The organism is Methylophaga sp. (assembly GCF_048266885.1).
Lineage (GTDB): Bacteria > Pseudomonadota > Gammaproteobacteria > Nitrosococcales > Methylophagaceae > Methylophaga.
The window spans coordinates 1-225105 of record NZ_JBLWYR010000001.1 but is presented as its reverse complement, the minus strand read 5'-3'; the positions used below and the strand labels follow the sequence as shown (position 1 = coordinate 225105).

The following is a 225105-nucleotide window of genomic DNA, read 5'->3' as shown; positions in this document are numbered from 1 at the left end:
TTGAGCCGCATTCGTCGTCAACGTCGTCCTGACAGTAATTATTCCTCTTTGGAAATATGTCAGGCAGAATTAGATAAAGCGATGATAATGTTTGAAAAGATCGATATTCCCGTATTTGATACTACGAATACTTCTATTGAAGAAATATCCAGTCGTGTTGTTCGCACCCTGGGACTTGCGCGCGAGCGCATCCGCGAATCAACCATTACATTTAACAAAACTAAAAATTTAAGGTAGGTGTCATGACCGAATATGTAATTCCACTCGATAAGTTGTGCATGAATGATGTCGGGAGAGTTGGCGGAAAAAATGCGTCTTTAGGCGAAATGTTACAAAATTTAGCGCCTTTGGGTGTCGCGGTTCCAAGCGGTTTTGCAACTACAGCTGATGCCTATAGAGAATTTTTACAGCATGACGGCTTACAGGATCAAATAAACGATTTATTACGTGAGCTGGATGTAGACAATGTTGTTGCCTTACAAAAAGCAGGCAAAACTATCCGCGATTGGATTATGACCATTCCGTATCCAGAAAAAATGGAAGCGGCCATTGATGAAGCTTATGAAAAATTAGTCCAAGAATACGGTACCTCAACCAGCTGGGCTGTTCGTTCATCTGCCACCGCTGAAGATTTACCGGATGCATCATTTGCCGGTCAACAAGAAACCTTCCTCAATGTTTCCGGTTTAGACAATATCAAGTTTGCCATTAGGGAAGTTTTTGCTTCTTTATTCAACGATCGGGCCATTGCCTATCGTGATCACCAAGGTTTTGAGCACAGTGAAGTCGCATTGTCTGCCGGCATTCAAAAAATGGTGCGCTCTGATATCGCTTCTGCAGGCGTCGCATTTACTTTGGACACAGAAAGCGGTTTCCGAGATGTCGTGTTTATCACGGGCAGCTATGGCCTGGGTGAAATGGTCGTTCAAGGTGCGGTTAACCCGGATGAGTTTTATGTGCATAAGACAACCTTAACGGCTGATCGTCCTGCGGTATTACGTAGAACACTGGGTCAGAAAGCACTCAAAATGATTTATTCCGGTGATGATAAAGCTCCCGTTAAAACGGTTGATGTTGATGCCGAAGAAAGATTACATTTTTGCCTCAATGATGAAGAAGTTGAATCATTAGCTCGCATGGCAATGATTATTGAGAAACATTATCAAAGACCTATGGATATCGAATGGGCTAAAGATGGTAATGATGGACAGATTTACATTGTGCAAGCACGTCCAGAAACCGTCGAAAGCCGCAGTGTCAATGTCACAGAGCAGTTCATCTTAAAAGATAAAGGTGAATTACTCGCTAGAGGTCGCGCTATTGGCAGAAAAATTGGTCGTGGCCGGGTTCGTATTCTGACCAGCCTGGATCAAATGGATCAATTTGAAGCAGGTGATGTGCTACTAACAGACATGACCGACCCGGATTGGGAACCGATCATGAAAAAAGCAGCCGCGATCATTACCAATCGTGGAGGTCGCACCTGTCATGCAGCCATTATTGCACGTGAATTAGGTATTCCAGCCGTTGTGGGTTGTGGCGATGCCACCGAAAAAGTTGCTGAAGGAACTACCGCCACGGTTTCCTGTGCTGAAGGTGATGAAGGTTATATTTATCAAGGACTGCTGGAATTTGAACATCGTATTCAGTCTTTGGATGAGATGCCTAAATTACCCGTTAAAATCATGATGAATGTGGGTAATCCAGACCGTGCCATGAGTTTCTCACAGCTGCCTAATGATGGCGTTGGTTTGGCTCGATTAGAATTCATTATCAATAACACCATTGGTATTCACCCTAAAGCCTTAATGGCCGCAGATGAAATGGATGCCGAGGTACAACAGATTATTAAGGAAAGAACCACTGCCTATGGTGATCCGGTTGAGTTTTACATCAGTCGTATTACTGAAGGCGTTTCCACCATTGCGGCTTCATTCCATCCTGCTAAAGTAATTGTCCGTATGTCTGATTTTAAATCGAACGAATACGGCAATTTAATTGGTGGCGCGCAGTTTGAACCACACGAAGAAAATCCGATGATTGGTTTCCGTGGTGCTGCACGTTACAGCTCGCCAGAATTTGAAGCTTGTTTTGAATTGGAATGTGAAGCAATCAAACGTGTTCGCGACGTCATGGGTTTGACCAACGTAGAAATCATGATTCCTTTTGTTCGTACGTTAACTGAAGCTGAAGCCGTTATTAATATTCTGAAAAAGAACGGCCTGGAACGCGGTAAAAATGGTTTGCGCGTCATCATGATGTGTGAATTGCCTTCAAATGCAGTGCTTGCAGATCAGTTTTTAGAATTCTTTGATGGCTTTTCCATCGGTTCTAATGACATGACTCAGCTGACATTAGGATTAGACCGCGACTCTGCACAGATTGCCAAAGCATTTGATGAGCGTGACCCAGCCGTTTTGGCCATGTTGGATATGGCGATTAATGCTTGCCACAAAGCTGATAAATATATTGGTATTTGTGGTCAGGGCCCATCTGACCATCCTGATTTGGCAGAATGGTTGCTTGAGCGTGGCATCACCAGTATTTCGTTAAACCCAGATACAGTTGTCAGTACCTGGCAGGCATTGGCTAAGCAATAAAAGCCGATAACCTAGCTGAACGTTTAATTTCATTAGACGAGCTGAAATCAATCAGCTCGTCGGTGAAATTGAACGCTCATTCAATTAATAGTTCTATATCAGCTTGTGCATGGCCCACACCATTGATAAGCAGTTCAATGGTGTGTCTGCCACTATAATAACGTCTTGTCGTCAGGCTTAAGAAGCCATGCGATTTGCTAAGCGAAATCTGTTCTCCCCTCCCCAGCTCAACATTCTTCCACTTAAACACCTTGGCTGTAGCTTTACCGTTGGCTTTCATATGCCAGACTCGATAATCCACCACAAATGTTTGTGGCTGCGATGCCCTCGAAATGAGCGTTGCCTCAATCCCTACGCTTTGTCCTAAGCTGATCTGCTGCTTACTAAGAGAAAGCCCAGCCTTTACTGCCGGATTATCACTGTAGCCTAATAACTGAAATACAGCAGGTTCCCCCGCCTTAATCAGACTGCGAAGTCCATGGCGTATTATCCAGCGACGTTGTGGGGTTGCCTCATTTATCCATTCACGGCAGAGTGCTATGACTCGCTGAGGATGATCTTTACTAATATCGTTTAAATTATTTGCGACGGATTTTTGGACATAATGACTGTTGTCATCTTTTAACTGTGTGAGTAGCGCAAATATGGGCTGTGGGTCGCGTTGTAAGGCTTTTAAATAACCGCCCCAAGGTAAGCGTGGCCGAATACCTTCTGACGCCAGGCGTCTGACATGTTCATCGGGATCATTACACCATTGCATTAAATGGCGATAAGTCAGCTCAAAATGGCCTTCAATATAGGGCCTGATAGCAAATTCAGCAGTAAATAAAGACGTCAGTTGTTTTAACAAATCCAATGCCACCTCTGGCTTTTGCAATCCTTGTTTGCCAGCAAAGTCGATTAACGGCCAAGCCATAAAGCTATGCCATCCATTATTATCCTGTTTATCAGGCCAGTTATTGGCAAGCTGTTTAAGCCATTTGGCATTCTCGGCATAATCACCCACCAAAAATGTAGCCAACGCTTGGCTAACATGCTCAACACGCGTCTTCAGCGGCATGGCATCTAATTGATGCGTTGTAAGTTTTATGAAATCCTCAGTGGGGAATACCGGTTGATATTGCTTGATTAATTCAGCCAACAGCCTGATATTTTGCGGATTGATATGATCTTTTAATAATGGTGCCGTAGTTGATTCAACAGGCAGTTCTGAACTGGCCATTTGTCATTACTCACTTTTTCCAGGCACAAAAAAAACCGTGGCTCTAGAGCCACGGTTTTTTATTGTACGGTATTGCGAGAGGATTAAGCTTGCGCTTTTGCTCTTCTACGCATTGCCATGAAGCCCATCAAACCAGAACCAAACAACCATACTGCTGCTGGTAATGGCACTTCAGATGGCATTGAAGTGAATTGACCCAACAATTTTACAGTGGTTTCTTTACCTTCTTTCAGGAAGATTTCATCAATCAGTTTGATACCATTTTTAGTATGGATACCGAAACCAGTTAATTCAAAGTAGTAATCGGTCCCAGCATAGCTTAAGAACTTAGTAGGTACAGAACTGATAAACGTTGTTGTATCACCGGTAGGATTCACAACATTATTCAGTGAAAAACCGTATGTAAAAGTTTCTGAAAAAGCAGAAGGTGAGCTGAAATTCAATGTTAATGATAAATCAACACTATTAGCTTGAGTACCAGAATAAATTGTACCGTTATAAAAATTCAGATAACCGGCAATAAAAGTTTGATCAACGTTAGCGTTGAAATTGGTATCAGAGTAGGTCAATGAACTTGGGTCTTCAGTGCTGCAAAAGATGAAGAAACAGCTAGTAACGCCTTGGCCCCAGGTAAAGTTATCAGTGCCAACACCCGTCGTTACCATACCAGACGGACCAGTAGGGTTTTCAAACGTACCTGATGTACTGCCTTGGAATGTAGCAGCATTAGCCGTTACAGAAGCAACTAACAATGAAGCAAAAAGTAGCAAATTTTTCATAAAACTTCCTTTTCAGAAAAAAGCAACCCGGCTATCTTTCATTAAGACCCGTGGCTTTCCGTCTCTTGGCTCACACCAAGGTTGGCACTCAGTTAATTTATATTGTTCCGGTTATCTACTGGAGCAATGGTGCCTATCTTAGAGGAAAAAATCCTAAAAACTATTGTACCTTGGTACTAGCTTTGAAATTTTTTGTAAAAAAATGCTAATTTCTTTTTACATTTTGAAGTTCTACGACTTTCTGTTGATCCTTTAATAGCCCATTAGATGCCAAAGTAATTTTTATCTTTTGTATTTCAAAAAATCAATAAAACTCGTCCAATGGGAGTTTTATTTCACTCAATAGATGAATAATCATTGATCACTTTTTAAATAAAGCAATGGATTCAACATGACTGGTATGGGGGAACATATCCATAATTCCCGTTTGAACCAATGTATAACCAAATTGATTCACTAGTTCACCCGCATCACGAGCCAAAGTTGCTGGATTACATGAAACATAGACAATAGTTTCAGCACCAAGATCTGCAATTTGACCCAATACTTCAAACGCCCCGCTTCGTGGAGGATCCAATAATACTTTGGTAAAACCAGCCTGGGCCCACGGATAATCTTTTAACTGAGTGACAGTTAAATCAGCCAGTTCAAATTCCGCATTTGTCAAACCATTAATGGCAGCATTGCGTTGAGCATGTGCAACCAATGATTTATCCCCTTCAACACCAACCACATTGTTGACACGTTTGGCTAATGGCAGGGTAAAATTTCCTAAGCCACAAAATAGATCTAAGACACGGTCTGTTTCTTGTAAATCCAGTAGCTCAATCGCCTTGGCAATCATTTTATGGTTAATCCCAGCATTGACCTGAGTGAAATCACCTGGGGCAAACTCCAGTCTCAGTCCTTCCTCAGGGGCGTAATGCAGTTGTGGCTCTTCTGGCCATAAAGGCATGACGGTATCTGGCCCACCTGATTGTTGATAAATCCACAAATCATGTTGCTGACCATAGTTGATCAGTTTTTGTTTATCTGTTTCGCACAGTGGATCCATATTGCGAAAAACCAAGGCCGTGTTGACATCATCCATCGCTACTTCTATCTGTGCGATACGGTTGTAAGCTTCGAGACTGGCAATAATTTTGCCAAGCTCTTCCAACCGCAAACCCACTCGAGGATCGAGAACTTCACATTGAGTGAGTTCGGCTAAATACGGTGTTCCTTTTTCCCGAAAACCGACCAGCACCTTTTCTTTTTTGGTGACATATCGCACACCTAAGCGTGCTTTACGTCTATATCCCCATAGTGGTCCAGTTAAAGGCGCTAACCACTGCTCAGGAGTGAGTTGTCCGAAATGAGACATTTGCTCTTTTAAAGTATCTTGTTTCAAGCTTAATTGGGCTTCTGGTGACATATGCATCAAACTGCAACCGCCACAAATCCCAAAATGTTGGCATTTAGCTTCAACGCGATCTACTGAGGCATTTTCGACAGAGACGACTTTGGCTTCGTCATATTTTTTATGCAGTCGGGTATATAGAAAAGACACGTTCTCACCAGCCAGTGCGCCATCGACAAAGACTGTTTTACCGTCAATTCTGGCAATGCCACGACCATCATGTGAAAGGCTTTCTATAACAGCCTGGACAGCCTCCGCTGGGAGCCTTTTTTTGTGATTACGACGTGCCATTGGTTCAAACCTATAAACGAAATTTACATAAAAAAAGTCCGGTTATGACTTGGCATAACCGGACTTAAACTAGATTAAAAAATTATTTTTGCTGCCAACTGCCGCCTTGTTGAAACCACCAGCCTTTTGCGGCATTACTTATCCAACGTCTGGCAAATGTTTCTTGGATTTCAGATTCCCATTCAGGATGACCATTAGCACGGGCAATTTCTGCATATAACGCTTTACGATCCTGATTCTCTTCAGCAACCAAGGTATTAACAGTATTACGATCTTTTAATGGTACGGCAGACGCTTCACGTAGCGTGATTAAGCCGTCACTAGTTAATCCCACCGCTCCCGTTTGATAATAAGGATGTAACCGCTCATGCCGTTGTTTCATTTTGGCTTGCAATGCATTTATAGCCGGTGAATTAATATTCAGATTAGCTTCTGCTTGCGCGGGGGAAACTAACCAATTCAACACTTGCATAGCAATTGGCAGGTTTTGCTTAAGCTGACTGCTATCTTCCGGTGCGGCAGGTTGAGGCGGTGTTCCATCTCGGCTCCACACTTCTTCAATAATACGATCGGCTGCTTTCTCTGCAGCTGCAGCAGGGAAATAGATATTTATTGTCACGCAGGAAATCAGCATCAAACCCGCTGTACTGCCCATTAACCATTTTAATAAACGCATTCGATTTTCCTTTATTGAATAACCGGTCCGTCGCTATGACTGACCGCTTTTAACCTGGCAATTAATTCCGGCCAATCTACCACTCGGGTATAGCCAACCACATTAATCCATGGCGGCAGGCCACCACCTTTCACTATATAGTATCCCTGCTCTGTCGGTTCGATACCGTCCATTTGACAGACTGAATTCATCAAACGACAACTTAGACCAATTTTTTTATAGGAAAAGTCTTCAAACAATCCCATAAATCCTCGCGATAAAATTGCCGAGGGACCACCACCAACTTGCGAGATATTATTCACCGCCCTCTGACTGATTCGCCGCCGACCCGGATCGTCGTCAGGTGTTTCAAATAAGGCATCAAATTGCACTGGTTGCCAATTGGATAATCGAAGATTATAAATTTGACCGTTCAATTTGCCGCTTATAGTACCAAAATCAAACGTATTGGTGAGTGTCTGTAAATCCAGTCGGTTTATATCAATATTCGCGTAAAGCTGCGGCAAACTACCAAATGGCTGTTGTAAACGGAGATCTTTTATTACCGTTGTCCCATCAAATAGTTTGAGCAACAATGCGCCATCCACACTGATTTGTTCTTTTGCATAACTGACTTTGGGAATCATGCCTGATAATTTTCCCTGCAATTCTGGCCAGCCTAATAAAAGGCTTAACTTGTCCATCGAAATGGGACTTAACACCCCTTCAAATTGCCAGTTCACCCCTTGCTCTTCTGCCAAACCTAATTGAAAGTCATTCAGTATCAATCCACCATCGAGAATGGGTAAAGACAAGCTTTCAGTAAATTGGATCTGATTCTGACTGACTTCTGCCTGTAGGTTCGAACCACCTAATGGCACCTTAAGTATAGAGGCGGACTGCCAACTTACTGCAACTGGCAATACGGTCGGTTGATTGGTCCAACCCAGTTGCCCATCTAGGCTTTCAATACTGAAGCGTTCCGCCTCATCAGCCACACTGACCGATTGCAAGTCCATAGTGACGAGATAGTGATTAGGCTGCCATTGCACATTGGCATTCACTTGCCCGGATGTTTGCAGGCGGCTTAGCGAAGAGCCAGTGAAAAACGGCTGTAGCCAACTTTTGTATAGCTGAGCTAAGTTGCTACTGTTGAGATCCAGTTGCACGTTTTGTAATTGTGTATTCTGTCCTTGTAGTTTTCCATTTGCCTGGACTGATGCATCTTGCTCAAACCACAGATCATTTATTTGCCAACGCTTATCTTCACTATTAAATTGCCCTTCACTGCGAATCATGATCGACTGCTCGGCCACATCTAAAAACACCGGATCAAAATAGGCTTGCCCATCATCCAAGGTTAAGGTTTGTTGCCAGAACCAATTATTAGCCTCGGTGTGCAATTTTAGCTGTAGTTGTGCTGCTAAATTCTCGCCTACATAACGGCCAGTAGCATCAGAAAAAGTAACGTTATTAAATATGCCGGAAATCGTCGCAGAGCGGAGCTGCTGATGCTCGCCACTAAGCTCGGCATCAATATCCGCCACAGCGCTGATATTCCATTGTGAAATACTGCTTTGTTGCTGCTCGCTAATATATGGAGAAATAGAAGTGATTAGACTACTCAGCGAAATTTGCTGTCCTGCAAGCTGCGTTTGCCATTTTCCTTGTTGATAATTTGCCTGAACATTCAACACACCCTGAGCTAGTTGGATGCCATTTAATGTTATTTGATAGTTCTCTTCTTCAGCACGGGATTGCACTTTAAAGGCTATTGTTTGACTGCCCCAATGCTTATGGGTGAATTCGACTTGTCCTGCCTGACAGTCAATTTGCTCGGATAACCAACGTAAAGAATCGCAGCGAAGGCTGACATTTGAAAGTCGACCAAAAGGTTCAGCTAACTGAACACTTTTAGCCTTTGCGGTGATAAACAATCCGGTAGTTTGTAAATTGACTTCAACTTGCAGATCAGTGATGTCGATTTGCTCGCTCGACCAGTTTCCAATCTGTATAGCTATTTGTTCAATTGCTCTGACTGAAGAAGTTGCCACGAGCAACAACACCATTAAGGCAATTGCATATCTCGTCGTGGAGGACATTACTCTGCGGGAAACACACCCGTGGAAAGATAACGATCACCACGGTCACAAATAATGCAGACGATTACCGCATTGCTGACGGATTCGGATAATCGTAAAGCCGCAGCAACACTGCCACCCGACGAAACCCCACAGAAAATACCTTCTTCACTGGCGAGTCGACGCATTGTCTCTTCAGCCACTTCCTGCTCTATATCCAAAGTCAGATCAACTCTTTCTGGCTCAAAGATTTCTGGTAAGTAAGCGGCAGGCCAACGCCTGATACCCGGAATTTTTGCTCCATCGACTGGCTGCACACCGACAATTTGCACCGCTGAGTTTTGTTCTTTCAAATATTTTGAAACCCCCATAATGGTGCCGGTGGTCCCCATGGCACTGACAAAATGGGTTACTTCACCATGAGTATCACGCCAAATTTCGGGCCCGGTTGTTTCGTAATGTGCCAACGGATTATCAAAATTACCAAATTGATTGAGGACCTTGCCTTCTCCCATCGCCTGCATTTGCAGTGCTAAATCACGTGCTGATTCCATTCCATCGGTTAAGATAATTTCTGCGCCATAAGCCCGCATTGATGCACGTCGCTCAAGGCTCATACTTTCCGGCATAATCAAAATCATCCGATAGCCAAGAATGGCAGCAACCATCGCCAGAGCAATACCGGTATTGCCACTGGTGGCTTCAATTAGCGTATCTCCGGGTTGAATATCACCTCTCAGTTGCGCATGGCGAATCATGCTGGCAACTGGTCGGTCTTTAACTGATCCGGCTGGATTATTGCCTTCCAGTTTTGCCAGAATAGTATTGCTGGTATTTCCAGGTAAACGCTGTAAACGCACTAGCGGAGTATTGCCTATAAAGGATTCGATGGTCGGATATTCTGTCATCTTAGCCTTCCATTAATACAACATAGGCAGTGGCGTAATCACCATCGTCACTCAGACTGAGCATGGCCGTTTGGATATTTTTTTCTGCTAATAACTGCTCAGCATAGTCATGAAATACCAGTTCCGGTTTTCCTAGGTCATTATTTCGAACCGTGATATGTTGCAGGCTTAGTCCATCACGAAACCCTGTACCAAGTGCTTTAGCCGTCGCTTCTTTGGCAGCAAAACGTTTCGCCAGAAATGCTGCGGGTTGTTTGTTTTTTTGAAACTGCTCGAACTCGCTGATATCCAGAATCCGCTGCGCCGCTTTATCACCGTATTTTGTTAGCATTTCAGCGATTCGTGGGATATGCACCAAATCTGTGCCAATACCACTGATCATCCTCGACGGGCTTCCTGCATCAATTGTTTCATTTCACGCACTGCTGCCTGAAAACCGGTAAAAAATGAGCGTGCCACAATCGCATGGCCGATATTGAGTTCAACTAACTCTTTGATGGCCGCAATAGGCTGAACATTATGATAATGCAAACCATGACCGGCATTCACCTGTAAACCCATCGCATGAGCTTGTTCAGCTGCTTTGCGAATGATCTTCAATTCTTTTTTGGCTTCCGCTGCTGAACTGGCTTCAGCATAACGCCCGGTATGTAATTCAATCACTGGCGCACCGCAAGCGACGGCTGCTTCAATCTGTTTTAATTCTGGGTCGATAAATAACGACACCGTTATCCCAGCTTCAGCCAGGCGGACGCAAGCATCATGCATACGTGATTGTTGACCGGCTACATCCAGCCCACCTTCTGTTGTCAGTTCTTCACGACGTTCAGGTACTAGACAGCAATCAGCTGGACGGTAATGTTCAGCAATAGCGAGCATTTCATCGGTAACAGCCATTTCCAAATTCATTTTGGTTTGCAGAATATCAGCCAGCATCCTGACATCGCGATCTTGGATATGGCGCCGATCTTCGCGTAAATGTAGCGTAATACTGTCGGCACCGGCTTGTTCTGCTTCAATAGCCGCCTGAATCGGATCAGGGTAACGTGTACCCCGGGCTTGTCTTAACGTGGCCACATGATCAATATTGACGCCAAGATAAATCGACATGATGTTCCTTATTAATTCGCTGTTTTAGGGCCGGCATACTGTTGCATTTCAGCAAACAACTGCCGACTTTTCAGCGGTTTGCCACCTAGATAGTAGTTTATTACTAAACGCATCAGCTGCTTTGTTTCATTGAGGCTTTCTGCATTAGTAAGGTTTTCCTGTTGCAACTGCAACAAACTTTCACCTGAAATAATACGTTTGATGTCATTTTTTAAACACGGTTGTAAACCTTGATCAGGCTGATAGCTATAATGCTGATGCTCTATAACAGGTTGACCATCGCTATCCGTCGTCAAATCCAACCCATAACCCAAAGCTTCTAACAATCGCTTTTCAAAAAGCCTTAATTCCTGTTCTACTTGATCTGCTTGCTGTAAACCTTCCAGTACCCTTTGATAGGCATCAAACACTAATGGTTCAGGTTGTTGCTGAGTAAGCAAGCGAACTAACAATTCATTGATATACAAACCACATAAAGTGGCATGTCCCTGTAGCCAATAAGGGGCACTGGTCGTTTCGATTTTACTCAATGTAAGCAAATCACCTCGACCAAACCAATTCAGCCACAAAGGTTGGAATAATTGCAGTGGATTATTGTGACGACGTTTATTTTGTCGTATGCCCCGCGCCACCAGACTTAACCGACCATAATCAGCGGTAAATACATCCAGCAGTAAGCTGGTTTCCCGATAAGGGCGTTGATGTAAAACAAATGCCTGGGTGAATTCCACCGCGTCGCCTAATCAAAGATCGTCGTTATAACCTAAGTTTCGTAACATGCGTTCATTATCAGACCAACCTTCACGCACTTTGACCCATAATTGCAGAAAAACTTTGCAGCCAAATAATTTTTCCATGTCTTCTCTGGCATCTTTACCGACTTGCTTGAGCAACTCGCCTTTTTTACCAATAACGATAGATTTTTGACCACTGCGTTCGACATAAATAACAGCACTGATACGAAACATACCGTTGTCATCTTCAAATTGTTCGATATCAACCGTTAATGAATATGGCAGTTCTTGCCCAAGATGACGGAACAGTTTTTCACGCACCATTTCGGCTGCCAGAAAACGGGAACTGCGATCGGTAAGCTGATCTTCATCAAAAATCATCTCGCCTTCAGGCATTAATTTATATATCGACTCTTCAAGAGATTCAAGATTGATGCCTTTACGCGCAGATAAAGGCACGATATCGGTAAATTTAAACAAAGCGGCCAGCTTTTCTACCTGTGGAAACAGAGTCGCTTTATCTTCTAATTTATCAATTTTATTCATCACCAAAATGACAGGCTTGGTGGTTTCCTTTAATTTCTGTAAGACCCGCTCATCCTCTTCGGTCCACTTCATGCCTTCAACTACAAAGACCACCACATCGACATCTTCCACAGAAGCGGCAGCAGCACGGTTCATATAACGATTCATCGCCCGTTTACCGTCACTGTGAATGCCGGGTGTATCAACATAGATAAATTGACTCTGTTCTGTCGTTTTAATACCCAAAATACGATGGCGGGTTGTTTGTGGACGACGAGAAGTAATGCACAGTTTTTGGCCCAACACTCGATTAATTAGAGTGGATTTACCGACATTAGGTCGGCCAATAATGGCGACATAGCCACTGCGAAAAGCGTGTTCTTCATTCATAATTTTGACTCGATTAGCGTCAGGGCGCGTTCAGCGGCTTTTTTTTCAGCCTTACGATGACTACTTCCCTGAGCCACGACTAATTTATTCAATAAACTCACCTGACAGGAAGCCTCAAATACAGGCTGGTTATCGGCGGATTCAATTTCTTTCACACTGTAAAGTGGTAATGGTAATTTGCGGCTTTGCAATAATTCCTGCAGCCGGGTTTTAGGATCTTTAACTGTTTCAGTTACGTCGATTGAGTCCAGACGCTCATCGTAAAGACGGAGAATCAGAGGCTTAACCACTTCAATACCACTGTCTAAAAACAATGCACCAAAAATGGCTTCCAGGGTGTCTGCTAAAATCGATTCACGACGAAACCCACCACTTTTCAATTCGCCTTGGCCGAGAATTAACACCTCACCTAATTTGAGTTCACGTGCAATTTCTGCCAACGTTTCCCCTTTAACTAGGCTTGCTCTTAGACGACTCATCTTGCCTTCTTTAGCCTGTGGAAAACGGTTAAATAGTTCTTCGGCAATCACAAAACTCAATATCGCATCACCTAGATATTCTAGCCGTTCATTATTTTTTGGGGCGGCACTGCGATGAGTCAGTGCTTGCAGTAACAATTCTTCATTTTTGAACAGAATGCCAAGTTGCTGGCAAAGCTTTTTCTGTTTGATGTTTATCATCGATTGGCTGGTTCCACATCTACTTCAGTGACAAAATGTCCCACTAAATCAATATGGGCAATAAACGGTTTACGTACTTCATAATCAATGACGATTTTGGTCACGTAGGCATTACTTCTACCGCGGGATAATTCAATATTTTCTTTCTTAACACTGGAAATATAACCCGTATTAAACCGACGGCTCAGCAATAACATCACTTGTTCGTTGGTGAGTTTATTGTTTTTTAATTCAGTTTCCATGGACTTCATGATTTGTAAAACACCGTAGTATTCCTGATACATCGGCACTAATCGCATGGTTATGGTGGCAAAAAATGCAATGATTGCCAGCACAATTACCCAGCTGATTAACGTCATTCCTTGTTGTTTTTTCATGATTCATTCCTCACGCCTTGTGTGACGCTTTTCAATTCACAACAATGACGAATTTGAAAGATAAATAGAACCTAGTTAATAGAACGCCCCACCCTAGACCAAACAATACCACCCTCGTCCCAATTCCAACTCATCCATATGAAGAAGGCTTTACCGACCAGATTTTCTTCCGGCACCGTTCCCCAGACACGACTATCATTACTATTATCGCGATTGTCGCCCATCACAAAGAAGTGGCCTTCTGGAACCGTTATTTCGCCTTCCATTGACATGCGTTGCGGATCCACCAAGATGTCATGCGAATCATCTGTTAACTGTTCCTGCTTAAGCTCAGCACGCGGCGCAATCATCCCAGCCAAATCCGCAGGCCTATCTCCAGCTGTTTGTTTAATTTCCTGACCGTTGATAAACAGTGTTTTATTAAAGTAACCGACTTTATCACCGGGCAATCCGATAACCCGTTTTATATAATCAGTTTCAGGGTGCGGGGGAAAACGAAACACCATCACATCGCCACGTTCAGGACTACCTGTGTTGAGAATTTTGGTGTTAATCACTGGCAAACGAACACCATATGAAAACTTGTTCACCAAAATAAAATCTCCCACATGTAGGGTCGGTAACATAGATGAAGAAGGAATACGAAATGGTTCAGCAACAAAAGAGCGAATCACTAAAACCAGTAAAATAATTGGAAAAAATGAGCGGGCATATTCCACAATCGCCGGTTCATTTTCGTTCACAGCCCGTTGAGGCGCTAACCAAAAACGATCAACTAACCATATTAGGCCGGTTATCGCGACCAGTAACACCATAATTGCGGGAAAACTCACTAAGCGCTCCTTTTAAGATTTCTTAGATAACTGCAATACAGCCAAGAAGGCTTCTTGCGGCACATCCACTTTGCCAATAGATTTCATTCGTTTTTTACCGGCTTTTTGTTTTTCTAGCAATTTACGTTTACGAGAAACGTCGCCTCCGTAACATTTTGCCAAAACATTTTTACGCATTGCCTTGACCGTTGAGCGCGCAATAATATGCCCACCAATGGCTGCCTGAATCGCCACATCAAACATTTGGCGTGGTATCAACTCCTGCATTTTTTCAACTAATAGCCTGCCCCGTGACACACTTTGATCTTTGTGCACAATCATGGATAAAGCGTCTACTTTTTCGCCATTGATTAATATGTCTAATTTAACTAATGGCGCCGCTTCAAAACGGATAAAGTGATAGTCCAATGATGCATAACCACGACTGACCGATTTAATGCGGTCGAAGAAATCAATGACCACTTCATTCATTGGCAATTCATAGGTCAGCGCAACCTGTTTCCCCATATATTGCATCGATTTCTGCACACCACGCTTTTCAACACAAAGCGTAATCACGGCACCAAGATAATCTTGGGGAACCAACATATCGGCTATAACAATTGGTTCGCGGATTTCTTCAACTGAACCGGCATCCGGCAGTGAGGCCGGGTTTTCAATCTTAATCACATCACCTTTTTTCGTGACGACTTCAAATACAACGGTCGGCGCTGTGGTGATCAGATCCAGATCGTATTCCCGTTCCAACCGTTCCTGAATAATCTCCATATGCAGCAAGCCTAGGAAACCGCAGCGGAATCCAAAACCCAATGCCTGTGAGTTTTCCGGTTCAAAAAACAACGAGGAATCGTTTAGGCGTAACTTACCCAAGGCTTCACGAAACGCATCATAGTCATCACTGCTGACCGGAAATACACCAGCATAAACCTGTGGTGTCACTGATTTAAAGCCTGGCAACATTTCGGTTGAACCATGTTGAGAGGTCGTTAAGGTATCGCCCACCGGTGCACCATCAATTTCTTTGACGCCCGAAATCACATAGCCGACTTCACCACAGTTCAAGGCAGGACGTTTACTGCGTTTCGGGGTAAACACACCTACTTCATCAACTTGATATTCTTGCCCAGTCGACATGACTTTGATTTTATCGCGGGTTTTCAGTCGGCCTTGTTTGATACGAACCAGAGAGATAACCCCAACGTAGCTGTCAAACCAGGAATCAATAATCAGTGCCTTTAATGGCCCTTCTGGATCGCCTTGGGGAGGAGGAATCCGTGCCACCAATTCTTCAAGGACTTCATCAATACCCACACCGGTTTTGGCACTGCAACGCACTGCATTCAATGCATCGACACCAATTATATCTTCGATTTCCTGTGCCACCCGATCTGGCTCAGCTGCAGGCAAATCAATTTTGTTCAAGACCGGTAACACTTCAAGACCAAGGTCAATAGCGGTATAACAATTGGCCACACTTTGCGCTTCAACGCCTTGTGCAGCATCAACCACCAGCAATGCGCCTTCACAAGCCGCAAGCGAACGTGATACTTCATAAGAAAAGTCAACGTGGCCGGGTGTATCGATAAAGTTAAGATGATAAGTTTCGCCATCTTTCGCGGTGTAATCTAGCGAGACACTTTGTGCCTTGATAGTAATGCCACGTTCTTTTTCGATGTCCATTGAATCAAGAACTTGTTGGGACATCTCACGTTCAGTCAATCCACCACAGATTTGGATAAACCGATCTGCGATAGTGGATTTGCCGTGGTCTATATGAGCAATAATTGAGAAGTTTCTAATATTTTTCATTGAGTAGCGATTTTGAACGTATCGGAGTTTGAAATATGGTGTTGCAAGATGTGTTCAGCTCCATGATTTAGAATGTGTTGCCAACGCGAATCCCGCATCGGGCAAATGACCCGGTATTATACGCACTTAACTGAGTTATAACGATAATAAATAGCGTGATACTAAGTTGTTTTACAGGGCTTAACCCAAAAGATCACTGTAAAAGCATTGCTTAAATAATAAGAATCATTAGCATTAAGCGCTCCCACACCACTTATCTTTGAAAACGGAAACCAAATGCAGGCTAGCCAAACCGACAATGACGTCCTTTACGGTCCGATTATTTCCACTTTTCTTCGCTTTGCCATTCCTTCCATTCTCGGATTACTGGCCATCACTACCGCCAGCATCGTAGACGGAATTTTTATCGGTCAGTTTGTCAGCTCTGATGGTTTGGCTGCCATCACATTATTGATTCCATTTTTTACGCTGGTGTTTGCCATCGCGCTGATGTTGTCCATTGGTGGCGCTGTTCGCGCTGGGAGTTATTTAGGGCAAGACAAAATCGAAGCTGCTTCTGCAGTTTTCAGTAAATGTCTGATAAGCATTTTTATTGTCGGTCTGTTGTTTATGAGTATTTCGTTACTGCTCGACCGGCAAATATTAACGCTACTGGGCGCTCCGCAAGAATTGATAATACTTGTCCTTCCTTACTTTCACATTATTTGTGTTGTACTCGTTCTGCAGATCACCAGCATGGTGCTGTATTACTTTATCCGCCTGGACAACTGCCAAAAACTGGGTACCTCAGCACTTGTAGCAGGCGCGTTAATTAATATTGTTCTCGATGCGCTATTCATTATCGGCTTGGAAATGGGATTAAAAGGTGCGGCGTTGGCCACCTTGGCTGCCCAGATCGTGCAAATGCTGATTCTATCAACCTATTTTCTGGGCAAACAACGTCGCTTAAAGTTGATTTTGCGACCAGGAAACTGGTCAGAAGTCACTAAAGTCGCCTACAACGGGCTCTCGGAATTTGTTAATGAACTGTCGGGCGGCATGGTGATTTTACTGCTTAATTGGTTACTAATTATTTATCAAGGTGTCAGTGGGTTAGCAGCGTTTGCGGTGATTAATTATCTGATTTTCATTAGCCTGATGATTTATTACGGCATAGCGGATGCTCTGCATTTGTTAATCAGTCAAAATCATGGGGCAGCACAAGCCAAACGAATACGAGACTTTTTAGTCACCGCCATGCTGATGGTGTTGGTTTTATCACTGTCCTTGATTAGTATTTTGCTGCTTTATCCACAGTGGTTGATTCAATTGTTTTTGCAAGATGGTGCCGTGGAAAGCCAGCAATTATCGGCCCAGTTCATCCACTTGGTTTGGCCGCTATTTCTTGTCAATGGATTAAATGTCACCTTATCGGTTTATTTAACCGCTATGCAAAAGCCCCTGCCTTCAATGAGTGTCGCTTTATCTCGAGGTTTAATATTGCCTGCAGGTTTATTGTTACTGTTTGCGACATGGCTACCCGAAAAACAGTTTCTTATTGCCCTTCCGTTGGCTGAGTGGCTAACATTTATTTTGGCTCTATTACTTTGCTGGAAATATTCTCCCAGCAATATTATTCAGAAAAATAGTTAACCGGAATATAGAAAAAAGCCGGATGTCGTTGCAACATCCGGCCAAAGCTCATCAAGCATTTATTCAGGGGATACAGCTTGATGAATTAGAACTGCCAAGCTACGCTCAGTCGCACATCCCGGCCTTGCTCTTTATAACCACTCAAGACGGGCTCATAGTCGGCTACACTTGAATGAGCAATATAGTTTTTGTCGAGAATATTCCGAACGGCAAATGCAATACGCACATCTTCTGAAGTAGATGGAGTCCATTGAGCATATAAGTCATGCACACCATAACCAGGTTGATTGGCTTCACCTATCACTGGAGAATTTACTTTATTGCCTTTAACAAAATGACCATTCCAGCCAAAACTCCATTGTGAATTGAGTTCATAGTCAACTGATGCAATCAACGTATCACGAACGGTATTAGCAATACCATTATGGTCATAGGCATTGGCTTCAACTCCATCTACTTCGGCATCGTTGTAGTGATAGCTGACACGTGCCATTAAATTATCCCAGCGGTGACCTAATTCTAGAATATAACCATTGGATTCCAAGTCGCCCAGATTATCAAAGGTATTTCTTACTGGCCCTACCCCAATAACATCTTTGATTTCACTTCTATAAGCTTTGGCAGAACCGAACCAGGTTGCTGAGTCATACGCAACACCGACTTCAAAATTCTCTGCCTTTTCAGGTTTCAAATCCTCGGCTTGGGTTGTAAAACCGAGTTTAAACGCATCTTGTGCTAAAGGGCCTTTAAAGGCTTCAGCAAAGGAAGCAAAAGCACTCCAATTGTCTGTAAAGTGATAATTTAGACCGATATTTGAACTGACATCGCTTTCAGTATGAGAAGTATTGCCAAAGTCAGTATCTAATTCATAATCATCATAACGAAGGCCCGCGCTTAACAATAACGCATCGGTCAACTGGATATCATCCTGAAGAAAAACGCCTTTAACCTTAGACTCATCTTTGGCATTCTCACCATCACCATCGGCAATCGACTCATCTTCACGATAATCAATACCATAGGTGATTTCATGCATACCTAAGATAGATGTATTACGTAAATCGAACCCTGTGCTCTCACCTGTTCCAGTGAATGGTCCAAATCGACCATTTTGGAATAACTCTGTTTCAGTGTTGTACAGTGTGAAAGCTAAATCCAAGTAGGGATTATCAAGTGGATTTAAATTGTAGTTTAGGGTGACACTTTCACGTTCTAAATCAATATCATAAAGAGGATTAAAACCAGCCACTTTCCACTGTGGACGCTGTGTTCTCTCACCTTCATCTTGATATTTTTCATAACTTAAACGTACCGTCTGGCTGTCAGTCAAATGTCCAACAACTTTTGCAAACAGATACTCTTGATCGGCTTCTGTTCCTAATGCTTCATCGCCATTACCATCTTCATAGTTATCAACATCTGATTGCGTATAGGAAACCATGCCGCTCCAGTCTTCATTTAGTTTGCCAAATAGACTGGTGTTAGTTTTGAAGCTATCTGTGTTACTTGAGAACATGCCTTTTACCAAACCACCAAAGTTTTCACCCGGCTTGAGCATATCTTCTGGATCTTTGGTCACAAATTTAACTGAGCCGCCTAATGCGCCTGGACCAGACAAGGCATTACCTGCGCCCGCATTGACTTCGACCCGTTTTAATAATTCAGGCTCAATGCTGATTCGGCCAGCATGGTGAAATTGACGTGTCGCCTGCTGTGCACCATCAATAGTAATATTTAACAGCTGATCTTCTATACCCCGAACATAGAGTTTTTGAGCAAAACCTGCACCTCCGCCAATAGTCACTTCAGGCGACTGACTGAAAAGATCTTGTAAATCAGTTGCCTGTAGTTTTTCAATTTGTTCTGCTGTAACGCTATTAAGTTCTGGGGTAATGGTATTACCTGTTACTTTTACAACATCAAGCTCAATACTGTCACTCTCATTCGCCCAAACAACCTGGCCTGACAAAGCAGCTGCTATTGCCAAGGTTAAAATTGTAGGACGACTCACAATACTCCGTTTTATACTCACACCAACCTCGCGAATAATAATCATTATCAAATAAAACAGATTCGCATTCTAGTCAGTGTGAATGGAGATTAAAACCAAATTTACAATTGTTACAATTACTTTGTAATTTGACGTTTTAGGATTTTGTGATTAAAGGCAATTGCATGATCATTGTTAAACCACCTTGCTCATGGGCTTGCGCCCATAACTTCCCACCTGTCGCTTCGACTTGGCGTCGAGCTAACGCCAACCCCACACCAAAACCTTTATGAACATTGGAATTAGGGGTATGTAAGCGGAAAAACGGTTTGAAAATATTTTGCAGGTGCTCTTTGGGCACACCAGGTCCGTGATCATCAATGTGCAGATCATAACGGTCAGGATACTGTTTCAGAGATAAACTGACCGTACCTTGTGTTGGTGTGTGCGAAAGTGCATTACGTAAGATATTTTCAATAGCATGACCTAATGCACGATCGCTACTTTGATGAAGATAAGCTGTTTCAGGTGTTTGGACGGTTATCACATGTTTGGGAAATTCAAATCGAGCATTCTCGACAATGCTATCTATCAGATCGGTCAGATCCAAGGAGTCATTACGTAATGCGGGCCGCTCATTTTCCAGCCAGGCAAGTGTTAACGCATCTTCCACCAAATCACGCATCTGCTGGCATTCGTAACGGATCCGCTGCAGCGATTCATCATCTGGATGGGATTGTTCGGCAATACTTAATGCCAGCTCTACACGTGTTAATGGTGTTCTTAATTCATGTGATAAATCTGATGTGAGATTACGTTGAGTCTGAATTTGTGCACCTATTCTTTCCGCCATGCTGTCAAAGGTGCTGGCTAAAGCAGCTATTTCATCATTACGTTTGCCAAGATCATCCCGTACTCTGACTTGGTAATCTCCATCACTGAATTGTTTTGTGGCTTTTTCGAGTTGCCTTAATGGGGACATGACGTGCCGGTAAATCACCACACTTAAGATGGCAAGCAAAAGCATTGGCAAAGCAATTTGTAATAAAAGACTGGTATAAGTCCAATATCCTCCAGGACGCATACGTTGCGGGAGACGGATCAGGAAATGGGTATGACCATCTGCAAAGGTGATATCCATAATCGGGTTTTGGGCAAAATACAAATGGATTTTCCAGCTGACATTTCTGCCCAATGCAAAATTTTCCACGAAATAGTCATCCATCTCACTCCCTGCCATTGGAGTAAGTTTGGAACGGATAAGGGCAACCCACGTGTCTTCCTGTTGCTGTAGGGTTTTGATCCATTCGGCTAGTTTTTTTTCATCGCCTTGTAAATAGAGTTTTTCTGCGTGGGAGGCATAATCAATTAATTGCTGCTGATATTTCTGATCTATAAAACTCATATGCTGCTCTGTTTGCAGAATCAAATGATGAATTATCCAGAATAATGCAATGGTACCAACGGTGATTGTGGTACATAGCTTCCAGAATAGGCGGCGTTTCATAGCAAGATATAACCTGTGCCATGTACTGTTTGTAACCGATCCACTGGCATACCAACATCTGTTAATTTACGTCTGACCCGGCTCATGTGCATATCCAAACTTCGATCGTAGCGACTAAAATCGCGTTCCATAACCAATCGATAAAGTTGGGGTTTACTGAGCAGATGGTTAGCGTGCAACATTAACGTCCACAACAATTTGAACTGTATTGGGGTCAGTTGCACGGGATGATCTTGAAAAAACACCTGTTGTTTTTGCCTATCCAGTATTAAGCCTTCATATTGCAAAACAGAATCAACCACTTGTTGGGGAATAGCTGATCTGGCTCTTCTTAGGATCGCCTCAATGCGAAGCACCAATTCAGTGAAATTAAATGGTTTGGGTAAATAATCGTCCGCGCCATTTTTAAAGCCCATTATGCGTTCTTCTTCTGCACCATGTGCTGTAAGGATAATGACCGGGGTTTGCTGGGTTTGTCTCAGAGTATTTAATACAGAATAACCATCACGCTTAGGCAAACTGACATCAAGTAGAATCAGGTCATAATGATTGCTAACGGCATTCTGCAGTCCCTGTTCACCATTAAAGCATTGAGTCACGATAAAACTTTGTTTTTCCAGCAACTGTTTTAACTGATAATTTAAGATTAAATCATCTTCAATAATGAGAATGCTGATAGGAGCTTTGTTTTTGTCAGGCATGTAATACAGAACTTTTCTTAGCTAGATGATAATAATTATCATTAATGATAAAGCTAAATCACTAAATAAGAAACTCTGTTTTTCAGTCCACAATTAAAAAAAAAGCAGCTGATGGAATCCCATCAGCTGCTTTTGATTAAATCCGCAATGGATTAGCGAAGAATGGCTATTCTGGAATTTTTAACGCCAGGAATTGAGACGCTCCAGAACGTTGTACCAACACTGGAATAGCTTTATTGGTAGGCAAATTTTTAGCTAATTCAACAAACTGTTTTGCATCAGTAATCTTTTCGTTATTGATACTAAGAATCAAATCACCTGGTGCAAGACCAGCTTCTGCCGCAGGACCAGATTCAATTTTTCTGACAGTTACGCCGCCTTGATTCGGACCTAATTCAGCTTGCTGTTCAGCAGTTAAATCGGTCACTTCCAGCGCAAGACGATTATCATAAAACTGACCTTCACGCGGGGCACTACCACTGGCAACTTGCTCGTCTTCCGGTAACTCTTCAACAACAACCGAGAGCGTCATCATTTTGTTATTACGCATAATTTCGGCTTTAGACTTCTTACCAATCGCGGTACGACCAACAATCGGTGGTAAATCAGAAGAAGCATCAACATTACGATCATCAAATTTGAGAATCACGTCTCCCGCTTCAAAACCGGCTTTTTCAGCAGGGCTTCCTGCAACCACTCTTGAAACAAGGGCACCACGTGGTTTAGCCAAGCCAAAAGATTCAGCCAATTCACGTGTTACATCTTGTATGACGACACCTAACCAACCACGGCTAACATAACCTTGGTCTTTGATCTGAGCGACCACGTCCATCACCGTATCAACCGGAATGGCAAAAGAGACTCCCATAAATCCACCAGTTCGGCTGTAGATTTGCGAGTTAATACCAATCACTTCACCATCCAAATTAAATAATGGACCACCTGAGTTACCAGGATTAATGGCTACGTCGGTTTGTATAAAAGGGACATAACTGTCACTTGGCAGACTACGACCTAATGCGCTGACAATACCCGCAGTTGCCGAATAGTCAAACCCAAATGGAGAGCCAATGGCCAATACCCACTCTCCTACTTTCAGATCATTTGAATCACCCAATTTAACGGCTTTTAGATTCATGCCTGACGCATCAACTTTTAATAAAGCGACATCACTACGCTCATCACTGCCTAATAATTCAGCGACCAATTCAGTACGGTCACTAAAACGAACGATGATTTCATCTGCATCTTTAATAACGTGATGATTGGTTAGGATAAAGCCATCAGATGATAATACAAACCCTGAGCCTAATGAGCTTGGTTGAGGTGCACGAGGCTGGGATGGATCGCCAAAAAAGCGTTTGAAAAAATCATCAAAAGGAGTTCCTTCTGGCATTTCCATACCCGGCGGTAAGCCAGGAGGTGCTCCTGCCATAGTTTCTGGGGCTTTACTGGTCGTGCTGATATTCACAACTGCATCAGCATTGTCTGCAACTAATTCGGTAAATTCTGGTAATGCCCTGGCATGTAAGGCTGAACTAAATGTTAGCCAAACCAACAACATTGCAATAATTGTTCTGTATTGCGTCATTATTTTTCCTCTATGATTTGAGTTTCGATGGCTATTTTCTGGTTTTTGAGCCGGTTTTTAACCAAATAAAAGCCAAGCATCAGACCAGCCAATCCGCCAATAATTTCCAACAATTCATTGGCAAACATTAATCGGCTGAGTCCTGCACCTGCAAACATAAATAAAATCGGTAGCAGATACATCATGAAAGCCCCATGCAATAAGGCTTCTTCTGGTATGGAGACATTCATCTGCTGGCCGGGTTCTACAATCTGTTTTTTGGGTACAGCGATGGTAGAAAAGCGTCGACCTACATGCTCACTTAATAGTCCGGTACCACAGCCTTTTTTGACCTGACATTTGTCACAGGTAGATTGACGTTCAGCTTGCAGCCAAATAGTTGACTCATCTGAACGGATTACAGTGGCTTTTTGTTCAATCATCTTTGTTCCGGGCCAGCGTATTTGATAGCTGAACCAATTTTTTCGACCGTTACTGCAGGCACTTCACCCACAACCGTCACAAAATGTGCATGAATCACACTGCCAAATGCATTTACCGCCCCCATGTGTGATCCACCATGAAAATGATTATGTTGAGCACGCATTTTTTCGATAAAGACCGAGACTGAACTCAAACCATCGCTATAAACTCGCTGTTCAATATGAGCGCCATTGTTGGCACGCAAGCGATTTTGATGAGCAACCAATGTAAAACCTTCCGGCAACCAGTTTGCTTGCCAATTTGAAAAGGCTGCTAAATCTTGTGTTGTCATTTCACCAGGTTCGGTGCGATGCATGATCATTTCATTTCCCGACATTTGTGCTTTCAAAGCCGAATCTGGGATATCGATGCCGGTTTGAATATCGGTAAACTCAAACGTTTCTAAAACTTCATTATTGTCATCAATCAGTTCTGATTTAAGTAATAAATCAGTTTCTTTATCCATCCACAGCTGGTAACCATAACGGTAATTATCAACCGGCTTAATTTCCAGTTTCTGTGTCAATTTTCCAGCGATCCGATCTTCATCACCCATTTTTAATTCATAAAAAGGTGTAGCTGAACGTAATCGACGGGGCAAATCACTCGGAAAGCCTCTACCCAGAGGACGTTGACTCACATTAATTTGTTTACCATCCGGATTGATACATGTGACCGTATCATTAGAGCGAATTACTTCGCGGGCAGCACCATTAAGTGAAATTAATCTTTCTGACTCAGTGCCGTCATTATTACGATGATAAATACGCACGGACTGGAATGTTTTGCCACTTTGATAAGCAAAAACGCCTTCATAGTTGAGTTGCTTTGCTGCTTGGCTCATTCGCTCAAGTAATTCAATTGAAGCGGACTCTGCCTGTACTGTTGGCACGAATAACACCAACAGCGCAACGCAAAAACGAAATCGCTGACGCATTTTTATCGCTCCGTGCCATAGGAAACGACACGCCCATAAGAAAACATGCCTGAAGTACCAACATACTCATTATGGTCAACTAAATAATTATTGAGCCTGTCTTCAATTTCCGGCTCAGCGACCGTCCAACGATTGGACTGGCTAATCAACGTCGTGGGTGCTTCATTGGCAACCACACTAGCGATTGGTAGGTTATCTACACCCGACTGTTGCTGAACCACCCCAACAACGGCAAGCGCCCCAACTGAAGCAGCCATCGCCAATCCAGTAGCTTGTTTCCAAAAGTTATTTGGAAAGCGTAAAAGTTTTGCTGTTGATTTTGTTTCAGTTGCAATTGAATAATCAGGTTCATCTTGAAGTGCAGCAGAAATCCTAGAGGTTAATGCCAAAGGACTTCGATTAATACTTCTTGTATACCCATGCAATATATCGCTTGCTTGCTGGTAGCGCATAAATGCTTCACGAGCATTATCGTCGTTGGCGATTAAAGCCAACGCTTGTTCGAGTTCACTACCTGTCAGCTGGCCATCAACCAAAGCAGACACTAATTCGAGATGATTAATTGCCATTATTATTCCTCTTCACCCATCACTGACTTAACTTGTTTATCGATAGCTTCCCTAGCCCTAAATATGCGCGACCGGACAGTACCGATCGGACAGTCCATCGCTTCTGCGATTTCTTCATAACTCATACCTTCAAATTCCCGCAATTTTATGGCGGTAGCCGTGTCTTCCGGCAAATCTTCAATAGCTTGTTGGATAGCCTGTTCCAACTGTACACACATGAGACTATCTTCAGGGGTCTCAAATTCCTTAAGTTCTGGAGCATCGTAATAATTAGTTGCATCCATAGCATCTACGTCGCTCATGGGAGGGCGCCGCGAACTCGCAGTAAGATGATTTTTTGAGGTGTTTATAGCGATACGATAAAGCCATGTGTAGAACGCGCTGTCTCCGCGAAAATTGGGCAACGCACGATACGCTTTTATAAACGCTTCTTGCGCCACATCCATCGCTTCAACTGGGTCATGCACAAAACCGGTTATCACATGTATGATTCGCTGTTGATACTTCATAATGAGCAGATCGAAGGCCTTTTTGTCGCCCGCCTGCACCCGCTGAACTAATTCCTGATCCACGTTCATTTTTTTATCCGGCCTACTCCGACATGCCGGAGACGATTTCTGTTTAATGCTTGATTGACCAATATCATTTATTTTTGTTCCACAATCAGTGCACAATAATTGTTGGCATTCTACCTGTAACAGGACCCATGACGACAACTCATCATTTTGATCTGCTGATAATCGGCAGCGGTACGGCAGGTTTAACCTTGGCATTAAAGATGGCAGACCAAGCCCGTGTTGCCGTTCTATCCAAAAGCCAGCTTGAGGAAGGGGCGTCACTTTATGCTCAAGGCGGCATCTCAGTTGTACTCGATAAAGCCGATTCTTTGCAATCCCATATTGACGATACTTTGCGCGCCGGTGGCGGATTGTGCGACGAAGAAGTCGTGCGTTTTACAGTGGAGCATGCGCGAGAAAGTATTGAATGGCTAATTGAACAAGGCGTTTCGTTTACCCGTGATGATATGACCACCGAAACATATCATCTGACACAGGAAGGTGGTCATAGCCATCGAAGGGTGATTCATTCAGCTGATGCAACCGGTCGCGCGGTGGAAACAACACTACTGGATAAAGCCAAGGCGCATCCTAATATTTCGTTGTTTCCTTATCATATTGGTATCGATCTGATTACTACGCACAAACATCTGGCCACGCAAGAGAATACTTGCCTTGGCTGTTATGTTTTGGATATCAAAAAAGATCAACCTAAAACCTTTCTGGCGCCGGTCACAGTTCTCGCTACTGGCGGGGCCGGAAAGGTGTATTTGTATACCAGCAATCCTGATGTATCGACCGGCGATGGAATTGCCATGGGTTGGCGTGCAGGCTGTCGAATTGCCAATATGGAGTTTATTCAGTTTCACCCAACCTGTTTATTTCATCCCAAAGCCAAATCTTTTTTAATATCTGAAGCTTTGCGCGGTGAAGGTGCCACATTGAAATTAGCAGATGGCACACGCTTCATGCCGGCATTTCATCCTCAGGCTGAACTCGCGCCAAGAGATATTGTTGCCCGTGCAATAGATCATGAAATGAAGCGCCTTGGACAAGATTGTGTCTATCTGGATATCACTCATCAGTCCAAAGAATTTATTACTTCTCACTTCCCTACTATTTATAAACGTTGCCTGAAGTTCGGCGTCGATATGGCCAAAGAGCCTATTCCTGTAGTGCCTGCCGCACATTACACATGCGGCGGCATCATGACTGATATGCGTGGCAGAACAGATATAGATGGCCTATATGCAATTGGCGAAACCGCTCACACCGGTTTACATGGTGCTAATCGAATGGCCAGTAATTCATTACTTGAGTGCCTGGTGTTTGCCAACGCCGCAGCAAATGACATAAAAAAGCGGCCCAAAACCGCATTGCCAGCGGATATTCCACATTGGGATGAAAGCCGTGTACATCCTGCTAAGGAAGCGGTAGCAATAAGCCATAACTGGGATGAGCTGCGTCGTTTTATGTGGGACTATGTGGGCATTGTGCGCAGTACACAACGGCTTAATCGTGCCCGGCTGCGGTTGTCTCTTCTACAACAGGAAATTGATGAGTTTTACAGCCAGCACCACATCAGCAATGATTTATTGGAATTACGCAATCTGGCTGATGTGGCGGAATTGATTATTGAATCGGCATTACAACGTAAGGAAAGTCGGGGCTTGCATTACACACTTGATTATCCAGAAATGTCAGATAATGCTGCTAGCAATAGTATTATTGCTGGAAAAAAGCCAGTCTGATCCTTACTCGCAATTGTCGAAATTGATCTTTATCAACAGCATCTTTGCATATAAAAACCCTAAGGTGCTTATTGTTAGGTAGTTTTAAATTAACGATGACAGCTAAGCGAGTAACCCACGCTGACTCTAGAGAAAGATGGGGAGTCAGAGCGTTATCCGCGTAACGGATCTGCCAATATTCTGTAACTGGATTAAGTAACGCAATTGGCCGTTTGCGGTATTTGTTAATAAAACCCAGTCGATAAATATGCAAATACTGACTGATAAAAACTGCTGTGAAGAAAAGTAGCTTCACTATCATGCTCACTGCCAACAGCGATAGGCTTATTACGGCCAAAGTATGTAACAACAAACTGTAAACAAGCAGATACCGTGATCGTTTTAACGGCAGATAAAATCCTTTTTCCTGCATCTTCATCCTTATTTTCGCTATCCAGGGCCTGTTACAATGATGCGGTGATAATCCTTACCTAGCTAAAGAGTAAATTCATGACCGCTGACTATCAATCTATTTTGCAACAACAAGCTTCAGCCGATCATACGGTTATCACGGATGATAAACATTACCTGATTCCGTTACCAAGCTATGGGGTGATAACAGTCAGTGGTGAAGAAGCTACGAGTTTTTTACAGAATTTACTGACAAACGATGTAAATCAACTCAGTCAACAGTCATGCCAAATTACGGCAATGTGTAATCCAAAAGGCCGACTGTTGGCACTTTTTCTGCTGATCAAAACAGATGACAGTTATCAGTTAGTGTTACCTAAAAGCCAATGTGCTTTTCTCTCGCAACGACTGCAAATGTTTAAATTACGCAGCAAAGTGGATATTGCAGATAACAGTGAAGAGTTAACTGTCTGTGCCCTATTGGGGAATACACCAGTAGATAATGCCATTCCATTAACTTTACCGTCATCGGCTTTATTGATTCACTCAGCCGATGAAATGGCATCCAGACTTGAAATTTTGCTCAGCCAGGACTGGCAGCTTGCAGCAGAAGCCAACTGGCATATTAATGAGATTAAGGCGGGTATTCCGCTAATTGTGCCGGAAAGTCGCGAACTGTTTACTGCACAACAATTAAATCTGGATTTAATTGGCGGCGTCAGCTTCCGTAAAGGCTGTTATCCAGGACAGGAAATCGTTGCCCGCTTGCACTACCTCGGTGAAGCTAAACGTCGTTTGTTTCACGCTTTAGCCAACACCAGTGATATACCGAGTGTGGGTGAAACTGTGCTTGATAAAGATCAGGCGGTGATTGGCCATATTGTTAGAGTAATACGGGGTCTAGATAATCAATTGATTCTACAATTAAGTTTAAAGCTGGAAGGTGCAGAACAGGACTTATATCTAAACGATGGCACTATCATCGAGCAAGTTCAAGCCTCTGCCCCAGCGTGACATAGGCTATTCCAGATCCAGCTTTTTAAGTTTGTAACGTAAAGCCCGGAAGGTAATACCAAGTCGTTTAGCTGCAGCAGTTTTATTCCAACGGGTTTCATTAAGGGCCTTTTCGATAATGGCCCGTTCTTGTTCTTCAAGATGACTTTCCAAATCCTGATTCAAGTCTGGCGCAGTGATGTTAGCCATCGGCAAAACTATATTTTTAGAAGGCGTTGCTGCTGGTAGCATTAAATCCGTTAAAGTAATTTTTGTGCCTTCCGCCCATGTCAGAGCTCGCTCAAGCGTATTTTCAAGTTCGCGGACGTTTCCCGGAAATGGGTAATTTTGCAGAACCGTTATAGCCTCGTCAGTTAATTGAACGGGTGCTGAGTGCGTTTTACCTGCCAGTTTTTGCAAAATATGTTCAACCAGTAACGCAATATCCGCCCTTCGTTCTCTTAACGGCGGAACCTGCAATTCAATCACATTAAGACGATAGAATAAATCCTGACGAAACGTGCCTTTCTCTACACAGTCGGCCAAGTTTTTATGCGTTGCCGATAAAATTCGTACGTCGACATTAATTTCTTCATGCCCCCCTACAGGTCGGATAGCTTTTTCCTGGATTGCCCGCAGTAGTTTGACCTGCATCATTAACGGTAAGTCAGCCACTTCATCAAGAAACAATGTGCCACCATGAGCATGCTGAAATAAACCTTGTTTATCGCTTACGGCGCCGGTAAAAGCACCTTTTTTGTGACCAAAAAACTCACTTTCCACCAGTTCATTGGGTATGGCGCCGCAGTTTACCGGAACAAACGCTTGGTCAGATCGCGCACCGAGATCATGAATTAGTCGTGCAACCAATTCCTTACCAGTCCCAGACTCACCGCTGATATAAACGGGTGCTTGGCTACGAGCGAGTTTGGCAACTTTGCCTCGCAACTCTCGCATTAACTCTGTTTCTCCCAATAAACGGTCACGTGAACGCCGATCATTTTTATGGGATTTATTGGGTGATAATTTTAATGCCGCTTCAACCAATTCTCGTAAAACGCGTAGTTTCAACGGCTTGGAAACAAAATCAAAGGCTCCGGATTTCAATGCAGATACGGCTAAATCCATATTGCCATAGGCAGTAATGACCGCAACCGGTAATTCAGGATGAGTTGCCTGGATTTTTTTCACCAGCTGCAACCCATCCCCATCAGGCAAACGCATATCGGTGAAACATAAATCAAATGATTGTTGCGACAAAAGTCTTTCAGCTTCGACGATAGTTTCAGCGGTCACACAATCTATCGACATGCCTGACAGTGTCATGGACAGTAAATCAAGAATGTCCGGTTCATCATCGACTATCAATGCTTGTGGATTCATTGGATAAGCTCTTGTCTTTGCATTGGATAACTGATTCGGAAACAACTACCGAATTCTGGTAGATAGCTTAATCGGGCACCATTGGCCTGGCATAATTCACGCGCCAGATATAATCCCAATCCGGTTCCCCCCGTTCGTTCTGAGTGAAACGGTTCAAATAAATGATGCATCGCTTGTGGACTGACCCCTGCCCCGTTATCAATAACATCAATATTGATATACTCGGACTGCAATGTAATACGGACTTCAATTGGTTGCTCCTGATCTTTATCAGCATAGTGCCATGCATTATCAATCAAATTCCATATCACTTGATGTAATTGCTCCTCATCGGTACAGATTCGAGCCAGTGGCACAGATGAAGTCAGTGTAATTTGCTGTGCAGGTATATGTTTAATTTCACAATATTCTTCAAGCAGTTTTTCCAACCATGGACTTAATACCACCACGGTGGGCTCAACATTTTTACGCCGACTCATTTCTAAAATCGTTTCGATAATACTGTTCATTCGGACACTATGGCGTTGAATGATTCCAGTAAGCTTCTTTACCGTTGCATCATGGCTTAACGATTCAGCCAATAACTCTCCGGCATGACTGATAGCACTCAACGGATTACGGATCTCATGGGCGATACTGGCCGTTAAACGTCCTAACGAGGCTAATTTTAATTGCTGAGCCTGTTGCGCCAAAGCGGTCGTGTTTTCAATAAATACCAGTACTTCACCTGAATCAAGCTGAGTTGCTCGAGCTAATAACTCGGGCAAATCGGCCCTTGCTTGAAAGGGTTCAAATGCTTCTGGTGAATGTTGTTTCCAGCGCCATATTTGGTCTGCTAATTCAGGAACATACTGTTTTAATAAAAACTGTGGAGGAGCATTATCTATTGCCATCAACTGAGAAGCTGATTGATTGCAAAGTGAAACCCTCCCCTGTTCATCCAATACCAACACAGCAACTTGCATACGACTGATAATATGTTGGTTAAGATTGGCCAGTTTATTAAGATCTTGGGCCTGTTGTTCTGCCAATAATTGTGAGCGTTGCATGGTTCTTGATAGCAGTTGGGCCAATACCGCGGTGATAAAGAAAATAGCTCCCAACATTCCAGCCTGAGCAAAATGACTTTGGCCAACGCCAACTAATTCTGCATATACCGCCTCTAGCAAAACAGATAACGTTGCTATTGCGGCAATAAATACTGCCAGACGTCCAGGAATCAACGCGCCGCCGGCAACTACAACCACAACCAGCAATGCCCCCAGACCACTTTGTAAGCCGCCAGCAGCATGAATAATTAAGGCCAGCGCAATAATATCGATAATCAGCTGAATGCTGCATTGCGTAACAAATATTCCCCAGTGTCGACTGGAAAATATCATTAATAGAACGGCAACCATCAGGTAAGTCAGACTGACAAAATGATGTAATAAGGGATATTTGTTACCGATGAATTCAGGGGCCAATTCAAGGTAAAAAACCACAAACAAAATAGCTGCCAGAAATAAACGGTAGCCGGAAAATAACGTCAGTGCACGCCAGGACGCCTGATCTTGTTCGGATTTAGTGGTGGTGAAATATTCGCCAGCCATTATTTGTGTTGCTGATAAGCCTCAAGATGCTCGGTGGTACAAAAAAAATGCTGATTTTTCTGAATTGCTTCCTGTTCTAATAAATGCAGGCCGCATTGTTCACAGCGCACCATTTTCTCGGCTTGTTCGATTTGTCTTTCATTTTTTATCTGACGATACAAATTACGGAAGATTACATATAACAGCAGGCCTATCGCCAGCAGGATCAAAATTCGCATGGTTTACCTCAAAAAAAAGGGTATCCAATATAGGATACCCTTTCTTATTCACCTGATGATAGAACTAGCCGCGTGAAGCGCGTTTACGCTCATGCTCTAACAGGAATTTCTTGCGTACTCTGATGGATTTAGGCGTAACTTCCAGTAATTCATCTTCACCGATAAATTCCAGTGCCTGTTCCAAACTCATACGAATTGGCGGAACTAAAGCTACTGCTTCATCTGAACCTGATGCACGCATATTGGTCAGCTGCTTACCTTTTAACGGGTTAACAACCAAATCGTTATCACGCGAGTGAATACCGATAACCATACCTTCGTAAACTTCATCACCATGGCCGATAAACATACGACCCCGATCTTGTAAGTTAAAGATAGCAAAGGCAACAGCTTTACCCACACCATTGGCAATTAACACACCATTGATACGTTTACCGAAGGTACCTGGTTTTACTGGAGCGTAATGATCAAATACGCTGTAAATCAGACCAGTACCCTGGGTAGCAGTTAAAAACTCAGTACGGAAACCAATCAAACCGCGTGACGGAATAATAAAGTCGAGACGCACTCGGCCTTTACCATCTGGTGACATATCTTTTAGTTCACCACCACGAGTACCCATTTTTTCCATTACCGAACCTTGGTGGGTATCTTCAACATCAATAGTTACCGCTTCGTATGGTTCTTCTTTGGTGCCGTTCACTTCACGAATAATAACTTCAGGACGGGATACACCCATCTCGAAACCTTCACGACGCATGTTTTCGATCAATACAGAAAGATGTAATTCACCACGACCAGAAACACGGAATTTATCAGGATCTTCAACCAGTTGTTCTACTTTTAACGCCACGTTATGAATCAACTCGCGATCCAAACGTTCTTTGATTTGACGGGTAGTAACAAATTTACCTTCTTTACCAGCAAACGGAGAATTGTTTACCTGGAACGTCATAGTCACAGTCGGTTCATCAACACTTAACGGTGGCAAAGCTTCAACATTACTAGGGTCACATAATGTGTCTGAGATATTCAGTGGATCCAGACCAGTAAACGCAATAATGTCACCAGCATGTGCTTCTTCAACTTCTTCACGACGCAAGCCCATAAAACCCATGACCTGCATTACACGGCCATTACGTTTTTTGCCTTCAGGGTCAATTACTGTCACCGGCATGTTGGTTTTAACTTTACCGCGCTCAATACGCCCGATGCCGATAACACCAACATAACTATTGTAATCAAGTGAAGTTACCTGCATACGGAAAGGACCTTCAGGGTCAACCGCAGGAGGACTCACTCTATCCACAACCAGTTGGAATAAAGGCGTCATATCACCATCACGAACCGTATCTTCCATACCGGCAAAACCGTTCAATCCAGAGGCGTAAATGACATCAAAGTCCAATTGTTCATCGGTCGCGTCTAAATTGGCGAACAGATCAAATGTTTGATCCAAAACCCAACCTGGACGAGCACTTGGTTTATCAATTTTATTGATGACGACGATTGGTTTAAGACCTAAAGCCAATGCTTTTTGTGTGACAAAACGCGTTTGTGGCATTGGACCTTCTGATGAGTCAACCAGCAGTAATACTGAATCAACCATCGACAAAACACGTTCAACTTCACCACCAAAGTCAGCATGGCCCGGTGTGTCTACGATATTGATACGGTAATCATTCCAGCGAATAGCTGTGTTCTTAGAAAGGATGGTAATCCCACGCTCGCGTTCCAAGTCGTTGGAATCCATGACACGTTCTTGTAACTCTTCGTGCTCGCTGAATGTGCCGGACTGACGCAGCAACTGGTCAACCAAGGTTGTTTTACCATGATCGACGTGAGCGATGATGGCTATGTTACGAAGTTTGTTTATATCTCTAGAATTATTACTCATAAAATCAGTTCATTAAGGCATGTCTGGCATGCGCTGTTAAAAAATGTCCCGGTGGGGACCTCAATCACTTCAGGTTACCCGCCACAAACGGGGCAATACTTTTTTGTAGATGCGCATGGATCGATAAGTTGCCCGCAATTACGTGCCCTTTATCCAAAACCTTGTCACCGCCGGTAAAATTCGTCACCGAACCACCCGCTTCTTCAACTAACAATTTACCGGCTGCTAAATCCCAGTTTTCCAGGCCAATTTCCCAGTAACCATCCACTCGGCCGGCTGCAACATAGGCTAAATCCAATGCTGCCGAACCGGCACGACGAATATCCGCCACTTGTGGAAACACAGCAGCAAACATCTGCATATAAACATCAATATGTTGCGGATATTTGAAAGGGAACCCAGTAGCAATCAATGCACCATTGAGATCTTTGCGCTTAGTGACACGCAGACGGCGATCATTGAGCTTGGCACCTTCACCACGGCTGGCGGTAAACAATTCGTCGCGCATTGGATCAAATACAACTGCATGATCAATACGTCCTTTGACCATCACACCAATCGATACACAATAATGCGGAAAACCGTGCAGATAATTTGTTGTTCCATCCAATGGGTCAATAATCCAGACCACATCGTTTTGACCTGTTTCGCCCGACTCTTCCGCCATGATGGCGTGGTCAGGATACGATTTTTTGATCGTGTTGATGATTTCCTGTTCCGCAAGGCGATCAACATCGGTGACAAAATCATTCAAACCTTTAGCGGTAATTTCCAAATGATCGACATGTTGTAAAGAGCGCATAATCAGGCTGCCTGCCTGACGAGCCGCACGTACGGCTATATTCAGCATTGGATGCATAGAACAAATTTTTCCAGAGCAAAAAAAAGAATGCGACAGAAATAGCAAGATACTATTCCCGTCTAAAAAAAGAGAGCATAATTATACCAACTATCGCCACCGGTTCGCAGTTTAAATTTGTGGCAATAGACAGCATAAATATTTCCTGCTAGCCTTTTATCAGGCTTGCATTTACAAACGAAATGGAAATGCTACCAACCCTAGTACACTTTAAGGAGATACAAATGAAATCATTAGCTAAACTGAGCGCCGTTATCCTGCCTTTGGCATTACTGACTGCATGTGCAAATACTGCTGAAATGGAAGCATTAAAAGGTTCAGTAGAATCTGCACAATCAACAGCTGATTCTGCTTTAGTTGCAGCTCGCAACGCGCAAAGTACTGCTGATACTGCACAACGTACTGCTTCTGACGCTGAACTTGCTGCAATGAATGCACAAAAAGCAGCTGAAGATGCACAAGCACAAGTTGATGCTTGCTGTGCAAAAATCGATCGTATGTTTGAAAAAGCAATGAGCAAATAATCTAAACAATTATTTTTTTCAGAGCTTAAAAACAAAAAGGCCGGGATATTAATCCCGGCCTTTTTGGTTCTACCATTTGTTACTTTTTTAAAACATTTCTTCTGATAAATGCGCAGGCCATACAGGAATACCTGCCGCAGCCGAGATTTTATCCGCCGCTTCACGCGCAGCTTCCAAATTTTCAAACGGTCCAACGACCACTTCATTTATCGCTTTATTTCTTAACGGCCAGAATTTGTCTTGCATATTCAATTCTTGTAATGCTTTACGCATTTTTGCACCAGCGTTCAGTTGTAAACCAGCATGTACAAACCAGACGTTATCAACAATCTTTTCTTCTTGCTGATTCAGTTGTTTGACCACACCATTTGAAGTCATCACAATCTCTTCGGCAAATGGCCAGTCTTGCTCTGATAACACGGAATCCTGTGCATTTATCACGGCCATCATCATGGGCGTCATATTGCCACTTACCCCGTCATACATTTCAGGTATAGGCTTTTGTGCTTCAAGGAATAGCTTTCCATTTGATAGTGCAGCTTTATATTGTTGATGAATTATATTCACCTGAGTGTTTAAGGATACTAAACTGTATAAATGCTCAACGTCTTCTGGGTACAAACGGATACAGCCGCTGCTGACACGTAACCCGACACCATAGGGTTTAGCCGTTCCATGAATCAGATAACTTGGGTTGGACAAACGCATTGCCCGAGTACCCAGCGGATTATCAGGACCAGGCGGAACTACTGCAGGCAGAATATCCCCCGCTGCGGCATGCTCTTTACGCACTGATTCCGGTGGTGTCCAAGAAGGATTTTCGCGTTTTTGGGTAATTGATAGTTTACCTAATGGAGTATCTCGCCCTTCACGACCAATGCCGATAGGATGAGTCACGACTTGCTGTAACTGATTGCCTTGTTGGGGTAGAAAATAATATAAGCGCATTTCTGGGATATTGATGACCACGCCTTTTCTTGGCGCATCGGGAATAATAAAACGGTTAGGAATTAATACCGGTTGATTATCACCTGGTAACCAGGGATCCAAATTTGGATTAGCCTCCACCATATCGGTGTAACCTAAATCAAATTTACGACCAATATCCAATAACGTATCTTCGTGACGGCTGTAGACAACGAGGTTGTGTCCAATAACACGCGTTTCCTCATCAGCCAATTCAAATGTGGTTGCACCGGCTGGCAACATAATTAAACTGCTTGCCAGACCGATAAATAAACGACTAATCATTACAAACCTATAGAGTTAAGGGTGAATAAACAACGGCTATTGTACAATGTTCCACGAAAACTGTTACTACTAGGGCTTGTTGATCTTTCACCTCCGCCTCTGTTGTGAGCTGAAAAAGCGTCAATCAAGGCACGAGGAGCGCATTTTAGTTGTTCAAAATAAGTGACGAGTAACACAGACCGGCGCGCGCCTCCCTGGCGCGCCGGCATACAGTCCATCCGTGGACATAAGTGCCGCTTTTTCAGTCACAACCCGAAGGGCTGGGACTATTTTTGCGGCCGACTGCGTTGTCAATCACTTATGTAGGGTGGCTACACTGCGTGCTTTCCGCCTTGTCGGACACAAAAACAGCCGCCAGCAGTGGTGGATATGAAAGATCAACAAGCCCTAGGTCTTATCGATTTGTTATAGCCACCTTGTTGCACGAAAAATAGTCCCAGCAGTGATGACCATGAAAGATTAACAGCCCCTAGTGATGCTTTGCCCGGTTAAACAGTCTACAATCGCAGGCTGTGAATTTTTTGTTTTGATACAGATAGAAGCCAATGATGAAATACATCCTGCCGTTGTTCCTGATGCTCACACTTACCGCGTGTTCTTTCTTTTCCGGTAGAGACCCCGTGGTCGCCGAAGAAAGCTGGACTGTAGAACGTGTTTATGCCGAAGCTAAAGCCGCCTTAAACGTGAATGATTACCGCACAGCTATCGAATATTACGAACAACTTGAAGCACGTTTCCCCTTTGGTGAATATGCGCAACAAGCCTTATTAGACTCAGCATATGCTTATTACAAAACAGACGAACCTGAAACCGCTATTGCGACCTTAGATCGTTTTATGCGGGTCTACCCATTGAACGAAAATATTGACTATGCAATGTATTTGCGTGGACTTATCAACTTCAATCGGGATATGGGGATTCTGGAAAAATATATTCCTCGGGATGAAACGCAGCGTGATCCAGGTTCAGCTCTTGATGCCTTGCGCGATTTCACCACGTTGGTTAATCGTTTCCCAACTAGCCGTTATAGTGATGATGCTGCTCAACGTATCGTCTACCTGCGTAACCGTTTAGCCCAGCATGAGTTACACGTCGCCAACTATTATATGCGCCGCTCTTCTTATCTTGCGGCCGCTAACCGCGCCAAATATGTAATTGAAAACTATCCCCGCACACCTGCGATGCCTGATGCTCTGGTGATTATGGCTAAAGCCTATAAGATTCTGGAATTAGATGATTTGTCTGAAGACGCTTTACGCGTTTTGGAAAGAAACTACCCTGGCCATGGTGGGGTAGCCGAAGTACGTAGAACGACGCTGTTTGATTAACAGCGTCGTTTTGTTTAATGGCGTTTACTATTAGATAGCTTCTTCGCCATCTTCACCTGTACGAATACGAATCGCACGTTCTAACGGTGTGACAAAAATCTTACCATCACCTATACGACCAGTATGTGCAGCTTTAGTAATGGCTTCAATACAGGCATCCACTTGATCATCTGCCAGCACGATTTCCATTTTCACTTTCGGTAAGAAATCCACCACATACTCAGCACCACGATAAAGCTCGGTATGACCTTTTTGTCTGCCAAAGCCTTTGACTTCGGAAACTGTCATGCCGGTGACGCCGATATCGGAAAGCGCTTCTCGTACATCATCCAATTTGAATGGTTTGATTATGGCTTCAATTTTTTTCATGTGATTGCCTATTCTATAGTTGACGTTACGGTATAACCTGATGTTATCGGATAGCGACGGTCTCTGCCAAATGCTCTGCCGGTAATACGAATTCCGGGCGGTGCCTGACGTCGCTTGTATTCGCTACGATCCACCATTTTGATGACCTGTGCAACCGTTTCAGCATTAAATCCGGAGGCCACCAGATCTTCAAAACAACCATCATTAGCGACATAGGCTTCCAGGATCGCATCCAATACTTCATAAGCGGGTAATGAATCCTGATCCAACTGATCGGCAGAAAGCTCCGCGGAAGGCGGCCGGGTAATAATTCGTTCAGGAATCGCTTTCGACAGACTGTTGCGATACTCCGCTAATTTATAGACCAGCGTTTTGTATACATCTTTTAACGGCGAAAAACCACCAGCCATATCGCCATACAAGGTGGAATAGCCCACAGCCATTTCACTTTTATTTCCGGTAGATAGCACCATTGCACCGGTTTTGTTGGAGATAGCCATCAACAACACACCACGACAACGGGCCTGAATGTTCTCTTCAGTAGTATCGGCCTGGGTGCCGGCAAAGACCTCTTCTAATTCATGGAGAAAGGTCTGAAACAAGTTTTCAATACCGATAACTCGATACTGGACTCCCAAAATGCTCGCCATCTCTGCGGCATCATCCAAACTGATTTGTGCGGTATACCTTGATGGCATCATCACCGCTTGCACGCGATCAGCGCCCAAAGCATCAACTGCCAAGGCCAATGTTAAAGCTGAATCAATTCCGCCAGAAAGGCCTATCACCACGCCAGGAAACCGGTTTTTTTCTACATAATCACGCAAGCCACAAACCAAGGCCTGATAAACGGTTTGCAACTCCTCCATTAATGGCTGAAGTAAACCTTCGAGCTGAATACCCTGCGGGGTTTTACTGATCTTTATTGGCACTAGAGCTGTAGCAAACTGAATGGCTTGAACACATTTTTCACCAACGGCATTCACCGCAAATGAAGCACCATCAAACACCAGTTCATCCTGCCCGCCCATTTGGTTAACATATAAAATCGGTACTGAATTCTCGCGTGCACGCTGACTGACTTCAGCCTCACGCAACTGGGTTTTATCTTGTTTAAATGGCGAGGCATTCAAATTCACAATGATTTCCGCACCAGCATCCACTGCTTGGGCTGCGGGCTCAACAAACCAGATATCTTCACAAATGGTCAAACCAATTTTGATCTGGTTTATTTCAATAATCGTGGCTTCTCGGCCTTCAATGAAATAACGCTTTTCATCAAATACACCGTAGTTGGGTAGTTTGTGTTTGAGATATTGAGCAGTGATTTGATGCTTGGTGATAACTGAAGCGGCATTAAATAACTCTTTACCAACCTCACCCAGAGGATGGCCGACAATAATGGTGATATCGTCAACCTGCTGACACAGTGTTTGCAGCGCTTTATTGACCCGCTTTATAAGGCCAGGTCTTAATAATAAATCTTCCGGCGGATAACCAGTCAGGCATAACTCTGGAAAGATAACCAGCTCCGCACTGAATTGTTGTTTGGCTTGCTGAGTGGCGGCAATCACCTTTCGGGTGTTGCCGGCGACATCTCCAACTATCGGATCTATCTGTGCCAGCACTACCTGAAGTTGATTATTGGTCATTAGCGTTCCATCAGTTGCAGCATGGTTGAACCAATTTCCGCTGGTGAAGCTGCAATAGCAACCCCGGCCGCTTCCAATGCCGCTAATTTAGCTTTTGCTGTTCCTTGTCCACCACTAATAATTGCGCCAGCATGTCCCATGCGCTTGCCTGCTGGAGCGGTTAAACCAGCGATATAAGCGGTGACCGGTTTGCTTACATATTGTTTTATATATTCAGCAGCATCTTCTTCAGCCTGACCACCAATTTCCCCGACCATCACGATACCCTGAGTCTGAGGATCTGCTTCAAATAATTCCAAGCATTCAATAAAATTCATGCCATGGATTGGATCTCCACCAATCCCAACACAGGTGCTTTGACCAAGTCCATTTTGAGTCGTTTGATAAACAGCTTCGTAAGTTAGGGTTCCAGAACGCGAGACAATACCAATTTTGCCGGGCAAATGAATGCTGCCAGGCATAATGCCGATTTTGCATTCGCCAGGGGTTATGAGTCCAGGACAGTTTGGGCCGATTAACTTGGCATCGTAAGATTTCAATGCATGTTTTACCCGCAGCATATCCAGTACTGGAATACCCTCTGTAATACAGGCAATCACTTTAATACCTGCATCGGCTGCTTCCAGAATCGCATCGGCAGCAAATGCTGCTGGCACATAGATCATGCTGGCATCAGCACCGGTTTCATTTACTGCTTCATGAACCGTATTGAAGACTGGTTTATTGAGATGTAATTGGCCACCTTTACCAGGCGTCACGCCACCAACAAACTGCGTGCCATAGGCAATGGCCTGCTCAGAATGGAAAGTGCCCTGCTTACCAGTAAATCCCTGACAGATAACTTTAGTGTCTTTATTAACCAAGATACTCACGTTTTATTACTCCCCTGCCGCAGTGACAGCCATGGCCGCTGCTTCAGTTAAATCTTGTGCAACGCGTAAATTCATTCCACTGTTTTCCAATAAAGTGCGGCCTAAGTCGGCATTGGTACCTTCCAAACGCACCACCACAGGTAATGCTAAGCCGACTTCTTTAGCGGCCTGCATAATACCTTGTGCAATCAAATCGCAACGGACGATCCCGCCAAAAATATTCACCAGAATCGATTTCACTTTTTTATCAGATAAAATCAGTTTAAATGCCTCAGCGACACGATCTGTCGTGGTACCGCCACCGACATCAAGGAAATTAGCCGGTTCACCGCCCTGCTTTTGAATCAAATCCATGGTGGCCATCGCCAACCCAGCGCCATTCACCATGCAAGCCACATTGCCATCTAGAGCAATATAGTTCAGCCCAAAGTCACGAGCGATGACTTCAGCAGGGTTTTCTTGGGTTGGATCAAATAAGTCAGCTAAATCGGTGTGGCGATATAACGCATTATCATCAACATTGATTTTGGCATCCAGGGCCAGCAAATCCCCTGCATCGGTGACGACCAGTGGGTTAATTTCCAACAGGCTGATGTCTTTTTCGCAGAACAGTTGATAGAGGTTTTGCATCAGCTGCTGTAATTGCTTGAATGCGGCGCCAGTAAGCTGCAGAAAGAAACCAGCCTGACGACATTGATAAGGCTGTAAGCCTGCTACTGGGTCAACGTATAAACTGAGGATGGCATCGGGCGTTTTCTCCGCCACTTCTTCTATATCCATGCCGCCCTCGGCAGAAATCATAAACACCACGCGTTGAGTGACACGATCCACCAGCAAAGCTAAATACAATTCGCGAGTAATTGACGATGGTGTTTCAATCCAGACTTTATTAACCGGTAACCCCTCAGCAGTAGTCTGATGTGTGATCAGTTGGCTTCCAAGCAGTGCAACAACGGCTTCAGTTACGGCAAAAGAACTGTCTTCTACCCGAACACCACCTGCTTTACCACGGCCGCCGCTGTGGACTTGAGCTTTTACCACCCAACGTTCACCACCAATTGCAGCAAGAGCAGATCCCACTTCATCTGGGCTGGATATCATCCGCCCATCGGGTGTGTTGATGCCATATTGGTTAAACAATTGTTTTGCCTGATACTCATGCAGGTTCATGTTGTGTTCGCCTTGTTTGTCTTTGCGGCTGCTGACAAGATATGGCAGCAGTTAAACATCATATTTTCGCCCATCAAGGTAATAATTACCATCATCTGACATGATATAGTTGCGTGCTGAAAATCAAGATGGAACAGCATATGCGTACTCTCTACCCTGATATCGAGCCTTTTCATAGTCAGCTATTGAGCCGTGAAGAAATGCCGGATGGTCGACGTCATGAGGTTTATTTCGAACAATGCGGCAATCCGCAAGGAATTCCAGTGATATTTCTGCATGGTGGTCCAGGCTCAGGATGTCGCCCGCAGCATCGTTGTTATTTCGACCCAACGCTTTATCACATCATTTTGTTTGATCAACGTGGTTGTGGACGTTCGCTACCCTCAGGAGAACTTGAACATAACACCACCGATTATCTGATTGCGGATATGGAAGCTATCCGCACATTACTTAATATCGATAAGTGGATGTTATTTGGTGGCTCGTGGGGTGCAACGTTAGCTTTAGCCTATGCTCGGCAGTATTCACAACATGTCTCAAACATAGTATTACGCGGCACTTTTCTTGGCAGACAACAAGATATCGATTGGGTGTATTCAGCGGGCGGGGCTTCTAGAGTGTTTGCTGAGGCATGGCATGCGCTAGTCAAAGATTTACCTGCTACTGAACAAACCAAGCCCTTGGCATATTACTACCAACAGTTAACGCAATCCGATGAGCAACAACAAATAGAAACGGCTAATACATTGCAAAACTGGGAAGCCACCATCGTTATGCTAAGGGAACAACATTACCAACCTGATATTGAACAATCTGCCGGCCCCTTGGCACATTCTCGAATCCAACTGCATTATGCGTTGAATGGTTGTTTTCTGGCTGACAAGCCTTTACTGGAAAGTATTGAAAAGATTAATCAAATACCGGCTGTCATTATTCATGGACGCTACGACATGGTATGTCCAATGCAGCAATCTTGGGAAGTTTATCAGCGCTGGCCCAAGGCACATTTTGAAGTATTGCCACTGGCTGGTCACGCAGCGAGTGAACCAGCCATCATTGATGCGCTAGTCAGAACAACAGATCGATTAGCATCACAACCAACATGATTGCCTTGTTACAACGCGTCAGCCAGGCAAGCGTCTGCATCAATAAAAATGAAAACATTGCCCAAATCGGTCAAGGTTTGCTGGTGTTGATTGGCGTTGAAAAAATGGATTCGCCTGCCGTAGCCGATAGATTATTACAACGAATTTTAAACTACCGAGTATTTAGCGACGCAAACGATAAAATGAATTTAAGTTTGCAGGATATTAACGGCGATTTATTATTAGTGCCACAATTTACCTTACCTGCTGATACCCGCAAAGGTAATCGCCCCAGTTTCACCCCAGCAGCTCCGCCAGATCAGGGTAAACAATTATTTGACTATCTATTGTCGCAGGCAAAGATGTTATCTGTTGTCGTCGAGTCAGGGCAATTTGGTGCAGACATGCAAGTTTCACTAACCAACGACGGCCCGGTCACTTTCTGGTTACAAGTTAATTAATTCGGATATTTATGCGTATATTGCTCAAACTTATTTTTGGTACCGCGTTAGTCATTATTGCCATTGCTGCATTAATGCTTGTCCCCTCACCACAACCAACAGCTCCCAAACCCTGGGAAGTAACGATTTTGCCTGATAATCAAATTGAAGTAATGGGTGTACATTTGGGAACCACGTCCTATGCAGAAATTCAGCAGATGTGGCGAGAAGCCGGTGAAGTTGCTTTGTTTATTACTGAAAATGAACGTATTACAGCTGAAGTTTTTTTTGAATCTATTAATCTTGGGGGACTATCAGCTCGAGTGGTGGTGAACCTGCAGCTGGATGAAGATGAGTTAAAAGCCATAGCTTCTCGAGCGGCTTCAGCAAAACTACAGCCCAGTGGTGCACGTCGTTATGATCCTGCATTTGATGATAAACAACGATTATTGGCAGCACCAGTAACGGCTTTAACCTATATACCTTCAGTGCGACTTGATGACGAAATGCTACATAACCGTTTTGGCGAGCCTGACAATATACGCACTGAATCAGAAGAGAGCGCGGCACAAATCTGGTATTACCCAGCGTTTGGCCTGACAGTTAGGCTACACCCGGAAGAACGCCCGGTGTTAACTTATACTGCCCGCACTTCTTGATCTGTTTGTTTTATAAATTCCATCAGGTCATTTAGATTTATGGCCTTGCTGAAATAGAACCCCTGAGCACGTTTGCACTGACTTTTTCGCAAAAATGCCAGTTGTTCAGCCGTTTCAACACCTTCAGCAACCACTTGCAAAGCAAGACTGTTAGACATCGCTAAAATCGCATTGACGATAGCGGCATCATCACTATCTTCAGTCACATCACGGACAAAAGTACGATCTATTTTTAATACGTTGAGTGGAAATTGTTTCAAATAAGACAACGATGAATAACCTGTACCAAAGTCATCAATTGCCAGTGTGATTCCCAGCAAGCTTAATTCGCCCAACGTTTGCACCGCTTGCTCAGTATTTTCCATTAACAGGCTTTCGGTAATCTCCAGTTCAAGGTTTTTTGCTGGCATCCCAGTTTGCTCTAACAAATTACGAACAAAATTGATTAACTGATTGCCTTTAAACTGACGACCAGAAAGATTAACAGCCATTAAAAAGTCATCTGGCAAATCTTGATGATTTGCCATAAAAGCTTCACAGGTCTTTCTCAAAACCCATTCGCCCACCGTGTTGATCAAACCAGTATCTTCCAATACTGGCACAAATATCGCCGGTGAGACATCGCCCCATTGTTCGGTATGCCAGCGTAATAACACCTCAGCACCCGCAACACGACCCGTTTCCAACTCAATCTGCGGTTGAAATTGCAGATAGAATTCTTGTAACTCCACCGCACGACGCAAAGCGGTTTCCATTGCCAAACGCTGTGATGCTTGGGCGTTCATTTCTGAAGAATAAAACTGAAAATTATTACGTCCCGTACTCTTGGCGTAATACATCGCCGCATCCGCATTTCTCACCAGCATATCCACATCACGACCATCGGCAGGATATAAACTGATACCGATACTTGGGCTAATGTTCACCTCGATGTTATCCAACATATACGGCAATGCGGTTGTGCTAAGAATTTTTTCTGCAACTTTGCCCACATATTGAGCAGAATTGATGTCTTCCAGAATAACGGTAAACTCATCACCACCTAATCTGGCTACTGTATCGCTGTCCCTAACACAAGATCGAATACGCCGAGCCACCTCGCACAGTAAAATATCACCAGCTTTATGGCCCAGTGAATCATTGATATGCTTAAAATGGTCTAAATCCAGAAAGAACACGGCCAGACGTCCGTTTTGACGTTTAGCTTTATGGATAGCATGTTCAAGTCGGTCTTTAAATACACCACGATTTGGTAAGCCAGTCAGAATATCGCTGCTGGCTAAACGCGTCAGTCTTTCTTCATTCAGCCGCTGATTGGTCACATCTTCATATAACCAAATAGATCCTTCTGTTGGATTTTCAGGATTAATCACCTGTCCGGCAACAGCACACCAGAATTTTTCACCATTGGCGCGAATCATTTCAACTTGTGCTTCAAAGTTTTCCGCCTCAGACAAAGCACTGTAAGCTTGCTCGCCAAACCGCTCAAACGCTTCTTCGCTTGGATGCAAACAAAGTGTGCTTTGGCCTTCAATATCCTCTCTAGAAAACAAAAACAGTTGTTCGAATTTATTATTCACCCTAATAATCTGACGGTTTTTAATAAAGGCGATACCCACCATGGCATTTTCGAGAATGGCATTTAATTCATTGCTGGTCTGAACTAATGCCAATTTAGTTCGCTTCCAGGAACTGATATCTGATATGACACAAACCCAGATATCATCGTCATATTCCGATAAAGGACTTAGTGACAACCACATGGTAAAGTTTTCACCGTAACAATTTCGACCTTCAAATTCTCGATTAACTTTTTGTGATCCCGCGATATCGGCTAGTGATGTAATGGCTTCAGTTGGCGCAAAAAACTGTAATAGATTTTGGCCTATTAGCTGGCTTTCAGTGGCTTGTAATATTTTTTCGGCAGCGGGATTACAGGAACTAATGGAGCCATCCGCTTGTAACGCTAGAATTGCTTCTGGAACACCATTTAAAATGGCACGAATTCGCGTTTCACGTATCTCTAAAGAATGTTTAGTTTCATCCAATGCCGCAATCAAAGATTGGGTTTGTGCTGCAAAAACATTGAAATCATTGGCAAGTAAATTAAATTCATTCTGACCATTATTAGTCGGCATGCGTGTATCAAACTTTTGTGCTGATAGATCATGCATGGCTTTGCGCAGTCTTTGCATGGGCTGATTGATTCGAGCGGTCATGGTTAAAACAAACCACGTAATTCCTAAAGCAATCACCAAACAGCTGATGATCATCCACCATCTTGCTGTTTTTGCCAGAGAGGCTGATTCTTGAGTTTTGATTAGCCCCTGCTCACCTACTCTGGCAGAAAGATTATTCAGATTAAGCATTAGAACTTCTAAAATATTAAGGCCCTGCTGCTGCACGAGTTTGGATGTTTCATATGTCTCGATTTGTCGGATCCGTAGTGTGTAAACGGAAATATCATCATCTACCACGAGGCGAAGAAAAGTATCAATTTGCTGTTGTAATTTATCGGCGAGTAGCAATAAATCAGGGTAGCTCTGTAGATGTTGTTTGATCACCAAAATATCATTACGCAGCCTTGATTCCTGCTCACGAATATCATTTTCCCGAATACTGAGCAATGAATCTGGCGTCTGTGCTTCACGAATCTGCTGGCTTAATTGGGATATACGTAACACATTAAGCATTAACGAATAACTGCTTCGTTCCACTTCACTGTATTGCTGCATTAAATCTGTTGTCGTAGCTTGAGTCGCTATATCAGCTGCTCGTAGAGATTGCATATTGCGGGTTAACGCTAAATCAATTTTTCCGGTAATCGTCTCGGCCAGCTCATTAATTTCCTCAGAGACTAACGATACACTCTTAGCTCGTTGCTCCAGTTCTTCTGCCAGTTGATGCTGGAACTGCATTTGCTGATATAACTGACTATCAGTTTCGAGAAATTGCTGGTAGTAATCACTCAAAACTGTGGTTAATTCTGGCGCAATATCCAACTGTTGAACACTGATCAATAATCGTTGCCATGATTGCTCAAATGCTGTTTCTAGGGGCTCGCGTTGAGGGACATTACTGAGTTCACCTGCATTTCGGGCACTGATAATCTGCTTTTGCCTAGAAATAAAAGCTGCCGCACTAGTACTGATTTGTCGTGCGTTATCAACTAGCGGAAACACTTGTTCAGTAAGCTGTAGCTGACTTTTGGTGTAATGATGATGACTAAATATTGCTATCGCAGCCATCACCAGCACCATTAATACAGTAATAACCGCCCAAAAATAAAGCAGACTACGGATGCTCCAATTCTTAAACATATTTTCCCTGTTCATGTTGTTCACATCCTGTTCATGAAGCTATTGTGAAAGCTCATAAAGCGTGTCATTCGAATTGACGCATTTTGACCTCAGCCTTTTCTGGTTCATACGCATCATCTAAGGCTAATAGTTTAAGGGGTTTCCCTTGAATCCCACCCGGCTCATTTACTATGGAAAAATACCTGTTTATTCCGACTTGCATTGACAGACCCACTCCAGATAGTGGACCTAATTAAAGCACTACTCATGCCAACTCGCACATTTGCCGCAAGTACATTTATAGTGTTTATGAAACCGATACTGCAAAGGGCAAACAGTCTAATCAGACTTGTGTTCATTATTCTGTTCGTTGTTATCCGAGTCTGATTTCGCCTCAATTTCTTCTGGATTAATATCGTCATCCATTAAAACTCGATTAGCGGCTCCTTCCATATCATCATATTGACCGCTGCGTACGGCCCAGAAAAATACGACAACACCCACTAACCCCAGCAATAACATGCCGGGTAAAAGTCCGTATATAACCTCCATAGTCTACCTCTTAAATATTCGACTAATCCTGGCAGCATTACCTATGACAAGTAACGAACTTATCGGCATCGTGATTGCTGCCAGTAAGGGACTGACTAATGCCATCATTGCTAATGGAACCATAATTACGTTATAGCTGATCGATAATACAATATTCTGGTGGATAGTGCGCAGGGTGCGGGCAGCTAAGCGCCGGGCTAATGCCACTTGACTTAATTGGTTATGTGACAAGACGATATCGGCACTTTCAATGGATACATCAGTTCCGGATGCTAGGGCTATGCCTACGTCAGCTTGGATTAATGCCGGTGAATCATTAATGCCATCTCCTACCATGGCAACACAATCACCCTGTTGTTGTAATTGTTGAATAAACCGACGTTTATCGGCCGGTAAAACCTCGGCCATCCGCTGAACATTGCCTAAATCCGCGGTAACTGAATTTACCACCTGCTGACGATCGCCGCTTAATACAGTTACTTTCAAACCATTCGCCAACATGTCGGAAATCATAGTTTTAGCGTCATCACGTAGTGTATCGAACAATCCTAAAATACCGATGAGTTTTTGATCGCTTGCCACAAACACACAACTGATGCCTTGTTGTTCAAGTTGATTCACTTTTGATTGCCATTCAGTGTTTAACTGAACGTTGTGAGACAGAATCCATTCAGCTGTGCCAACGATAATTTGTTTACCAGTAATCTCTGCTTCTACTCCTCTTCCTGGAGATGCATAAAACGCAGAAATCTCTAATATGGGAATATCCTGTTCTTGAGCAGCTGAAACAATTGCTTTTGCGATGCCATGCTCGGATTGTTGCTCTGCAGACGCGGCAATCTGCAATAAGGATTTTTCTGTTAAACCATCGACCGTTAAATACTTAACCAAGGTTAACTGGCCCTCAGTAAGTGTCCCCGTTTTATCAAACACATAATGTGTAACACGTGACAACGTCTCTAGTGCAACACCTTGCTTGATCAAAATACCGTTGCTGGCACCTACCCCGCTCGCCACAGCAATAGACATTGGTGTGGCCATGCCAAAGGCACACGGACAAGTCACCACTAATACAGATGCCGCTGCCAGCAAAGCTTTTTCAAAATCACTACCGACCCAAAACATAAAAGTCATTGTCGCTAGTGTTAGTGTGATAACAACAAACCACGGCACGATTTTATCGGCTAGTGTTTGAATGGGGGCTTTTGAGGTTTGCGCCTCATCCATCAAGGCAATTATTTTAGCCAGGGCAGTATGTCTTAATACTTGCTGCGCTCTTACCACAAAGGCGCCTTCACCATTGATAGTACCCGCTACGACTGTGTCATTAAGTTGTTTACGTACCGGTTGTGATTCACCGGTCAGCATCGATTCATCTACGGCACTCTCACCCTCAGTCACAACGCCATCTACCGGGATATTTTCGCCTGGGCGAACTAGCACTAAATCCCCTACTTTTACCGAACGAATTGGCAGCGTTTTTTGTAAACCCGATTCAACTATGGTGGCTAGTTTTGGCTGTAATTCAAGCATTCGACGCGTTGCCGATAATGCATTACGTTTGGAAAGCGCTTCTAAATAACGTCCAATAAGAATAACGAAGATAAAGTTCACTACCGTATCAAAAAAAACCTCACCATCTAGTGATCCAGTGAAAGTAATATAAGTTGAATACAGATAAGTCGCTGTAGCGCCGATTGCTATCGGTAAATCCATTGTCAGATAGCGACTACGTAACCCAATAATTGAATTACGGAAAAAGGGATAACCCGAGTAAAGCAGGGTGGGTGTAGCAATAAAAAAGCCTACCCAGTGAAACAAGTTACGAAATTCATCTTCTGCTGCACCGGAATAAAGTGCGATCGAAACCCACATCAGATTCATCATCGCAAAACCAGCAAATGCCATGCGATAGACCAAACCACGATGTCGCTTAGCCAATGCCCCCTCTGCAGTTTCAGGATCGAAGGGAACAGCTGCATAACCAAGCTTGGCTAAATGTTGCATTAAAACCGATAAGGAAGTTTCGCGATTATCCCAGTGGATTCGGCAACGTTTAGCCGTCAAATTAACATCAGCTGCCAACACACCCGGCAGTTTATAAAGTGCATGTTCAATTAACCAAACACAAGCAGCACAATGAATGCCATCAATTAATAGAAATATACTGCGTTTTTCGTCTAAGTTATCGACATAGTCTGCCTGGATTTCATCAATATCATAGGCATGGAAATCATTGGCGGTATCTGGGGGTGGTGCGAGTAATTCACCCTCTGGAGTTTTTTTATAAAAGCTTTGTAAGCCCGCAGCATAAATCGTCTGACAGGCCATTCTACAACCATGACAACAAAACTGATGTGTGGTTGACTGAATTTGTGCAACAAATTCACCTGGGTGATTTACAGGAAGCCCACAGTGAAAACAATCGCAGGCTTTAACTTGCGTAGTAGTTTCAGACAATGATTTTCAACTTACCAATGATCGTGGTTTTAAGGATCTATATATATACGGCGTGTGATCAAAAACTCTTCTTCACCACGTTTGGCTTCAACGATAATGTCCCAGTTCCCCGGTAAGCCAAATTCGATATCAACACCATAGCGGCCAAGTCCAATTGTGTTCATCTCAACCGAAAAATCCTCACGCATATCAGATGGACGATATGCAAACAGAGTGACTGAATCTAACTGCACAGCAGCAGAGTTTTTTCCTTGGATAAAGACTTCATAAGCCTGGCGTTGATTCACCCGACTTTTGGCTGGAGCCATTATTACGCCATTCCACCCTAGTAATTTTTCCTGTTCGATTTGCAACTCTTGCTGAGCGTATTTCTTGCCACGCTCATAATAATTATCAACGACCAGATTAGGTGGCGACTTAAACGCCAGATAGACAAATATGATATTCATCGTCACAAACGTGCATAAAAATGCTAAAAATCCTAGTACCCATGGATTTTTTAATGCTTGAGTATTTTCTTGTGAAATAGCCATCATTTCGGCCCCATAAAGATACTTTCGTATTGCACAGAAATATCTGGATTAGAGACAACATTTGCAATGAAAGTAAGATGTTCTAGTGCGGTATTAAGTTTATCCTCTGGAACTCTAACCAATGCCTGCAAGGGAATAACTTTACCTGGTTCGATAATAACGCTCTCCTCAATACCATGCAAAGTTGCCCCATCTAATCCGCTGATAGCATATTGAACTTCCATGGTCTCATGCGTCTTGTTGAGCATTTTGAGGGTATATCGATTCTGAATAGAGCCATCACTTAGCTGGACAAACACCGGTTGTCGATTCTGAATGACCTGAAATTCAGTGGTCGATAACGTGGCAAACCCATACCCTACGCCCGACAGAGCAATCATTAAAATAAAAGAATAAATTATAACCCTTGGTCGTTTGTATAGAGCAGCTGGCGCAGCATTATGATGTAAGTCTTTGTATGAAGCGTAACGGATCAATCCCCGTGGCTGATTGGTCTTATCCATAATACTGTCGCACGCATCAATGCACATGCCACATGTAATACAGCCTTCTTGTTGTCCTTTACGGATATCAATTCCAGTGGGACAGACAGCGACACAAACTTTGCAATCAATACAGCTGCCTTTACTCGAGTCTACCGCACCTTTTTTTAGTTTACCGCGAGGTTCTCCACGTTCGGCATCATAAGCTGGTAAGACTGTATCCTGGTCATACATAACCCCTTGCAAACGTGCATAAGGACACAGCCAGAAACATACCTGTTCACGCATAAAGCCAGCAAAAACATAAGTACCGACAGTAAACATGCCCAACACGATCCAGGCCGCCAATGAGGCTTGAAGTGTGAAATAGTCATGCCATAGTTGGAAGGCATCAGTAAACCAGGCAGCAAACGTTACGCCTGTTAATAATGCAATTGCCAACCACAGGCTATGCTTTAAGGTAATTCGTGAGATTTTACTGATGGAAGCTGGCGCATTTTTAAATTTCATCGCCTTCTGTGGGGTATCGCCTTCTATTCGTGTTTCGATAAAGGTAAAAACATCTGTCCATACCGTCTGAAAACAAAAATAACCACAAAAAACCCGTCCTGCAATACTGGTTACAGCTGCGAGTAATATGGCAAAAAACAATAAGGTAAGGGACAACATCCAGATATCTTGGGGGAAAATAGTGATATCTAGAAAGTGAAATTGGCGATTAGGAATGTCGAAAAGAATGGCTTGCTTGCCATCCCAACGTAAATAGGGTCCGATAAAGAAAATAAGCCAAACTGACATGCCAAACCATTTGAGTTTTCTAAAACGACCTGACATACGTTTTGCTACAACTTTAGTGCCGCCAGCATTCACATGCCAGTCAGAGACCTCATCATAGATGTCGTTAATATTGAGCTCAGATGACTTTAGTTGATCCGACACGGTTTGTACCTCATTCACAACTTATCCGATGGAATTGTAACATGCTTGCGCACATAAGCATTTACTGATTTAGCTTTTTACGTATAAAAAAGGCCGACAGAATCGGCCTTTTTAATCATTTAGCATTCGGTTAATTATCGCTGGAACTGTCTTCCATGTTTTTGATCACTTTGTAAGCAATAACGGCAATAACAACAATTGTCAAAACCACACTTACAATAGCACCAATTGCAACTGCATCTAATCCCATATTAATCTCCCAATCTAAACCAACTTACTCACCGTTAGGTGGTTTTTATTTATTGACCTCCACCTAGCTGATGCACATAAATTGACAGCTTTTTAATTTCGGTTTCTGAAAGACGCTCGGTTTCATCACCTTCATAATATTCTTCTGGATCATCGCCATACTCTTCTGCTTCTAACCGAACAGCAAGTTTTTCATTCCAAGAAGGCATCACCGCGACCCGAGTTTTAGGATCATTCGCAGCATTTACACCATGCAGAATGGTATGTCGGATTTCATCAGGCTCGCCAGAAAAGCGCCAAACTCTATCTGAGAGATTAGCCGATCCTAATTGCTGAATACCTTTAGCATCAGCACCGTGGCAAGCAACACAACCTTTTTCGTTGTACAGTTTCCATTGTGCTTCAGTGGCTTCGCCGGTTGAATTGCTGACAACAAACTCCACCAAACCATCAACTTCTTCTTCGGTTAATAATTCGGCATGTGCAGGCATCATGCCTTGACGGCCTTTAGCCAGGGTTTCAATGATTTTATTAACTGTGCCACCATATAACCAATCATCATCAGCAAGAATTGGATAACCAGAACCTGGTTGAGGGTAACCGCCAACACCATGACAGGCTGCACAGTTATCACCGTAAAGTACTTTACTCGACCCTACTGCGTAGCGTAATAACTCATCATCTTCGAGAATCTCTTCAGCTGACATGGCAGCAATGCGATCTTCAAATGGCGCACGCTTTTCCTCTATTTTTGCCATATCTTCTTTGTATTCTTTAATTTGAGTCCATTCTAAAAGACCCTTTGTATTTCCAGTCACCAGAGGCAGTGATGGATATAAAATAAAGTAAACCAATACTATTAACCCACTGAGGTATAGGGCTATCGTCCACCAGCGTGGTGGTGGATTGGTTAATTCTCTGATGCCATCCCATTCATGACCTGTATCGGGACAGTCATGCGGATCTTTATTGTTATCAGCCATCTTTTTTCTCCGAATTTATATCGTCATCTCTTAGTGGCAAGTCTCGATGCGATTCAAGCTTTTCTTTATTTTTAGGACGTAAGGCCCAGAAATACATACCAAACATTAGTAAGAAAATTATGACCGTTAGTATCGTACCTACCCAATCACTTACGGTCATCGCAGACCAATTTGTCTCGAAGTAAGACAAAAAATCACTCACGATAATCTCTGCCTGGTTCAAATTGAATCATCGTGCCGAGCACTTGCAGATATGCAACCAAAGCTTGCATTTCCGTTTTACCCTCTACAGCTTCAGCTGCACCCAGAATCTCTTCATCACTGTATGGCACGCCCAGAACTTTCATAGCTTTTAGTCGTTTCTCCATACCTTCTCCATCGATGGTAGATTTATCTAACCAAGGATAACGAGGCATTACAGACTCAGGCACAACAGAGCGCGGATCACGTAAATGTTGGATATGCCAAGCATCAGAATATTTGCCACCTACACGAGCTAAATCAGGACCCGTACGTTTTGAACCCCATTGAAATGGGTGATCGTATTTAGATTCCACTGCTAATGAATAATGACCATAGCGATCTTTTTCATCACGGAACGGACGTACCATTTGTGAATGGCACAGATAACATCCCTCACGTTGATAAATATCACGTCCTGCAAGCTCTAAAGCAGTGTATGGGCGGACACCTTGCAACTCTTCATATTCAGGATATACATCATCCTCAAATGTATTTTCGAGATAAAACAATGGCACAATTTCAACGATACCACCGACAGAGACTACTAAAGCTGTTGCCAGAACTAAACCCCAGACATTTTGCTCTACCCATTCTTGAAAACTAATGCGTTTATTAGATTTTTTAGCCATGCTGATACCCTCAAATATTCGCTGCAGTTGCCATTTCGGCAGACGGTTTTGCAATCGCTTGGCGAATAGTCACTGTTACGTTAAATAGCATGACAACCGCACCCAGGAAGAAAATCAGTCCACCAATTGCGCGCATCGCGTAGTAAGGATGCATTTGAGCCACTGATTCAACAAAGGTATAGGCTAAATTGCCGTATTCATCATAAGCGCGCCACATTAAACCTTGCATAATGCCGGATACCCACATTGCTGTGATGTAAATTGCAGTACCAATAGTCGCCATCCAGAAATGCAGGTTAACCAGCTTGACCGAGTAGATTTTTGTAGCCCACATGCGTTCTACCATGTGATACAAGGCACCTATCGAAACCATCGCTACCCAGCCCAGAGCACCGGAGTGAACATGACCGATGGTCCAGTCAGTGTAATGTGACAATGCATTAACGGTTTTCGAAGCCATAACTGGACCTTCGAAAGTTGACATCGCATAGAACGCTAAAGAAACAATAAGGAAACGTAAGATATAGTCAGTACGTAATTTGTCCCACGCACCACTCAATGTAAACATACCATTCAATGCTCCACCCCAAGAAGGAATAATCATCGCTAATGAAATGGCTGCACCTAATGAACCGGTCCAATCGGGCAATGCTGTGTATTGAAGATGATGAGCACCCAACCACACATAACCAAATACTAACGCCCAGAAATGGATAACAGATAAACGATAAGAATAAACAGGGCGGTTTGCCTGTTTAGGGACAAAGTAATACATGATGCCAAGGAATCCCGCCGTCAGGAAGAAACCAACAGCATTATGACCCCACCACCATTGAATCATCGCATCCTGAACACCAGAGAAAATGGAGTAAGATTTCCACATACTGACCGGAATAGACAGACTGTTTACGACATGGAGATAGGTGATCATGATCATCATTGCCAGGAAGAACCAGTTGGCAACATAGATGTGAGAGACCTTGCGGACAGATAAGGTCATGATGAAATTGAACATGTAACTAATCCAGACTACTGCAATCAAAATATCCAGCGGCCATTCCAGCTCAGCATATTCTTTTGATTGAGTTAAGCCTAAAGGCAGTGTGATGATGGCGCCAAGGATAATCAGGTTCCAACCCCAGAAGGTGAACCATGCCAGTTTATCACTCCATAATCTGACACCAGATGTACGTTGAACAACATAAAATGCCGTTGCCATTAATGTTGAACCACCAAACGCAAAAATAACTGTATTAGTATGCAATGGACGTAAACGACCAAAACTAATATAGGGATTATCAAAATTTAGATCTGGCCAGGCTAACTGTGATGCAATAAATACACCCATACCTGTTCCGGCAACCAAATAGACGCACGCCATATAGGCGAACCATTTGACTACTTCAAAGTTGTACTGTTGTTTCGCCTGCATAGCGATCACACCTTCTCTCTCATGAAAATTCTTTCACTGCTTCTTCTAATAATTTTCAGAAACAGAACCCAATTTCATACTGACTAACAATCAAGCCCAGTGAATTTTACCGCAAAACAACTATGATGATGATTTCAAATCCGTGATCCAGATCAATTTTGCTGACTTTGCTGAGTCTCTTGCCACAGTTTTCTGATTCAGTTAAGTCTTTTCCCTACTTAACTTTACCCAAACTAGGAGAATTTTCCTGACTTCAATAGTCGTGGTCAAGTTTTAGCATTTGAAGCATTTCAGTAATGGCTAATAAGTAACCTAAAAACAAGCATTTAAACCTTAACTTTAATACGGGTATTTACCCTCTCAACTGCCTGGCGAAGCGTTTCATCCGCACCAACTCTAAAAGTAAATCAGTACGATTGGTTTTCTACCCTCATTTAATAGCAAATTGTAGGTACGACAGGCAGCACCAAGCGACATGGTTTCCAATGCAATACCATATTCAGCAAATCGGGCAGTAGTTTGTAATATTTGGGAAGTTATACCTTCGTCATTCACCATAATGACAACGTCGGCATTAAAAGATTTGATTTGTTCAACAGCAGAAATGCTTTGTTTTTCAATAAAACTATTAAGTTCTAGCGCATCAAATACGCCTTCAGGGGAAATTACGCAGTTATACGTAATATTTTGTGGTGTTTTATTTGGAGCTTGAATCAGTAGAAAGCCGTCGCTATAACTTTTTATTACAAGAGCGTCAGTAACGGCTTCCTGACTAATTTTCATTTTTATTAAAAACCAGCGGCATTATTCACGCGATCACGTAATTCTTTTCCGGGTTTAAAGTGTGGTACATATTTTTCATCAAGTTTAACGGATTCACCACTTTTTGGATTACGTCCAACTCTAGGTGGACGATGATGTAAGGTGAAACTACCAAACCCTCTGATTTCGATACGGTCACCACGTGACAGACAATCACTCATCTGTTCGAGAATTAACTTTACCGCTAGTTCAACGTCTCGGTAATTTAATAGAGATTGTTTTTCGGATAGTATTTCTATCAAATCAGACTTGGTCATAATTTCCTAGATTCCCGGCAGTAGACTTTTGGTTATGCCTTAACGCTAAGGCAGCTGTATAACAAGAAAATAAGCACCCGGCTTTAACACCGGATGCTTATCAATGATCAGATTAACTGTCTTTCTGATTCATTTGTTCTTTCAGCAAATCACCTAAAGTGGTATTGCCGGAACTAACATTACTGTACTCTTTCACCGCTTCGGATTCTTCTTGATCATCCTTAGCTTTAATGGACAGAGTCAGCGTGCGATCCTTGCGAGACATTCCAGTAAATTTAGCTTCAACTTCATCACCGATATTCAGTACTTTGCTCGCATCTTCAATGCGTTCACGTGAAATATCAGCAACACGAACATAACCCTCAACGCCTTCAGCTAACTCGATAGTTGCACCTTTAGCATCAACTGCAGTGACTTTACCGGTCACAACAGTGCCACGTGGGTGTTCAGACAAATAGGCAGAGAAAGGATCGTCCTGCAATTGTTTGATACCAAGTGAAATGCGTTCACGTTCAGGGTCGATTGCCAATACAACTGCTTCGACATCATCGCCTTTTTTGAAGTCACGAATTAATTCTTCGTTTTCTTCTTCCCAAGAGATATCTGACAAGTGAATCAGGCCGTCAATGCCGCCATCTAAGCCAATGAAGATACCAAAATCAGTGATTGATTTGATAGCACCGCTAACTTTATCACCTTTGTTATGAGTCATTGAGAACTCTTCCCAAGGGTTAGTCTGGCACTGTTTGATACCTAATGAGATACGACGACGTTCAGCGTCAATATCCAGAACCATAACTTCAACTTCATCACCCAAAGTAACCAATTTAGAAGGGTGAACGTTTTTGTTGGTCCAGTCCATTTCAGACATGTGAACCAAACCTTCAACACCATCTTCGATTTCAACAAAGCAACCGTAGTCAGCGATATTAGTGACTTTACCCTGGATGCGAGTGCTGTTTGGATAACGACGTGCGATATCTTTCCATGGATCGTCGCCCAACTGTTTCAGGCCTAACGATACACGTTCACGTTCTTTATCAAATTTCAGAACTTGTACATCGATTTCGTCACCGATTGCGACAACTTCTGAAGGATGTTTAACACGTTTCCAAGCCATATCAGTGATATGCAACAGACCATCAATACCACCGAGGTCAACAAACGCGCCGTAATCTGTCAGGTTCTTAACGATACCTTTAACAACTTTGCCTTCTTCCAATGTTTCCAGAAGGGCTTCACGTTCAACACTGTTTTCTGCTTCCATAATGGCACGGCGAGAAACAACGATATTATTGCGTGGGCGATCCAGCTTAATCAGTTTGAACTCAAGCTCTTTGCCTTCGAGGTGTGAAGTATCACGAATAGGACGCACATCAACCAGTGAACCTGGCAGGAATGCACGGATGTTTTCCAGATCAACCGTAAAACCACCTTTAACTTTTCCAGAGATAATCCCCAGAACCGTTTCATTGGCTTCAAATGCGTGTTCCAATCTGATCCATGCTTCAGCCGCTTTGGCTTTTTCACGTGATAATTGTGTTGCACCAAATCCATCTTCAAGTGTTTCCAGAGAAACATCGACCAAATCACCAACAGAAACGGTGATTTCACCTTTTTCGTTCATGAATTCGGCAACTGGAATAGCGCCTTCAGATTTCAGACCTGCGTTAACCATAACAACATCAGGACCCACATTGACTACCGTACCGGTAACAATTTTGCCTGGTTGCATTGGGGTTGCGTTTAGACTCTCTTCAAAGAGATCAGCAAAGCTTTCGCTCATTATAAATATCCTTGATCCTGTATAGATAACAGAATCGCCCGTTAGACCTGCAAATGCAGGAAATTAACAAAAAACTTAACTGGAACACCCAGCTAAGTACCCTAATAAATCAGCCGATTAATGCACTGACTTTTTCTAAAACAGCTTCGATACCGAGTTGTGTTGAATCAAGAATAACGGCATCATCGGCAGGCCGCAGTGGCGCTACTTCACGTTGCGTATCTCGCTCATCTCGTTCAGATATTTCAGCTACGAGATCGGAAAGGTTACTATCAATTCCTTTCTCTTTCAACTGCTTATATCGTCTCTCCGCCCGAACCTCGGCACTGGCTGTTAAAAAGACTTTAAATGCCGCGTCAGGAAACACTACTGTTCCCATATCGCGGCCATCAGTGACTAAACCAGGTGGCTGACGAAAGTCACGTTGTCTTTGCAATAACGCTGCACGTACCGCGGGAAATGCGGCAACTTTTGATGCGGCATTGCCAGCTTGTTCTGAACGAATCAATAATGAAACATCTTCATCTTGCAGTATTACCTGCAACTGTCCGTTGTTTAATAAAAACCGTACATCCAAGTGCTCGGCTAATTCAGCAAGCGCCTTTTCATCGGTTAAATCAGTGTGATGCTTAAGAGCGGCTTGTGCCAAAACACGGTAAATAGCCCCACTATCCAGATAATGCCAGCCCAACCGTTGTGCCATCTGCTGGGCTAAAGTCCCCTTACCCGAACCGCTTGGGCCATCAATCGTCAAAACCGGTATATCAGACATCGAAGGCATCAATCTGTAAACCGCTATTAGTCGCTAATTCGACAAAGTTGGGAAATGAGGTGGAGACATTGGCACAATCATTAATCTGAATCGCGCCACCAGCTTGTAATGCGGCCATGGCAAAGGACATAGCAATGCGATGATCGCCATGACTATCTACTTCGCCGCTACCGATTACCCCCCCCTCGATAATCATGCCGTCCGCTGTTGGCTGAGCATCAATTCCTAGTGTTTTTAAACCATCAGCCATCACCTGAATACGATCACTTTCTTTAACACGTAATTCTTCTGCACCGGTTAGTATCGTGCGCCCTTCGGCACAAGCCGCGGCAATAAATATTGCCGGAAACTCATCAATGGCCAGCGGTACTTGGTCTTGCGGAATCTCAATTCCAGTCAATGGCGCATAACGAATCCGAATATCGGCAACCGGCTCACCACCAGTCAAAGTTTCATTACTCAAACTAATATCCGCGCCCATTTGACGTAAAATGTTGATCACACCAATTCGGGTTGGGTTTATACCAACATGTTGCAGCGTGATATCCGAACATGGTGCAATCACGGCCCCCACCATAAAGAATGTGGCCGAAGAAATATCTCCAGGCACATCAATATTGGTTGCAGTTAATTTGCCGCCACCCTCAATACTGATTCGGTTACCTTGAACTTCAACTGGATATCCCATGCCCTGCAGCATACGTTCAGTGTGATCCCGTGTCGGCGCTGGTTCGGTCACACTAGTCGTGCCTTCAGCATACATGCCGGCCAGCAACAGACATGATTTCACCTGAGCACTGGCCATAGGCAAGTCATATTCAATTGCATTTAATTTATTGCCGCCATGAATAGTCAAAGGAGGTTTGCCATCGGCACTATCAATCTTTGCACCCATCAATGCCAGAGGATCGGTTACCCGGCGCATTGGTCGCACTGATAATGATTTATCACCGGTCATGGTCACATCAAATGACTGACCTGAAAGTAAGCCACTTAATAATCGAATCGACGTTCCAGAGTTACCAACATACACATCCTTTTCGGGTGCGCGCAGCCCATGCATGCCAACACCATGAACAGTGACTTTACCTTCGACCGGGCCTTCAATGTTAACACCCATTGCACGAAAAGCCGCCAATGTTGCCAGTGCATCTTCACCTTCTAGAAAACCGGTAACCTCGGTGATGCCTTCTGCCAAAGAACCCAGCATGATTGAACGGTGAGAGATGGATTTATCTCCGGGCACACGAAAACTGCCTGTTAGTTGACCACCGGCCTGCACCACAAATTTACGATCTTGTTGCCCGCTCACGCTATTGTTCACTCCCACTAAACTTCACTGTTATCTTTCAGACTTGGATCGGCAAAACGGCTATCTCTAGCGCGTTTGGCCCGTCCAAAAACATCAATAAGATAGTCACCATCATCCTCGCGGATAGCCTGTTCAATCTGATCCAGGCCGCTCCGATATTGCTGTAATAATTCTAGAATCGCGTTGCGATTTCCCAAACAAATGTCACGCCACATCACCGCATCACTAGAAGCAATACGGGAAAAGTCACGGAAGCCGCCAGCGGCATAACGCAATACTTCATCACAGTCTTCACGTCGCGCTAACATACCCACCAGATTAAAAGCTAAAACATGCGGTAAATGACTGGTGGCGGCCAGCACCACGTCATGATGTTCAACCTCCATATCAAAAACATCTGCACCGGTTTGCTGCCACATTTGACGTACTTGCTCGAGCGCGTTTTTGTCTGTTTCGGCCACTGGGGTTAATACCACGCGATGCTGCTGATATAGCTCAGCAAACGCTGCTGATGGCCCGCTCTTCTCAGTACCGGCAATCGGATGCCCTGGTACAAAGCGGTCAAACTTATGGCCTAAAGCCTGACGAGCTGCATCTACGATTTGCTGTTTGGCACTGCCACCATCGGTAACAATCGCCTGGGGTTTAAGATGGGCCGCGATTTGTTCAAACACCGCCTGCATCGCACCCATCGGCACCGCCACAAAAACCATATCGGCATCCGTCACGGCCTCAGCCAGTGACTCTGCTGCATTATCAATAATGCCTAAAGCCAAAGCTTCATCACGCGCAGCCTGTGAACGTGAATAACCTGTGACCTGTTCAACCAGTCCAGCTTTTTTTAGCGCAAGTGATAGAGAACCGCCAATTAGTCCAACACCAATAATAGCTAGATGCTTAATCATTTAGCCTCAGACAAACTGTTTGCTAGTGCATCAAGGCAGCGCTGGTTTTCGTGTTCCAGGCCAATGCTTATACGCAAATGATTAGGTAAACCATAGCCTGCAACCGGTCTGACAATAACGCCTTGTTGCAGCAGCTTTTCATAAATTTCAGCGGCATTGGTTTTCACATCAACACAGATAAAATTGGCTTTTGAAGGAATGTACTTCAATCCCATCGCCTCAAAGCCGTCGATATACTGCTGCATACCCTCGGCATTCACTTGCTTAGCACGTTGCAGATAATCTCCATCGCCAAGAGCAGCAATCGCAGCACACATTGCCAAGTGATTAACATTAAACGGCTGACGCAGACGATTTAACAAATCTGCAATCTCGGGGCTAGACAAAGCAAAACCTACCCGTAAACCAGCCAAGCCATAGGCTTTAGAAAAGGTGCGACAAATAATCAGATTGGGAAATTCAGCTAACCAATTAATGCTGTTTACTTCTTCATCGCCATATTCAACATAGGCTTCATCCAGAACCACAATCACGTTATCTGGTACGGCTTGTAAGAAGGCATGAATTTCTTGTGCAGGTATATAAGTGCCGGTGGGATTATTCGGGTTGGCAATAAAAATCAGCTTGGTATTCGCGGTAATCGCTTGCTGCATGGCCGCTAAATCATGACCATAATCTATCGCCGGCACTTCTACTAATTTGGCACCAATCGCCTGCGAGACTAAGGAATACACCGCAAAAGCGTGCTGTGCAAACATGACTTCGTCAGTAGGCGATGCAAAACAGCGTGCTATAAGCTCCAGCACATCATTAGAGCCATTCCCCAACGTAATCTGCTTGGCATCAACCGTAAACTTTTCGGATAAAGCCAATTTTAATGAATAGCCATTTCCATCTGGATAACGGGTTAAATCGCGTGTTGCCAAAGCAATTGCAGCTTGCGCTGCTTGCGATGGTCCTATGGGGCTTTCATTCGACGCCAGTTTAATAACATCTCTTATGCCGTATTGTCGTTGCAATTCTTCTATCGGTTTTCCCGGCACATAAGGCTGCAAACCGGCAATACTATCTACCGCTAAATCACACAGATTCATTTTTGCTCCGCAGGTTTTCTAAAACTATCCAAGATCAGTAACACTGCGCCGACACAAATGGCGGCATCAGCGATATTAAATGCAGGCCAGTGATAACTACCAAAATAGACATCAATAAAATCGACGACATAACCATACATACAGCGATCGATAACGTTACCCATCGCACCACCGATAATCAGAGATATCGCAATGGCTTCTAGCTTGGCCTGTGACTTCAGTCGAGACAACCAGATAATTAATACAACCGAAACAGTGACCGCCAAACCGATAAAAAACCAGCGTTGCCAGCCACCCGCACCTGCCAGAAAACTAAAAGCCGCACCACTGTTATGGGCTAGCGTGAAATTGAAATAAGGAATGACAGCGACGGTTTCATAGAGATCCAACCAGTTCGACATAACCACTTTCGTCAATTGATCCAAAGCAATGATCAACGCACTTACCCATAACCACTTCAGCATAATATTTAGCCTCAAGCAAAATGGCGGGTTTCGCCATCACCATCTACGTTTTCAACACAGCGACCACAAAGTTCAGGGTGGTTGGCGTGACTTCCCACATCATCAGTCTGGTGCCAACATCGCTCGCAACGTGCATTTGCAGAAGCATTAATTTCAACTGCTAGACCAGTCAAAATAGTATTGATTGCTGTCGCAGGTTTATCGACCATTGCAAAACGCTTGGCAGACGAAGTGATCAAGACAAACTTCAACTCATCACCAACTTTATTTAAAACTTCTAGCAATTTATCTTCTGCATACAGATTGACTTCAGCAGTTAAACCACCTTTGACTTCACCCTGATTACGTTTATTTTCAAGCTCTTTAGCAACAGCGTCACGCACGGCAAATAATTGCTGCCAATCTGCTACTGACAAATCACTATCCACAGCTAATGGCTGCAGAGATTGGTACCAGGTGTTCAACAACACCGACGCATTACGCTCGCCCGGAATAAACTCCCAAAGTTCATCAGCAGTGAAACTGAGAATTGGCGCAATCCAGCGGGTTAACGCTTCCAGAATATGGTACATCGCCGTTTGTGATGAACGACGTCCAAGGCTGTCTGTCGGCATCGTGTATTGCCGATCTTTAGTGATATCTAAATAGGCGCTGCCCAACTCATTAGCACAGAAGTTATGTACTTTCTGGTAAATCAGATGGAACTGGTAGCTTTCATATGCCGCGAGGATTTCCAGCTGTAAATGATAAGCACGATCCAGTACCCAGCGGTCCAGTGGTAACAATTCATCGATAGTAACCAGATTGGTTGCTGGATCAAAATCATTCAGATTTGATAACAGATATCTCGCGGTATTACGGATACGACGATAAGAGTCAGCTGTGCGTTTCAGAATTTCATCTGAAACCGTCATTTCAGCACTGTAGTCAGTTGCAGCCACCCAAAGACGAATAATATCGGCACCCAGGTTATTCACCACTTTTTGCGGTGAAACCGTATTGCCCTTGGATTTGGACATTTTCTTGCCTTCGGCATCTACGGTAAAACCGTGAGTCAGAACGGCTTTATAGGGTGCTTTACCGGTGGTGGCAACCGAGGTCAATAAAGATGACTGGAACCAGCCACGATGCTGATCACTACCTTCAAGATACAGATCAGCAGGACGCTGCAAATCATCACGACGGGTTAACACGCAGGCATGCGACACACCGGAATCAAACCAGACATCCAGGGTATCGGTGACTTTGTAATAATTTTCCGCATCTGTACCTATCAGATCGCTGGCATCCATATCAAACCAGGCATCGATACCGTTTTGTTCAACAGCTAAGGCAACTTTTTCGATTAAAGCCTGTGAATCAGGATGCAATTCCCCGCTTTGTTGATGCACAAATAATGGGATAGGCACACCCCAGGTCCGCTGACGGGAGATACACCAATCCGGCCGACCTGACACCATATTTTCAATTCGTTTTTGGCCCCAATCCGGCATCCACTTGGTTGCAGAAATCGCCTGCATCGCCTGTTCTCGTAAGCCATTTTGATCCATGCTGACAAACCACTGAGGCGTAGCGCGAAAAATGATCGGTGTTTTATGTCGCCAGCAATGCGGATAGCTGTGACGGATATCCACGTAACAAAGCAATGCCGCTTTTTCTTTTAATAATTCAATCACCTGCGGGTTAGCTTTAAATACCGATTCACCGGCAAACACCGGGGTATCAGGTAAAAACACGCCATTACCACCCACAGGATTATCAACTTCCAGTTTATATTTTAGACCAACGATATAGTCATCCTGACCATGACCAGGCGCAGTATGCACGGCACCTGTTCCGGCATCTGTGGTGACATGGTCACCCAGAATAACCGGTACTTTGCGATCATAAAACGGGTGTTGCAGCATTAAACCTTCAAGTGCAGCGCCCTTACAACGGGCAATCACTTCACCGGTTAATTGGTAACGTTCCAGGGCTTTTTCATAAAGTGCCTCTGCCAACACCAAACGCTCATCAGCACATTGCACCACGACATAATCTAAATCTGGATGCAGACAAACGGCCTGATTGGCAGGCAGCGTCCAAGGTGTAGTAGTCCAGATGGCAATATTAACGGGGCCATTGCCACTATTGGGACAAGCTTTATCAAACGCAGCAACATCGACCAGTTGAAAACGCACATCAATCGCTGGTGAGGTTTTATCTTCGTATTCAACTTCGGCTTCGGCTAAAGCAGATCCGCAATCCACACACCAATGCACAGGCTTGACGCCTTTGTGCAGATGGCCATTTTCAATGATTTCGCCCAAAGTGCGGATGATGTCAGCTTCAAACTGAAAATCCATAGTGAGATAAGGATTATCCCAATCAGCCAATACACCCAGACGTTTGAAATCTTCACGCTGACCATCAACCTGCTTGGCCGCATAGTCACGACAAGCCTGACGAAACTCCGCTGGACTGACTTTAACGCCCGGTTTGCCAACTTTTTTCTCGACATTTAATTCGATCGGCAGACCATGGCAGTCCCAGCCGGGAACATAAGGTGTGTCAAAGCCACTAAGCGTTTTGGACTTGAGAATAATATCTTTAAGAATTTTATTGACGGCATGACCAATATGAATATCGCCATTGGCATATGGAGGGCCATCGTGCAGAATGAATTTCGGTTTACCTTGATTGTTTTTCCGCAACTGCCGGTAAAGATCTTGCTCCTGCCAACGCTTTAAAATCACAGGTTCGCGAGTAGGCAGTCCCGCTTTCATCGGAAACTCAGTCGCAGGAAGATTTAAAGTGTGCTTGTAGTCGGCCACAAAACGTCTCGTTGTCGTCAAATGATAAAGCGCTCGATTATACGGGTTTTTCGCGCCGACCTAAATCACTGAAAAGAGTTTGTTTGGCCTTTGCCTGATGTTACACAGTAAAATGCACAACCATTATCCATTTTGTTTATTCAAGAGCACCTAATTCGATGGCTGCAACGCAAAAAGTGATCATTAAAGGTATCACCGAAGACGGCGGTAAATTTCGCCCCAGTGATTGGGCAGAAAGACTATGCGGTGCGGTAGCTAGTTATGGTCCTGGTAGACGAATCATCTTTCATCCCAATGTTAAATTGGCCTCGTTGGAGGGCACAAAATGTGTGGTGATCGATGCACAACTCGAAGAAGATGACGTGATGTTGTTTGAGTTTCTCCTGGAATTCGCCAAAGATAACCAATTGCAAGTAGAAAGATTGGATAAGTTACCCGAATCTTAAGCCCTAAGGCTTGCTGATCTTTCATATCCACCACTTCTGGCGGATATTTTTGTGTCCAACAAGGCGGAAAGCACGCCGTGTAGCCTTCCTACATAAAATGAGTCTAGAACTCATTTGAACCGCTTAGCTGGCCGCCAAACGATGAAATACAGGGATGTATTTCATACAACGCAGGCGGGCGCAGAAATAGTCCCAGCCCTACGGGTTGTGCCTGAAGAAAGCCCTACCCTTCCTGCTCAGCGTCCGGCCAATTCTGAATATAGTTTTTAAGAAGTTTATTTTCGAACTTGGCTTTTTTCAGCAACTCTTCAACCACATCCGTAATCGATAACATTCCCTCAAGTCGGCCTTTGTAGACTACCGGTAAATGGCGAATATTATGTTCAACCATCATATTCATTACTTCTTCCAGCGTATTATCTGGGTCACATGTATAAGGATTTGGCGTCATTGCATCTGCCGCTGTTTTAGGTTCCCACATGGCATGTTTCTTATGCAATACACTGAGCAAATCGCGCTCGGACAAAATACCCACTAAAACGCCATTTTCTGTCACAACTAATGAACCAATACGATGTTCCATCATTAAATGGACGGCTTTGTCTAAGGAATCAGTTGGTATCAGGCCGATAACCGGCTTACCTTTATTTTTGGTAATGAGTCTGACTTTCATCTCTCTCTCCGGCAACGAATGGAAAAATCATTCTGCTTGAGAAGTCAGCTCGCTGGCAAGCCTTTTAAAGATGTTCACGGGTGGAACGGAAATCAATTTCTGGCCAGCGTTCAATTGTCAGATCCAAATTGACTCGTGTCGGGGCAATATAGGTCAAGTTGTCAGCACCGTCCAATGCCAGATTCATCGAAGCTTTACGCTTAAATTCCTCCAGCTTTTTTACATCGTCGCAATAAACCCAACGTGCGGTATGCACCTGAACAGGCTCATAAGCACATTCAACGCCGTATTCGCCTTTCAAACGATGAACCACCACATCAAACTGCAATACGCCGACTGCACCAAGGATTAAGTCGTTGTTATCTAACGGGCGAAACAACTGCGTGGCACCCTCTTCACTCAACTGTTGCAGGCCTTTCAACAACGCTTTGTTTTTCAATGGATCTTTCAGTCGAACACGACGGAATAACTCTGGAGCAAAGTACGGAATACCAGTGAACTGTAAGTCTTCCCCTTGCGTAAAGGTATCGCCAATTTGAATCGTTCCGTGGTTATGTAGACCGAGAATATCGCCAGGCCAGGCTTCCTCAGCCTGTTCACGTTCTGCAGCCATAAAGGTCACCGCATTGGCAATAGTCACATCTTTACCAATTCGGGTCTGATGCAACTTCATGCCTTTGGTGTAGCGACCGCTACAAACCCGCATAAACGCAATACGATCTCGATGTTTAGGATCCATATTGGCTTGGATCTTAAACACAAAACCACTGAAATTATCTTCATCGGCCGCGACATCACGGGTTTTAGTTTCGCGTGGTTGTGGGGCTGGCGCATATTCAACATAGGCATCCATCAACTCGGTCACACCAAAGTTATTCATTGCTGAACCGAAAAATACCGGGGTCATCTCTCCAGACAAAAAAGCATCCAAATCAAATTGATCGCTGGCGCCACGAACCAGATCAATTTCTTCGCGTAACTCTTCCGCCATTGAACCAAACAGCTCATCCAAACGAGGATTATCCAAACCTTGGATCAACTCACCGGCTTCTTTGCCCCCATGTGCCTCAAACAACCGAACATTGTCATTATAAAGATGAAAAATCCCCTTAAAGCCCTTACCCATTCCAATTGGCCAAGTGATTGGTGCACAGCGAATATTTAAGATATTTTCAACTTCACTGAGCAAATCCAACGGATCCCGTCCTTCCCGATCCAGCTTATTGATAAAGGTCAGAATTGGCGTATCACGTAAACGGCAAACTTCCATTAATTTAATGGTACGTTCTTCTACACCTTTGGCACTGTCAATGACCATTAATGCTGAATCTACTGCCGTCAGTGTGCGATAAGTATCTTCAGAAAAGTCAGCATGGCCTGGTGTATCTAACAGATTAACGATGCGGTCTTTATAGGGAAACTGCATCACCGAAGAGGTCACCGAAATGCCCCGCTCCTTTTCCATTTCCATCCAGTCAGAGGTGGCGTGTCTATCCGTTTTACGTGATTTGACACTACCCGCCATCTGAATTGCACCACCGAATAACAGCAGTTTTTCGGTCAACGTGGTTTTACCAGCGTCGGGATGCGAAATGATGGCAAAGGTGCGTCGTTTAGAGACTTGTTTCTGTAACAGACTTTCGGACATATTGACTCAGTTTAATATATGGATTGGCCAATTAAGCTTGGCAGCACGGGCAAGAAACCGCGTATTTTGGATGAAAATCAGGATGCAGACAATTCGGTGCTTGCGGCTTCCACACGATTACGCCCAGATTGTTTGGCTCGATACATCGCCTGATCAGCTCGTTCAAACAAACGTCTGCGGCTTTCAGTGCCTGGTATAGCTTGGGCAACACCAATGCTGATAGTAATATTCCCAACTGTTTCGAACTCAACTGTTTCGATATGTTGGCGCAAACGTTCTGCCAAAGCCATGGCTTCATCAAGTGTGTTGTGCGGTGCTAAAACAATAAACTCTTCACCACCCCAGCGGCCTAAATTGTCACTGGCACGAAGTTTTGATTGTACTTCCTCGGCAAGTTTGGTTAACACCTGATCGCCCACATCATGTCCATGATTATCATTTACCAATTTGAAGCGGTCCACATCAAACAGCAAAATTGAGCATGGGTGACCATATCGCTCAGCAGCGGCCATTTCAGCATCAATTGCCAATTCCATTCGATAGCGATTCCAGATTTTGGTTAATGTATCAGTATGGGCAATCTCTTTAAGCTGTTTATTGGCACGCTGTAATTCTGTGTTGAGACGATTGATTTGATGTACGGTAATCGCAACAGCTAAATCTTCGGCCAAATCCTGCGCCGCGTGTTGTTCATTTACCGACCAGCGTGAAGCCTCATTCTCAATCATTTCTACCCAAATCTCATGACCGCGTTCTTCAACACGTTGCAGAGGATTTGATGTTTCAGCTTCAATTATGTGTTTTTTTCCCACCCAACTACATCGTTTTTTTTCAGCGTTTCTAAATAATAGGAGCCATCCAGATTGGTTTTGCTCAATAGGTAATGGCACGGCTAATAATCCCGCCCTATTTCGCAAGTTGACTAGATTATCTAAGGGGCTGTTTGACAGATGGTCGCACGCCCAACAAGCTTTCTGCCCAGAGTGCTCTGCAAGCCACTTACCCACAATATCCAACTCATAATTATCCAGGGTTTCCCCGGCGCATCTAATCTGATCGCGGTATAACAGTGCAATGCCGTTGCAATTGAATAGCGCCATCCAATTCTTGCCATATTTATCAAGTAATGTCGTCGGCTGTACTACTTTGTCTCGTTCCGCTGAGAGCAATTCGCGGCTATCCAATACTTGTTGCAGAAAAACTGCTTGTTGCCGAGCTTGCAATAAAAACATCCTTTGCGTTGCCATTTGCACCAAATTAAATGCCGCATCACGTTCCGCTGCGGAAATTTCAATCGACGTAAAATGATGGCAGGTCAGGATCCCCCAAAGCTGTTGTTCACCATGAATGGCTATAGATAACGAAGCAGCAACGTTTATCTCACGTAAATACTGTTGGTGATAAGGAGACAAAGCCCTCAATATGCCAGCAGTTAAATCTAAAGGTGGCAGATTAAGATCAGTTGAAATTGGCGTTAATAATATTGTTTCGGCATTTACATCCGGTACATTACGAAGTGGATTATTCGCATAACGGTCTCTGACTTCAGCAGGAATATCGCTGGCAGGAAAACGGTAATTCAATAAACTTCGAGATGCATTGCGACACATCTCAGCAATCGCCGTACGGTTCCAGTGTGAATCAAACTGACATAACAACACGCGATCATAACCGGTCACAGCTTGTACGCTCTGCACTAACATTTGTTGTAGTGATTTAATTTCCTGAACTTGTGCCAGACGACTCAACCATTCATTGACGATTGGCATTAAACGGAGTTCACCGGATGGAGAAAGGGGTTCAAATTCAACGACAATTGAATGACTAATACGATAAGCCATCACATAGAAGCGTTGATAAGAACCGAGAACCTGTCGATTAATAATCAATGCTGCTGATAAACGCGAGCTTATGGAGAGAGCTTGCTATAAACGTTGTTGTAATTTGCTACCCAAAATATCTTTGGGTGAAGACGCCAACGCAGTGTCGATGGAAATCCCCAGCTTTTCCTGCAAATTAAAACTAACTTGCAAAATCTTCTGTAACTGGTCGTCAAAACGTATAAGACAACCAAAGGATTGAACCCCTTCAACTCTTTTAGCAGATAGATCTTGCCCTACAAAAGTAGTAGCCAAAGCATATTTCCAATTTAAAGATAAAACATCGAACTGCTAATGAAATTGTAGTCTTAATAGCTGTTAAAAAACTTAAAATTAATCAAAGGCTTTATCTGCACATTTTATACAGCGAGTTACCGTTAGGTCGAAATTTAGCTGTGCTTCGCTAATAGCTTGATCACAGACAAAACAAAAGCCAAAACCATCCTCTTCGATACGTCGCAATGCCCCATCAATTGCCTGTAATTGTGCTTGCTTAAATTTCAAAGCTTCTTGCTGTTGGATTTGCTGGCGAAAAGACAAACTGTCTAATTGTGCAGGCTGTATTTCAACCATTCTGGACGTATCAGGCTCATTATCCGTCAATAATGCCAATTTCAGTTGCAATAATTTTTGCCGGTAGTTTTCCAACTGCACAATATTCATTTGATTCAAGTGTTGTTCCTCAACTATCGAAGCAACAACAGTGGAATATCACTCATCCGCACCATTTTTGCCGTGTTACTACCGACCAGAAACTGGCGAATACGCGAGTGTCCATAAGCCCCCATCACCATTAACTCAATATCATTATCACGTTGATATTGATGTAATGCAGGTTCGACCGCTCCCTGTAATAAAGCAAATGTGACCTCAAAGCCTGCCGCTGTGAGTCGTTGCATTGCCGACTCTAATTTTGATTGATGGCTGGTATCGTCTTCGGCCACCATCACAATATGGCAAGCCATACCTTTTAACAGATCACTTTCGGCAACTTTTTCCAACGCTTTAGTCGCTGTGGCACTGCCATCATAGGCAATCATAAAACGTGTAGGCTCAGTAAAACTCGGCAAAGTAATTAATATCGGTTTATTTAATGCCCGAATCACATTTTCCAGATGACTACCTAAACTATGGGTTTCATTTTCATGGGCCTGGCCTTGACGTCCTAATACCAGGACACGAGTATCCTCTTGCAGATCAGACAACGTTTCCATCAAGCCCCCATGGCGTTGATGTGTAGTCACTTCAACCGCACCGTGTTGCTGAGCTAATGCTCTGGCATCCTGCAAAATATTTTTACCATGCTCCAACGCCAGTCGACCACGTTTTTCATCCAGCTCCACAAGCTCTTCTAACAGATGTTCACGACTACCTAATCCAATATTACCTGAGAGGTTTTTGCTGTTCTCTGGTTTGGGATATTCGGTTTTATCCAACACATGCAATAAATCTAAAGGGGCATTTAACCGTTGGCTGACCCAAGCGGCTGCTTTACAGACTGCTGGTGAAGTTATTGAGCCATCAATACAGGCTATTATTTTTGTCATCTCTCTCAATCCTCTATTTATCAGTGACCGGCGAGCATTTTTTCGACTTCTTCCGGTTTATCGTGCACACCAAATCTATCAACAATGGTTGCGGTAGCTTCATTCATTCCAACCAGTTCGACATCAGTACCTTCCCGACGGAATTTGGTCACAACCTTGTCCAATGCTGAAACCGAGGTAATATCCCAGAAATGTGCATGACTCAAATCAATTTCGACTTTTTCCAACGCTTCTTTGAAATCAAATGCGGCAACAAATTTATCTGACGATGCAAAGAAGATTTGGCCTCTGACCTGATAATGACGTTTAGTATCTTGTTCGCTAAGATCACTTTTCACCACCATAAAGTGTGCAACCTTATTGGCAAAAAACAACGCTGCCAGCAATACCCCGACAAATACACCTAATGCCAAATTGTGGGTGAACACCACGACAAGCACTGTAACTACCATCACGATATTGGTGGATAGCGGATGTTTTTTCAGATCGCGTATGGAAGCCCATGAAAAGGTACCAATTGAGACCATGATCATTACAGCGACCAAAGCCGCCATTGGAATTTGTACCAGTAGTTCATCCAGTACCAAAACCATAAACAATAAAAATAAACCCGCTGTCATGGTGGATAAACGACCGCGTCCACCGGATTTGATATTGATAATCGACTGACCAATCATCGCACAACCCGCCATGCCGCCTAATAAGCCGGAACCAATATTTGCAACACCTTGACCTTTACATTCACGGTTTTTATCACTTGATGTATCGGTTAAATCATCAACGATAGTGGCTGTCATCATCGATTCCAGCAAACCGACTACGGCTAAAGCTATGGCATAAGGAAAAATGATAGTTAAGGTTTCAAAATTGAGTGGTACATCAGGCCATAAGAATATCGGTAAGGTATCCGGCAAATCCCCCATATCCCCTACCGTTCGGATATCAATGTTAAACACTACCGCTACAACCGTTAGCACAATAATGGTCACTAAAGGAGATGGCAATAAACGGCCAATTGTTGGCACATATGGAAATAGATAGATAATACCCAGGCCAGCAGCCGTCATCGCATATACATGCCAAGTAACATTAGTTAATTCGGGCAATTGCGCCATAAAAATCAAAATAGCTAATGCATTTACGAAGCCAGTGACCACTGAACGCGAAACAAAACGCATTAAATTTCCGAGTTTTAGATAGCCCATGATGATTTGAATAACGCCGGTGAGCAAGGTTGCCGCCAACAGATATTCCAATCCATGTTCTTTGACCAATGTCACCATTAATACAGCCATGGCTGCCGTGGCCGCTGAAATCATCCCAGGACGACCACCAACGATAGAGATAATTACTGCGATACAAAACGAGGCATATAAACCAACTTTTGGGTCAACGCCGGCAATGATTGAAAAAGCAATGGCTTCAGGGATAAGTGCAAGGGCCACCACAATACCGGCGATCAAATCACCCCGGATATTGGAAAACCAATCTCGTTTAAGGTTTTGCAACATTAATTTAGCTTCCTGTGTTCAAAAGATTTTTTCAGATAAAAATTATTGCCAAGCTGAGTGACATTATGATGTCGACTGCATTCATTTAAAGGTGGTCATGACCAGCACAACCGCATTGTTGGCGGGGGCGATGTGTTAAACATCAAGGACCAGATCAGGTCCTGAGGGAAGTAATACGCTAGGGTGGATTACGCTTCACGTCGATAATTGGGCTTATTTGGAAAACCCGCCAATATACAGGAATTTGCTCTGTCTTCATAACTTTACGGAAAATTTCCCGGATAAAACACCACGTTATCAGCCAGATTTCATAGGCGTTTGAATGCTACAATCTGCCCCCTGATGCAAAGCTGCGGAGCGCAATTGTGGAAAGCTATTATCAAATAACCGACTGGTTAGAGAACTACCCTCACCTCTACACCCTTATTGGTCTGTGCTTATTATTATTGATCTCTTGGGTGGCTAACTGGGTGGTCAAACGCATTCTGGTTCGTGGTGTCTACCGTATTCTTAAAACCAGTCAATTGGGACGCTATTCATCTTTAGCTGACTCTCCGTTTATTAGACGGATGGCGAATATTGTTCCAGCGATTATTTTATCAACAGGTATTGTCGTTATACCGAACATTTCAGAAACCGCTGTCACGGTGGTGCAAAATGTAACGTCTGCCTTTATTGTGCTTACCATTGCTTTAGGTCTGGGCAGTTTGCTGACCATTGTGAATGATGCTTATAGCAAACGTCCCGATGCCCATCTTAAACCCATAAAAGGCTATCTGCAGGTCATTAAAATCGCCATATTTGCGATTGCCACTATTTTGATCATTGCATCATTGATTGACCGTTCACCATTAATTCTTTTGTCTGGTCTGGGTGCTATGGCGGCCGTATTGTTACTGATTTTCCAGGACACTTTGCTGTCACTGGTAGCCAGCGTACAAATAAGCTCCAATGATTTGATCCGAGTTGGTGATTGGATTGAAATGACGCCACTCAATGCCGACGGCGATGTGATTGATATTGCATTACACACTGTTAAAGTTCAGAACTGGGATAAGACCATCAGTGTGATCCCGACTAAACGTTTCTTAACCGATCCATTTAAAAACTGGCGCGGCATGCAGGAATCAGGCGGCCGCAGGATTAAACGTAGTATTTTGATTGACCAGCAAAGTATTCATTTTCTGGCAGACGATGAACGAAAAAAACTCCACCGTTTCAACCTGATGGATGAATATTTAAACCAGAAGCAAAAAGATATTGATGAATGGAATCTACAACTAGCTGAGTGGGGAAAAGAACCAGTTAACACACGTCGTATCACCAATATTGGTAGCTTCCGGGCCTACGTAAATAATTATCTAAAGAACCATCCTAGCATTCATCAAAACTATACTTTGATGTCTCGGCAACTTGAGCCAACTGCAAATGGTCTGCCTTTAGAGGTTTACTGTTTTACCAATACCACCAACTGGATTGAATACGAAGGTATTGCCTCGGATATTTTTGACCATCTGCTAGCGATTTTGCCAGAATTTGGTTTACGGGTATTCCAGCAACCAAATGGCTTTGATATGCGTGAACTTAGACCGCAACCCTTGCCAAAGCAAGATCCAGAAATCAGCCCAGCACTGGGGGATTCACCACAGAAAGAGAATTAGCCTATCGGTAAGTTAATTCTTGTTTGCTTCACTATCAAAGGAAATTGATTGGTTGCCAAAGTAGATAAACACCCTCCTATCACTACTCATAATGTGGCGCAGCTTATTTTTTTATTAGCTGGATTAACCGCTATTGCGCCATTGGCAATTGATGCTTATCTGCCAGCCATGCCATTGATGGCTGCTGAGTTTGCCGTCAGCATTCATGACATTGAACTATCTTTGAGTTTGTTTCTAGCGGGTTTCGCTGTTGGTCAATTGACCGGTGGTCCTTTATCAGATCACTTTGGTCGGCGGCGTATCATCTTTATAGGTCTCACGTTATTTTGCATAGCCAGCATGGGCATTGTGCTGAGTCATACTCTGCATGGATTATGGCTATGGCGAATCGTTCAGGCTATTGGTGGCGGCATGGCCATTGTCAATTCATCGGCGGTGATTCGCGATATCAGCAGTGGTCGTGATAGTGCCAGGTATTTATCGCATATGGCGATTATCATGATGATTGCGCCACTAATCGCGCCACTTATCGGCATGATTTGTTTACATCTGGCCGGCTGGCATTCAATTTTTATTGTGTTGTTTGTTTATGCATTATTAATTGGTCTTTTGCTTTATCGGTTATTGCCGGAAACACGTATTCAACCTACCCAAACATCATCAGCATTGCGCCGTTATATTGAAGTGCTGTCCCATCGAAAAGCACTGGCTTATTTGGCTGCTCAGAGTTTTACTTATGGAGGCTTATTTAGTTTTATTACCGCTTCACCATCAGTGTATATGATTTATTTTGGAGTCTCGGCATCAGTTTATCCGCTGCTGTTTGGGATCAATGTGGTCATGATGATTGTCGTTAATCGCATCAACGTCCGGCTGCTAAATTTTTACGATCCACCCTGTTTATTAAGATTAGGGCAAATTCTGCAGGTCATCAGTGGCCTGATTATGTTGTTATATATTTTTATTAGCCCAGAGCCCGCACTAAGTATTATCGTTTTTGGCATCATGCTGTTTATCGGATCGCAGGCACTTATCGTATCCAACGCCATCGCCAGTACGGTGGAATTCTTTCCTCGTAGCAGTGCTACAGCCACTGCTGTACTTGGTTCATTTGGCTTTTTATCCGGTGCGGTCAGTGGATTATTGGTCAGCTCTTTAGGCGATGGCAGTCTGTGGCCAATGATTACGGTGATGACCGGTTGTGCCGTTGCGGGCCTGACTCTGAAAACCCTTATTTTGCACAGTTGCCCAAGTGATAAATAAATATAACCGACCGTTAACCTTGCATTAACCCCTGAACAACTAAATTGGCTGTCACAATGACCCCCAACTTACAGGGAGCGCGATATCAGGTGAACGTTATCAACCCAAAAAGCTATCTAAAAAAACTGGCTTATCTGCCATTGCTGCTCGTTACAGCATGTAGCATCACACCTGAACAACCCGACTACGTGCAATTGATCTCAACAGAACAACAACGGGTTACGGAGTGGCAGAATCTACCGCAACAAACTGACGTCGCCTATCTGAATGATTTGGTTGATAGTGATATGTTTGAAGAGCTGCTGCAGATTGCGATGCAATCCAATCCTGGGTTACAGCAAACATTATTGACTTTACAAATACGCCAATCTCAACTAATTCAAGCCTCGGGTGAAAAACGTCCTTTTGTCAGTGCTGGCTTCTCAGCACTCAACAGCAGTGACAGTGATGCCAGCTTTGGTGCTGATGTCAGTGTCAGCTGGCAAGCTGATTTGTGGGGCAAACTGGCTGACAATGAACGGGCTGCAGACTTAGATATTACCGAACAAACCCTTTTGTACCAGTCTGCCCGTGACACGTTAGCAGCCTCTGTAATGCAGGTCTGGTTAACCTTAATCGCTCAACAACGTGCACTTGATATAGAGCAGCAGCGACAAGCTAGTTTGCAGCAAACTGAAGACTTTATAGTGCAACGCTATCGGCAAGGATTGGGCACATTAGAAGATTTAGACAGTGCAAGAAGTGCTGTGGCGACCTCATCTGCCAATACCGAAGCCTTGGCAGAGAACTTTCGTCAACAATATATCCAATTAAAAACGCTGATCGGACAGGTAAACAATCCAAACTTTTCATTACCAACAGACTATCCAGAAGTTGTTATACCAGCGATTGATTTACCCGAACAAACATTAAATCGTCGCCCAGATTTGCGCGCTGCATATGCTGCGATCGAAGCTTCCAGTGCACGAACCGATGTAGCTTATAAAGATTTATTACCAAGTCTGAGTCTGCAAGCAGTATTAGAAGATGTCGGCAGCTCTCCTAGGGCCAGTTTATTCACAGCTCCAGTTTGGAGTTTATTGGGTCAACTAACGGCACCGTTATATCAAGGTGGGCAATTACGCGCCGCAGCAGAAATCAGCGAACTAGACACCGCTATCAGCTATCAACAATACCGAGACACGTTACTCAATGCTGTCACCGAGGTTGAACAGGCCATCAGCCAAGAACAGGCTTTGGTTAAACGCCAGCAGCACATCGAAACAGCCCTTGCCAGTGCGGAAAATAATCTGCGTCAATATCAAGCGAATTATCGCAGTGGGCTGTTAAATATTCTTGATCTGTTAACCGTACAACAACAAACCTACGACTTACAGTCACAGTTGGATGATCTGATTTATCAACGTTTACTGAATCGAATTTCATTAGGCCTGGCATTAGGGCTGGAGGCAAAAGCATGACCAAGCGTTTTCAATGGATGGTATTTCTGGCCGCTTTGGTTACGTTGATTGCAGTTTATTTCATTACTCAACAGATGATTGAGTCGTATGCCAATAGACCTTTGCCAATTAAGCAAGTCCAACTTATCAGTCCAGAAGTTTCTGTCATAACCGTGACACCTGGCAGCTATCAATCTCGTATCAGCGCGTTTGGCGCTACCGAAGCGCATTACAGCATCACGCTCAGTGCACAAGTTGCCGGACAGGTTGAGCAAATATCACCACAGTTTGAAAGCGGATTTCGCCTGAAAAAAGGCCAAGAGATGTTACGCCTGGAAAACAGTGATTATCGTGCCGCCGTGGCTGCAGCTAAACAGCAATTAGCCGAAGCCGAATTGCTCTATTTACAAGAAGAACGCCAAGGCCTGCAAGCACAAGCAGAATGGCGGGCCTCCGGTCTTGATGGAGAACCTGATTCGGATCTGGTTTTACGCGTGCCCCAATTAGCAAGTACAAAAGCTGCTGTTGCCAATGCTCAAGCACTATTAACCAGTGCTGAAAAAGATCTGCAACAAAGTCTTATCAGTGCACCGTTTGATGCATTAGTTATAACTCGCGATGTCTCACCTGGCAGCTATCTGCAAAGTGGAACCCAAGTTGCTTCGTTGTATAGCACCGACTGGGTTGAAGTAAAAGTGTCGCTGTCAGATCGTGAATGGCAAAGCTTGCCAGCATCCGAAAATTTAGTGACCGGTGAATGGCCTGTCGAGTTATATGCTGTAGAAGGTGATGGCCACTGGCAAGGCAAAATCTTAAGGGTGGAACAGCATCTTGATGGAACAACCCGCCAACGCTCATTGATTGTTGGTGTGGAACAACCATTGGATCAACAGCCAGCCATTTACCCAGGGCTGTTTGTTGAGGTCAGCTTAGGTGGTCGTCAAATGGCGGAGCTATGGCAGGTACCCACAGCTAGTCTCAGTCAACGTGGTGATATTTGGTATGTCACAGCGGAAAGAACGCTGGCAAAATTTGCTACCTCACCGGCATTCAGTGATGAAAATTATATTTATATTACTCCGCCAGAGAACTTGAAAGATAATCCTCAACAAATTTTACTGCAGCCCATCAGCAGCTATATCGAAGGTATGGCAGTGGCACCGATTGAGACTGTAACTCATGAGTAAAACTATTGGTCGCAGCGGCATCATCGGCTGGTTTGCTACCAATCCGGTTGCAGCAAACTTGCTGATGCTAGTCGTCATTATTCTGGGGTTGATGTCGGTTGGTGATTTACGTAAAGAAGCCTTTCCCAGTAGTGAGCCCGATAGCCTAACCATTTCAGTCTCTTATGACAGTGGCTCAGCAAAACTGTCGGAAGAAGGTCTTGCGATTAAAATCGAAGAGCAATTGGAAGGCATCGTCGGTGTTAAAACGATTACCAGTCAGTCAACACGAAGTGGGGTTACGGTCACCGTTGAGATGCAAAGCGGATATGATCTGGATACGTTAATGCGTGACGTAAAAGCGCAGGTTGATGCCATTTCCACTTTTCCTGCAGAAGCCAAAAATCCAGTTATTAAAAAGGCTGAACGAGAAGAACATGCTATCTGGTTACAGCTCTATGGAGATACCGATCGGCATACCTTGCAGCAACTTGCAGAATCGCTTAAAGCGGATTTGCTAAACAAATCCACTATCAACCGAGTCACGATTTCTGGCTGGTTGGATCCAATGATGATGATCGAAATTGACGATGGCCGATTGCAAGCATACGGCCTGTCATTAAGTGACGTTGAAAATGCCATTAATACCAACTCCTCTACTCCATTAACGGCCATCCTTCGTAATGAAAATGTCTATTTACAACTGAATGCTTCCGAACAAGCGTATTTAAAGCAAGATTTTGCCGAGATCCCATTAGTCACTGGAGAAAATGGTCAGCAGATTCTGCTGGGGGATGTCGCCTACATTCTAGATAGCTTTGATGATGAAACGTCGATTCTGTCGAGGTTTCAGGCAAAAGACAGTATTGGTGTACAAGTCGTTACCACTGGCCTGGATGATATTGCCGACTCTGTTGCTGATGCCTATGACGTTGTCGAAGCTTGGCAAAACAGTAATAAATTACCCGCACAAGTTGAACTGGCAACCTGGTATGACCGTAGTACCAGCATTATGGATCGTTTGAATTTATTAATTAAAAATGCCTTGACCGGTATCGTACTGGTATTTGTATTACTTGCTGTGTTTTTAAATTTGACGGTGGCTTTTTGGGTGGCGATGGGTCTGCCTTTTGTATTTCTCGGCACCTTATTTTTTATGGGTGATTCCTACGCAGGATTATCACTCAACTCCTTTACCACTTTTGGATTTCTAATGGCGCTTGGCATTATTGTCGATGATGCTGTTGTGGTCGGAGAAAGCATATACAGCGTTAGATCTCGTGAAGGTGACACTTTGCGCAATACCATTAAAGGTACGATGCGAGTTGCGGTGCCCACAATATTTGGCGTATTTACAACTGTAGTGGCTTTTTTTGCCTTGTCACAAATTGAAGGTCGGCTCGGCGAGCTCTATTCGCAATTTGCAGCGGTGGTCGCCATTGCCTTAGTAATGTCATTGATTGAGTCAAAATTAATTCTGCCTGCTCATCTAGCCTATTTAAATACCCATAAAAAACCCTCACAAAACATTCTCGCCAGTGGATGGCGAAAAGTACAGCATGGCGCTGATAGTGGACTACAGTGGTTTGCCGAAAAAGTTTATCAACCAGCCATAGAGTTTAGCCTACGCTTTCGTTATGGGTTACTCATGGTATTTATGATGATCTTTATCATCGTTTTCTCCATGCCATTTAATGGCACTATTCGTATGAGCTTTTTCCCTAGCATTGCCGGCGATACTGTCAGAGCTAATGTCTCGATGGAAAATGATGTCAGTTTTGGCCGTACTCATGAAACCCTGTTGATGATGGAACGCACAGCGTATGAAACGGATAAAGCTTTGCGTAATGTCGATTCAGGAAAAAGTGGCATCGCTAATTTGCAATTGCTCTCGCAGGCCGATCACAGTGGTGGCGTGACCGTTGAGTTAGCTCCTGATTCACCTTATGACCTAGTTGAATTTCGCCGCGAATGGGAAAAACGTGTTGGCATGCCCGAAGCGGTTCGTAGTTTACGCATTCAAAGTGGTCGTGACTCTGATGACGCATTACGCGTGGAGTTGCGTTCTAACGATGATGATGTGCTGACACTGGCCGGTGCAGAATTGTACAAATTGTTGGAACCGATGCCAGGCATCATCGGTTTAGAAGACAATCTGCAACCGGGTCAACCACAATTACAACTAAAGCTTAATCAACAGGGTCGGGCCCTAGGATTGACTACGGATGAGCTTGCCAGACAAATTCTGCAAGGGTTTTCTGGACAAGTTGTGCAACGCTATCAACGTAACAGCGATGAAATTGAAGTGAAAGTTCGCTTTCCCGAAGCCGATCGACAAAATCCAGCAGATGTATTGAAATCCAGGGTTCGCCTGGAGGACGGCACAGTAATTCCATTATCCAGTGTGGCCAATGTCAGCTATGGCTTTACCCGTGACAGTATTACTCGCATTGATGCCAAACGAGCCATATATCTCTCTGCTGATGTCGACAAAGATCTGCTTTCGGTCACCGAATTTGTTGCCCAACTGAATCGTGATGTAGTACCTCAGTTGGAAGCCAAATATCCTGGTTTAACCATTTATTTTGCTGGAGAAGCTGCCGAACAAAAAGAAACACAATCATCGATGCTAAACCTGTTCTTATTAGCCATGTTGGGCATTTATATGCTGTTGGCGATTCCATTGAAATCGTATATTCAACCAATATTGATCATGACTGCCATCCCATTTGGCATTGTCGGTGCTTTACTGGGACATTGGATGAACGATCTGTCTTTGGGAATCTTGTCACTCAATGGCATCATTGCTCTGAGTGGTGTGGTAGTGAATGACAGTTTGTTGCTGGTCTCCAGATTTAATGATTTGAAACAGGAATACGCCGATGTGAAGCAAGCCATATTACTATCAGCACGAGACCGTTTAAGGGCTGTTTTACTCACTTCGTTTACGACCTTTGCAGGACTAATGCCTTTACTGGGTGAAACCTCCAGACAAGCACAGTTTCTGATCCCTGCAGCGGTGTCACTGGCGTATGGCATTATGTTTGCCACCTTTATCACGCTGATCTTGATCCCGTTGTTATTGATGATTCAACATGATGTGGCGCAATATTTTCATCGTGGCAGCAAAGTGGTATTACCAGCAACTGAACAAGGACCAGCCAAATGATTAGTGTGCTGCTCATTGAAGATGATCTTGATTTGGCGCAGACGGTTATGGATTATCTACAACTGGAAAACATCAGCTGCGATCATGCGAGCAATGGTGCTGCTGGCTTGAATTTGATACAAAAAAACTACTATGATGTTTTGCTGCTTGATCTCAATTTGCCACGTATAGATGGCTTGACGGTATGTGAGCGTCTACGCAGTGAAGGCTCCGATATCCCAATATTAATGCTCACAGCCCGAGATCAACTCACTGATAAACAAGCTGGCTTCACTGCTGGTACCGATGATTATCTGGTTAAACCTTTTGAGCTAAAAGAACTGGTCATGCGGATTCAGGCATTGTCGCGTAGACGCAGTGGACAAACCCAACTGCTCCGTTGTGGTGATTTGCAAATGAACTTGCAAAAACGGCAATTAAGTCGAGCTGATATCAATCTACATTTGTCCCCTATTGGCTGGCGAATTCTGGAATTGTTGTTACGCGAATCTCCCAATGTGGTCAGCCGACAACGATTAGAGATAGCAATCTGGGGTGAAGAGGTGCCGGATAGTGATAGTTTAAAAGTGCATCTACATCATTTACGTAAAACCATTGATGGTCCTTTTACCACATCGCTACTTCATACGATTCCGGGTATTGGTGTAGCGATTAGGTCAGACAATGAAGCGTAAAATCAGTCTTAAACGTCTTATTACCGTCAGCATCTTATTGTTTGGTGGCACCATCGTGCTCGGCTATTCTTTGTTAAGTGCCCATTTTTTTATTCGCGGTATGGACAATATCGTCACTGGAGGGATGGAAAATGCCGCTTTAACGTATCTGGCCAGTAACAAATCCTTGGCTGAAGATGAGTTAGTGGACTTTAGGGGTAGCCAACTTTCAAGACAATGGGAAGCACAATCTGCAGAAATTCGCCAAGCATTTTCCGCCCCTCCACAACGTAGTGGAGAATCTATCAAACGAGATGATTCACACTGGTTTAACCGTCCAGATAAAGTGTATTTCGCACTGAAAGTCGAGTTGGCAAACGAGTCAATTTATATCAGTAGAACACTCTCCCGGGAGAATGTGTCCAGTCTGGTGGGCCGTAACATGGCTGATAGTATGCGATTATTGTTAGGTGTCAGTGCCTTAATCGCTGTGACGTTAATATTGATCACTTGGTTAATAATGCGCAGTATTTCGACACCAGTAGCTCGACTGAATAATTGGACACAATCGTTAACACCGGAAAACCTATCTCAGCCCGCCCCTGATTTTCTGTATCCCGAACTGAATCAAATGGCCAAACTTATTCAGAACAGTTTGTCATCAGTTCAGCGCAGCCTGGACCGTGAGCACCGCTTCTTACGTTACACCAGCCATGAGCTGCGTACTCCTATCAGTGTCATTCGTAATAATATCGAATTGCAGTACAAAGTATTGCAGCAGACTTCTTCAAGCTTGAACCCCATGCAACGGGATATTGCAGATCGAATTGATCGTGCCAGCATCACCATGCAGCATCTTACGGAAACCTTGCTTTGGTTAAGCCGTGAAGATAACGAAAAACTTCCCGAATCAGTGATTGAGATTGACCAACTGCTGTTAGAAATCACCGAAGAAATGCGTTATTTACTACGGGATAAAACCGTTGAACTGATAGTAGAAACCCATCCCTATCAATGCTCGATAAGTTCAGTAGCAGCAAGAATCGTATTAGGAAATCTGATTCGTAATGCCTTCCAACATACTTGGGAAGGTCAGGTCATTATCAGCCAACAAGGTTCACAGATCAGTATTGTTAACCGTCAGTTTGAGGCCGATATCGAGGTGGCTCCAACCGAGCTAGGCTTCGGACTCGGTTTGCAGCTCACAGCTCAGTTATCTGAAAAACTGGGTTGGTCTTACCAAAATATTGCCAACGAAAATGGTCATGATGTCATTCTCGATATAGCCCCCCGTCAAATCCTCTAGGTGTTATTTAAAAACTGACGATAAAACTGCACTGCTGTACGGCCACTATGGCTGGCACGGCGCATGGCAAATTGCTTCGCTTGTTCATGCAGTAATGTCTGATCGACAGTAACATTGGCAAACAAAGTGTCGACCATGGCCAGATAAGTATCCCAGTTTGGCGGATAAAACGATAACCAAAGACCGAAACGATCTGACAACGCCAGTTTATCTTCCAGACTGTCACTGTAATGCACCTCACCATCCACTACCCGACTGGCCTGATTTTCGGATTGCTGTTCCGGCATCAGATGACGACGATTGGAAGTTGCATAGATGCGTACATGTTCTGGCGGTAATTCCAGCCCGCCTTCTAGTAAGCTTTTAAGAGGTTTGAAGCCTTCATCACCCGGTTCAAATGACAAATCATCACAGAAGATCACAAAACGAAACGGCCGATCTTCCAGATCATCGAGAATTTCCGGTAACCAGCCAAGTTCCGCTTTATCAATTTGCAACATGCGTAAACCTTGATCGGCAAATTGATTTAATAATGCTTTAATTAATGAAGATTTGCCGGTGCCGCGCGAACCCCATAACAAAGCATGATTACTGCTTTCGCCGTTAACAAATTGGCGAGTATTTTCAATCAGTTGCTTTTTTTGATCCTCAATGCCAATCAGTTGATCTAGCTGTACCGGATCCAGACGGGTAATCGCTTTGAGTTTTTGGGTATGTGCTCGCCATACAGCGGCGTGGATTTGGTGCCAATCCAGATTATTCATCTGCTGTACTCCGGGAGTTCAGAAAAAGCCGTTATGATGGTGTCCAGCTTTGATGGATGTCAACTGCTTAATTCAAATGCAATGGGTACTTTCACTTCAAGTTGCTGCTGTGACATATCTTCCGGGAAAGCTGGTAACGGTTGGGCTTTTTCTAGCATTTCCATCACTGCCTGATCTAACCGTTGAAATCCTGAACTGGCATCTATACGTGACTCTTTGATCTTGCCATCACGGCTAATAATAAAAAATAACTGTACTATCCCCTGCTCACCTCGACGTCGAGAAATGCCTGGATAACGTTTTTTCTCTGCCAGGGTTTTAGCAAGTAAGTTGAAATAAGTTTGTTGAGCAGCCTGTTGTAAAGCGGAAGCAGCTTGACTAGAGATGGCACTACTTTCTGTGGATTCACCCTGGTCGGCAATATGTGTTTTTTCGATCTGCTTTTCAGAATTAGCTGTGGTTTGTTGTGCTGGGTCAGCGGTTGCAGCTAGAGTTTCTGAGGTATTGAGTTTCGGTTCAATGTGATCTGCATGTGGCGCGGTATTAACCGCTTTTTTTATTTCAGTATGTTGTAAAGGTTTTTTGGTTTCAGTTTTATTGGGTTTTTGCTCAACTTGTACAAGCTCATTATTGGGCTCCTGAACGTCAGTAATTGCAGATTCTTCATCGATATTTGTCAATGGCTCTGCAGTAGCGGCCGCCTGTTGTTTTTCCATGGTAGTGGCATCTAGCATGCTGATATCAATTTCGATACCGGCTTCTTCAACGGGTAGGACAGGTTCAAGTTGGAGTGGATGTTTAAGCGTATACATACCAAATGCAAACACATGGATCGACATGGCACTCAAAATGGCCAGTAGCCAGTAACGAAATTTAATCATGTGGCTGGATCTGAGTCTGGGTCTGGGTTTGTGTGGCTAATGAAACCCTCAGTATTCCTGCAGCACGAACCTGCTTTAATAATTCAGTTAATTTATTAGCCTCTAATGTAGCATCGGGTTTCACCAGTAACTTGAAAGATTGGGGGTGATCACTTTCTGATATTTTCTGTTTTAAAAGATCCGTTAATGTATTGGCTTCAAGCAAAACATCATTAAATGCCAGTTGACCACTGGCAGATACCAACAAAATAGCTTCGTGCTCTTCTAAGGCTAATTGCTGTTGAGAGGTTGGTGGTTGAATTTTAATAAGTGCACTAGATGTCAATTGACCAGCAATCATAAAAAATATCAGCATCAAAAATACAATATTAATCAAAGGGATCATATTGTCATCAAGCTGATTACTTTTTGAAGATCGGCTGGGGATGAGTATCATAGCGCTAAGCCTGCCAGACTAACTTTTTCAACGCCGATGGATTTTAATTGGTCGAGAAAATCGATCATCTGTTGTGTTGTCACACCTTCAGCGACAGATACAACGAACACGCCAGCTTTAACTTCTTGAAGCTTTTGTTTTATTGGATCGAGTTTTGATACAGAGTAACGTCTTTTATCAAATTCGTATTCACCAGCGGCCTGCAACAGTAAATAGTATTGAGTCCGAATTTCGTCAGTGTTGTATGACTCACTAGCTGCCGTAATATCCATCTGGCGCCACTGGGTAAAACCGGATGACAACATAAAAAACAATAACAGGATAAACACCACATCAATTAGAGGCGTTAGGCTAATTAAGCAACGTTTTGCTGTCAGCGGGTGTTCAAGCAACATTTTTTAAACTTTCAGCAGATTTTATTGTTGATAGTTTTATAAAAGGCGCATGAGTAAAAACCTGTGTCACCCCATCGTTGATCAGGGCTGTCACACGCTCTGTTTTTCGCTCCAACCAGTTATGTGCTAGTACGGCAGGAATTGCCACCGCAAGTCCTACAGCGGTGGTTAATAAGGCCTGCCAAATCCCTCCAGAAAGCACTGCGGGGTCAACCTGACTACCTGCCAGTTCCATCTGTTGAAATGCCAGGATCATGCCGAGAACCGTACCAAATAACCCTAATAACGGACTTAAGCTGGCAATGACTTCTAGTGGACGCAAATAACTGCGTAATTGATTGATTCGTAAACTGGCAACACGTTGTAATTCTTCTCTGAGTAGTTCTTTCGGAATCTCAGCCTGTCTCAGGCCTTCCATAGTTAACGCTAATAATTCATCTAACGGTTTGGAGATTTTCAGCACGCGAATAGCCTGTTCAGGCTCGTTTTGTTTCCACAATGCAATGGCTTTATTCGCAGTAGAAGTTGATTCAGGCGATATCAACATCATTTGCCAGATTTTGATTAATACAATACTGACCGCAATGATCGAAAAGCCCAACAAAACCCACACGACGGGACCGCCAATGTCTAATAACTCTTGTAAAAGCGTTAAAAAAGAGGGTGTTTCGACTTCATTCATCGCCGAGCACTGCCCAGTGGGAAGTTGTGAAAATTGAGTTTGTGCACAATGCATGATCTCTTAGTTAAAAGAGACATAATGATAATGGTTATCATTAAGCTTTGCAAAGAAATCTTTAACAATGGACGTTTTTTTTATTTTGCAATCAAGTGGATAGCACTGCTTAACTGGAATTTACTGATATTATTTAACGTTTTTGATTATGAGATTCCCATCCTAAAATTCATTATGAAAAATGCGATATAACCTGAGAACAAAGCTAACAAGTATCGTTAATTATATTGGGCAACACGGTGAACTCCCCAAAAAAAAAGCCCCGCTAAGCGGGGCTTTCAAATCTAAGCTGAGTCGGCTGATTTATTCAGCTTCTGCTGCAGTTGTTTCATGAACCGCTTTCATGCTCAGGCGAATACGGCCTTGGCGATCTACTTCCAAAACCTTCACGTCAATCATGTCACCTTCAGACAGTTTATCGCTTACATTTTCCACACGCTCATCAGAGATTTGTGAAATATGTACCAGACCATCTTTACCTGGCAGAATGGTGACAAACGCACCGAAATCCATCAGTTTGGCAACGCGGCCCTGGTAAATCTTGCCTACTTCGACTTCAGCAGTGATTTGCTCAATACGATGTAATGCATCCTGACCCGCATTGAAATCAGAAGAGAAAATCATCACCGTGCCATCATCTTGGATATCGATAGTCGCGCCGGTTTCTTCAGTGATTGCACGAATGGTTGCACCACCTTTACCGATAACATCACGAATTTTATCAGCGTGAATTTTTACCGTGATAATACGTGGGGCAAACTCAGACATTTCCTGACGGTGTGTTGAAATTACTGCATTCATTTTTTCCAAAATATGCAGACGACCATCACGGGCTTGTGCCAGTGCGGTACGCATGATTTCTTCGTTGATACCTTCGATCTTGATATCCATTTGCAGTGCAGTCACGCCTTTCGCGGTACCTGCTACTTTAAAGTCCATATCACCGAGGTGATCTTCATCGCCCAGGATATCTGTCAAAACGGCATAACCATCGGCTTCTTTAATCAGACCCATTGCAATACCGGCAACTGGTGCTTTAATCGGCACACCAGCATCCATTAACGCTAATGATGTACCGCAAACTGAAGCCATTGAGCTTGAACCATTTGATTCAGTGATTTCTGAAACCACACGAACCACATACGGGAATTCTTCAGCCGTTGGCATAACCGCTTGAATACCACGTTTAGCTAATTTGCCATGACCGATTTCACGACGCTTTGGTGAACCTACAAAACCGGTTTCACCAACGCAGAATGGAGGGAAGTTGTAATGCAACATAAAGCGATCACGATATTCACCTTCAACCGCATCAATCATCTGTGCATCACGTTCGGCACCCAAAGTCGCAACCACAATCGCTTGAGTTTCACCGCGGGTGAAAAGAGCAGAACCATGAACACGTGGTAATACGGTAGTTTCAACAAATACCGGACGAACAGTTTTAGTATCACGGCCATCAATACGGGGTTCACCAGCAATAATGCGGCCACGAACCAGTTCTTTTTCTAATTTGCCAAACAAACCTTTAACATCATCAGCAGACCATTCACCCTCTTCGGTCACTAATGTATCTACAGCTGATTGACGAATTTCGGCCAGTTGATCCTGACGCTGCATTTTGTCGCTGATCGCATAAGCGTTTTTAATGCCTTCAAATGCTTGTTCTTTGACTGCATTATATAAACGATCATCTTTTTCCGGAGCAGTCCATTCCCAAGCCGTTTTGCCAGCTTCAGTTTTCAGCTCTTCGATCAATTTAATCGCAGTTTGTATCTGCTGATGACCATACATCACAGAACCTAACATGACTTCTTCAGGCAGTTCAGAGGCTTCAGATTCAACCATCAATACTGCACTGACAGTACCAGCAACAACTAAATCCAATGAGCTGTTGGCTAATTGTTTCTTTGAAGGATTCAGAATGTAGTTGCCATCAACATAACCTACACGGGCGGCACCTAATGGGCCATTAAACGGCAGGCCAGAAACAGCTAACGCTGCAGAAGCACCAATCATCGCAGGAATATCTGGATCGATTTCTGGGTCTAAAGCCATTACAGTGGCAATAACCTGTACCTCGTTGATGAAACCTTTAGGAAACAATGGACGCAGTGGACGATCGATCAGACGGGAGGTTAAGGTTTCTTTCTCAGAAGGACGTCCTTCACGTTTGAAGAAACCGCCAGGAATTTTACCGGCCGCGTAGGTGCGTTCTTGATAGTTTACGGTTAATGGAAAGAAATCCTGTCCTGGATTAACATTTTTCTTACCAACTACAGTCACCAGAACCGCTGTTTCACCAAGACTGGCGATAATTGAACCACCTGCTTGACGCGCGATTTTCCCGGTTTCCAGACTGAGCGTATGCTCACCGAACTGAACTGTCTTTTTTACTGAATTCACTAGTATTTCCTTCTCTTGACAACACCAGTCACAAACCTTTTCATGACTGATTTAAAAAACGATAAGCGCATAAATGAATATGCCCCTGAAATCGCGGGGGATTTCAGGGGCATATCAGTCAACGCATCAACCTAATGCCAAAACTTTTGGCGTAGGCTCGATGAGATGTTTTACAGACCACGTTGGGTAATTAGCGACGCAGACCTAAGTCAGCGATCAAATCACGGTAACGGGTAATGTCGGTTTTTTTCAGGTAGTCGAGCATTTTACGACGACCACTGACCATTTTTAACAGACCTTGACGTGAGTGATGGTCATGAGTGTTATTTTTGAAATGGTCTGAAAGATTTGTAATACGAGCAGTTAACAAGGCAACTTGAACCTCAGCTGAACCGGTATCACCTTCTGTGCGAGCGTATTTTTTAATAATTTCTTGTTTTTGTTCTGCAGTAATTGACATAAAAACTCCAACTTTTTGTGTAGCTTTTAGCTACGAGTTAAATTCTGAAATAATCCAGCCAGTCAAACCAGATTACCCAACCTTTTAAGAGTGGCGAATTTTACCGGTTTTATCCGTTATTCACAAGTGAGTTAGACCGAGTTATCACAGACAAATAAGCGTTTGGCAGAGACCGTGCCATCCGAAGCCAATTCGCCCAAACCAATAAATTGATCGTCGGCATTAAATAAACGTACTTTTGCGCTTTGTCCAAATGTTTCGATTTTCACGGCGCGGCCATAACTCATATCATTAGACATCTGCGTATCCAATTTTATTTCTGGCCAATTAGGTAAGGCTTCATGGGCAGGAAGTAATTGTGTGTCCAGTCCTGTTAGTCCTTGTAGTTCGGCAAGACTGTGTAACGCATCTAGAGTCATGGCTTGGGTCAAATCATATCCAGCGGCATCCGTGCGTCTTAGCATCGTGACATGTCCACAACTGCCTAATGCAGCTGCAATATCCTGAACCAAGGTGCGTATATAAGTGCCTTTGCTACAGGCTACCTGCAGCGTAAAACTTTCGGCATCACTCGCCAGAAGCTCAATACTGTAGATGGTAATAAGACGAAATTTACGCTCGATTTCAATCCCTTGACGTGCCAGCTTATAAAGCGGCTGTCCCTGATGTTTTAATGCTGAAAACATCGGTGGGATCTGTTGTTGCTCACCGACAAAGTCCTGCAAAATGCTTTGTAGCTGTTCAACGGAATAGTCAGGGATTTTTTGTTCGGCGATAATGGCACCATCACTGTCGCCACTATCGGTAAGAATACCTAGCTGACAACGTACTTGATACTGTTTATCAGCATCGAGCAAATAAGTGGAGAGTTTGGTAGCTTCACCAAGGCAGACAGGCAATACGCCGGTAGCCAATGGATCAAGACTGCCTGTGTGGCCTGCTTTGTTGGCATTAAACAAACGTTTAACGCGTTGCAATACGTTATTCGAGCTGAGACCGGTTGGTTTATCGACAATCACGATACCGGTAATATCGCGACCTTTTTTACTGCGTTTTGCCATTGAAGAAACTCAATCTTTATCAGTTTCTGGGTCAGACTCTGGCTCGTCTTTAAGATCAGCATTGGCTTTGGAAATTAATTCATCCATATAAAAGCCATGTTCTAATGTAGTGTCGTAACGGAATTGCAATTCTGGCATGATGCGTAATTTCACGCGTTTAGCCAACGCACGACGTAAGAAACCCGCTGCATTATTCAAGCCAGCCAGACATTCTTTGGCCGCTTCTTCTGAATCAAACCCACTCAGGCGTGTGACATAAATACGTGCGTATTTCAGATCCGATGTCACATCAACATGTGACACCGTCACCATACTGACACGCGGATCAGCCAGATCATGCTGAATCAGCAAGGCTAATTCACGCATCATGACCTCACTGATCCGATTGGTACGACTAAATTCTCTTGCCATTAAAGACTCGGTTTCATCAATACACGTTCAAATACTTCAATTTGATCGCCCGGTTTAACATCTTTGTAGTTTTTCACACCAATACCACATTCGGTACCAGCATTGACTTCGTTGACGTCATCTTTAAAGCGACGCAATGATTCCAGTTCACCTTCGTAGATAACTACGTTATCACGCAAAACACGAATTGGATTGTTACGTTTCACGCTGCCTTCAAGTACCAAGCAACCTGCGATATCACCAAATTTTGGTGAGCTAAATACATCATCAACCCGTGCAAGACCAATAATTTCATCTTTATAGACGGGTTCAAGCATACCGGTCATGGCTTTAGTCACGACATCCAGCAGATCATAAATGATGCTGAAATACTGAACATCAAGACCTTTCTCAGCAATCACTTTACGTGCTGTGTTATCAGCACGAACATTAAAGCCAATCAAAATCGCATCAGAAGCCGCAGCAAGTTGCGCGTCAGTTTCATTAATACCACCAACACCTGACCCCACTACACGAACCTGAACCATATCGGTCGACAACTTCTGCAGACCCTGGCTGACAGCTTCAACTGAACCATGAACGTCACCTTTAATGACCACATTCAGGGTTTTCAGATCGCCGGCTTCCATTTTGTTGAACATATCATCCAACTTGGCCGCCTGCTGCTGCGCCATTTTCATTTCACGAGCCTTGGTCTGACGGAAGCTAGCAATTTCTCTTGCTGTGCGATCATCAGGAGCAACTTGTAATTCATCACCCGAAGCTGGCGTACCCGATAGACCTAATAATTCAACGGGTGTTGAAGGACCGGCTTCATCCATTGGCTGGCCATTTTCATTGAACAAGGCACGAACCCGCCCAAATTCCTGACCGACAACAACGATGTCACCTTTTCTCAGCGTGCCACGTTGAACCAGTACCGTAACGACCGTACCCCGACCTTTATCAAGACGTGATTCAACCACAGTACCGTGAGCAGGACCTTTAACCGGTGCGGTCAACTCCATTACCTCAGCTTGCAGTGAAATAGCTTCGAGTAAATCTTCAACGCCCAAGCCTGTTAAAGCTGAAACGGGCACAAACTGTACGTCGCCACCCCAGTCTTCAGGTACAACTTCATGATTAGTTAATTCCTGCTTAACTCTGTCAGGAGTCGCATCAGGTTTATCCATTTTGTTAACAGCAACGATCAATGTTGAACCAGCAGCTTTGGCATGTTGTACAGCCTCAATTGTCTGTGGCATAACACCATCATCTGCTGCGACAACCAATACCACGATATCGGTAACCTTGGCACCACGTGAACGCATTTCGGTAAATGCCGCATGGCCTGGAGTATCCAGGAAGGTAACTTCACCACGACTGGTTTCAACTTTATATGCACCGATATGTTGTGTGATACCACCAGCTTCACCTGATGTCACTTTGGTGCGACGGATGTAATCGAGCAGTGACGTTTTACCATGATCGACATGACCCATAACTGTGACTACAGGTGCACGAGGAACTGCTTCACCAGTCACTTCGATAGAAGTCTCTAAGGCTTGTTCAACTTCATTTTCTTGAACAGCTTTAGCCACATGGCCCATCTCTTCAACCAAAATAACGGCAGTATCTTGATCCAAAACCTGATTGATAGTGGCCATTGTGCCCATACCCATCAGTGCTTTGATGACTTCTGCTGCTTTTACTGACATGCGCTGTGCTAAATCAGATACAGAAATAGTGTCAGGAACACTCACTTCGCGGACGACTGGAGCCGTTGGTCGCGAAAAACCATGTTCCGTTGACGTTTCAACAGCAGTTGTCTTCTGTGAGACGCCTTTTTTCTTCTTACGACGACCTTTACCATCACTGACATGCAGTTCTTTACGTTCAAACTTATCATCAGGTTGGAAACGACCGCGACGTGCCGGCTTGTCTTTACTGGCTACATGTTTTGCATCGGCTTCTTTCCGATCTGGTTTTTGTTCTTTTGCTTGTGCTTCGGTAGCTGCTAAACGAGCTTCTTCTTTAGCTTTCTCTAAAGCCTCTTCCTCTTCACGCGCTTTTTTGCGAGCTTCCAGTGCTTTTTCAGCATCGATTCTCGCTAAGTTTGCCGCACGTCGTTTGGCATCAGCTTCTTCAAGCTTTTTATGTGCTAACTGTGAAGCGGTCAACTCGGGTTTGGCTGGAGCTTTTTTAACCGGATCTGATTGTTTTTGTTGTTTAACTTTGGCTTCTTCAGCCAAGGCTTTTTGTTCTTCTTCTGCAGCTATACGAGCTTCTTCAACAGCTAATCTTTCTGCTTCAATTGCAGCAGCTACAGCAGCAGCTTCTTTTTCAGACTCTTCTTGCTCGCGACTGCTTTGTTCTTGTTGTTTACGAGCAATTTCCTGCAATCGGAGTTGTTCTTGACGAGAGACTTCTTCAGCATTTACTTGAGCTTGTGTCGGTACTGCAACTGCAGCTGGTTCTTCAGCAGAAGCGACCGTTTCCACATCAGTGCGTTTAACAAAAGTCCGTTTTTTCCGAACTTCAACACTGACACTTTTGCCTGCTTGGCGAGAAGTGCCACCACCTAATTTAATTTCACTGACTGATTTACGTTTAAGTGTAATTTTTTTGGGTGAAGCATCGCTTTCATTGGCCAATTTGCCATGTCTTTGTTGTAAAAACTGTAACAAGCTTTGCTTTTGATCTTCAGTAATCAGATCGTCTGGCTTTGAGACTTTAATGCCGGCCTCATTAAGCTGGTCCACTAAGCGCTCAGGTGTGATGCCGACGGTGTCGGCCAGGTCCTTAACCTTCATGTCACTCATTGGTTACTCCCCTGTTTCTGTTTGTTCGTCTGCAAACCATGACTCACGTGCTTTCATGATGAATGCAGCGGCTTGTTTTTCATCAATGCCGCCCGCTTCGACCAATTCATCCACGGACTGATCTGCAAGATCATCAATGGTGATAATACCCTGACTATTTAACTTCGCAGCCAACTCGGCGGTCATACCAGGTAAATCTTGTAATGTTTCTGCAGGAGAAGCATTTTCAATTTGTTCTTCACTAGCAATAGCACGCGTCAGCAAGACATCTCTGGCACGTGAACGTAACTCGTTCACAATGTCAGCATCAAACTCTTCGATATCAAGCATTTCCTGTTCGGGTACGTAGGCAACTTCTTCCAGAGAAGAGAATCCTTCTTGTGCCAAGATCAGCGCTACGTCTTCGTCAACATCCAAATCAGCCATAAAGGTCTTGATCAATGAACTGATTTCAGTTTCAGCTTTTTGATCAGCATCAGAAGCTGACATAACGTTCAGTTCCCATCCTGTTAATTGGCTTGCAAGACGGACATTTTGGCCACCGCGGCCAATTGCTTGTGATAACTGGCCGTCTTCAACGGCGATATCCATGCTGTGAGCATCTTCATCAACAACAATAGATAATACTTCGGCCGGGGCCATGGCATTAATGGCAAAACGTGCAGGCTCTTCATCCCAAAGGATAATGTCGACCCGCTCACCCGCCAATTCATTTGTAACAGCCTGGACACGTGAACCACGCATACCAACACAAGCACCAACGGGATCAATTCGTGGTTCGTGCGCTAAAACAGCGATTTTTGCACGTAAACCAGGATCACGAGCGGCGCCTTTAATTTCAATCATGCCATCACCGATTTCCGGTACTTCCAGACTGAATAATTCAATCAGTAATTCAGGTGCAACACGACTAACAATAAGCTGTGGGCCACGAGTTTCTGAACGAATTTCTTTTAAATAACCTCGAACACGATCACCACTACGGAAATTCTCACGCGGAATCATTTCTTCACGAGGCAATAAAGCTTCTGCATTACCGCCAAGGTCCAACGTTACATTACCGCGTTCCACACGTTTAACCGTGCCATGAATCATTTGGCCTACTTTTTCACGATACATGTCAACGACTTGGGCGCGTTCTGCTTCACGTACTTTTTGTACAATAACTTGTTTCGCAGTTTGTGCAGCGATACGACCAAACTCCACCGATTCCATCGGCTCACGGATATAGTCACCTACCTTGGCATCATCCTGTTTGCTCACAGCATCTGATAGTGTGATATGGGTTTCTGGAGATTCAAAGGCGTCATCATTATCGTCAACAATCAACCATTGACGGAATGTTTCATAGTTGCCAGTCTGGCGATCAATCGCTACATGGGCATCTATTTCCATTTCATAGCGTTTACGGGTAGCCATTGCTAACGCCGCTTCAATTGCCTGAAATATAACTTCTTTTCCCACGCCTTTTTCATTAGACATGGCATCAACAACCAGCAAAATTTCTTTATTATTCATCACGCCCCCAGTGGATCGATGCAAGCGATTGATCCAAAACTAAGTTTTTTCATTAACAGCAAATAATACGCTTTTTCAGGCAACCAGTCGTGCTTTAGACAACCGTGCCAATGGTAAGGCGTAAATCTCACCATCTACTTCAATTAATACTTCACCATTTTCAAAACCCTGCAAAACACCGGTAAAATTCCGTCGACCTTCCACCGGTAATTTAGTGGTGATTTTTGCTGGCGAGCCAGTAAAACGGATGAAGTCACGTTCCTTAAATAAAGGACGATCAAATCCAGGGGAGGAAATTTCCAGTGAATAAGCTTTTTTGATGGGGTCTTCAACATCGAGAATGCCGCTGACCTGATGACTGACACGTTCACAGTCTTCTATGCCAATGCCTTGATCTGCATCAATATAGATTCTGAGAAGTGGATTTTGTCCACCCTGAATGTATTCCACACCAACGAGCTGGTAACCCAGCGACTCAATTGGTGCTTCAATTAGTTTTTCAATTTGATCAGATACGGCCATAGGCTAACAAATAAAAAAAAAGGGCCATTGGCCCAATTTTAACTCCACAAAAACAAAAACCCCAATTAGGGGTCCTGTCTTAACATTATTATTGGTAGCGGGGGCTGGATTTGAACCAACGACCTTCGGGTTATGAGCCCGACGAGCTACCAGGCTGCTCCACCCCGCACCTGACTAAGTGGCACACTATACACAGATAGCCACTTACTCGCAAGCCTGTTTATTAATTCTCTTTCAGTTTCCGGGTTAACGTATTTCTACCCCAACCCAATAATTTTGCGGCTTCCTGACGTTTGCCTGCGGTTTTCTCTAAAGCAACCTCCATCAGCAAATGTTCAATCATCGGAACAACATCTGCCAGCACGCCTTCTTGACCACTTAATGCTTTGTTTGCTGCCCATTGTCGGAACAGCTGTTGCCAGTCTCCACCATTGCGAGTTGACTCAACTCCGGCATCTGCCGTGAGTTCCATTGGCAGGTCATCCATTTGTACAACCTGCCCCGGTGACATCACAGTTAACCAACGGGATGTATTCTCTAACTGTCTCACATTACCCGGCCATGGCAACTGCGATAAATACCGCTCTACTTCAGGAGAAACATTTTTCACCCCCATATTAAGTTCCCTGGCCGCTTTATTAAGAAAGTAAGCAACCAACGCTGGAATATCTTCACGTCTCTCGCGTAAGGACGGGATATGGATACGGATGACATTCAAGCGATGAAATAAATCTTCACGAAAATCGCCACGCTCAACCTGCTGTTCTAGATTCTGGTGGGTTGCAGCAATAATTCTCACATCGGCTTTTACAGCACTATGCCCACCGACCCGGAAAAACTCCCCATCGGAAAGTACCCTCAAGAGTCGAGTCTGTAACTCCAATGGCATATCACCAATTTCATCTAGAAATAAAGTGCCGCCATCAGCTTGCTCAAAACGGCCTTTACGCTGCACATGAGCACCGGTAAATGCACCTTTTTCGTGACCAAACAGTTCAGATTCCAACAGTTCTCTGGGGATAGCGGCCATATTCAAAGCGATAAACGGATTCTGTCTGCGAGGACTGTGTTTGTGCAAAGCGTGTGCAACTAACTCCTTACCAGTACCCGATTCACCATTGATTAAAACAGTGATATTGGAGCGTGCTAAACGCCCTATTGCCCGAAATACTTCCTGCATGGCAGGAGCTTCACCAATAATTTCACTGCCAATATTTATTTCATTAGCAGGGTTGGTATGTTGTTGACGATGATGGGTAATTGCTCGTTGAACTAAATCAACAGCTTCATCGACATCAAATGGTTTTGGCAAATATTCAAAAGCCCCACCTTCATAGACGGAAACAGCACTGTCTAAATCTGAATATGCCGTCATAATGATGACTGGCAAATCTGGTTGGTTACGTTGAATCTCTGCAAGTAGTTGCAGACCATCAAGCCCTGGCATTCGAATATCACTAACCAGCACATCCGGTGGATTATCAGTGCCTCGTTTTAACTGCTCCAACACCAGATCTCCACTCTCAAAGGCTTTGACAGTGATATCTACGGCTTCCAATGCCTTTTGTAATACCCATCGAATTGATCGGTCATCATCAACAATCCATGCTATCGCTTTAGCGCTCACGGTTTAACTCCAAGGGGAAAATAATTGAAAATATGGTTTGTCCAGCATGACTGGTGCAACTGACAGTGCCCGCATTTCGTTGAACTAGGTTTTGTACCAAATACAGGCCTAATCCTGTGCCATCAGCGCGCCCAGTCACTAAGGGATAAAATAAACTGTCCTGCAATTGTTTGGGTATACCCGGACCGTTGTCCTCGACCTCAATCAAAACACCTAATTTATAAAAGCGTTTTTCGATAGTCAGATTACGTTGAATTCGAGTTCTTAGACGTATAACCCCTGCGCCATGCATAGCTTGAACAGCATTACGCACAATATTCAAAATAATCTGAATCATTTGATCAAAGTCAGCATGAAGATCAGGAATACTTGGATCATAATCAGCGATAAATTTAAGCCGCTCATCCACTTCAATATCAACTAACTGACGAACACGTTGCAGCACCTCATGAATATTCAGATATTGTTTTTCTGATTGCTGATAAGGCCCCAGCATTCGTGTCATCAAATTTTGCAATCGATCGGCTTCGTTAATGATGATTCGGGTATATTCCTTTAAATCATCTGAATCCAATTGTCTTTCCAATAATTGGGCTGCACCTCTTAAACCACCCAGTGGATTTTTAATTTCATGGGCCAAGCCACGAACAACCTGCTGCTGAGTATGCAAGTTTTCATCACGGTTGACGCGTTGCTGATAATCCAGCTGCGCTATCTCAACTAATAAGTGTGGCTCTGCTACATCAAGCATTTTAATTGAGCAATCAACTATGATTTCACCCGCGGCAGGAAGAAACAGCTGAATTTCACGCTCAATTAATGCTTGTCCGTTACTGATAACACGGCGTAACGAGTCCAATAAGTGGGTTTCGCCTGGCAACAATGTTTGAAAAGGAATATGTTCAGCCTGACGTTGACTGATTTCAAACATCACTTCGGTTGATGTGTTGATATAACAAACTCGAAAGTTAGTGTCGAGAACGAGTATCGCCGTCGTTAGACTCTCCAGCACATCATCACTGGATAATTGTTTAATATTGATGAGTTTGTCATTAAGGTTCATGGCATGCCATTTGCAAAAAACGCTCCATTTGTAAGCATATTAGATAACATAAAATTTAACGTGATGATTCCAATAGAAATAATTTAATTTTGCTTATATACAAATCAAGAATAGGTATTATTTTAGGTATTTTGGAAGTCTAATTAAGTCATTCTACGCTTCATCTTGGTGCACAAGGTCACTCAAGAACTATTAGTTGGAATTCGGGCCGCTAGGGGTTGGGGTTGGGCTATGACCTGGTATTGTTGGATGACCCGGGGTTGATGGTAGGCTGGGTGCTGATGGATAGCCGGGCGTTGACGGAAGGCTTGGTATTGAAGGATTGGCTGGAATTGTTGGTGCTCCTGTCCCTGGAGTATTATTTTGTTCACGGCCTGGTTGCAATAAACTGCTTCGTTGCAAATGAAAAGTTGTGGTTGTACTTTGGGCAAGGAGTTCGCCTGAAGCATTTAAAACGACTGCAGAAAGTTGATGAGTACCTCTCTCCAGATTTTCCAGTATGAAACTCAATTGAGGCATCGGCACGCCAACAGGTAAACTATCGAGATAGAGTTGAATCTTATCTCCTCGTTCAGATACCAATGCAGGAATAACCTGCAGATTCACCACGACATCGCCATTATTGACTCGAATACCAGCATCATCTTCCGGAGAAACTATCGTCAACTGATAATTCGGTGCGGGTTCCATTTGGTCAGTTTCGGATTGCTCCGTTGCTGCTTGGGTATCGTCGGGAATGTCATTGCTTTCAGGGATTGTTACAGGGGAGTAAATCATTGAATGGCGCAGTTCAATCTTTTCAGCATTTTCAGTTGGTTGATCTGAATAGGCTTCATTGCCATTTTCATCAATCCATCGATAGATGTCACCGGCAACGGCTGTTCCCAAACCAATCAACATAAAAAGAATAAATTTCATGAAGATGAATATAGGTTAGGCCTCAGCATTGTGCAACTAGCAAACATAAAAACGCCTCCACAAGGGAGGCGTTTTGTGACTGTAATCAAAAAAATTACAGGCTGTAGTACAAATCAAACTCAGCAGGATGCGTTTCCATACGCAGACGAGTCACTTCTTCCATTTTCAGTTTGATATAACCATCGATCATATCGTCGGTAAATACACCACCTTCAGTTAAGAAAGCACGGTCTTTATCCAGCTCAGCCAATGCTTGATCCAGCGCATGACAAACTTTTGGAATCGCTGCATCTTCTTCTGGTGGTAAATCGTATAAATCTTTATCCATTGCATCACCAGGATGGATCTTGTTTTTAATACCATCCAGACCGGCCATCATCATTGCGCTGAACGCTAAATATGGGTTGGCTGATGGATCAGGGAAACGTACTTCGATGCGACGGCCTTTTGGATTACTGACAAAAGGAATACGGATAGAGGCACTACGATTACGTGCTGAATAAGCCAACATTACAGGCGCTTCAAAACCTGGAACCAGACGTTTGTAGCTATTGGTGCCCGGGTTAGTGAAGGCATTCAATGCTTTAGCGTGTTTAATAATACCGCCGATATAAAACAAAGCTGTTTCAGACAGGCCGCCGTATTTATTACCAGAGAACAGGTTTTCACCATCTTTCGCCAACGATTGGTGAACATGCATACCACTACCGTTATCACCTACCAGTGGTTTAGGCATAAATGTCGCTGTTTTGCCGTAAGCATGTGCAACGTTTTGTACAACATATTTCAGGATTTGTACCTCGTCGGCTTTTTTAACTAATGTATTGAATTTAGTACCGATTTCGCACTGTCCAGCTGTGGCAACTTCATGATGGTGAACTTCAGTAACCAGACCCATTTCTTCCATGGTCAAACACATGGCAGAACGAATATCTTGCAGTGAATCAACCGGCGGTACTGGGAAATAACCACCTTTTACACTTGGACGGTGACCTTTGTTACCGTCTGGGAAGACTTTTTCAGTATTCCATGAAGATTCATTTGAATCGATTTTGTAGAACGAGCCAGAGATGTCGCTGCCCCAGCGAACATCATCCAGGATAAAGAATTCTGGTTCAGGGCCAAAAAAAGCTGTATCAGCCAAACCGGTAGAAGCTAAGTAAGCTTCTGCACGTTTTGCAACGCTACGTGGGTCACGCTCATAACCTTGCATGGTAGCTGGTTCAACGATGTCACAGCGAACGATCAATGTTGTATCGTCCATAAATGGATCCAAAACAGCAGTCGAAGCGTCTGGCATCAGGATCATGTCTGATTCATTGATACCTTTCCAACCTGCAACAGATGAACCATCAAACATCACACCTTCTGAGAAAGTATCTTCATCGATAGAATGGGCAGGGTAAGAAACGTGCTGCTCTTTACCACGCGTGTCGGTGAAACGGAAATCAAGGAATTTAACGTCCTCGTCCTTAATTATCTGAAGCACATTTTCGACTGACATTTATAATCTCCAATTAAAAAAACTGCACACCTTGGTGCAAAAAAACTCACTCGCAATTACAGCACAAACCTTGCCAACTCACTGACGCTATAAAATCAACCATTTGAGTGCAGGCGCCCACCCTAAATGTAACAAATTGGTGCGAAATACTTTATCAACGCACCATTATAGTGCTACGCACCAACGCGGACCGTAATGATGATTTCATCATCAACTTCAGTTGTTTCGACAATCTGATGTCCATGGATTCTGGCCCAAGCAGGAATATCACTTAACGCTCCAGGATCAGTACAAATTATTTTGAGCCTATCTCCAGAAGATAATTCAGCTACTTTATTCTGCGTTTTGATTACTGGCAAGGGACATAATAGTCTTCTTGCGTCTAATTCAATTTGTTTCACACATACCACTCCTGTGGAACTTGTTCAGCAGTGATTGGCCGGGCCTGGATCTGTCTTGGTGGTTTATCGGGGACAGTAATTTCAACCTCAACTTCATCTGCATCTCTACCCTGGCCAAATCGCGCAATAATAGACGCTGCAAGTGAAAAGTCCTGTTGTTCAATTTCGCCATCTATAATTGCCATGGGACCGTTATGACTGGTTGAATAAAGGCTGATAAATTGTTTGCGATAACCTTCCAGAAATTTGCTCTCTCCGGCATCCCTAGCAATAATCATTTTAAAATCGGCTTTGGGCCTAATATGCCGGCCGACTTTTAATAACATAATGTCATCCAGTTCATATTCACGGCTATTTCGGGCTTTCCATAAATCAACTAATTTGCTGGAATAACTTTCATCCGTCAGGAAACAACAACCACCTGCTGGTGTAGCAAAATCATCAAAACCAAACTGTTTAGCCAGAGCAATTTGCGGTTTGCGATTACGGCCATGAAAACCATAAAGCTTATCGCGATCAACCCAGCCTTCTCGCTCAGGTTTGGTCGGTTGCAGATTTGTTGCACACAAAGGGCGTAACAGCAGATCGTCTGCTCCAGACTCTGCTGCCACAATTGGCATGGTCCGCTTTAGTTGCGATTTGGGACGCTGGCCAATCACCTCTCCGGTGATAATAAAATCAAAACCGCGCATGTGGTTCTGTTTTACCCATTCAACCGCTTTTTTGACCATAAAGATTTTACAGTCAAGACAGGGATTCATATTCGCGCCATACCCATGCTTTGGGTTAAGCAGAACGTCTTTATATTCTTCGATTACATCAACGATATGTAATTTGATACCGAGCTGTTCAGCGACCCATAAGGCATTATTTCGTTTTTGTTTGTCTTTATGCTGATTGCGAATCGCGTGGGTATGTCCCTCCACACAAAATCCAGTAAAAAAATTGATGCCTTCAACTTCAATGCCTTGCTCCTGCATCACCCGCACCGCCAGCATCGAATCCAAACCGCCAGAGATCAATGCAACAGCTTTATGTGTTGAACTCATTAAGCTGTACCTCCAACCGTCAACGCATCAATTTTCAACGTGGGCTGACCAACACCAACCGGTACACTTTGTCCCTCTTTACCACAATTACCAATGCCCGAATCCAGTTCAAGATCGTCTGCAACCATGCTGATGCGGTTCATGACTTCAGGCCCATTGCCAATCAGAGTTGCACCTTTAACTGGGCGAGTCACTTTGCCATTTTCAATTAAATAGGCTTCGCTACTGGAGAATACAAATTTGCCGGAAGTAATATCAACCTGACCACCACCAAAATTGACGGCATAAATACCTTTTTCAACACTGGCAATAATTTCATCAGCCTTGTGTTGCCCTGCCAGCATGTAGGTGTTGGTCATACGAGGCATCGGCAGATGTGCATAAGATTCACGTCGACCATTGCCAGTACTGCGCATCCCCATTAAGCGAGCATTTAATTTATCCTGCATATAGCCGGTCAGGCGACCATTTTCAATCAATGTTGTAAATTCAGTTGGCGTGCCCTCATCATCGATAGTAAGTGAACCACGTCTATCTGATAAAGTGCCATCATCCACCACGGTACATAACGGTGATGCCACTTGCTCGCCGATTTTGCCAGAAAAGGCAGATGTAGCACGACGATTGAAGTCACCTTCCAAACCATGGCCTACGGCTTCATGCAATAACACTCCAGGCCAGCCTGAAGCTAATACTACTGGCATCGTTCCTGCGGGTGCATCAACGGCTTCAAGATTAACCAATGCCTGCCGGACAGCCTCTTTGGCAAATCCCACAGCGAGATCATTATCAATAAAGTATTGATAGTCCAAGCGACGGCCGCCACCAGCACTGCCACGTTCACGACGACCTTTTGATTCAACAATTACACTAACATTCATGCGGATTAACGGGCGGATATCTGCAGCATACGTGCCATCACTTGCCGCGATTAAAATATGTTCCAGACTTCCCGCCAGACTAACTGTAACTTGAGTAACTCGGGGATCAGCCGCTCGTGCGTAAGCATCAGCCTCACGTAAAAGGTTTAATTTTGCTTGCGTATCCATACCCAATATAGGATCAAGGTCGGAGTAGAACGGTGATGCGTGCACCATTTTTCGTGCATCAATCTGTTTTTGTTGTCCATGTTTTACCACGGCACTAGCCGCCTGGGTGGCTTCCAACAGCGATTTCATACTCAGATCATCAGAGTAAGCAAAACCGGTTTTCTCACCACTACATGCCCGAACGCCAACACCTTGTTCAAGATGATAGCCACCATCCTTAATAATGCCATCATCCATCAACCAATTTTCTGCACGAGAACGCTGAAAATACAAATCAGCAAAATCAACACCAGGACGCATGGCACTGGATAATGCCCGCTCAATATCCTGTGATTGCAATTCAGCAGGCATCAGGATCTGTTGTTCCAATTGTTCAAATATAGGGTTTGTCATTGTATGCAGACTACACGAAAAATTAACAATCTTAGCAGATCCAAGGGGCTATTGAATTTTCATAGCGGGTAAAGTGGGTGATAATCACACCATAATTCTTAGGGTGTTTCGGGCCGATTCAGCGAGAGGTCCGGCTCATCCCATGTACCGGTGAGTCTATAACGATAACTGATCATATCGACTAAATCCCTATCAAAAAGACGACCGGCAATTCGATCTACCAAATAAATTGCCGTCCCCACTCCTAATCCAACAGGACCACCAGCAACTGCGCCTGCAAGCGGTAAAGTTGATGATACATTGGGGGTCACTACAACTGTTTGGTGATACGTCCTATCAACGATATTTATTGGGCCGGATACATCAATATTGGCGCTTTCACCGCGCATTTTTAAGTTATCTGTGACAGCAAGGCCATTGGCAAAATCAAAATCGCCACTGATTTGTCTGAATGCAAAACCTTTTCCAAAAAAATCACTAAAATCAAGCGCTAAACGTCGGGGAATCGCTGCAAAGCTCATCAAACCAAATATACGTCCGGCAGCACCAGGCTCAACATCAACCAATTGGCCATTATCTACTTGCAGATTCAGATTGCCTTCCATCGCAGCCAACGAAAGGTTCAACGGTTCATCTGGCCAGCTAAACTGGCCGGAGACATTCACTTGATTCGAGTGAATAGCAGGCTGATAACCTAAGTCCGTAAATAAGCCTTCCAAATCGCTACTGGTCAACTTCAAATTTAATTGGCTGTTATCGTTAAGCTCTGTTTTTTGCCATACCCCGTCTAAATCAGCTTTAAGAACTGCAGATTGCAGGCTGGCATTTTCCAATACCCAACGATTACCTTGCTGAAGAGCTCGAGCTTGTACTCTTCCCAACTGCATGCCATCTACTGTCAAACTATCAATATTCAATTGAAAACTTGGCCATAAATCAGAGTTGAATTTTTTTCGACCTGCAGACTCATTCGATCCTGCTGGTAATTGTAGATCTACAAAATCAAAATGTAAGGTGGGTAATAAAGCAGAATCTATTGGCCAACGAACATCACCTCGCATTTGCCGTGATTGTATTTCCAATTGCCAGATTTGATTTCTTTGAAAGGCTTTTGACTGAACATCATTAAGCACCCATTGATTAAACCTCAGGTTATCTACTGCCAATTCAATTTCGACGACCGGTAAGTTATCTGTGTTTTGATTAACGGATAAGTCTGCAAGCCATTTTTGTTGCCACTGCGTCCAATCTGATATAGATAATTCGCTAAGCTGACCTCGCAACCGGATACCTGTTGGTGGAAGCTCAGGATTCGGTAAACCAATTGTTATTTCACCTCGTGTAGGTTCCTTTACCAACCAGACTGCTTGCAAAGTGTCGTCATAATTCAAGTGAAGAGTAGGTTGCTGTTGGGCATCTTCATCCAACACCACACTGATAGGTCGAATCTCAGTGGCCTCTTTCCCTAATGGCTCAGGAGCATCAATCGTTAAACCTGACAATTCCGAAGTCACACGAATATCTGTTTCAAAATCGCCCATCGATTTTTCGCGAATTTCAATATCCGCTTGATAACCGGTTATACCCTCAACAAAGCCTGGAAGTTCACCCTGCCATAAATTAGCTAACTGTTGGCTTTCTACCTCACCTTTAGCTGTCACTAAGATAGATTCTGATTGTGGCACAACATCAATGGTCGTGGGTCTGGCAAAAACACTGGCTGAAATAGCTTTAGCGTTAACTCCATCATTATTAAAGAAAAGTTTTCCTTGCACATCCTCAATCGGCATGCCTGGTAATGTTGTCAAACTTAATTGACTGCTTTCAAAAGTGACATGTCCATCAACCTCTGTCGCATTGGGATTAAGCAATGGAATTTTCAACTTCAATGCAATACTGCTATTGCCCTGGGCGGTTACCCAATCGGTCACTTCGCCATAACGCGGACTCAGTGGACTCACCTTTAAAAAATTAAGTGCATCATGGGTCGTTCCGGCTAACAATCCGGCTAGATCGAGTACAGGTTTACCTTTATAAATATTATTAATAACAGCATTTACATCGATAAAATTGAAACCAGCAATTTTCCCAGTGCGGGGCAGAATCTCTAGTTGATTGCCAGTACTACGAACTTGTCCATCAATCTCTTCAAGTACAGGCCACCCCTTGCCATAATTCAGGCCGACATCGGTGACATTTAAAGTCGCTTCAAATTTATTTTCTGAATCGTCAGCGCTAAATGGAAATTGGGATAAATCCCCTTTTAACGTAACGTTACCTGTTTGTATTTGCCCATGAGTGTATGCATTTTCTGCCCATGCCAGATAGTCCGGATCCACAATAGATCTAGGTACATAACTCAGCCATTTATTCACAGCCACATCCAGCATTTGGATATCAATATCAGCGAGTGTGATGTCTGCCTGCTGTTCAATGCCGACCGTTCCCTGCAGCCTCAAATCATTGTTCCAAATATCGAGTTCAGTCATTTTAAACTGCTGGTTTTCCTGATGCTCCTTCCAAACAAGCTTCGCTTCGGCGACATCAAAATAAATCGCTTCGGGTAGCCACGTCGGTGCAAATAACGTTAAATTTCGGCTATTAATCATCACCTGGGCTGAGCCAGGTTGCCACTCTAACTGCAGGCTGAGTCCAGTTACGCCTGGCATCTCCTCCACCGGCAAACTGGCAAATTCATCCACCACCATCTTTGCTGACTGAATTTCATTGTCACTATCTAGCGATAGCCGCAATTCGCGGATATCACCGGCAGGTTGATACTGTGTTAACAATGCCGGAGCTTTATCACTTAATAATGCTAAAGATGTGACATCGCTAAGCCGCATAAAACTGCTTTCTGCCACCAAACCGTCAAGTTCTGAAAATTGCAGATTTAAGGTCGACTGTGGCCAACTGTCCCCAGCAATGGTTAACTGAATGGGATCGGCAATTAATTGCCAAGTGGATGCTTCTCCTTCCCAGGTAAATTGTCCTGACATGTTTTCAATGTTTACGGCTTCAACTTCTGGTTTATTTAAATTTGCCAAACTGACATCGGTGAGTTGGATCTGACCGCGCCATTGTTTTTTCAGCATTGAACCAGTGTCTAAGCGGAGGTCTGCTCGCCCACTTGTCAATGACACATCGTGTAGTTGTTGATCTTGAAAAATGGCGGCTAATTGCAGTTGACTCGCATCAAGCTGATTAATCTGCCAATTTGTAACACCTGCAGAAGTCAAACCTGCTTCTATAATAAAGCTAAGCTGCTGCCCCAAATGGTGTGGCAACTGAATATCGCCTATTAGTTTGGATTTTTTAGCTTGTATTAATGCCAGTTCATTAAGCGTGTAAAGACCACTGAGTTGAGGTTGTAATTCGTCCTCAAATTGGATGTTTGCTGACAACAATTCAATATCGCGCCAAGACTGGAGTTGTTCAGCCCAGTCAATTTGGGATTCATCATATGCCTGTTCCGCTGTTTTACCTTTTAAACCTATTAAGCTGAAATCCCCATCAGCCGAACGAAGAATACCCAACTGCAGACCTGAAACACGTGCCGAGTCAACCACCAACGCCCTTTGTTGCAGACTGGCAATTAAATCCACACCAATATAAAGTTCTTCTGCAGTAAACAGCTCACCAATAGCTGGCTCTGCCTGCATTACCGAAATATCGGTCACCATTAATTTTGGGAACAGATCAAACCAGTACAGTCCTGCCTCACCAATCTGAATCGGATAACCGGTTTTTTCACTGGCCCAAGCCGCAATTTCATCTTTACGCTCGGCGATAGCACTGGAAAACCAGTAGGCCAGTCCAACACCAACCAGCATGATCACGGTAATCAGAACCACGATATTAGTAAATTGTCTGCCTACAATGTGCAGGCTGCGGTGGAATAGCGCCATAGCTACATCAACACCACATTAAATTGCTCACGACCATATTGGGGCTCACATTGAAACAGGATCGGCTTACTAATAAATTGCTCTAATTCCGCCACTTTAGTGGAATCTTCGTCATTAAGACGATCAATAACGTCTTGAGAGGCCAATACCAGAAACTGTTTGGATTCGTATTGCCGTGACTCACGCAAAATTTCACGAAATATCTCATAGCAAACCGTTTCGACATTTTTGGTATAGCCTCGCCCATCACAGCAAGGACAAGGTTCACAGAGAATATGCCCAAGACTTTCGCGTGTGCGTTTACGCGTCATTTCCACCAGCCCCAACTCGGAAACCGCGCAAATATTATGTTTGGCTCGGTCCAGCTGCATGGCCTTTTCCAAGGTTCGCAACACCTGCTCGCGATGGCTGATCTCTTCCATATCAATAAAATCAATAATGATGATGCCACCCAGATTACGAACACGTAACTGCCGAGCTATAGCTTGTGCTGCTTCCAGATTAGTTTTGAAAATCGTTTCTTCAAGATTCTTATGACCGACAAACCCACCGGTATTCACATCGACAGTGGTCATGGCTTCTGTTTGATCAAAAATCACATAACCACCGGATTTCAGCGGGACTTTACGATCCAGTGCTTTCTGAATCTCGTCTTCCACACCGAATAAATCAAATAATGGTCGATCTCCACGGTAATGTTCCAAGCGAGCAGCACACTCGGGCATAAAGCCTTCGGCAAACTGCTGAGCTTCTTTAAATGTTTCAGCCGCATCAATACGAATGCGCTCAATATCGGGTGAAAACAAATCTCGTAAAGCCCGTAATGTTAGCGGCAAATCCTGATATAACGCTTCACCACATTGGGTGCTGGTGACTCGCTGGCGTAACTTTTCCCATAATCGATGCAGAAATTCGAGATCCGCGCTTAATTCGGCTTCGCTGACACCTTCAGCTGCGGTACGCAAAATGTAGCCACCTTGCTGCTCACCCAACAGTTCCGATAAACAGTTTTTCAGCCGCTCGCGTTCAGCTTCGCCTTCAATTTTCAGCGAGATGCCGATACCTTCGGCTTCAGGCATATAAACAAGATAACGTGAAGAAGCTGATAATTGGGTCGTTAAACGGGCCCCTTTGCTCCCCATAGGGTCCTTGATGACCTGAACTAATAGTTCATCACCTTCACGCAATAGACTGGTAATAGGAGGAGTAATACGCGGTGCTTCTTTTAAATCGCCAGATTGTCCTTTGGGGATTGAAATATCTGATGCATGCAAAAATGCCGCACGTGATAAGCCAATTTCAACAAAGGCAGCCTGCATTCCAGGCAACACACGACAGACTTTACCTTTGTAGATGTTGCCAACTAACCCACGATGCTCACTTCTCTCTATGAAAATTTCTTGCAATACACCGTTTTCCACCACCGCTGCACGGGTTTCACTTGGCGTCACATTAATCAGAATTTCACTACTCATGGACCATCTTTACCTGTTGTAAAAGCTGACTGGTTTCAAATAAGGGCAACCCCATTACACCAGAGTAGCTTCCGCTGATTTTTTCTATAAACATCGCCGCCAAGCCCTGCACCGCATATCCCCCGGCTTTATCTTCTCCCTCGCCAGTTGCCAGATACCAGTCAATTTCAGCATCAGTGAGTGGTTTAAACTGTACTTCACTTATTTGTAAGCTTAGCCAATGTTGCTGTTGCCAGAATATCGCTACGGCACTTAATACCTGATGTTTAATTCCAGACAATTGTGTTAAATACTCTCGAGCTTGCTGCGAATTGACTGGTTTACCAAGAATTTGTTTTGAAGGCAGCACTACAGCAGTATCAGCTCCAATTACCGGACGATATTCTGACTGCAGGGTTTCCCAACCTGCTGAGGCTTTCGCCAACGCAATGCGCTTGACATAAGCAGGCGGTGATTCTTCTGTAAAAACAGCTTCATCTACTGACACATTTAAGACTGAGAAATCGACCCCAATTTGTCTCAGGAGTTCACTACGACGCGGCGAAGTGGAGGCGAGATATACGGATGGGAAGTTCATGCGCGATGATAAGGATGATTTTGCAGAACTGTCCAAGCACGATAAAGCTGTTCCGCAACCACAATTCGAACTAAGGGATGAGGTAAGGTTAGATTGGATAATGACCACTGTTGATCGGCGCGTTGTTGGCATTCATTGGCTAGCCCATCAGGCCCTCCAATCAACAGACTGACATCACGTCCAGATGCCTGCCAGTTTTTTAATTGATTCGCCAACTGTTCGGTTGACCAGTTACGGCCACCAACTTCCAACGCAACGACATAATCATTCTCGGGTAAGGCATTCATAATCCGTTTGCCTTCTTCCTGTATCCATTGCCCAGCACTTCCTGATTTGCCACGTTTTGCCGGAGCAATCTCCTGCAGATTGAGCTGACATTCACGCGGCATACGCCGTGCGTATTCGTTATAACCGTCTGTAACCCACTGCGGCATTTTCTGGCCGACAGCGAGCAGGTTCAGCTTCATTCACTCTCTGCCGAAGCACTTTGCGTGACTTCAGCGACAGACCATAATTTTTCCAAATTGTAGATTGCTCTGGTTTGCGGCGTCATGATATGAGCAATCACATCACCTAAATCCACCAAAGCCCATTCTCCAACATCCTCACCTTCCATACCCAGCGGTTGTACGCCAGCGGCTTTAGCCTGCGACGAAACTTCATTTGCCAAGGCTTTAACTTGTCTGGTGGATTTACCGGTAGCGATAATCATCACATCGGTGACATCGGTCATACCCGTAACATCCAACACGGTGATGTCTTCTGCTTTAATGTCTTCAAGTGCATCTATTACTAATAATTTCAGTTGTTCTGCCTTCATGGGCACTCCAAATAATATAATTTTGTTGTTAAGTTTAACGTATGTCGGCCTGTGCGTCTGTGGCGGTTTCGATGAAGCGATTTGTCGGCATTGCTGGGAACCATTGACTGGTTTTGCCGGTAATAAAATACGCTGTCAGACCTACCCACTCTCGCCAGGCCGGTTCAAGTTTTTCCAATTGTTCGAACATGGCAAAATCAAATCGGCGCGACTCACCCGTCTGACTTCGATAGTCCACCGGATAGGGCACTACCGTTATACCTTGTTTTACTGCGATGCCCACTGAGCGCGGCATATGATAAGCCGACGTTACTAACAAATACTGACCATTGCGTTTGGGTATAACAGTTTTTAAGCGTTGAAAGTTTTCATAGGTATTACGTGATTGAGACTCAATGATAAGTCTTTGTTCATCTATTCCTACCATGGTCAATAATTTATGGCTGAGTTCCGCAGGTGTTGAACCTGCATCAAAACGCAGTAAATTATTACCACCGGTAAAAATTATCGGACTATCAGGGTACTCTTTTGCTAGAAACGCTGCTCCGAAATAACGATCGCTAGCTTGCCCAACTTGAGGTTGCTGCCAGCTGATGGTGGTTTTTATATCCTCTCCACCACCTAAAACGATAATGCCGTCAATGTGATCTGGCAGTTGTTGCGGTTTGCTGATGCGAGCTTCCAGCGGATTGATTAACCAATCCCCCAGCGGAAATACCATCAAACTCACACTGAATAACAGTGCTGGAAACAAAAATCGTAAAGCAATTTTTTGGTAACCAAATAATAAAAATACTGTGCCAATGACTACCAACAGACTAAAAAGCATCACTGGGCTAAGCACAGCCCAAGCCAGTTTTGAAATCACAAAGAATAACTGTTCCATCAATTATTGCTATTACTAGCACGATAAAGACCCAATTGCTCAATCACAGCAATGACTGAATCTGGTAATAAAAAATTAACTGGCTTGTCCTCAGCCAAATCCTGGCGAATTTGCGTGGCAGAAATCGCCAACGGTGTCACTTTCAACGGCCAAATTTTACCTGACGAAAGTAGGCGATCTTCTGTTTTAGCTAAATGCTGTTGATACCAATTTTGTAACTCGTCCTCCAGCTGCAAAATTTCGTCTGGACGTTGTACCACAACGATATGAGCTAATTGCAAAATGTTTCTCCAGCGGGACCAACTGCTAATACCACGAAAGGCATCAGTACCCAAAATAAGAAATAATGGGTTATCGACAAACTGTTCACGCAAACTGAGCAATGTATCTACAGAAAATGATGGCCCTTCACGATGTAATTCCCGATCATCGACGATTAATTGTGGTACATATTTCACCGCAAGTTCCAGCATCAATCGCCGAGCATCAGCACTGGCCAGTGTGGGCTGACGATGCGGCGGTATCGCACAGGGAATCAGTCGAACATGATTTAACTCCAGCTGCTGGCAAACTTCCAGCGCCGAGCGTAAATGTCCAAAATGCACTGGGTCAAAGGTACCGCCGAGAATGCCTATTGCATCGGGATTATTTTCTGATTTGACCACTACCAAACACTATCCATTTTTGTGACGTCAAACCATTTAATCCTACTGGACCACGAGCATGCAATTTATCAGTAGAAATACCAATCTCGGCGCCGAGGCCATATTCAAAACCATCTGCAAAGCGAGTCGAGGCATTCACCAGTACTGAACTGGAATCTACTTCTTGTAAAAAGCGTCTTGCCGTTTCATAGTTTTGCGTGACGATAGTCTCTGTATGAGCCGAACTATGCTGATAAATATGCAGCATTGCATCGTCCACATCTGTGACAATTTTTATTGATAAGATTGGCGCAAGATATTCGGTATCCCAATCGGCATCCGTTGCCAGATTAATATCTGGCAAAATGCGTAAAGTGTCATTGCAGCCACGTAATTCAACACCTTCATGGACAAATCGCTCGGCCATTGCAGGTAAAAAATCTTGGGCAATATCAGCATGTACCAGCAGCGTTTCCATCGCATTGCACACGCCATAACGGTGGCATTTGGCATTAAACGCAATCTCTTGCGCCATGGTCAAATCCGCTTCGGCATCAACATATACATGACAGATTCCATCCAGATGCTTGATAACAGGCACTCGCGCATCCTGACTAATGCGTTCAATCAAACTTTTCCCGCCGCGTGGCACAATGACATCAACATACTCAGGCATGGTAATCAGTTGACCAACCGCTTCGCGGTCAGTGATTTCAACAACTTGTACAGCAGTGATTGGCAAACCCGCCTGCTGTAATCCTTGATGGATACAGGCAGCAATAGCTTGATTCGAATGTATCGCTTCGCTACCACCACGCAAAATTGTCGCATTACCGGACTTTAAACATAAGCCAGCAGCATCTGCCGTCACATTTGGCCGTGATTCGTAAATAATACCAATGACGCCTAATGGCACGCGCATTTGTCCAAGCTGGATCCCAGAGGGACGATAACGCATATCACTGATCTCACCGATAGGATCAGGTAATGCCGCAACTTGCTCCAGACCTTCAGCCATTGATTCAATGCGCACATCAGTCAGTGTCAGCCTATCCAGCATGGCCGCATCCAGCCCTTTGGCTTTACCTGCTTGTAAATCTTGTTGATTAGCTTTTTTTAAGGCATCAGACTGACTACGGATGGCCTTGGCAATGGCCAATAGCGCCGCATTTTTATTATTGGTCGTTGCACGAGCCAATACTCGGCTGGCTTCACGAGCTTGTTGACCCAATTTCTGCATGTAGGCTGCGACTTCCACAGCACTCTCCTCTTTTAATTTTTCTGCTTTCATGTTTGCTGCAAATTCATTGGCACACCAGCGACTTGTAAACACAAGGTCGTCAACATCCGCCACGCATTGTCATGCCCACCACCTTTTGCAGCCCGATCAATCGCCGCCATTTGCGGTAAAAAAGTCCGCCATTTGGCGGCAGCATGACGACGCAATCCTGATTGAATCAATGGTCTTGCTTTATCCCAAACAGGAGGTTTCTGACTTGAAAATACTTGTGCAGGTTGCGCCCCGTTTTCAATCTGATCGGCCATATCAATCATGCGATGCATTGACCAGGATACCGCTGAAAACACCGCCAAAACATCATTCCCTTCTGCCTGCAACATTCTTAACATACGCGGGACTTTTGCCGCCTGACCAGCATAGACAACATCCATCAAGGAAAATGCTTCAAACCGAGCGCTGTCGGCCACACTTTCTATCAGTAACTGTTCATCGACCTGTCCATCTGAACTCAGTAAAACCAGTTTATCGATTTCCTGTGCAGCAGCGAACAAATTGCCTTCAGTTCTTTCGGCTAACATGTTGGCAACTGCAGGACTTGCCTGCAAGCCTTTTTGTCGCATGCGTTGCTGAATCCAGCGAGGCAACATTTCTAAACTAACCGGCCAAATGGGAACAGTTATGCCTGCATTTTCAAGTGCAGTAAACCATTTAGTTTTTTGCTGCTGAGCGGTTAGCTTTCCAGTAATTAATAACAGATTGGTATCGGGCGCGGGCTGCTCAGCAAATTGCCTAAGGAACTCGCCACCCTCTTTGCCTGGAGCGGCGGAAGGTAACCGGATTTCGATCAACTTTTGTGAAGCAAACAACGATAAACTTTCATCAGCGAATCGAAGTTTTGACCAGTCAAATCGTGCATCAGCATGCCAAACCTGCCTCTCTGCAATACCCTGTTTTTTAGCCTGTAAACGAATCTGATCGGCAGCCTCTTCGACTAGCAAGGCCTCATCTCCATAAACCACACTGATGAGCGGTAATTTATGTTGGATTTGAGAGCTTAGCTGTTCTGCCTTTACCCGCATCAGTTTTTAATCCAGAGCGGATAGGCGACGTACTATTGCCTGACTTATCTGCTTTTCCATTTCGTCACGTAACAGGCGCTCTTCACCATCACGACCTAATACCTGTTCCTGGTCAAACTGATAATCACGTCTAGCTTCAAAACTTTCATTGTCGATTAATTTATTTTGTTGGTTATCAGTCAACTGAAAGGCCACTTCCAAAATCAGTTCATATTCACTGACTTTTGCATTGCCCCCAACCGATAATACAAGTCGCTGATAGCGGTTTCTCACAAAAGTGAGTACTGCAGCCCCTTCACTGTAATCATCGATAACATTGATACCATTACGTCGCAAAGTGCGTTTGAGTTCCAAGCCTAGGCCCTCACGCATGCTGATGCCCTGGATATGCAGAGTTTGAATACTTTCTGGCAGATCCGCCGCTCCACGCAGCTGAAAACCACAAGCCACGATCAGCATACATAAACCAGTGATAATCAGTTTCTTCAACATCAATGTTTCCTTTGTTTATCAGCCGACAACAATGTTGATCAGCCTGCCTGGCACCAAAATCACTTTACGAATTGTTTTACCATCAATATAGCGTTGAGCATTTTCATCAGCGAGAGCGAGAGACTCAATATCTGCTTGCTGGGCGTTTACATCGACCATTAGTTTTGAACGTAGCTTACCATTGACCTGAATCATCAGCTCGACTTTGTCCTGCTTCAAAGCTTCAGTGTCTATCTCGGGCCATGAAGCATCAATGACCGCACTATCATGTCCCAATTGTGTCCACAATGCATGACAGATATGTGGTGTAATCGGAGCCAACATCAAGACGACTAATTCCAATACTTCCTGACGCACAGCACGCGCTTGCTCGGTTTGCTCAGTAAACTTGGTTAGTGCATTCATTAATTCCATTACCGCAGCAATGGCAGTGTTAAAAGTATGACGACGCCCCAAATCATCTGCTACTTTCGTCAGCGTTTGATGTGCCACGCGACGTAGATCTTTTGCTGCTTCAGATAAATCGGTTAGTGTTTTAGTTTGGATCACACCCGCTTCTGAATGATCATGCACGCTTCGCCATAAACGTTTCAAGAAACGATTGGCGCCTTCTACGGCATTATCCGACCATTCCAGTGACATTTCAGGTGGTGCCGCAAACATCATAAATAATCGCGCAGTATCAGCACCGTACTCATCAATTAACTCCTGCGGATCAACCGTATTACCTTTTGACTTGGACATTTTGGCACCATCTTTCAGTACCATGCCCTGTGTTAACAGGTTTTTGAACGGTTCATCCCCAGTAACCAAGCCTTCATCACGTAATAACTTATGGAAGAATCGGGCATACAGTAAATGTAATACCGCGTGTTCAATACCTCCGATATATTGATCAACCGGTAACCAGTAATCGGCACGATGATCCAGCATTGCCTCGTGGTTATTGGCACTGGTAAAGCGTGCGTAATACCAAGAAGACTCAAAAAACGTATCAAAGGTATCGGTTTCACGGCGGGCTGGTTTGCCACATTCTGGACAATCACATTGGTAGAATTCTGGCATCGATTTAATAGGCGACCCTGAACCATCAACTACCACATCTTCTGGTAATAAGACGGGTAAATCAGCTTCTGGAACCGGCACCGCACCACAACTATCGCAATAAATGATCGGGATTGGCGTGCCCCAATAACGTTGTCGGGATACACCCCAATCACGTAATCGATAGTTAACCTGACGCTCGCCTTTATTTTGCTTGGTTAATTCATCGGCAATCGCGTCAAAAGCTTCTGCTGAGGTTAAACCAGTGAATTGCGCCGATTGAATTAACCGCCCCTTATCGGTAAAAGCAGCTTGTTGCAAGTCAACTTTTGTATCATCTAAAGGTGCGATGACCTGACGAATCGGTAACTCATATTTCTGAGCAAATTCAAAATCACGTTGATCATGGGCGGGTACCGACATAACCGCTCCGGTGCCATAGCCCATTAAGACAAAATTGGCGACCCAAACCGGAATACGTTCACCACTAATAGGGTGAATGACTGATACACCGGTAGCCATACCTTTTTTCTCAGCAGTTTCTAATGCCGCTTCAGTGGTGTCGGTTTTCTTACATTCTTCGATAAAAGCCTGCAGCTGGGTATTTGATTCAGCCATTTGCAATGCAATTGGATGTTCCGCTGCGATAGCTACATAGCTCACCCCCATCAAGGTATCAGGACGTGTGGTATAAACAGCAATATCTACTTCGCTATCCGCTACCGCAAAGGTGATTTGCACGCCTTCAGAGCGACCAATCCAGTTTGCCTGCATGGTCTTGACCTGCTCCGGCCAGCCAGAAAGTTGCTGCAAATCATTACGCAAATCTTCTGCATAATCGGTAATTTTCATAAACCATTGAGGGATTTCTCGACGTTCCACCAGCGCACCTGAACGCCAACCACGGCCATCAATGACCTGCTCATTGGCTAATACGGTTTGATCGACTGGATCCCAGTTCACCGCCGCTGTTTTGTTATAAACCAAACCTTTCTTGAATAAACGTACAAACAACCATTGTTCCCAACGGTAATAGTCCGGTTTACAAGTTGCGATTTCACGGTCCCAATCATATGCCAAACCCAATCGTTGCAACTGAGCGCGCATGTAATCAATATTTTTATAAGTCCATTCTGCTGGTGGCACTTGATGTTTTAGAGCGGCATTTTCTGCAGGTAAACCAAAAGCATCCCAGCCCATAGGCTGCAGAACATTTTTACCAAGCATGCGCTGATAACGTGAAATAACATCGCCGATTGTGTAATTGCGCACATGTCCCATATGCAGCTGTCCACTGGGATAGGGAAACATCGATAAGCAATAGAATTTTTCTTTGCTAGTGTCTTCTACAGCACGAAAAGTTTGATGCTGTTGCCACCACGTTTGGGCAGCAGTTTCTATCACATCTGGGCGGTAATCAGCTTGCATGGGTTCTCTTTGTGAATATGGTGCAGGAAAGGTGGAAGGATACCTCAGCGACAGAAATGCCGAAAGCTCCGAATGGTTTAATAACATTCAGCTAAATGATTTCTGTATCCAGCGAGATAAAAAAAGTGCAGTTAAGGCACCGCACTATGAAGTTTTACCTAGATTTTGAATTCTTCGAGTTTACGTCCACGATTTAGCTCTTCAACCAACCATAATGGGCGCTTACCAAATCCTTTCCAGGTTTTTTGCGGATCTTGAGGATGACGATACTTATCAGCACTTTCCGCACGAGGTTTACGGGCACCTGACAAACCCACCCGCATATTTTTAGCAACGGCTGTCAAAGCTTCGGCAGGGGTAACTTTTTTATCTTTTGCCAAGGCTCTTACCGCATCTGCCACAGCAACAACATCACTGTCTTTACTATTCAGCTCAGTGACTTTTTTGGTTTTCAATTTTTTAATTTGTTTTTTTGACTGACTAATCAATTTTTGCAGTTCTTGTTCAGATAGTTTTTCCAGTTGTACGGCAGATAAAGTACTCATCGCATTACCTTTATTTAAATCTTATAAAAACCGAATAATATCAGTATTATTTACTTTGTCTATTTGAAAACTTTTTAATTCCCAGCAGATACCAATACTTTATATTTTGCATAAAGTTGATCATGGTTTTCAACATTATCTGGATCTTTGGGGATGCAATCTACTGGACAAACATCCACACACTGTGGCGTATCAAAATGACCTACGCATTCCGTGCACAAGTCAGGATCAATTTCATAAATCTCCTCGCCTTGCGAAATCGCGCCATTAGGGCATTCCGGTTCGCATACATCACAGTTAATGCACTCGTCAGTAATAAACAGAGACATGGTTTACTCCGATAATTCTTATAAAGCGGTAATGAAACCGATGAATTTTAACTCGCTTACTTTTTGTCTGCTAGCTGTTGCTTCAATGCGTCTTGCACACAGGGCGCAACAAATTGGGATACGTCACCGCCCAAAGCAGCTATTTGTCTTACTAAACTAGATGAAATAAAAGTAAATTGTTCTGCAGGGGCCAAAAATAATGTTTCAACTTCCCATTGTAATCGGCGGTTGATTGCGGCAAGTTGAACTTCATATTCAAAGTCAGATACTGCACGCAAACCACGAATAATCACTGAAGCATTTCGCTGCATTGCATAATTAACTAATAAACCATCAAATGTTGTAATTTCTATGTTGGGTATGTCATTTAAAGTTTGTTTTGCTAATGCCAAACGTTGCTCAATTGAAAATACCGGTTTTTTACCCGTATCGGCAGCAACGGCAACAATTACTTTTTCAAATAAACGGCTGGCACGTTGAACCAGATCTGTATGTCCGTGTGTAATGGGATCAAATGTACCGGGATAAATGGCGATAATTGACATGCCAAAACCTTATTGTATTGCGAATAAACAATATCTTACATCACCTGCTTGTTTATCCTTAATTAAATGCCAATTATCTGGAAGCTGATCCACATTTTGATATTTACTGTATTCCAAATACACCAAACTATCTTGGTGCAACACATTTCTTTGAGTTAACAAATTTGTCATTTCTGACCATAAGTTTGCCTCAAACGGCGGATCTAGAAAAACAATATCGTAAGTACTCTTGGATTGATTAAGAAACTGCTGGGCGGGTTGTCTGAATAATGCACATTGCTCAGCGGCTAACATTGTTTTATTAGCTTGCAACTGTTTATAAGCTTGCAAATCAAGTTCAATCATATCGACTTTTTCAGCACCTCTTGATGCTGCCTCAAAACCTAATGCACCACTGCCGCTAAAAAGATCAAGACAGACTGCTCCGGGTAAATGCGGTTGCAGCCAATTAAACACGGTTTCACGGATACGATCTGAAGTTGGCCTTAAACCCTCAACGACAGGGAAAGACAAGCGTCTCCCCCGCCATTGCCCACCGATAATGCGTATTGACTGGCGGGTAGATTTATTCAGCTTCGCCACCTACTAACACCGTAATCATTTTTTGCGGATGAACGCGTTTTTTATAGGCAGCTTTTATTTGTTCAACGGTTACCGCCTCAACTCTCGCATTGAAGGTATCAAGATGATCTAGCGGTAGCTGATAAAAACCCATCATGGCTAGATAATCAGCAATTTTACTATTGCTGTCTAAACGTAGGGCAAAACCACCAGTGATATTTTTTTGCGCAGCAGTAAGTTGTTCTGTGGTGGGTCCTTGCTCCACAAAATCTACTAAGGTTTGTTTTAAGACTTCTAAAGCCTGTTCAGCCTGATCATTACGAGTCTGCAATCCAAACTGGTAAGGCCCAGCCTCACGCATCGGTCTGAAAAAACTATAGGCACTATATGACAAACCACGTTTTTCACGAATTTCATTACTGATAATAGACACTAATCCACTACCACCCAGAATATGATTACCAACATAGAGTGGGAAGAAATCAGCATCATCACGCGTTAAACCTGGCTGTCCCATCAGAATAGTGGTCTGGCTAGAGGGATAAGGTAAACGTACCTCTTGAGCGGATTCAAGTGGCTCTACTTTAGGTAAAGCAGCCGCTTTTTCTCCTGTAGGTAAACTATTTGAAATCTTCTCTGCCAAGGCTTTTGCCTGTTTGATATCGGCATCCCCTACAATGACTAACACAGCATTTTTAGCCACATAATATTGCTGATAAAACTGCTGCAAATCGGCAACTGTTATTCTATTCACTGATGATTCGGTACCTATCGGCATCGCCGCATACGGATGTTCACCGAATAATTGCTGATAAAAAGCCCGATCGGCGATGGCCGATGGCGATTGTTTTTCACTTTGCAAACTGGTTTTTACTTGATTAATGAGACGATCAAACGATTTTTCTGGAAAAACGGGTTGGCCGATAACTTCCACAAATGTATCAATAGCAGGTTGCAATGCATCTGCTTTAGATAAAGTGCGTAAGCTCAATACCGCCATATCGCGCTCTGATTCTGCACTATATTCAGCTCCAACATCATCAAACGCCGTGGCTATTGCATCAGTATCTTTGTTTTTAGTGCCTTGATTGAGCATCGAACTCGTTAATAAGGCCACCCCACCTTTGGGATCACGAGCAGCACCGGCATCAAATACCAAACGAATATCCAGCATCGGTAGTTCTTTGGCTTCGACAAACAATACTTGTGTGCCGTTAGAAGTTTGCCAATTTTCTATTTGAGGACTAGCGGCCACTGAAAAGGTCAGTAACAGCCCCAAGAATGAAGCAGAAAACTTAGCGAGCATGTGGATCTCCCGAGGTAGGACGTGGTGTCGTATTGTCTGTTGGCATTGGAATCAGTTCAGCAACCGTAAGACCATCATCAATAAAATATTTTTGTGCCACCTGCTGCACTTGTTCGGCAGTAATCGCACTGATTTTATCGGAATAACTGTCAACCAAGCGCCAATCTAATCCTACTGTTTCAAGCATCCCCAGCTGCATAGCTTGATAAAAAACACTGTCCAACTGATAAACCGAACTGGCAATTACCTGCGTCTTCACTCGCTGCAATTCGCTCTCGGTAACCGGGGCTTGTTTAACGTTTTCAAGTTGTGCATACACAGCTTGTTTTACATCTTCTATTGTTTTTCCTTGGGCTGGGGTTCCAGCAATGGTAAAAATATCGTCCAGACGAGAAAACGCACTGTTATATGCACTTACGCCTGCAGCGACTTGTTGCCCCCGAATGAGCTCACGTGAGAAGCGACTGCTCGCGCCGCCATCCAGAATCCCTGCTAGCACGTCTAAAGCATAAGGCTCCCAATCTTCCGCTGCTGTCGTAACAACGGGTACTTTCCAGCCCATCATCACAAATGGCAGTTCTGCAGGAGCTTTCAGTTCTAAAGTACGCTTACCGCGCTGGCTAACTTCAATTTGAGGTTTTACCGTGGCCAATTCTTCAGGTTGTAAAGGGCCGAAATATTTTTGTGCCAATTGGTACACCGCATCCGGCTCAACATCCCCAACGACAACAACCGTTGCGTTGTTTGGCGCATACCACATTTGATACCACTCACGCAGATCATCAGGGTCGTAATGATTAATATCATTCATCCAGCCAATGACCGGGTGGTGATATGGGCTGTTCATAAAGGCTGTTGCATTCATTGCCTCACGTAACAACGAACGAGGATTATCATCGGTGCGCATACGCCGTTCTTCAGCAACGACTTCACGTTCTTTTAACAATTCATCATCATTAATGATTAATTTGCGCATCCGTTCGGCTTCAAGTCGAAAACTGATTTCCAAACGTTCTTTTTCCAATGTCTGAAAGTAAGCCGTGTAATCCTGCCCGGTAAAGGCATTTTCAGAACCGCCATTTTCAGCAATAATTCGAGAAAACTCATTTGGTCCTAGATTTTCAGTGCCTTTGAACATCATGTGTTCAAGGATATGTGATATACCAGTAATACCATTGTGCTCATAACTTGAGCCCACTTTGTACCAGACTTGAGATACCACTACGGGCGCCCTTCGATCTGGTTTAACGAGTAATTTAAGTCCATTGTCCAGCTGATATTCACTGACTTGTGCAAAGCCAATAACCGGCACTATCAGCAGCGCCCAAACAAGTTTTTTTATGGTGTGCATCTGCATCTCACAATTGATGACATGATAAGATTATTAATCGAACACTAACGACAAACTGAGATTATGTTTAGTTTCCTGAGAAAAAAAGCCAAACCCAACGAAATCAATAGCGAGGAGCAAATCCTCACTGAACAGCAGTCAGCCGCACATAATGCGGAAATTACCGCAGATACTCAAGTTACTGAAACTTCCGACAAGCCCAGCTTTTTTGGCCGTCTGAAACAAGGACTAAGTCGAAGTAGTTCAAAGTTGACGGAAGGTTTTGCTGATCTAGTTCTGGGTAGGAAAACCATCGACGATGATTTGCTTGAGGAATTAGAAACTCAACTATTAAGTGCTGATTTGGGTATAGAAGCTACCCAAACTATTATTAATGATTTAACCCAACGCGTTGCCCGTAAACAGCTAAATGATCCAGAAGCATTATTTGCTGCTATGCACGCCGATATGGTGGAAATTCTTCGCCCGGTATCTAAACCATTACAAATTCAATCCACAACGGGTCCTTTTGTAATTTTAATGGTGGGCATTAACGGCGTTGGTAAAACCACCACTATTGGCAAACTTGCCAAACAATTCCAATTGCAAGGTAAGAAAGTGATGCTGGCGGCAGGTGATACATTCCGTGCTGCGGCTGTAGAGCAATTACAAGTCTGGGGTGAACGCAATCAGATCCCGGTCATTGCACAGCAAAATGGTGCAGATTCCGCGTCCGTTATCTTTGATGCATTACAGGCCGCCAAAGCACGGCAAATGGATATTCTGATTGCTGATACAGCAGGTCGGCTACATACCCAATCGAATTTGATGGAAGAGCTCAAAAAAGTCAAACGCGTGATGGCCAAACTGGATGTCAATGCACCACACGAAATCATGTTGGTTCTGGATGCTGGTACTGGACAAAATGCTTTGTCTCAAGCTGAACAATTTCACCAGGCTGTTGGTTTGACCGGCATTGCCATAACGAAACTAGACGGAACAGCAAAAGGCGGGATTATTTTTGCAATAGCTAAAAATATCGGATTACCTATTCGTTATATTGGCGTAGGTGAAAAGATCGATGATTTAAGAGCCTTTGAAGCAGAGGATTTTGTTGATGCCTTACTTGGTCGTGAAACTAAACAATGATACGTTTTGAACAAGTTTATAAACGCTATGAAAGTCAGCAAGAAGCCCTCTCCGGTCTAAGCTTTGAATTAATGTCGGGGGAGATGGCTTTTTTAACTGGCCACTCCGGTGCAGGTAAAAGCACTTTGTTGAAACTTATCGCATTGATTGAGCGCAGCTCGCACGGACAAGTGATAGTGAATAATCAAAATCTGAACCGACTACCGAAATGGAAAATTCCCTATTACCGTCGCAAAATAGGTTTGGTATTCCAGGATCATAATTTATTACACGACCGCACCGTATTTGATAATGTTGCGCTTCCGTTAATCATTGCCGGTGAAAATCATCGGGAAATTGGTCGCAGGGTAAGGGCAGCATTGGATAAAGTTGGCTTGCTCGGTAAAGAACGTAATTTGCCAATTGCTTTATCAGGTGGTGAACAACAACGAGTCGGCATTGCGCGTGCCGTGGTGAATCGTCCGCCAGTTTTATTGGCCGATGAGCCAACTGGGAACCTGGACCCGGAGCTATCCCGGGAAATCATGCGTTTGTTTGAACAATTTAATCAGGTGGGCGTGACCGTGTTTATAGCCAGCCATGATCAAGATCTTATCAACCAGATGTCCTATCGCCATATCACCCTGCAGCAGGGAAAGCTTGCTGAAACTCATTCATGAAATTATTTAATATTCATAACTACCTGCTACGTCATGTGCAGGTCATGCTCTCTAGTCTTGGTGAATTATGGCGTCAACCGGTAGCCACAACGATGACCTTAATGGTGATTGGTATCGCGTTATTATTACCGGCAGGCTTATATGTCATTCTGAAAAATGTGGAACAGGTTAGCGGTGAATGGCAACATGCCAATCGTATTTCCTTATTTCTGCAAAATGAGATTAGTGATAAGCGTGGTGAGCAACTGGCTGAGCAGCTTCAGACTTGGCCCGATATCATCGAAGTCTCATTCCAATCTGCTCAGCAATCATTAAATGAATTCCGTGAGATATCAGGCTTGGCGAGTTTGTTAGATACATTGCCTGAGAATCCCCTGCCAGCCGTTATCATTATTGAACCAGAAGAGAACCAACAGCAGGAGGCTATTGAAGCCTTATTAGCAAGACTCGCCGCTTTACCCGAGGTCGATCTTGCTCAGCTCGATATGCAATGGCTACAACGACTTCGCAGCATTAACGAAACAGGACAACGCGGCATTACCATCTTGGCATTTTTATTATCATTGAGTGTCTTACTGGTCATTGGTAACACCATTCGCCTGGCTATTCTCAATCGTCAGACCGAAATACGGGTAATCAAGCTGGTGGGTGGTACTAATGCTTTTGTCAGACGACCTTTTTTATACACCGGAATGTGGTATGGCTTGCTTGGCGGTGTATTGGCATGGATAACACTACTGATTAGTCTGATCATCATCAGTGGCCCTATCGATGAGTTGGCTGCGTTATACGACAGTCAGTTCCATTTACGATGGTTTGCCGGTCAAATGTTATTTGGTCTACCGCTTTGTGGATTGTTGCTAGGCATTATGGGTGCATGGCTTGCAGTAAGTAGACATTTGAATGCAATTGAGCCAAGCTAATGCGATTGACGAAACTTTCTATCCCAATATCATTCTAATAGATACTTTTTAATATCTTATTTGCTAAAATGAAATATAGTTTTCTTAGGGAGAACGCACACATGACAACGCATGCAGCCCAATATCAACTTGCCACAGCCCCAATTGGCAATCTGGATGCATACACCAATCTCGTGCATCAAATTCCGGTTTTAACGGCTGAAGAAGAGCACGACTTAGCAACTCGCTTACAACAAAATGGTGATCTTGAAGCCGCCCAACGTCTGGTCTTATCACATTTACGTTTTGTTGTTCGTATTGCTAAAGGCTACAGTGGATACGGCTTGCCAGTTGCCGATTTGATTCAAGAAGGCAATATCGGTTTGATGAAAGCGGTCAAACGCTTTGATCCGGAAAAAGGTGTACGACTAGTTTCTTTTGCTGTGCATTGGATTCGCGCAGAGATACATGAGTATGTGATTCGCAACTGGCGCATTGTTAAAATCGCTACCACTAAAGCACAGCGTAAATTATTTTTTAATCTGCGCAGTGCCAAACAACGTTTAGGTTGGTTGAACCAAGATGAAATTGAAGCAGTTGCTGAAGACCTCGGTGTCACTGCCGCCAATGTAATTGATATGGAGCGCCGTCTGGCTCAACCGGATACCTCGTTTGATTTACCGGTGGATAATGACGATGACGAATCTAGCTATTCTCCAGCTGCTTATTTAAAAGCGCCTGACAATAGTGATCCATCAAAGCAATTAGAAAATGATGATTATGCTGATTTTCAACAGCAAAAATTAGTAAATGCTTTAGCGACATTGGATGATCGTAGCCGCGATATTATCAGTCAGCGCTGGTTGCATGATGATGATAAAGCCACACTTCATACATTGGCCGAACAATATCAAGTTTCCGCTGAACGGATAAGACAAATTGAAAATAATGCGATGAAAAAGCTGCGCCTGTTAATGGATTAACTAGCAGCCATAAAAAAGCCCGCTAACCTTTCGGAAAGCGGGCTTTTTTTTAACTAAGCTTATCGTTCAAGCAAAGGTGTTTTGTTCGGTTTACCATCCCACTCTTCAGCATCGTCTAATGGATCTTTCTTCTCGGAAAGCACCGGCCATACTTGAGATAATTCCGCATTAATCTGCAGGAATTCCATTTGTTCATCCGGTAAATCATCTTCTGAGAAAATGGCTTCTGCAGGACATTCAGGTTCACAAAGCGTGCAATCTATACATTCATCAGGATCAATAACTAAAAAGTTAGGACCTTCGTGAAAACAGTCTACTGGGCAGACATCAACACAATCAGTATATTTACATTTAATACAGTTTTCAGTGACAACAAAGGTCATGGTGAAATCTCCACAAATACAATTTTTTACAGGCCAGACCTGTCAGAACGTTCGACATTCTACATGATTTACTGCCACTCTGGGCAATGAAGATAATTACGGTATGATCATCTTCGCCAATCAAATAACCGCCTGAAAACAGGATGAACCAATGATAAGAAAAATTGTTATTTTCGCTGTATTTATCAGTGCTTTTGTGATCAGTACGGCTTTTGCCGCATTTAACATGCAAACGGTATCGCTTGATCTGTTTTTTGTGCAATGGCAATTACCATTAGCTGTTTTATTAATTGCTATATTGCTATTGGGATTAATAATTGGGGCAACGCTCATTGCGCTCAGTACTCTTCGTATTCGCTATGATAACCGCCGTTTAGCCAGTAAATTACAAAATGCCGAACAAGAATTAAACAGCCTACGTATTTTACCCGTCCGCGATAGCCGCTAGGTCAATATGATGATGCAATGGCTTTTTTTATTATTACCGGTCGCAGCGCTATCCGGTTGGCTTCTGGCCAAACGTCATTATCTACATCTTCCTCAAAAGCATGCTAAAGCCTTTAATCCAGAATATTTCAAAGGATTGAATTACCTCCTTAATGAACAACCCGATAAGGCTATTGATGTGTTTATTGGCTTGCTTGAAGTTAATAGTGAAACAGTCGAAACTCATCTAGCACTGGCCAATCTTTTCCGTCGGCGAGGAGAAACAGAACGTGCTATTCGTATTCATCAAAACTTAATTGCCCGGCCAAGTCTGCATGGTGAACAGCGATTGCAAGCCATGGTGGAATTAGGCCTAGATTACATGCATGCCGGTGTATTAGACCGAGCAGAACATCTATTTTTAGAGTTATTGCAACAACCCCATCCTCATCATGAAGCCGCAAAACAATTAATGCGCATATATCAACAAGAAAAAAAGTGGGCGCAAGCAATTGAAATGGGTAAACAGATAGAGGCCAGTAAAACCGGACAAGCTGTTAAAACATTAATTGCCCAATTTTATTGTGAACTGGCTGAGATTTATGCCAACAAAGACCGCCATGAAGCATTTAACTTACTCAAAAATGCTCTATTTCACGACCCCAACTGCGTTCGGGCGAGTCTTTTAGAAGCCAAACTTTATCTGATATTAAAACAACCACGAAAAGCATTAGATGCATTGCAAAATATCGAACAGCAAAACCCAAAATTTCTGTCAGAAGCTTTACCGCACTGGCATGAGGCATACCAACAATTAGGTGACATACCAACATTACGCGAACGGCTATCCCAACTAGTTATCCGTCACCCAAATATGACTTCAGCTCGTATTATGCTGACTCATATTGTTGCCCAACTTGAAAGCACCAAAGCTGCTCAACAGGTACTATACGAACAATTACATCACCATCCATCTGTTGAAGGCTTACACACATTAATAAAACTTGGTGAAAACAATCAGATCGCGCTGATCCCGTTGATTGAACGCATCACCCGGACAATGGTAGAAAAAGGCGATCGTTATACCTGCAAAAACTGTGGCTTCTCAGGCAAGACTATGCATTGGTTATGTCCCGGCTGCGCTAGCTGGGGAACCGTTCGCCCAACCGAAATTCACCTTACTGCTTTAGAGAAATTATTGGATTCACCTTCATGAGTAAAACCCGTATTTATCATAATCCGCGATGCAGTAAATCGCGCGAAACCCTGGCCTTACTGGAAGACCAGCAACAAGATATTGAAATTGTGGAATATCTTAAAACGCCACCTAAACCGGAAGAATTAGCCAATATTCTGCAACAACTTAATATGCAGCCTAGGCAATTGTTGCGTTCCAAAGAAATTTTGTACAAAGAATTACAGTTGGATAATGAAAGCTTATCGGACCAACAACTCATTCAAGCCATGTGTGCCAATCCGAAACTGATTGAGCGGCCAATCGTTATTAAAAATAATCAAGCCATTATTGGCAGACCACCAGAAGCGGTGTTGAACATTCTTTGAGTAAACAGCATGTATGAGATTTTGATCCTGTATTACAGCCAGTCCGGTCAAGTTAAGGCCATGGCCGAACAAATTGCCCGTGGCATTGAAAAACAAGCAAATTGTACTGCCAGAATCAGAACTGTTCCCAAAATTTCTTCGGTCAGTGAAGCAACTGAACAAGATATCCCTTCGTCCGGTCATCTTTATGCAACGTCAACTGATCTGCAGGAATGTGCGGGTCTGATTATGGGTAGCCCTACCCGCTTTGGCAATATGGCATCAGCGCTTAAATACTTTATCGATGGCACCAGTGATAGTTGGTTGTCTGGAGCCTTAAGTGGTAAACCTGCAGCGGTATTTACATCGACAGGAAGCCTGCATGGCGGACAGGAAACCACCTTGTTATCCATGATGTTGCCGCTACTTCATCACGGTATGGTCATAAGTGGCTTACCTTATACCGAAGCCGCTTTGATGACGACCCAAACGGGTGGTACGCCTTATGGCGCCAGCCATTTTGCTGGGGCAGATAATAAGCGTTCGTTGAGTCAAGAAGAAATTGATCTCTGTCAGGCATTAGGCCTGAGAGTCGCCGAACTCGCAGTAAGGCTAGCCAAATGAATTTAGTTCAAGCTCTTAGAATACTTTCCTTAATCAGTTTTTTTGGGCTGATGAGCAGCTTGTTGGTTTGGATTCTCCTCGCAGAACACAGTGAAAACTTTCCGGTCGCGGCTTGGCTAATCATCGGTGTGATGCCTTTATTGTTTCCAATGCGAGGCATCCTATATGGCAAAACCTATACTCATGCCTGGGCCAGTTTTTTGATGCTGTTTTATTTAGCGCACGGCATTGGTGAACTGTACAGCGGAGATGCGATTATCTGGTATCCGTTATTTGAAGTGTTATTCAGCAGCATTTTTTTTATTGCAGCGAATCTTTATGTACGTAGCTCGGCAAAATTGCGAAGAAACTCACAGACTTAAGCTGAAATTAGTGTTGAAATAGCGACTATATTTTACCGGAGCTCATCATGAGTACGATTCCTGCCATACAATCAGCTTATCAAGGCATGCAAAGTGGCATGCAAAGCATGAATAAAAATGCCTTTGCTGTAGCCAGTGAATCAACTAAAGGTGGCGATATGGTGACACCGATGGTGAATATGAATAGCGACAAATTGCAGGTTCAAGCTTCAGCAAAAGCGTTGCAAATCAGTTCAGACACGTTGGGTACATTGCTCGATATCAAAGTTTGAAACGCTTTTTAGTCTCTCTTACTGGTAATACTGGCAAAAAAAAGACATTTGACGCTACACTATAGTCGTTACTGACTACGAAGCCCTATTTTGAGTTTACCTCCATACGTTGCGCTCAACGAAAACATTATCCGCGAAACGCTAAATCCTGAAACACTCCATCAGCTTGATAGCCTTCAGGTTTTCTCTGAAGTTACATCAACTAATGATGTTCTTTGGCAAAAAGCACAAGGCGGTATCAACGGGATTGCTGTATGTCTTGCGGAAATGCAAACTGCCGGACGTGGGCGTCGCGGGAGCCAATGGGTTTCACCTGCCAGTGGCAATATTTATCTATCAATAATGTGTTCCCTAAACTCTGAATCTGTACGTAATGGATTGAGCATTGCCATTGGTATTGCCCTGATCAATACCCTCAAAGCAGAGGGTATTGAAGGCTTACAATTAAAATGGCCTAATGATGTTTTACATAAGCGACGTAAACTTGCAGGAATTCTTGTAGAATCTCGTTACGGAAGCCAAAACTACGTTACCGTCGGCATCGGCTTGAACCTCTCACTACCGGACAATTTACAGACTGCCATCCCTCAGCCCATTATCAGCCTGGAGCAACTTTGTGATCCGCTCCCCTGTCGCAATCGGCTGGCAGCAAAAATAATTCAAAATATGATTGAAACCCTAGAACTCTTTTCTCATCGTGGTCTTAATGACTTTTTGCCTTTATGGCCACAATACGATGCCTTGCATAATCAAGCCATCAATATCATTAGCGAAGACGGGCAATTTACCGCACTCGCTTGTGGTATCAACGAACAAGGTGAATTACGGTACATGCGTGACCAGCAAGTAGCATACTTATCCAACAGCCACCTCAGTATCAGGTTTGCCTCATGATCTTATTAGTCGATATTGGAAACAGTCAGATTAAATGGACCACGATACAGTCCAAGGTATTGGCTGACTCCCAACATTTCTCCAGACCTAAGACTGGCCTTAAAACGGCTTTGAATAAAGTCTGGAAGTCTCTTGATGACATTGAAGCTATTTTTGTCAGCAATGTAGCAGGCGATAAAGTGGCTACCCAGTTTAGTGAATGGGTTGAAAAACAATGGAAACTTACCCCCATATTTGTACAAAGTGAAAAAAGAAGATTTGGTGTAACCAACGCCTATGAACAGCCTGAAACACTGGGGGTTGATCGCTGGTTAGCCATAGTCGCCGGCCGCCAGCATGCACGACAAGTAACCTGTATTATTGATTGTGGCACGGCAATTACCGTTGATATCGTGACAGAAAAAGGCCAACATCAAGGTGGATTGATTGTTCCAGGTTTGTCTCTAATGAAACAAATGCTCACTGACAATACGGATGCACTGAATGATGTCGCACAAGAAAGTGAGTTTAATCTATTAGCTACCAACACCCATAGTGCTATCCAGGCAGGTACGCTATATATGGTGACCGCTACTTTGGAAAACCTTATCAACGACCTACAACAATACTTCAAAGACGAAATTCGATTTTTGATTACCGGAGGAGATGCAGATGCATTGCTTCCTTTACTGCCACAACCATTACTTCATGAGCCTGATTTAGTACTTAAAGGATTAGCGCAATACGCCCGGCAAACCAATCAACGTAAACCTCCAAAACATGAAGAATCAGAATCTTCATCGGACGAAGACGATGTTGAAGAATCAGTAGCATTGCCAGAAAACACGAACTGAGATAAGCTTTCGCCCCCTTATAGGAGAACTGGCCGAGTGGTTGAAGGCGCACGCCTGGAAAGTGTGTATAGGTTAATAGCCTATCGAGGGTTCGAATCCCTCGTTCTCCGCCAATTTAACTTCCGCCCCACTCCAACTTTATCTATTTGATTTTAAATAGAAATACCCCTCATATGTTTACTCAAATATTTAAAATGTAAGACGATGTATATTTGTATTTCGCAGTTTAATCTTGATTTCAGATATTCAATACACCTGAAGTGTATAAACCTCCTTAAAACATTGAATGCAGTTTTTACTGCCATCTTTAATTGAACTGTTTGATTGCTCTGACAATAATAAATTTCTTTATTTTTATTACCTCTATGCATGGCACTGAAATCAAAAAAAGCATAGAATAGCCAACTCTATGGTGGCCCAGCCGGTCTCCTCGCGACGATATGTTGGTTACCACGTCAGGCCCGGAAGGGAGCAGCGCAGCCATCGGACTCGGGCGCCGAGATTGGGCTGGTTTGGGTCACCACCCTTATGACCACATTGGGTATCTGACAAGCTGCATGAGTTATCTGGTACTAGCCCGCAAGTGGCGCCCCAAAAAATTTGCCGAAGTTGTCGGCCAGCAGCATGTTTTACGTGCTCTGATCAATGGTCTTGACCAAGACCGCTTGCATCATGCTTTTCTGTTTGCCGGCACCCGCGGGGTGGGCAAAACCACATTGGCCAGAATCTTTGCCAAATCTCTCAATTGTGAACAAGGCATCAGCTCTACTCCCTGCGGCGAATGCAATAGCTGTGTTGAAGTCGACAACGGACGTTTTGTCGATTTAATTGAGGTGGATGCGGCATCACGCACCAAAGTCGATGACACTCGTGAGCTGCTGGATAATGTTCAATATGCTCCAAGTCGTGGACGCTACAAAGTCTATTTGATCGACGAAGTCCATATGCTGTCTACCAGCAGTTTTAATGCCTTGTTAAAAACGCTGGAGGAGCCCCCTCCTCACGTCAAATTCCTGTTTGCGACTACTGATCCACAAAAACTGCCCGTCACGATTTTATCGCGCTGCCTGCAATTTAATCTGCGTCGGCTGGATATTAAACAAATCGCCGATCATCTAGCGTTTATTTTGCAGCAGGAAAACATAGATTTTGAAGCCGAAGCTTTAAATCAGATTGCCTTTGCAGCCGATGGCAGTATGCGGGATGCATTAAGTCTGCTGGATCAAGCAATCGCCTTTGCCGGTGGTAAAGTCACTGCAGAAATAGTCAGCCAGATGCTGGGCAGTGTGTCCCAACAGCAGCTGATTCAATTGCTTGAAGCCTTTGCCATCAAAGATGCAAAAGCCCTTCTGACTCATACTGATGAGCTTGCTTCCTTAGGCCGTGATTTTGTCGTCGTGTTGGATGGTTTAATGACCAGCTTACAGCGTATTGCGACCATTCAATTAATTGCCGACAGTGAATCGCTGGATCAACAAGACGATTTAGCCTTACAAAATTTTGCTGACGTTTTCAGTGTTGAAACAGTTCAACTGCTTTATCAGATTGCTCTGCATGGCAAAAGAGATATGCCTTTTGCTGCTGACCCACGTAGCGGTTTTGAAATGACTTTATTGCGGATGTTGAGTTTTCAGCCCCAAGCGATAAATGCCAGCCAGGGACATCCCCCCGTAAAAAAGCCGCAAGCTGATTCGAAATCGGTGCCGGTTTCGGCACCGGTGAGCTCATCAGTAGAAGCAGAAGCAAACTCTTCCCTAACAGAAGATGCAGCCGTAAATTATTCGACAGTCATCACAGCGCAAGCTGATGCAAAAAAACCAGAAATTGATACGCCAGCAATCAGCATCAATGAACCATCGATTGAGCATAAAACTGATTCGCTTGGGTCTATTGCACCTAAAGTAGAATCAGCCTCAGCAACACCTGCACCTATCTCTGACGAAGCAGAACAGCTTACAAATTTAACAACTGCAAATTGGACAGCATTAATCGCCCAATTAAAATTGTCCGCTTTTGCTAGGCAACTGGCAGATCACTGTGCATTTATCCGCACCGATAACCATAAAATCTATCTTTCAGTAGCACCAGAATTACAGCACCTAGCAAATGATAAATCAGTGGCAAAATTACAAACGGCTGTGAGTAAACAACTGCAGTTTGAAGTCACATTAGTGTTTACTGAAGCAACAAATATGGAAAATGTTCCAACACTGGCCGGCGAACGTGCACAACATGCTGCTGAGCTTCAGCAAAATGCGGTTGATGCTATTCATAATGATCCTGTGGTTGAACAGATCAAAAATGCATTTAATGCCCGTATAATCGACACAACAATTAAACCCCTATAACTTTAAAAGGATCTCCTATGAAAGGTGGATTAGGTAATCTGATGAAACAGGCCCAGCAAATGCAGGCCAATATGCAAAAAGCTCAGGAAGAACTGGCTAATGTTGAAGTCACAGGTCAGGCAGGCGGTGGCATGGTAAAAATTACCATGACCGGTAAACACGATGTAAAACGTGTGAGCATTGAAGACAGTCTATTTCAGGATGACAAAGAGATGCTTGAAGACTTAATCGCAGCAGCCGTTAATGACGCTGTAAAACAAGTCGAAAAAACAACTCAAGAACGTATGGCCGGAATGATGCCTCCCGGTATGAAGATGCCGTTTTAGTTTAATAATATGGCAACTCTAGGACCAAGTATTGACCAACTGATTCAGGCTCTACGCTGTTTACCTGGCGTAGGCCCCAAATCAGCCCAGCGAATGACGTTTCATTTATTGGAGCGCGATCGCAATGGGGGTGAATATTTAGCAGAAATGCTAAGTAAAGCATTGGCCAATGTAAAACACTGCCAACGCTGTCGTATATTAAGCGAAGAAGATATTTGCAGCCGCTGCAGTGACATTTCACGTCGTGAAGATCAATTGTGTATTGTGGAGATGCCTAGTGATGTGATTGCTATCGAGCAAGCGACTCACTATAAAGGTCAATATTTCGTGCTTACCGGACATTTATCACCATTGGATGGTATTGGGCCGGAAGCATTAGGCATCCCTGATCTTATCGACAGATTTGATCAAAAAACCATTGCTGAAGTTATTCTGGCAACTAATCCTACTGTTGAAGGACAGGCTACCGCACATTACATCAGCGAATTAGCTCGGGTAAGAGAGATTAATGTGACCCGTTTGGCACATGGTATTCCACTGGGGGGTGAACTCGAGTATGTTGACAGTGGTACACTGTCTCATGCATTTTCTGGACGAGAAAAATATTAACCGAACCTAATTATTAAGAGCGGCTTTACATGACGGAAACATACACGGCATACGACTCATTAAAAAACTTTAACGGTCTCATTCACCGCCAGCCGTTGTTTATTTCCAAAAAACTTGATGTTGACAGCTATCACCTGACTTTTCTCGATATCAATGGTAAATCACTGGATGAAGACGCTCCAGTTCCCGAATTTTTATCGCAACTTTCTGACATTCTCCAAGCAATAAATCACAATCAAAAAACCTTATTGACCATTCCTGCATCGTGGCAACAAGCTCTTTTTGACCATGCCATGCCAGGCATTGATTTGATTATCGAAGCAAATGAAAAATCTTTATCCAAACCGGCAAGTACCCATGTCAGCTATGCCGTTAATGCCACAAATAATGATGTTAAGAGCCGAACGTTATTGATTGACTTGGAGGTCTTCTCTGCAGACGAGATATCCGAAAAATTACCTAAATGGCGTCAACAACATGAAGTGTTGTGCGCCTTAAACGTTAATGCGGCCAAACAATTCAGTTTATGTCAGCTTCATAACATCGATTTACTTCAGGGTTTTTTCTATATCTTGCCAGATACCAGTCTTGATAAAAAAATTGCTCCTGCAGCTCAAACCCTTATGGAATTGTTAGTTAAGCTTCAAGATCCAGAAGTAGAGATTGATGAACTGGCTGACATCATTAATCAAGATGTCGCGCTCAGCTATAAATTGTTGCGGTTAATTAATTCGGCTTTTTTTGGCCTTCCGCGGGAAGTAGGCAGTACCCGACAAGCCATTGTAATGCTGGGCCAAAATAAAATTAAAACCTGGGCAAGTTTGTTGTGTTTGTCTGGTCTTGATAACAAACCTAATGAGTTGCGGACCACCGCCATGATTAGAGGTCGGATGTGTGAACTATTGGCGAAATATTACAAAGGCCATGCCGATGTATTTTTTGCCGCCGGCTTGTTTTCTACCCTCGATGCCTTAATGGATAAACCGCTGGAAATTTTATTGCAGGATTTACCATTAAGTGAAGAGCTGCACTCAGCGCTTTTACATAAAGAAGGTCCAGCAGGCAACGCGCTGCAGCAGGTGTTGAATTATGAGCGCGGTAATTGGTCTGCAATTGATTATTCTGTAGTAAGTGCGGATGCACTGTTAGCGGCCTATCTGGATGCACTTTTCTGGGCAAAAGAGCTTAATTTACAATTAAACGATTAATATGGCGATCAGCTGGTTAGGTGCACCTGCAGATAGTCCATTTCCGCCAGTTGAACAAGCGACCTCTCATGGGTTATTAGCTGCAGGAGGTGACTTATCGTCTACTCGGTTACTTAATGCTTATCGCCAAGGGATTTTTCCTTGGTTCAATGCTTATGATCCTATTTTATGGTGGAGTCCCAATCCTCGAATGGTGTTCCATACTGATAATTTTCATGTCAGTAAAAGCTTAAAAAAAGCATTACGCCAAAAACCTTTTAATATTACATTTGACCATGATTTTATAGCAGTAATGCAGGCCTGTGCCGCACCTCGGCTATCCAAAATGCCTGCCGATCAGCACGAAACTTGGATTCATAATGAAATGATTTCAGCATATACAGAATTACATCATGCCGGTTATGCACACAGTGTTGAATGTTGGCAGAATGGACAGCTTGTTGGAGGTGTTTATGGTGTGGCTATCGGCAAAATGTTTTTTGGTGAGTCCATGTTCAGTTTTAAAACTAATGCGTCAAAGATCGCTTTAGTGGCACTTGCCCAACAACTTAGACTGTGGGGCTATCCGCTGATTGATTGCCAGGTTTATTCTGAACATCTTTCACGTCTTGGTGCTGTCACCCTTCCAAGAGAACGATTCGTCCAACAAGTACAGAAATTGTGTTCGTTATCTGGTCAATCTGGAAGCTGGCAAACTATCACGTTACCTTTTAACTATGAGCCTTGATTTTTATCAGGATAGACCGCATACCTGTTCTTATCTAGAAGATCGGTTGGCGCGAAACATCTATCCAGATCCGCTGCGACCACTTACCAATGCGCTATACAGCCAATTAATTCAACATGGTTTCAGACGCAGTGGTGATCACGTATATCGTCCATTTTGTCCTTCATGCGATGCCTGTGTGCCGGTCAGAATTGATATTAATCATTTCCGACCAAACCGTAGCCAAAGACGTTGTGTTCGGGACAATAATGATATTGAGGTCATTATCCGACCAGCAGCATTTAATGAAGAACACTATGATCTCTATCAACGTTATCTTGCACACCGTCATGCTGGAGGTGGAATGGATAATCCAAGTAAGGAAACCTATTTACAGTTTCTGACCAGTAGTTGGAGCGATACCGCTTTTATTGAGTTTCGCTTGGATAGCAAAGTTGTGGCAGTTGCTATAACTGATTTTGTAAACGATGCTGCCTCAGCGTTTTACACCTTCTTTGATCCCACTTTAGAGCAACGTGGTTTGGGCACATTTGCCATTCTCAAACAGATTGAATTAGCGCAACAACAAAACTTATCTTGGTTGTATTTAGGCTATTGGATTGGTGATAGTCCTAAAATGCGTTACAAGAGTCGTTTCTCCGCTTTACAACAATTTGATGGACAATGGCGCAACTTTGATAAAAAAGCTTTGAATAATCAGTGATTTTACGGCAAAATGGATCTTTTAATAGCTTGGTAAATTAAGACCTGTATGGCAAAAGAAGATCATATCGAATTCGAAGGCACTGTTATTGACACCATGCCTAATACTACTTTCCGTGTTGAACTGGAAAATGGTCATGTTGTTACAGCACATATTTCAGGCAAAATGCGTAAAAACTATATCCGCATCCTGACCGGTGACAAAGTAACTGTACAATTGACCCCCTACGATTTAAGCAAAGGCCGTATCGTCTATCGTGCTCGTTAATCAGCCGTGAAATTCAACGGCTGATCAATTGTTCAATTACGTTTTAATGCTGTCGCCAGGCAGCAAAAATTGCCAAGCCTAACATCCCCAAAAATGTCAGCAGCGTCCATGCCGGAATACTGAGGCTGAGAAACGTCCATGAGACCTCAGCGCATTCCCCGGAACCTTTTAACACCAGCGACAATGCATCCGCCAATGGAAAATTATTCATTATAAAACCCATTCCTGGGCCACAGCTGGGTACTTGATCAGCAGGTAAACTTTGCAACCAGACATGTCGCGCTGAAATTGCCGCGCCAAGTAAAGCCGATGTGCTAATCAATCCTGCATAAATTCTGGTGCCCGTTTTAGCTGGATTATGGATAGCAGCTATCAAGAAAAACAGGCCCGTTATCAACACCATCACACGCTGAAAAATACATAATGGGCATGGCTCTAATTCCAAAACATGCTGCATATAAACAGACGCCAACAATAACGCCAGACAAAATATAAACCCACTAAACAAAAGCTTGCGTGTGCTGCTCAAAACGGTTTCCTCCGTTGGATTAATTTGTGCTAAGTTAACTTAAAAACCGCATCAGATAAAGGCTTAAGTCATGTCAGATAATAACTTCGAAGAAAAGTTCACCGCCGCTTATGACAAAATGATGGAACGCATCCATCACTTTTTTGATGATGCTGAAGCGGATGCAGTTCCAACATTCAAGCAACGGATTGAACTGGCAAAACTTCGTGCGATTGAACTACGAGAAGTGACTGCAGAAGAAGCTGACAAAATTGCCTACTATGTCGAACGTGATTTGCAAGATGCAGCAGATTATCTAGAGACCACAGGAAAAGAGTTTTCAACCTGGTTTAATTTTGATTTACAACTGGTTGAAGAACGGCTTTATGAGTTATTTTCTTCAGTTGCAGATCGCACAAGGCTTGAACTCGGACAGCTGGCTACACAGGCACAAATGGCTCAGCAATATCACACCGGTGAAATTACCGGCATCGGTACATTAGTATGCGATTCCTGTGGTACAGAAATGCACTTTAAAAAAACCGGACGAATTCCACCCTGCCCTAAATGTCACTATACTGAATTTAAACGTCAGCCAAAATAGCTCAGTCAAAATCTTCCGGCCAATACCACACACCTTCAGCAATTAACTCGCAGCAGACCTCCACTAACATTGGAAACTTGCGAATAGATTGCCAATCCTTGGGTTGGATTTGGTCTTGAGTGGTCAGCCATGAAAGATGTTCCGCGGACGCTAGTTCGACGCGAAATGCTTCACCGGCCACAAACAAATATGCTTCAAAAGAATTTTTATGCCAGGCAAAACGCAAATACTCATTACGCTGTAGCTTTTCACCTGAATTAAACCTTACGTCCAACTCAGCCAACGTGGGTTTATCGGTTATAAACTGTTCAGCTAAATCCTGTAAAGTTGATTTGGTTTCTGTGACTAGCCGTCCGACAGCCAATGGTAATAAGTCCGAATTTTCATTTAATGCTTGTAAAAGTAAATTTTGAAAACGCTGTATCGCGCTAGGATCAATTTCAGTAGCCCAAGTAATCGTATGAACATCAGCATCACTATAGAGTTTTTCAGCAATATTCTGCTCCAGTAAGGTATGACTGAAAGCATCAAGCAACTGTAACTGAGATGGGGCTCTAAAGCCGATTGAAAACGTCAGACAAGAATCTATTGCAACGCCATGGTGGGCAAAATGCGGTGGTAAATAAAGCATATCCCCAGGCTGTAAATCCAAATGCTTATCAGCTGAAAACTGTTGCAATATGCGCAAGTCAGTATCGTCTCGGAAAACTGCGTCAATTAAAGGCTTATCACTAATTTGCCAATGTCTGGTTCCTTGGGCCTGCAATAAAAAGACATCATAGCTATCGGTGTGTGGACCGACTGAACCACCTTCAGGCGCATAACTAATCATTACATCATCACGTCGCCAATCCGCAATAAAATCAAATGCTTTCAGCAGATTCAGTAGCGGTGGATAGTGTTTATCCATGTCTTGGACCAATAGAGTCCAGTGTGTTTCTGGCAAGGCTGCAAAGTCATCTTCATCAAAAGGACCATGCTGCAACTGCCAAGGTTTTTCACCGAACTCTTGAATCAAACGGGATTCGACCATGTCGTTACCGGCAAAAGCAGCAATATCGTCAGGAGTTAAGTCACTAACAGGTAAAACAAAAGCTTGTCGAATTACTAAGGGTTTCTTCTGCCAATATTCATCCAGAAACTGTTGCTGGCTCAGACCGGTATTAAAAAACGCTGTCATAGAGTGCCTGCATGAAACTGTAACTGCGGATAGAGTCTCGGACCTTCGTTATATATCACAATGCGGCTAATCGAAGCGTAAGGTACTTGTATACGAAACATAGCCTCTAATGGCATTGCTAATATCTCAGTGAGAATGACACGAATGACACCAACATGAGCGACCAACAGAATATGTGTATCGGTATGGGATTGCACTAATGTTTGCCAGGCATGCTGAATCCGCTGCTGAAATGCTAAAAGTGATTCGGCATTAGCAGGCGTATTGTTAATCGGATCATCATAAAAAGCATAAAACGCTACTTTATGGTGGTGCTCCAATTCACTGGCAGTTTTGCCTTCCCAATCACCAAAACCTATCTCGGTAAATTGCTTATTCAGCTGCAGTGGAATGGACTGTTTATCCGCAAGTTCTTTGGCAAAATCGGCACACCGGCTTAAGGTCGAGCTGACAATGTGCTCCCAAGGTTGAACATTAGCAGTAGCATTTCGCATTTGCTGCCAACCCAACTCACTTAACGGATCATCAAGTTGTCCACGATATCGCATGCCGCCTTGGGGTTCCCCGTGACGTATCAAATCAATTAACAATGGCATTTTTTAGCTAATAATTTCAACTTTAAGAATAACGTTATCCACCGCGATAACTTGAACACGGCTACCTGTTGGACAATCGGGACCATGTACCTTCCAGGTAGAATCATCGAGAATGACCTTGCCCTGTCCATTCACAATAGGATTGGTCAACGTAATGATGCGTCCAACATGCTGTTCACCACGACGGTTTAATAAAGGCTCATCCGTGGCAATAGGATGCTTAACGTAATATCGACGCCAGAGCACAATACTGAGCACTGACAATACAGCAAACATTAGCCATTGAAACTGCCATGTAATCTCTGGAAAAAGTAGCAATACTAAACCGGTTATAAACGCTGCAATCCCCAACCATAATGCAAAAAAGCTCGGCAAAATGATTTCCAGCGTAATCAGCATTACTGCAAATACCCACCAGTGCCAGAAGTCTAAGATAAACGGCATATCACTTCTCTTTATTTATGAAGGCTTCCTTGGCAAGCTCGGTAATACCTGCCAATGAGCCAATTACACTACTTGCTTCCAGTGGCATCATGATGATCTTGTGATTATTCGCGCTGGCCATATCTTTGAGTGCTTCAATATATTTTTGGGCAACAAAGTAATTCACTGCTTGCATATCACCTTTAGCAATAGCTTCAGAAACCATCGTTGTTGCTTTAGCTTCGGCTTCGGCTAAACGCTCACGCGCTTCGGCATCTCTAAAGGCTGCTTCGCGACGCCCTTCTGCATCTAGAACAGCTGCTTGTTTTTCACCTTCTGCTCGCAATATTTCAGATTGACGATGACCTTCAGCCTCAAGAATATTCGCGCGCTTAATCCTTTCCGCTTTCATCTGACGGCCCATGGCTTCTATCAGATCCGCTGGTGGTTCAATATCTTTGATTTCAATACGAGTGACTTTAATTCCCCATGGCGTTGTCGCGTCATCAACCACCGTTAATAAGCGAGTATTGATTTCATCACGTTTAGATAACAGCTCATCCAGATCCATTGAACCCATTACGGTACGAATGTTGGTCATGGTTAAATTTAAAATCGCATTATCCAGGCCACTGACTTCATAGGCCGCTTTAGCCGCATGGATGACTTGATAAAACACCACACCATCCACGCGTACCATCGCATTGTCTTTGGTAATAATGCCTTGAGAAGGTACGTCTAAGACCTGCTCCATCATGTTGATACGTGCGCCAATCTTATCAATCACCGGCACAATTAAATTTAAACCTGGACGTAAGGTTTTGGTATAACGTCCAAACCGCTCGACAGTAAACTCCTGCCCCTGATCAACTGACTTGACTCCCATCAAAACCAGTACGATAGCCAGTACCAGCACTACAATGACAAATAGCGAAAAACCTTCCATTACTCTGCTCCGTTGCGACGTTTGACGTTCACTGGATGATACCAGTAAACATTAATAAACGGGGGGATCTTGGACTTTTTTGAGTCAGCGTTAGACAATAGTCGCATTCGTCATTCGGGACCGCTTTTCTATGAAATCATTGAGTCTAATTCGCAGCATATTACTTGTTGCTTTAATGAGTTTTGGTGTCGCCGCACAGGCCCAACAGTGGTATCACGTTGAACTGATTGTATTTGAAGTACTCAATCCTTCTGACAATGAACAGTCCCCCGTATTTACTCTGCAAGATCCCGCGCCTTTAAGTGTGGGTATGGCGAATAAATCGATTCAACCAGCGGATAATAAAAACCTTGGGGATATCGCACAGCGTCTGCGCAACTCTGCTGGCTATCGGGTGGTAACTCATGAATCCTGGCAACAAGCGGTAGGCAATCGTAATCGTGCTCAGGCAGTTGCTATAGAATCCGATCGCGTAAAAGGTCAAGTGCGCTTTCATATCGCAACATACTTACATGCGAATCTGGATTTGTGGTTACAAGATGGACTGCGTTCTGTGGAAAGTGATTCTTTCCATACTTTGCATCAGCCACGATTGGTAGAAATGCGTCGTATCCGTAGCAAGCAAGTGCATTATTTTGATCACCCGCGGTTTGGTGCCATTCTGCAATTGATCCCGGTATCTACTCCGGATCAGGTTTTATCCAATATGACAGGACCTGAAACGTACTCTCTTCCCTCTGAAGGTGAAGCTACAACAGCGGAATAACAGCTTTTAATAAACGATGAACTTCGCTCATTGAGCTTTCCATAGTCTCTAGAATCGCTTCAATCGTTAATGGATGTGAACTCAAACCTGCAGCGTGATTTGCCACAACCGCAATGCTGGCATAGGCAATATTCAACTCTCGGGCCAGCACAGCTTCCGGCATAGCGGTCATACCCACCATATCGGCGCCGTCATTTTTTAATCGACGAATCTCAGCAGCAGTCTCTAATCTTGGCCCTTGAGTTACTGCATAGGTTCCGCCATCTATCACATTCATTTCTTCGCTATTGGCAGCCAGTTCAATTTGCTGACGTAAGGTTTCATCAAATGGATAAGTAAAATCAATATGTTTATCAGTGGAGAAATCTTCACTGGCAAAACTGGATTCCCTTCCCCAGCTGTAATCAATCAACTGATCAGGCAAGGCGATCGTGCCGGGCTTATATGCTTCCGTAATTCCTCCCACAGAAGCGACGCCAACAATTTGATCTACCCCTAGCTGATGCATCGCCCAAATATTTGCCCGATAATTAATCAAATGTGGCGCAATGGTATGATGCTCACCATGTCTTGGTAGAAAAGCGATGTCTTTACCGGCAAACTTCCCTATCATTAATGGCGCTGAGGGTTCTCCAAAAGGCGTTTCACGTTGCATCTGTTGTTCGAGCACTAGACCATCTAGCTGACTTAAACCACTGCCACCGATCAATCCAATCATGATGCATTCTCCTGTACAGCATAAATGCCAGGGGCATTACGCAGATAGCCTTTGTAATCCATGCCAAAACCGAAAACGTAACGATCTGGAATCTGCAAGCCGATATATTCAGGTTGTGGGCCATGTTTATTTGTGTGTTGTTTATCTGCCAATACGACTGCTTTCACTGATGTCGCGCCAGCCTGCTGACAAAATTTACGTAAAGCGGCCAATGTGACACCTTCATCGTAAATATCATCTACTAACAATACATGCCTTCCCTTAAGTTCGATATTCGGTTTCGCCCGCCAATGCAATGCTCCACCTACCGTTTTATCACCATACCGGGTCGCATGAATATAATCAGTTTCCAGACTAAATTGCAGCTTTGGCAATAGATGCCCCATGGTCATCACCGCACCATTCATCACACACAGCAATACTGGGTTTTTATCCATATACTCTTGATTCAACTGAGAGGCCAATTGTTCAAGACTTTCGTCAATCGCCTGCAACGTAAATAAACACTCTGCTTGCTGCATTACCTGATTCATGCGTTTTACCTATCTGTATCAACATCAATCAGTATAATAGGCTGTTTTGGTCACAGGGAAGCCAAAATGGCACGTTTTTGGCCGATTCTGCTGTTTATCGCGGTATTTATTTTTGTCTGGTTGCAGCCTGGAACAGCGCCGCAAGACAACAGTATGTCCCCACTATCTCCACCAAAGCGAATCATTAGCCTGGCTCCCAGTATTACAGAAACACTTTTTGCAGTGAATGCTGGAGATAAGGTGGTTGCCGTGACCGACTACTGTCAATATCCCGCACAAGTAAAAAACTTACCCAAAGTGGGTGGCTATCTTGACCCGAATCTGGAACAGATTGTTCGGTTAAAGGCCGATATGGTCATTCTGCTGGAACGCCAATATGAGCTGAAAAAACAGCTACAACAACTAGGAATTGCCACCTTAAGCATTGATAACTCCAGCCTGGCTGGCATTCGTCACAGCATCATCGATATTGCCGCTGCAGTAGGACAAACGGCAACAGCTGAGAAGCTGATTAGTGATTTTGACAGCCGCCTTGCAGCGATTCACCAAAAAGTTGAGAGTCAATCAAAACCCAAGGTTTTAATTGCCATTGCCCATAGTTCAAATACCCATTATTTGGATAAAGTCTATATCGCCGGGCAACAGGATTTTTACAATGATTTATTGCCATTCATTGGTGCCACCAATGTTTATCAGGGCACTCAGCTCCGTGTTCCAGCTTTATCGACTGAGGGTCTTTTACGGCTTAACCCTGAAGTAATTATTGATATTTTTCCGGATGCTGAGGTCTATTCACCAGATATCACTTCCCTTCAGCAACAATGGCAACGACTCGATACAATCCATGCTATTAAAAATAATCAATTACATATTATTCAGGCGGATTATGCGGTGATCCCTGGGCCCAGAATTATTCAATTGGCTGAACAGCTGGCACAGATACTACACCCTCACCTAGACTGGGAACAGGTGAACCATGTTGATTAACGCGCAGGATATTTCCGTCAGAGTTGCTGACAAAATACTTATTGAATCCATTAGTTGTAACGTCGTGCAAGGTGATTATCTGTGCATCGTTGGACCAAATGGTTCGGGCAAAAGCACCTTCCTGAAAACCTTGATCGCGATTTTGCCTCTTCACAGTGGCAAGCTGATGATTGATGGTCAGCCAATCTCCCAGTATCGCCACAAAAAGTTGGCAAGGCTTATCAGCTATGTACCGCAAAGCGGTGGCAATCATCTGACCTTTACCGCGGATGATTATGTTCGAATGGCAAGATATAGCCATCATCATGTTTTTTCAGAATGGCAGGCTCATGATAACGAGGTGGTAGAAAATGCTCTCAACATCACCGAATGCCAGCCATTCCGTTACCGTAAAATGTCGACCTTAAGCGGGGGTGAATGTCAGCGTGTGATGATCGCCGCTGCTTTGGCGCAGGATACACCGGTATTGATCCTGGATGAACCTACTGCATTTCTGGATCCGCATCATCAAGTTGCGGTTCATCAACTGATCCGGAAACTCAACCAGCAGCATAATAAAACCATTATTGAAGTCACCCACGATATCAATCATGCCGCGCAGCACAGCAAACATGTATTGGCGTTACTGGATGGTAAATGTTTGTGGCATGGTCCTGCTGAACAGTTTCTAGATACTGAGCGGTTACAGCAGCTTTACCAGCAAGTATTTGTTTTTGCCAAACATCCGCATCATGATCGGCTAATTGCTGTGGCAGATGAGTCATGAGCATAAACAGTAAACTCATCGCATTAAGTCTGTTTACCGTTCTGGTGGTCATTATCAGTCCGTGGGTAGATTTTTCAGCGGCTGGTCCTGCAGAAATTCAGCAGATGATCATCTATGAGTTGCGGATCCCAAGGGTGTTATTTGCCTTTACAGCGGGCTGTGGTCTGGCATTGTGTGGCATGGTGTTTCAGGCAATGTTTCGGAACCCACTGGCCACACCATTTACCCTCGGCGTTGCCAGCGGTGCCTCGTTAGGTGCAGCCATTAGTGTCTACACCGGCATCAGTTTTACGATTTTAGGATTAAGTGCCACCAGCCTCAGTGCATTTTCCGGTGCGTTAATTGCCATTAGTTTTGTTTACAGTATCAGTCGATTTCGTTTTGGCTTTTCCGGCGAAACCTTATTGTTAACCGGCGTTGCTATCAGCTTCTTCTTTTCCAGCCTGATTCTGTTTATTCAATATCTCAGCAATGTCGCCGATTCATTTCAAATTATCCGCTGGTTAATGGGCAGTTTAACTGTGGTGGGTTATCAGGAATTAAAGCAGCTATTACCTTTTGTTACGCTGACGGCAGTAGTGATTATTTATCTGAGCCGCGAGCTGAACCTGTTAATGGCCGGTGATGAAATAGCCACAAGTCGCGGCGTTTCGGTGAAATACGTACGCTACGCATTATTTTTTGTTACCTCATTGTGCGTGGGGGCTATCGTTGCCTTATGCGGTCCAATTGGCTTTGTCGGCATGATGGTGCCACATATCTGTAGATTGATAATCGGTGAAGATCATCGTTACCTGATACCGGCCACATTGCTTTTTGGTGGTAGCTTTCTGGTGATTTGCGATACGCTTGCCAGACTGGTTATTGCCCCGGCAGAATTACCCGTCGGCGTTATTACTACCTTATTGGGCGGACCATTTTTCCTATGGCTTTTGATGCGTTTTAAATCGCAGCATTAATACAGCGAAATCGTTAATTACCGCTATTATTCGCAATTTATGCTTAAACATTCTCTTGCTGTATTGATATGACTGATTCTAATAACCGTTTAACTGCCTCAGTGATGCAAAGAACCTTCAGCAGACGCGAAATATTACGTTATCTGGCTGCCAGCGGTGCCATGTTAATGATGCCCGCGGCATTGGCAAATTTGCCTAAAGAAGCGCCTCGTCAGCTGTCGCTGTATAACTTGCATACTGAAGAAAAGCTCAAAGCGACTTATTGGGCGGATGGTGAATATCAACCAGACGGATTGGCAGATATAAATCACCTGTTACGCGATCATCGTAGCGGCGAACACACTGACATGGATCCGCAATTATTGAATTTAATGTTTCTGTTGCACGAGAAAGCACAAAGTAAACAAGCGTTTCATATTATTTCCGGTTATCGCTCCCCCGCCAGCAATGAAATGCTGCGCAAGAACAGTACTGGTGTCGCTCAAAAAAGTCTCCACACACTGGGAATGGCTGTAGATTTGCGATTACCAGGGATAGAACTTGAAGCATTGCGAGATATGGCGCTTAGTCTGCAAGGCGGTGGCGTAGGATATTATCCAAAATCCGACTTTATTCACATTGATACTGGGCGGGTCCGCCAGTGGTAACTTAGGGTTTGCTTATCATTCATCGCCACTGCTTCCAGAGGCTATGAATGATAAACAAGTAAAAGTGAACTATGCACAGTACCTATACCTCAGCAATTTCCTGCATCAGCTGTTGCGCTTGTTGATAAAAACTGGCCATCTGATTTTTATATTGCTCGCTAAATAGTTGATGATGCTGTTGCATTTTATGATGCAGTTTTCGCAATTTATCGTGAAAAGCCCGTTGCTTCTCCAGATTGATATAACTATCACAGCTGGTCATACAATTAGGTTCAAGCCCGCATTCATAGCGGTTAATGGTTTCTTCATGTTGCATAATTAATTCAACATGTTGATCCAGCTTGGCAGTGTGTTCAGGTAAACTTCTTTCCAGTTTATGCAGAACAGCTATCAACCTCTGAGTATGGTGGGTCCAGGAATCTGCATCGGCCAACCAGTGAAGATGATCAGCCTTCCACTGTTCACTTTCTTGTTTGAGTTGTTGCAATTCATCCATTTCACACCTCAATGTGTTGATTGGTAAAATCAGTCATTGCTTGTTGAGGCTTGCTATTAAGTAAGCATACACGACCCAACAATATCCATGTAAAATGTAGGGTCTGTTGTTTTTTCAAAGCCGCCTCTGTTGTGAATTGAAAAAACGTCATACAAGGCGCGAGGAATGCGGTTTGGTTGTTCCAAATAAATGACGAGCAACACCGGATGGCGTTTTTTCAATCACAACCCGAATGGCTGGGACTATTTTTCCGACCATCTGCCTTGGAAATGACTTATGTAGAATGACTACACCGCATCATTTCCGCCTTGTTGGACGAAAAAATAGTCTCCAGCAGTGGTGGCTTTGAAAGAACAACAGACCCTAAGGTTTTTAACTCGTTACGGAATATTTCTATGGCTCAAACTGTGGTCTGCGCACTGTATGAATTTGTCACTCTGGATGATTATGCTGCGATTAAACCATCGCTGCTCAAATTCATGCTGGATCATGAAGTACGGGGCACTTTGTTGCTGGCACAGGAAGGTATCAATGGCACCGTCGCCGGCTCGCGACAATCTATTGATGCATTGCTGGATTATTTGCGTGCCGATCCCAGATTAGAGGATTTGAGTTACAAAGAGTCGTATACCAATAATCCGCCCTTTCTGCGCAGCCGGGTGAAACTAAAGCGTGAAATCGTCACCATGGGCGTCGAAGGCATCGATCCGAAACAGTCCGTCGGCACCTATATCAAACCCAAAGACTGGAATCAGTTAATCAGTGATCCTGAAGTGTTACTGGTCGATACCCGCAATGATTACGAGGTACAGGTTGGTACCTTTAAAAACGCTGTGAATCCCCACACTGAAAGTTTCCGTGAGTTTCCAGAATACGTAAAACAACATCTGGATCCGCAAAAACACAAAAAAGTCGCCATGTTCTGTACTGGCGGAATACGCTGCGAAAAATCCACGGCGTATTTGAAAGAACAAGGTTTTGAAGAGGTTTATCACCTGGAAGGTGGCATTCTCAAATATTTGGAAGACGTACCAGAACAGGAGTCACTGTGGGAAGGCGAATGTTTTGTATTTGACGAACGCGTCACCGTAAATCATAGCCTTGAAAAAGGCGAATACGATCAATGTCATGCCTGTCGGTTACCGATCACTGAAGAAGACAAACAAAGTGAACAATACCAGCGCGGTGTTTCCTGCCCGCATTGTTTTAATAAAACCACTGACGATCAGAAAGCCCGCTATGCCGAACGTGAAAAACAGGTTCAATTGGCATTGAAACGTGGTGAAGCACATATTGGCTTAGAATCAAACGAGGCAGCAGAACAACACCGATTGGAAAAAATACGTCGAAGAGAACAGGATAGGCTTGCCGCCAAACAAAAACAGCATCCATGAGATTATTCACCAGTCTTTTACTTTGTCTATTAATCACTCCGGTCAGCTTTGCTCAAAACCAAAGCGGACAAGCGGCAATTGCATCTGCCCATCCTTTAGCAACCCAGGCCGGATTTGAAATTCTGCACCAAGGTGGCAACGCCTTTGATGCAGCGATTGCCGTCAGTGCCGCACTTGCTGTGGTTGAACCTGCTGGATCTGGTCTGGGTGGTGGTGGATTCTGGTTATTACATCGTGATGCAGACAAACATCAAATAATACTGGATAGTCGTGAAACGGCTCCAATCAAAGCACATCGTGATATGTATCTGGATGAAAACGGTGAAGTGGTTCGTGATTTATCATTAAATGGACCTCTGGCGGCTGCCATTCCCGGAACCCCGGCTGCATTGGATTATCTGACGCAGCATTATGGCAAGTTGCCATTATCAATTACGCTTGCCCCGGCAATTCGTTATGCCAAAGAAGGCTTTGCTGTCACTCCGCGCTACCAGCGATATATGGGGTTTAGAAAACATTCATTAAATGCCGAAGCCAAAACAATCTTTCTGGATGGAGATGACATTCCCGAATTAGGCACTGTGATTATTCAACAGGATTTAGCCAACACCCTCGAAGCGATTGCTGAAAAAGGTCGCGATGGTTTTTATCAGGGGGATATCGCTCAACAGATGGTGGAATCGGTGCAGGCTGCCGGTGGTATCTGGAGCCAACAGGATCTGGCAAATTATCAACTGAAAATCCGCCAGCCAGTAAAGACTCAAATCGCAGGTTACACCATTACCACTGCAGCGTTGCCCTCAGCAGGTGGTCAGTTGATAACTTTGATGCTGAATCAATTGAATACACTGAATTACTGGCAAGCTGACCAGCTACAAAAACGTCACTGGCTAATCGAAACAATGCGCCGGGCCTATCGCGAGCGAACGGTGCATCTGGGCGACAGTGATTTTGTTGAGGTTCCAGACTATTTGATTGACCCTGAGTATGCCAAAAAACTTGCAACGAATATCGATCCACAAAGAGCCAGTAACAGTGATGATTTGCCGGATGAGTTCAGTAATAAAGGCGAAGACACTACACATTTTTCGATTGTTGATCAGTATGGTAACCGGGTATCGGCCACACTAAGCATCAACTATCCTTTCGGTAGTGGTTTTGTAGCAGGTAATACTGGCGTATTGCTCAATGATGAAATGGACGATTTTTCAGCATTAAGTGGCAGCCCGAATGCTTATGAGCTGGTCAGCGAATCTGCCAATGCGATCGAACCTGGCAAACGCCCGCTATCCAGCATGACTCCCAGTTTTGTTGAAAATGACCAGCGTTTACTGGTAATCGGCACACCTGGCGGCAGCCGGATTATTACCATGGTGATGCAAGGTATCCTGCATTTTATGGAAGGTCAGGAAGCCCTAGCAATTGTCAGTGCGCCACGATTACATCATCAATATCTGCCAGACCGGGTACAAATGGAAACTCCCGGCTTCAGTGAGGCAGAGCAAAAAGATTTGATCCGCCGGGGTCATCAACTGGATATATTAAACCGGCAATTTGGCAATATGCAGGTGATAGTTGCCGATAAAACAGCCCGCCATCTCAATGCAGCCAGTGACCCACGTGGTGAGGGCCTGGCAAAAACTGAAACCGTTACGCTCGATTAAAACTGTTTGATTACAGTTTCATCTCTGAAGGCATCACGCCTTTACGGGCCTGCACCAATGCGCTTCCCTCCAGTACAATCAACGCGATTAATGTCAACGAAATCGGTACCAAAGCAAACCATCCGAGCACTGAGCGCTGAATAAACCGCATGCTTTCATCGGCTTGAGCCTGCAATAAAAATGAGCCAACACCAAATATGACTGCCGCAACCAGATAAGCACCCAGCAAGTACAAACAACGCTTCCAGGCAAGTTTCCAATGGGCTTGAACCAGTGCTGTCTGTTGTTGTGAATTGTGTGCTTTGTAGGCTATTGAGCCAATCATTACCAGGGATCCCGCTAGCGATATCAACACAATTAACCACAGATTTCGGGTACCAAACAAAAGGGCCGGAACCAAAAAATGAAATATGGCTACGTTGAACATTAAGCGCTCATGTGGCTTACTGGCTTCATGATAGATTTCTGACATGATATGTTCCTCTGTTTATAAAGGCAGTCTCAACATGTTGCACCTGATTGATAGTCATTGCCATCTCGACTTTAATGATTTTGATGCAGATCGTCAGGCTATCCTGACAAACTGTCTTCAATCAGGTATCGAAAAAATTGTCATCCCCGGCGTCACGGTCAATAGCTGGCCCAAACAAATCGAGTTGTGTAATAGCAACACAATGCTATCGCTGGCGTTAGGCTGTCATCCAATGTTTATGGAAGAACATCCTGAAGATGCCGCACAACTTCTGGATCAGGCCGTCCGCCAATACCAGCCAATTGCAATTGGGGAAATCGGCCTGGATTTTTATGTGCCGGATGCTGATATAAGCGCCCAACTTAGCTTATTTGAAGCTCAATTGGATGTCGCAGTTAAATATGCCTTGCCTGTTATCCTGCATGTTCGTAAAGCCCACGATGAAGTTCTCAAACTATTACGCCAAAAAAAAATAATCGGCGGCACTGTACATGCATTCAGTGGTAGTGCCCAGCAAGCGGAACAATATCGTGATCTCAATTTTCTATTAGGTATTGGCGGCGCATTGACCTACCCTCGCGCACAAAGATTACAAAGGCTGTTTACCGAGTTACCGCTGTCGCAAATTGTCTTGGAAACTGATGCGCCCGATATGCCGCTTTGCGGTTATCAGGGACAACGTAATACCCCTGAAAATATTCCGGTGATACTGGAAAAGCTCAGTCAATTACGTGGTGAGTCCAGCAATCATATTGCTGAAATCACCACGGCGAATTGTCGACGTCTTTTCAGTATCTGACTAATCGTGATGATGGGTGATTTCGCCTTCGGTAAATAAATAATCCCGTAATTGCTCATCCATTTTTTTATCTTTTCGACGGATCCATTCCAGAGTCATCGCGGCATGTTCTTTTTCTTCATCACGGTTATGTTCGAGAATCTTTTTCAGTTCCACATCTTTGCAGGCATCTACCCGCTGGTTATACCAGTCAACTGCCTCCAACTCCTCCATCAACGATACGATGGCACGATGCATATCTTTGGTTTCGTCTGATAACTCATTAAACGGCTCGTGGTAACCTTCATTTGACATTTAAATCTCCTTAGCAAAAAGTGAAAAGAACCCAACTCAAATTAGCATGTCTATTCCGACATCAACAATAACCTACATCAACCAAGGACTTTCCATGACGCACGGCAGCATTGATCGCATACTCCACTCGATTAACGCAGTGATTCTCGGTAAACAGCACGCCGTCAAACTGGCCTTATCCTGCCTTATTGCCCGTGGACATTTGTTGATTGAAGATTTGCCCGGTGTCGGTAAAACTACATTAGCACATACGCTGGCCACTACCTTGGGTTTACGTTTTCAGCGGGTACAATTCACCAGCGATATGCTGCCTGCAGACATTCTTGGTGTATCAATTTATGACCCCGAGAAACACCAATTCAGCTTTCATCGTGGGCCAATTTTTACCCAGTTACTGTTAGCCGATGAAATTAACCGTGCCTCACCTCGCACGCAAAGTGCCTTGCTGGAAGTGATGGAAGAACAACAGGTCACTATAGAAGGTGATAGCTACCCGTTGAATGATCCATTTTTTGTTATCGCCACCCAAAACCCCACCAATCAGATTGGCACATTCCCATTACCGGAATCACAACTGGATCGATTTCTGATGCGTATTCAAATCGGTTACCCCGATCACCAGGCCGAACGTGCTTTGCTGACAGGCGAAGATCGAAGGCAGATGCTAAAACAGCTTACTGCTGAAATCACTCCAGATGAATTGCTTGAACTGCAGCAAACAGCCAGCAAAATAGCGTTGAGTGATGCCCTGATTGATTATGTTCAGGCCTTGTTAGCCTATACCCGACAAACGGGTCAGTTTTATAACGGCCTGTCTCCTCGGGCAGGCTTAGGTCTGATTCAAGCTGCCAGAGCCTGGGCCATGATCAGTGGTCGTGACTTTGTGATCCCTGAAGATGTGCAGGCGGTTTTTCCCAGTATTGTTCAACATCGCCTGCAAGCCCGCGACCATCTGCAATCGGCTGATTGGACGGCAGAAATCCTGCAGCAGGTGGCGATTCCCTGATGTTAATGTTGCGCCAATATTGGCAGCGCTGGCGACAACAGCAGCGCTATCGGGTATTTATTTTGCCCAGCCGTTATGGAATGAGCTACGCGATGTTAATTCTGGTGATGTTGCTGGGTGCCATTAATTACAACAACAGCCTTGGCCATTTACTCAGTTTTCTGTTGGTCGGTGTCGGCCATGTCGCCATGCATCACAGCTACCGCAATGTAAGACAGCTAGATTATCAGCTGGGTCATGCTGAACCGACATTTTGTGAACAAAACATTCTGTTGCCGATAACGTTCATCAACCAAAGCCAGCGCCCTATCCGGCAACTGGAAATGGCTTATCTGGCATCACCCTCTACATCAAGTTGGTGGCCGTTTAAAAAGTTTTCCCGCTATGTTGCTGTTTATAAGGCCGCTTTAATTGCTGCAGATCAAAACAGCCTGCATCTGATACCAATCCCTACCCGGCAAAGAGGATGGCAAGACTTAGGTCGGCTGCAACTTTCCAGTGTGTATCCGGTCGGCTTGTTATTCAGCTGGTTTTTTATTGATATTAATCAAAGTGTTCTGGTTTACCCAAAGCCAGTCGGTCAAAAACCGATGCCGCTTCCCTCAGCGATGGAAACGGGAGTGGCTTTTCAACATCAGCAAGGCATTGATGATTTTGCCGGTTTTCATCGTTATCGCGATGGCGATGCCAGACAACATATCGCCTGGAAAGCCCTGGCTCGTGATGGTGTATTACGGACCAAACAGTTCAGTAGTCCCACCGGACAGAGTCTTATGCTGCAGTGGCAGGATGTTGCTGAGCTGCAGGATACCGAAGCCAAATTATCGCAATTATGCCAGTGGATACTCTCCGCTGATGCAGCCGGATTGCAATACGGGCTGGTGATGCCAACTCAAACCATTGATATTGCGACGGGTGAACATCACCGACATCAATGTCTGCAAGCTCTGGCATTGTATGGCCAGTAAAAAACCGGTTATCGCTCCATCACAAACGGCCATTCATTGGTTGATGGTGACATTGACGATTATTGCCATTCCGCATTTCTTCTATCAGCCACTCTGGGTCGCGTTGATATTCTTGTTAATGATGAGCTGGCGCGTGATGCATAGCTGGCGTGGTTGGTCATTACCTGCTGATAAACGGCTGTTAAAAGTACTGCATTCCATCAGTGCAGTACTGACCATCGTGCTGGTGTTTTACAGTTACGGCATCACCATCGGCCGTGATGCAGGTGTCGCGTTATTAACTACCATGGCGGCCTTCAAAATTGTCGAAGTGAAAAGTCTGCGGGATTATTACCTGAGTTGCTTTATGGGTTTTTTCCTGGTCATCACCCATTTTTTCTTTAATCAAAGTATTCCGATCGTCATATTGATGTTGGTCAATGTGATTCTGCTGACCAGTTGTTTGATTACTGCCAACGAAACGGACAGCTCTGCCAAAAACCGTGTCAAACAGGCCAGCGTTATGGTGTTGCAAGCTACGCCGTTAATGCTGGTGTTGTTTGTGTTGTTTCCACGTATTTCCGGCCCCATCTGGGGATTGCCCAATGATGCAATGGATATTCCCGACAGCCTGCCAGACAGCATGACATTGGGTGAAGTACCGCCTCGTAATGCAGTCACAGGCATGTCTGATGACATTACCATCGGCAATATAAGTCAGCTGACTCAATCCGATGCCATTGCCTTTCGCGTCAAATTTGATAACAACCAGTTTCCTGATCGGCAGAATCTCTACTGGCGTGGACCAGTCCTCTGGCATACCGATGGTAAACGCTGGTTACCTTTAAATGAGAAGCAGAAAAAACAGGATCAGGTCGTGCAAATTCATGTCACAGGTGAACCGACTACCTATAGCATGACCCTGGAACCACATGACAGACGCTGGTTGTTTGCCTTGGACTTCCCTACCACCTATCCCACAACCATGCAGACCCAGATCACAGCAGATGGTGAATTAAATAGTCGCGAGGTAATCAAACAACGGGTGCAATACAAATTAAGCTCACATAAACAATACCAATTTAACCCTGAAGTGGATGGCTATTTGGGCTACGGGTTAAATCTGCCGGATGATCGCCACCCACGCAGTCAGCAATTGGCCCGGGATTTGATCGAAAAAAGTGAGTCCAATGAAGCTTATATCGACTCTGTATTGGATTATTTTCGCCAACAGAACTTCAGCTATAGTCTCACACCTCCAGCCTTGCGCGGTGATACCATTGATCAGTTTCTGTTTGAAACCAGACAGGGGTTTTGTGAACATTATGCAGCGAGTTTTACCGTATTAATGCGCGCTGCCGGTATTCCAGCCAGAATTGTCACCGGTTATCAAGGTGGCGATATCAACCCGGTCGATCAAATTCTCACTGTCCGCCAGCGTGACGCGCATGCCTGGACAGAAGTCTGGCTGCCAAATAAAGGTTGGATCCGAATTGATCCTACTGCTGCGGTATCAAGTAATCGGGTAGATTTTGGCATTGGTGATTTATTGCCGGCTGAACGACGCTCCCCTAGAGCCATTGCCAATAACGATCGTTTGGTGGAAATGTGGCAGTCTGCAAAAAACAACTGGGATGCACTTAATAGTGCCTGGGATATGTGGGTTGTCAGCTACGGGCCGGAAAGACAACTCGATTTACTTAAGAAACTCGGCATGCATCAGCCGGATTGGCAAAAAATGATTAGCTGGCTGGCGATAGGTATTGCGCTGATATTCAGCTGGATTGCCTGGACAACCTTAAGACTGAAGTCTGTATCCCAAGATAGGATACAACGTGTTTATCAGCAATTTTGTGCCAAGCTCGCCCGGCTGGATATTGTGCGCCGGCCCAATGAAGGACCAGAAGATTTTGCTCATCGGGCGCAACAGGCCCTTCCGGCGTATCAACAACAGATTTCCACCATCACTGATCTTTATCTGCATTTACGTTATCGCGGCGATGCCGTTGAAAAAGCTTTCTTTGATTCAGTGAAGCAATTTAAGCCCCAACTTTAACGGTTCAACCAGCGCCTTTTGCCATTAGCGGACGGTTATCGGAAAATAGCCGGAATTAAACTTTGTGGTTGAGGAAAACGAATGGCGCACAGCAACCCGCTCTTTGAGCGCACGCATATTTTGCTGGGAGACTCCGGTATTGAACAGCTGCAGAACAGCCATGTTTTTCTGGCAGGCATGGGCGGAGTCGGCTCATTTACCGCTGAAGCACTTGCCCGCATGGGTGTGGGTAAAATGACTCTGGTGGATCATGATGTGGTATCAGCATCGAATCTGAATCGCCAGCTGGTAGCTTTGAACTCAACAGTCGGTAAATTAAAAGTCGAGGTCATGGCACAGCGGATCGCAGATATAAATCCGCAATGCGAGCTGAACCTTATTACTGATTTTTTAACACCAGAAACTATTCCCGATACACTCAATCAAGGCTTTGACGTAATCATTGATGCGATTGACAGCATGAGTAGCAAAACCACCTTACTGGAAACCGCATGGCGTAATCAGTTGCCGGTATTCTCCAGCATGGGCGCCGGAGGTAAACTTGATCCGACCCAGGTACGTACCGGCGATTTAATGAATACTTCTATCTGTAAGCTCGCTAAACAATTACGTTCACATTTACGCAAGCGCGGTGTCGGTAAAGGAATCCAAACGGTTTATTCGCTGGAGTACCCGTTACCACCTTTGCCGCCGGAACCGGTCAGTCGCGGACGGGCCCGCGCTGTAAACGGCACGGTAAGTTATATGCCTTCTATATTCGGTTTAACACTGGCGGGCCTGGTGATTAATCATATTATTGGTGATGCCCGACGTGTCTGATCCGCAAAATGTGGTGAATTGCACAGAGTTTTACCAGCAACATCTGCAAACACTGCTGCAGCCTTACGGTATTAAAATCAAACAGGTTGCTGAGCATGAAGCCATACCCGGCAGTTTTTTTGGTGAACGTGAAGCTGGACTGGTAGGCAATCAATTATTGCTTCGGCTTGATACGCCAGTGCATTCGGCGCTACATGAAGCCGGTCACTACATTTGTATGGATGGTCAACGGCGCATTAAATTAGATACGGATGCGGCCGGTGATTACGACGAAGAAAATGGCGTGTGTTATCTGCAGATCTTGCTTAGTGATTTTCTGCCTGAACTCGGCCGAAATCGGATGATGTTAGATATGGATAGTTGGGGCTACAGCTTTCGGCTTGGTAGTGCTAAAGCCTGGTTTGAACAGGATGCTGAAGATGCGCGCGAATGGTTAATCAAACACCACATCATTAATGAAAACGACCAGCCCACCTGGCAACTCAGAGAATAAAAAAACCATTCATTGCAGCAAATTAACAGCATGCTTATAATGCCAGCTGTCTTAGGGGAGTAGTCTACCCATCTTAGGTTCTGTTTGTTTCTCATCATTGATGGGAAACAAACAGAACCTAGTGCGTGAATCTGTCAACATACTTGTGTCCTCAAGACACATGGCAGATTCGTGTCATTCACTAGAATGGCATTGGCAAGACCTGAGGCAAATAACAACTCCATAGGCGGGTAGTTGTTATTTGCCTTTGGTTTTTATCCCGCCTGAGTAGCCAAATCATGGAAGCTTTTTTTGTCTCAACCACCACCGTTGCCCTGGCGGAAATCGGTGATAAAACCCAACTCCTTTCGTTATTCCTAGCGGCACGTTTCCGTGCCCCCATTCCCATCATTTTCGGCATCTTAGTCGCTACCCTGCTTAATCACGGTCTCTCAGCCTGGCTGGGTGTCTGGATCACTGAGTTTATCTCGCCGCAAACGGGACGCTTACTGATCGGCATCAGTTTTATTGCCGTTGCTTTATGGATATTAATTCCTGACAAAGAAGAAGATGCTTCTTCCAATCTGAATCGCTATGGAGCGTTTGTCGCGACTTTAGTGTTATTTTTTCTGGCCGAGATTGGCGACAAAACGCAAATTGCCACCGTTATTCTGGCAGCACAATATCAGCAATTCTTTCTTGTGACACTCGGTACGACAGTTGGCATGATGCTAGCGAATGTACCTATTGTGCTATTCGGTCATCAGCTGATGCAAAAATTGCCTTTGAATGCAGCTCGCTATGCAGCTTCGATTGTATTTATGTCTTTAGGAATTATTACGCTATTGCTTTGACAGTTTGAGCAATTAATTCATACAGTAACCGTTTTCGAATCACCTTGATGGAGAATCCATGAGCCAGACTATCAGCTCGCCAGTCACTGAATTATTAACTCAGCACGCAGTTACCTACGAAGTAGTTGAAATACCGCTTAGTGAAGATAAAAAACCGATCCGTAATCTGGAAGAGTTACTGAGTAGTCAGGGTCGCGATCCCAATTCCGTGGTTCGCAGTCTGTTATTTAAAACGGGTACGGGTCAGTTTTGCCTGCTGGCAGTAGCCGGTGGCGGACGTGCTGATTGGGCAGCCTTAAGAAAACAGCTTGGCGAGAAAAAACTGCGCATGGCCGAGTTTGATGAAGTCTCCGAAGCAACTGGCTATGTAGTTGGTGCCGTACCACCAATTGCGCTGCCTGAAACAATTACGGTTTTAGCTGATAACAGTGCATTTAAGTTTGATCAGGTGATTATCGGCAGTGGTGTTTTAGGCTATGCGCTGTCGTTAAGCGGCAGTGATCTACAAAAAGTCATGTCAGATGTGCCCGTTAGCGAATTCGTAAAAATCGAGTAAAGCAGTTAAAGCTGGCGTCCACACGCCAGCTTCCTTTCAGTTGATCCATTAATTATTCAGACATCAGCCTCAAACATCATTAATTACTAATTTAGATTCATCTAATTTAGAAAGAACTTATATACTCGCATTACTTTATTATGCGAGGACATACCATGAGCACGGCTACCCAGTCTTTTCCTGATATGCACGAGATGCAAACTCATGCAAACAAAGCGGCCGATTTGCTCAAGCAAATGAGCAACGAGCACCGACTGATGATCTTATGTGCCTTGGGTAACCAGGAGCTGGCCGTCAGTGAAATCAATCTTCTGGTGCCGCTCAGTCAGTCGGCATTATCACAACATCTTGCCAGCCTGCGTCATGCGGAATTAGTCAAAACCCGCAAAGATTCACAAACCGTCTATTACCGGCTGAATGGCGATGCCGCGCTGCGTATCATCGCCGTTTTGCAATCTCTGTACTGTCCTGAATATCAAACGTCTTCATGTGGAGAGAAATCATGAGTTATACCATCGAAAAACCAGAAACGGTGTTTTTAAGTAAAACACCCGCCGATATTTGCATTGTCGATGTCAGAACAACCGCCGAAGTTAACGCCAAAGCGTTGCCCGGCGCCATCCATTTGCCATTACAGACATTCAGCGTTGAGGCATTGCAACAGGCAATCACCCAGCACTCAGCAAACCCTGAGAAAATTTATCTTTTATGCCATTCAGGACGTCGTGCCGAAACTGCTGCCAAACAAATAGATGGGCAAGTTTCCCAATCCTTAGTGGTCATTGAGGGTGGTATTCAGGCCGTTGAGAAGATGAATGCCGACTGGGTGATCACACAGGGAAAGACTATCTCTATCGAACGCCAGGTTCGCATTACTGCGGGAGGTTTGGTATTAGGCGGTGTAATTCTTGGATTTGCTGTGAATTCAGCTTGGTTTGCCTTATCAGGATTTGTCGGTGCTGGTCTGATGTTTTCTGGTATTACCGATAGCTGTGCAATGGGCTTAATCATCGCAAAAATGCCCTGGAATAAATAACATCGATGTTGCTGATAATTGGCATTGTGATTGGCTTATTGCTTGGCCTTACCGGGGCTGGTGGTTCTGTATTTGCAGTGCCTTTACTGATTATGCTGGGCGGTGTTTCAATTCATCAAGCCGTGACGTTATCGTTAGCCGCCGTTGCTGCAGTTACTTTGTATGGCAGTGCCAGAAATTTTAGTAATCAAACTATTTTATGGAAACCTGCTGCTTTGTTAGCCATTAGCGGCATGTTGGCTGCACCCTTTGGACAAATGTTAGCCATGAGGTTAAGTGAAACGTTTCTGGTAGGCAGCTTTAGTCTGCTAGCAGTCATTATCGCTATTCGCATGTGGATTACAGCAACAACAATGCCCGAAGCCAGCAAAGTTGTTCGAAGCAGTCATCTATCATTGCAAAACGCCACCGGCGTGCTGTGTAAGTTCAGTCCGACTGGAGAATTTCAACTGCGTCCACGCTGCATGAGTGGATTAGTGCTGGGCGGCTTTTTGGTTGGCTTGTTATCAGGTTTATTTGGTGTGGGAGGCGGTTTTTTAATTATTCCGTTACTGCTGTTACTGAGCCAGGTCAGCATGATACAGGCTGTCAGTACATCTTTGATTGTTATCGCAGTGATCAGCAGTACAGGGTTTATTTCACATCTCACGTTTGGACAGATCAATTATCTCCCATTTGAATCACTGGCCTGGCTGATTGCCGGAGGACTGACCGGTATGTACACGGGTCAACTCATCAGCCACAAAATAGCCAATGCCCTTTTGCAAAAAATCTTTGCCATTGGCCTATTAGCAATAGCGATGACGATGTTTTATCTGCAACCAAAATAGGACTAATCAGTATGTTATTCAGACAACTATTTGAAAAAAACTCATCTACCTACAGTTATTTGATTGCAGATACCGATACCAAACAAGCGGTATTAATTGACCCAGTGATTGACGAAACAGAAAGCTATATACGCTTATTAAACGAATTTGGTTTAACGCTCAAAGTGGCGATGGATACGCATACTCATGCTGATCACATCACGGCGCTTGGCAAACTGCGTGAACTCACAGGCTGTGAAACCTATATGGGGCAACAGGCAAATTCTTCATGCGCCAACGACAGTTTCCATGATGGGAGTAAAATTGAGATAGGTAACATCGTACTAACCGCCTTATATACTCCAGGTCATACTGACGATTCTTACAGTTTTTTATTGGAGCATGACGATCAACTTTATCTATTCACTGGTGATACATTATTGATTCGCGGCACTGGCCGTACTGATTTTCAAAATGGCAGTGCCACAGATCAATACAACAGTCTGTTCGACAAGTTATTGAAATTTCCAGAGGATACCTGGGTCTATCCGGCGCATGATTATAAAGGTTGGATGGTCAGCACCATCAGTGAAGAACGTCAGCATAACCCGCGTTTACAAGTGAAAGATGTTACTGAATACAAAAAAATTATGGGTAACCTGAACTTGCCCAATCCAAAAATGATGGATGTCGCTGTACCGGCAAATCGCGCCTGCGGTAATCTAGTTTAAGCGGACTGAATGCAGTTACGTCCTTTCTGCTTGGCCTGATAAAGCTGTTTATCTGCCCTGCTGATTAATTCAGTATGCTCAACATCTTGCGAGGGAATCATCGTGCTGACTCCCAGGCTGATGGTGAGTAATTGACTCACTTTCGACTGTTCATGCGGTATTTGTTTTTTAAATAAAGCCTGACGACAACGCTCCGCTATCAACCACGCAGCGTTTTCATCTGTTTCAGGTAAGAGCATGACAAATTCTTCACCGCCAAATCGACCGAAGAAGTCACGTGAGCGTGCTTTAACGTTATTCAGGGTTTCAGCCACCTGTTTTAAACAGTCATCGCCCTGCAAATGCCCATAAAAATCGTTATATTCTTTGAAAAAGTCGATATCAATAATAATCAACGACAATGGCTGTTTATTTTGCCGGGCTTTAAGCCATTCCGTTTCAATAACGGAATCAAACATCCGACGGTTGGCCACACCGGTCAAGCCATCTTTGAAGGAAAGCTCCTCCAGTTCCTTTTGCAGCTTTATCAATTCCTGCTCGGTCTTTTTGCGCTCGCTGATATCAAACATAAAACCGATTAATGAATCGACCTCTCCATTTTCCTTGCGCACTACGTGAACTACATCCCGGATCCAGACATAGTTACCATCTTTTGTCAGTGCCCGATAATCCGCTTCGTGATCGATTCCTGACTTGGATTGGGAAACGCAGTAATTCACCACCCATTCCCGTTCATCTTCATGCATCCGAGCAGCCCAATCTTCAACCGACTTCCAGCTTGTTGGCTCCCAACCTAACAAAGCCTCAATTTGCGGGCCAATGTAAGTGAATTGCATAGTAGGCCAATCTAATTTCCACGGAATGGCTTTGGTTGATTCCAGCAGTGTTTTATAGATATCGTTTTCGGTTGGGATATCATGAATCAAGTCGGTCATGGCAATACTCTTACAAACAGTTAGCTCGGGGTAATTATTACCACATTTAAAGAAAGGTTATTGGGGTTTTCTTAAAGATTTTTAACGTATTTTTCTGGCGCGAATAGCACGACCTTTCACTTTGCCGTCAGCCAGGTAATTCATTGCCTGTCGCAATGAAGATTTACTCACCGCGACATAACTCGACATATCAAAGATATCAATTTTGCCGATATCGGCGCCATCAAGTCCGGCATCACCGGTTAAAGCGCCCAGAATATCGCCAGGTCGGAGTTTGTTTTTACGCCCCGCATCCAACTGAATAGTTACCATATCGGCTTCAAGCGTAAAACTGTCATCACGATCTAATGACGCTGGCACATCACAGCGACATGGTTTCTTCTGATATTTCTCAATTGCCAGCATGCGTGGCACCTCAGCTTCGGCAACCAGACTCATTGCCAGTCCAGACTCCCCCGCCCGACCAGTACGTCCAATCCGATGAATATACACCTCGGGATCCCGCGGCAATTCATAATTGATGACCATTTCAATTGCTTTGATATCCAGACCGCGTGCGGCTACGTCGGTGGCAACTAATACCGGGCAGCTCTGATTAGCAAAGCGAACTAACACTTGATCGCGTTCACGTTGTTCCAAATCACCATGAATCGGCTGAGCATCAATTTTTTTATTTCTTAACATCTCAGCGACTTCATCGCATTGTATTTTGGTGTGGCAGAACACAATGGCATTTTTGGGTTGATAGTGCTGGAACAACAGTATCAATGCATTGTTACGTTCCTGTTTTTTGATTTCATAAAACAGTTGATCAATTACCGTTTGCTGGTGTTGTGACTCAACGGTAATCCTTGTCGGCTCCCGTTGAATAGTGCGACTGATCTGTTTGATACCATCAGGAAACGTTGCTGAAAATAACAAGGTTTGTCTGGAACTTGGCGTCTGTTTAATGATCTCTTGCATTGCATCGACAAAGCCCATATCCAACATACGATCGGCTTCATCCAGCACCACGGTTTTGACTTTATTCAGTTTCAATGTGGATTTTTTAAGATGGTCCTGAATCCGCCCGGGGGTGCCAACAACGATATGTGCACCGTATTCCAATGACGCAATTTGCGGACCCAGAGGTTTACCACCACATAACATCACCAGTTTAAGATTCGGTATGCCACGGCCCAAACGGCGTAATTCTTTACCGACCTGATCAGCCAGCTCACGGGTTGGACAAATAATCAGCGCTTGAACAGCAAAGAAATCAGGTTGAATCGCTTGTAACAAACCAATACCAAAGGCAGCCGTTTTACCACTGCCGGTTTTGGCTTGAGCAATGACATCCTTGCCTTGCAAAATTAATGGCAGGCTTTGTGCCTGAACAGCTGTCATTTGCTTATAACCAAGTGAATCAAGAACGGCCAGTTGTTCGGCAGGTAAATTTAACGATGAAAAATCAGTAACAGACATGGGGAGCTTTAAAGAAGGAAAGAAAGCGAGCATGATACCAAAAAGCTCGCTGAAACATTGCTTTACCTGAATTTACATCGCAGTCATTGAACCAACAATTTTACTGTCAGTCTGATTGTTATCAGCCAGCCAACTGTGAGGTAATGGCTATGTCATTATTTAAAAACTTATTTGTTCAAGTGTTTGCCGCCAGCTTGCTAAACGGGCTTTTGATATTTTTGCCAAATCAAACAAGTTATGCCGACGTGTCGGTGAATGTGCAGCTTGGTCAGAATCTGCATCATAGTCCTCATTCTGGTTTTTCTGGTCATCGTCATTATCGACATCCCTCAACGGGCATTTCAGGTCATCGTTCTTTTGGACTGGATCCCAGACTAAATCATCATCGTTATCCGAGTTATAAGCCTCATTATCGGCATTACGACACCATCCGGCCGCGCCATCGTTCTGGTTATTACGGATATCGTGGCAGCAATATAACCATCGTAGCGCCGCTGATTTATTCAAAACAATATCAATCGGTTCCGCCCACCAGAAACTACACCGCTAATCGCCCCCAAACGATCACGTCGAACAACACGCTTTCCCGTTATCAAAACATTGATGGATGGGAAGCACTGTCACGTTATGAAGCGACCACTGCAATCAATGCCTTCAAGGCCCAATCCAGCAAAGATCCCAAAGCTTCTCTGCCTAAAGTAGGATTTGCATTGGCTACTGCTTTACAAGGTGAATCAGATAAAGCCGTTTGGGCTCTGAATTTGGCCTTAACAGCAGACACCAAAGATCTGCGTTATTTCAGTGCAGATCCTGGTTTGCAATTGGTGATTGATGATTTATTAGACAATTATCAAAATGCCTCATTGATGAAAGCTACTCTGCTATATTTGAAACAGGACTATCGCGCAGCTCAATCAGCCATGGAGATCGCCTTGACCGAGTGTGATAACTGTTCTGCTACGAAGAATATGCAACACCTAATTCAGCAACGGATCAGTAGTTAGAAATAAAAACGCCCGGTTCATGCCCGGGCGTTTAGATTCAGAGTTTAATGTTCCTCATCAAAATCCTGTTTATCCTTTGGATTCGATTTCGAGGGTTTTGTGCTCTCCGGTTTTTCCGATTTCTGCTCCAACTGAATAGCTGAACTTGCATCAGAATCTCCAACCATTTTCAATGGCGCTGGAGGTGCAGAACCATCCTTATCCTGCCCAAAATAGATAGTCATATGTGGGAAAGGAATCTCGACGCCTGCTGCATCCAGATGCTGCTTGACCAGTCGATTATATGCTCGTCCAACACCCCACTGTGTACCCGGTAACGTTTTAATACGTACCCGGATATTCACTGAGCTGTCCGCCAGTGCTGTCACACCATGAACCTCAAGTTCGTCGACCAAGATTTTTTCACGCTGGTCTGGATCGGCCATCAACTCAGCAAACGCTTCCCGTAAAAGCACAATAACTTCATCGGTATTTTCGCGATACGCCACCCCATATTCACCAACATGGTAGGCAAACTCACGCATAAAGTTAGAGACGGTATCCACCGATGAAAATGGAATCATATGATAAGTACCGGACAAATCACGTAGGCCTAACGAGCGTATGGTAAGTTTTTCAGCCGTGCCGGTTATGCCACCTGCCGTCACAATATCGCCGGCATTAATGGCATTTTCCATTTGAATAAACACGCCAGTAATCACGTCTTGTACCAGTTTCTGTGCACCAAAACCGATTGCCAAGCCCAATACACCAGCACCAGCCAGTAATGGTCCGATGTTAACGCCAATCTCGGCCAATACAATCATCACAGTCATGATAATTAAGGCAATGGCTGCAGCATTACGGAAGATAGTGAGTAATGTCTTTGCTCTAGCCGTTGGTAACCGACTTTCATCATTAGGGTTAAGGCGATGCTCAATCCAGCTGGCTAACCCTATCCAGATAGCCATAGCAGCTAATAATATTGCAGCCACACTGATGAAAGTGCCAATAGTATGAATACCTGCTTCAGACGCTAACCAAGCTGAAAGGCTAAAAATTCCCCAGGCATCCAAAATCACCGCAGCAACCATAATGACCAGTAAAATCCGTAAGGTTTTATAGATATTGGGCACAAACCCATTGACCCGCTGTTCAAGCATCGGAAAGCGCGAGCGCAAATCCTCTGAAACATGTACAGGACGACCAATGGTTTTGGTCAGTAATTTAGCTACTAAGCCGCCAATTACCAAGGCCAAGATAGTCTGAAACGTTGCTTTGAGCATCATCGGCAAGGCATCTTCTGGTCTTAATAATAATGCAACCGCTAAGACCGCAAAATAAACAATACCCAGCACATGCCAGCTACGCGCCAAGATACCCAAACTCACTCTAGAGAAACTAAAGGTGGCCTGCTGGGCATGGAATAACAAACGCTGTTTTACCAGAACACGGTTTTGCATGATTACCACGACCGCGTATATAAACGCACTTAACACCACCAAAACACTGACCAATTGGCCAACCACTGGATTGATATTTAGATTAACTAATGGCACCACCAGCAACATTCCGTAACCAATATAGTTGGTTAACCGCACTAACCAAATGTGCCAGTAAGTTGCACTCTCAGCAGAGATTGGTAATAAGCGTAAAGCATCATCACGTCCAGCAAATACCGTGCGTAATATCACTTTAAATATTTCAATCGCCAAAAAGGCATTCAGGAATAACGATTGACTGACATTCATCTCACCGTTGCTGCCAATGGCAAATAATGCCACGACATAACCTGCCACCCACGCTAAAACTACCGTGAGTAAATCAATAACTGCAGCTAGTAAAATCGCACTGAATTTTCGAATAACGGGGTAATCGCCATCTGATTCAGCCCAGTCGTTGGCTCGGCTAAAAGCATGTCGCGCCAAACTTCGCAGCACATAAAACATTAATAAAGTGGCAGCTATCACCACGAGCAAGAAGAAGATTTCATCGAGCATTTTCTGCCAATCGAAGGCAGAACCTTCACCAGAACCTATTGCAGATAAGGCGGCAAAACCTGTACCGATGGTGGAAACTATTTCCTGCGCGACCGTTTGAGTTTTATTGGCAATTTGCCGAGCGAAAGAAGGTTTTGCTTCCATGTCAGCTATATCAGCCTCTTCATTGAGTGCACCAGCTGCTTTGGCTAAATCACGTAATTCCGTAATCAGTTTGTCGCGTGCTTGTTCATTTTCAAGCGTATCGGCAAGTGCCGAATAATGGGTTTCGTTAGTAGATGGATCGACAGGTTCTGCCCAGACGGTTCCGTTCAAACTGAAAGCTAACAACAATGCTATCAGAAAGCCCGAAGTAAATTTCCATTGCATATCAAAAATCCACACGATGCAGAGTTCTCCTTTTTTGATTATTTTTCAATTGATTGCCAGCCAAACAAGGCCAAGGACTAATGGGGGTATAACGCTTAAATTATGTTTCAGCTAAGGTCCCAATCCGTGTATCGGGCAAGCTGACTGTTACAGTGTTCCTTTTAGGGACTCTAACAGGCTAAAAGGGTTCATTGCAAAACTGAGACAATTTGCAGATCGCCTTTTTCGTTCACTTCCACGATGACCCCTTCACCCGATGAGGTGAATTGGTTTAAAAGCCCGGATATATTGACCTGATGCGTAATATATATACGTGGTTTATCCGTTTCGTTCTGCACAATATGGGCCTGCCAATCTTGCAGAAACTGAGCTTTTAGATGACGATTGGATGTATGAAAAAACGAATTCAATGCTGTCAACTTTTGGGGTGGACCAAAGCCCAATAACTCTGCCGTTTCCAGACAACGACACCATTCACTGGAGAAAACATCAGCCTCCTCAATGCCTAACGCACGAAGTTTCTCTCCCATCTCTAAGGCTTGTTGTCGGCCTTGTTCAGATAAATTGCGTTGTGTCTGGCAATTAGTTAGTTCAAATTCCGCAGGATCCCCAACTCCGGGAGCAAGTGCGTGACGAAAAATAATTATCTGCTCAGCCACCGCCAGCACTGGAAGTAATGTAAACACCAGAAAAATTAACCGCTGATACGTCTTCAACATGCTTCTGTATACCTTTGTATTCACTTAGCAATTGAGATTGATGCTGAATATCAGTAAGTTTTACCAATCTCATAGCTATGATTCCAATCAAATACAAACAGTTCATTAGATTGATAATGACTGATGCTCCGGAGCCAATATGCCCAGCAAATCTATGTCTAGAAAAATCACACTGCTATTACAGTTCCTCTTGTTTTTGGGGCTGGCTGGAGCAGTCTGGGAGCAACAATGGCTTAACGTGGCGGTTACCACTGGCATAATTATTCTCACCTTATTTCCAATCCTTCTGGCCCGAAAATTCAATGTGCACGTGCCTTCAGTGTTTCAACTAATGGCAATCGGATTTATCTTTGCATCGATTTTCTTGGGTGAAGTTCACGGGTATTACACCAAATTCTGGTGGTGGGATATTGCGCTGCATACCACTTCAGGATTTTTGTTAGGAATAACTGGCTTTTTGCTGGTGTATTTAATGAACGAAAATGACAGCTTACATATGCAGATGCAGCCTGGATTTGTAGCGGTTTTTGCGTTTATGTTTGCTGTTGGCATGGGCGCTTTGTGGGAAATATTTGAATTTTCAATGGATCAAATTTTCGGCACAAATATGCAAAAACCCATGTTTGGAGATCATTCAGGCCTCACGGATACCATGTACGATTTAATTGTCGATGCGATTGGCGCATTGATTATTTCGATACTAGGCTACGGTTATTTAAAAAAAGCTCAAGCCAAATCCTTCCTCGAACGCTGGATCTGGGCATTTATTGTGAAAAACCCAAGGTTGTTTAACAAACATAAAAAAGCTTCGAACAAATCTAAACTGCCATAAAGGCTTTTACCAGCTTGTGTCATCTTCCCTAACAAATCAGGATTAACTCTGATGTGCTTTTACGCGAGTCACTCTAGTATGCCCATTGGTTGCTGATATTCAGCAGCATTTTATCTGGAGTGTATATGTTGAAGCGGCCCTTAGTTTTATCACCAATATTATTAAGTTTAGTGTTAATGCTGTCGCTCAGCGCATGCGATCAAACTGATGATATCCCGCAAATGGATGTTGCTCCCGTGGTAGATGCATCGGAAATCCCGTTGTGGTTAGATGGACAAGTGGAAATGTCCCCACAAGAATGGTTGGTGAAACGTAGCCGTGCTGAAGTCGTAGATGAACAAGCAGAAATAGAACGCACTGCAGCCTTATTAATAACCGCTGCCGACCGGTTTGATGAAAGTCATAGAATGATTGCCAATCGTGCAGCCCAGTTGGAGGATATGCTGCTTGAGCATCGCATTAATGAAACAGCCGTTGACCTTATGGAATGGTTGACCAAACTGCCTACTCTACAGACCCCACATAGCTTCTCGGCACTTTGCCAGTACTACTACAATCTGCGCACTCAAGGCAAAACTGAAGATGAAATTATTCAAAATCTGCTGCGTATCTAATTCAAAACACCGATAAACCTAATACTGATCAATTTGGCAGAGTGTTAAAACACCTGCCCAACAGCATTTAGAATAATTTGTGCAAATTCGCTTGCAAAGTAATGCTGTTCTATAATTTCCATGGCTCTACAAATCAGTAACTTCGGAAAGTGTCCCCCTCCTTGCAATTCTTACAGCCGGAATTTATGTCTACTCCTCAAGCAAACAATTATTTCAGTTTGATTCGCAACCAATTTGGCTTGCTAGCTATTGGCTTTGTCGCACTCTTTACCGGCAACCTGGGCCAGAGTTTTTTTATCGGTTTGTTTCAAGCAGATATTGCCAACTCATTAAATTTATCTACAGGCGAATTTGGTGCTGTATATGCCTCACTGACCATGGCGAGTGGATTTTTGGTATTACATTACGGCCAGAAATTGGATTGGATCGCCCCACGTCGCTATGCCTTATTAGTACTCACAGCCTTACTTACCGGCGTTATTTTATTGACTACTTCGCCTTGGTTAATTCCAGCCGTTATAGGCTTGGGTTTAGTTCGATTATGCGGTCAGGGTTTGATGACTCATTTTGGCAGCACTTTGGCCGGGCGCGAATTCACCCTTAATCGTGGCCGGGCTCTGGGATTAGTAAGCCTAGGTATGCCGTTGGGTGAAATTATCTTAGCGCCAATAATTGCTTTGCTGATTGGTTGGTTGAGTTGGCAGCAAATCTGGTGGGCAGTAGCTTCGGTTATATTTCTAATTTGGTTATTATTATTGTTTATGGCGCCCTGGCCTGAGGCACCGGAAATCAAGCGAGACAGTAGCGGTAACAAAATTAAAGGGCCGAACCCGATGCTGGAAAAAAGGTTCTGGCTGATTATTCCACTGACCATGGCTTTGCCCGTCACGCTGACTGGTATTTTTATTTTCCAGGCACAAATGACGATGGATTTAAATGCCACCACGACGGCCTATGCGCTGGGTTTAACGGCGATGGGCATTGCCCGCTTCCCTGGTTCTTTATTAGGTGGTCGCTGGGTCGATGAATGGGGAGTGGCATTGCTGGCAAGACTATATTTAATTCCTTTTGCGTTATCGATAATACTGGCGGTTTTCATCGGCGGCAATGCTGGCATTCTGATTTTAATGATTGGCGCCGGTATTTCCCTTGGCATGTCTTCGCCAGTGGTGGATAGCTTACTGGTGACTCTATGGGGAAGAGAGAATTTGGGCCGGGTACGCAGTGTCAAATCAGCTTTTATGGTGTTTTCAACGGGTCTGGCACCTGCAGTTTTAGGTTTTTTAATTGATGGTGGTGTCCAATTTGAAGCCATCCTGATGGGTATGCTGGTATTTATGGCTATTGGCTGGTGCTTGGCTTTGGCACCAATTCGCGAAGCAGAGAAAGCTTTCAGCGATGCTGCAAATTAAAATTAAAGTCCATATTTAAAGAGCCGCTAACCTTAGCGTAGTTCCAATTTAGGACAAGAATATGGCTATTAATACTGCCCCATTTGGGCAAACCGTAAGCTCGATGGCAAAGGATCCCGTCAATAAACAGGATGCCCCCTTTGGCCAACAAATTTCTGTAATGGCACAGGAAAAAAAGTTTTCTGTTTCTGATTCCAATAGCGAACTGAATCTGTCGATTCTAAAAGTGTCGTTCAACATCAGTGAAGGTAATGGCGATGGTGCGATGGCATTGCTTTACAAAACGGCTTTGGAAGGTATCAATGATTCTTTAAAAGCTGAGTTTGGTGATAACGCTATTCAAAAAGCCTACGATCAAGGTATAGATGTATCACCGGAAGCCACATCGGAACGTATCGTGCAGATGAGTACCGCATTTTTTGATGCTTATTACAGTACCCGTCAAGATATGCCTTTAGACGAAGCACTGGAATCATTTGTGAAAGTGATTGGTGGTGGAATTGATCAAGGGTTTAAAGAAGCCCGCGATATTCTTGGCGGATTGAACGTACTTGAAGGTGATATTGCCAGTAATATTGATAAAACCTACGATCTAGTTCAGCAAGGTTTACAGTCCTTCTTACAAAATTATCAAGCTTCTCAAGAAGCTTAAAATAATGCTTTTTCGCCACCCGTTCGGGTGGCGATTTATTTGTTTGTAATATTAACTATTTCTATCCTGATTTCTCCCTCCCTCCTTGAGTTCTAGCTGATACTCGCCATACTCTGTTTTAATACGCATTCGGGATTACGCATGTCCCCGAATCATCCAGTGACTCAGTTATAGGAGAGCAGCATGGATAAGACACTCGTCATCGGCGCCAACGGTCAAATTGGCAAATTATTAATTCAAATGATGATTGAGCAGAAAATGCCAGTCAAAGCCATGATCCGCAAAGCAGATCAAGCTACCGAATTTGAAAAGATGGGCGCTGAAATAGTGATAGCTGATCTAGAAGCCGATTTACCAGATCAAGCATTTGCAGATTGTGACAAGGTTGTATTTACAGCCGGTTCAGGTGGTAAAACCGGTGCCGATAAAACCATCCTGGTGGATTTATGGGGTGCCTGTAAAGCTATCGACAAGGCAAAACAACATAACATTATGCAATTTGTTATGGTCAGCTCCCGCGATGCAGGCGATCCCGAACATGGCACGCCAGCCATCAAGCATTACAACATCTGCAAACATTTCGCCGATAAACACCTTATCGAAAGCCATCTGCCCTATACCATTCTGCGCCCCGGCAGATTAACCGATGGACCGCTAACCGGCACAATCACCACCTCTCGCCCAACAGATCAAGAACAACAATTTATATCCCGTGCCGATGTTGCAGCCTGCATTTTGCAATGCCTGGATCATTCAGAAACTGTTAATCAGATTGAAGAGTTATACCAGGGTGATATGCCGATTCAACAAGCTTTTATAAAATCAGTGAAAGGTCGGTTGGGTTAATTAAAACCCGCTTTCAAGTTCGTATATGAAACCCTTGCTCGATCAAATTTATCACACAGAATCACGTCAGATTCTGAGCACATTAATTCGCTTGTTGGGTGATTTTGATCTGGCTGAAGAAGCCATGCACGAAGCATTTACTATTGCTCTTCAGAAATGGGAAATCGATGGCGTTCCCGGTAATCCGCGTGCTTGGCTAATATCCACTGCCCGTTTTAAAGCCATTGATCAAATACGCCGACAGGCCCGTTTTGATTATTCCCTTGATACCATTAATGATGAACTTGCCGCAGAAGATACCTTGCTGGATGAGCAGCAGATTGAAGATGATCAATTACGACTGATATTTACCTGCTGTCATCCGGCATTGGCCGAAGAAGCACGACTGGCACTCACATTACGGGAAATCTGTGGCATGACTACCGAGGAAGTCGCCCGGGCTTTTCTGCAGAAACCAACTACCATTGCCCAACGAATTGTCCGCGCCAAAAACAAAATACGTGAAGCCGGTATTCCTTATGAAGTACCTGATGCAGACCAGTTAGCCGAACGTCTGCAGTCCGTATTACAGGTCATCTATCTGATCTTTAATGAAGGTTATTCTGCCAGCAATGGCGAATTATTGGTCAAACACGATTTAGCCAGTGAAGCCATTCGTCTTGGCAGGTTATTAGCGCAGTTATTACCTGAACCGGAAGTACATGGTTTGCTGGCATTAATGCTGTTACAGGATTCACGTCGCTATGCCCGGGTCGATAGCAACGGTGAGTTGATTACTCTGGAAGATCAGGATCGGCGTCTGTGGGACCAGCAGCAGATTCAGCAAGGTTGTGAACTGGTTATTCAGACATTACAAACTCAGCGTTTTGGCCCCTTTACCCTACAAGCCGCTATCGCTGCGGTGCATGCAGAGGCCACCTCTTTTAAGCAGACCGATTGGCAACAGATCGTAGGACTGTATGACGCACTGATGCAGTTTGTCGACTCACCTGTTATCCGCTTAAATCGGGCTGTAGCAATCGCAATGCTGCACGGTCCCGAAGCAGGCTTAGTGATAATTGAGCAATTACTGGTTCAAGGCGAACTAAATAACTATCACCTGATTTATGCAGCCAAGGCGGATCTATGTCGCCGTTTGCAGGACTTCAATACTGCTCGCCTTTGTTACATGCAGGCAATGGCATTAACCCAACAGGGACCTGAACAACGTTTTTTACAAAAACGTTTAGATGAATTACCTCTGTTGTCTAAATAAATTTAACACCCCATTCATCTTTGCAAAAAAAATCACTTGCTGTCGATTTCACTGTTTTTCATTCGACTAGACAATAAGGCCACTCTTCTAGGCCTTTTTAAAAGGAGAAATATATGAATGCTAAAACTGAAGTTGAACAACGTTTAGAGAACTGGAAACAAGCTGTGATTAGTCAGGATATTGAACAAATAACGCCATTTTATGCTGAAGATATTCGGTCATTTGATGCGATTTCCGAGTTGCAGTTTAACGGTCGCAAACAATATGAGGCACATTGGCAGCGTTGCCTGCAGATGTGCAAGATGACTCAGTTTGAAATCGGCCAGCTTGATATCAAGGTTGATGGAAATCTGGCGGTATGTTTTTTCCTTAATCAATGTGGCGGTATTGATGAAAAAACCGGTGAAGAACAGGTTGGTTGGGTTCGTGGCACTCAGGTGTATCAAAAACATGACAGCCAATGGTTGATTATCCACGAACATTTTTCTTTGCCTTTTGATATGGCAACAGGTTCAGCGTTGTTTCAGCTTACCCCTGAAACTGAATCTGCCTGGTAAGGAGCACACAATGAAATTCATGATTTTACGTAAAGCCGACGCCGATACTGAAAAAGGTGTAATGCCCAGTGAACAATTATTATCAGCCATGGGTGACTACAATATGCAAATGGCTCAGGCCGGAATATTAAGAACAGGTGAAGGCTTGAAACCCACCCGTGATGGGGCCCGCATTAAACTTCAGCAAGGTAAGCCAATTATTACTGATGGCCCGTTTACTGAAACCAAAGAATTATTAGCTGGTTACACCATTATTGAGGTCAACTCCAAACAGGAAGCTCTGGATTGGGCCACACGCTGGCCAGCTGAAGATGCCGATGGCAATGTTGAACTGGAACTCAGACAGCTTTACGAATTAAGTGATTTTGCGGATGGTCCGGGTTTGCAAAAACATATCGAACTTGATCAAAAAATACGCAAACAACCGCTTTCCAACAGCTCTTATTTATTATTTGATGGTAACTGCCGTGAGGCTTTTGCGTTTTATGCGGAGGTATTAGGTGGCGATATTGTCATGATGATGACCGGAGGCGAATCACCGATGGCGGATGAAATGCCTGCAGAGTTCGCTGACAAGATCATGCATGTCTCTCTTCAGGTAGGCAATTGGATGTTAATGGGATCGGATTGTCCGTCTGGCATGTTTGAAAAACCACAAGGTTTTCATGTACAGATTGCTTTTGAAGATGAGCAACAGGCTGAAACCACTTTTAATCAATTGGCCGAAGGTGGCAGTGTACAGATGCCGTTTGAACCCACATTTTGGGCCAAGCGGTTTGGCATAGTGGTGGATCGGTTTGGTACGCCATGGATGATTAATTGTGGTCAATGTACGCTCTGATTATCTTTCAGAGCCAAGGGCTTGTTGATCTTTCATCTCCCCTCTGTTTTGAGCTGAAAAAGCGTCAATCAAGGCACGAGGAGCGCTTTTTAGTTGTTCTAAATAAGTGACGAGCAACGCAGAGTGGTGCTTTTTCAGTCACAACCCGAAGGGCTGGGACTATTTTTGCGCCCGCCTGCGTTGTCAATCACTTATGTAGGAAGGCTACACTGCGTTCTTTCCGCCTTGTCGGACACAAAAATAGCCTCCAGCAGTGGTGGAGATGAAAGATCAACAAGCCCTAGGAAACAATCAAAAAACCATCGGGAGACTGAAATGAAATATCTGGCTTTGGTGTATTACCAGGAACAAATAATGAATCAAATGTCCCAGCAGGAATGGGACAACCTGAATCAGGAATGCATGGCCTGTGGTGAAAAACTGCAAAGCAGTGGCCATATGCTGGATGGTTCAGCGTTGCAATCGGTCGAAACGGCTACTACTGTTCGCGTCCGCAACGGCAAAGTGACGGTGACAGATGGGCCTTTTGCCGAAACCAAAGAACAACTGGCCGGGTTTTATTTGCTGGAAGCGCGCGATATTAATGAAGCAATTCAACTGGCGGGTAATATTCCACCAGCACGTTACGGCAGTATTGAAATCCGTCCTGTGCGTGAATTGCAAGCCGAACAAAACAGCAGTGGTGGTCAAGGTAGATAGGGGGTGTTTTATCTTTCCGTATTTAACAGTGAATAAGTTGACCAGCATTATTACTTTGCTGGTTCTGGGCCTGAAGGTTGAGCAATGAACAAGCTGAATATTGCCGAATTAGAACAAGTTTATGAGAAAACTAAATAACTTTTTATCTCTTGATAACTGATAAAAAGTTATTTTTTTGAATAACACTATGACTCTTTAAAACGCCATTTCTGAGCAAAAAAACGGCTACTGGCGTACCATATCGCGCTATGCCAACACAGAGCTGGCTTTTTGATTGAGGTTTGAAATGAGCGATTTACCTAATTGTCCGAAGTGTGATTCCGAATATACCTACAAAGATGGCAGTATTTTGATTTGCCCGGAATGCTCATATGAATGGTCGGCTGATACGGCGACTGATAATAGTGAAAACTCAGATGGTATTCGCGATGCCAATGGTAATGTTTTGCAGGATGGTGATACCGTAACAGTTATTAAGGATCTGAAAGTAAAAGGTTCTTCACTGGTGGTCAAAGTCGGCACCAAGGTCAAAAATATCCGTCTAGTAGACGGCGATCATGATATTGACTGTAAAATCGATGGCATTGGTGCGATGAAACTTAAATCTCAATTTGTGAAAAAAGTCTGACGTCTCACAGCATCTGAGGTACAAAAAGGGCTCTAATACGAGCCCTTTTTTGTGGATGGTTTATTTGTCTGCTATTTTTTTCATATTTTCATTAATTTTGAATAGCACGATCAATAATTCACACCAAATACGCGCGCCGACGGCACCAGCCAGCATGGTAAAGATTCCCATAAGAAAACTACCAATACCACCAGCGAACATCATACCTAGGCCTGAAACCAGCGCAGCACCTAATAGTAACCAGTAAACCAGAGTAATGATTTTCGGCGTTAACATCGAATCAAAAAACAGAATATCTCTCACTTCTTTCTCTCCTAGATTAATCAGTGGATGGCAGTATTACGGCTTTTTTATCATTCATTTCCACCACTGTTGACGGAGATGAATGATCAACAAGCCCTAGTTAACCAACATCCATTTCAGTTTTTTACATTATGGCAATAAATGAACATCGTTTTTAATTAAAGGTCTTTTCAACAGAAGTGTATTTACCATCATTCTATTGATGCCAAACATATCTATTACCAATGCGTATAATGCCCTTTTACGCATTGTATTTCTTGACCGTCGTCACGGAAAATCGAATTGAAACCTATAATCACGCTCAATAAAATGCCAGTTGACATTGCGCCAGCGTCACCGGAGAGCCGTATATCTTTAAGAAGAATGCGTGCTTGTCATGAGTGTGATTGGGTGGTGGTGTTACCTGCATTACGTCCGGGTGAGCATGCTACCTGTCCACGTTGCGGGCATATCTTAGTTAGACGACATTTCCGTCCAGCTCAGCGCAGCATGGCATTAGCTATTAGTTCATTAATTGCGTTGATCTTGGCAATCTCATTTCCTTTTGTCAGCTTTGAAGCCCGAGGCATCAGCAATAATATTGAGCTGACTCAAACTGCGACCAGCATGATTAGTTTTCATCAGCCCTTGGTCGCCCTCATTGTGGCACTGACTATTATTGTATTGCCGGCAGTTTATCTATTAGGGGTCATTTGGCTGCAATTTGGTTTGCTCAGGGCAGATCCCTTTCCATTTAGTCGTGGTATTGCTCGTTCGTTATCACATATGCATCCGTGGATGATGGCGGATGTATTTATCATTGCCGCGTTAGTCAGTTTGATAAAAATCGCTGGCATGGCACAGATTGAATTAGGCGCATCGTTTTGGGCTTTTTGTGCCTTTGCAGTTTTGTTATTAATGACCACTCGTTCTATTGATTCCGATTGGATGTGGTTTTCACTCGCTGGCGAACCTCAGGCTCCAAAAGGCATTCGCACTGGCGAAACTGCTTCGCTGCAAGGTTTGGCCGGTTGCTCAACGTGTGGGTTGATTAATGAATTATCCGATTCCGGTCATGGCCATTGCCGCCGTTGCGGCGAACCACTTCATATAAGGCTACCGCATAGTCTGCAGCGAACCTGGGCCTTATTAGGTGCAGCAATTATTATGTATATTCCGGCCAATGCTTATCCGATCATGACAACGACGGTTTTGGGACAAAGTAAGCCGGCAACGATTATTGGTGGCATTATTGATTTATGGCAAAAAGGCTCCTGGCCGATTGCAGCTGTGATCTTTTTCGCCAGTATTTTAGTTCCTGTATGCAAAATGCTGGCGTTGATCTGGTTGTCCTATGTCGTGCGTAAAAGCAGTGATCTGAGTGCCAACAATCGAACTAATTTATATCGGGTCACTGAATTTATTGGCCGCTGGTCCATGGTAGATTTATTTGTAGTCGCTATACTGGTGGCATTAATCCGAGCAGGAAATTTAATGTCAATCACACCAGGTCCAGCAGCATTGGCATTTGGTACTGTGGTCATTTTAACCATGTTAGCCGCGATGACATTTGATCCACGTCTGATTTGGGACGCTCCCGAAACAGGCACAAAACAGCACCCCAAGGAAACTGTGAATGAGTGATTCACCTGTCACTAACGAAGAAAACGTGACCGATCAACATCGAGCTAAGTCGAGCAGACAATCTCGGCTTTCACCGATCTGGATTGTCCCGATTGTCGCGGTGATGATTGGCCTATGGCTGATTTATGATAACTACAGTCGTATTGGACCCAGGATTACCTTAACCATGGCCAATGCCGAGGGTATCGAAGCCGGCAAAACCATGATCAAAACACGTAATGTGGATATTGGTCAGGTCGAACAAGTCCGTTTATCCGATGATTTAACGCATACCTTAATTATCGCCCGTATTAACCCCGAAGCCGAACCGATGCTGGTCGATGATTCTCGCTTCTGGGTTGTGAAACCGCGTATTGGTCGTGAAGGGATCAGTGGATTGAATACCGTACTATCCGGTGCGTATATTCAATTGCAGCCAGGTGATAGTAATATCGAAGAACGCGAATTTGAGGTATTGGAACAACCGCCTATTTCAACTTTGGGCGTGCAAGGCTTACGTATAAGCCTCATCAGTCAACTCGGTAACTCTCTACGTGTTGGTGATCCCGTCACCTATCAGGGATTCAATGTAGGTCGGGTTGAAAGCGCTGAATTTGATAGCGAAAAGCGTGAAATGCTTCACCAGTTATTTATTGAAAGTCCTTATGATGTGTTGGTCACTGAAGGCACCCGTTTCTGGTCGGCTAGTGGAGTTGATTTAAAACTCGATTCCGAAGGTTTTAAGGTCAACATAGCCTCATTAGAAGCCTTGTTGGGGGGAGGTGTGACCTTTGGTGTACTAGAAGATTTACCGGTCGGTTCCCCAGCTCAAGCTGACAGCGTTTATACATTATATGGCGATGAAGAAAGCGCCCGTCAGGAAGCATATACCCACTATCTGGAATATGTGTTGTTGATCGAAGATACGGTTCGCGGGCTTTCCAAAGGCGCACCGGTTGAGTTTCGTGGCATTCGTATTGGTACCGTCTCCAGTGTGCCGTGGAAATTCACCTCACCTGAGCGTAATGCTCAGAGTGGCTTTGCGATTCCTGTTTTAATTCGTCTGGAACCTCAACGGTTGGGTGGTACTGAAAAAGTTGATATCGAAGAATGGAGAGCACGTTTTGACCGTATGCTCAATGCCGGATTAAGAGCCACACTCAAATCTGGTAATCTGCTGACCGGTTCATTATTTGTTGATCTTAATTTTCAGCGTGATGATACCTATGAGTTCGTTGCCAGAACATTTGAAGGCCATCAGGTTCTGCCAACCAGTTCAACAGGCTTGGCGCAAATCGAACTGAAGGTCTCGAATTTGCTGGATAAACTCAATCAATTGGAAGTTGAGCCGATTTTAACCGGCATGGATCGTAATCTGGAAAGCTCGGAAACCATGTTGAACGAAATCAGAGAGTTAACCGCCAGCATTCAAACCTTGGTCAATGCTTCTGAAACGCAGCAGATCCCTGAAAACATTAATCAGACACTGAGCGAAATTAGAGCCACTTTACAGGGGCTGTCGCCGGATTCGTCTGCTTATAAAGAAATGACAGGCACCCTACAACGTTTGGAAAAACTGCTACGTGACCTTCAGCCAGTCGCACGTACCTTGGGAGAACAACCCAATGCACTGATTTTTGATCGTCGTGACAGCAGCGATCCTTTACCCAGAGCCCCTACTGAATAATCAGGATCATCTATGTTCATAACCTTCAATAAATCGTTTGTTGGCTTTCTGCTGGTATTTAGTTTGGTCGCTTGTGCCACCAAGCCGGTCAATACCCAACGATATACTCTGCCTGATAACACGCAAACCACATCCCAAGTTTCAGCCGATGCTGAACAGGTGTTAGTTATTGGCTCGATTGGCCTGACGGAGTTTCTCGACAGTGACCGCATTGTGCAACAACTGGATGATATTACCCTGCACCAAGCTCGGGATAATCTTTGGGCCGAAAATCTCGCTCAGCAAATACGTCGTGGCCTACGCAGTCGTTTGAGCTCAAAACTCCCAAATATTTTGGTGGTATCTGATAGTCGGGGGTTGAAACAGGATGCATGGAACTTACAGCTGGATATTGAGCAATTTCAGGGGCATTTTAATGGCAATGCTTTGACCAGTGGACAATGGCAACTGCAGGACAGTCAAGGCAATCTGATAGCAATTAAGTCCTTCAATATTGAAACCACATTAATCACAGATGGTTATCCGGCTCTGGTGCGCGCATTGGGCAATAATCTGGATAAGCTTGCTGAACAATTAGCCAGCCAAATTCACAGTGCTAAATGAGTTTTAAGCAACACTGACCATGTTGCTCATTTACGGATAAGTATTGGCATTGACAGTTAACCGCCATTAATAAATAATGATAACCATTCTCATTACTATTTATGGAGTAACCTTTTGTCTGACCGCTTCTATGAGTCCGATCCGGTGGCCGCACTGTATCAAGAACATCGAAGCTGGCTGCATCGTTGGTTAAAACGCAAACTTGATTGTGATGAACAAGCATTAGATCTGATCCAAAGTACATTTGTACGCGTGTTACTCAAACGTGATGAACTCTCTCAGTTACGAGAGCCCAGAGCTTATCTCACTACCATTGCCCATGGTCTGGTCAATGATTTCTGGCGACGTCAAAAACTGGAACGCGCCTACCTTGAAGCGCTGGCTACTCTACCTGAAGCCTCCTACCCCTCGGAAGAGCAACGTGCCGAAGCAATCGAAACCTTGCTACAAATCGATTTAATGTTGGATAAGTTGTCTCCACCAGTACGTCAGGCATTTTTATTATCACAGCTTGATGGACAAACCTATAAACAGATAAGCATAAAGCTCGAAGTCTCTGAAAGAACAATAAAAAACTATATGGCACAGGCTATGCTGCAGTGCTTACAAATCGTCAATCTTTCAACAGAATGATGAATAAAAACGCCGTATCCACGATTGATAACACCATTTTAATGCAAGCTGCAGATTGGTTTTCCATATTACAATCTGGTGATGTCAGCAAAGATGAAGAAGATCTGTGGCTGGAATGGCTAACGGCCAATACACTACATCAGCAGGCATGGGTGCAAGTTGAACAGGTTTCTGGTTCATTTCAAAAATTAAAAAACCGACCAGATAGCTATGCAGCAAGAAAGCTGTTAACCCAAAAAGAACATAAACAATCTTCCACCTCCATCATTCAGAATCTGTTTATCTTTTGTTTGTTATGCATTGTTGGTGGTTTTGGTTGGCTTCAGTTCACTCCTCAACAAATCATTTATTCAGAAAAAAACTTTCAATCAGCCATAGGCGATACACAAACCATTACGCTAAGTGATGGCACTATCGTGGTGCTAAACACCAACACACAGATTAGAACAATTTACAGTGAAAAACTGCGAAGAATTGTTTTGACCTCAGGTGAAATTATGGTCAGTTCTGCTCCAGATAATATCCAACCTGCAAGGCCACTGGTGGTCGATACAGATAACGGACGGCTTACCCCAATCGGTACCCGATTTAATGTACGGCATATTGATCAAACCACCGAATTGAACGTATTTGAAGGCGCAGTAAGAATCCAGCCAAATCATACAAATTCAATGGCTATTGTCATGTCTGGTCGACAAGGGCGGTTTGATAAACAGCAGATTTTTGACTCTAACCTTGAGGCAGATAATAGTCGCCAGTCCTGGACCCGGGGCATCTTACTCGCAGATAATCTGCCTTTATGTGAGTTTGTTTCCGAACTGAATCGTTATCGACAAAGCACGATTATCTGCTCTCCTGACATCAGCCATTTCAAACTTGTCGGTGCTTATCCGTTAACCGATACCGAGCAGATCCTTGATGCTGTTGAGTCCTCGCTACCTATTCGTTTCTGGCAGGTCAATGAAAAAATTTGGCGAGTAGATATGCGCCGTTAATTATTTTCAGGTTAATTTATACATTAAAAACAAATACTTGAGACAATATTAAGATAAATCTACAAAAAAACTTATAAAACGCTTTCCCTTTTTTATGAGCTGTCCGGCGTTACTCATGAATACATCTTTTATTACTGAATACACGGATAATTTCATGACTAAAACTGCAAAGCTTTGTCCAGCAAATCGACACCTGTTTAGCCGCTGGTTGCTCATTTTAACGCTATTGGGGTTTTCAGCATTCAGCTACGCTGAAACAAAATCCTACAATATTCCTGCCGGCCCCCTATCCACTGCTCTTAGTACGTTTGCTGCTGAAGCAGGCATTTTGCTCTCAGCTGATGCACAGCTAACTCAGGATAAACAAAGCCAAGGACTGAGAGGTGAGTTCACACCTGAATCAGGTCTGCAGGAATTATTGAAAAATACTGATATCACGTTCATTGTTGACAACAATAAGTACGTGCTGCAGCCGACTCGCGACGCCGTAGCAGTGTCCTCATCTGAGCCAACGTCTGTCAGCGACAACAATGTCCATCAATTAGGCGCTTTATCAGTCATTGGCACCCCCCAATCACGATATGAAAGCCGCTATGCTGATACCGCAATGAAACTGCCCAAAAGCTTGGACAAAGTATCGCGGAGTATTGATGTGATTCCAGAACAGCTTATGCTTGACCAACAAGCGCGTGAAATGGCAGATGTGTTTCGTTTTTCACCTAATATGGCCGTTGCAGATGGTTACGGTGGCACACGTGAGCATACATTGATCCGCGGTTTTGCCCGTAATGATAATGTTTACCGTAACGGCGTGCCATCAGGGAATGCCAGCCGAGTAGATCCGGCAACAATCGATAATGTGCAGATCATTAAAGGCCCCGTGGCAGATATCGGCCGTATGTCTCCTGGCGGCCTCGTTAATATTGAAACCAAACAACCTCAGTTTTATCAACAACGTTCGATAACAACTACCTTTGATGAACACGGTCAGCGTCGTGGTGTAGTCGACCTCACCGGGCCGGTCGGAGACAGCGATAATCTGGCCTATCGCTTAACCGGGTCCATGGAAGATAGCGATACCTTCCGTGATACCACCGTCGATAGGCAGTTTCTCTCTTCGTCACTACTCTGGCAGGATGACTCAGGTTGGCTTGTCAGTCTGAACCATGAATACACCCGAGATCGCCGCGAAGTGGACCGTGGCCTGATTACCGTTCCAGTCGGTGATTCAAAACGCCAGATCGCGGATGTCTCACGTAGTACTCGATATGATGGCGATATCCCGAATGAGCGTGACTCCGAAGTGAATCATCTCGAGCTTAATATCAGCATTCCATTGGCCAATCCCGCCTGGAAAATTGACAACAAGCTCTTCTATAGTCAGGAAACCAGCGAGGATATTAGAGCCGAAGTCGCCGCTGTGGGGCCTGACTCCGGACTGGCTAATGACGTTTTGGCAAGGAGAGTGATAAGTAATCAAGATCAAGAAATTGAACATAGATTCGCTCGATCTCAGCTGATAGGTGATATCGATACCGCCTTACCGATACGAATAGCAACAGGGGTCGAATATCGTGAGTTCAGTCAGGAATGGAAAAACTTCGGTGGCAGCCCACAGATAGGAGGTACGGTTTATGATCCTGACTCATTCTCTCTTACCAATAATATTGACTCGCCAAGCAGTGCAAGTTTCAGTGAGACTACTGTCAAATCCCATGGCATCTTTTCGGCTTTGGATATATCACTGACAGATAGCCTCACTTTGGATATTGGTCTGAGATATGAACGCTTCCGCAATGATGCTGAAAAACAGAATCTTCTGACCGGCGTAACCACTGAGCTAGGTTCAGGTCGCAGTAATAAACTGACCAAAGGTGCCGGACTGGTCTGGGAAACCTTGCCGGGTCTAAACCTTTATGTGAGTTACGCTGATACTTTTGAACCGCAGAATATCTATTCTGGCGATGAACGCGTACTTCGCGCCGATCCCAGTGAAGGTAGACAGGTTGAAGCTGGCGTGAAGTGGAGTTCTAGTGATAACCGCTATTTCATCACCGGTGCCGTATTCGATTTACGTGAGGATAATGTCGTCGAATTTGTTAATGGTGAGCCCGTGTTGGCGGGTGGGATTAGCTCCAAAGGTGTTGAATTCACTATGACTGCTAACCCAATTGATGGTTTCAACCTCCGTGGCGCTGTTGGTATGCTTGATGCTGAGATTGATAGCACTGATGAAGCTACTGATGGTAACCGTCCCAGTAATGTGCCAAATACTACCGCAAGCTTGTGGGCAAGTTACGAATTCCAAAAACCTGAAAGTATGTATAGAGGCTTGGGCATTGGCAGTGGTATTAGCTATGCCAGCAATCGTTATGGCGATAATCAGCATAGCTACAAACTCGGTGACTATACCGTTGTCGATGCTGGAATCTGGTATTACCTACCCGTTGGTTACACTAACCAAATGCGTTTAGACCTAGGCATCAAGAACGTTACCGATGAAAAGTATTTTGTTGCATCCGGTGGTAACACCCGGATAAGCGTTGGTGCACCTAGAACCGTATTCGGTGGTGTAAGGCTGGAGTTTTAATATTTGTGTTAATAATTACAGCTAACTCAAATATACATCGCTGGATAACATTATTGCTACGCATCATAGCCGCCACAGTTGGCGGCTATGGCTTGGGAGTAACCCTATCTATCATTCTGGCAGCCGCAGTAACCTCTTCGGTGGCAGAGTCTGCATTAGCGGCAATGTTGATGAGTTTTGCCTGTTTCATCATAGTGCCACTGTGGGTGTTTCATCAAAAAAGTATTGGCAAAATCTATATTGGCTTGATAGCCGCCATTGCTTTGACTGGTTGTCTGGCATGGTTTTTAGTGGTCTGATGCGATGAAAACCAGCTTCCGTCAATCCATGTCAGGATTACATACCTGGACCGGGCTATTATTCGCCTGGCTACTCTATTTTATGTTTATTACCGGTACAGCCGGTTATTTCGATACGGAAATTGATCGCTGGATGCAGCCAGAATTGCCTGTTGCCGTTATGAATACCGATACCGGCGAATTTGTCAGTCAAGCACAAGATTTTCTGAGCGACAATGGCTTGCCAGCGGATAGATGGCTGATTGTCAGAGCACTTGACCGTAACGATCCCTATCCCAGAGTGTTATGGCAGCAGGATGGTGCCATTCATGGGGGCATGTTCAGTTCTGAAGACAATACTTTGCTCACAGCCAGAGAGACCGGCGGCGGTCAGCTGCTGTACCAGATGCATTGGCGTTTGCATTATATGTCACGCAACATCAGCGATATTGTGGTCGGCATCGCAACCATGTTTATGCTGCTGGCTCTGATAACCGGCATCATTATTCATAAAAAAATCTTTAAGGACTTTTTCACCTTTCGTCCGGCCAAGGGATCTCGTTCCTGGCTGGATTTGCATAATCTGAGTAGTGTGCTGTCACTGCCTTTCCAACTGATGATTACCTATTCCGGTCTGGTGTTTATGATGTTGGGTTATGTACCGGTGATTATCTCGGCGCATTATGGTTTTGCAGATGATGCACGCCAGCAATTCAATCAGGAGATATTTAGTTCTGCTGCAGAACTGAGTTCAAGCGGTCAAAAGGCTGAACTCACCGAGCTAAGTAAATTAGTAACCACGGCCGAAACAGTATTGGGCAAAGACCAGATTAGGCTGGTAGATATCCGAAATCCCGGTGACCAGAATGCAAGAGTCATCATCTCTGACAGCCATGCTTCCGGGCCTCTGCGCAGCAGCAATCGATTGATATTTGATGGGGTCACCGGTGAGCAACTGGAAATACGCCATGCTTATGAGACAAATGTAAAAGCTGTGCGTGATGTTTTATTGGGCTTGCACGAAGGACTATTTGCCGCTCCATTGTTACGCTGGCTGTATTTCTTTTCAGGTCTGCTGGGCGCAATGATGATTGCGACGGGTCTGGTTCTCTGGGGAAAGAAACGCCGTCAGAAGTTTGAAAAACAACGAAATACTGAACATCTGGGTCTGAAACTGGTTGAAAGACTCAATGTGGCCACCATCGTTGGTTTACCGATTGCTATTGCCTGCTACTTTTTGTCCAATCGCTTACTCCCGGTCGAATTAGCTCAACGCGCTGACTGGGAAGCACATGTCATGTTTATAAGCTGGGCTTTGATGTTTATTTATGCCGCCTGCCGACCTATTCATTCCGTTTGGCGCGGTCAGCTCTATCTTGCCACCGGATTATTTATCTCTGTGCCGCTGGTCAACATGATCACCTCTGACCGTCATTTAATCCACAGTTTGGAGGCTGGAGACTGGGTATTGGCCGGCTTTGATCTGACTATGTTCGGACTAGGCCTGGTTTTTGCGATTGCCGCACAACGCGTAAAAAACAGCCACAAAAAGAAGCTTATATCAAAGCCAACCAGACCCATCCAATCCCGTTTGCTCAAAGACAATAATCAATGACAACACTGTTTGCTACCCTAAGCTCAATATCGTTAGCCTTCGCCGGAATGACACGTGTAGCATTGAATATGGACCGTCATTACCGGCAATTACCAAAACAACATTCTAAGCGAATGAGATGGCGTTCACTCTATCCGCTCATTGCCAGCCTATTGCTTTCAGTCTCACTTACTGCCTCCATTATCAGTCATGGCGTGGGTAACGGACTGGTGTTATGGTTTGGCATCGTGACAATGACCACATTCGCTCTTGCGATGTTGTTAACTTACAGACCCGAAACAGTCATCAAACTTGGCTGGTTGGCTGTGCTGGTTGGCAGTATCTCAATGACTCTTTTTCTAATTGGATGATACCTCTGCAGAGGTATATCTACCTTTTCATTTCAGCGAATGGCATGCCAGTTTTATTTGATCCAGATTTGCTTAGCATTCACAAACTCACGGATCCCATGCGGTCCCAATTCCCGGCCATAACCTGAACCTTTGATGCCACCGCTAGGTAAACGAGGATCGGTTTTGACTATGCCGTTAATCGCGACTTGACCTGATTGCAGTTGCATCGCGAGATGGGTAGCTAACTCGGCATTCTTAGTCCAGATACTGGCACCTAAACCGTATTCCGTGTCATTGGCCATCTCCAGTGCGTGTTCGTGATCTTCTGCTTTAATCACCGCCATAATCGGACCAAAGGTTTCTTCACGAAACGCACACATAGTTGGTGTAACGTCAGTCAATAAAGTGACCGGATAGAAAAAACCGTTAGTATCGGGCAGTTCACCGCCCAAGAGACATTTGGCTCCTGCGGCTACTGTGTCTTCAACCTGCCGATGCAGATTCAATTGCAAATCTTTGCGAGCAATGGGGCCGATATCGGTATTGGGCTGCAGTGGATCACCCAATTGCAATTTGCTCAGTCGTGCTGAAAGTAATTCAACAAAATGATCATAAATTTCTGCTTCGACAATAATGCGTTTAGCGGCAATACAGGATTGACCGGCATTAATCACACGTGAAAGACAGACCACATCGGCTGCTGTTTCCAGATCTGCATCTGCCAGAATAATGCTTGGATCTGAACCACCCAATTCCAATACACAGGGCTTAATCTCACTGCCAGCAATTTCAGCGACTTTTCTGCCAGCGCCACCAGAACCGGTAAAGGAAACAGCCATAACCCGTGGATCACGAATTGCTAATTCCACTTCAGGGGTTTCCAGAGGCAGATTCACCATAATATTTTCCGGCGCACCAGCTTTTAAAAAGGCATTGGCAATCGCCTGAGCTGTTTGTGGAACATGCGGATCGTGTTTCATCACACAGGTATTACCTGCCATCAACGCCGGTGCCAGATAGCGAAATGCCAACCACAGTGGCGCATTCCACGGCAGGATACCCAGTAAAGTACCCAACGGTTGGTAACAAACATAACTGAGTGACGCATCCGATTCGATGGTATCTCGGCTCAGAAATTTTTCGGCATTATCGGCATAAAATTCTGCACAAAATGCCGCTTTTTCAACTTCCGGTACGCCTTCCTTGATGGGCTTACCCATTTCCAAGGCCATGAGTTGAGCCAGATCGTGTTTCTCAGCACGTAACTGTTTAGCTACCGCCTTTAATACCTCGCCTCGCTCCTCAAAACTTCGATCACTCCAATCAGCAAACGCGGCACTGGTATCACCAATTCGGGCATACATTTCATTTTTAGTAAGACAAGGAAAACTATCGATTTTTTCTCCGCTATACGGATTTGTTGCTGTTAGCATGTGAACCTCTTAAATTAACTAGCGGATTTCTGCGATCTCTCTATTTGTTTATCAGCTTTCGCTTCACTTTTTGGATTTTTATCAACAGAGATGAGCTTTTGTTTGCCCTGATCGGCTTTCACCACAAAATCCCTATCCATGGTGAAAAAGGATTCGCAGCCATCGTCAGTGATATGAATAGTGTCAGAAATCCCGCAGGTTTTATCACCATCAACACCCCACATCCACGGAATAATATGAAACGTCATGCCGGGCTTGAGTACAGCGGATTCACCTTGCTTGAGACTGACGATATAACCTTCATCCCAGCTGGGTGGAAAAGCGATACCAATTGAATAACCAGACCGTGTTACCAGCCGTGCACCAATATCGTTTTTGGTAATGATATTGCGGATCATATTATCGGCATCCGACACGGTCATTCCTGGCTGGAAATTGTTATGCACCGCATCCAAGGCCATTTTCATAATTTCCTGAGCCTTGTACATCGATGGACTAAGCTTTCCTAGAACTACAGTACGCATCATGGCCGTGTGATAACGCCGATAACAGCCGCCAACTTCCAGAAATACGTGTTCACCAGGTTGTACAATCCGTCCCTCCCAGGTGGCATGGCCAATCATGGTCCGTGGGCCGGAAGTCACATACGGCATAACAGCGGGCGGTTCACCACCAGCGCGAAACATCGCTGCACTGATCGCGGCGCCGATTTCATTCTCAGTGGCATCCGCCTGAACGGCATCAATACCAGCTTGCATACCCGCTTCAGTAGCTCTGGCAGCATTTTGCATCAAGGCAATTTCCATCGGTGACTTGCAGACACGACCTTCCTCAACGATGCCAAAACAATCCAGCAATTTACCGTCGGTCAACGTGTTATGAATGCAATCCTGATGATATGCCGGGAAGAAATAACTATTTCTTTCATAACCAATACGCTTTTTGTCCAAACCAAATTCACGTAGTGCATCAACCAGCATCTGAATGGCATCACCGGTATCAGGATAAGGCCGGGTAATCTCTACCCAGGTACGATGAATCACATTGGATTCTTCCAGTTTACGGGTGATCATGAACGGTTCAGCTTCCAGAGGTACCACCAGCGCCTGAAAGAATGAGTAACCGGTGGTCTGATAATCCGTCAGATACATAATATTTTCCGGGTCAGAAATCACCACGGCGTCCATATGGCGTTCTTCAATACGTTCCCGCAACTCGCTTAATCGTCGTTCGTATTCTTCAAACGGAAAAGTCATATCATCACGATGTCTCATGCGGCTTCCTCCATTTGCATGACTTTATCAGTCACCTCAACCAGAATATCTAAACCCTGTTGCAGATCAGCTTTTGGGGTGGTTAATGGTGGAATCAATTTGACCACTCGTCCACCAGTGCCACAGCTGGCAATCATCAAACCGGCATCAAAACACTGATTCACGATGGCTTTAGCTCTGTCACCGTTACCAACATCCAGCCCCAGAATCATGCCTTTACCAGTGATATTCACATCCGCATGCCGAGTAGATAATGGTGCCAGTGCCTCAGCCATTATTTGACCATTGGCTTTGACTTCATTCATCAACTCATCATCATCAAAATAAGTCAGTGCCTGATCACCAGCGACAAAGGAAATATCCTGGCCTCTGAACGTACCAGTATGCTCACCAGGCGACCAGTGTTCATCGAGTTCCGGTTTCACCAGATTCATCGCCATCGGGGTACCCATGCCACCAATACCTTTGGCAAGACAGATAATGTCTGGATCAATACCCAAGTCATCAAAACTGAAAAATGAACCGGTACGACCAACGCCGACCTGGATATCATCGACGATAAGTAATGCGCCCACTTGTTTAGCTAATTTCTCTAGCGCTTGCAACCACTCTTTAGAAGCGACCTTAACGCCGCCCTCAGCCTGAATGGTTTCCAACAAAAATGCTGCTGGCGGGGCAATCCCACTGGAGCTGTCCTGATAGATTGCCGTTAATTGCTCAATGCTGTTCATACCACAGCCTAAATCACAACCGGGACAGACTTCTTCACAGCCAAAAGCAAAATGCTTTACGTGATTGAGCGGCACGCCGGCCGCATTACGAAAATATTGATTGGCCGTTGCACTTAAAGCGCCCAAAGTCATGCCATGAAACCCATGACTGAAAGCCACGATATCCTGGCGACCGGTGACGCGTCTGGCCAGTTTCATTGCGGCTTCAACTGCATTGGTGCCCGTTGGCCCCATAAATTGCATTTTATGCGGCATATTGCGGGGTTTGAGGATGGTATCGGTGAAGTGCTGCATAAACTGCCGCTTCGCAGTGGTATGCATATCGAGGCTGTGCGTTACACCATTGGATTGAATGTAATCGACTACCGCTTTAGTCATACGTTGATTATTGTGACCGAAATTCAACACGCCGGCCCCAGCAAAGAAATCAATATATTCCTTGCCATTTTCATCGGTCTGTCTTGCATTTAGTGCCGTATCAAACACCACCGGATATACCCGACAATAGGCGCGAATTGCAGACTCTCTTTCTTCAAATATACTCATTAAATACTCCTCTTGAACACGTCACTGGGACGATTTAGGGCAGTTCCTCCGGAACAGGGACGCCTACTCCAACCAGGCGCGAAAATAATCGTGTGACCGCCGGTATCAGGCGATCGTTAAAGTCGTAATAAGGGCTGTGACATGGCACTTGGTGCTCGGGTCCATCATCACTGCCAATCAAAGCAAAGGCACCGGGAATATGTTGCAGGTAATAACTGAAATCTTCGGAGGCCATAATCGGTGTCGAAGTGACAAAATCCAATGAGTCAGCACCATTGATGTCCTGCCATAACCGGCGCATGTTTGTGGCCTGTACCGAATGATTAATTGTTGCGTCATAGCGTGGCAACACCTCAACTTCAGCAACAACGCCATAACTTGCCGCAGTTTGCTGACTGATCTCAGTGATCAGTCGATAAATTTCATCACGGGTTTTTCTGTCTGGAACACGGATACTGCCGCCGAGAACCGCATTCTGAGGGATAACGGTAGGCCCACTTGGTGCTTCAATAGAAGTCACACTGATCACTGCAGCTTGTTGTGGAGCCAGTCTACGACTGATGATTTGTTGCAGATTTAAGGTAATCGCACTGGCCGCTAACACTGGGTCACGGCACAGTTCCGGCTGGCTGGCATGACCGCCTTGTCCGTGTAGGGTGATTTTAAAAGTGCCGTTACCACACATCACCAAGGCATCAGGACACAACATTTGACCGAAAGGTATCGCGGGCCAATTATGCCAACCATAAATTTCGGCCACACCATCAAGCGCCCCATGCTTAATCATTTCTCTCGCGCCATGACCTCCTTCTTCGGCTGGCTGGAAAATCAGGCTGACCGGGCCGGTTAACTGAGCTTCGTGATATTTGAGCCATTTGGCCACTGCTAATAAAGTTGCGGTGTGACCATCATGGCCACAGGCATGCATGCAGCCTTCATTCATTGAACTCCAGGCTTTTAATGTGGCTTCGTGAATAGGCAATGCATCCATATCACCGCGCAGAGCAATATGTGCTGCTGCAGTGCCATGAGGGTTAAGTATGCCTACCGTGCCGGTTCCGGCGCAGCTGCGCCAGGTGATATTCAGTGAGCTGAGAATTTCACGTACGCGCTGAGCGGTGCGATGTTCCTGCCACCCCATCTCGGGATGGGCATGAAATTCATGACGTATTGTTTCAGCTGTGGTGATGGTGTCCTGCCAGACATCTGACATGAGCCCTCCCCTGTTTTGGACCGAGAAACAAAATTGTTTGGTGATCCGTTTTAAAACGTAGTTAGTTCACAATGTGACTTTTCAGTGCAATTTGCAATGTGCTTTAGTTGTTTTGCTGGATATTTATCTCACGTTGAATGATGAGCAATTGCTATGCCATTTGTGACCCATCAATCATTGGATGGTTCAAATTGCTTACTTTAACGGTATCAAGCAGCCTTAGTGTCTACCAGTATTTTTCGATACTTATATGTCCTGGCTCGCGGCGGCTATGTTTTTTTAGACCTCGTTTTAACAGCACATTCATCGTGTCATTGACCATATCAGGATTTCCACACAACATTACATGGCTGTCAGCATCAATGGGACCACCAGCACGAAGCTCTAGCTTGTTATCTATTATCGCTGCCGGAATTCGCCCAGAAATCGCATAATCACAAGGCTCCCGACTTACCATAGGAATATAACTGAACTGATGGGCATGGTGCTCGGCGATATTTCGTATGGTTTGCTGATAGGTCAATTCCTCACTGTATCGCACGGAATGAACCAGTGTTATGCGTTCAAACTGCTGCCAAATTTCAGCGGTTTTAATAATGGATAAAAAAGGTCCGATTCCCGTACCGGTTGCCAGTAAAAATAATTTTTTGGCTGGAGGTAATTGCTTCAACGTTAATAACCCAGACGCCTTGGGAGCAATCTTAATGGTGTCTCCGAGCTTAAGATTAGCCAGTTTTGTAGATAACAAACCACCAGGTACTTCGATAAAGTAAAAATCCAGTGGTTGTTCACCCGGTGTATTGACCAGCGAGAATGGTCGGCTGATCTCTTCGCCATCAATATCCAGTGCCAAACGGGTAAACTGACCGGCCTCAAACGGTTCGATTGCTGCATCAACTCTTAGCGAATGCAAGGTACTTGTCCATTGTTTGTTTTCCACGACGATGCCTTCATTCCACTTTGTCATTTCTCTCTCCTGGATAGCTCACGTGACGGTTGCTTTTGACAATGACCATATCAACAACTGATGGGTTGCAGCAAAACTGATCTTAACTTCGTCAGTTTATATGCGTTATTGATGCGAACACATAAAAACGGATAAATACTGACTCAACATCTTCATGAGTTAAAAAAGTATCATGGCAATAATATGGCTTGCAGTCTGATTGGCTGATCATTTTGTATTATCATATGACCCTAGTCGCGTTCATTTCTTTAGCTTTATCGAGAACATCTCATGAATTCTGTGCTTGATATGCAGGCCTTAAAGGCCGCTCCCGTCAATACCATTCCGTTTCCTTTCTTTAAAGTGGAACGATCGATCCGTCCAGATGTGCTGGATCGTGTTATCGGTGATTTTCCAAACATTGATGATGGCGGTAGTTTTAATGTGGATGATGTGCCGGTTAATCCCGATTTTAAAGCCTTCTTAGATTCCATCGACAGTCCTGAATTCAGACAGCTTATTTGTGAAAAATTTGATGTGAAAGTGATGGATCTGCCGATGATGATGACTTTACGCGGTTACTCCAGACAGAAAGATGGACGTATTCATACTGATTCAAAAACCAAGCTTGTAACCATTTTGATTTATTTGAATGAAAGCTGGGATGCAGTTTCTGGAAGACTCCGCATTTTGAATAACGCAACTGATATGGAAGACTACGTAGACGAAATCAGTCCTGGACCCGGTTCATTAGTCGCATTTAAAGTCACTGACAATTGCTGGCATGGCTATCCGAGTTATGAAGGAACTCGTCGGTCTATTCAGATCAATTTCCTAACCAGTGAAGCTGCTGGTAACAAACATCGTTTTTTCCACAAGCTTAGCGCTACCATGAAAAGCTGGTTGAGAAAACGCAAAGTGAAGGTTGCTTAATAGATGTCTTACCTTCAAGATCCACGTGTTTTATTTGCTGCTGAACGAACTTTGCTAGCATGGAATCGGACTGGCTTGACCTTTATTATGTTCGGATTTTTAATTGAACGTTCAGGCTTATTAATAGAAATATTAGCAAACGGTCAGCAGCATCTGAATACCACCATGACATTTGTCATCGGTTTAGCGTTTATCCTATTAGGTAGCTTTACAACGATTTATGCGGCCCGACAATTTCAACGTGTGTTAAAAACCCTAGGAGAATCAGAATTTCCCGAAGGTTATAGGACGCAATGGGGCGTCATTGTGAGTTTAATTGTTGCTTTACTGGGTAGTTTGTTAGCTATCAGCTTGTTTCTTACCTACAATTGAGTCCTCATGATGTCTAAATGGTTACTGTTAAGTCTTGCTATCATCGCTGAAGTTTTTGGTACCAGCTTCCTTAAATCTTCTGAGGGCTTTACAAAATTGTGGCCATCGGTGGCGGTTATCGTTGGTTACCTCGTTGCCTTTTATTTTTTATCGTTGTCATTGAAGGTCATTCCCGTTGGTATCGCTTATGCCATCTGGGCAGGGGTTGGCGTGGTCTTAATTGCTTTAATAGGCTGGATTGTATTTAGTCAAAAACTCGATATACCAGCCATCATTGGTATTTCAATGATCTTAGGTGGCGTCATAGTGTTGAATGTATTTTCTAGCAGCATAACGCACTAGAACCAACCTTAACTTAAATCATTTCTTTTGCTTCAAATTAGCCTATCGTAGGGCATTACAAATTTCGGAATTTTTATGAGCTTGTCGGACACCACGCAAAACAAGATTGAGAATGGACCATTGATGGACGCTAATTCATTGGGTGGTGCATTGCGATATGTATTTGCTGGCCGATTGGCATTACCCGATGGTCATTTGCCCGAAGCAAAACATTTGGTTCCTGAAGATTTTGTCGGTGTTGGTGTGACTACCTCCGATGATCCCGCAGTGGATGATTACATCCTGCAACAACTTCATGAACTGAAAATTAAACAAGTTCGACTTGACTATACTTATGGTGACGAGGGTGGCCCGGTAACACGTTTACTGGAACGCTTATTGACCACAGAGATTAAAGTCTTACTGCATTTAGTACAGCCATTTACTGAAGCTCAGCAGATGAAAACCGGTAGTGCCCAACTCCGCTGGCGTGAGTTTGTACAAACGGCAGCCAGTCGCTTTGGTGCACGCGTCAGTGCGATTGAAGTAGGTTCTACCAGTAATCGACGCCGCTGGGCCGGATATGACACCGAGAGTTTTTATAACACCTGGCGCATTGCCTATGAAGAAATTAAATCGCGTCATATCAAATTAGCAGGACCGAATATCTCCGACTTTGAACCACTGCATAATATTGCGGTGTTGACACGTCTGCGTCGTGATAATCAATTACCCGATATTCATACTAATAATTTATTTAGCGAGCGTGTGACCGAACCAGAGCGATTTGATCATCGAATTTTCGGCACCAAATTAGCGATGCGGTTGAAAGTTAATTTGGTCAAAAAAGCACGGATACTGAAAAAAATTACCCAAGATTTTGGGGTTAAAGAATTTATTTCTCCCGCCGCTTTCTGGACCCTACCGCGAATCCACCGTGTGTTGGTCAATGGTGAAGAAAAACAAGCCGATTATCTGAGTCGCTATCTGACATTACTGGCCGCTTCAGGAGCTATGCAACAGGCTTATTGGGGACCATTTATCTGCCATCGTGAAGGTTTGATTGATGATGGCTATGAGACCTATCCTGAGCTTGAACGAATTACCCATTATCGTTCAGTGCTTGGACAACGTCAGGATTTCCGGTTACGCCCAGCATTTTATGCGATGCAGAACTTTATCCGCTTAATTCCTGGCAGTTTATACGAAGGTCCTTTGGCTACAGCTGAAGCGATTGAAGTTCATGCCTTTCGTAGTAAAAATAAGTTAATTCATGTGTTATGGACCGCCAATGGTCAGGCAATGCCAATGCACGCTTTGTATGCTCCAACACAATTGGACACTGTGGAAGTGATCACACGTGATGGACAGATTGCCGATGAGCAGCCTGAATTTGTTACCGAAACACCGGTCTTTCTGTGCTGGCCCGCTAGTGCCAAAATCGAATTGAAAGCCAGTCCAAATGCTCGTGAAAGAGTGTCTATATATCGGCACGCACCGGGTAAAAACCTATATGAATTTGAACAAGATGGTTGGAAAGGTTTGTTGATTGCCGAGAATGCAGAGCAAGCCGCTGAATTAAAACAGAAACTGCATCCAGCTTATTTACCCAAAGCGACTGAAGCCAACACCTTACGCAAAGCGCGCAATATTATTTGGCGGATAGATGACTTGTTGGACAAAACAGTTGTCATCAAAAAACCACTGCGTATGCCACCACATAAATTATTGTTGGATAGGTTGAAACCTTGTAAATCCAGACGCAGTTGGAATGCGGCAGCAGAATTACTTCGCCGAGGTATTCCCACTGGATTGCCTATCGCCTATTTTGAACGCACAGGTGATAAGACCTTAACCGAAAATTATTATCTCTGTGATTTGGTTGATCATGATTTCTCTGCCCGAGAAATTCTCACTGCTTTTAATGACGGCGCCACCGAATATCAAGGTGTCGGTGAAGACGACTTGTATCAACAACTCAGTCATTTCCTTTTGGATTTACATGGACGTGGTGTGTTTTTCCGGGATCTGGCAGGTGGAAACATCCTGATCAAAAAGCAAGCTGATGGAAAATTAGAATTCACTCTAATTGATATCAATCGAGCGCGCTTTTTTAATCGATATCTGTCACTACCTGAACGTCTATCGGATTTAACTAGAATTTGTAATAAACTGCATTGGGCTGGTCGGGAAAAATTGGTTGGCCACTATCTACAACGTACCAAACATAAATTGCCATTTAACTTCCGTTGTCGACTGCCCTTTTATCTTTATGATTTTAAAGTTAAATTCAAGCGCCGCTATGGGCGCAAGGCGATTAAACGCCTTATCAGCAAACTACGAGGCAACCGTTAGAAGCCAGTGACTTTTATTCCGTATCCACTGAGCGTAAATTAGGGTTTATTGATCTTCCATAAAGGAGAGCCCGCAATGACGCTGGAGACGATTACCTTTGTTTATGGCTGGGCGACTGCACTCAACTATCTGGTATTGATAATGTGGTTTATGAGCTTTGCTTTGGCCAATAACAAAATTTACCAGTTGCACAGTCGTTGGTTCACTCTGAGCCAAGAGCATTTTTCGCAATTGCACTACTTCGGAATGATGCTTTATAAGTTAGCCATATTTTTGTTTTTACTGGCACCTTATATTGGTTTGAAATTTGTGCCATCATAGGACTTCCTGTTTTATTCCCACTATGACCCAAAAATGATGCTGTCAACTTTTGACGGTAGTTTTTGTGCGTCTTTAAATTTGTTGAATGGAGTTTATTGTGAATACGCAACCTGACATTATTATTTCTGAGCTCGATTACACGCGTATCGAAAGCTTGTTGCAGGCTTCTGCTGGGATACCAGCTATGATTAAAGCTGCATTAGAAACTGAACTGGAGCGCGCTGAACTGGTTGCACCGGAAAAGATGCCAGCGAATGTGGTGACAATGAATTCGCAGGTGAAATTTTCTGTTATCTCTAGTGGGGTAACTTTTACGCTGAAATTGGTCTATCCAAAAGATATGGATAATTCTGGTAACACCATTTCCATTTTAGCGCCCGTCGGTAGTGCGATGCTGGGCTTAAAAGAGGGCGATGAAATCAATTGGCCTGATGGTAATGCTGGTATGTTACAGGTCAGAATTGAAGCCATAGAATATCAGCCGGAGCGCGCAGGTGAATTTCACCGATAACTCCGGAACTAAAGCCGGAGTTCGATATGTTTAAAAAATGGTTAATCTTATTGTTGGTTTTATTGTTCAGTGCTTGTAGCACTGAACAATCTGACGAGCGGCGCTTGATTATCGAGGATTTCCCAGTCAGCTACAGTGGCACCCTGCCCTGTGCTGACTGTCCTGGCATTGATTATCGCCTCAATTTGTTTGCGGATAATAGCTATTATCTCCAGTTGCATTATCAAGACTCAGGCGATAATTCGACGGTTTATCAACTTGGCCAATGGCAGCAACATACTGGTCAGCTCAGACTGATATCTGATCATCCTCAACAAACGGCGTTTCAGATAGAGAAAGATGGCAATATCCGCTTGCTGGATCAGGAATACGTCGTGATTAATAGTTCTCTGAACTATGAGTTACAGAGAGATAGTGAATTTAAGGCTATTTATCCGGCTATGCAGTTTCACGGTATGTACAGCTATATGGCCGATAGTGGTGTTTTCATTGAATGTCTTACGGGTCAACGTTGGTTTGTCGCGCAGGAGGCAGATAACGCCGCGCTCGAATCACTTTATCTGGAATATGCCGAAGAGGCTAATCAACCTCTATTACTAGAAGCAACCGGCTATGTTGAGCCGCGAGCCAATAGTGATACTGGCGTGATGCAGTCAAGCTTGATTGTCACCAAAGCCGATGATATTTGGCCAGGAGAAACATGTGGCCAACTAGGCTACAACGAAAACTTACTCAACACCTACTGGAAACTGACTAGGCTGAATGATGAGCCTGTAGAAGTTTACGAACAACAAAGAGAACCATCTCTGGTATTGGCTAATGAAGAAAACCGACTGTCTGGTTCAGATGGCTGTAATCGGATTATGGGTGGATTTCAGCTCAGAGAAGACAAGCTTAAATTCAATCGTATCGCCAGTACCATGATGGCATGTCCACAAGGTATGGAAACAGCCCAAGCATTACATTTTATGTTGGAAAAAGTGCGTTACTGGACAATTGAAGGTCAACATCTTGAATTAGCCGATGTCGATGGAAATGTGATGGCTAGATTCGAAGCTGTGCATCTGCAATAGTCATGCAGTTAATTTTTCGTGCATCTAATATTCTTGAAGCGCACATCCTAGCGGGCTTGCTGGACGCACATGGCTTAGCAACACATGTTGGCGGACATTATTTACAAGGCGCGGTAGGCGATTTACCTGCCAGTGATGTTGCCCATGTTTTTGTCAATGATGAAGATGTCGAAGCAGCAAAAAAGCTCGTCACAGATTATGAAAATGGCAAGTTTTCCAACGCCGAAGTGTAATTATTCGGCAAAATAGTTTTTAGCCTGAGCAGAATCAATATGTATCTGGGCAATCAGTTGATCTAAATCAGCAAATTTTTGTTCATCGCGCAGTTTTTTTAGAAAAAACACCTGCACGTGCTCTCCATAGATATCACGTTCGAAATCAAATAGATGAACTTCCAGTAAGGCTTTGTCGCTACCTGCTATAGTCGGTCTAACACCAATATTGGCGACGCCATTTACTGGCTCTTCATCAATTCCATACAGTTGCACGGCATAGACACCATTTAAGGGTACTTTAGCCCGATGTAAATGAATATTAGCTGTTGGATAACCCATTCTGCGGCCGCGTTTGTCACCATGCGCCACTCGTCCACTCATTCGATACGGTCGACCTAACAGTTTTTCCGCCACCACTAAATCACCATCCTGTAAAGCTTCACGGATGCGGGTACTGCTTACGCGCATCTCCTCAATGGCAAAAGTGTGCATGTTTACCACTTGAAATCCATGCTGTTTGCCCACTTTTTGCAGTAAGGCAAAGTCACCATGACGATCTTTGCCAAAGCGAAAATCATCACCAACCACCAAATAGCGCACATTCAAACCTTCAACCAATAACTTTTGAATAAAAGTTTCAGCCCGCATCTCGGCGAGCTGGCGATTGAAACGTAACACGCAGAGTTTTTGAATCGAATAAGCGCGCAATGCTTCTACTTTTTCACGAAACCGCGATAATCTGGCAGGGGCTTTTTCCGGGACAAAATATTCATAAGGCTGAGGTTCAAAGGTGATCACCACAGCTGGCAAATTAAGCATATCGGCTTTCATCGCCAATTGAGTCAGCACAGCCTGATGTCCAAGATGGACGCCATCAAAGTTACCAATTGTCGCCACACATCCTTGTGCAGGATCAGGCAAATTGTATAAGCCGCGGATAATTTTCGGCATGAACAGTTCAGTGTTAGAAGAAAACGCAACAGACTAACGGGAAATTAGCAAACATTCCAGCAGGCACGTGAGCTTCGATTAACTTATAATGTGCCGTTAACGCGAGATTTGTACAGAGGCCGATATGGTGGCAAAACGCAAAAAACTGGATTATGAAGCAGCAGTCAGTGAACTTGAATCGCTGGTAGAGCGTTTAGAACAGGGTGATATCAGCCTTGAAGAATCGTTAAAACTGTATGAACGCGGCGTATTACTGACTCGCGATTGTCAGGAAGCTTTGCAAGCAGCTGAACAAAAAGTACAAATGTTATTAAAGCAATCTGGCCAGTCAGATTTAGTGGATTTTGACCCGGATTCCGAGGCATCGTGACACAAACGTTTTCGCTTTCTGACTGGATGCCCTCGCACCAGCAACGCATAAGTTTAGCCCTGCAACAACGGTTACCCTCCACCCGCGATGGCTCGGCAGCAAAATTAAACGAAGCCATGCACTACGCAACATTAAATGGTGGAAAGCGTTTGCGTGCGATGTTGGTTTACGCGGCGGGAGATGCTTTTGATGCGGATCCAGATGCACTTGATTCAGCTGCTTGCGCAGTTGAAATGATCCATGCTTATTCTTTGGTGCATGATGATATGCCCATGATGGATGATGATGATCTGCGTCGTGGCAAACCCACTTGTCATAAGGCCTACGATGAAGCGACTGCATTATTAGTTGGTGATGCATTACAAAGTCTGGCATTTGAATGTTTATGTGATAACAATTTGCCAGCCGCTCAGCAAATCGCCATGGTCAAGTGCTTGGCAAATGCTTCTGGTGCTATGGGCATGGCCGGTGGACAAGCCATTGATCTCGCCTCAGTTGGTAAACAACTGAACCAGTCAGAACTCGAAGCCATGCATTTATTAAAAACTGGAGCCTTAATCAAATCCAGCGTGGCGCTTGGTGTTTATTGCAGCTCAAAATACACGACAGCAAATTTAAAGCACCTTGATGATTATGCAATGGCTATCGGTCTGGCATTTCAGGTGCAAGATGATGTGTTGGATGTGATTGCTGATACTGCTACATTGGGTAAACAACAAGGCGCTGACATTGCTCGTAACAAACCAACCTACCCAGCCTTAATGGGACTCGAAGCCGCCCAGAAAAAGGCACAATCGTTAGTTGCTGATGCATTGGCAGCGCTGGATAATATCGAAAATCAATGTTTAGCACTGCGGGCACTGGCAACGTTTGTCGTGCAACGGAATTTTTAATGACCAATAACATGACAAGCCTACTCGCAGAAATCGATTCCCCTGAGCAATTACGCAAACTGGATCGCAAACAGCTGGATCAATTAGCGACTGAGATCCGCGAACTCATTATCGACAAGATTCAACAGACAGGCGGTCATATTTCTTCTAACTTGGGTGTGGTCGAGCTGACGTTGGCTCTGCACTACGTATTTAATACACCTGAAGACCGTCTGGTATGGGATGTTGGACATCAAAGTTATGCCCATAAAATCTTAACCGGACGTCGCGATCAACTGCATACCATGCGTCAACCCGGTGGGCTTTCCGGTTTCCCCAAACGCAGTGAAAGTGAATATGACAGCTTTGGTGTCGGGCATTCGAGCACTTCTATCAGTGCCGCTTTAGGCATGGCAATTGCTGCTCGTGCCAGTGGCGAATCCAGGCGATCAGTAGCCATTATCGGTGATGGGGCTCTCACTGCAGGTCAGGCTTATGAAGCTCTGGCGCATGCCGGTGACCTGGGTACCGATTTGCTGGTTGTGTTGAATGATAATGAAATGTCGATCTCTAAAAATGTCGGCGGTATGGCCAATTATTTAGCCCGACTACTTTCAGGACGTTTTTACCGTTCTGCCCGTGAAAGCAGTAAGAAAATGTTGGAAAAAATTCCGCCTGCCTGGGAATTTGCAAGGCGCACTGAAGAACATGTCAAAGGCATGATGGTGCCAGGTACTCTATTTGAGGAAATGGGTTTCAACTATATCGGTCCGATTGATGGGCATGATCTGGACACATTGATCACCACATTGAGTAACTTGCGCAACAGCAAAGGCGCGCAATTTCTACATATTGTCACCAAAAAAGGCAAGGGTTTTGAGCCTGCAGAACAACAACCCTGTAAATATCATGGCGTTAGCCCCGCCAATAGCAAAAAATCGGGCCCGACCTTTACCCAGGTGTTCAGCCAATGGCTATGTGATATGGGTGCTGCATCTGAAGATCTGATCGCCATTACACCTGCAATGTGTGAAGGCTCTGGTCTGAATGCCTTTGCTGAACGTTTTCCTGATCGCTATTTTGACGTTGGTATTGCCGAACAACATGCTGTAACACTGGCCGCAGGTATGGCTTGTGAAGGCAAAAAACCTGTTGTCGCTATCTATTCGACATTTCTGCAACGAGCGTACGATCAATTAATCCATGATGTCGCCTTGCAAAATCTTCCCGTTTTATTTGCTATTGACCGGGCTGGGCTGGTCGGAGCCGATGGCGCCACGCATGCAGGAAGTTTTGATTTAAGTTATCTGCGTTGTATTCCCAATATGATGATCATGACGCCGAGTGATGAGAATGAATGTCGACAAATGTTGACCACCGGATATCATCATAACGGCCCTGCTGCAGTGCGATATCCTCGCGGTTGTGGCAACGGTACGGCTATCGAACCGCAACTGGATAGCTTGCCCGTTTGTAAGGCTCAGACCTGCCGTACTGGTCAAAAAACAGCCATCCTGGCATTTGGTACCTTATTGCACGCCGCGCTAGAGGCAGCTGAACAAGTAGATGCCACAGTCGTTAACATGCGCTTTGTCAAACCCTTAGATACTACCTTGTTGGATGAGATTGCTAAGAGTCATGAACTTATCATTACCATAGAAGAAAATGCTGTAATGGGCGGGGCTGGTAGTGCGGTTAATGAGTATTATCAGCAACAAGGGTTAAAGACGAATTTGCGGATGATGGGACTACCAGATCATTTTATCGATCATGGCGATCACGGCCAAATGCTCAGTGCTTGTGGCCTGGATGCAAGTGGTATTATCGATTCCATCAATCGTTATTTTGCGTAATAATGGCCTGTTCGATAGGCTAATTCCTGAGTATAATAGTCAACATTATGAGCGCCACCTATACATTAAAAATTCTGGCTGATTTTGCCTCTGCACATACCCTGCGGGATTACCCTGGGGATTGTCGGCGGATGCATGGTCATAACTGGAAACTTGAAGTCGAAGTCATTGCCAATGCACTGAATCAGCACGGTATGGGCATGGACTTTAAAACCATTAAAACGGCGACTCGTGAATTAGCCAAAACACTGGATCACCGATATTTGAATGATATCCCTCCGTTTGATGAGATTAATCCGACGGCCGAAAATATCGCCCAGTTTTTTTATCAGCGCCTTAGCAATACGCTAAACACCGACACCGCCAAAGTTTCTGGTGTAACGGTATGGGAAACCGACCGTGCCTGTGTCAAATATAGTGAGGACTAACCCGAATCATGACTGACCAAAACAAGCCTGTAGCAGCAGCAGAAATCGAAGACGTACAGAACATTAAAGACAAACGTCATATCGCGATTGATAAAGTCGGCATTAAAGATATTCGCCATCCGGTAGTGGTCAGTGACCGCACCACCGGCGAACAACACACTGTCGCCAACTTCAATATGTATGTGAATCTGCCGCACCAGTTCAAAGGCACGCACATGTCGCGTTTTGTTGAGATCCTCAATCAACATGAGCGCGAAATCACCGTTAAATCGTTTCACACCATGTTAGGTGAAATGACTGAACGTCTGGATGCTGAATCAGGCTATATCGAAATGAGCTTCCCTTATTTTGTGAATAAAGAAGCGCCAATTTCAAAAGTCCGCAGCCTGATGGATTATCAAGTGAGCTTTATCGGTGAAATCGTTGGCAAGAAAACCAGCATGACCGTTAAAGTCATTGTGCCGGTTACCAGCTTGTGCCCATGCTCAAAAAACATCTCTGACTACGGCGCGCACAATCAACGCTCACATGTGACCCTGACAGTTAAAACTGACAGCTTTATCTGGATTGAAGATTTAATTGATTTGGTAGAAGACGAAGCTTCTTGCCAGATTTATGGCTTGCTGAAACGCCCAGATGAAAAATATGTCACCGAACATGCGTATGACAATCCAAAATTTGTAGAAGATATGGTGCGCGATGTGGCGGCACGTTTGAATGCTGATGATCGTATTAAAGCCTACACCGTTGAATCAGAAAACTTTGAATCAATTCATAACCATTCCGCGTATGCGTTGATTAGCAAAGGTTTTGATTAATAATCAGCTACCTTCAGAAAAGCCCGGTAAGCCCGGGCTTTTTTATGTTTAAAACTTACGGCGTAAATCTAGCCGTTCCCCTTTGCGTTCCATATCAAAGGAATTGAGAAAGCTCATTCCAAGCAAAGCGCGTTGTGGTTCGGGCCCATCAATGACCACCGCGGCTACATTCTCCAATGAAATATCACCGAGTTGTACAGAATCCAGTTGAATACTGTAAGCCAGTTCAACTCCCGAGGCTGTTCGAACACCAATTTGAGTGGCGTCCAGATAATTTAGCCCTAAACGTTTAGCGGTTTCACCGTTTACAGCAATAACAGAGGCCCCAGTATCCACCATAAAATCTACTGTGAAGCCATTGACCGAGCCACTTGCCAAGTACATTCCATTGGTCGGCCAGATACTCACGATTGGCATTTCAGCGGGTGCAGAATATACCCCGCCTACTCGATTATTTAATTCAAAAACACCACGTTGACCGCCAATATCCAATATCGCCTGGTTACTGTTTGCGCTGATTAAGGTCACCCCTTCAGGTGTCCGTTGACCAACAGATAAAAAATGTTGTGTTTGATTGATTTCCAGCACAGCATGATCGCGGTACAGTCCCATGATCAGAATCTGTAAATCCTCAGACCAAGCGTTTATCGGAATAAACAGTATAATGAGCACAGAAATCGTGAATCTACGCATTGTATCTACTCAACAAAAAGCCGTTAACTGCATATAGCATGACTGAATTATCCTACCCTACCGTTACCGGTGTCATCCTCGCCGGTGGCGAAGCGCGCCGTATGGGCGGTAATGACAAAGGTCTGATAACATTCACAAATCAGCCGCTGGTTGCTCATGTAATTGATCATCTTGCACCTCAAGTTGAGCAGTTAGTGATCAATGCCAACCGTAATATAGAGCGTTATCAACAATTTGGCTATCCTGTTATAAGTGATTCGCTTTCCGGTTTTCAGGGACCACTTGCAGGTATGCTGGCCGGTATGCAGGCTGCAAAAACCGATTATATTTTGACCGCCCCCTGTGACAGTCCAGCCCCCAGTGCAAAACTTCGACAACGTATGCTGGAAAGCCTGTTGCGTTCAGGCAAAAAAATTGCTGTCGCCACTGACGGTAAGCGTATTCAACCAGTATTTGCATTAATAGACTGTGACCTGGCAAACGATTTAGAACAATATCTCGCTATGGGTGAACGAAAGATTGATCGTTGGTTTGCTCAACACCCGATGATTGAAGTGGACTTTGCCGATGAGTTAGAGAGTTTTAAGAATTTTAACCATCCTGAAGATCTTCTCACACCCAGCCTCAAAACCTCAGTTCCGATGTTAGGTATTGCTGCATATAGTGGCACCGGCAAAACCACTCTACTCACTCAGTTGCTTCCCAATCTGCGCAAATCTGGTTTAAACATCGCTGTGGTGAAACATGCACATCATTTGTTTGATATTGATCAGCCTGGCAAAGACAGTTACCGTATTCGTGAAGCTGGGGCCAATCAGGTAATCGTCGCCTCGCGAAGGTTACTGGCTTTGATGCAAACCAGTGATGATTTTCAAACGGAACCATTATTAGCAGACTGCTTAGCACGACTGGATATGCATTCGCTTGACTTGATTTTGGTAGAAGGTTTTAAACACGAGGCGATACCAAAACTGGAGCTACATCGAACCAATATTGGTAAGCCACTGCTCTATCCAGACGATCCCAATATTATTGCCATTGCTACTGATACAGTATTAGCTCAAGCACCTTCGATACTCGTGTTGAACTTAAATGATTTAGACACCATCCTGCAGTTTATCCATACCTTTATTCGGCAACACAATCATGACTGAATTTACTCCTCAACCAAGCTGTGCCACACCTGAACCTGTTACTACTTTACGGGTGGATGAGGCTAGACAGCGTATCTTGCAACAAATCAATGCGATAGAGAGTTGGCGTAAAGTGGCGTTGCGTGATGCACTGGGACAAGTTCTGCATGAAGATGTAATTTCCCCATTATCCGTACCCCCCCATGCGAATTCAGCAATGGATGGTTATGCCTTGCGTGGTGAAGATTTAAAAAATGACGCCACTCCCTTAAAACTGATTGGCAGTGCCTTTGCCGGTCGGCCTTTTGCTAAATCAGTCAACACCGGCGAATGTGTAAGAATTATGACCGGTGCGATGATGCCAGAGGGTTGTGACACAGTTATCATGCAGGAACAGGCTGAAGTCAGTAATGACTGCATCATTTTGCATGGTGAGCATCATTCTGGTGAAAATGTTCGGCTCGCTGGCGAAGATATTCAGACAGGTGCTGTAGTGCTAACTGCAGGGCATCGAATAATTCCCGCCGATTTAGGACTACTCGCTTCGTTAGGCCTAGCGGAACTAAAGGTTCGTCGACGCATTCGAGTGGCTTTTTTCTCTACGGGGGATGAATTAAAGTCGCTTGGTGAAAGCTTAAATCCTGGCGATATCTATGACAGTAATCGATACACACTATTTGGCATGTTAAAACGTCTTAATGCTGAAATCATTGATATGGGGGTGGTCACGGATTCTCCAGAGGCGTTACGCCAAGCATTGTTGCAAGCCGCAAAGGAAGCCGATGTAGTCATCACTTCTGGCGGTGTTTCTGTCGGTGAAGCCGATTACGTAAAGCAATTACTTGATGAATTAGGCCAAGTACATTTTTGGAAAATTGCGATGAAGCCTGGTAGACCACTCGCCTATGGAAAAATCGCAGATACACCTTTTTTCGGTCTGCCCGGTAACCCTGTTTCAGTGATGGTGACTTTCTATCAATTTGTGCAACCGGCTTTACATAAGCTTGCCGGAGCTAATTATCAACCACCGCTATTATTGCAAGCGATTGCAGCTGAAAACATCCGTAAACGTCCCGGCCGTTTCGAATTTCAGCGAGGATTATTACGCAGCAATTCTGCCAATCAATTGGAAGTTACCATGACTGGCGAACAAGGCTCAGGCATTTTGCATTCCATGAGCCGTGCCAATTGTTTTATTTTATTGGAGGAAGATTGTGACGGTGTGGCTGCCGGTCAATCTGTCACCGTACAACCCTTCGCAGGTCTGATCTAATGTCTGAAACTCAATTAAAACAACAACACGAATTTAACAAATTGCACAAACGCCTGCGCCGCCAGGTCGGACAGGCAATTGCCGATTACGACATGATTCAGGATGGCGACAAAGTCATGGTTTGTCTGTCAGGCGGTAAAGACAGCTACACCATGCTGGATATTTTGTTAAATTTACGTGATCACGCTCCGATTGATTTTGAATTAATTGCAGTCAATCTGGATCAAAAACAACCCGGATTTCCGGAGCATGTATTGCCAGAGTATCTCAGTAAAATCGGGGTGCCATTCCATATTATCGAAAAAGATACCTACAGCATCGTTAAGGAAGTCGTTCCCGAGGGCAAAACTACCTGCGGGATTTGCTCAAGACTACGTCGGGGTTCCTTATATGGTTATGCCCGCCAACATGGCATCACCAAAATCGCTTTAGGTCATCATCGTGATGACATTATTGAAACACTATTTTTAAATATGTTTTATGGCGGCAAGACTAAAGCCATGCCACCCAAACTATTGAGTGATGATAAAACCAATATTGTGATTCGCCCATTGTGCTATGCCAAAGAATCGGATATCACACGCTATGCTGAAGCTAAAGCCTTTCCGATCATTCCGTGTAATTTATGCGGCTCGCAGGAAAACCTGCAACGTCAGGTAATTAAAGAAATGCTGCATACCTGGGAAAAACAACACCCTGGCCGTGTCGAAAATATTTTTCGCAGTATCCAGAACGTAGCACCATCCCAACTGGCCGATCAGCAACTATTTGATTTTAAGGGACTTGAACAATTACGCCTTGAACCAACGGGTGATGAAGATTCTGCCTTTGATGAGCAAATCATTCCTGCATTAGCACGAGTGTAATTTCTTAATACCAGCAAAATAAGTTATGCACTTTCCGTTGGATTGTTACAGTGCTCTTACAACATACTTCGCTAAGTCATTGAATGCACACAAAACAAACATAAGCCATTGATTTTAAATTAGTTTTAAAGGTGCTTATTTTTTAACCATTTAGTGCAGCTGTGTTAAAGAATAATGACTTAGCGATTTTCAACAATGTTAACCACAGACTTATCCACAGAAATTGTGAGTAAGTCGCTAAGCTATTGATCATCACTTTTAAGTAATTGAGTTGTAGGGTATGAAAACCAAAAAAGCATACTGCAACTAATGAGGCTGAGAAAAAATCAAGTTAAATTTTGATTCAAATTTATCTACACGCAAAAAAACAAAATACATTTTCTGGCACAGTATTTGATTTTTAATCCCATTTAATAGGTTAAGTTATTCACTTTTTCCTAAATTATTACAGTTCCATTACAACAAGTTTTGCTAAGTTGTTGAATATACAAAACTGTTAGTTAACCAACTGATTTTATTATCTTTTTAAGAGTGGTTAAATTTTAACCATTTGGCACTGCACTGTTACAGAATAACGACTTAGCGATTTTCACCAATGTTAACCACAGACTTATCCACAGAAAATGTGAGTAACTCGCTAACCCGTTGATTGTCACTTTTAAGTGGCTGAGTTATTTGATTACCGGAGTAAAATCTTCTGCAAACTCCAGCGCATTGCCATCTGGATCACGGCAGAAAAAAGCTGCTCTGCCCGACTTACTACGTGAAAATTCTACACCGGCCTGCTCCAGCCGTTGTGCGAGTACTTCCAAATCTTCAACTAACAACGCTACATGCCGATCTCGTCCACCATGCTCTGGTCGGCCATCTGTCGAATCTGGATTAGGTAATACCATCAAATGTAATTGTTGCTTGTTATCCAAATCTAACCAAGCACCGTCATAGGCAAACGTTGGGCGATTGGGGTTCAAAGGTATCTGCAAGACATCACAATAAAATTTAATTGAAGTGGGTAAATCAGCCACCAGAAAGCTGGCATGCGCTATAGACTTAATCATAAACAATTCCTGCAAATCAAAATGAAAACATGGGTTTAGCGATTGGCTTTTTCAACCTGTGCAATTCCAAAAGCGGCAGCAAAAATAAAGACCCCGCCAATCCATTCAGGAACAGTCATCATTTCTGTGGTCAATAATGCAGAGGAAATCGCCGCAACTACTAATTCAAATAACATAATAACAGCTCCCAGATAGACCGGCATTCGGGCCAGACCATATAGAACAGTTATCGTCATAGCGATAATAATACCGCCCCCAACCAAAACGGCACTCACCCATACAGATAGATCCACGCTGGGTATGGATGCTTGTTGTAAAAGCAAAACGACTATTGATACGGCAACAACGCCCCATAAAACAATAGTCGTTTTTAATGCCATTGGCACAGCCGCGAGTTTTCGACTCAACACATTGTTCACCGCAAAACATACGCTAGCAAACAAGGCCAACCAATCCGCCGGTCCATGTGGCCAGGGCAATCCAACTTCAGGCCGCCATAGCATTAACACAGTGCCGCCCATGGCCAATACAAACATAATGATGGCCGCCAGAGATAATTTTTCTCCAAGCCACCAGCGTCCTAATATCACCGACCACAATGGGGATAAATAAAATAACAACATCACCCGCATCACTTGACCTTCATTCAACGCAACTAAAAAAGCGAGATTGGTCATACCAGCAGCCAAGGCAAGCCACAGTAAATCTGCAGAAATGTGTTTCCAGCGATAACGGTTTTTGATAAAAACCGGCAAACTGGCCATGCCTGCCGTCAGATACATAATCATTGTTACCCAGACTACGGACATACCTGCCTGTTCAAACAATCGCATGGGATACCAAATAATGCCCCACATGGTGGCTGCAAATAACAGGCTAAGAATCGCCAACTTGGATTCGGTAGGATTTACAGAGTTCATAACGATGCTTATAACACGGCAGTCAGTTGAAGCGTTATAATGGCCGGATTTTTGTTATCCGGCGATATGTATTAATGAATCCAGATCTGGCCCTATTACATCCTTACCCTTTTGAGAAATTAGCCGAGCTGCAGCATGGTTGCCAACCGCCGAGTGATCTGCCGCATATTTCGTTATCCATTGGTGAGCCAAAGCACCCTACTCCCGGCTTCATTACTGAAGCGGTTATTAGTCATCTACATGGATTATCGGTTTATCCAACAACGGCAGGTAGTATCGAATTACGCCATACCATTGCGAATTGGCTGGATCAACGATTTCAGTTAGCAGGACATATCGACCCGTTATCGCAGGTTCTGCCGGTTAATGGCACAAGAGAAGCGTTATTTGCCTTTGCTCAGGCGATTATTGATCGCCGTAAAGATCCACTGATTGTCATGCCCAACCCGTTTTATCAAATCTATGAGGGTGCGGCATTTCTGGCTGGAGCAGAACCCTACCTGCTTAACTGCACTGAAGAAACCGGCTTTGTACCAGATTTTGATGCTGTACCAGCAAACGTTTGGTCTCGCTGCCAATTGTTATATTTATGCAGTCCAGGCAATCCAACAGGTGCGATTGTTGATGCTGAAACACTAACCAAGTTGATTCAATTGGCTCATGAATATGATTTTATTATTGCGGCTGATGAATGTTATTCAGAAATCTACTTTGATGAAGTCCTACCACCCGTCGGTTTGTTACAAGCAGCTGTGGCAGCAGGTTATACCGATTTAAGTCGTTGTGTGGTTTTCCACAGTCTATCCAAGCGCTCTAACGCGCCGGGATTACGAAGCGGCTTTGTAGCAGGTGATGCCAGTGTTATGAAATCCTTCCTACGTTACCGCACCTATCATGGCTGTGCGATGCCGCCATCAACTCAGTCTGCTTCTATTGCAGCATGGAAAGATGAAGCGCATGTGGTACATAACCGTCATTTATACAGAGAAAAATTCGCGGCTGTTCTCGACATTCTGTCACCCGTGATGAATGTCATCCAGCCTGAGGCAAGTTTTTATCTGTGGGCGGAAACACCGATTGCCGATACTGATTTTGCTCGCGGCTTATTTGATCAATATAACGTCACCGTATTACCGGGACGTTTTTTAGCCAGAGATACCAAACAAGGTAATCCTGGCGTTAACCGGATTCGGATGGCATTAGTTGCACCACAAGATGAGTGCGTCGAAGCGGCTATACGGATCCGTGATTATATTGAAACCCTATCTTAATTATTTGGAGAAACCGATGAGTGATATCCAGCAGATTATCGAAGCGGCATTTGAACGCCGTGCAGAAATCACCCCAGCCAATGCCGACGCGGAAGTTCGTAATGCGGTCAATGAAGTTCTGGGAATGCTCGACAGTGGTAAAGCCCGAGTCGCCGAAAAACAAAATGGTGATTGGGTCGTTAATCAATGGTTGAAAAAAGCCGTTTTATTGTCGTTCCGCCTGAATGATAACCGCCCGATGTCTGGCGGTGAAACGCAGTATTTCGATAAAGTTGAACCAAAATTTGCCAACTTTACCGAAGCGGATTTCAATACTGCCGGTGTGCGTGTTGTTCCTCCTGCAGCAGCACGTCGTGGTTCCTATATCGCACCAGGCGTTGTTTTGATGCCTTCTTACGTCAATATCGGTGCCTACGTCGATTCCGGCACTATGGTTGATACCTGGGCTACCGTTGGTAGCTGTGCACAAATCGGTAAAAACGTCCATTTATCGGGCGGTGTGGGTATCGGTGGCGTACTTGAACCTTTACAAGCCGGTCCAACTATCATCGAAGATAACTGCTTTATCGGTGCCCGTTCTGAAGTGGTTGAAGGCGTTATCGTTGAAGAAGGTTCAGTGATTTCAATGGGTGTTTACATTGGCCAAAGTACCAAGATTTTCAACCGCATGACCGGTGAAATCAGCTATGGTCGTATTCCGGCTGGTTCTGTAGTTGTTTCGGGAAACCTGCCTTCTAAAGATGGCACATACAGCCTGTACTGCGCCGTTATTGTGAAACAGGTTGATGAAAAAACCCGTGGTAAAGTCGGTATTAACGAATTATTGCGTGATATCTAAGTTTTAAACTGATGACGGTAACGATACAGTGTCGTTACCGTCTTTTCAGCGCCATTTTGCTCTGGAGTCAATGATGCAAAAGACATTGATATACTGTATCATTTCACGTTTTTCACCCCACCTAGTGGGCTCTTCCAGGTGAAACGGCAACGATGAAACTGTTTGGCATCAAAAATTGTGACACGGTCAAAAAAGCTATGCGCTGGCTGGATCAGCATCAAGTGTCCTACCAATTTCATGATTTTCGAAAAGACGGTCTTGACCAGCCCACTATTGAACTATGGCTGAACTCAGTCAGTTGGGAACAGCTACTCAACAAACATGGCACCACCTGGCGCAAGCTTGAAGACCCGCGTAAAGACCAGCTTGATCAACAAGCTGCTATTGAATTAATGCTCTCCCATCCCACACTTATTAAACGCCCGGTTATCGAAGATACATCCGGCGTATCAATAGGTTTCAACGAATCTGATTTTCAGGCGCGCTATGCAAACTAATCTTTCTGAAACTGTTCAGCTCACCATTGATTTGATTCAACGTGACAGTGTTACACCTGTCGACAAAGGCTGTCAGATCATGCTGGCAGAACGGCTGGCGAATAGTGGCTTTAATGCTGAATACCTGCGGTTTGGGGAAGTTGACAATCTGTGGTGTCGCCGGGGCCATAATGGACCGTTATTTGTGTTTGCCGGACATACCGATGTAGTGCCTACCGGACCGGTAGATAAATGGAGCCACGAGCCGTTTGCCGCCAAAATTGAAGATGGCATTTTGTATGGCCGTGGGGCAGCCGATATGAAAGGCAGCATTGCTGCTATGGTGACGGCTTGCGAACGTTTTGTTGCTGGGCACCCTCAGCATGCTGGCAGTATTGCTTTTTTGCTGACCAGCGATGAAGAAGGTCCAGCTACCGATGGAACTGTGAAAGTCATCGAAACATTGCAGGCACGTCAGGATCATATCGATTGGTGTGTGGTCGGCGAACCCACCAGCACAGACAAAGTGGCAGATGTGGTTAAAAATGGTCGCCGTGGTTCGTTAAATGGCTATCTGACAGTTCAAGGCAAGCAGGGCCATATTGCTTATCCTCACCTGGCAGATAACCCGGTACATAATCTGGCCCCGGCATTAGCTGAACTATGTGCAGTGCAATGGGATCAGGGTAATGCTGATTTCCCGCCCACCAGCTTTCAGGTCTCTAATCTGAACAGTGGCACTGGTGCGACCAATATCATTCCCGGCACAGCAGAAATGATTTTTAATTTCCGTTATTCCACCGAAGTGACTCACAATGAATTGCAACAACAGGTTGAAGCGATTCTCGATAAACACGCTGTGGCATATCAATTAGATTGGGTGTTATCCGGTAAACCCTTTCGCACGGCTGGTGGTAAATTACTTGAAGCCGTACAGGTGGCGGTTAAAACAGTCACCGGTTATGAAACAACGCTCTCTACTTCGGGTGGCACATCCGATGGTCGTTTTATCGCGCCTACTGGAGCACAGGTAATTGAACTTGGCCCGTTAAACGCGACGATTCATCAGATAGATGAACATGTATCAGTAGCCGATCTGGATACATTGTCGGCTATTTACCAGCAGTTGCTCACTGAATTGCTGGTGAACTAATCCCGATGCAAATTCGGCATACCAAACATTTGTTATGGCTCTTTGCAGCAGTATTATTGCTGATGCAGTCCATAGCCGTTTGGCACGATGCCGAGCATGCTTTTCATGATCATATAGCATTATGTGATCAGTTAAATGTTGTCGGTCATACCCCATCAACCGATAACCACAATCAGCTGAAAATTGCTGTCTGGCAACAATATTTTCAGTTTCAATCTTCTGTAACCCTCCCTGCTCGTTTTGAAGATTTTTATCTTTCATTCTCGATTCGCGCTCCACCCATTTTCTCATAGCGTTCAAATTTGACTGAATGCCATTTTTCTATTCAGAAAATGGCTACTGATTTCTGCTATGAGGATTATTCGTGATGAATAAGAGACCTATTGTAGTGCTGCTTGCTGCGGCACTCTCCCCTATGGCTTCTGCAGTGTTAGCTGCTGAAGATACTGTTGACATCCCACGCCTGGTGGTCACTTCTGATCCATTAGGCAACCGTACCTCTGATGAATTGATCCAGCCAGTGACGGTTATTGCGGGTGATGAACTCAATCAAAAACGCGCCAGTACTATAGGCGAAACATTGGATGGCTTACCTGGTGTGCATAATGCCGACTTTGGGCAGGGCGTAGGACGTCCTGTGGTTCGAGGTTTACAAGGCTCCCGTGTGAAAGTTCTGGAAGATGGCTTAAGTACTTCCGATATCTCTGGTGAAGGTGCGGATCATGCTATCGGCATGGACGCAGGTCGTGCCGATCAAATTGAGGTTTTCCGTGGTCCGGCCACTTTGCTATATGGCAGTGGTGCTGCTGGTGGCGTTATTAATGTTCGCAGTAATCGATTTAATCCTGAGTTTGGGGATGATCCAAGAGTAGACGGCCAGATGTCATACGGCATCAATGGACATGATCGCCAGGGACGTTTGGGACTTGAACTGCCACTGGGAGACAGTTTTGTATTACGGACGGACTATGGGGTTCGTCGCAGCAGTGATTTTGATATTGATGGTTATCAGCAAAAAGACCAGCAGGTCGGCCGTAAAGATAAATTACAAAACAGTGAAGTGGAAAATGATGTGTTCTCTATCACGGGTTTATATAAAGGCGACTGGGGCTTTGCCGGTTTGGGTTACAGCACTTGGGAAACCCAATACGGCATTCCAGAAGTCTTTTTAGGTCAAGGTGAAGAAGAGCAGGAACTGATTCGCGCAAAAAACGATCGTTTTGATTTTCGCAGTGAAATTAACGATCCGTTACCGGGTTTCAGCGCTGCCAGGCTGAAAATGGCCTACACCAGCTACCGTCAACAGGAAATTGGTTCTGAATTTGATAATGGTGCATTTGTTGAAAGTGAAGTTGAAACTCGTTTCAACAATAACGAAACTGAAATGCGTCTGGAAATGGTGCATAACCCGATTGGTGATTGGGAGGGTGTAGTCGGTCTGCAATTTAATGATCGGGACTTTGAGGCTGAAGGCGAGGGTCACAGCCATGGCGATGGTGACGATGAACACGGTGGTGGTTTTTATATCCGGGGTAATGACACACGCACTGTCGGGTTATTTGTGCTGGAAGAATTACCCACGCATTTTGGTCGCTTTGAAGTCGCTGCACGGGTCGATCATGTGCGCTCCAGTACAGACAATCTGGATGAGGCCAGAGATATTGATTTGCCAAGTGGTGAAGAGTTACAACAATCTGCCATTCTGGGAAGCAACAGTTTCACTCCGTTCAGTTTATCGGCAGGAACTCTGGTTGAGGTCGATCCAGCCCATCATTTCAGAATGTCAGTTACCCGTTCGCAACGGGCTCCGTCGGCAGAGCAGTTATATGCCTTTGGTAGCCATGCAGCAGCAGGGACTGTTGAAATTGGGGGTCCGAACTTAGGCAAAGAAACCTATACCAATTTTGAAGTCGGTTTTGATCGTCATGTAGGGGCATTCCGCTATGAGCTAACTACTTTCTATAACTACGTCGATGACTTTATTTATTTAGCAGCACAAAATGATGGTACTGGCCAAGCCATTGAAATTGAGGGCGATACACTGGTAGTTAATGAACAACAAAATGCCAAGTTGTATGGTGCTGAATTTGGTGCCATAACTGACTTGATTGATGGTCCTATTCCACTGAGCATGCGTCTGTCTGCCGATCATGTACGCGGTAAACTCAGCAATGGTGAAAATATTCCTCGCATGAGTCCAACACGCTTAGGGATTGGATTTGATACATCTTATGCTGACTGGGATTTCAGTCTCGACTACCGTCGGGTCTTTAAACAAACCAAAACCGCTGTGACTGAAAGCAATACGGACGGTTATAATCTGGTTTCGTTTGATGCCAACTGGTCCCCAGCAAGTTTAAAAGGTGCTGAAATCTTTATTCAGGGACGTAATTTGCTGAATGAAGACGGTCGTCGGCATACCAGCTTCTTTAAAGATGAATCGCCGATTCTGGGACGAACCATATACACCGGTATTCGTTTCGACTTTGGCGGTTAACCGTTAACATTATGCTCAAACTGAAAAGGCCCGCTTTGTCGGGCCTTTTTTGTGGAGCAAGGGTCAGTATTCTGCTAGATTGGGGTATTTTTTATGGATAAACCTACATGGCTTTAATTGAAACTGGCGATGACATCAGCAGTATTAAATTGATCTATATCTTTAACCTGGTGGGGTCGCTTATCTACCCCATGCTGGTGATGGGCGCTCTGGTCGCTTATGAAAAAAAAGGCAAAGCGCCAGATTGGCTACAATCGCATTATCTATTTCAAATAAATAGTTTTTATATCAGCCTCATCTTGCTGATGGTTTCCTGGGGACTATTATACCTTGGCAATTTATACGGTTTAGCCGTGATGGGAATATGGATAATCTGGAATATTACCCGAAGTGTCAAAGGACTGAAAACCTTAAAAGCCGAACGTCCAATAGCTAAGCCTAATAACGGTTTACTGGGTTAACTACCCCCGATAAATCGCTAAAGGCCCTGTGGCTTGCTGGGTGGGCATGATTTCCATAGTGGTGACATTCATATGCGCTGGGGTATTGACCAACCACCAGATGGTATCGGCAATATCCTGAGCCGTTAATGCAACGGTGTTTTCATAAACTTTTTCTGCACGCTGCTCATCGGCTTTAAACCGGACCATGGAAAATTCGGTTTCGGCATTGCCAGGTTCGATATTGGTTACACGGATCTGTGTACCCAATAAATCTGCACGAAGGGCCAACGAAAACTGTCTGACAAAAGCCTTACTGGCACAATATACATTGCCGCCCGGATAAGGCCAATTTCCAGCGATAGAACCAATATTAATGATGTACCCCTTATCTCTGGAATGCATGCCCGGGAGAACTAATCTGGTACAACACATCAAACCTTTAATATTGGTGTCCACCATGCGTTCCCAATCTTCCAGATCCGTCGCATAGGCTGGTTCCAATCCCAACGCCAGTCCCGCATTATTAACCAAAACATCGATCTGCTGGAATTCCTCAGGCAGCTCAGCAAAAGCCCGTTCGGTAGCCTGTCGGTCGCTAATATCAAAACAACTGATAAAGATTTGGCTCGCCCCACCTAACTCTTTTTGCAAATATTGCAGACGATCCATACGCCGACCAGTGATAATGAGCCGCCAGCCTGCTTTGGCAAACAGTCTGGCACAGGCTTCCCCAAATCCTGCCGTTGCTCCTGTAATCATGATTATTGGCGATGAAGTCATTGGCTTTCTCTAGTTGGTCTAATACGGAATCATTGAGAACAAAAATCAAATAAACAGATAGCCGTATTGGTTAGATCTCTCAAAACGTATCCATTTTACTATTCAGCTTTCAACAATAATTTTTTATCCACTGGTACTGGAGGTATTCAGGCACCTTCAGCAAAAACGATAGTACGACGGCCACTGACAATGATGCGATGTTCAATATGTGCTTTCACAGCACGAGCCAGTACCAGTCGTTCAATATCCTTACCGATCATCACTAAATCTTCAGGACTATTATCATGACGCACACGATCAACATCCTGTTCGATAATCGGTCCTTCATCAAGTTCCGCGGTGGCGTAATGTGCGGTAGCACCAATCAGCTTCACTCCACGTTCGTAAGCTTGATGATAAGGCTTGGCACCCTGAAAAGCCGGTAAAAATCCATGGTGAATATTGATAACCTTACCAGCAAATTCTCTAACAAACTGCTCAGACAGAATTTGCATGTAGCGCGCCATCACCACCAGATCAATCTGATACTCCGAGAGTATGGATTTAATCTGTGCTTCCTGTTTGTGTTTGGTTTCTTTGGTGATCGGCAAATGATAAAACGGTTTGTTGAACTGGCGCGCCATATTTTCCAAATCGGGGTGGTTGCCGATGATGACGGGAATCTCGCATTTCAATTCACCTTCCAGTTCTCGCAACAATAAGTCATACGGACAATGCGATGCTCGAGTGACCAGTAAAGCCACACGGTAGGGCAAATCAGTATAGTGAACTGACCAGGTCAATTGCAGGCTGTCTGCTAGCGAAGTGAATTGTTGCTGTAGGGCTTGATTAGGCATTTGCCCCTCATCTTCTACCTTGAGGCGCATGAAATAACGACCATGCTCAGTATCGGTATATTGCTGACAGTGGAGAATATTGTAACCTCGTTCAGCAAAAAAACCGGTGATGCCAGCCAGCAACCCTTTTTGATCGGCACATTGAATCAGCAACACGATGGCTTTCATGGAGAAACGACCTCTACTGGCTTAAAATCAAAGCCCAGATGCTAGCACTTTGTGGCTGTTTTATGAATATTCATTATATTTGTCAGCCCGACCTTTAACCTTCTCCACCGGGTATTTCGCGGCGTTTTTATCCATTTTCCGTTTGATCGCCTGCTCAAGGTCAATATTCAAGTCGTAACACAAATAACTCAAATACACAGCGACATCAGCGATTTCATCTTCCAGCGCTTCGCGTTTATCCGTCTCCAGCATTTGCTGAATTTCTGCCTTGTTGCGCCATTGAAACCATTCCAGCAGCTCAGCCGCTTCGATAGATAACGAAATCGCAATGTCTTTGGGATTATGAAATTGCTCCCAGTCACGTTCGCGGCGAAATTCAATTAATTGTATTAATAAGTCAGCGTTAATCATCTGCAAGAAACCTATTTACCTGCTCAACAAAAATATCGGGTTGATCTGCATGCACCCAATGTCCGGCATTATCGATCACTATATGCTCGGCATTTGGATAGAAAGACTTGATCTGCTGCCAATCATTATCATTAATATAGTTTGATTTTTCACCACTGATAAATAGGCTGGGTACTTCAACAGCTTCAATTGGCTCAACACTCTGCAGTAACCCTGGATAACTACAAAATAAAGCCTGCAGATTGATACGCCAGGTAAAATCCTTCTCTGTTTTTTGCAAATTAAGTAATAAGAACTGTCGCACCAGAGGATCAGGTAATGTATCGGATAAGGCTTCACTAATTTCCGTACGAGATGAAAATTTTGATAAGTCTAACGCCAATAGCGTTTTAAAAATAACACTATGCTCATCGACATATTGGCGAGGTGCAATATCAACCACAATAAGTTTGCTTAAACGATCAGCAAAGCTTTGGGCAAATTGCATGGCGGTTTTTCCGCCGAGCGAATGACCTAACAAATCAATTGTTGATAAGCCTAAATCATCTAATAAATTCAGTAAATCATCAGCCATTAAATCAAAGGTTTGCTGCGGATGATGGAATGAACGGCCATGATTACGCAGATCCACACTAATGATACGTCGCTTTGAAGATAGGGCTTTAGCGATACTACGCCAGTTATCAGATGAGCCAAATAAACCATGCAGGATAACTAACGGTGAACCTTGGCCAATTGATTGATAGTGTAATCTCATAATAGTTAAGTTATCACGTTATAATGCGCGATTGAAAAGTTTGGAGAAAGTGAACGTGGATGAAGCAATTTTGATGATACTGGTCAAACAATATGCCGATCGATTTGGCATCACTTTCAGTTCCAAGCATTTGGATGATGAAGTGAAAAAACAACAGTTGGTGAGTTTAATGCAGGAAGCGTTAGCAGGAAAGCGTGGACCTGTTACAGATGCAGATTTAGATTAAAAAACACCCTTAGTTTGTTTACTAAGGGTGATTTTTATTTAGTGCTAGACCTTTTCGAACACCAGGCAAGCATTAGTTCCACCAAAACCAAAGCTATTCGACATCACAGCTTGGAGTGCTGCATTATCTTTTCGCTGTAGCACGATAGGCATGCCTTTCGCTTGTTCGTCTAAATTATCAATGTTGGCAGAGGCTGCAACAAAATCATTTTCAAGCATCAGTAAGCTATAGATAGCTTCCTGCACACCAGCGGCACCTAAAGAATGCCCTGATAATGATTTAGTTGAACCGACCAGTGGGATCTGGGTTTCAGCAAATACCTGCTTAATCGCACCTAATTCAGCTAAATCACCGACAGGTGTGCTGGTACCATGCGCATTGATGTAATCAACCTGGCTATTACGCATAGTCGACATGGCCATTTCCATGCAACGTTGCGCACCTTCACCAGAAGGCGCCACCATGTCATAACCATCGGATGTAGCGGCATAACCAGTTAATTCTGCATAAATTTTGGCACCACGGGCTTTAGCGTGTTCATACTCTTCCAAAACCAATACGCCACCACCGCCAGCAATAACAAAACCATCACGGTCAGCGTCATAGGCGCGAGATGCCTTATCCGGCGTTTCGTTATATTTGGTCGATAGCGCGCCCATAGCATCGAACAATGAACTCATGGTCCAATGTTCTTCTTCCGCTCCACCAGCAAAAACAATATTTTGTTTGCCGAGCTGGATTTGCTCCATTGCATTACCAATACAATGCGCACTGGTAGCACATGCAGAAGACATGGAATAGTTAACACCTTTAATTTTGAACGGTGTGGCTAGACAAGCTGAAGTTGTGCTTCCCATGACTTGAGTCACGCGATAAGGTCCGACTCTTTTTAAGCCTTTTTCACGCAAAATATCAGCAGCTTCAACTTGATTAGATGAAGAAGCACCACCAGAGCCCATGACCAGACCTGTTTTAGGATTGGAAACATCACTTTCGCTTAAGCCAGCATCCTGGATCGCCTGTTTCATTGCAATATAAGCATATGCAGCAGCATCGCCCATAAAACGTAACACTTTACGATCAATAAACTCTTTGAAATCAATATCAAAAAAGCCCGCTACATGGCTTCGAAATCCCAGATCAGCATATTGCTGTTTAAAGCGGATACCAGAACGACCGGTGCGAAGTGATTCAGTAACCGTGGCAAGATCCAACCCCAAACAAGAGGTGATCCCCATACCAGTAACAACTACACGTCTCATTGTCTTGTCCTAAAAGTTGTCAGTTGATGTAAACAGACCAACTCGTAAATCTTTGGCGAAGTAGATATCGCGACCATCTACTGATACTGTGCCATCGGCAATGGCCAGCACCAGCTTGCGTGAAATTACTCGTTTCAAATCAATACGGTAAGTCACTTTTTTAGCAGTAGGCAATACTTGTCCGGTGAATTTTACTTCTCCTGATCCAAGCGCCCTTCCTCTACCGGGATTTCCATCCCACGCCAGAAAAAATCCCAGTAACTGCCACATAGCATCTAAACCAAGGCAGCCCGGCATAACAGGATCACCCGGAAAATGGCATTGGAAAAACCATAAATCCGGGTGGATATCCAGTTCAGCAATGATTTCACCTTTTCCATAGGCACCACCATCATTGGAAATATGACTGATTCGATCCATCATCAGCATATTCGGTACTGGCAGTTGGGCGTTGCCCGGGCCGAACATATCTCCGTGGCCACACTGCAAGAGTTCCTCAAAGGAAAAAGATGATTGCTTACTCATGAATTTCTAAAATAACCCTACAAATTAAGCACGACATAATAGCATGATAGTTTGATTGCAGAAAAAGTTGCAGCTATCAACGTACAGGTTCTAAAAAAAAGCCATACCCCCAGCGGGCATGGCTTATCGATGTTCAGCTATGGAATAATTAGTTATTGTTATCGGCAACTGTTGTTGCAGCAGGAGGAGCAATGATCTCCAAGCTTTCTAACAATAAACCAGTACTATTCAGTACTCGGTACATTGTGAAAAGCTCATCATAAAGTGCATTTGTTAAAGAAGTACGTGCTCTGAACAATTCATTTTCAGAGTCCAACAAATCTAGCAATGTGCGCTGACCAATATTGAACTGTTGTTGGTAAGCATCACGAGTAGTTTCTGCTGCAGCTGCATATTGTTCGAAATAAGACATCTGTCTACGTACGGTTTCTAAAGCATTCCAGGACAAACGAACACTTTGCTCGACTTGCCGGTGCGTATTATTACGAATTTCTGCTGCTTGGTTAATTAAAAAAGCTGTCTCTTCTCGTCTTGCTTTATCACGTCCACCATTTAGCAGGTTATAACGCAATCTGAACATTGCAGTGACATCTTTATCCGTGCCACGCACACCATCAATGTCATGATCTGAACGGGTACCTAATTCAAAGTCAACACGCGGTAAAAAGGCAGCTCGAGTTACATCATGTTGTGCATTGGCAGATTCAACATCCGCCTGAGCCGAACGTAAAGTCGGATGATTTTGAATCGCTATATTAACCGCCTCTTCCACTGTCTCAGGCAGGAATGGTTGAGGTGCTGGTGGCTCAGTCAATGAAGTAGGAGCGGCTCCAATAACACGTAAATAATTGGTTTCAGCATCTCGTAAATTGCTTTGCTCAGCCATTAAATTAGTTTCTGCAAGCGCTAAACGGCCAAAGCTCTGATCCATATCTGCACGACGGCCCACCCCTCGTTCGCTACGCAGGGTAATTTGATCATGGGTACGTTGGTGAGATTCGAGATTGGTTTGTGCTAACTCCACCAGTTGTTGTTGGCGCAATACATTGAGATAAGCTTCTGTTGCTTCTAAAGCTGTGTTTTCAGCAACACTATAGACTGAATGAGCTCGAGAATCGGTTCTAGCTTCTTGGCGCTCGACTTCATTTTTAGTAAGGCTGCCATCATAAAGCATTTGCCGTAAATTCAGACTAGCTTCATCTCTATTTAAATGAATTTCGCCATCACCTCGGTTGCGCGTAGCAGGATTATCTGTTGATTCCCAACCTGTTCCAACACCTAAATCAACTGTCGGAAAGTAACCTGCTCTTGCCTGATCAATTTCTTTGGAAACTGCTTGACGTTCACTGATTGAAGCCAATACATCGGGGTTAGTTTTTAACGTGGTATGAATGGCTTCTTGTAAAGTTTCAGCATGAACTGAACTAAAGCACAACAATGATGGGATTAAAAAAAGCGCTTTGTTCATAATCTCTTCCTAATTCAAAGCAGTAATCGGTATTCTTTTCAAGGGTGGTTTA

Annotated in this window: 227 protein-coding genes, 2 tRNA genes, 1 other RNA gene and 1 riboswitch; of the genes, 103 read left to right on the top strand and 127 right to left on the bottom strand. The window is 44.2% G+C overall.

The window, feature by feature from the left end:
- On the top strand, positions 1-237 hold a 237-nt coding region (locus ACN0V2_RS01150; protein WP_417548953.1), incomplete at its 5' end, for a kinase/pyrophosphorylase.
- Between the two features lie 5 nt (positions 238-242).
- Positions 243-2600, top strand: coding sequence for a phosphoenolpyruvate synthase (gene ppsA, locus ACN0V2_RS01145; protein WP_417548952.1), 2358 nt, complete (start codon positions 243-245; stop codon positions 2598-2600).
- 76 nt (positions 2601-2676) lie between these two features.
- Here ppsA and ACN0V2_RS01140 read toward each other — a convergent pair whose 3' ends face one another.
- From ACN0V2_RS01140 to lepA, 14 genes are all read right to left on the bottom strand, one after another.
- Positions 2677-3822 carry a DNA alkylation repair protein gene (locus tag ACN0V2_RS01140; RefSeq protein WP_417548951.1) on the bottom strand — a complete coding sequence of 382 codons (1146 nt, stop codon included), beginning with the start codon at positions 3820-3822 and terminating at the stop codon, positions 2677-2679.
- A gap of 83 nt (positions 3823-3905) precedes the next feature.
- Positions 3906-4601: a choice-of-anchor K domain-containing protein gene (locus tag ACN0V2_RS01135; protein ID WP_417548950.1), complete on the bottom strand. Its 696-nt coding sequence runs from the start codon at positions 4599-4601 to the stop codon at positions 3906-3908.
- An 18-nt stretch (positions 4602-4619) separates the two neighbouring features.
- Positions 4620-4697, bottom strand: a riboswitch (cyclic di-GMP riboswitch).
- 265 nt (positions 4698-4962) lie between these two features.
- Complete coding sequence (rlmD, locus tag ACN0V2_RS01130) at positions 4963-6291, bottom strand: 23S rRNA (uracil(1939)-C(5))-methyltransferase RlmD (protein WP_417548949.1); 1329 nt, start codon at positions 6289-6291, stop codon at positions 4963-4965.
- Positions 6292-6373: 82 nt separating this feature from the next.
- Positions 6374-6967, bottom strand: a complete 594-nt coding sequence (locus tag ACN0V2_RS01125) for a YdbL family protein (RefSeq protein ID WP_417548948.1) — start codon at positions 6965-6967, stop codon at positions 6374-6376.
- Positions 6968-6978: 11 nt separating this feature from the next.
- On the bottom strand, positions 6979-9000 hold the full coding sequence (locus ACN0V2_RS01120) for a hypothetical protein (RefSeq protein ID WP_417548947.1): 2022 nt from the start codon (positions 8998-9000) through the stop codon (positions 6979-6981).
- A 47-nt stretch (positions 9001-9047) separates the two neighbouring features.
- Complete coding sequence (gene cysM, locus ACN0V2_RS01115) at positions 9048-9935, bottom strand: cysteine synthase CysM (protein WP_417548946.1); 888 nt, start codon at positions 9933-9935, stop codon at positions 9048-9050.
- A gap of 1 nt (position 9936) precedes the next feature.
- Entirely contained in the window at positions 9937-10317 is a 381-nt protein-coding gene (acpS, locus tag ACN0V2_RS01110) for a holo-ACP synthase (RefSeq protein ID WP_417548945.1), read from the bottom strand.
- Positions 10314-11045 carry a pyridoxine 5'-phosphate synthase gene (gene pdxJ / locus ACN0V2_RS01105; RefSeq protein WP_417548944.1) on the bottom strand — a complete coding sequence of 244 codons (732 nt, stop codon included), beginning with the start codon at positions 11043-11045 and terminating at the stop codon, positions 10314-10316. Before pdxJ ends, acpS begins: the two co-directional genes overlap by 4 nt.
- A gap of 11 nt (positions 11046-11056) precedes the next feature.
- Positions 11057-11776: a DNA repair protein RecO gene (gene recO / locus ACN0V2_RS01100; protein ID WP_417548943.1), complete on the bottom strand. Its 720-nt coding sequence runs from the start codon at positions 11774-11776 to the stop codon at positions 11057-11059.
- Between the two features lie 12 nt (positions 11777-11788).
- A complete protein-coding gene (era, locus tag ACN0V2_RS01095) occupies positions 11789-12694 on the bottom strand; it encodes a GTPase Era (protein WP_417548942.1) in 906 nt (301 codons plus the stop codon).
- Positions 12691-13374, bottom strand: coding sequence for a ribonuclease III (rnc, locus tag ACN0V2_RS01090; RefSeq protein WP_417548941.1), 684 nt, complete (start codon positions 13372-13374; stop codon positions 12691-12693). The genes era and rnc overlap by 4 nt, the downstream gene beginning before the upstream one ends.
- Positions 13371-13751, bottom strand: coding sequence for a DUF4845 domain-containing protein (locus tag ACN0V2_RS01085; RefSeq protein WP_417548940.1), 381 nt, complete (start codon positions 13749-13751; stop codon positions 13371-13373). Before ACN0V2_RS01085 ends, rnc begins: the two co-directional genes overlap by 4 nt.
- Before the next feature lie 71 nt (positions 13752-13822).
- Complete coding sequence (lepB, locus tag ACN0V2_RS01080; RefSeq protein ID WP_417548939.1) at positions 13823-14584, bottom strand: signal peptidase I; 762 nt, start codon at positions 14582-14584, stop codon at positions 13823-13825.
- A gap of 12 nt (positions 14585-14596) precedes the next feature.
- Positions 14597-16393: a translation elongation factor 4 gene (gene lepA, locus ACN0V2_RS01075; protein ID WP_417548938.1), complete on the bottom strand. Its 1797-nt coding sequence runs from the start codon at positions 16391-16393 to the stop codon at positions 14597-14599.
- 276 nt (positions 16394-16669) lie between these two features.
- Here lepA and ACN0V2_RS01070 point away from each other — a divergent pair, with 276 nt between their 5' ends.
- Complete coding sequence (locus tag ACN0V2_RS01070; protein ID WP_417548937.1) at positions 16670-18025, top strand: MATE family efflux transporter; 1356 nt, start codon at positions 16670-16672, stop codon at positions 18023-18025.
- Between the two features lie 85 nt (positions 18026-18110).
- On the opposite strand, the gene ACN0V2_RS01065 is transcribed toward ACN0V2_RS01070, so the two are convergent.
- The 8 genes from ACN0V2_RS01065 to rpoE form a co-directional block, all read right to left on the bottom strand.
- The gene (locus ACN0V2_RS01065) at positions 18111-20036 is read right to left on the bottom strand and encodes a TonB-dependent receptor domain-containing protein (RefSeq protein WP_417548936.1); all 1926 of its coding nucleotides are present in this window, start codon (positions 20034-20036) and stop codon (positions 18111-18113) included.
- A gap of 136 nt (positions 20037-20172) precedes the next feature.
- A complete protein-coding gene (locus ACN0V2_RS01060) occupies positions 20173-21522 on the bottom strand; it encodes a histidine kinase sensor domain-containing protein (RefSeq protein WP_417548935.1) in 1350 nt (449 codons plus the stop codon).
- Positions 21519-22223 (bottom strand): response regulator transcription factor, encoded by a 705-nt coding sequence (locus ACN0V2_RS01055; protein WP_417548934.1) that lies wholly within the window; start codon positions 22221-22223, stop codon positions 21519-21521. Before ACN0V2_RS01055 ends, ACN0V2_RS01060 begins: the two co-directional genes overlap by 4 nt.
- Before the next feature lie 166 nt (positions 22224-22389).
- Positions 22390-23814 carry a DegQ family serine endoprotease gene (locus ACN0V2_RS01050; protein ID WP_417548933.1) on the bottom strand — a complete coding sequence of 475 codons (1425 nt, stop codon included), beginning with the start codon at positions 23812-23814 and terminating at the stop codon, positions 22390-22392.
- Complete coding sequence (locus tag ACN0V2_RS01045) at positions 23814-24236, bottom strand: SoxR reducing system RseC family protein (RefSeq protein ID WP_417548932.1); 423 nt, start codon at positions 24234-24236, stop codon at positions 23814-23816. Before ACN0V2_RS01045 ends, ACN0V2_RS01050 begins: the two co-directional genes overlap by 1 nt.
- Positions 24233-25213 carry a MucB/RseB C-terminal domain-containing protein gene (locus ACN0V2_RS01040; protein WP_417548931.1) on the bottom strand — a complete coding sequence of 327 codons (981 nt, stop codon included), beginning with the start codon at positions 25211-25213 and terminating at the stop codon, positions 24233-24235. The genes ACN0V2_RS01045 and ACN0V2_RS01040 overlap by 4 nt, the downstream gene beginning before the upstream one ends.
- Positions 25214-25215: 2 nt before the next feature.
- Positions 25216-25782, bottom strand: coding sequence for a sigma-E factor negative regulatory protein (locus tag ACN0V2_RS01035; RefSeq protein WP_417548930.1), 567 nt, complete (start codon positions 25780-25782; stop codon positions 25216-25218).
- A 2-nt stretch (positions 25783-25784) separates the two neighbouring features.
- Positions 25785-26360, bottom strand: coding sequence for an RNA polymerase sigma factor RpoE (gene rpoE / locus ACN0V2_RS01030; protein ID WP_417548929.1), 576 nt, complete (start codon positions 26358-26360; stop codon positions 25785-25787).
- Between the two features lie 128 nt (positions 26361-26488).
- Here rpoE and nadB point away from each other — a divergent pair, with 128 nt between their 5' ends.
- Positions 26489-28090, top strand: coding sequence for an L-aspartate oxidase (gene nadB / locus ACN0V2_RS01025; protein ID WP_417548928.1), 1602 nt, complete (start codon positions 26489-26491; stop codon positions 28088-28090).
- Here the strand turns inward: nadB and ACN0V2_RS01020 are convergent.
- Complete coding sequence (locus tag ACN0V2_RS01020) at positions 28065-28502, bottom strand: protein YgfX (RefSeq protein ID WP_417548927.1); 438 nt, start codon at positions 28500-28502, stop codon at positions 28065-28067. The two genes, nadB and ACN0V2_RS01020, sit on opposite strands and share 26 nt — an antisense overlap.
- Positions 28503-28579: 77 nt before the next feature.
- On the opposite strand from ACN0V2_RS01020, the gene ACN0V2_RS01015 reads away from it, so the two are divergent.
- Positions 28580-29494 carry a YgfZ/GcvT domain-containing protein gene (locus ACN0V2_RS01015; protein ID WP_417548926.1) on the top strand — a complete coding sequence of 305 codons (915 nt, stop codon included), beginning with the start codon at positions 28580-28582 and terminating at the stop codon, positions 29492-29494.
- A gap of 6 nt (positions 29495-29500) precedes the next feature.
- On the opposite strand, the gene ACN0V2_RS01010 is transcribed toward ACN0V2_RS01015, so the two are convergent.
- The 5 genes from ACN0V2_RS01010 to suhB form a co-directional block, all read right to left on the bottom strand.
- Positions 29501-30856: a sigma-54-dependent transcriptional regulator gene (locus tag ACN0V2_RS01010; RefSeq protein WP_417548925.1), complete on the bottom strand. Its 1356-nt coding sequence runs from the start codon at positions 30854-30856 to the stop codon at positions 29501-29503.
- The gene (locus ACN0V2_RS01005) at positions 30853-32448 is read right to left on the bottom strand and encodes a sensor histidine kinase (RefSeq protein ID WP_417548924.1); all 1596 of its coding nucleotides are present in this window, start codon (positions 32446-32448) and stop codon (positions 30853-30855) included. The genes ACN0V2_RS01010 and ACN0V2_RS01005 overlap by 4 nt, the downstream gene beginning before the upstream one ends.
- Complete coding sequence (locus ACN0V2_RS01000; protein ID WP_417548923.1) at positions 32448-32666, bottom strand: PP0621 family protein; 219 nt, start codon at positions 32664-32666, stop codon at positions 32448-32450. Before ACN0V2_RS01000 ends, ACN0V2_RS01005 begins: the two co-directional genes overlap by 1 nt.
- A gap of 64 nt (positions 32667-32730) precedes the next feature.
- A complete protein-coding gene (gene typA / locus ACN0V2_RS00995) occupies positions 32731-34563 on the bottom strand; it encodes a translational GTPase TypA (RefSeq protein ID WP_417548922.1) in 1833 nt (610 codons plus the stop codon).
- A 64-nt stretch (positions 34564-34627) separates the two neighbouring features.
- Positions 34628-35422 carry an inositol-1-monophosphatase gene (suhB, locus tag ACN0V2_RS00990; protein ID WP_417548921.1) on the bottom strand — a complete coding sequence of 265 codons (795 nt, stop codon included), beginning with the start codon at positions 35420-35422 and terminating at the stop codon, positions 34628-34630.
- 224 nt (positions 35423-35646) lie between these two features.
- Between suhB and ACN0V2_RS00985 the strand changes: the two genes are divergently transcribed.
- Entirely contained in the window at positions 35647-35946 is a 300-nt protein-coding gene (locus ACN0V2_RS00985) for an Lpp/OprI family alanine-zipper lipoprotein (protein ID WP_226073992.1), read from the top strand.
- 87 nt (positions 35947-36033) lie between these two features.
- On the opposite strand, the gene ACN0V2_RS00980 is transcribed toward ACN0V2_RS00985, so the two are convergent.
- Positions 36034-37197: a L,D-transpeptidase family protein gene (locus ACN0V2_RS00980; protein WP_417548920.1), complete on the bottom strand. Its 1164-nt coding sequence runs from the start codon at positions 37195-37197 to the stop codon at positions 36034-36036.
- A 545-nt stretch (positions 37198-37742) separates the two neighbouring features.
- Between ACN0V2_RS00980 and ACN0V2_RS00975 the strand changes: the two genes are divergently transcribed.
- Positions 37743-38525 carry an outer membrane protein assembly factor BamD gene (locus ACN0V2_RS00975; protein ID WP_417548919.1) on the top strand — a complete coding sequence of 261 codons (783 nt, stop codon included), beginning with the start codon at positions 37743-37745 and terminating at the stop codon, positions 38523-38525.
- A gap of 30 nt (positions 38526-38555) precedes the next feature.
- On the opposite strand, the gene ACN0V2_RS00970 is transcribed toward ACN0V2_RS00975, so the two are convergent.
- From ACN0V2_RS00970 to sucC, 4 genes are read right to left on the bottom strand one after another with little or no spacing between them, the layout of a single operon-like run.
- The gene (locus ACN0V2_RS00970; protein WP_417548918.1) at positions 38556-38894 is read right to left on the bottom strand and encodes a P-II family nitrogen regulator; all 339 of its coding nucleotides are present in this window, start codon (positions 38892-38894) and stop codon (positions 38556-38558) included.
- An 8-nt stretch (positions 38895-38902) separates the two neighbouring features.
- Positions 38903-40546 carry an NAD+ synthase gene (locus ACN0V2_RS00965; protein ID WP_417548917.1) on the bottom strand — a complete coding sequence of 548 codons (1644 nt, stop codon included), beginning with the start codon at positions 40544-40546 and terminating at the stop codon, positions 38903-38905.
- Positions 40546-41418 (bottom strand): succinate--CoA ligase subunit alpha, encoded by an 873-nt coding sequence (gene sucD, locus ACN0V2_RS00960; RefSeq protein WP_417548916.1) that lies wholly within the window; start codon positions 41416-41418, stop codon positions 40546-40548. Before sucD ends, ACN0V2_RS00965 begins: the two co-directional genes overlap by 1 nt.
- A gap of 6 nt (positions 41419-41424) precedes the next feature.
- Entirely contained in the window at positions 41425-42588 is a 1164-nt protein-coding gene (gene sucC, locus ACN0V2_RS00955) for an ADP-forming succinate--CoA ligase subunit beta (protein ID WP_417548915.1), read from the bottom strand.
- A 140-nt stretch (positions 42589-42728) separates the two neighbouring features.
- Between sucC and pip the strand changes: the two genes are divergently transcribed.
- Genes pip through ACN0V2_RS00940 form a run of 3 tightly spaced genes read left to right on the top strand, consistent with a single transcriptional unit; the run spans position 42729 to position 44772 of the window.
- On the top strand, positions 42729-43694 hold the full coding sequence (gene pip, locus ACN0V2_RS00950) for a prolyl aminopeptidase (RefSeq protein WP_417548914.1): 966 nt from the start codon (positions 42729-42731) through the stop codon (positions 43692-43694).
- A complete protein-coding gene (gene dtd, locus ACN0V2_RS00945) occupies positions 43691-44134 on the top strand; it encodes a D-aminoacyl-tRNA deacylase (RefSeq protein ID WP_417548913.1) in 444 nt (147 codons plus the stop codon). The genes pip and dtd overlap by 4 nt, the downstream gene beginning before the upstream one ends.
- A gap of 11 nt (positions 44135-44145) precedes the next feature.
- On the top strand, positions 44146-44772 hold the full coding sequence (locus ACN0V2_RS00940; protein WP_417548912.1) for a lytic murein transglycosylase: 627 nt from the start codon (positions 44146-44148) through the stop codon (positions 44770-44772).
- Here the strand turns inward: ACN0V2_RS00940 and ACN0V2_RS00935 are convergent.
- The 18 genes from ACN0V2_RS00935 to ileS form a co-directional block, all read right to left on the bottom strand.
- Positions 44751-48092, bottom strand: coding sequence for an EAL domain-containing protein (locus tag ACN0V2_RS00935; protein ID WP_417548911.1), 3342 nt, complete (start codon positions 48090-48092; stop codon positions 44751-44753). The genes ACN0V2_RS00940 and ACN0V2_RS00935 overlap by 22 nt on opposite strands.
- A 318-nt stretch (positions 48093-48410) precedes the next feature.
- Positions 48411-48623: a cbb3-type cytochrome oxidase assembly protein CcoS gene (gene ccoS / locus ACN0V2_RS00930; RefSeq protein ID WP_417548910.1), complete on the bottom strand. Its 213-nt coding sequence runs from the start codon at positions 48621-48623 to the stop codon at positions 48411-48413.
- A gap of 3 nt (positions 48624-48626) precedes the next feature.
- Complete coding sequence (locus tag ACN0V2_RS00925) at positions 48627-51083, bottom strand: heavy metal translocating P-type ATPase (protein ID WP_417548909.1); 2457 nt, start codon at positions 51081-51083, stop codon at positions 48627-48629.
- Positions 51084-51112: 29 nt separating this feature from the next.
- Complete coding sequence (locus ACN0V2_RS00920) at positions 51113-51619, bottom strand: FixH family protein (RefSeq protein WP_417548908.1); 507 nt, start codon at positions 51617-51619, stop codon at positions 51113-51115.
- Complete coding sequence (ccoG, locus tag ACN0V2_RS00915; protein ID WP_417548907.1) at positions 51616-53037, bottom strand: cytochrome c oxidase accessory protein CcoG; 1422 nt, start codon at positions 53035-53037, stop codon at positions 51616-51618. Before ccoG ends, ACN0V2_RS00920 begins: the two co-directional genes overlap by 4 nt.
- Before the next feature lie 299 nt (positions 53038-53336).
- Positions 53337-54269, bottom strand: a complete 933-nt coding sequence (gene ccoP / locus ACN0V2_RS00910) for a cytochrome-c oxidase, cbb3-type subunit III (protein WP_417548906.1) — start codon at positions 54267-54269, stop codon at positions 53337-53339.
- The gene (locus ACN0V2_RS00905) at positions 54262-54429 is read right to left on the bottom strand and encodes a cbb3-type cytochrome c oxidase subunit 3 (RefSeq protein ID WP_417548958.1); all 168 of its coding nucleotides are present in this window, start codon (positions 54427-54429) and stop codon (positions 54262-54264) included. The genes ccoP and ACN0V2_RS00905 overlap by 8 nt, the downstream gene beginning before the upstream one ends.
- Before the next feature lie 34 nt (positions 54430-54463).
- Positions 54464-55141: a cytochrome-c oxidase, cbb3-type subunit II gene (ccoO, locus tag ACN0V2_RS00900; protein ID WP_417548905.1), complete on the bottom strand. Its 678-nt coding sequence runs from the start codon at positions 55139-55141 to the stop codon at positions 54464-54466.
- 10 nt (positions 55142-55151) lie between these two features.
- On the bottom strand, positions 55152-56573 hold the full coding sequence (gene ccoN / locus ACN0V2_RS00895; protein WP_417548904.1) for a cytochrome-c oxidase, cbb3-type subunit I: 1422 nt from the start codon (positions 56571-56573) through the stop codon (positions 55152-55154).
- Between the two features lie 396 nt (positions 56574-56969).
- Entirely contained in the window at positions 56970-57356 is a 387-nt protein-coding gene (locus tag ACN0V2_RS00890) for an MTH938/NDUFAF3 family protein (RefSeq protein ID WP_417548903.1), read from the bottom strand.
- A gap of 5 nt (positions 57357-57361) precedes the next feature.
- Complete coding sequence (locus ACN0V2_RS00885) at positions 57362-57652, bottom strand: integration host factor subunit beta (RefSeq protein ID WP_069296502.1); 291 nt, start codon at positions 57650-57652, stop codon at positions 57362-57364.
- Between the two features lie 112 nt (positions 57653-57764).
- Entirely contained in the window at positions 57765-59438 is a 1674-nt protein-coding gene (gene rpsA / locus ACN0V2_RS00880; protein WP_417548902.1) for a 30S ribosomal protein S1, read from the bottom strand.
- Between the two features lie 109 nt (positions 59439-59547).
- A complete protein-coding gene (gene cmk / locus ACN0V2_RS00875) occupies positions 59548-60210 on the bottom strand; it encodes a (d)CMP kinase (RefSeq protein WP_417548901.1) in 663 nt (220 codons plus the stop codon).
- Entirely contained in the window at positions 60203-61522 is a 1320-nt protein-coding gene (aroA, locus tag ACN0V2_RS00870) for a 3-phosphoshikimate 1-carboxyvinyltransferase (protein WP_417548900.1), read from the bottom strand. The genes cmk and aroA overlap by 8 nt, the downstream gene beginning before the upstream one ends.
- Positions 61523-61539: 17 nt before the next feature.
- The gene (locus ACN0V2_RS00865; protein WP_417548899.1) at positions 61540-62427 is read right to left on the bottom strand and encodes a prephenate dehydrogenase; all 888 of its coding nucleotides are present in this window, start codon (positions 62425-62427) and stop codon (positions 61540-61542) included.
- Complete coding sequence (hisC, locus tag ACN0V2_RS00860; RefSeq protein ID WP_417548898.1) at positions 62424-63521, bottom strand: histidinol-phosphate transaminase; 1098 nt, start codon at positions 63519-63521, stop codon at positions 62424-62426. Before hisC ends, ACN0V2_RS00865 begins: the two co-directional genes overlap by 4 nt.
- Positions 63518-63985: a signal peptidase II gene (gene lspA, locus ACN0V2_RS00855; protein ID WP_417548897.1), complete on the bottom strand. Its 468-nt coding sequence runs from the start codon at positions 63983-63985 to the stop codon at positions 63518-63520. The genes hisC and lspA overlap by 4 nt, the downstream gene beginning before the upstream one ends.
- An 11-nt stretch (positions 63986-63996) precedes the next feature.
- Positions 63997-66750, bottom strand: coding sequence for an isoleucine--tRNA ligase (ileS, locus tag ACN0V2_RS00850; protein WP_417548896.1), 2754 nt, complete (start codon positions 66748-66750; stop codon positions 63997-63999).
- Between the two features lie 206 nt (positions 66751-66956).
- Here ileS and ACN0V2_RS00845 point away from each other — a divergent pair, with 206 nt between their 5' ends.
- Positions 66957-67244, top strand: coding sequence for a DUF3579 domain-containing protein (locus ACN0V2_RS00845; RefSeq protein WP_417548895.1), 288 nt, complete (start codon positions 66957-66959; stop codon positions 67242-67244).
- 223 nt (positions 67245-67467) lie between these two features.
- Here ACN0V2_RS00845 and ACN0V2_RS00840 read toward each other — a convergent pair whose 3' ends face one another.
- The 7 genes from ACN0V2_RS00840 to ACN0V2_RS00810 form a co-directional block, all read right to left on the bottom strand.
- Positions 67468-67917: a CBS domain-containing protein gene (locus ACN0V2_RS00840; RefSeq protein WP_417548894.1), complete on the bottom strand. Its 450-nt coding sequence runs from the start codon at positions 67915-67917 to the stop codon at positions 67468-67470.
- Between the two features lie 64 nt (positions 67918-67981).
- The gene (locus ACN0V2_RS00835; RefSeq protein ID WP_417548893.1) at positions 67982-69565 is read right to left on the bottom strand and encodes a peptide chain release factor 3; all 1584 of its coding nucleotides are present in this window, start codon (positions 69563-69565) and stop codon (positions 67982-67984) included.
- A 77-nt stretch (positions 69566-69642) separates the two neighbouring features.
- The gene (locus ACN0V2_RS00830; RefSeq protein ID WP_417548892.1) at positions 69643-71406 is read right to left on the bottom strand and encodes a diguanylate cyclase; all 1764 of its coding nucleotides are present in this window, start codon (positions 71404-71406) and stop codon (positions 69643-69645) included.
- An 84-nt stretch (positions 71407-71490) separates the two neighbouring features.
- On the bottom strand, positions 71491-71700 hold the full coding sequence (locus tag ACN0V2_RS00825) for a hypothetical protein (RefSeq protein ID WP_417548891.1): 210 nt from the start codon (positions 71698-71700) through the stop codon (positions 71491-71493).
- Between the two features lie 78 nt (positions 71701-71778).
- Complete coding sequence (locus tag ACN0V2_RS00820; RefSeq protein ID WP_417548957.1) at positions 71779-72108, bottom strand: TraR/DksA family transcriptional regulator; 330 nt, start codon at positions 72106-72108, stop codon at positions 71779-71781.
- 23 nt (positions 72109-72131) lie between these two features.
- Entirely contained in the window at positions 72132-72992 is an 861-nt protein-coding gene (locus ACN0V2_RS00815; RefSeq protein ID WP_417548890.1) for a universal stress protein, read from the bottom strand.
- 20 nt (positions 72993-73012) lie between these two features.
- Positions 73013-74503: a SulP family inorganic anion transporter gene (locus ACN0V2_RS00810; RefSeq protein ID WP_417548889.1), complete on the bottom strand. Its 1491-nt coding sequence runs from the start codon at positions 74501-74503 to the stop codon at positions 73013-73015.
- Positions 74504-74868: 365 nt separating this feature from the next.
- Between ACN0V2_RS00810 and ACN0V2_RS00805 the strand changes: the two genes are divergently transcribed.
- Genes ACN0V2_RS00805 through ACN0V2_RS00775 form a run of 7 tightly spaced genes read left to right on the top strand, consistent with a single transcriptional unit; the run spans position 74869 to position 85160 of the window.
- The gene (locus ACN0V2_RS00805) at positions 74869-76164 is read left to right on the top strand and encodes a mechanosensitive ion channel family protein (RefSeq protein WP_417548888.1); all 1296 of its coding nucleotides are present in this window, start codon (positions 74869-74871) and stop codon (positions 76162-76164) included.
- Positions 76165-76212: 48 nt separating this feature from the next.
- Positions 76213-77427: a multidrug effflux MFS transporter gene (locus ACN0V2_RS00800; RefSeq protein ID WP_417548887.1), complete on the top strand. Its 1215-nt coding sequence runs from the start codon at positions 76213-76215 to the stop codon at positions 77425-77427.
- Positions 77428-77483: 56 nt separating this feature from the next.
- Positions 77484-78887 carry a TolC family protein gene (locus ACN0V2_RS00795; protein WP_417548886.1) on the top strand — a complete coding sequence of 468 codons (1404 nt, stop codon included), beginning with the start codon at positions 77484-77486 and terminating at the stop codon, positions 78885-78887.
- The gene (locus ACN0V2_RS00790) at positions 78884-80053 is read left to right on the top strand and encodes an efflux RND transporter periplasmic adaptor subunit (protein ID WP_417548885.1); all 1170 of its coding nucleotides are present in this window, start codon (positions 78884-78886) and stop codon (positions 80051-80053) included. The genes ACN0V2_RS00795 and ACN0V2_RS00790 overlap by 4 nt, the downstream gene beginning before the upstream one ends.
- Complete coding sequence (locus ACN0V2_RS00785) at positions 80046-83201, top strand: efflux RND transporter permease subunit (protein ID WP_417548884.1); 3156 nt, start codon at positions 80046-80048, stop codon at positions 83199-83201. Before ACN0V2_RS00790 ends, ACN0V2_RS00785 begins: the two co-directional genes overlap by 8 nt.
- The gene (locus tag ACN0V2_RS00780; RefSeq protein WP_417548883.1) at positions 83198-83875 is read left to right on the top strand and encodes a response regulator transcription factor; all 678 of its coding nucleotides are present in this window, start codon (positions 83198-83200) and stop codon (positions 83873-83875) included. Before ACN0V2_RS00785 ends, ACN0V2_RS00780 begins: the two co-directional genes overlap by 4 nt.
- Complete coding sequence (locus ACN0V2_RS00775) at positions 83865-85160, top strand: sensor histidine kinase (RefSeq protein WP_417548882.1); 1296 nt, start codon at positions 83865-83867, stop codon at positions 85158-85160. Before ACN0V2_RS00780 ends, ACN0V2_RS00775 begins: the two co-directional genes overlap by 11 nt.
- On the opposite strand, the gene ACN0V2_RS00770 is transcribed toward ACN0V2_RS00775, so the two are convergent.
- The 37 genes from ACN0V2_RS00770 to ACN0V2_RS00590 all read right to left on the bottom strand — a co-directional run bounded on the left by ACN0V2_RS00770 (position 85157) and on the right by ACN0V2_RS00590 (position 123785).
- Positions 85157-85924 (bottom strand): ATP-binding protein, encoded by a 768-nt coding sequence (locus ACN0V2_RS00770; protein WP_417548881.1) that lies wholly within the window; start codon positions 85922-85924, stop codon positions 85157-85159. The genes ACN0V2_RS00775 and ACN0V2_RS00770 overlap by 4 nt on opposite strands.
- 59 nt (positions 85925-85983) lie before the next feature.
- A complete protein-coding gene (locus ACN0V2_RS00765) occupies positions 85984-86805 on the bottom strand; it encodes an energy transducer TonB (RefSeq protein WP_417548880.1) in 822 nt (273 codons plus the stop codon).
- Entirely contained in the window at positions 86798-87241 is a 444-nt protein-coding gene (locus ACN0V2_RS00760) for an ExbD/TolR family protein (RefSeq protein WP_417548879.1), read from the bottom strand. The genes ACN0V2_RS00765 and ACN0V2_RS00760 overlap by 8 nt, the downstream gene beginning before the upstream one ends.
- Positions 87238-87636 (bottom strand): ExbD/TolR family protein, encoded by a 399-nt coding sequence (locus tag ACN0V2_RS00755; RefSeq protein ID WP_417548878.1) that lies wholly within the window; start codon positions 87634-87636, stop codon positions 87238-87240. Before ACN0V2_RS00755 ends, ACN0V2_RS00760 begins: the two co-directional genes overlap by 4 nt.
- Positions 87626-88318, bottom strand: a complete 693-nt coding sequence (locus ACN0V2_RS00750; protein WP_417548877.1) for a MotA/TolQ/ExbB proton channel family protein — start codon at positions 88316-88318, stop codon at positions 87626-87628. The genes ACN0V2_RS00755 and ACN0V2_RS00750 overlap by 11 nt, the downstream gene beginning before the upstream one ends.
- 357 nt (positions 88319-88675) lie before the next feature.
- On the bottom strand, positions 88676-90778 hold the full coding sequence (gene pnp / locus ACN0V2_RS00745; protein WP_417548876.1) for a polyribonucleotide nucleotidyltransferase: 2103 nt from the start codon (positions 90776-90778) through the stop codon (positions 88676-88678).
- Positions 90779-90968: 190 nt separating this feature from the next.
- On the bottom strand, positions 90969-91238 hold the full coding sequence (rpsO, locus tag ACN0V2_RS00740; protein WP_304916249.1) for a 30S ribosomal protein S15: 270 nt from the start codon (positions 91236-91238) through the stop codon (positions 90969-90971).
- Positions 91239-91369: 131 nt separating this feature from the next.
- On the bottom strand, positions 91370-92299 hold the full coding sequence (truB, locus tag ACN0V2_RS00735) for a tRNA pseudouridine(55) synthase TruB (protein ID WP_417548875.1): 930 nt from the start codon (positions 92297-92299) through the stop codon (positions 91370-91372).
- 9 nt (positions 92300-92308) lie between these two features.
- A complete protein-coding gene (rbfA, locus tag ACN0V2_RS00730; protein ID WP_417548874.1) occupies positions 92309-92710 on the bottom strand; it encodes a 30S ribosome-binding factor RbfA in 402 nt (133 codons plus the stop codon).
- Entirely contained in the window at positions 92710-95511 is a 2802-nt protein-coding gene (infB, locus tag ACN0V2_RS00725) for a translation initiation factor IF-2 (protein ID WP_417548873.1), read from the bottom strand. The genes rbfA and infB overlap by 1 nt, the downstream gene beginning before the upstream one ends.
- Before the next feature lie 3 nt (positions 95512-95514).
- The gene (nusA, locus tag ACN0V2_RS00720; protein ID WP_417548872.1) at positions 95515-97029 is read right to left on the bottom strand and encodes a transcription termination factor NusA; all 1515 of its coding nucleotides are present in this window, start codon (positions 97027-97029) and stop codon (positions 95515-95517) included.
- 75 nt (positions 97030-97104) lie between these two features.
- Entirely contained in the window at positions 97105-97551 is a 447-nt protein-coding gene (gene rimP / locus ACN0V2_RS00715; protein WP_417548871.1) for a ribosome maturation factor RimP, read from the bottom strand.
- 92 nt (positions 97552-97643) lie between these two features.
- Positions 97644-97720: transfer RNA gene (locus ACN0V2_RS00710), tRNA-Met, on the bottom strand.
- 54 nt (positions 97721-97774) lie between these two features.
- Positions 97775-99178: a nitrogen regulation protein NR(I) gene (gene ntrC / locus ACN0V2_RS00705; protein ID WP_417548870.1), complete on the bottom strand. Its 1404-nt coding sequence runs from the start codon at positions 99176-99178 to the stop codon at positions 97775-97777.
- Positions 99168-100241 carry a nitrogen regulation protein NR(II) gene (gene glnL, locus ACN0V2_RS00700; protein WP_417548869.1) on the bottom strand — a complete coding sequence of 358 codons (1074 nt, stop codon included), beginning with the start codon at positions 100239-100241 and terminating at the stop codon, positions 99168-99170. Before glnL ends, ntrC begins: the two co-directional genes overlap by 11 nt.
- Positions 100242-100433: 192 nt before the next feature.
- Positions 100434-101159, bottom strand: coding sequence for a DUF4124 domain-containing protein (locus tag ACN0V2_RS00695; protein WP_417548868.1), 726 nt, complete (start codon positions 101157-101159; stop codon positions 100434-100436).
- A 94-nt stretch (positions 101160-101253) separates the two neighbouring features.
- Positions 101254-102663, bottom strand: a complete 1410-nt coding sequence (gene glnA / locus ACN0V2_RS00690; RefSeq protein WP_417548867.1) for a glutamate--ammonia ligase — start codon at positions 102661-102663, stop codon at positions 101254-101256.
- 173 nt (positions 102664-102836) lie between these two features.
- Complete coding sequence (locus ACN0V2_RS00685) at positions 102837-103064, bottom strand: sulfurtransferase TusA family protein (protein WP_417548866.1); 228 nt, start codon at positions 103062-103064, stop codon at positions 102837-102839.
- Positions 103061-104113 (bottom strand): tRNA (5-methylaminomethyl-2-thiouridylate)-methyltransferase, encoded by a 1053-nt coding sequence (locus ACN0V2_RS00680; protein ID WP_417548865.1) that lies wholly within the window; start codon positions 104111-104113, stop codon positions 103061-103063. Before ACN0V2_RS00680 ends, ACN0V2_RS00685 begins: the two co-directional genes overlap by 4 nt.
- Positions 104113-105555 carry a metalloprotease TldD gene (tldD, locus tag ACN0V2_RS00675; protein ID WP_417548864.1) on the bottom strand — a complete coding sequence of 481 codons (1443 nt, stop codon included), beginning with the start codon at positions 105553-105555 and terminating at the stop codon, positions 104113-104115. The genes ACN0V2_RS00680 and tldD overlap by 1 nt, the downstream gene beginning before the upstream one ends.
- A gap of 98 nt (positions 105556-105653) precedes the next feature.
- Entirely contained in the window at positions 105654-109463 is a 3810-nt protein-coding gene (locus tag ACN0V2_RS00670; protein ID WP_417548863.1) for a YhdP family protein, read from the bottom strand.
- A 2-nt stretch (positions 109464-109465) separates the two neighbouring features.
- The gene (gene rng / locus ACN0V2_RS00665; protein ID WP_417548862.1) at positions 109466-110938 is read right to left on the bottom strand and encodes a ribonuclease G; all 1473 of its coding nucleotides are present in this window, start codon (positions 110936-110938) and stop codon (positions 109466-109468) included.
- Positions 110931-111515: a Maf family protein gene (locus ACN0V2_RS00660; protein ID WP_417548861.1), complete on the bottom strand. Its 585-nt coding sequence runs from the start codon at positions 111513-111515 to the stop codon at positions 110931-110933. The genes rng and ACN0V2_RS00660 overlap by 8 nt, the downstream gene beginning before the upstream one ends.
- Positions 111512-111982 carry a 23S rRNA (pseudouridine(1915)-N(3))-methyltransferase RlmH gene (gene rlmH, locus ACN0V2_RS00655; RefSeq protein WP_417548860.1) on the bottom strand — a complete coding sequence of 157 codons (471 nt, stop codon included), beginning with the start codon at positions 111980-111982 and terminating at the stop codon, positions 111512-111514. The genes ACN0V2_RS00660 and rlmH overlap by 4 nt, the downstream gene beginning before the upstream one ends.
- Positions 111979-112335, bottom strand: coding sequence for a ribosome silencing factor (gene rsfS / locus ACN0V2_RS00650; protein WP_417548859.1), 357 nt, complete (start codon positions 112333-112335; stop codon positions 111979-111981). Before rsfS ends, rlmH begins: the two co-directional genes overlap by 4 nt.
- Positions 112336-112369: 34 nt before the next feature.
- A complete protein-coding gene (locus tag ACN0V2_RS00645) occupies positions 112370-113221 on the bottom strand; it encodes a YdcF family protein (RefSeq protein WP_417548858.1) in 852 nt (283 codons plus the stop codon).
- The gene (gene nadD / locus ACN0V2_RS00640; RefSeq protein WP_417548857.1) at positions 113221-113886 is read right to left on the bottom strand and encodes a nicotinate-nucleotide adenylyltransferase; all 666 of its coding nucleotides are present in this window, start codon (positions 113884-113886) and stop codon (positions 113221-113223) included. The genes ACN0V2_RS00645 and nadD overlap by 1 nt, the downstream gene beginning before the upstream one ends.
- Complete coding sequence (locus ACN0V2_RS00635; protein WP_417548956.1) at positions 113867-115123, bottom strand: glutamate-5-semialdehyde dehydrogenase; 1257 nt, start codon at positions 115121-115123, stop codon at positions 113867-113869. Before ACN0V2_RS00635 ends, nadD begins: the two co-directional genes overlap by 20 nt.
- Before the next feature lie 29 nt (positions 115124-115152).
- Positions 115153-116184, bottom strand: a complete 1032-nt coding sequence (holA, locus tag ACN0V2_RS00630; protein ID WP_417548856.1) for a DNA polymerase III subunit delta — start codon at positions 116182-116184, stop codon at positions 115153-115155.
- A gap of 6 nt (positions 116185-116190) precedes the next feature.
- Positions 116191-116676 carry an LPS assembly lipoprotein LptE gene (lptE, locus tag ACN0V2_RS00625; protein ID WP_417548855.1) on the bottom strand — a complete coding sequence of 162 codons (486 nt, stop codon included), beginning with the start codon at positions 116674-116676 and terminating at the stop codon, positions 116191-116193.
- An 18-nt stretch (positions 116677-116694) separates the two neighbouring features.
- Positions 116695-119148, bottom strand: a complete 2454-nt coding sequence (leuS, locus tag ACN0V2_RS00620) for a leucine--tRNA ligase (RefSeq protein WP_417548854.1) — start codon at positions 119146-119148, stop codon at positions 116695-116697.
- Between the two features lie 158 nt (positions 119149-119306).
- Positions 119307-119693: an H-NS family nucleoid-associated regulatory protein gene (locus tag ACN0V2_RS00615; RefSeq protein WP_417548853.1), complete on the bottom strand. Its 387-nt coding sequence runs from the start codon at positions 119691-119693 to the stop codon at positions 119307-119309.
- A 74-nt stretch (positions 119694-119767) separates the two neighbouring features.
- Positions 119768-120022: a YfhL family 4Fe-4S dicluster ferredoxin gene (locus tag ACN0V2_RS00610; protein WP_417548852.1), complete on the bottom strand. Its 255-nt coding sequence runs from the start codon at positions 120020-120022 to the stop codon at positions 119768-119770.
- A 56-nt stretch (positions 120023-120078) separates the two neighbouring features.
- Complete coding sequence (gene coaD / locus ACN0V2_RS00605) at positions 120079-120567, bottom strand: pantetheine-phosphate adenylyltransferase (protein WP_417548851.1); 489 nt, start codon at positions 120565-120567, stop codon at positions 120079-120081.
- A gap of 9 nt (positions 120568-120576) precedes the next feature.
- Positions 120577-121149, bottom strand: coding sequence for a 16S rRNA (guanine(966)-N(2))-methyltransferase RsmD (rsmD, locus tag ACN0V2_RS00600; RefSeq protein ID WP_417548850.1), 573 nt, complete (start codon positions 121147-121149; stop codon positions 120577-120579).
- Entirely contained in the window at positions 121133-122434 is a 1302-nt protein-coding gene (locus ACN0V2_RS00595) for a M16 family metallopeptidase (protein WP_417548849.1), read from the bottom strand. The genes rsmD and ACN0V2_RS00595 overlap by 17 nt, the downstream gene beginning before the upstream one ends.
- Positions 122424-123785, bottom strand: a complete 1362-nt coding sequence (locus ACN0V2_RS00590) for a M16 family metallopeptidase (RefSeq protein WP_417548848.1) — start codon at positions 123783-123785, stop codon at positions 122424-122426. Before ACN0V2_RS00590 ends, ACN0V2_RS00595 begins: the two co-directional genes overlap by 11 nt.
- 63 nt (positions 123786-123848) lie before the next feature.
- Between ACN0V2_RS00590 and ftsY the strand changes: the two genes are divergently transcribed.
- From ftsY to rpoH, 4 genes are all read left to right on the top strand, one after another.
- Positions 123849-124913, top strand: coding sequence for a signal recognition particle-docking protein FtsY (gene ftsY, locus ACN0V2_RS00585; protein ID WP_417548847.1), 1065 nt, complete (start codon positions 123849-123851; stop codon positions 124911-124913).
- Positions 124910-125572, top strand: coding sequence for a cell division ATP-binding protein FtsE (ftsE, locus tag ACN0V2_RS00580; protein ID WP_417548846.1), 663 nt, complete (start codon positions 124910-124912; stop codon positions 125570-125572). Before ftsY ends, ftsE begins: the two co-directional genes overlap by 4 nt.
- Positions 125569-126495 carry a permease-like cell division protein FtsX gene (gene ftsX / locus ACN0V2_RS00575; RefSeq protein WP_417548845.1) on the top strand — a complete coding sequence of 309 codons (927 nt, stop codon included), beginning with the start codon at positions 125569-125571 and terminating at the stop codon, positions 126493-126495. The genes ftsE and ftsX overlap by 4 nt, the downstream gene beginning before the upstream one ends.
- A gap of 101 nt (positions 126496-126596) precedes the next feature.
- The gene (gene rpoH / locus ACN0V2_RS00570; RefSeq protein ID WP_417548844.1) at positions 126597-127457 is read left to right on the top strand and encodes an RNA polymerase sigma factor RpoH; all 861 of its coding nucleotides are present in this window, start codon (positions 126597-126599) and stop codon (positions 127455-127457) included.
- A 59-nt stretch (positions 127458-127516) separates the two neighbouring features.
- Here the strand turns inward: rpoH and fdxA are convergent, their stop codons facing one another.
- The gene (fdxA, locus tag ACN0V2_RS00565; protein ID WP_069296830.1) at positions 127517-127840 is read right to left on the bottom strand and encodes a ferredoxin FdxA; all 324 of its coding nucleotides are present in this window, start codon (positions 127838-127840) and stop codon (positions 127517-127519) included.
- 151 nt (positions 127841-127991) lie between these two features.
- Here fdxA and ACN0V2_RS00560 point away from each other — a divergent pair, with 151 nt between their 5' ends.
- The 17 genes from ACN0V2_RS00560 (at position 127992) to infA (ending at position 138981) form a co-directional block, all read left to right on the top strand.
- Positions 127992-128288: a lipopolysaccharide assembly protein LapA domain-containing protein gene (locus ACN0V2_RS00560; RefSeq protein WP_417548843.1), complete on the top strand. Its 297-nt coding sequence runs from the start codon at positions 127992-127994 to the stop codon at positions 128286-128288.
- Positions 128289-128297: 9 nt separating this feature from the next.
- A complete protein-coding gene (gene lapB, locus ACN0V2_RS00555) occupies positions 128298-129482 on the top strand; it encodes a lipopolysaccharide assembly protein LapB (protein WP_417548842.1) in 1185 nt (394 codons plus the stop codon).
- A complete protein-coding gene (gene arsC, locus ACN0V2_RS00550; RefSeq protein WP_417548841.1) occupies positions 129479-129829 on the top strand; it encodes an arsenate reductase (glutaredoxin) in 351 nt (116 codons plus the stop codon). The genes lapB and arsC overlap by 4 nt, the downstream gene beginning before the upstream one ends.
- Before the next feature lie 9 nt (positions 129830-129838).
- Positions 129839-130432 (top strand): NAD(P)H:quinone oxidoreductase, encoded by a 594-nt coding sequence (gene wrbA, locus ACN0V2_RS00545; protein WP_417548840.1) that lies wholly within the window; start codon positions 129839-129841, stop codon positions 130430-130432.
- Positions 130429-130794, top strand: a complete 366-nt coding sequence (locus ACN0V2_RS00540; protein ID WP_417548839.1) for a DUF2069 domain-containing protein — start codon at positions 130429-130431, stop codon at positions 130792-130794. The genes wrbA and ACN0V2_RS00540 overlap by 4 nt, the downstream gene beginning before the upstream one ends.
- 47 nt (positions 130795-130841) lie before the next feature.
- Complete coding sequence (locus ACN0V2_RS00535; protein ID WP_417548838.1) at positions 130842-131066, top strand: hypothetical protein; 225 nt, start codon at positions 130842-130844, stop codon at positions 131064-131066.
- Between the two features lie 90 nt (positions 131067-131156).
- Positions 131157-131960, top strand: a complete 804-nt coding sequence (locus ACN0V2_RS00530; protein WP_417548837.1) for a biotin--[acetyl-CoA-carboxylase] ligase — start codon at positions 131157-131159, stop codon at positions 131958-131960.
- A complete protein-coding gene (locus tag ACN0V2_RS00525; protein ID WP_417548836.1) occupies positions 131957-132793 on the top strand; it encodes a type III pantothenate kinase in 837 nt (278 codons plus the stop codon). The genes ACN0V2_RS00530 and ACN0V2_RS00525 overlap by 4 nt, the downstream gene beginning before the upstream one ends.
- A gap of 22 nt (positions 132794-132815) precedes the next feature.
- A tRNA-Ser gene (locus tag ACN0V2_RS00520) sits at positions 132816-132906 on the top strand.
- Between the two features lie 306 nt (positions 132907-133212).
- Positions 133213-133309, top strand: an RNA gene (ffs, locus tag ACN0V2_RS00515) — signal recognition particle sRNA small type.
- A 41-nt stretch (positions 133310-133350) separates the two neighbouring features.
- Positions 133351-135141 carry a DNA polymerase III subunit gamma/tau gene (gene dnaX / locus ACN0V2_RS00510; protein ID WP_417548835.1) on the top strand — a complete coding sequence of 597 codons (1791 nt, stop codon included), beginning with the start codon at positions 133351-133353 and terminating at the stop codon, positions 135139-135141.
- Between the two features lie 17 nt (positions 135142-135158).
- Positions 135159-135467 carry a YbaB/EbfC family nucleoid-associated protein gene (locus ACN0V2_RS00505; protein ID WP_417548834.1) on the top strand — a complete coding sequence of 103 codons (309 nt, stop codon included), beginning with the start codon at positions 135159-135161 and terminating at the stop codon, positions 135465-135467.
- A gap of 9 nt (positions 135468-135476) precedes the next feature.
- Positions 135477-136076, top strand: a complete 600-nt coding sequence (recR, locus tag ACN0V2_RS00500; RefSeq protein WP_417548833.1) for a recombination mediator RecR — start codon at positions 135477-135479, stop codon at positions 136074-136076.
- Positions 136077-136105: 29 nt separating this feature from the next.
- Positions 136106-137284, top strand: coding sequence for an EAL and HDOD domain-containing protein (locus ACN0V2_RS00495; RefSeq protein WP_417548832.1), 1179 nt, complete (start codon positions 136106-136108; stop codon positions 137282-137284).
- A 1-nt stretch (position 137285) separates the two neighbouring features.
- On the top strand, positions 137286-138011 hold the full coding sequence (gene aat / locus ACN0V2_RS00490) for a leucyl/phenylalanyl-tRNA--protein transferase (RefSeq protein ID WP_417548831.1): 726 nt from the start codon (positions 137286-137288) through the stop codon (positions 138009-138011).
- Positions 138001-138714, top strand: a complete 714-nt coding sequence (locus tag ACN0V2_RS00485; protein ID WP_417548830.1) for an arginyltransferase — start codon at positions 138001-138003, stop codon at positions 138712-138714. The genes aat and ACN0V2_RS00485 overlap by 11 nt, the downstream gene beginning before the upstream one ends.
- Positions 138715-138762: 48 nt before the next feature.
- The gene (gene infA / locus ACN0V2_RS00480) at positions 138763-138981 is read left to right on the top strand and encodes a translation initiation factor IF-1 (protein ID WP_009726411.1); all 219 of its coding nucleotides are present in this window, start codon (positions 138763-138765) and stop codon (positions 138979-138981) included.
- A 43-nt stretch (positions 138982-139024) separates the two neighbouring features.
- Here infA and ACN0V2_RS00475 read toward each other — a convergent pair whose 3' ends face one another.
- Positions 139025-139510 (bottom strand): disulfide bond formation protein B, encoded by a 486-nt coding sequence (locus ACN0V2_RS00475; protein ID WP_417548829.1) that lies wholly within the window; start codon positions 139508-139510, stop codon positions 139025-139027.
- Positions 139511-139580: 70 nt separating this feature from the next.
- Here ACN0V2_RS00475 and ACN0V2_RS00470 point away from each other — a divergent pair, with 70 nt between their 5' ends.
- Positions 139581-140093: a zinc ribbon-containing protein gene (locus ACN0V2_RS00470; protein WP_417548828.1), complete on the top strand. Its 513-nt coding sequence runs from the start codon at positions 139581-139583 to the stop codon at positions 140091-140093.
- 1 nt (position 140094) lies between these two features.
- Here the strand turns inward: ACN0V2_RS00470 and ACN0V2_RS00465 are convergent, their stop codons facing one another.
- From ACN0V2_RS00465 to ACN0V2_RS00450, 4 genes are read right to left on the bottom strand one after another with little or no spacing between them, the layout of a single operon-like run.
- Positions 140095-141273, bottom strand: a complete 1179-nt coding sequence (locus ACN0V2_RS00465; protein ID WP_417548827.1) for a cupin domain-containing protein — start codon at positions 141271-141273, stop codon at positions 140095-140097.
- Positions 141270-141869, bottom strand: a complete 600-nt coding sequence (locus ACN0V2_RS00460) for a histidine phosphatase family protein (RefSeq protein WP_417548826.1) — start codon at positions 141867-141869, stop codon at positions 141270-141272. Before ACN0V2_RS00460 ends, ACN0V2_RS00465 begins: the two co-directional genes overlap by 4 nt.
- A 3-nt stretch (positions 141870-141872) precedes the next feature.
- Entirely contained in the window at positions 141873-142313 is a 441-nt protein-coding gene (locus tag ACN0V2_RS00455) for an NfeD family protein (protein ID WP_417548825.1), read from the bottom strand.
- 1 nt (position 142314) lies between these two features.
- Positions 142315-143238: an SPFH domain-containing protein gene (locus tag ACN0V2_RS00450; RefSeq protein WP_417548824.1), complete on the bottom strand. Its 924-nt coding sequence runs from the start codon at positions 143236-143238 to the stop codon at positions 142315-142317.
- A 130-nt stretch (positions 143239-143368) separates the two neighbouring features.
- On the opposite strand from ACN0V2_RS00450, the gene ACN0V2_RS00445 reads away from it, so the two are divergent.
- Positions 143369-144004, top strand: a complete 636-nt coding sequence (locus tag ACN0V2_RS00445) for a CsiV family protein (protein WP_417548823.1) — start codon at positions 143369-143371, stop codon at positions 144002-144004.
- Here ACN0V2_RS00445 and ACN0V2_RS00440 read toward each other — a convergent pair.
- Both ACN0V2_RS00440 and ACN0V2_RS00435 read right to left on the bottom strand, forming a co-directional pair.
- A complete protein-coding gene (locus ACN0V2_RS00440) occupies positions 143988-144722 on the bottom strand; it encodes an S-methyl-5'-thioinosine phosphorylase (RefSeq protein ID WP_417548822.1) in 735 nt (244 codons plus the stop codon). The two genes, ACN0V2_RS00445 and ACN0V2_RS00440, sit on opposite strands and share 17 nt — an antisense overlap.
- A complete protein-coding gene (locus ACN0V2_RS00435) occupies positions 144719-145255 on the bottom strand; it encodes a hypoxanthine-guanine phosphoribosyltransferase (RefSeq protein WP_417548821.1) in 537 nt (178 codons plus the stop codon). Before ACN0V2_RS00435 ends, ACN0V2_RS00440 begins: the two co-directional genes overlap by 4 nt.
- Before the next feature lie 66 nt (positions 145256-145321).
- Between ACN0V2_RS00435 and ACN0V2_RS00430 the strand changes: the two genes are divergently transcribed.
- The 4 genes from ACN0V2_RS00430 (at position 145322) to ACN0V2_RS00415 (ending at position 148614) form a co-directional block, all read left to right on the top strand.
- The gene (locus tag ACN0V2_RS00430; RefSeq protein WP_417548820.1) at positions 145322-146242 is read left to right on the top strand and encodes an ABC transporter substrate-binding protein; all 921 of its coding nucleotides are present in this window, start codon (positions 145322-145324) and stop codon (positions 146240-146242) included.
- The gene (locus ACN0V2_RS00425) at positions 146232-147008 is read left to right on the top strand and encodes an ABC transporter ATP-binding protein (RefSeq protein WP_417548819.1); all 777 of its coding nucleotides are present in this window, start codon (positions 146232-146234) and stop codon (positions 147006-147008) included. The genes ACN0V2_RS00430 and ACN0V2_RS00425 overlap by 11 nt, the downstream gene beginning before the upstream one ends.
- A complete protein-coding gene (locus tag ACN0V2_RS00420) occupies positions 147005-147967 on the top strand; it encodes a FecCD family ABC transporter permease (protein WP_417548818.1) in 963 nt (320 codons plus the stop codon). Before ACN0V2_RS00425 ends, ACN0V2_RS00420 begins: the two co-directional genes overlap by 4 nt.
- Before the next feature lie 68 nt (positions 147968-148035).
- A complete protein-coding gene (locus ACN0V2_RS00415) occupies positions 148036-148614 on the top strand; it encodes a DUF882 domain-containing protein (RefSeq protein ID WP_417548817.1) in 579 nt (192 codons plus the stop codon).
- Between the two features lie 82 nt (positions 148615-148696).
- Here ACN0V2_RS00415 and ACN0V2_RS00410 read toward each other — a convergent pair whose 3' ends face one another.
- Entirely contained in the window at positions 148697-149110 is a 414-nt protein-coding gene (locus ACN0V2_RS00410; RefSeq protein WP_417548816.1) for a hypothetical protein, read from the bottom strand.
- A 395-nt stretch (positions 149111-149505) separates the two neighbouring features.
- On the opposite strand from ACN0V2_RS00410, the gene ACN0V2_RS00405 reads away from it, so the two are divergent.
- Positions 149506-150504 carry a rhodanese-related sulfurtransferase gene (locus tag ACN0V2_RS00405; RefSeq protein WP_417548815.1) on the top strand — a complete coding sequence of 333 codons (999 nt, stop codon included), beginning with the start codon at positions 149506-149508 and terminating at the stop codon, positions 150502-150504.
- Positions 150501-152168: a gamma-glutamyltransferase gene (ggt, locus tag ACN0V2_RS00400; RefSeq protein WP_417548814.1), complete on the top strand. Its 1668-nt coding sequence runs from the start codon at positions 150501-150503 to the stop codon at positions 152166-152168. The genes ACN0V2_RS00405 and ggt overlap by 4 nt, the downstream gene beginning before the upstream one ends.
- A 10-nt stretch (positions 152169-152178) precedes the next feature.
- Here the strand turns inward: ggt and ACN0V2_RS00395 are convergent, their stop codons facing one another.
- Positions 152179-152640: a hypothetical protein gene (locus ACN0V2_RS00395; protein WP_417548813.1), complete on the bottom strand. Its 462-nt coding sequence runs from the start codon at positions 152638-152640 to the stop codon at positions 152179-152181.
- A gap of 34 nt (positions 152641-152674) precedes the next feature.
- Here ACN0V2_RS00395 and ACN0V2_RS00390 point away from each other — a divergent pair, with 34 nt between their 5' ends.
- Positions 152675-153439 carry a TatD family hydrolase gene (locus tag ACN0V2_RS00390; protein ID WP_417548812.1) on the top strand — a complete coding sequence of 255 codons (765 nt, stop codon included), beginning with the start codon at positions 152675-152677 and terminating at the stop codon, positions 153437-153439.
- Here ACN0V2_RS00390 and ACN0V2_RS00385 read toward each other — a convergent pair whose 3' ends face one another.
- A complete protein-coding gene (locus ACN0V2_RS00385) occupies positions 153440-153733 on the bottom strand; it encodes an encapsulin-associated ferritin-like protein (protein WP_417548811.1) in 294 nt (97 codons plus the stop codon). It abuts the gene before it with no gap.
- 94 nt (positions 153734-153827) lie between these two features.
- Between ACN0V2_RS00385 and ACN0V2_RS00380 the strand changes: the two genes are divergently transcribed.
- The 11 genes from ACN0V2_RS00380 to ACN0V2_RS00330 all read left to right on the top strand — a co-directional run bounded on the left by ACN0V2_RS00380 (position 153828) and on the right by ACN0V2_RS00330 (position 163019).
- Positions 153828-154739 carry an AAA family ATPase gene (locus tag ACN0V2_RS00380; protein ID WP_417548810.1) on the top strand — a complete coding sequence of 304 codons (912 nt, stop codon included), beginning with the start codon at positions 153828-153830 and terminating at the stop codon, positions 154737-154739.
- The gene (locus tag ACN0V2_RS00375; protein WP_417548809.1) at positions 154739-155707 is read left to right on the top strand and encodes a DUF58 domain-containing protein; all 969 of its coding nucleotides are present in this window, start codon (positions 154739-154741) and stop codon (positions 155705-155707) included. The genes ACN0V2_RS00380 and ACN0V2_RS00375 overlap by 1 nt, the downstream gene beginning before the upstream one ends.
- Complete coding sequence (locus tag ACN0V2_RS00370) at positions 155697-157742, top strand: transglutaminase TgpA family protein (protein ID WP_417548808.1); 2046 nt, start codon at positions 155697-155699, stop codon at positions 157740-157742. Before ACN0V2_RS00375 ends, ACN0V2_RS00370 begins: the two co-directional genes overlap by 11 nt.
- Positions 157743-157823: 81 nt before the next feature.
- Positions 157824-158561, top strand: coding sequence for a ThiF family adenylyltransferase (locus tag ACN0V2_RS00365; protein WP_417548807.1), 738 nt, complete (start codon positions 157824-157826; stop codon positions 158559-158561).
- A complete protein-coding gene (locus ACN0V2_RS00360) occupies positions 158554-159054 on the top strand; it encodes a hypothetical protein (protein WP_417548806.1) in 501 nt (166 codons plus the stop codon). The genes ACN0V2_RS00365 and ACN0V2_RS00360 overlap by 8 nt, the downstream gene beginning before the upstream one ends.
- A gap of 278 nt (positions 159055-159332) precedes the next feature.
- Positions 159333-159887 carry a TMEM165/GDT1 family protein gene (locus tag ACN0V2_RS00355; protein WP_417548805.1) on the top strand — a complete coding sequence of 185 codons (555 nt, stop codon included), beginning with the start codon at positions 159333-159335 and terminating at the stop codon, positions 159885-159887.
- A gap of 58 nt (positions 159888-159945) precedes the next feature.
- Positions 159946-160443, top strand: a complete 498-nt coding sequence (locus ACN0V2_RS00350) for an aminoacyl-tRNA deacylase (RefSeq protein WP_417548804.1) — start codon at positions 159946-159948, stop codon at positions 160441-160443.
- Positions 160444-160598: 155 nt separating this feature from the next.
- Positions 160599-160949, top strand: coding sequence for an ArsR/SmtB family transcription factor (locus ACN0V2_RS00345; RefSeq protein ID WP_417548803.1), 351 nt, complete (start codon positions 160599-160601; stop codon positions 160947-160949).
- Positions 160946-161479 carry a rhodanese-like domain-containing protein gene (locus tag ACN0V2_RS00340; protein WP_417548802.1) on the top strand — a complete coding sequence of 178 codons (534 nt, stop codon included), beginning with the start codon at positions 160946-160948 and terminating at the stop codon, positions 161477-161479. The genes ACN0V2_RS00345 and ACN0V2_RS00340 overlap by 4 nt, the downstream gene beginning before the upstream one ends.
- Positions 161480-161484: 5 nt before the next feature.
- On the top strand, positions 161485-162309 hold the full coding sequence (locus tag ACN0V2_RS00335) for a sulfite exporter TauE/SafE family protein (protein WP_417548801.1): 825 nt from the start codon (positions 161485-161487) through the stop codon (positions 162307-162309).
- 11 nt (positions 162310-162320) lie between these two features.
- The gene (locus ACN0V2_RS00330; protein ID WP_417548800.1) at positions 162321-163019 is read left to right on the top strand and encodes an MBL fold metallo-hydrolase; all 699 of its coding nucleotides are present in this window, start codon (positions 162321-162323) and stop codon (positions 163017-163019) included.
- On the opposite strand, the gene ACN0V2_RS00325 is transcribed toward ACN0V2_RS00330, so the two are convergent.
- Together ACN0V2_RS00325 and dbpA are read right to left on the bottom strand one after the other, a co-directional pair.
- Positions 163016-163954 (bottom strand): diguanylate cyclase, encoded by a 939-nt coding sequence (locus ACN0V2_RS00325; RefSeq protein WP_417548799.1) that lies wholly within the window; start codon positions 163952-163954, stop codon positions 163016-163018. The genes ACN0V2_RS00330 and ACN0V2_RS00325 overlap by 4 nt on opposite strands.
- An 81-nt stretch (positions 163955-164035) precedes the next feature.
- Complete coding sequence (gene dbpA, locus ACN0V2_RS00320; RefSeq protein WP_417548798.1) at positions 164036-165418, bottom strand: ATP-dependent RNA helicase DbpA; 1383 nt, start codon at positions 165416-165418, stop codon at positions 164036-164038.
- A gap of 149 nt (positions 165419-165567) precedes the next feature.
- Between dbpA and ACN0V2_RS00315 the strand changes: the two genes are divergently transcribed.
- Complete coding sequence (locus ACN0V2_RS00315) at positions 165568-166422, top strand: hypothetical protein (protein WP_417548797.1); 855 nt, start codon at positions 165568-165570, stop codon at positions 166420-166422.
- Between the two features lie 44 nt (positions 166423-166466).
- Here ACN0V2_RS00315 and ACN0V2_RS00310 read toward each other — a convergent pair whose 3' ends face one another.
- Both ACN0V2_RS00310 and ACN0V2_RS00305 read right to left on the bottom strand, forming a co-directional pair.
- Positions 166467-168770, bottom strand: coding sequence for a mechanosensitive ion channel domain-containing protein (locus tag ACN0V2_RS00310; protein WP_417548796.1), 2304 nt, complete (start codon positions 168768-168770; stop codon positions 166467-166469).
- A 188-nt stretch (positions 168771-168958) separates the two neighbouring features.
- Positions 168959-169489: a histidine phosphatase family protein gene (locus ACN0V2_RS00305; RefSeq protein WP_417548795.1), complete on the bottom strand. Its 531-nt coding sequence runs from the start codon at positions 169487-169489 to the stop codon at positions 168959-168961.
- Between the two features lie 139 nt (positions 169490-169628).
- Here ACN0V2_RS00305 and ACN0V2_RS00300 point away from each other — a divergent pair, with 139 nt between their 5' ends.
- The 10 genes from ACN0V2_RS00300 to ACN0V2_RS00255 all read left to right on the top strand — a co-directional run bounded on the left by ACN0V2_RS00300 (position 169629) and on the right by ACN0V2_RS00255 (position 177825).
- On the top strand, positions 169629-170321 hold the full coding sequence (locus ACN0V2_RS00300; RefSeq protein ID WP_417548794.1) for a hypothetical protein: 693 nt from the start codon (positions 169629-169631) through the stop codon (positions 170319-170321).
- A 125-nt stretch (positions 170322-170446) separates the two neighbouring features.
- Positions 170447-170935: a hypothetical protein gene (locus ACN0V2_RS00295; RefSeq protein ID WP_417548793.1), complete on the top strand. Its 489-nt coding sequence runs from the start codon at positions 170447-170449 to the stop codon at positions 170933-170935.
- 185 nt (positions 170936-171120) lie between these two features.
- Positions 171121-172347, top strand: a complete 1227-nt coding sequence (locus ACN0V2_RS00290) for an MFS transporter (protein ID WP_417548792.1) — start codon at positions 171121-171123, stop codon at positions 172345-172347.
- 61 nt (positions 172348-172408) lie between these two features.
- Entirely contained in the window at positions 172409-172999 is a 591-nt protein-coding gene (locus ACN0V2_RS00285) for a DUF5610 domain-containing protein (RefSeq protein ID WP_417548791.1), read from the top strand.
- A 183-nt stretch (positions 173000-173182) separates the two neighbouring features.
- Positions 173183-173845 (top strand): SDR family oxidoreductase, encoded by a 663-nt coding sequence (locus ACN0V2_RS00280; protein ID WP_417548790.1) that lies wholly within the window; start codon positions 173183-173185, stop codon positions 173843-173845.
- A 25-nt stretch (positions 173846-173870) separates the two neighbouring features.
- The gene (locus ACN0V2_RS00275) at positions 173871-175100 is read left to right on the top strand and encodes an RNA polymerase sigma factor (RefSeq protein WP_417548789.1); all 1230 of its coding nucleotides are present in this window, start codon (positions 173871-173873) and stop codon (positions 175098-175100) included.
- A 113-nt stretch (positions 175101-175213) separates the two neighbouring features.
- Entirely contained in the window at positions 175214-175657 is a 444-nt protein-coding gene (locus ACN0V2_RS00270; protein ID WP_417548788.1) for a YybH family protein, read from the top strand.
- A 10-nt stretch (positions 175658-175667) separates the two neighbouring features.
- On the top strand, positions 175668-176498 hold the full coding sequence (locus ACN0V2_RS00265; protein WP_417548787.1) for a YciI family protein: 831 nt from the start codon (positions 175668-175670) through the stop codon (positions 176496-176498).
- Positions 176499-176813: 315 nt separating this feature from the next.
- Positions 176814-177197, top strand: a complete 384-nt coding sequence (locus ACN0V2_RS00260) for a YciI family protein (RefSeq protein WP_417548786.1) — start codon at positions 176814-176816, stop codon at positions 177195-177197.
- 286 nt (positions 177198-177483) lie between these two features.
- Positions 177484-177825 carry a zinc ribbon domain-containing protein YjdM gene (locus tag ACN0V2_RS00255; protein WP_417548785.1) on the top strand — a complete coding sequence of 114 codons (342 nt, stop codon included), beginning with the start codon at positions 177484-177486 and terminating at the stop codon, positions 177823-177825.
- A 60-nt stretch (positions 177826-177885) separates the two neighbouring features.
- Here ACN0V2_RS00255 and ACN0V2_RS00250 read toward each other — a convergent pair whose 3' ends face one another.
- Positions 177886-178128, bottom strand: coding sequence for a DUF4282 domain-containing protein (locus ACN0V2_RS00250; protein WP_417548784.1), 243 nt, complete (start codon positions 178126-178128; stop codon positions 177886-177888).
- Between the two features lie 282 nt (positions 178129-178410).
- On the opposite strand from ACN0V2_RS00250, the gene ACN0V2_RS00245 reads away from it, so the two are divergent.
- From ACN0V2_RS00245 to ACN0V2_RS00205, 9 genes are all read left to right on the top strand, one after another.
- Positions 178411-179751 (top strand): PqiA/YebS family transporter subunit, encoded by a 1341-nt coding sequence (locus tag ACN0V2_RS00245; RefSeq protein WP_417548783.1) that lies wholly within the window; start codon positions 178411-178413, stop codon positions 179749-179751.
- Complete coding sequence (gene pqiB, locus ACN0V2_RS00240) at positions 179744-181417, top strand: intermembrane transport protein PqiB (RefSeq protein WP_417548782.1); 1674 nt, start codon at positions 179744-179746, stop codon at positions 181415-181417. Before ACN0V2_RS00245 ends, pqiB begins: the two co-directional genes overlap by 8 nt.
- Before the next feature lie 12 nt (positions 181418-181429).
- On the top strand, positions 181430-182020 hold the full coding sequence (locus tag ACN0V2_RS00235) for a PqiC family protein (protein ID WP_417548781.1): 591 nt from the start codon (positions 181430-181432) through the stop codon (positions 182018-182020).
- A 114-nt stretch (positions 182021-182134) separates the two neighbouring features.
- Positions 182135-182653: a sigma-70 family RNA polymerase sigma factor gene (locus ACN0V2_RS00230; RefSeq protein WP_417548780.1), complete on the top strand. Its 519-nt coding sequence runs from the start codon at positions 182135-182137 to the stop codon at positions 182651-182653.
- The gene (locus ACN0V2_RS00225; RefSeq protein WP_417548779.1) at positions 182620-183648 is read left to right on the top strand and encodes a FecR domain-containing protein; all 1029 of its coding nucleotides are present in this window, start codon (positions 182620-182622) and stop codon (positions 183646-183648) included. Before ACN0V2_RS00230 ends, ACN0V2_RS00225 begins: the two co-directional genes overlap by 34 nt.
- A 154-nt stretch (positions 183649-183802) precedes the next feature.
- Positions 183803-186238, top strand: a complete 2436-nt coding sequence (locus ACN0V2_RS00220) for a TonB-dependent siderophore receptor (RefSeq protein ID WP_417548778.1) — start codon at positions 183803-183805, stop codon at positions 186236-186238.
- Positions 186239-186243: 5 nt separating this feature from the next.
- The gene (locus ACN0V2_RS00215; protein ID WP_417548777.1) at positions 186244-186537 is read left to right on the top strand and encodes a hypothetical protein; all 294 of its coding nucleotides are present in this window, start codon (positions 186244-186246) and stop codon (positions 186535-186537) included.
- Positions 186538-186541: 4 nt separating this feature from the next.
- Positions 186542-188131, top strand: a complete 1590-nt coding sequence (locus ACN0V2_RS00210) for a PepSY-associated TM helix domain-containing protein (RefSeq protein ID WP_417548776.1) — start codon at positions 186542-186544, stop codon at positions 188129-188131.
- The gene (locus tag ACN0V2_RS00205; RefSeq protein ID WP_417548775.1) at positions 188128-188481 is read left to right on the top strand and encodes a DUF3325 domain-containing protein; all 354 of its coding nucleotides are present in this window, start codon (positions 188128-188130) and stop codon (positions 188479-188481) included. The genes ACN0V2_RS00210 and ACN0V2_RS00205 overlap by 4 nt, the downstream gene beginning before the upstream one ends.
- A gap of 53 nt (positions 188482-188534) precedes the next feature.
- Here ACN0V2_RS00205 and ACN0V2_RS00200 read toward each other — a convergent pair whose 3' ends face one another.
- From ACN0V2_RS00200 to ACN0V2_RS00180, 5 genes are all read right to left on the bottom strand, one after another.
- Complete coding sequence (locus ACN0V2_RS00200) at positions 188535-189896, bottom strand: NAD-dependent succinate-semialdehyde dehydrogenase (RefSeq protein ID WP_417548774.1); 1362 nt, start codon at positions 189894-189896, stop codon at positions 188535-188537.
- A 14-nt stretch (positions 189897-189910) separates the two neighbouring features.
- Entirely contained in the window at positions 189911-191170 is a 1260-nt protein-coding gene (gene doeA, locus ACN0V2_RS00195) for an ectoine hydrolase (RefSeq protein WP_417548773.1), read from the bottom strand.
- Positions 191167-192447, bottom strand: coding sequence for an aspartate aminotransferase family protein (locus ACN0V2_RS00190; protein WP_417548772.1), 1281 nt, complete (start codon positions 192445-192447; stop codon positions 191167-191169). Before ACN0V2_RS00190 ends, doeA begins: the two co-directional genes overlap by 4 nt.
- A gap of 34 nt (positions 192448-192481) precedes the next feature.
- Positions 192482-193660 carry a N(2)-acetyl-L-2,4-diaminobutanoate deacetylase DoeB2 gene (doeB2, locus tag ACN0V2_RS00185; RefSeq protein WP_417548771.1) on the bottom strand — a complete coding sequence of 393 codons (1179 nt, stop codon included), beginning with the start codon at positions 193658-193660 and terminating at the stop codon, positions 192482-192484.
- Between the two features lie 226 nt (positions 193661-193886).
- Positions 193887-194627, bottom strand: a complete 741-nt coding sequence (locus ACN0V2_RS00180) for a ferredoxin--NADP reductase (protein ID WP_417548770.1) — start codon at positions 194625-194627, stop codon at positions 193887-193889.
- 270 nt (positions 194628-194897) lie between these two features.
- Here ACN0V2_RS00180 and ACN0V2_RS00175 point away from each other — a divergent pair, with 270 nt between their 5' ends.
- The 8 genes from ACN0V2_RS00175 (at position 194898) to ACN0V2_RS00140 (ending at position 200725) form a co-directional block, all read left to right on the top strand.
- The gene (locus ACN0V2_RS00175) at positions 194898-195539 is read left to right on the top strand and encodes a 2OG-Fe(II) oxygenase (protein WP_417548769.1); all 642 of its coding nucleotides are present in this window, start codon (positions 194898-194900) and stop codon (positions 195537-195539) included.
- A gap of 3 nt (positions 195540-195542) precedes the next feature.
- A complete protein-coding gene (locus ACN0V2_RS00170; protein WP_417548768.1) occupies positions 195543-195911 on the top strand; it encodes a YidH family protein in 369 nt (122 codons plus the stop codon).
- Between the two features lie 9 nt (positions 195912-195920).
- Positions 195921-196253 carry an SMR family transporter gene (locus ACN0V2_RS00165; protein ID WP_417548955.1) on the top strand — a complete coding sequence of 111 codons (333 nt, stop codon included), beginning with the start codon at positions 195921-195923 and terminating at the stop codon, positions 196251-196253.
- Between the two features lie 75 nt (positions 196254-196328).
- Positions 196329-198587 (top strand): lipopolysaccharide kinase InaA family protein, encoded by a 2259-nt coding sequence (locus ACN0V2_RS00160; RefSeq protein WP_417548767.1) that lies wholly within the window; start codon positions 196329-196331, stop codon positions 198585-198587.
- A 75-nt stretch (positions 198588-198662) separates the two neighbouring features.
- Complete coding sequence (locus ACN0V2_RS00155; RefSeq protein WP_417548766.1) at positions 198663-198908, top strand: DUF6868 family protein; 246 nt, start codon at positions 198663-198665, stop codon at positions 198906-198908.
- A gap of 97 nt (positions 198909-199005) precedes the next feature.
- Complete coding sequence (gene rnk / locus ACN0V2_RS00150) at positions 199006-199419, top strand: nucleoside diphosphate kinase regulator (RefSeq protein WP_417548765.1); 414 nt, start codon at positions 199006-199008, stop codon at positions 199417-199419.
- 26 nt (positions 199420-199445) lie between these two features.
- Positions 199446-200492, top strand: a complete 1047-nt coding sequence (locus tag ACN0V2_RS00145) for an META domain-containing protein (RefSeq protein ID WP_417548764.1) — start codon at positions 199446-199448, stop codon at positions 200490-200492.
- Positions 200493-200494: 2 nt separating this feature from the next.
- On the top strand, positions 200495-200725 hold the full coding sequence (locus ACN0V2_RS00140) for a DUF2007 domain-containing protein (RefSeq protein WP_417548763.1): 231 nt from the start codon (positions 200495-200497) through the stop codon (positions 200723-200725).
- Here ACN0V2_RS00140 and ribF read toward each other — a convergent pair whose 3' ends face one another.
- The gene (gene ribF, locus ACN0V2_RS00135; RefSeq protein ID WP_417548762.1) at positions 200726-201658 is read right to left on the bottom strand and encodes a bifunctional riboflavin kinase/FAD synthetase; all 933 of its coding nucleotides are present in this window, start codon (positions 201656-201658) and stop codon (positions 200726-200728) included.
- Between the two features lie 124 nt (positions 201659-201782).
- On the opposite strand from ribF, the gene ACN0V2_RS00130 reads away from it, so the two are divergent.
- From ACN0V2_RS00130 to folE2, 5 genes are read left to right on the top strand one after another with little or no spacing between them, the layout of a single operon-like run.
- The gene (locus ACN0V2_RS00130) at positions 201783-202028 is read left to right on the top strand and encodes an exodeoxyribonuclease VII small subunit (protein WP_417548761.1); all 246 of its coding nucleotides are present in this window, start codon (positions 201783-201785) and stop codon (positions 202026-202028) included.
- Between the two features lie 26 nt (positions 202029-202054).
- A complete protein-coding gene (gene ispA, locus ACN0V2_RS00125) occupies positions 202055-202921 on the top strand; it encodes a (2E,6E)-farnesyl diphosphate synthase (RefSeq protein WP_417548954.1) in 867 nt (288 codons plus the stop codon).
- On the top strand, positions 202921-204753 hold the full coding sequence (gene dxs / locus ACN0V2_RS00120) for a 1-deoxy-D-xylulose-5-phosphate synthase (protein ID WP_417548760.1): 1833 nt from the start codon (positions 202921-202923) through the stop codon (positions 204751-204753). Before ispA ends, dxs begins: the two co-directional genes overlap by 1 nt.
- A 47-nt stretch (positions 204754-204800) precedes the next feature.
- Positions 204801-205181, top strand: a complete 381-nt coding sequence (gene queD, locus ACN0V2_RS00115; protein ID WP_417548759.1) for a 6-carboxytetrahydropterin synthase QueD — start codon at positions 204801-204803, stop codon at positions 205179-205181.
- Between the two features lie 8 nt (positions 205182-205189).
- The gene (gene folE2 / locus ACN0V2_RS00110; RefSeq protein ID WP_417548758.1) at positions 205190-205999 is read left to right on the top strand and encodes a GTP cyclohydrolase FolE2; all 810 of its coding nucleotides are present in this window, start codon (positions 205190-205192) and stop codon (positions 205997-205999) included.
- Between the two features lie 48 nt (positions 206000-206047).
- Here folE2 and ACN0V2_RS00105 read toward each other — a convergent pair whose 3' ends face one another.
- Positions 206048-206692: a TIGR02281 family clan AA aspartic protease gene (locus tag ACN0V2_RS00105; RefSeq protein WP_417548757.1), complete on the bottom strand. Its 645-nt coding sequence runs from the start codon at positions 206690-206692 to the stop codon at positions 206048-206050.
- A 38-nt stretch (positions 206693-206730) separates the two neighbouring features.
- Here ACN0V2_RS00105 and mobA point away from each other — a divergent pair, with 38 nt between their 5' ends.
- From mobA to ttcA, 3 genes are read left to right on the top strand one after another with little or no spacing between them, the layout of a single operon-like run.
- Complete coding sequence (gene mobA / locus ACN0V2_RS00100) at positions 206731-207846, top strand: molybdenum cofactor guanylyltransferase MobA (protein WP_417548756.1); 1116 nt, start codon at positions 206731-206733, stop codon at positions 207844-207846.
- Positions 207839-209098 carry a bifunctional molybdopterin-guanine dinucleotide biosynthesis adaptor protein MobB/molybdopterin molybdotransferase MoeA gene (locus ACN0V2_RS00095; RefSeq protein WP_417548755.1) on the top strand — a complete coding sequence of 420 codons (1260 nt, stop codon included), beginning with the start codon at positions 207839-207841 and terminating at the stop codon, positions 209096-209098. Before mobA ends, ACN0V2_RS00095 begins: the two co-directional genes overlap by 8 nt.
- Positions 209098-209964 carry a tRNA 2-thiocytidine(32) synthetase TtcA gene (gene ttcA, locus ACN0V2_RS00090; RefSeq protein WP_417548754.1) on the top strand — a complete coding sequence of 289 codons (867 nt, stop codon included), beginning with the start codon at positions 209098-209100 and terminating at the stop codon, positions 209962-209964. The genes ACN0V2_RS00095 and ttcA overlap by 1 nt, the downstream gene beginning before the upstream one ends.
- Positions 209965-210635: 671 nt before the next feature.
- Here the strand turns inward: ttcA and ACN0V2_RS00085 are convergent.
- Entirely contained in the window at positions 210636-211022 is a 387-nt protein-coding gene (locus ACN0V2_RS00085; RefSeq protein WP_417548753.1) for a VOC family protein, read from the bottom strand.
- 35 nt (positions 211023-211057) lie between these two features.
- On the bottom strand, positions 211058-211942 hold the full coding sequence (locus ACN0V2_RS00080; protein WP_417548752.1) for a DMT family transporter: 885 nt from the start codon (positions 211940-211942) through the stop codon (positions 211058-211060).
- A gap of 74 nt (positions 211943-212016) precedes the next feature.
- Here ACN0V2_RS00080 and dapC point away from each other — a divergent pair, with 74 nt between their 5' ends.
- The 7 genes from dapC to ACN0V2_RS00045 all read left to right on the top strand — a co-directional run bounded on the left by dapC (position 212017) and on the right by ACN0V2_RS00045 (position 218638).
- Positions 212017-213213, top strand: a complete 1197-nt coding sequence (gene dapC, locus ACN0V2_RS00075) for a succinyldiaminopimelate transaminase (RefSeq protein ID WP_417548751.1) — start codon at positions 212017-212019, stop codon at positions 213211-213213.
- Positions 213214-213229: 16 nt separating this feature from the next.
- Positions 213230-214051: a 2,3,4,5-tetrahydropyridine-2,6-dicarboxylate N-succinyltransferase gene (gene dapD / locus ACN0V2_RS00070; RefSeq protein ID WP_417548750.1), complete on the top strand. Its 822-nt coding sequence runs from the start codon at positions 213230-213232 to the stop codon at positions 214049-214051.
- Between the two features lie 152 nt (positions 214052-214203).
- Positions 214204-214548 (top strand): ArsC family reductase, encoded by a 345-nt coding sequence (locus tag ACN0V2_RS00065; RefSeq protein ID WP_417548749.1) that lies wholly within the window; start codon positions 214204-214206, stop codon positions 214546-214548.
- On the top strand, positions 214538-215680 hold the full coding sequence (gene dapE, locus ACN0V2_RS00060; protein ID WP_417548748.1) for a succinyl-diaminopimelate desuccinylase: 1143 nt from the start codon (positions 214538-214540) through the stop codon (positions 215678-215680). The genes ACN0V2_RS00065 and dapE overlap by 11 nt, the downstream gene beginning before the upstream one ends.
- A 5-nt stretch (positions 215681-215685) precedes the next feature.
- Positions 215686-215973 carry a hypothetical protein gene (locus ACN0V2_RS00055; protein WP_417548747.1) on the top strand — a complete coding sequence of 96 codons (288 nt, stop codon included), beginning with the start codon at positions 215686-215688 and terminating at the stop codon, positions 215971-215973.
- 74 nt (positions 215974-216047) lie between these two features.
- Positions 216048-218177, top strand: a complete 2130-nt coding sequence (locus tag ACN0V2_RS00050; protein WP_417548746.1) for a TonB-dependent receptor — start codon at positions 216048-216050, stop codon at positions 218175-218177.
- Between the two features lie 107 nt (positions 218178-218284).
- Positions 218285-218638, top strand: a complete 354-nt coding sequence (locus ACN0V2_RS00045; RefSeq protein ID WP_417548745.1) for a hypothetical protein — start codon at positions 218285-218287, stop codon at positions 218636-218638.
- Here ACN0V2_RS00045 and ACN0V2_RS00040 read toward each other — a convergent pair whose 3' ends face one another.
- The 4 genes from ACN0V2_RS00040 to ACN0V2_RS00025 form a co-directional block, all read right to left on the bottom strand.
- Positions 218639-219400 carry an SDR family oxidoreductase gene (locus ACN0V2_RS00040; protein WP_417548744.1) on the bottom strand — a complete coding sequence of 254 codons (762 nt, stop codon included), beginning with the start codon at positions 219398-219400 and terminating at the stop codon, positions 218639-218641. It lies immediately after the preceding gene.
- Positions 219401-219546: 146 nt separating this feature from the next.
- On the bottom strand, positions 219547-220404 hold the full coding sequence (gene purU, locus ACN0V2_RS00035; protein WP_417548743.1) for a formyltetrahydrofolate deformylase: 858 nt from the start codon (positions 220402-220404) through the stop codon (positions 219547-219549).
- 60 nt (positions 220405-220464) lie between these two features.
- Positions 220465-220815 (bottom strand): nucleotide pyrophosphohydrolase, encoded by a 351-nt coding sequence (locus tag ACN0V2_RS00030; RefSeq protein WP_417548742.1) that lies wholly within the window; start codon positions 220813-220815, stop codon positions 220465-220467.
- Positions 220808-221572 (bottom strand): alpha/beta fold hydrolase, encoded by a 765-nt coding sequence (locus tag ACN0V2_RS00025; RefSeq protein WP_417548741.1) that lies wholly within the window; start codon positions 221570-221572, stop codon positions 220808-220810. Before ACN0V2_RS00025 ends, ACN0V2_RS00030 begins: the two co-directional genes overlap by 8 nt.
- A gap of 55 nt (positions 221573-221627) precedes the next feature.
- Between ACN0V2_RS00025 and ACN0V2_RS00020 the strand changes: the two genes are divergently transcribed.
- Positions 221628-221798 carry a hypothetical protein gene (locus tag ACN0V2_RS00020; RefSeq protein ID WP_417548740.1) on the top strand — a complete coding sequence of 57 codons (171 nt, stop codon included), beginning with the start codon at positions 221628-221630 and terminating at the stop codon, positions 221796-221798.
- Between the two features lie 44 nt (positions 221799-221842).
- Here ACN0V2_RS00020 and fabB read toward each other — a convergent pair whose 3' ends face one another.
- The 3 genes from fabB to ACN0V2_RS00005 all read right to left on the bottom strand — a co-directional run bounded on the left by fabB (position 221843) and on the right by ACN0V2_RS00005 (position 225053).
- Positions 221843-223060 (bottom strand): beta-ketoacyl-ACP synthase I, encoded by a 1218-nt coding sequence (gene fabB, locus ACN0V2_RS00015; protein WP_417548739.1) that lies wholly within the window; start codon positions 223058-223060, stop codon positions 221843-221845.
- A gap of 9 nt (positions 223061-223069) precedes the next feature.
- Positions 223070-223585: a 3-hydroxyacyl-[acyl-carrier-protein] dehydratase FabA gene (gene fabA, locus ACN0V2_RS00010; protein WP_417548738.1), complete on the bottom strand. Its 516-nt coding sequence runs from the start codon at positions 223583-223585 to the stop codon at positions 223070-223072.
- Positions 223586-223733: 148 nt separating this feature from the next.
- Positions 223734-225053 carry a TolC family outer membrane protein gene (locus tag ACN0V2_RS00005; RefSeq protein WP_417548737.1) on the bottom strand — a complete coding sequence of 440 codons (1320 nt, stop codon included), beginning with the start codon at positions 225051-225053 and terminating at the stop codon, positions 223734-223736.
- Positions 225054-225105: the final 52 nt, after the last annotated feature.

Coding starts and splice junctions, on each gene's coding strand:
- ppsA (WP_417548952.1), top strand. CDS start 243: ATGACCGAATATGTAATTCCACTCGATAAGTTGTGCATGAATGATGTC.
- ACN0V2_RS01140 (WP_417548951.1), bottom strand. CDS start 3,822: ATGGCCAGTTCAGAACTGCCTGTTGAATCAACTACGGCACCATTATTA.
- ACN0V2_RS01135 (WP_417548950.1), bottom strand. CDS start 4,601: ATGAAAAATTTGCTACTTTTTGCTTCATTGTTAGTTGCTTCTGTAACG.
- rlmD (WP_417548949.1), bottom strand. CDS start 6,291: ATGGCACGTCGTAATCACAAAAAAAGGCTCCCAGCGGAGGCTGTCCAG.
- ACN0V2_RS01125 (WP_417548948.1), bottom strand. CDS start 6,967: ATGCGTTTATTAAAATGGTTAATGGGCAGTACAGCGGGTTTGATGCTG.
- cysM (WP_417548946.1), bottom strand. CDS start 9,935: ATGACAGAATATCCGACCATCGAATCCTTTATAGGCAATACTCCGCTA.
- acpS (WP_417548945.1), bottom strand. CDS start 10,317: ATGATCAGTGGTATTGGCACAGATTTGGTGCATATCCCACGAATCGCT.
- pdxJ (WP_417548944.1), bottom strand. CDS start 11,045: ATGTCGATTTATCTTGGCGTCAATATTGATCATGTGGCCACGTTAAGA.
- era (WP_417548942.1), bottom strand. CDS start 12,694: ATGAATGAAGAACACGCTTTTCGCAGTGGCTATGTCGCCATTATTGGC.
- rnc (WP_417548941.1), bottom strand. CDS start 13,374: ATGATAAACATCAAACAGAAAAAGCTTTGCCAGCAACTTGGCATTCTG.
- ACN0V2_RS01085 (WP_417548940.1), bottom strand. CDS start 13,751: ATGAAAAAACAACAAGGAATGACGTTAATCAGCTGGGTAATTGTGCTG.
- lepA (WP_417548938.1), bottom strand. CDS start 16,393: ATGAAAAATATTAGAAACTTCTCAATTATTGCTCATATAGACCACGGC.
- ACN0V2_RS01070 (WP_417548937.1), top strand. CDS start 16,670: ATGCAGGCTAGCCAAACCGACAATGACGTCCTTTACGGTCCGATTATT.
- ACN0V2_RS01060 (WP_417548935.1), bottom strand. CDS start 21,522: ATGAAACGCCGCCTATTCTGGAAGCTATGTACCACAATCACCGTTGGT.
- ACN0V2_RS01055 (WP_417548934.1), bottom strand. CDS start 22,223: ATGCCTGACAAAAACAAAGCTCCTATCAGCATTCTCATTATTGAAGAT.
- ACN0V2_RS01050 (WP_417548933.1), bottom strand. CDS start 23,814: ATGACGCAATACAGAACAATTATTGCAATGTTGTTGGTTTGGCTAACA.
- ACN0V2_RS01045 (WP_417548932.1), bottom strand. CDS start 24,236: ATGATTGAACAAAAAGCCACTGTAATCCGTTCAGATGAGTCAACTATT.
- ACN0V2_RS01040 (WP_417548931.1), bottom strand. CDS start 25,213: ATGCGTCAGCGATTTCGTTTTTGCGTTGCGCTGTTGGTGTTATTCGTG.
- ACN0V2_RS01035 (WP_417548930.1), bottom strand. CDS start 25,782: ATGGCAATTAATCATCTCGAATTAGTGTCTGCTTTGGTTGATGGCCAG.
- rpoE (WP_417548929.1), bottom strand. CDS start 26,360: ATGAACGTGGATCAGGAATTAGTTCAGCGGGTGCAGGCGGGCGACAAA.
- nadB (WP_417548928.1), top strand. CDS start 26,489: ATGACGACAACTCATCATTTTGATCTGCTGATAATCGGCAGCGGTACG.
- ACN0V2_RS01020 (WP_417548927.1), bottom strand. CDS start 28,502: ATGCAGGAAAAAGGATTTTATCTGCCGTTAAAACGATCACGGTATCTG.
- ACN0V2_RS01015 (WP_417548926.1), top strand. CDS start 28,580: ATGACCGCTGACTATCAATCTATTTTGCAACAACAAGCTTCAGCCGAT.
- ACN0V2_RS01010 (WP_417548925.1), bottom strand. CDS start 30,856: ATGAATCCACAAGCATTGATAGTCGATGATGAACCGGACATTCTTGAT.
- ACN0V2_RS01005 (WP_417548924.1), bottom strand. CDS start 32,448: ATGGCTGGCGAATATTTCACCACCACTAAATCCGAACAAGATCAGGCG.
- ACN0V2_RS01000 (WP_417548923.1), bottom strand. CDS start 32,666: ATGCGAATTTTGATCCTGCTGGCGATAGGCCTGCTGTTATATGTAATC.
- typA (WP_417548922.1), bottom strand. CDS start 34,563: ATGAGTAATAATTCTAGAGATATAAACAAACTTCGTAACATAGCCATC.
- suhB (WP_417548921.1), bottom strand. CDS start 35,422: ATGCATCCAATGCTGAATATAGCCGTACGTGCGGCTCGTCAGGCAGGC.
- ACN0V2_RS00985 (WP_226073992.1), top strand. CDS start 35,647: ATGAAATCATTAGCTAAACTGAGCGCCGTTATCCTGCCTTTGGCATTA.
- ACN0V2_RS00980 (WP_417548920.1), bottom strand. CDS start 37,197: ATGATTAGTCGTTTATTTATCGGTCTGGCAAGCAGTTTAATTATGTTG.
- ACN0V2_RS00975 (WP_417548919.1), top strand. CDS start 37,743: ATGATGAAATACATCCTGCCGTTGTTCCTGATGCTCACACTTACCGCG.
- ACN0V2_RS00970 (WP_417548918.1), bottom strand. CDS start 38,894: ATGAAAAAAATTGAAGCCATAATCAAACCATTCAAATTGGATGATGTA.
- ACN0V2_RS00965 (WP_417548917.1), bottom strand. CDS start 40,546: ATGACCAATAATCAACTTCAGGTAGTGCTGGCACAGATAGATCCGATA.
- sucC (WP_417548915.1), bottom strand. CDS start 42,588: ATGAACCTGCATGAGTATCAGGCAAAACAATTGTTTAACCAATATGGC.
- pip (WP_417548914.1), top strand. CDS start 42,729: ATGCGTACTCTCTACCCTGATATCGAGCCTTTTCATAGTCAGCTATTG.
- dtd (WP_417548913.1), top strand. CDS start 43,691: ATGATTGCCTTGTTACAACGCGTCAGCCAGGCAAGCGTCTGCATCAAT.
- ACN0V2_RS00940 (WP_417548912.1), top strand. CDS start 44,146: ATGCGTATATTGCTCAAACTTATTTTTGGTACCGCGTTAGTCATTATT.
- ACN0V2_RS00935 (WP_417548911.1), bottom strand. CDS start 48,092: ATGTTTAAGAATTGGAGCATCCGTAGTCTGCTTTATTTTTGGGCGGTT.
- ccoS (WP_417548910.1), bottom strand. CDS start 48,623: ATGGAGGTTATATACGGACTTTTACCCGGCATGTTATTGCTGGGGTTA.
- ACN0V2_RS00920 (WP_417548908.1), bottom strand. CDS start 51,619: ATGATGGCTATTTCACAAGAAAATACTCAAGCATTAAAAAATCCATGG.
- ccoP (WP_417548906.1), bottom strand. CDS start 54,269: ATGGCTGATAACAATAAAGATCCGCATGACTGTCCCGATACAGGTCAT.
- ACN0V2_RS00905 (WP_417548958.1), bottom strand. CDS start 54,429: ATGACCGTAAGTGATTGGGTAGGTACGATACTAACGGTCATAATTTTC.
- ccoO (WP_417548905.1), bottom strand. CDS start 55,141: ATGGCTAAAAAATCTAATAAACGCATTAGTTTTCAAGAATGGGTAGAG.
- ccoN (WP_417548904.1), bottom strand. CDS start 56,573: ATGCAGGCGAAACAACAGTACAACTTTGAAGTAGTCAAATGGTTCGCC.
- ACN0V2_RS00890 (WP_417548903.1), bottom strand. CDS start 57,356: ATGAAAATTAGTCAGGAAGCCGTTACTGACGCTCTTGTAATAAAAAGT.
- ACN0V2_RS00885 (WP_069296502.1), bottom strand. CDS start 57,652: ATGACCAAGTCTGATTTGATAGAAATACTATCCGAAAAACAATCTCTA.
- rpsA (WP_417548902.1), bottom strand. CDS start 59,438: ATGAGCGAAAGCTTTGCTGATCTCTTTGAAGAGAGTCTAAACGCAACC.
- cmk (WP_417548901.1), bottom strand. CDS start 60,210: ATGTCTGATATACCGGTTTTGACGATTGATGGCCCAAGCGGTTCGGGT.
- ACN0V2_RS00865 (WP_417548899.1), bottom strand. CDS start 62,427: ATGATTAAGCATCTAGCTATTATTGGTGTTGGACTAATTGGCGGTTCT.
- hisC (WP_417548898.1), bottom strand. CDS start 63,521: ATGAATCTGTGTGATTTAGCGGTAGATAGTATTGCCGGTTTGCAGCCT.
- lspA (WP_417548897.1), bottom strand. CDS start 63,985: ATGCTGAAGTGGTTATGGGTAAGTGCGTTGATCATTGCTTTGGATCAA.
- ileS (WP_417548896.1), bottom strand. CDS start 66,750: ATGAAAGCGGGACTGCCTACTCGCGAACCTGTGATTTTAAAGCGTTGG.
- ACN0V2_RS00845 (WP_417548895.1), top strand. CDS start 66,957: ATGGCTGCAACGCAAAAAGTGATCATTAAAGGTATCACCGAAGACGGC.
- ACN0V2_RS00840 (WP_417548894.1), bottom strand. CDS start 67,917: ATGAAAGTCAGACTCATTACCAAAAATAAAGGTAAGCCGGTTATCGGC.
- ACN0V2_RS00835 (WP_417548893.1), bottom strand. CDS start 69,565: ATGTCCGAAAGTCTGTTACAGAAACAAGTCTCTAAACGACGCACCTTT.
- ACN0V2_RS00830 (WP_417548892.1), bottom strand. CDS start 71,406: ATGGCTTATCGTATTAGTCATTCAATTGTCGTTGAATTTGAACCCCTT.
- ACN0V2_RS00820 (WP_417548957.1), bottom strand. CDS start 72,108: ATGAATATTGTGCAGTTGGAAAACTACCGGCAAAAATTATTGCAACTG.
- ACN0V2_RS00815 (WP_417548890.1), bottom strand. CDS start 72,992: ATGACAAAAATAATAGCCTGTATTGATGGCTCAATAACTTCACCAGCA.
- ACN0V2_RS00810 (WP_417548889.1), bottom strand. CDS start 74,503: ATGTTGCAAAACCTTAAACGAGATTGGTTTTCCAATATCCGGGGTGAT.
- ACN0V2_RS00795 (WP_417548886.1), top strand. CDS start 77,484: ATGACCCCCAACTTACAGGGAGCGCGATATCAGGTGAACGTTATCAAC.
- ACN0V2_RS00790 (WP_417548885.1), top strand. CDS start 78,884: ATGACCAAGCGTTTTCAATGGATGGTATTTCTGGCCGCTTTGGTTACG.
- ACN0V2_RS00785 (WP_417548884.1), top strand. CDS start 80,046: ATGAGTAAAACTATTGGTCGCAGCGGCATCATCGGCTGGTTTGCTACC.
- ACN0V2_RS00780 (WP_417548883.1), top strand. CDS start 83,198: ATGATTAGTGTGCTGCTCATTGAAGATGATCTTGATTTGGCGCAGACG.
- ACN0V2_RS00775 (WP_417548882.1), top strand. CDS start 83,865: ATGAAGCGTAAAATCAGTCTTAAACGTCTTATTACCGTCAGCATCTTA.
- ACN0V2_RS00770 (WP_417548881.1), bottom strand. CDS start 85,924: ATGAATAATCTGGATTGGCACCAAATCCACGCCGCTGTATGGCGAGCA.
- ACN0V2_RS00765 (WP_417548880.1), bottom strand. CDS start 86,805: ATGATTAAATTTCGTTACTGGCTACTGGCCATTTTGAGTGCCATGTCG.
- ACN0V2_RS00760 (WP_417548879.1), bottom strand. CDS start 87,241: ATGATACTCATCCCCAGCCGATCTTCAAAAAGTAATCAGCTTGATGAC.
- ACN0V2_RS00755 (WP_417548878.1), bottom strand. CDS start 87,636: ATGTTGCTTGAACACCCGCTGACAGCAAAACGTTGCTTAATTAGCCTA.
- ACN0V2_RS00750 (WP_417548877.1), bottom strand. CDS start 88,318: ATGAATGAAGTCGAAACACCCTCTTTTTTAACGCTTTTACAAGAGTTA.
- rpsO (WP_304916249.1), bottom strand. CDS start 91,238: ATGTCAATTACTGCAGAACAAAAACAAGAAATTATTAAAAAATACGCT.
- truB (WP_417548875.1), bottom strand. CDS start 92,299: ATGGCAAAACGCAGTAAAAAAGGTCGCGATATTACCGGTATCGTGATT.
- rbfA (WP_417548874.1), bottom strand. CDS start 92,710: ATGGCAAGAGAATTTAGTCGTACCAATCGGATCAGTGAGGTCATGATG.
- infB (WP_417548873.1), bottom strand. CDS start 95,511: ATGAGTGACATGAAGGTTAAGGACCTGGCCGACACCGTCGGCATCACA.
- nusA (WP_417548872.1), bottom strand. CDS start 97,029: ATGAATAATAAAGAAATTTTGCTGGTTGTTGATGCCATGTCTAATGAA.
- rimP (WP_417548871.1), bottom strand. CDS start 97,551: ATGGCCGTATCTGATCAAATTGAAAAACTAATTGAAGCACCAATTGAG.
- glnL (WP_417548869.1), bottom strand. CDS start 100,241: ATGAACCTTAATGACAAACTCATCAATATTAAACAATTATCCAGTGAT.
- ACN0V2_RS00695 (WP_417548868.1), bottom strand. CDS start 101,159: ATGAAATTTATTCTTTTTATGTTGATTGGTTTGGGAACAGCCGTTGCC.
- glnA (WP_417548867.1), bottom strand. CDS start 102,663: ATGTCAGTCGAAAATGTGCTTCAGATAATTAAGGACGAGGACGTTAAA.
- ACN0V2_RS00680 (WP_417548865.1), bottom strand. CDS start 104,113: ATGAGTTCAACACATAAAGCTGTTGCATTGATCTCTGGCGGTTTGGAT.
- tldD (WP_417548864.1), bottom strand. CDS start 105,555: ATGACAAACCCTATATTTGAACAATTGGAACAACAGATCCTGATGCCT.
- ACN0V2_RS00670 (WP_417548863.1), bottom strand. CDS start 109,463: ATGGCGCTATTCCACCGCAGCCTGCACATTGTAGGCAGACAATTTACT.
- rng (WP_417548862.1), bottom strand. CDS start 110,938: ATGAGTAGTGAAATTCTGATTAATGTGACGCCAAGTGAAACCCGTGCA.
- ACN0V2_RS00660 (WP_417548861.1), bottom strand. CDS start 111,515: ATGAACTTCCCATCCGTATATCTCGCCTCCACTTCGCCGCGTCGTAGT.
- rlmH (WP_417548860.1), bottom strand. CDS start 111,982: ATGAAGCTGAACCTGCTCGCTGTCGGCCAGAAAATGCCGCAGTGGGTT.
- rsfS (WP_417548859.1), bottom strand. CDS start 112,335: ATGAAGGCAGAACAACTGAAATTATTAGTAATAGATGCACTTGAAGAC.
- ACN0V2_RS00645 (WP_417548858.1), bottom strand. CDS start 113,221: ATGGAACAGTTATTCTTTGTGATTTCAAAACTGGCTTGGGCTGTGCTT.
- holA (WP_417548856.1), bottom strand. CDS start 116,184: ATGCGGGTAAAGGCAGAACAGCTAAGCTCTCAAATCCAACATAAATTA.
- lptE (WP_417548855.1), bottom strand. CDS start 116,676: ATGTTGAAGAAACTGATTATCACTGGTTTATGTATGCTGATCGTGGCT.
- leuS (WP_417548854.1), bottom strand. CDS start 119,148: ATGCAAGCTGATTACCGCCCAGATGTGATAGAAACTGCTGCCCAAACG.
- ACN0V2_RS00615 (WP_417548853.1), bottom strand. CDS start 119,693: ATGAGTACTTTATCTGCCGTACAACTGGAAAAACTATCTGAACAAGAA.
- ACN0V2_RS00610 (WP_417548852.1), bottom strand. CDS start 120,022: ATGTCTCTGTTTATTACTGACGAGTGCATTAACTGTGATGTATGCGAA.
- coaD (WP_417548851.1), bottom strand. CDS start 120,567: ATGTCAATTATCGCCATTTATCCCGGTACATTTGATCCCATTACACAC.
- ACN0V2_RS00595 (WP_417548849.1), bottom strand. CDS start 122,434: ATGCTCGCTAAGTTTTCTGCTTCATTCTTGGGGCTGTTACTGACCTTT.
- ACN0V2_RS00590 (WP_417548848.1), bottom strand. CDS start 123,785: ATGCACACCATAAAAAAACTTGTTTGGGCGCTGCTGATAGTGCCGGTT.
- ftsY (WP_417548847.1), top strand. CDS start 123,849: ATGTTTAGTTTCCTGAGAAAAAAAGCCAAACCCAACGAAATCAATAGC.
- ftsE (WP_417548846.1), top strand. CDS start 124,910: ATGATACGTTTTGAACAAGTTTATAAACGCTATGAAAGTCAGCAAGAA.
- ftsX (WP_417548845.1), top strand. CDS start 125,569: ATGAAATTATTTAATATTCATAACTACCTGCTACGTCATGTGCAGGTC.
- rpoH (WP_417548844.1), top strand. CDS start 126,597: ATGACAACGCATGCAGCCCAATATCAACTTGCCACAGCCCCAATTGGC.
- fdxA (WP_069296830.1), bottom strand. CDS start 127,840: ATGACCTTTGTTGTCACTGAAAACTGTATTAAATGTAAATATACTGAT.
- ACN0V2_RS00560 (WP_417548843.1), top strand. CDS start 127,992: ATGATAAGAAAAATTGTTATTTTCGCTGTATTTATCAGTGCTTTTGTG.
- lapB (WP_417548842.1), top strand. CDS start 128,298: ATGATGCAATGGCTTTTTTTATTATTACCGGTCGCAGCGCTATCCGGT.
- arsC (WP_417548841.1), top strand. CDS start 129,479: ATGAGTAAAACCCGTATTTATCATAATCCGCGATGCAGTAAATCGCGC.
- wrbA (WP_417548840.1), top strand. CDS start 129,839: ATGTATGAGATTTTGATCCTGTATTACAGCCAGTCCGGTCAAGTTAAG.
- ACN0V2_RS00540 (WP_417548839.1), top strand. CDS start 130,429: ATGAATTTAGTTCAAGCTCTTAGAATACTTTCCTTAATCAGTTTTTTT.
- ACN0V2_RS00535 (WP_417548838.1), top strand. CDS start 130,842: ATGAGTACGATTCCTGCCATACAATCAGCTTATCAAGGCATGCAAAGT.
- ACN0V2_RS00525 (WP_417548836.1), top strand. CDS start 131,957: ATGATCTTATTAGTCGATATTGGAAACAGTCAGATTAAATGGACCACG.
- dnaX (WP_417548835.1), top strand. CDS start 133,351: ATGAGTTATCTGGTACTAGCCCGCAAGTGGCGCCCCAAAAAATTTGCC.
- ACN0V2_RS00505 (WP_417548834.1), top strand. CDS start 135,159: ATGAAAGGTGGATTAGGTAATCTGATGAAACAGGCCCAGCAAATGCAG.
- recR (WP_417548833.1), top strand. CDS start 135,477: ATGGCAACTCTAGGACCAAGTATTGACCAACTGATTCAGGCTCTACGC.
- ACN0V2_RS00495 (WP_417548832.1), top strand. CDS start 136,106: ATGACGGAAACATACACGGCATACGACTCATTAAAAAACTTTAACGGT.
- aat (WP_417548831.1), top strand. CDS start 137,286: ATGGCGATCAGCTGGTTAGGTGCACCTGCAGATAGTCCATTTCCGCCA.
- ACN0V2_RS00485 (WP_417548830.1), top strand. CDS start 138,001: ATGAGCCTTGATTTTTATCAGGATAGACCGCATACCTGTTCTTATCTA.
- infA (WP_009726411.1), top strand. CDS start 138,763: ATGGCAAAAGAAGATCATATCGAATTCGAAGGCACTGTTATTGACACC.
- ACN0V2_RS00470 (WP_417548828.1), top strand. CDS start 139,581: ATGTCAGATAATAACTTCGAAGAAAAGTTCACCGCCGCTTATGACAAA.
- ACN0V2_RS00465 (WP_417548827.1), bottom strand. CDS start 141,273: ATGACAGCGTTTTTTAATACCGGTCTGAGCCAGCAACAGTTTCTGGAT.
- ACN0V2_RS00460 (WP_417548826.1), bottom strand. CDS start 141,869: ATGCCATTGTTAATTGATTTGATACGTCACGGGGAACCCCAAGGCGGC.
- ACN0V2_RS00455 (WP_417548825.1), bottom strand. CDS start 142,313: ATGCCGTTTATCTTAGACTTCTGGCACTGGTGGGTATTTGCAGTAATG.
- ACN0V2_RS00450 (WP_417548824.1), bottom strand. CDS start 143,238: ATGGAAGGTTTTTCGCTATTTGTCATTGTAGTGCTGGTACTGGCTATC.
- ACN0V2_RS00445 (WP_417548823.1), top strand. CDS start 143,369: ATGAAATCATTGAGTCTAATTCGCAGCATATTACTTGTTGCTTTAATG.
- ACN0V2_RS00440 (WP_417548822.1), bottom strand. CDS start 144,722: ATGATTGGATTGATCGGTGGCAGTGGTTTAAGTCAGCTAGATGGTCTA.
- ACN0V2_RS00435 (WP_417548821.1), bottom strand. CDS start 145,255: ATGAATCAGGTAATGCAGCAAGCAGAGTGTTTATTTACGTTGCAGGCG.
- ACN0V2_RS00430 (WP_417548820.1), top strand. CDS start 145,322: ATGGCACGTTTTTGGCCGATTCTGCTGTTTATCGCGGTATTTATTTTT.
- ACN0V2_RS00425 (WP_417548819.1), top strand. CDS start 146,232: ATGTTGATTAACGCGCAGGATATTTCCGTCAGAGTTGCTGACAAAATA.
- ACN0V2_RS00420 (WP_417548818.1), top strand. CDS start 147,005: ATGAGCATAAACAGTAAACTCATCGCATTAAGTCTGTTTACCGTTCTG.
- ACN0V2_RS00415 (WP_417548817.1), top strand. CDS start 148,036: ATGACTGATTCTAATAACCGTTTAACTGCCTCAGTGATGCAAAGAACC.
- ACN0V2_RS00410 (WP_417548816.1), bottom strand. CDS start 149,110: ATGGATGAATTGCAACAACTCAAACAAGAAAGTGAACAGTGGAAGGCT.
- ACN0V2_RS00405 (WP_417548815.1), top strand. CDS start 149,506: ATGGCTCAAACTGTGGTCTGCGCACTGTATGAATTTGTCACTCTGGAT.
- ggt (WP_417548814.1), top strand. CDS start 150,501: ATGAGATTATTCACCAGTCTTTTACTTTGTCTATTAATCACTCCGGTC.
- ACN0V2_RS00395 (WP_417548813.1), bottom strand. CDS start 152,640: ATGTCAGAAATCTATCATGAAGCCAGTAAGCCACATGAGCGCTTAATG.
- ACN0V2_RS00390 (WP_417548812.1), top strand. CDS start 152,675: ATGTTGCACCTGATTGATAGTCATTGCCATCTCGACTTTAATGATTTT.
- ACN0V2_RS00385 (WP_417548811.1), bottom strand. CDS start 153,733: ATGTCAAATGAAGGTTACCACGAGCCGTTTAATGAGTTATCAGACGAA.
- ACN0V2_RS00380 (WP_417548810.1), top strand. CDS start 153,828: ATGACGCACGGCAGCATTGATCGCATACTCCACTCGATTAACGCAGTG.
- ACN0V2_RS00375 (WP_417548809.1), top strand. CDS start 154,739: ATGTTAATGTTGCGCCAATATTGGCAGCGCTGGCGACAACAGCAGCGC.
- ACN0V2_RS00370 (WP_417548808.1), top strand. CDS start 155,697: ATGGCCAGTAAAAAACCGGTTATCGCTCCATCACAAACGGCCATTCAT.
- ACN0V2_RS00365 (WP_417548807.1), top strand. CDS start 157,824: ATGGCGCACAGCAACCCGCTCTTTGAGCGCACGCATATTTTGCTGGGA.
- ACN0V2_RS00355 (WP_417548805.1), top strand. CDS start 159,333: ATGGAAGCTTTTTTTGTCTCAACCACCACCGTTGCCCTGGCGGAAATC.
- ACN0V2_RS00350 (WP_417548804.1), top strand. CDS start 159,946: ATGAGCCAGACTATCAGCTCGCCAGTCACTGAATTATTAACTCAGCAC.
- ACN0V2_RS00345 (WP_417548803.1), top strand. CDS start 160,599: ATGAGCACGGCTACCCAGTCTTTTCCTGATATGCACGAGATGCAAACT.
- ACN0V2_RS00340 (WP_417548802.1), top strand. CDS start 160,946: ATGAGTTATACCATCGAAAAACCAGAAACGGTGTTTTTAAGTAAAACA.
- ACN0V2_RS00335 (WP_417548801.1), top strand. CDS start 161,485: ATGTTGCTGATAATTGGCATTGTGATTGGCTTATTGCTTGGCCTTACC.
- ACN0V2_RS00330 (WP_417548800.1), top strand. CDS start 162,321: ATGTTATTCAGACAACTATTTGAAAAAAACTCATCTACCTACAGTTAT.
- ACN0V2_RS00325 (WP_417548799.1), bottom strand. CDS start 163,954: ATGACCGACTTGATTCATGATATCCCAACCGAAAACGATATCTATAAA.
- dbpA (WP_417548798.1), bottom strand. CDS start 165,418: ATGTCTGTTACTGATTTTTCATCGTTAAATTTACCTGCCGAACAACTG.
- ACN0V2_RS00315 (WP_417548797.1), top strand. CDS start 165,568: ATGTCATTATTTAAAAACTTATTTGTTCAAGTGTTTGCCGCCAGCTTG.
- ACN0V2_RS00310 (WP_417548796.1), bottom strand. CDS start 168,770: ATGCAATGGAAATTTACTTCGGGCTTTCTGATAGCATTGTTGTTAGCT.
- ACN0V2_RS00305 (WP_417548795.1), bottom strand. CDS start 169,489: ATGTTGAAGACGTATCAGCGGTTAATTTTTCTGGTGTTTACATTACTT.
- ACN0V2_RS00300 (WP_417548794.1), top strand. CDS start 169,629: ATGCCCAGCAAATCTATGTCTAGAAAAATCACACTGCTATTACAGTTC.
- ACN0V2_RS00295 (WP_417548793.1), top strand. CDS start 170,447: ATGTTGAAGCGGCCCTTAGTTTTATCACCAATATTATTAAGTTTAGTG.
- ACN0V2_RS00290 (WP_417548792.1), top strand. CDS start 171,121: ATGTCTACTCCTCAAGCAAACAATTATTTCAGTTTGATTCGCAACCAA.
- ACN0V2_RS00285 (WP_417548791.1), top strand. CDS start 172,409: ATGGCTATTAATACTGCCCCATTTGGGCAAACCGTAAGCTCGATGGCA.
- ACN0V2_RS00280 (WP_417548790.1), top strand. CDS start 173,183: ATGGATAAGACACTCGTCATCGGCGCCAACGGTCAAATTGGCAAATTA.
- ACN0V2_RS00275 (WP_417548789.1), top strand. CDS start 173,871: ATGAAACCCTTGCTCGATCAAATTTATCACACAGAATCACGTCAGATT.
- ACN0V2_RS00270 (WP_417548788.1), top strand. CDS start 175,214: ATGAATGCTAAAACTGAAGTTGAACAACGTTTAGAGAACTGGAAACAA.
- ACN0V2_RS00265 (WP_417548787.1), top strand. CDS start 175,668: ATGAAATTCATGATTTTACGTAAAGCCGACGCCGATACTGAAAAAGGT.
- ACN0V2_RS00260 (WP_417548786.1), top strand. CDS start 176,814: ATGAAATATCTGGCTTTGGTGTATTACCAGGAACAAATAATGAATCAA.
- ACN0V2_RS00255 (WP_417548785.1), top strand. CDS start 177,484: ATGAGCGATTTACCTAATTGTCCGAAGTGTGATTCCGAATATACCTAC.
- pqiB (WP_417548782.1), top strand. CDS start 179,744: ATGAGTGATTCACCTGTCACTAACGAAGAAAACGTGACCGATCAACAT.
- ACN0V2_RS00235 (WP_417548781.1), top strand. CDS start 181,430: ATGTTCATAACCTTCAATAAATCGTTTGTTGGCTTTCTGCTGGTATTT.
- ACN0V2_RS00220 (WP_417548778.1), top strand. CDS start 183,803: ATGACTAAAACTGCAAAGCTTTGTCCAGCAAATCGACACCTGTTTAGC.
- ACN0V2_RS00210 (WP_417548776.1), top strand. CDS start 186,542: ATGAAAACCAGCTTCCGTCAATCCATGTCAGGATTACATACCTGGACC.
- ACN0V2_RS00205 (WP_417548775.1), top strand. CDS start 188,128: ATGACAACACTGTTTGCTACCCTAAGCTCAATATCGTTAGCCTTCGCC.
- ACN0V2_RS00200 (WP_417548774.1), bottom strand. CDS start 189,896: ATGCTAACAGCAACAAATCCGTATAGCGGAGAAAAAATCGATAGTTTT.
- doeA (WP_417548773.1), bottom strand. CDS start 191,170: ATGAGACATCGTGATGATATGACTTTTCCGTTTGAAGAATACGAACGA.
- ACN0V2_RS00190 (WP_417548772.1), bottom strand. CDS start 192,447: ATGAGTATATTTGAAGAAAGAGAGTCTGCAATTCGCGCCTATTGTCGG.
- doeB2 (WP_417548771.1), bottom strand. CDS start 193,660: ATGTCAGATGTCTGGCAGGACACCATCACCACAGCTGAAACAATACGT.
- ACN0V2_RS00180 (WP_417548770.1), bottom strand. CDS start 194,627: ATGACAAAGTGGAATGAAGGCATCGTCGTGGAAAACAAACAATGGACA.
- ACN0V2_RS00175 (WP_417548769.1), top strand. CDS start 194,898: ATGAATTCTGTGCTTGATATGCAGGCCTTAAAGGCCGCTCCCGTCAAT.
- ACN0V2_RS00170 (WP_417548768.1), top strand. CDS start 195,543: ATGTCTTACCTTCAAGATCCACGTGTTTTATTTGCTGCTGAACGAACT.
- ACN0V2_RS00165 (WP_417548955.1), top strand. CDS start 195,921: ATGTCTAAATGGTTACTGTTAAGTCTTGCTATCATCGCTGAAGTTTTT.
- ACN0V2_RS00160 (WP_417548767.1), top strand. CDS start 196,329: ATGAGCTTGTCGGACACCACGCAAAACAAGATTGAGAATGGACCATTG.
- ACN0V2_RS00155 (WP_417548766.1), top strand. CDS start 198,663: ATGACGCTGGAGACGATTACCTTTGTTTATGGCTGGGCGACTGCACTC.
- ACN0V2_RS00145 (WP_417548764.1), top strand. CDS start 199,446: ATGTTTAAAAAATGGTTAATCTTATTGTTGGTTTTATTGTTCAGTGCT.
- ACN0V2_RS00140 (WP_417548763.1), top strand. CDS start 200,495: ATGCAGTTAATTTTTCGTGCATCTAATATTCTTGAAGCGCACATCCTA.
- ribF (WP_417548762.1), bottom strand. CDS start 201,658: ATGCCGAAAATTATCCGCGGCTTATACAATTTGCCTGATCCTGCACAA.
- ACN0V2_RS00130 (WP_417548761.1), top strand. CDS start 201,783: ATGGTGGCAAAACGCAAAAAACTGGATTATGAAGCAGCAGTCAGTGAA.
- ispA (WP_417548954.1), top strand. CDS start 202,055: ATGCCCTCGCACCAGCAACGCATAAGTTTAGCCCTGCAACAACGGTTA.
- dxs (WP_417548760.1), top strand. CDS start 202,921: ATGACCAATAACATGACAAGCCTACTCGCAGAAATCGATTCCCCTGAG.
- queD (WP_417548759.1), top strand. CDS start 204,801: ATGAGCGCCACCTATACATTAAAAATTCTGGCTGATTTTGCCTCTGCA.
- folE2 (WP_417548758.1), top strand. CDS start 205,190: ATGACTGACCAAAACAAGCCTGTAGCAGCAGCAGAAATCGAAGACGTA.
- ACN0V2_RS00105 (WP_417548757.1), bottom strand. CDS start 206,692: ATGCGTAGATTCACGATTTCTGTGCTCATTATACTGTTTATTCCGATA.
- mobA (WP_417548756.1), top strand. CDS start 206,731: ATGACTGAATTATCCTACCCTACCGTTACCGGTGTCATCCTCGCCGGT.
- ACN0V2_RS00095 (WP_417548755.1), top strand. CDS start 207,839: ATGACTGAATTTACTCCTCAACCAAGCTGTGCCACACCTGAACCTGTT.
- ttcA (WP_417548754.1), top strand. CDS start 209,098: ATGTCTGAAACTCAATTAAAACAACAACACGAATTTAACAAATTGCAC.
- ACN0V2_RS00085 (WP_417548753.1), bottom strand. CDS start 211,022: ATGATTAAGTCTATAGCGCATGCCAGCTTTCTGGTGGCTGATTTACCC.
- ACN0V2_RS00080 (WP_417548752.1), bottom strand. CDS start 211,942: ATGAACTCTGTAAATCCTACCGAATCCAAGTTGGCGATTCTTAGCCTG.
- dapC (WP_417548751.1), top strand. CDS start 212,017: ATGAATCCAGATCTGGCCCTATTACATCCTTACCCTTTTGAGAAATTA.
- dapD (WP_417548750.1), top strand. CDS start 213,230: ATGAGTGATATCCAGCAGATTATCGAAGCGGCATTTGAACGCCGTGCA.
- ACN0V2_RS00065 (WP_417548749.1), top strand. CDS start 214,204: ATGAAACTGTTTGGCATCAAAAATTGTGACACGGTCAAAAAAGCTATG.
- dapE (WP_417548748.1), top strand. CDS start 214,538: ATGCAAACTAATCTTTCTGAAACTGTTCAGCTCACCATTGATTTGATT.
- ACN0V2_RS00055 (WP_417548747.1), top strand. CDS start 215,686: ATGCAAATTCGGCATACCAAACATTTGTTATGGCTCTTTGCAGCAGTA.
- ACN0V2_RS00050 (WP_417548746.1), top strand. CDS start 216,048: ATGAATAAGAGACCTATTGTAGTGCTGCTTGCTGCGGCACTCTCCCCT.
- ACN0V2_RS00045 (WP_417548745.1), top strand. CDS start 218,285: ATGGCTTTAATTGAAACTGGCGATGACATCAGCAGTATTAAATTGATC.
- ACN0V2_RS00040 (WP_417548744.1), bottom strand. CDS start 219,400: ATGACTTCATCGCCAATAATCATGATTACAGGAGCAACGGCAGGATTT.
- purU (WP_417548743.1), bottom strand. CDS start 220,404: ATGAAAGCCATCGTGTTGCTGATTCAATGTGCCGATCAAAAAGGGTTG.
- ACN0V2_RS00030 (WP_417548742.1), bottom strand. CDS start 220,815: ATGATTAACGCTGACTTATTAATACAATTAATTGAATTTCGCCGCGAA.
- ACN0V2_RS00025 (WP_417548741.1), bottom strand. CDS start 221,572: ATGAGATTACACTATCAATCAATTGGCCAAGGTTCACCGTTAGTTATC.
- fabB (WP_417548739.1), bottom strand. CDS start 223,060: ATGAGACGTGTAGTTGTTACTGGTATGGGGATCACCTCTTGTTTGGGG.
- fabA (WP_417548738.1), bottom strand. CDS start 223,585: ATGAGTAAGCAATCATCTTTTTCCTTTGAGGAACTCTTGCAGTGTGGC.
- ACN0V2_RS00005 (WP_417548737.1), bottom strand. CDS start 225,053: ATGAACAAAGCGCTTTTTTTAATCCCATCATTGTTGTGCTTTAGTTCA.